The 225,761-nt window shown below is 55.8% G+C and carries 242 protein-coding genes, 3 pseudogenes, 1 riboswitch and 1 other annotated feature (2 of these 247 only partly in view); of the genes and pseudogenes, 204 read left to right on the top strand and 41 right to left on the bottom strand.

Features of this window, described 5'->3' with window-relative positions:
• From KHA84_RS02445 to KHA84_RS15475, 3 genes are all read left to right on the top strand, one after another.
• Positions 1 to 196, top strand: partial view of a GNAT family N-acetyltransferase gene (locus KHA84_RS02445; RefSeq protein WP_213421839.1) — the end only. Its footprint begins 491 nt before the window's first position; only the last 196 of its 687 coding nucleotides appear in the window; its start codon lies beyond the left edge, outside the window; its stop codon occupies positions 194 to 196.
• A gap of 113 nt (positions 197 to 309) precedes the next feature.
• Positions 310 to 546: a hypothetical protein gene (locus tag KHA84_RS02440; RefSeq protein WP_213421838.1), complete on the top strand. Its 237-nt coding sequence runs from the start codon at positions 310 to 312 to the stop codon at positions 544 to 546.
• Between the two features lie 69 nt (positions 547 to 615).
• Positions 616 to 747 carry a hypothetical protein gene (locus tag KHA84_RS15475; RefSeq protein WP_272875230.1) on the top strand — a complete coding sequence of 44 codons (132 nt, stop codon included), beginning with the start codon at positions 616 to 618 and terminating at the stop codon, positions 745 to 747.
• Between the two features lie 103 nt (positions 748 to 850).
• Here the strand turns inward: KHA84_RS15475 and mgtE are convergent, their stop codons facing one another.
• A complete protein-coding gene (mgtE, locus tag KHA84_RS02435; RefSeq protein WP_213421837.1) occupies positions 851 to 2,209 on the bottom strand; it encodes a magnesium transporter in 1,359 nt (452 codons plus the stop codon).
• Positions 2,210 to 2,378: 169 nt separating this feature from the next.
• Between mgtE and dacB the strand changes: the two genes are divergently transcribed.
• From dacB to KHA84_RS02390, 9 genes are all read left to right on the top strand, one after another.
• A complete protein-coding gene (dacB, locus tag KHA84_RS02430; protein ID WP_213421836.1) occupies positions 2,379 to 3,866 on the top strand; it encodes a D-alanyl-D-alanine carboxypeptidase/D-alanyl-D-alanine endopeptidase in 1,488 nt (495 codons plus the stop codon).
• 445 nt (positions 3,867 to 4,311) lie between these two features.
• Positions 4,312 to 5,682 carry an anthranilate synthase component I family protein gene (locus tag KHA84_RS02425; protein WP_213421834.1) on the top strand — a complete coding sequence of 457 codons (1,371 nt, stop codon included), beginning with the start codon at positions 4,312 to 4,314 and terminating at the stop codon, positions 5,680 to 5,682.
• A complete protein-coding gene (locus tag KHA84_RS02420) occupies positions 5,679 to 6,299 on the top strand; it encodes an anthranilate synthase component II (protein ID WP_213421832.1) in 621 nt (206 codons plus the stop codon). Before KHA84_RS02425 ends, KHA84_RS02420 begins: the two co-directional genes overlap by 4 nt.
• A gap of 32 nt (positions 6,300 to 6,331) precedes the next feature.
• On the top strand, positions 6,332 to 7,360 hold the full coding sequence (trpD, locus tag KHA84_RS02415; protein WP_213421831.1) for an anthranilate phosphoribosyltransferase: 1,029 nt from the start codon (positions 6,332 to 6,334) through the stop codon (positions 7,358 to 7,360).
• Entirely contained in the window at positions 7,357 to 8,145 is a 789-nt protein-coding gene (gene trpC / locus KHA84_RS02410) for an indole-3-glycerol phosphate synthase TrpC (protein WP_213421829.1), read from the top strand. Before trpD ends, trpC begins: the two co-directional genes overlap by 4 nt.
• Complete coding sequence (locus KHA84_RS02405) at positions 8,142 to 8,759, top strand: phosphoribosylanthranilate isomerase (protein ID WP_213421827.1); 618 nt, start codon at positions 8,142 to 8,144, stop codon at positions 8,757 to 8,759. Before trpC ends, KHA84_RS02405 begins: the two co-directional genes overlap by 4 nt.
• Positions 8,759 to 9,985 carry a tryptophan synthase subunit beta gene (gene trpB / locus KHA84_RS02400; protein WP_213421824.1) on the top strand — a complete coding sequence of 409 codons (1,227 nt, stop codon included), beginning with the start codon at positions 8,759 to 8,761 and terminating at the stop codon, positions 9,983 to 9,985. The genes KHA84_RS02405 and trpB overlap by 1 nt, the downstream gene beginning before the upstream one ends.
• A complete protein-coding gene (trpA, locus tag KHA84_RS02395; RefSeq protein WP_213421823.1) occupies positions 9,978 to 10,766 on the top strand; it encodes a tryptophan synthase subunit alpha in 789 nt (262 codons plus the stop codon). Before trpB ends, trpA begins: the two co-directional genes overlap by 8 nt.
• 163 nt (positions 10,767 to 10,929) lie before the next feature.
• Positions 10,930 to 11,919, top strand: coding sequence for a DUF4003 family protein (locus KHA84_RS02390; protein ID WP_008300850.1), 990 nt, complete (start codon positions 10,930 to 10,932; stop codon positions 11,917 to 11,919).
• A gap of 67 nt (positions 11,920 to 11,986) precedes the next feature.
• Here the strand turns inward: KHA84_RS02390 and KHA84_RS15470 are convergent, their stop codons facing one another.
• Both KHA84_RS15470 and KHA84_RS02380 read right to left on the bottom strand, forming a co-directional pair.
• Entirely contained in the window at positions 11,987 to 13,828 is a 1,842-nt protein-coding gene (locus tag KHA84_RS15470; protein ID WP_213421821.1) for an SEC-C metal-binding domain-containing protein, read from the bottom strand.
• A complete protein-coding gene (locus KHA84_RS02380) occupies positions 13,825 to 14,250 on the bottom strand; it encodes a hypothetical protein (protein WP_213421819.1) in 426 nt (141 codons plus the stop codon). Before KHA84_RS02380 ends, KHA84_RS15470 begins: the two co-directional genes overlap by 4 nt.
• Before the next feature lie 156 nt (positions 14,251 to 14,406).
• Between KHA84_RS02380 and modA the strand changes: the two genes are divergently transcribed.
• The 14 genes from modA (at position 14,407) to KHA84_RS02310 (ending at position 29,552) form a co-directional block, all read left to right on the top strand.
• Complete coding sequence (gene modA / locus KHA84_RS02375; protein ID WP_213421817.1) at positions 14,407 to 15,171, top strand: molybdate ABC transporter substrate-binding protein; 765 nt, start codon at positions 14,407 to 14,409, stop codon at positions 15,169 to 15,171.
• Entirely contained in the window at positions 15,168 to 15,851 is a 684-nt protein-coding gene (gene modB / locus KHA84_RS02370; RefSeq protein WP_213421815.1) for a molybdate ABC transporter permease subunit, read from the top strand. The genes modA and modB overlap by 4 nt, the downstream gene beginning before the upstream one ends.
• Positions 15,852 to 15,856: 5 nt before the next feature.
• Entirely contained in the window at positions 15,857 to 16,507 is a 651-nt protein-coding gene (locus KHA84_RS02365; protein WP_213421813.1) for an ATP-binding cassette domain-containing protein, read from the top strand.
• A 465-nt stretch (positions 16,508 to 16,972) separates the two neighbouring features.
• Complete coding sequence (locus tag KHA84_RS02360) at positions 16,973 to 20,653, top strand: nitrate reductase subunit alpha (RefSeq protein WP_213421812.1); 3,681 nt, start codon at positions 16,973 to 16,975, stop codon at positions 20,651 to 20,653.
• Positions 20,643 to 22,229, top strand: coding sequence for a nitrate reductase subunit beta (gene narH, locus KHA84_RS02355; protein ID WP_213421810.1), 1,587 nt, complete (start codon positions 20,643 to 20,645; stop codon positions 22,227 to 22,229). Before KHA84_RS02360 ends, narH begins: the two co-directional genes overlap by 11 nt.
• Positions 22,222 to 22,788: a nitrate reductase molybdenum cofactor assembly chaperone gene (gene narJ, locus KHA84_RS02350; RefSeq protein WP_213421808.1), complete on the top strand. Its 567-nt coding sequence runs from the start codon at positions 22,222 to 22,224 to the stop codon at positions 22,786 to 22,788. Before narH ends, narJ begins: the two co-directional genes overlap by 8 nt.
• Positions 22,781 to 23,461: a respiratory nitrate reductase subunit gamma gene (gene narI, locus KHA84_RS02345; RefSeq protein WP_008300861.1), complete on the top strand. Its 681-nt coding sequence runs from the start codon at positions 22,781 to 22,783 to the stop codon at positions 23,459 to 23,461. The genes narJ and narI overlap by 8 nt, the downstream gene beginning before the upstream one ends.
• Positions 23,462 to 23,512: 51 nt before the next feature.
• A complete protein-coding gene (locus KHA84_RS02340; protein WP_213421806.1) occupies positions 23,513 to 23,968 on the top strand; it encodes a GAF domain-containing protein in 456 nt (151 codons plus the stop codon).
• 29 nt (positions 23,969 to 23,997) lie between these two features.
• Positions 23,998 to 25,029 (top strand): sensor histidine kinase, encoded by a 1,032-nt coding sequence (locus KHA84_RS02335; protein WP_051059459.1) that lies wholly within the window; start codon positions 23,998 to 24,000, stop codon positions 25,027 to 25,029.
• An 8-nt stretch (positions 25,030 to 25,037) separates the two neighbouring features.
• Positions 25,038 to 25,685, top strand: coding sequence for a response regulator transcription factor (locus KHA84_RS02330; RefSeq protein WP_035002464.1), 648 nt, complete (start codon positions 25,038 to 25,040; stop codon positions 25,683 to 25,685).
• Positions 25,686 to 25,754: 69 nt separating this feature from the next.
• Positions 25,755 to 26,282, top strand: coding sequence for a hemerythrin domain-containing protein (locus tag KHA84_RS02325; RefSeq protein WP_008300870.1), 528 nt, complete (start codon positions 25,755 to 25,757; stop codon positions 26,280 to 26,282).
• Between the two features lie 186 nt (positions 26,283 to 26,468).
• Entirely contained in the window at positions 26,469 to 27,986 is a 1,518-nt protein-coding gene (locus KHA84_RS02320; protein ID WP_008300871.1) for a nitrate/nitrite transporter, read from the top strand.
• Between the two features lie 33 nt (positions 27,987 to 28,019).
• On the top strand, positions 28,020 to 29,039 hold the full coding sequence (locus KHA84_RS02315) for a ThiF family adenylyltransferase (protein ID WP_008300873.1): 1,020 nt from the start codon (positions 28,020 to 28,022) through the stop codon (positions 29,037 to 29,039).
• A gap of 18 nt (positions 29,040 to 29,057) precedes the next feature.
• On the top strand, positions 29,058 to 29,552 hold the full coding sequence (locus KHA84_RS02310) for a MogA/MoaB family molybdenum cofactor biosynthesis protein (RefSeq protein WP_008300875.1): 495 nt from the start codon (positions 29,058 to 29,060) through the stop codon (positions 29,550 to 29,552).
• A gap of 152 nt (positions 29,553 to 29,704) precedes the next feature.
• Here the strand turns inward: KHA84_RS02310 and moaC are convergent, their stop codons facing one another.
• Positions 29,705 to 30,193, bottom strand: coding sequence for a cyclic pyranopterin monophosphate synthase MoaC (moaC, locus tag KHA84_RS02305; RefSeq protein WP_213421804.1), 489 nt, complete (start codon positions 30,191 to 30,193; stop codon positions 29,705 to 29,707).
• 75 nt (positions 30,194 to 30,268) lie between these two features.
• Between moaC and KHA84_RS02300 the strand changes: the two genes are divergently transcribed.
• From KHA84_RS02300 to moaA, 6 genes are read left to right on the top strand one after another with little or no spacing between them, the layout of a single operon-like run.
• Positions 30,269 to 31,513, top strand: coding sequence for a molybdopterin molybdotransferase MoeA (locus KHA84_RS02300; RefSeq protein ID WP_213421802.1), 1,245 nt, complete (start codon positions 30,269 to 30,271; stop codon positions 31,511 to 31,513).
• Positions 31,501 to 32,025, top strand: a complete 525-nt coding sequence (mobB, locus tag KHA84_RS02295; RefSeq protein WP_213421800.1) for a molybdopterin-guanine dinucleotide biosynthesis protein B — start codon at positions 31,501 to 31,503, stop codon at positions 32,023 to 32,025. Before KHA84_RS02300 ends, mobB begins: the two co-directional genes overlap by 13 nt.
• Positions 32,012 to 32,452, top strand: coding sequence for a molybdenum cofactor biosynthesis protein MoaE (locus KHA84_RS02290; protein ID WP_008300883.1), 441 nt, complete (start codon positions 32,012 to 32,014; stop codon positions 32,450 to 32,452). Before mobB ends, KHA84_RS02290 begins: the two co-directional genes overlap by 14 nt.
• Positions 32,449 to 32,682 (top strand): molybdopterin converting factor subunit 1, encoded by a 234-nt coding sequence (gene moaD, locus KHA84_RS02285; RefSeq protein ID WP_008300884.1) that lies wholly within the window; start codon positions 32,449 to 32,451, stop codon positions 32,680 to 32,682. The genes KHA84_RS02290 and moaD overlap by 4 nt, the downstream gene beginning before the upstream one ends.
• The gene (gene mobA / locus KHA84_RS02280; RefSeq protein WP_213421798.1) at positions 32,682 to 33,242 is read left to right on the top strand and encodes a molybdenum cofactor guanylyltransferase; all 561 of its coding nucleotides are present in this window, start codon (positions 32,682 to 32,684) and stop codon (positions 33,240 to 33,242) included. The genes moaD and mobA overlap by 1 nt, the downstream gene beginning before the upstream one ends.
• A 16-nt stretch (positions 33,243 to 33,258) precedes the next feature.
• On the top strand, positions 33,259 to 34,275 hold the full coding sequence (gene moaA, locus KHA84_RS02275; RefSeq protein WP_213421796.1) for a GTP 3',8-cyclase MoaA: 1,017 nt from the start codon (positions 33,259 to 33,261) through the stop codon (positions 34,273 to 34,275).
• A 201-nt stretch (positions 34,276 to 34,476) separates the two neighbouring features.
• Here the strand turns inward: moaA and KHA84_RS02270 are convergent, their stop codons facing one another.
• Together KHA84_RS02270 and KHA84_RS02265 are read right to left on the bottom strand one after the other, a co-directional pair.
• Positions 34,477 to 34,743 carry a hypothetical protein gene (locus tag KHA84_RS02270; RefSeq protein WP_236823051.1) on the bottom strand — a complete coding sequence of 89 codons (267 nt, stop codon included), beginning with the start codon at positions 34,741 to 34,743 and terminating at the stop codon, positions 34,477 to 34,479.
• A gap of 50 nt (positions 34,744 to 34,793) precedes the next feature.
• Positions 34,794 to 35,639 carry an AAC(3) family N-acetyltransferase gene (locus KHA84_RS02265; RefSeq protein WP_213421794.1) on the bottom strand — a complete coding sequence of 282 codons (846 nt, stop codon included), beginning with the start codon at positions 35,637 to 35,639 and terminating at the stop codon, positions 34,794 to 34,796.
• Between the two features lie 90 nt (positions 35,640 to 35,729).
• On the opposite strand from KHA84_RS02265, the gene KHA84_RS02260 reads away from it, so the two are divergent.
• The 14 genes from KHA84_RS02260 (at position 35,730) to KHA84_RS02195 (ending at position 45,107) form a co-directional block, all read left to right on the top strand.
• Entirely contained in the window at positions 35,730 to 37,157 is a 1,428-nt protein-coding gene (locus KHA84_RS02260) for an aldehyde dehydrogenase family protein (protein WP_213421792.1), read from the top strand.
• Between the two features lie 28 nt (positions 37,158 to 37,185).
• Positions 37,186 to 37,359 carry a hypothetical protein gene (locus KHA84_RS02255; RefSeq protein WP_185790752.1) on the top strand — a complete coding sequence of 58 codons (174 nt, stop codon included), beginning with the start codon at positions 37,186 to 37,188 and terminating at the stop codon, positions 37,357 to 37,359.
• A 256-nt stretch (positions 37,360 to 37,615) separates the two neighbouring features.
• Positions 37,616 to 38,014: an immunity protein YezG family protein gene (locus tag KHA84_RS02250; RefSeq protein WP_213421791.1), complete on the top strand. Its 399-nt coding sequence runs from the start codon at positions 37,616 to 37,618 to the stop codon at positions 38,012 to 38,014.
• 38 nt (positions 38,015 to 38,052) lie between these two features.
• The gene (locus KHA84_RS02245) at positions 38,053 to 38,478 is read left to right on the top strand and encodes an immunity protein YezG family protein (protein WP_213421789.1); all 426 of its coding nucleotides are present in this window, start codon (positions 38,053 to 38,055) and stop codon (positions 38,476 to 38,478) included.
• Complete coding sequence (locus KHA84_RS02240) at positions 38,475 to 38,888, top strand: immunity protein YezG family protein (protein WP_213421786.1); 414 nt, start codon at positions 38,475 to 38,477, stop codon at positions 38,886 to 38,888. Before KHA84_RS02245 ends, KHA84_RS02240 begins: the two co-directional genes overlap by 4 nt.
• Positions 38,889 to 38,919: 31 nt before the next feature.
• Positions 38,920 to 39,327 (top strand): immunity protein YezG family protein, encoded by a 408-nt coding sequence (locus KHA84_RS02235; RefSeq protein WP_213421785.1) that lies wholly within the window; start codon positions 38,920 to 38,922, stop codon positions 39,325 to 39,327.
• Between the two features lie 18 nt (positions 39,328 to 39,345).
• On the top strand, positions 39,346 to 39,756 hold the full coding sequence (locus tag KHA84_RS02230) for an immunity protein YezG family protein (RefSeq protein WP_213421783.1): 411 nt from the start codon (positions 39,346 to 39,348) through the stop codon (positions 39,754 to 39,756).
• Positions 39,757 to 39,812: 56 nt separating this feature from the next.
• On the top strand, positions 39,813 to 40,223 hold the full coding sequence (locus KHA84_RS02225; RefSeq protein ID WP_336511071.1) for an immunity protein YezG family protein: 411 nt from the start codon (positions 39,813 to 39,815) through the stop codon (positions 40,221 to 40,223).
• Positions 40,224 to 40,266: 43 nt separating this feature from the next.
• Positions 40,267 to 40,521, top strand: a complete 255-nt coding sequence (locus KHA84_RS02220; RefSeq protein ID WP_213421781.1) for a hypothetical protein — start codon at positions 40,267 to 40,269, stop codon at positions 40,519 to 40,521.
• 183 nt (positions 40,522 to 40,704) lie between these two features.
• Positions 40,705 to 41,118 (top strand): immunity protein YezG family protein, encoded by a 414-nt coding sequence (locus KHA84_RS02215; RefSeq protein WP_213421779.1) that lies wholly within the window; start codon positions 40,705 to 40,707, stop codon positions 41,116 to 41,118.
• A 414-nt stretch (positions 41,119 to 41,532) separates the two neighbouring features.
• On the top strand, positions 41,533 to 42,357 hold the full coding sequence (locus tag KHA84_RS02210; RefSeq protein ID WP_213421778.1) for a M55 family metallopeptidase: 825 nt from the start codon (positions 41,533 to 41,535) through the stop codon (positions 42,355 to 42,357).
• Positions 42,354 to 43,277: a S66 peptidase family protein gene (locus KHA84_RS02205; RefSeq protein ID WP_213421777.1), complete on the top strand. Its 924-nt coding sequence runs from the start codon at positions 42,354 to 42,356 to the stop codon at positions 43,275 to 43,277. Before KHA84_RS02210 ends, KHA84_RS02205 begins: the two co-directional genes overlap by 4 nt.
• A 188-nt stretch (positions 43,278 to 43,465) precedes the next feature.
• On the top strand, positions 43,466 to 44,194 hold the full coding sequence (locus KHA84_RS02200; RefSeq protein ID WP_213421776.1) for a gamma-glutamyl-gamma-aminobutyrate hydrolase family protein: 729 nt from the start codon (positions 43,466 to 43,468) through the stop codon (positions 44,192 to 44,194).
• Positions 44,181 to 45,107 carry a dipeptidase gene (locus tag KHA84_RS02195; protein ID WP_213421775.1) on the top strand — a complete coding sequence of 309 codons (927 nt, stop codon included), beginning with the start codon at positions 44,181 to 44,183 and terminating at the stop codon, positions 45,105 to 45,107. Before KHA84_RS02200 ends, KHA84_RS02195 begins: the two co-directional genes overlap by 14 nt.
• Positions 45,108 to 45,206: 99 nt before the next feature.
• Here the strand turns inward: KHA84_RS02195 and KHA84_RS02190 are convergent, their stop codons facing one another.
• Positions 45,207 to 45,569, bottom strand: a complete 363-nt coding sequence (locus tag KHA84_RS02190) for a DUF3899 domain-containing protein (protein WP_213421774.1) — start codon at positions 45,567 to 45,569, stop codon at positions 45,207 to 45,209.
• Positions 45,570 to 45,699: 130 nt separating this feature from the next.
• Here KHA84_RS02190 and KHA84_RS02185 point away from each other — a divergent pair, with 130 nt between their 5' ends.
• The 6 genes from KHA84_RS02185 to KHA84_RS02160 all read left to right on the top strand — a co-directional run bounded on the left by KHA84_RS02185 (position 45,700) and on the right by KHA84_RS02160 (position 52,248).
• Complete coding sequence (locus KHA84_RS02185) at positions 45,700 to 47,352, top strand: peptide ABC transporter substrate-binding protein (protein ID WP_125903685.1); 1,653 nt, start codon at positions 45,700 to 45,702, stop codon at positions 47,350 to 47,352.
• Positions 47,353 to 47,446: 94 nt separating this feature from the next.
• Entirely contained in the window at positions 47,447 to 48,379 is a 933-nt protein-coding gene (gene opp3b / locus KHA84_RS02180; RefSeq protein ID WP_125903684.1) for an oligopeptide ABC transporter permease, read from the top strand.
• Positions 48,376 to 49,428 (top strand): oligopeptide ABC transporter permease, encoded by a 1,053-nt coding sequence (gene opp3C / locus KHA84_RS02175; protein ID WP_213421773.1) that lies wholly within the window; start codon positions 48,376 to 48,378, stop codon positions 49,426 to 49,428. The genes opp3b and opp3C overlap by 4 nt, the downstream gene beginning before the upstream one ends.
• 11 nt (positions 49,429 to 49,439) lie before the next feature.
• Complete coding sequence (locus KHA84_RS02170; RefSeq protein WP_213421771.1) at positions 49,440 to 50,519, top strand: ABC transporter ATP-binding protein; 1,080 nt, start codon at positions 49,440 to 49,442, stop codon at positions 50,517 to 50,519.
• Positions 50,516 to 51,559 carry an ABC transporter ATP-binding protein gene (locus tag KHA84_RS02165; RefSeq protein ID WP_213421769.1) on the top strand — a complete coding sequence of 348 codons (1,044 nt, stop codon included), beginning with the start codon at positions 50,516 to 50,518 and terminating at the stop codon, positions 51,557 to 51,559. Before KHA84_RS02170 ends, KHA84_RS02165 begins: the two co-directional genes overlap by 4 nt.
• A gap of 209 nt (positions 51,560 to 51,768) precedes the next feature.
• Complete coding sequence (locus KHA84_RS02160; protein WP_213421767.1) at positions 51,769 to 52,248, top strand: acyl-CoA thioesterase; 480 nt, start codon at positions 51,769 to 51,771, stop codon at positions 52,246 to 52,248.
• A gap of 103 nt (positions 52,249 to 52,351) precedes the next feature.
• Here the strand turns inward: KHA84_RS02160 and KHA84_RS02155 are convergent, their stop codons facing one another.
• On the bottom strand, positions 52,352 to 52,759 hold the full coding sequence (locus tag KHA84_RS02155) for a hypothetical protein (RefSeq protein WP_213421766.1): 408 nt from the start codon (positions 52,757 to 52,759) through the stop codon (positions 52,352 to 52,354).
• A gap of 122 nt (positions 52,760 to 52,881) precedes the next feature.
• Here KHA84_RS02155 and KHA84_RS02150 point away from each other — a divergent pair, with 122 nt between their 5' ends.
• Positions 52,882 to 53,835, top strand: coding sequence for a hypothetical protein (locus tag KHA84_RS02150; protein WP_213421765.1), 954 nt, complete (start codon positions 52,882 to 52,884; stop codon positions 53,833 to 53,835).
• Positions 53,836 to 53,887: 52 nt separating this feature from the next.
• On the opposite strand, the gene KHA84_RS02145 is transcribed toward KHA84_RS02150, so the two are convergent.
• Together KHA84_RS02145 and KHA84_RS02140 are read right to left on the bottom strand one after the other, a co-directional pair.
• Entirely contained in the window at positions 53,888 to 54,568 is a 681-nt protein-coding gene (locus tag KHA84_RS02145) for a hypothetical protein (protein ID WP_213421764.1), read from the bottom strand.
• The gene (locus tag KHA84_RS02140) at positions 54,555 to 55,097 is read right to left on the bottom strand and encodes an RNA polymerase sigma factor (RefSeq protein ID WP_236823086.1); all 543 of its coding nucleotides are present in this window, start codon (positions 55,095 to 55,097) and stop codon (positions 54,555 to 54,557) included. The genes KHA84_RS02145 and KHA84_RS02140 overlap by 14 nt, the downstream gene beginning before the upstream one ends.
• Before the next feature lie 168 nt (positions 55,098 to 55,265).
• Between KHA84_RS02140 and KHA84_RS02135 the strand changes: the two genes are divergently transcribed.
• Complete coding sequence (locus KHA84_RS02135) at positions 55,266 to 56,000, top strand: sulfite exporter TauE/SafE family protein (protein ID WP_125903676.1); 735 nt, start codon at positions 55,266 to 55,268, stop codon at positions 55,998 to 56,000.
• Between the two features lie 189 nt (positions 56,001 to 56,189).
• Here KHA84_RS02135 and KHA84_RS02130 read toward each other — a convergent pair.
• Positions 56,190 to 56,642 (bottom strand): annotated as a pseudogene (locus tag KHA84_RS02130) (transposase); the annotation flags it as partial.
• 445 nt (positions 56,643 to 57,087) lie between these two features.
• On the opposite strand from KHA84_RS02130, the gene KHA84_RS02125 reads away from it, so the two are divergent.
• The 8 genes from KHA84_RS02125 (at position 57,088) to glsA (ending at position 63,640) form a co-directional block, all read left to right on the top strand.
• Complete coding sequence (locus KHA84_RS02125) at positions 57,088 to 57,888, top strand: hypothetical protein (protein ID WP_213421758.1); 801 nt, start codon at positions 57,088 to 57,090, stop codon at positions 57,886 to 57,888.
• A complete protein-coding gene (locus KHA84_RS02120; RefSeq protein ID WP_213421756.1) occupies positions 57,889 to 58,251 on the top strand; it encodes a GntR family transcriptional regulator in 363 nt (120 codons plus the stop codon).
• Positions 58,248 to 58,970, top strand: a complete 723-nt coding sequence (locus tag KHA84_RS02115; RefSeq protein WP_213421754.1) for an ABC transporter ATP-binding protein — start codon at positions 58,248 to 58,250, stop codon at positions 58,968 to 58,970. Before KHA84_RS02120 ends, KHA84_RS02115 begins: the two co-directional genes overlap by 4 nt.
• Positions 58,954 to 59,883, top strand: coding sequence for an ABC transporter ATP-binding protein (locus KHA84_RS02110; protein WP_213421752.1), 930 nt, complete (start codon positions 58,954 to 58,956; stop codon positions 59,881 to 59,883). Before KHA84_RS02115 ends, KHA84_RS02110 begins: the two co-directional genes overlap by 17 nt.
• Entirely contained in the window at positions 59,861 to 60,838 is a 978-nt protein-coding gene (locus KHA84_RS02105) for an ABC transporter permease (RefSeq protein WP_213421750.1), read from the top strand. Before KHA84_RS02110 ends, KHA84_RS02105 begins: the two co-directional genes overlap by 23 nt.
• A gap of 139 nt (positions 60,839 to 60,977) precedes the next feature.
• Entirely contained in the window at positions 60,978 to 61,772 is a 795-nt protein-coding gene (gene murI / locus KHA84_RS02100; protein WP_213421748.1) for a glutamate racemase, read from the top strand.
• Positions 61,773 to 61,855: 83 nt separating this feature from the next.
• Entirely contained in the window at positions 61,856 to 62,410 is a 555-nt protein-coding gene (locus KHA84_RS02095; protein WP_213421746.1) for a M15 family metallopeptidase, read from the top strand.
• Positions 62,411 to 62,710: 300 nt separating this feature from the next.
• Positions 62,711 to 63,640 carry a glutaminase A gene (glsA, locus tag KHA84_RS02090; RefSeq protein ID WP_213421745.1) on the top strand — a complete coding sequence of 310 codons (930 nt, stop codon included), beginning with the start codon at positions 62,711 to 62,713 and terminating at the stop codon, positions 63,638 to 63,640.
• Positions 63,641 to 63,791: 151 nt separating this feature from the next.
• Here glsA and KHA84_RS02085 read toward each other — a convergent pair whose 3' ends face one another.
• A complete protein-coding gene (locus tag KHA84_RS02085; protein ID WP_213421744.1) occupies positions 63,792 to 64,673 on the bottom strand; it encodes a helix-turn-helix domain-containing protein in 882 nt (293 codons plus the stop codon).
• 473 nt (positions 64,674 to 65,146) lie between these two features.
• Between KHA84_RS02085 and KHA84_RS02080 the strand changes: the two genes are divergently transcribed.
• Complete coding sequence (locus KHA84_RS02080) at positions 65,147 to 67,120, top strand: lantibiotic dehydratase family protein (protein ID WP_213421743.1); 1,974 nt, start codon at positions 65,147 to 65,149, stop codon at positions 67,118 to 67,120.
• A 13-nt stretch (positions 67,121 to 67,133) separates the two neighbouring features.
• Positions 67,134 to 68,009: a lantibiotic dehydratase C-terminal domain-containing protein gene (locus tag KHA84_RS02075; RefSeq protein ID WP_213421742.1), complete on the top strand. Its 876-nt coding sequence runs from the start codon at positions 67,134 to 67,136 to the stop codon at positions 68,007 to 68,009.
• A 242-nt stretch (positions 68,010 to 68,251) separates the two neighbouring features.
• On the opposite strand, the gene mscL is transcribed toward KHA84_RS02075, so the two are convergent.
• Positions 68,252 to 68,641 (bottom strand): large conductance mechanosensitive channel protein MscL, encoded by a 390-nt coding sequence (mscL, locus tag KHA84_RS02070; RefSeq protein WP_213421741.1) that lies wholly within the window; start codon positions 68,639 to 68,641, stop codon positions 68,252 to 68,254.
• A gap of 204 nt (positions 68,642 to 68,845) precedes the next feature.
• Here mscL and KHA84_RS02065 point away from each other — a divergent pair, with 204 nt between their 5' ends.
• The 4 genes from KHA84_RS02065 (at position 68,846) to KHA84_RS02050 (ending at position 71,809) form a co-directional block, all read left to right on the top strand.
• The gene (locus KHA84_RS02065) at positions 68,846 to 69,067 is read left to right on the top strand and encodes a WYL domain-containing protein (RefSeq protein ID WP_213421740.1); all 222 of its coding nucleotides are present in this window, start codon (positions 68,846 to 68,848) and stop codon (positions 69,065 to 69,067) included.
• Between the two features lie 161 nt (positions 69,068 to 69,228).
• A complete protein-coding gene (locus KHA84_RS15465; RefSeq protein WP_213421738.1) occupies positions 69,229 to 70,575 on the top strand; it encodes a M20/M25/M40 family metallo-hydrolase in 1,347 nt (448 codons plus the stop codon).
• 150 nt (positions 70,576 to 70,725) lie between these two features.
• Complete coding sequence (locus tag KHA84_RS02055; RefSeq protein ID WP_213421736.1) at positions 70,726 to 71,073, top strand: PadR family transcriptional regulator; 348 nt, start codon at positions 70,726 to 70,728, stop codon at positions 71,071 to 71,073.
• Positions 71,051 to 71,809 carry a DUF1129 family protein gene (locus KHA84_RS02050; RefSeq protein ID WP_213421734.1) on the top strand — a complete coding sequence of 253 codons (759 nt, stop codon included), beginning with the start codon at positions 71,051 to 71,053 and terminating at the stop codon, positions 71,807 to 71,809. The genes KHA84_RS02055 and KHA84_RS02050 overlap by 23 nt, the downstream gene beginning before the upstream one ends.
• A gap of 284 nt (positions 71,810 to 72,093) precedes the next feature.
• Here the strand turns inward: KHA84_RS02050 and KHA84_RS02045 are convergent, their stop codons facing one another.
• From KHA84_RS02045 to KHA84_RS02030, 4 genes are all read right to left on the bottom strand, one after another.
• Positions 72,094 to 72,999, bottom strand: a complete 906-nt coding sequence (locus KHA84_RS02045) for an acetamidase/formamidase family protein (RefSeq protein WP_213421732.1) — start codon at positions 72,997 to 72,999, stop codon at positions 72,094 to 72,096.
• Positions 73,000 to 73,192: 193 nt separating this feature from the next.
• Positions 73,193 to 73,516: an MGMT family protein gene (locus tag KHA84_RS02040; RefSeq protein WP_213421730.1), complete on the bottom strand. Its 324-nt coding sequence runs from the start codon at positions 73,514 to 73,516 to the stop codon at positions 73,193 to 73,195.
• Positions 73,489 to 74,937, bottom strand: a complete 1,449-nt coding sequence (locus KHA84_RS02035) for a PH domain-containing protein (RefSeq protein ID WP_213421728.1) — start codon at positions 74,935 to 74,937, stop codon at positions 73,489 to 73,491. Before KHA84_RS02035 ends, KHA84_RS02040 begins: the two co-directional genes overlap by 28 nt.
• A complete protein-coding gene (locus KHA84_RS02030) occupies positions 74,937 to 75,434 on the bottom strand; it encodes a PH domain-containing protein (RefSeq protein ID WP_213421726.1) in 498 nt (165 codons plus the stop codon). Before KHA84_RS02030 ends, KHA84_RS02035 begins: the two co-directional genes overlap by 1 nt.
• 124 nt (positions 75,435 to 75,558) lie before the next feature.
• Between KHA84_RS02030 and KHA84_RS02025 the strand changes: the two genes are divergently transcribed.
• Together KHA84_RS02025 and KHA84_RS02020 are read left to right on the top strand one after the other, a co-directional pair.
• Complete coding sequence (locus KHA84_RS02025; RefSeq protein WP_213421724.1) at positions 75,559 to 77,232, top strand: DUF2207 domain-containing protein; 1,674 nt, start codon at positions 75,559 to 75,561, stop codon at positions 77,230 to 77,232.
• Positions 77,225 to 77,494, top strand: a complete 270-nt coding sequence (locus tag KHA84_RS02020; protein ID WP_213421722.1) for a hypothetical protein — start codon at positions 77,225 to 77,227, stop codon at positions 77,492 to 77,494. Before KHA84_RS02025 ends, KHA84_RS02020 begins: the two co-directional genes overlap by 8 nt.
• A gap of 135 nt (positions 77,495 to 77,629) precedes the next feature.
• On the opposite strand, the gene KHA84_RS02015 is transcribed toward KHA84_RS02020, so the two are convergent.
• Positions 77,630 to 78,265 (bottom strand): spore coat protein, encoded by a 636-nt coding sequence (locus tag KHA84_RS02015; RefSeq protein ID WP_092092875.1) that lies wholly within the window; start codon positions 78,263 to 78,265, stop codon positions 77,630 to 77,632.
• 338 nt (positions 78,266 to 78,603) lie between these two features.
• Between KHA84_RS02015 and KHA84_RS02010 the strand changes: the two genes are divergently transcribed.
• From KHA84_RS02010 to KHA84_RS01990, 5 genes are all read left to right on the top strand, one after another.
• Positions 78,604 to 79,923: an ABC transporter substrate-binding protein gene (locus KHA84_RS02010; protein WP_213421721.1), complete on the top strand. Its 1,320-nt coding sequence runs from the start codon at positions 78,604 to 78,606 to the stop codon at positions 79,921 to 79,923.
• A gap of 79 nt (positions 79,924 to 80,002) precedes the next feature.
• On the top strand, positions 80,003 to 80,914 hold the full coding sequence (locus tag KHA84_RS02005) for a carbohydrate ABC transporter permease (RefSeq protein WP_213421720.1): 912 nt from the start codon (positions 80,003 to 80,005) through the stop codon (positions 80,912 to 80,914).
• On the top strand, positions 80,914 to 81,810 hold the full coding sequence (locus KHA84_RS02000) for a carbohydrate ABC transporter permease (protein ID WP_213421718.1): 897 nt from the start codon (positions 80,914 to 80,916) through the stop codon (positions 81,808 to 81,810). Before KHA84_RS02005 ends, KHA84_RS02000 begins: the two co-directional genes overlap by 1 nt.
• 71 nt (positions 81,811 to 81,881) lie before the next feature.
• Positions 81,882 to 82,121, top strand: a complete 240-nt coding sequence (locus tag KHA84_RS01995; RefSeq protein WP_213421717.1) for a hypothetical protein — start codon at positions 81,882 to 81,884, stop codon at positions 82,119 to 82,121.
• Positions 82,081 to 83,208, top strand: coding sequence for an ABC transporter ATP-binding protein (locus KHA84_RS01990; protein WP_213421716.1), 1,128 nt, complete (start codon positions 82,081 to 82,083; stop codon positions 83,206 to 83,208). Before KHA84_RS01995 ends, KHA84_RS01990 begins: the two co-directional genes overlap by 41 nt.
• 91 nt (positions 83,209 to 83,299) lie before the next feature.
• Here the strand turns inward: KHA84_RS01990 and KHA84_RS01985 are convergent, their stop codons facing one another.
• Positions 83,300 to 83,455 (bottom strand): hypothetical protein, encoded by a 156-nt coding sequence (locus KHA84_RS01985; RefSeq protein ID WP_213421715.1) that lies wholly within the window; start codon positions 83,453 to 83,455, stop codon positions 83,300 to 83,302.
• 129 nt (positions 83,456 to 83,584) lie between these two features.
• Here KHA84_RS01985 and KHA84_RS01980 point away from each other — a divergent pair, with 129 nt between their 5' ends.
• The 3 genes from KHA84_RS01980 to KHA84_RS01970 all read left to right on the top strand — a co-directional run bounded on the left by KHA84_RS01980 (position 83,585) and on the right by KHA84_RS01970 (position 86,021).
• Positions 83,585 to 84,439: a dimethylarginine dimethylaminohydrolase family protein gene (locus tag KHA84_RS01980; protein ID WP_213421714.1), complete on the top strand. Its 855-nt coding sequence runs from the start codon at positions 83,585 to 83,587 to the stop codon at positions 84,437 to 84,439.
• An 83-nt stretch (positions 84,440 to 84,522) separates the two neighbouring features.
• Positions 84,523 to 84,909, top strand: coding sequence for a DUF302 domain-containing protein (locus tag KHA84_RS01975; RefSeq protein WP_213421713.1), 387 nt, complete (start codon positions 84,523 to 84,525; stop codon positions 84,907 to 84,909).
• A gap of 119 nt (positions 84,910 to 85,028) precedes the next feature.
• Positions 85,029 to 86,021, top strand: coding sequence for a M23 family metallopeptidase (locus tag KHA84_RS01970; RefSeq protein ID WP_213421712.1), 993 nt, complete (start codon positions 85,029 to 85,031; stop codon positions 86,019 to 86,021).
• 26 nt (positions 86,022 to 86,047) lie between these two features.
• On the opposite strand, the gene KHA84_RS01965 is transcribed toward KHA84_RS01970, so the two are convergent.
• The 3 genes from KHA84_RS01965 to KHA84_RS01955 all read right to left on the bottom strand — a co-directional run bounded on the left by KHA84_RS01965 (position 86,048) and on the right by KHA84_RS01955 (position 89,931).
• Entirely contained in the window at positions 86,048 to 87,457 is a 1,410-nt protein-coding gene (locus tag KHA84_RS01965; RefSeq protein WP_213421710.1) for a sensor histidine kinase, read from the bottom strand.
• Positions 87,454 to 88,164: a response regulator transcription factor gene (locus KHA84_RS01960; protein WP_236823048.1), complete on the bottom strand. Its 711-nt coding sequence runs from the start codon at positions 88,162 to 88,164 to the stop codon at positions 87,454 to 87,456. Before KHA84_RS01960 ends, KHA84_RS01965 begins: the two co-directional genes overlap by 4 nt.
• 309 nt (positions 88,165 to 88,473) lie before the next feature.
• Positions 88,474 to 89,931 (bottom strand): S1C family serine protease, encoded by a 1,458-nt coding sequence (locus KHA84_RS01955; RefSeq protein ID WP_236823047.1) that lies wholly within the window; start codon positions 89,929 to 89,931, stop codon positions 88,474 to 88,476.
• A gap of 149 nt (positions 89,932 to 90,080) precedes the next feature.
• Between KHA84_RS01955 and KHA84_RS01950 the strand changes: the two genes are divergently transcribed.
• Both KHA84_RS01950 and KHA84_RS01945 read left to right on the top strand, forming a co-directional pair.
• The gene (locus KHA84_RS01950; protein ID WP_213421708.1) at positions 90,081 to 90,365 is read left to right on the top strand and encodes a DUF6509 family protein; all 285 of its coding nucleotides are present in this window, start codon (positions 90,081 to 90,083) and stop codon (positions 90,363 to 90,365) included.
• 194 nt (positions 90,366 to 90,559) lie between these two features.
• Positions 90,560 to 90,736, top strand: coding sequence for a hypothetical protein (locus tag KHA84_RS01945; protein ID WP_213421706.1), 177 nt, complete (start codon positions 90,560 to 90,562; stop codon positions 90,734 to 90,736).
• A 61-nt stretch (positions 90,737 to 90,797) separates the two neighbouring features.
• On the opposite strand, the gene KHA84_RS01940 is transcribed toward KHA84_RS01945, so the two are convergent.
• Positions 90,798 to 91,181, bottom strand: a complete 384-nt coding sequence (locus tag KHA84_RS01940) for a VOC family protein (RefSeq protein WP_213421704.1) — start codon at positions 91,179 to 91,181, stop codon at positions 90,798 to 90,800.
• A gap of 268 nt (positions 91,182 to 91,449) precedes the next feature.
• On the opposite strand from KHA84_RS01940, the gene KHA84_RS01935 reads away from it, so the two are divergent.
• The 12 genes and pseudogenes from KHA84_RS01935 to KHA84_RS01870 all read left to right on the top strand — a co-directional run bounded on the left by KHA84_RS01935 (position 91,450) and on the right by KHA84_RS01870 (position 104,346).
• Positions 91,450 to 91,851 (top strand): (deoxy)nucleoside triphosphate pyrophosphohydrolase, encoded by a 402-nt coding sequence (locus KHA84_RS01935; protein WP_236823082.1) that lies wholly within the window; start codon positions 91,450 to 91,452, stop codon positions 91,849 to 91,851.
• A 15-nt stretch (positions 91,852 to 91,866) separates the two neighbouring features.
• Complete coding sequence (locus tag KHA84_RS01930; RefSeq protein WP_213421700.1) at positions 91,867 to 94,785, top strand: DEAD/DEAH box helicase; 2,919 nt, start codon at positions 91,867 to 91,869, stop codon at positions 94,783 to 94,785.
• Positions 94,786 to 94,812: 27 nt separating this feature from the next.
• Positions 94,813 to 95,265: a hypothetical protein gene (locus KHA84_RS01925; protein ID WP_213421698.1), complete on the top strand. Its 453-nt coding sequence runs from the start codon at positions 94,813 to 94,815 to the stop codon at positions 95,263 to 95,265.
• 1 nt (position 95,266) lies between these two features.
• Positions 95,267 to 96,049 (top strand): annotated as a pseudogene (locus KHA84_RS15345) (phosphotransferase family protein).
• Positions 96,050 to 96,061: 12 nt separating this feature from the next.
• Positions 96,062 to 96,307, top strand: coding sequence for a hypothetical protein (locus tag KHA84_RS01910; RefSeq protein WP_213421691.1), 246 nt, complete (start codon positions 96,062 to 96,064; stop codon positions 96,305 to 96,307).
• Positions 96,279 to 97,241 (top strand): aminoglycoside 6'-N-acetyltransferase, encoded by a 963-nt coding sequence (gene aac(6') / locus KHA84_RS15555; RefSeq protein WP_336511067.1) that lies wholly within the window; start codon positions 96,279 to 96,281, stop codon positions 97,239 to 97,241. Before KHA84_RS01910 ends, aac(6') begins: the two co-directional genes overlap by 29 nt.
• 98 nt (positions 97,242 to 97,339) lie before the next feature.
• Positions 97,340 to 98,530: a DHH family phosphoesterase gene (locus KHA84_RS01895; protein ID WP_213421689.1), complete on the top strand. Its 1,191-nt coding sequence runs from the start codon at positions 97,340 to 97,342 to the stop codon at positions 98,528 to 98,530.
• 306 nt (positions 98,531 to 98,836) lie between these two features.
• A complete protein-coding gene (locus KHA84_RS01890; RefSeq protein ID WP_213421687.1) occupies positions 98,837 to 100,447 on the top strand; it encodes an ATP-binding protein in 1,611 nt (536 codons plus the stop codon).
• 4 nt (positions 100,448 to 100,451) lie between these two features.
• Positions 100,452 to 101,141: a response regulator gene (locus KHA84_RS01885; protein WP_213421685.1), complete on the top strand. Its 690-nt coding sequence runs from the start codon at positions 100,452 to 100,454 to the stop codon at positions 101,139 to 101,141.
• Positions 101,142 to 101,281: 140 nt separating this feature from the next.
• Positions 101,282 to 102,295 (top strand): tripartite tricarboxylate transporter substrate binding protein, encoded by a 1,014-nt coding sequence (locus tag KHA84_RS01880; protein WP_157294666.1) that lies wholly within the window; start codon positions 101,282 to 101,284, stop codon positions 102,293 to 102,295.
• A gap of 59 nt (positions 102,296 to 102,354) precedes the next feature.
• On the top strand, positions 102,355 to 102,804 hold the full coding sequence (locus KHA84_RS01875) for a tripartite tricarboxylate transporter TctB family protein (RefSeq protein ID WP_213421683.1): 450 nt from the start codon (positions 102,355 to 102,357) through the stop codon (positions 102,802 to 102,804).
• Positions 102,805 to 102,819: 15 nt separating this feature from the next.
• On the top strand, positions 102,820 to 104,346 hold the full coding sequence (locus tag KHA84_RS01870) for a tripartite tricarboxylate transporter permease (protein WP_213421681.1): 1,527 nt from the start codon (positions 102,820 to 102,822) through the stop codon (positions 104,344 to 104,346).
• A 206-nt stretch (positions 104,347 to 104,552) separates the two neighbouring features.
• Here the strand turns inward: KHA84_RS01870 and KHA84_RS01865 are convergent, their stop codons facing one another.
• On the bottom strand, positions 104,553 to 105,104 hold the full coding sequence (locus tag KHA84_RS01865) for a GNAT family N-acetyltransferase (protein WP_213421679.1): 552 nt from the start codon (positions 105,102 to 105,104) through the stop codon (positions 104,553 to 104,555).
• Between the two features lie 130 nt (positions 105,105 to 105,234).
• Here KHA84_RS01865 and KHA84_RS01860 point away from each other — a divergent pair, with 130 nt between their 5' ends.
• Complete coding sequence (locus tag KHA84_RS01860; protein WP_213421677.1) at positions 105,235 to 105,429, top strand: PspC domain-containing protein; 195 nt, start codon at positions 105,235 to 105,237, stop codon at positions 105,427 to 105,429.
• Between the two features lie 39 nt (positions 105,430 to 105,468).
• Here KHA84_RS01860 and KHA84_RS01855 read toward each other — a convergent pair whose 3' ends face one another.
• From KHA84_RS01855 to ligD, 3 genes are all read right to left on the bottom strand, one after another.
• Positions 105,469 to 105,837, bottom strand: coding sequence for a hypothetical protein (locus KHA84_RS01855; protein ID WP_157294661.1), 369 nt, complete (start codon positions 105,835 to 105,837; stop codon positions 105,469 to 105,471).
• On the bottom strand, positions 105,818 to 106,987 hold the full coding sequence (locus KHA84_RS01850; RefSeq protein ID WP_157294660.1) for a ParM/StbA family protein: 1,170 nt from the start codon (positions 106,985 to 106,987) through the stop codon (positions 105,818 to 105,820). Before KHA84_RS01850 ends, KHA84_RS01855 begins: the two co-directional genes overlap by 20 nt.
• 623 nt (positions 106,988 to 107,610) lie before the next feature.
• A complete protein-coding gene (gene ligD, locus KHA84_RS01845; protein ID WP_213421675.1) occupies positions 107,611 to 109,461 on the bottom strand; it encodes a DNA ligase D in 1,851 nt (616 codons plus the stop codon).
• Between the two features lie 160 nt (positions 109,462 to 109,621).
• Between ligD and ku the strand changes: the two genes are divergently transcribed.
• From ku to KHA84_RS01790, 11 genes are all read left to right on the top strand, one after another.
• Positions 109,622 to 110,452 carry a non-homologous end joining protein Ku gene (gene ku / locus KHA84_RS01840; protein ID WP_213421673.1) on the top strand — a complete coding sequence of 277 codons (831 nt, stop codon included), beginning with the start codon at positions 109,622 to 109,624 and terminating at the stop codon, positions 110,450 to 110,452.
• 176 nt (positions 110,453 to 110,628) lie between these two features.
• Entirely contained in the window at positions 110,629 to 112,164 is a 1,536-nt protein-coding gene (locus KHA84_RS01835) for an AbgT family transporter (protein WP_213421671.1), read from the top strand.
• Positions 112,165 to 112,370: 206 nt separating this feature from the next.
• Positions 112,371 to 113,765, top strand: a complete 1,395-nt coding sequence (locus tag KHA84_RS01830; RefSeq protein ID WP_213421669.1) for an alkaline phosphatase — start codon at positions 112,371 to 112,373, stop codon at positions 113,763 to 113,765.
• A 275-nt stretch (positions 113,766 to 114,040) separates the two neighbouring features.
• The gene (locus KHA84_RS01825) at positions 114,041 to 114,895 is read left to right on the top strand and encodes a malate synthase (protein ID WP_213421667.1); all 855 of its coding nucleotides are present in this window, start codon (positions 114,041 to 114,043) and stop codon (positions 114,893 to 114,895) included.
• An 82-nt stretch (positions 114,896 to 114,977) separates the two neighbouring features.
• On the top strand, positions 114,978 to 117,251 hold the full coding sequence (locus KHA84_RS01820) for an ATP-binding cassette domain-containing protein (protein ID WP_213421665.1): 2,274 nt from the start codon (positions 114,978 to 114,980) through the stop codon (positions 117,249 to 117,251).
• Between the two features lie 296 nt (positions 117,252 to 117,547).
• A complete protein-coding gene (locus tag KHA84_RS01815) occupies positions 117,548 to 119,197 on the top strand; it encodes an FAD-binding dehydrogenase (protein ID WP_213422005.1) in 1,650 nt (549 codons plus the stop codon).
• Between the two features lie 269 nt (positions 119,198 to 119,466).
• Positions 119,467 to 119,907 carry a TlpA family protein disulfide reductase gene (locus KHA84_RS01810; protein WP_213421663.1) on the top strand — a complete coding sequence of 147 codons (441 nt, stop codon included), beginning with the start codon at positions 119,467 to 119,469 and terminating at the stop codon, positions 119,905 to 119,907.
• A gap of 319 nt (positions 119,908 to 120,226) precedes the next feature.
• Positions 120,227 to 121,921 carry a ribosomal protection-like ABC-F family protein gene (abc-f, locus tag KHA84_RS01805; protein WP_213421661.1) on the top strand — a complete coding sequence of 565 codons (1,695 nt, stop codon included), beginning with the start codon at positions 120,227 to 120,229 and terminating at the stop codon, positions 121,919 to 121,921.
• A 73-nt stretch (positions 121,922 to 121,994) separates the two neighbouring features.
• On the top strand, positions 121,995 to 122,513 hold the full coding sequence (locus KHA84_RS01800; RefSeq protein ID WP_213421659.1) for a peroxiredoxin: 519 nt from the start codon (positions 121,995 to 121,997) through the stop codon (positions 122,511 to 122,513).
• A 36-nt stretch (positions 122,514 to 122,549) separates the two neighbouring features.
• A complete protein-coding gene (locus KHA84_RS01795; protein ID WP_213421657.1) occupies positions 122,550 to 122,990 on the top strand; it encodes a TlpA disulfide reductase family protein in 441 nt (146 codons plus the stop codon).
• A gap of 228 nt (positions 122,991 to 123,218) precedes the next feature.
• On the top strand, positions 123,219 to 124,874 hold the full coding sequence (locus KHA84_RS01790; RefSeq protein ID WP_213421655.1) for an SWIM zinc finger family protein: 1,656 nt from the start codon (positions 123,219 to 123,221) through the stop codon (positions 124,872 to 124,874).
• 73 nt (positions 124,875 to 124,947) lie between these two features.
• Here KHA84_RS01790 and KHA84_RS01785 read toward each other — a convergent pair whose 3' ends face one another.
• Positions 124,948 to 125,631 (bottom strand): phospholipid phosphatase, encoded by a 684-nt coding sequence (locus KHA84_RS01785; RefSeq protein WP_213421653.1) that lies wholly within the window; start codon positions 125,629 to 125,631, stop codon positions 124,948 to 124,950.
• Between the two features lie 104 nt (positions 125,632 to 125,735).
• Positions 125,736 to 126,290: a hypothetical protein gene (locus tag KHA84_RS01780; protein ID WP_213421651.1), complete on the bottom strand. Its 555-nt coding sequence runs from the start codon at positions 126,288 to 126,290 to the stop codon at positions 125,736 to 125,738.
• Positions 126,291 to 126,392: 102 nt separating this feature from the next.
• Here KHA84_RS01780 and KHA84_RS01775 point away from each other — a divergent pair, with 102 nt between their 5' ends.
• The 7 genes and pseudogenes from KHA84_RS01775 to KHA84_RS01745 form a co-directional block, all read left to right on the top strand.
• Positions 126,393 to 126,977 (top strand): TetR/AcrR family transcriptional regulator, encoded by a 585-nt coding sequence (locus KHA84_RS01775; protein WP_213421649.1) that lies wholly within the window; start codon positions 126,393 to 126,395, stop codon positions 126,975 to 126,977.
• A 57-nt stretch (positions 126,978 to 127,034) separates the two neighbouring features.
• A riboswitch (TPP riboswitch) is annotated at positions 127,035 to 127,143 on the top strand.
• A 93-nt stretch (positions 127,144 to 127,236) separates the two neighbouring features.
• A complete protein-coding gene (tenA, locus tag KHA84_RS01770) occupies positions 127,237 to 127,920 on the top strand; it encodes a thiaminase II (protein WP_213421647.1) in 684 nt (227 codons plus the stop codon).
• Positions 127,917 to 128,708, top strand: coding sequence for a hydroxyethylthiazole kinase (gene thiM / locus KHA84_RS01765; RefSeq protein WP_213421645.1), 792 nt, complete (start codon positions 127,917 to 127,919; stop codon positions 128,706 to 128,708). Before tenA ends, thiM begins: the two co-directional genes overlap by 4 nt.
• Positions 128,705 to 129,544 carry a bifunctional hydroxymethylpyrimidine kinase/phosphomethylpyrimidine kinase gene (gene thiD / locus KHA84_RS01760; protein ID WP_213421643.1) on the top strand — a complete coding sequence of 280 codons (840 nt, stop codon included), beginning with the start codon at positions 128,705 to 128,707 and terminating at the stop codon, positions 129,542 to 129,544. Before thiM ends, thiD begins: the two co-directional genes overlap by 4 nt.
• A 22-nt stretch (positions 129,545 to 129,566) precedes the next feature.
• Positions 129,567 to 130,199 (top strand): thiamine phosphate synthase, encoded by a 633-nt coding sequence (gene thiE, locus KHA84_RS01755; RefSeq protein WP_213422004.1) that lies wholly within the window; start codon positions 129,567 to 129,569, stop codon positions 130,197 to 130,199.
• On the top strand, positions 130,196 to 130,699 hold the full coding sequence (thiW, locus tag KHA84_RS01750) for an energy coupling factor transporter S component ThiW (protein ID WP_213421641.1): 504 nt from the start codon (positions 130,196 to 130,198) through the stop codon (positions 130,697 to 130,699). The genes thiE and thiW overlap by 4 nt, the downstream gene beginning before the upstream one ends.
• A gap of 283 nt (positions 130,700 to 130,982) precedes the next feature.
• Positions 130,983 to 131,417, top strand: a pseudogene (locus tag KHA84_RS01745) (GrpB family protein); the annotation flags it as partial.
• A 26-nt stretch (positions 131,418 to 131,443) separates the two neighbouring features.
• On the opposite strand, the gene KHA84_RS01740 reads toward KHA84_RS01745, so the two are convergent.
• Both KHA84_RS01740 and KHA84_RS15340 read right to left on the bottom strand, forming a co-directional pair.
• Positions 131,444 to 131,635 carry a histidine kinase gene (locus KHA84_RS01740; RefSeq protein WP_213421637.1) on the bottom strand — a complete coding sequence of 64 codons (192 nt, stop codon included), beginning with the start codon at positions 131,633 to 131,635 and terminating at the stop codon, positions 131,444 to 131,446.
• 47 nt (positions 131,636 to 131,682) lie between these two features.
• Positions 131,683 to 131,997 carry a hypothetical protein gene (locus KHA84_RS15340; RefSeq protein ID WP_236823046.1) on the bottom strand — a complete coding sequence of 105 codons (315 nt, stop codon included), beginning with the start codon at positions 131,995 to 131,997 and terminating at the stop codon, positions 131,683 to 131,685.
• A gap of 145 nt (positions 131,998 to 132,142) precedes the next feature.
• Between KHA84_RS15340 and KHA84_RS01730 the strand changes: the two genes are divergently transcribed.
• Positions 132,143 to 132,550 carry a thiol-disulfide oxidoreductase DCC family protein gene (locus KHA84_RS01730; RefSeq protein ID WP_213421636.1) on the top strand — a complete coding sequence of 136 codons (408 nt, stop codon included), beginning with the start codon at positions 132,143 to 132,145 and terminating at the stop codon, positions 132,548 to 132,550.
• Between the two features lie 132 nt (positions 132,551 to 132,682).
• Here the strand turns inward: KHA84_RS01730 and KHA84_RS01725 are convergent, their stop codons facing one another.
• Positions 132,683 to 133,876: a DUF3238 domain-containing protein gene (locus KHA84_RS01725; protein ID WP_213421634.1), complete on the bottom strand. Its 1,194-nt coding sequence runs from the start codon at positions 133,874 to 133,876 to the stop codon at positions 132,683 to 132,685.
• A 138-nt stretch (positions 133,877 to 134,014) separates the two neighbouring features.
• Here KHA84_RS01725 and KHA84_RS01720 point away from each other — a divergent pair, with 138 nt between their 5' ends.
• Positions 134,015 to 134,956, top strand: a complete 942-nt coding sequence (locus KHA84_RS01720; protein ID WP_213421632.1) for a nuclease-related domain-containing protein — start codon at positions 134,015 to 134,017, stop codon at positions 134,954 to 134,956.
• A 263-nt stretch (positions 134,957 to 135,219) separates the two neighbouring features.
• Positions 135,220 to 136,920 carry a hypothetical protein gene (locus KHA84_RS01715; RefSeq protein ID WP_213421630.1) on the top strand — a complete coding sequence of 567 codons (1,701 nt, stop codon included), beginning with the start codon at positions 135,220 to 135,222 and terminating at the stop codon, positions 136,918 to 136,920.
• A 36-nt stretch (positions 136,921 to 136,956) separates the two neighbouring features.
• Here the strand turns inward: KHA84_RS01715 and KHA84_RS01710 are convergent, their stop codons facing one another.
• Positions 136,957 to 137,559, bottom strand: coding sequence for a GNAT family N-acetyltransferase (locus KHA84_RS01710; protein ID WP_213421628.1), 603 nt, complete (start codon positions 137,557 to 137,559; stop codon positions 136,957 to 136,959).
• Positions 137,560 to 138,133: 574 nt separating this feature from the next.
• Between KHA84_RS01710 and KHA84_RS01705 the strand changes: the two genes are divergently transcribed.
• From KHA84_RS01705 to KHA84_RS01275, 87 genes are all read left to right on the top strand, one after another.
• The gene (locus tag KHA84_RS01705; RefSeq protein WP_213421626.1) at positions 138,134 to 138,652 is read left to right on the top strand and encodes a CtsR family transcriptional regulator; all 519 of its coding nucleotides are present in this window, start codon (positions 138,134 to 138,136) and stop codon (positions 138,650 to 138,652) included.
• 45 nt (positions 138,653 to 138,697) lie between these two features.
• On the top strand, positions 138,698 to 139,246 hold the full coding sequence (locus KHA84_RS01700) for a UvrB/UvrC motif-containing protein (protein ID WP_213421624.1): 549 nt from the start codon (positions 138,698 to 138,700) through the stop codon (positions 139,244 to 139,246).
• Positions 139,233 to 140,303 carry a protein-arginine kinase McsB gene (locus KHA84_RS01695; RefSeq protein WP_213421622.1) on the top strand — a complete coding sequence of 357 codons (1,071 nt, stop codon included), beginning with the start codon at positions 139,233 to 139,235 and terminating at the stop codon, positions 140,301 to 140,303. The genes KHA84_RS01700 and KHA84_RS01695 overlap by 14 nt, the downstream gene beginning before the upstream one ends.
• A 226-nt stretch (positions 140,304 to 140,529) precedes the next feature.
• A complete protein-coding gene (clpC, locus tag KHA84_RS01690) occupies positions 140,530 to 142,992 on the top strand; it encodes an ATP-dependent protease ATP-binding subunit ClpC (RefSeq protein WP_213421620.1) in 2,463 nt (820 codons plus the stop codon).
• Between the two features lie 83 nt (positions 142,993 to 143,075).
• Positions 143,076 to 144,449: a DNA repair protein RadA gene (radA, locus tag KHA84_RS01685; RefSeq protein ID WP_008298938.1), complete on the top strand. Its 1,374-nt coding sequence runs from the start codon at positions 143,076 to 143,078 to the stop codon at positions 144,447 to 144,449.
• On the top strand, positions 144,450 to 144,758 hold the full coding sequence (locus KHA84_RS01680; protein ID WP_213421618.1) for a hypothetical protein: 309 nt from the start codon (positions 144,450 to 144,452) through the stop codon (positions 144,756 to 144,758).
• 13 nt (positions 144,759 to 144,771) lie between these two features.
• Positions 144,772 to 145,848 (top strand): PIN/TRAM domain-containing protein, encoded by a 1,077-nt coding sequence (locus KHA84_RS01675; RefSeq protein WP_213421616.1) that lies wholly within the window; start codon positions 144,772 to 144,774, stop codon positions 145,846 to 145,848.
• Positions 145,849 to 145,899: 51 nt separating this feature from the next.
• Positions 145,900 to 146,604, top strand: a complete 705-nt coding sequence (gene ispD / locus KHA84_RS01670; protein ID WP_213421614.1) for a 2-C-methyl-D-erythritol 4-phosphate cytidylyltransferase — start codon at positions 145,900 to 145,902, stop codon at positions 146,602 to 146,604.
• Positions 146,601 to 147,077, top strand: a complete 477-nt coding sequence (gene ispF, locus KHA84_RS01665) for a 2-C-methyl-D-erythritol 2,4-cyclodiphosphate synthase (RefSeq protein ID WP_213421612.1) — start codon at positions 146,601 to 146,603, stop codon at positions 147,075 to 147,077. The genes ispD and ispF overlap by 4 nt, the downstream gene beginning before the upstream one ends.
• A 250-nt stretch (positions 147,078 to 147,327) precedes the next feature.
• A complete protein-coding gene (gene gltX / locus KHA84_RS01660) occupies positions 147,328 to 148,785 on the top strand; it encodes a glutamate--tRNA ligase (RefSeq protein WP_213421610.1) in 1,458 nt (485 codons plus the stop codon).
• 379 nt (positions 148,786 to 149,164) lie between these two features.
• Positions 149,165 to 149,839 (top strand): serine O-acetyltransferase, encoded by a 675-nt coding sequence (gene cysE / locus KHA84_RS01655; protein WP_272875229.1) that lies wholly within the window; start codon positions 149,165 to 149,167, stop codon positions 149,837 to 149,839.
• Complete coding sequence (cysS, locus tag KHA84_RS01650) at positions 149,836 to 151,236, top strand: cysteine--tRNA ligase (protein WP_213421606.1); 1,401 nt, start codon at positions 149,836 to 149,838, stop codon at positions 151,234 to 151,236. Before cysE ends, cysS begins: the two co-directional genes overlap by 4 nt.
• A 4-nt stretch (positions 151,237 to 151,240) precedes the next feature.
• The gene (locus KHA84_RS01645) at positions 151,241 to 151,660 is read left to right on the top strand and encodes a Mini-ribonuclease 3 (protein WP_213421604.1); all 420 of its coding nucleotides are present in this window, start codon (positions 151,241 to 151,243) and stop codon (positions 151,658 to 151,660) included.
• Positions 151,657 to 152,412, top strand: coding sequence for a 23S rRNA (guanosine(2251)-2'-O)-methyltransferase RlmB (gene rlmB / locus KHA84_RS01640; protein ID WP_213421602.1), 756 nt, complete (start codon positions 151,657 to 151,659; stop codon positions 152,410 to 152,412). The genes KHA84_RS01645 and rlmB overlap by 4 nt, the downstream gene beginning before the upstream one ends.
• Positions 152,412 to 152,921 (top strand): NYN domain-containing protein, encoded by a 510-nt coding sequence (locus KHA84_RS01635; protein WP_213421600.1) that lies wholly within the window; start codon positions 152,412 to 152,414, stop codon positions 152,919 to 152,921. The genes rlmB and KHA84_RS01635 overlap by 1 nt, the downstream gene beginning before the upstream one ends.
• Before the next feature lie 73 nt (positions 152,922 to 152,994).
• Positions 152,995 to 153,642 (top strand): RNA polymerase sporulation sigma factor SigH, encoded by a 648-nt coding sequence (gene sigH, locus KHA84_RS01630; RefSeq protein ID WP_213422003.1) that lies wholly within the window; start codon positions 152,995 to 152,997, stop codon positions 153,640 to 153,642.
• A gap of 180 nt (positions 153,643 to 153,822) precedes the next feature.
• Complete coding sequence (gene secE / locus KHA84_RS01625; protein ID WP_008298915.1) at positions 153,823 to 154,008, top strand: preprotein translocase subunit SecE; 186 nt, start codon at positions 153,823 to 153,825, stop codon at positions 154,006 to 154,008.
• 201 nt (positions 154,009 to 154,209) lie between these two features.
• Positions 154,210 to 154,743, top strand: a complete 534-nt coding sequence (nusG, locus tag KHA84_RS01620; RefSeq protein WP_213421598.1) for a transcription termination/antitermination protein NusG — start codon at positions 154,210 to 154,212, stop codon at positions 154,741 to 154,743.
• Positions 154,744 to 154,908: 165 nt separating this feature from the next.
• Positions 154,909 to 155,334 carry a 50S ribosomal protein L11 gene (rplK, locus tag KHA84_RS01615; RefSeq protein ID WP_143020570.1) on the top strand — a complete coding sequence of 142 codons (426 nt, stop codon included), beginning with the start codon at positions 154,909 to 154,911 and terminating at the stop codon, positions 155,332 to 155,334.
• A 117-nt stretch (positions 155,335 to 155,451) separates the two neighbouring features.
• Positions 155,452 to 156,153, top strand: coding sequence for a 50S ribosomal protein L1 (gene rplA / locus KHA84_RS01610; RefSeq protein WP_213421596.1), 702 nt, complete (start codon positions 155,452 to 155,454; stop codon positions 156,151 to 156,153).
• A 40-nt stretch (positions 156,154 to 156,193) separates the two neighbouring features.
• Positions 156,194 to 156,338 (top strand) — a sequence feature (ribosomal protein L10 leader region).
• Positions 156,339 to 156,375: 37 nt separating this feature from the next.
• A complete protein-coding gene (gene rplJ, locus KHA84_RS01605; RefSeq protein WP_213421594.1) occupies positions 156,376 to 156,876 on the top strand; it encodes a 50S ribosomal protein L10 in 501 nt (166 codons plus the stop codon).
• Positions 156,877 to 156,948: 72 nt separating this feature from the next.
• On the top strand, positions 156,949 to 157,311 hold the full coding sequence (rplL, locus tag KHA84_RS01600) for a 50S ribosomal protein L7/L12 (RefSeq protein WP_213421592.1): 363 nt from the start codon (positions 156,949 to 156,951) through the stop codon (positions 157,309 to 157,311).
• A 129-nt stretch (positions 157,312 to 157,440) separates the two neighbouring features.
• Complete coding sequence (locus KHA84_RS01595) at positions 157,441 to 158,040, top strand: class I SAM-dependent methyltransferase (RefSeq protein WP_213421590.1); 600 nt, start codon at positions 157,441 to 157,443, stop codon at positions 158,038 to 158,040.
• 305 nt (positions 158,041 to 158,345) lie between these two features.
• On the top strand, positions 158,346 to 161,894 hold the full coding sequence (gene rpoB / locus KHA84_RS01590; protein WP_213421588.1) for a DNA-directed RNA polymerase subunit beta: 3,549 nt from the start codon (positions 158,346 to 158,348) through the stop codon (positions 161,892 to 161,894).
• 99 nt (positions 161,895 to 161,993) lie between these two features.
• Positions 161,994 to 165,596, top strand: coding sequence for a DNA-directed RNA polymerase subunit beta' (gene rpoC / locus KHA84_RS01585; RefSeq protein ID WP_213421586.1), 3,603 nt, complete (start codon positions 161,994 to 161,996; stop codon positions 165,594 to 165,596).
• 234 nt (positions 165,597 to 165,830) lie between these two features.
• On the top strand, positions 165,831 to 166,076 hold the full coding sequence (locus KHA84_RS01580; RefSeq protein ID WP_213421585.1) for a ribosomal L7Ae/L30e/S12e/Gadd45 family protein: 246 nt from the start codon (positions 165,831 to 165,833) through the stop codon (positions 166,074 to 166,076).
• Positions 166,077 to 166,173: 97 nt separating this feature from the next.
• Positions 166,174 to 166,593: a 30S ribosomal protein S12 gene (rpsL, locus tag KHA84_RS01575; protein ID WP_213421583.1), complete on the top strand. Its 420-nt coding sequence runs from the start codon at positions 166,174 to 166,176 to the stop codon at positions 166,591 to 166,593.
• 44 nt (positions 166,594 to 166,637) lie between these two features.
• Positions 166,638 to 167,108: a 30S ribosomal protein S7 gene (gene rpsG, locus KHA84_RS01570; protein WP_092093194.1), complete on the top strand. Its 471-nt coding sequence runs from the start codon at positions 166,638 to 166,640 to the stop codon at positions 167,106 to 167,108.
• Between the two features lie 51 nt (positions 167,109 to 167,159).
• Entirely contained in the window at positions 167,160 to 169,238 is a 2,079-nt protein-coding gene (gene fusA, locus KHA84_RS01565) for an elongation factor G (RefSeq protein ID WP_213421581.1), read from the top strand.
• Positions 169,239 to 169,353: 115 nt separating this feature from the next.
• Positions 169,354 to 170,541 (top strand): elongation factor Tu, encoded by a 1,188-nt coding sequence (tuf, locus tag KHA84_RS01560; RefSeq protein ID WP_213421579.1) that lies wholly within the window; start codon positions 169,354 to 169,356, stop codon positions 170,539 to 170,541.
• A gap of 616 nt (positions 170,542 to 171,157) precedes the next feature.
• Complete coding sequence (ilvD, locus tag KHA84_RS01555) at positions 171,158 to 172,825, top strand: dihydroxy-acid dehydratase (protein ID WP_213421578.1); 1,668 nt, start codon at positions 171,158 to 171,160, stop codon at positions 172,823 to 172,825.
• Positions 172,826 to 173,181: 356 nt separating this feature from the next.
• A complete protein-coding gene (gene ilvB / locus KHA84_RS01550) occupies positions 173,182 to 174,921 on the top strand; it encodes a biosynthetic-type acetolactate synthase large subunit (RefSeq protein WP_213421576.1) in 1,740 nt (579 codons plus the stop codon).
• Complete coding sequence (ilvN, locus tag KHA84_RS01545; protein WP_213421575.1) at positions 174,918 to 175,433, top strand: acetolactate synthase small subunit; 516 nt, start codon at positions 174,918 to 174,920, stop codon at positions 175,431 to 175,433. Before ilvB ends, ilvN begins: the two co-directional genes overlap by 4 nt.
• Positions 175,434 to 175,522: 89 nt before the next feature.
• Entirely contained in the window at positions 175,523 to 176,560 is a 1,038-nt protein-coding gene (ilvC, locus tag KHA84_RS01540; protein ID WP_213421568.1) for a ketol-acid reductoisomerase, read from the top strand.
• Positions 176,547 to 178,097, top strand: a complete 1,551-nt coding sequence (locus tag KHA84_RS01535) for a 2-isopropylmalate synthase (protein WP_213421566.1) — start codon at positions 176,547 to 176,549, stop codon at positions 178,095 to 178,097. The genes ilvC and KHA84_RS01535 overlap by 14 nt, the downstream gene beginning before the upstream one ends.
• 36 nt (positions 178,098 to 178,133) lie before the next feature.
• Complete coding sequence (gene leuB, locus KHA84_RS01530) at positions 178,134 to 179,231, top strand: 3-isopropylmalate dehydrogenase (RefSeq protein WP_213421564.1); 1,098 nt, start codon at positions 178,134 to 178,136, stop codon at positions 179,229 to 179,231.
• 18 nt (positions 179,232 to 179,249) lie between these two features.
• Positions 179,250 to 180,659, top strand: coding sequence for a 3-isopropylmalate dehydratase large subunit (gene leuC, locus KHA84_RS01525; protein WP_213421562.1), 1,410 nt, complete (start codon positions 179,250 to 179,252; stop codon positions 180,657 to 180,659).
• A gap of 28 nt (positions 180,660 to 180,687) precedes the next feature.
• Entirely contained in the window at positions 180,688 to 181,278 is a 591-nt protein-coding gene (gene leuD / locus KHA84_RS01520) for a 3-isopropylmalate dehydratase small subunit (protein WP_213421559.1), read from the top strand.
• Positions 181,279 to 181,602: 324 nt separating this feature from the next.
• Entirely contained in the window at positions 181,603 to 182,919 is a 1,317-nt protein-coding gene (locus KHA84_RS01515; RefSeq protein WP_213421557.1) for a Na+/H+ antiporter family protein, read from the top strand.
• A 738-nt stretch (positions 182,920 to 183,657) separates the two neighbouring features.
• On the top strand, positions 183,658 to 183,966 hold the full coding sequence (gene rpsJ / locus KHA84_RS01510; RefSeq protein ID WP_008298888.1) for a 30S ribosomal protein S10: 309 nt from the start codon (positions 183,658 to 183,660) through the stop codon (positions 183,964 to 183,966).
• A 43-nt stretch (positions 183,967 to 184,009) separates the two neighbouring features.
• On the top strand, positions 184,010 to 184,636 hold the full coding sequence (gene rplC / locus KHA84_RS01505) for a 50S ribosomal protein L3 (protein WP_213421555.1): 627 nt from the start codon (positions 184,010 to 184,012) through the stop codon (positions 184,634 to 184,636).
• Positions 184,637 to 184,654: 18 nt separating this feature from the next.
• Positions 184,655 to 185,278 (top strand): 50S ribosomal protein L4, encoded by a 624-nt coding sequence (gene rplD / locus KHA84_RS01500; protein ID WP_213421553.1) that lies wholly within the window; start codon positions 184,655 to 184,657, stop codon positions 185,276 to 185,278.
• A complete protein-coding gene (gene rplW, locus KHA84_RS01495) occupies positions 185,278 to 185,562 on the top strand; it encodes a 50S ribosomal protein L23 (RefSeq protein ID WP_063182516.1) in 285 nt (94 codons plus the stop codon). The genes rplD and rplW overlap by 1 nt, the downstream gene beginning before the upstream one ends.
• 42 nt (positions 185,563 to 185,604) lie before the next feature.
• Positions 185,605 to 186,435, top strand: coding sequence for a 50S ribosomal protein L2 (gene rplB, locus KHA84_RS01490; RefSeq protein ID WP_063182514.1), 831 nt, complete (start codon positions 185,605 to 185,607; stop codon positions 186,433 to 186,435).
• Positions 186,436 to 186,495: 60 nt separating this feature from the next.
• On the top strand, positions 186,496 to 186,774 hold the full coding sequence (gene rpsS, locus KHA84_RS01485) for a 30S ribosomal protein S19 (RefSeq protein WP_213421551.1): 279 nt from the start codon (positions 186,496 to 186,498) through the stop codon (positions 186,772 to 186,774).
• Between the two features lie 19 nt (positions 186,775 to 186,793).
• Positions 186,794 to 187,138: a 50S ribosomal protein L22 gene (gene rplV / locus KHA84_RS01480; protein ID WP_063182510.1), complete on the top strand. Its 345-nt coding sequence runs from the start codon at positions 186,794 to 186,796 to the stop codon at positions 187,136 to 187,138.
• 3 nt (positions 187,139 to 187,141) lie between these two features.
• Positions 187,142 to 187,798: a 30S ribosomal protein S3 gene (gene rpsC / locus KHA84_RS01475; RefSeq protein WP_213421548.1), complete on the top strand. Its 657-nt coding sequence runs from the start codon at positions 187,142 to 187,144 to the stop codon at positions 187,796 to 187,798.
• Between the two features lie 2 nt (positions 187,799 to 187,800).
• A complete protein-coding gene (rplP, locus tag KHA84_RS01470) occupies positions 187,801 to 188,235 on the top strand; it encodes a 50S ribosomal protein L16 (protein WP_213421546.1) in 435 nt (144 codons plus the stop codon).
• Positions 188,225 to 188,425 (top strand): 50S ribosomal protein L29, encoded by a 201-nt coding sequence (rpmC, locus tag KHA84_RS01465; protein WP_213421544.1) that lies wholly within the window; start codon positions 188,225 to 188,227, stop codon positions 188,423 to 188,425. The genes rplP and rpmC overlap by 11 nt, the downstream gene beginning before the upstream one ends.
• An 18-nt stretch (positions 188,426 to 188,443) precedes the next feature.
• Positions 188,444 to 188,707: a 30S ribosomal protein S17 gene (rpsQ, locus tag KHA84_RS01460; RefSeq protein WP_063182502.1), complete on the top strand. Its 264-nt coding sequence runs from the start codon at positions 188,444 to 188,446 to the stop codon at positions 188,705 to 188,707.
• A gap of 31 nt (positions 188,708 to 188,738) precedes the next feature.
• On the top strand, positions 188,739 to 189,107 hold the full coding sequence (gene rplN / locus KHA84_RS01455; protein ID WP_213421543.1) for a 50S ribosomal protein L14: 369 nt from the start codon (positions 188,739 to 188,741) through the stop codon (positions 189,105 to 189,107).
• 36 nt (positions 189,108 to 189,143) lie between these two features.
• On the top strand, positions 189,144 to 189,479 hold the full coding sequence (gene rplX / locus KHA84_RS01450) for a 50S ribosomal protein L24 (protein ID WP_008298874.1): 336 nt from the start codon (positions 189,144 to 189,146) through the stop codon (positions 189,477 to 189,479).
• Between the two features lie 27 nt (positions 189,480 to 189,506).
• The gene (gene rplE, locus KHA84_RS01445) at positions 189,507 to 190,046 is read left to right on the top strand and encodes a 50S ribosomal protein L5 (protein WP_213421542.1); all 540 of its coding nucleotides are present in this window, start codon (positions 189,507 to 189,509) and stop codon (positions 190,044 to 190,046) included.
• A gap of 19 nt (positions 190,047 to 190,065) precedes the next feature.
• Complete coding sequence (locus KHA84_RS01440; RefSeq protein WP_008298870.1) at positions 190,066 to 190,251, top strand: type Z 30S ribosomal protein S14; 186 nt, start codon at positions 190,066 to 190,068, stop codon at positions 190,249 to 190,251.
• A 30-nt stretch (positions 190,252 to 190,281) separates the two neighbouring features.
• A complete protein-coding gene (gene rpsH, locus KHA84_RS01435) occupies positions 190,282 to 190,680 on the top strand; it encodes a 30S ribosomal protein S8 (protein WP_213421541.1) in 399 nt (132 codons plus the stop codon).
• 30 nt (positions 190,681 to 190,710) lie between these two features.
• Positions 190,711 to 191,250, top strand: a complete 540-nt coding sequence (gene rplF, locus KHA84_RS01430; RefSeq protein WP_008298866.1) for a 50S ribosomal protein L6 — start codon at positions 190,711 to 190,713, stop codon at positions 191,248 to 191,250.
• A 31-nt stretch (positions 191,251 to 191,281) separates the two neighbouring features.
• A complete protein-coding gene (rplR, locus tag KHA84_RS01425; RefSeq protein WP_213421540.1) occupies positions 191,282 to 191,641 on the top strand; it encodes a 50S ribosomal protein L18 in 360 nt (119 codons plus the stop codon).
• A gap of 23 nt (positions 191,642 to 191,664) precedes the next feature.
• Entirely contained in the window at positions 191,665 to 192,162 is a 498-nt protein-coding gene (gene rpsE, locus KHA84_RS01420; RefSeq protein WP_157296923.1) for a 30S ribosomal protein S5, read from the top strand.
• A 13-nt stretch (positions 192,163 to 192,175) separates the two neighbouring features.
• Entirely contained in the window at positions 192,176 to 192,355 is a 180-nt protein-coding gene (gene rpmD, locus KHA84_RS01415) for a 50S ribosomal protein L30 (protein WP_092093265.1), read from the top strand.
• 33 nt (positions 192,356 to 192,388) lie between these two features.
• Positions 192,389 to 192,829, top strand: a complete 441-nt coding sequence (rplO, locus tag KHA84_RS01410) for a 50S ribosomal protein L15 (protein WP_092052999.1) — start codon at positions 192,389 to 192,391, stop codon at positions 192,827 to 192,829.
• Positions 192,829 to 194,124, top strand: a complete 1,296-nt coding sequence (gene secY, locus KHA84_RS01405) for a preprotein translocase subunit SecY (protein ID WP_213421538.1) — start codon at positions 192,829 to 192,831, stop codon at positions 194,122 to 194,124. The genes rplO and secY overlap by 1 nt, the downstream gene beginning before the upstream one ends.
• 52 nt (positions 194,125 to 194,176) lie before the next feature.
• On the top strand, positions 194,177 to 194,824 hold the full coding sequence (locus KHA84_RS01400) for an adenylate kinase (RefSeq protein WP_157296919.1): 648 nt from the start codon (positions 194,177 to 194,179) through the stop codon (positions 194,822 to 194,824).
• Between the two features lie 298 nt (positions 194,825 to 195,122).
• On the top strand, positions 195,123 to 195,341 hold the full coding sequence (infA, locus tag KHA84_RS01395) for a translation initiation factor IF-1 (protein ID WP_008298852.1): 219 nt from the start codon (positions 195,123 to 195,125) through the stop codon (positions 195,339 to 195,341).
• A gap of 35 nt (positions 195,342 to 195,376) precedes the next feature.
• Complete coding sequence (gene rpmJ, locus KHA84_RS01390; RefSeq protein ID WP_076758849.1) at positions 195,377 to 195,490, top strand: 50S ribosomal protein L36; 114 nt, start codon at positions 195,377 to 195,379, stop codon at positions 195,488 to 195,490.
• A gap of 24 nt (positions 195,491 to 195,514) precedes the next feature.
• Positions 195,515 to 195,880 (top strand): 30S ribosomal protein S13, encoded by a 366-nt coding sequence (gene rpsM / locus KHA84_RS01385; RefSeq protein ID WP_092093285.1) that lies wholly within the window; start codon positions 195,515 to 195,517, stop codon positions 195,878 to 195,880.
• 25 nt (positions 195,881 to 195,905) lie between these two features.
• The gene (gene rpsK / locus KHA84_RS01380) at positions 195,906 to 196,295 is read left to right on the top strand and encodes a 30S ribosomal protein S11 (RefSeq protein ID WP_008298848.1); all 390 of its coding nucleotides are present in this window, start codon (positions 195,906 to 195,908) and stop codon (positions 196,293 to 196,295) included.
• Positions 196,296 to 196,428: 133 nt separating this feature from the next.
• A complete protein-coding gene (locus KHA84_RS01375) occupies positions 196,429 to 197,370 on the top strand; it encodes a DNA-directed RNA polymerase subunit alpha (RefSeq protein ID WP_213421536.1) in 942 nt (313 codons plus the stop codon).
• A gap of 47 nt (positions 197,371 to 197,417) precedes the next feature.
• Positions 197,418 to 197,798, top strand: a complete 381-nt coding sequence (rplQ, locus tag KHA84_RS01370; protein ID WP_008298846.1) for a 50S ribosomal protein L17 — start codon at positions 197,418 to 197,420, stop codon at positions 197,796 to 197,798.
• 438 nt (positions 197,799 to 198,236) lie between these two features.
• Entirely contained in the window at positions 198,237 to 199,082 is an 846-nt protein-coding gene (locus KHA84_RS01365; RefSeq protein WP_213421535.1) for an energy-coupling factor ABC transporter ATP-binding protein, read from the top strand.
• Positions 199,058 to 199,930 (top strand): energy-coupling factor ABC transporter ATP-binding protein, encoded by an 873-nt coding sequence (locus KHA84_RS01360; RefSeq protein ID WP_213421533.1) that lies wholly within the window; start codon positions 199,058 to 199,060, stop codon positions 199,928 to 199,930. The genes KHA84_RS01365 and KHA84_RS01360 overlap by 25 nt, the downstream gene beginning before the upstream one ends.
• Positions 199,927 to 200,724, top strand: a complete 798-nt coding sequence (locus tag KHA84_RS01355; RefSeq protein WP_213421531.1) for an energy-coupling factor transporter transmembrane component T family protein — start codon at positions 199,927 to 199,929, stop codon at positions 200,722 to 200,724. The genes KHA84_RS01360 and KHA84_RS01355 overlap by 4 nt, the downstream gene beginning before the upstream one ends.
• A 79-nt stretch (positions 200,725 to 200,803) precedes the next feature.
• Positions 200,804 to 201,550, top strand: a complete 747-nt coding sequence (truA, locus tag KHA84_RS01350) for a tRNA pseudouridine(38-40) synthase TruA (protein WP_213421529.1) — start codon at positions 200,804 to 200,806, stop codon at positions 201,548 to 201,550.
• A 184-nt stretch (positions 201,551 to 201,734) separates the two neighbouring features.
• A complete protein-coding gene (gene rplM / locus KHA84_RS01345; RefSeq protein WP_092093314.1) occupies positions 201,735 to 202,172 on the top strand; it encodes a 50S ribosomal protein L13 in 438 nt (145 codons plus the stop codon).
• A gap of 18 nt (positions 202,173 to 202,190) precedes the next feature.
• A complete protein-coding gene (rpsI, locus tag KHA84_RS01340) occupies positions 202,191 to 202,583 on the top strand; it encodes a 30S ribosomal protein S9 (RefSeq protein ID WP_063182465.1) in 393 nt (130 codons plus the stop codon).
• Between the two features lie 258 nt (positions 202,584 to 202,841).
• Positions 202,842 to 203,777, top strand: a complete 936-nt coding sequence (locus tag KHA84_RS01335; RefSeq protein WP_213421527.1) for an NADP-dependent oxidoreductase — start codon at positions 202,842 to 202,844, stop codon at positions 203,775 to 203,777.
• A 492-nt stretch (positions 203,778 to 204,269) separates the two neighbouring features.
• Entirely contained in the window at positions 204,270 to 204,890 is a 621-nt protein-coding gene (locus tag KHA84_RS01330) for an NAD(P)-dependent oxidoreductase (RefSeq protein ID WP_213421525.1), read from the top strand.
• A 142-nt stretch (positions 204,891 to 205,032) separates the two neighbouring features.
• A complete protein-coding gene (locus KHA84_RS01325; RefSeq protein WP_213421521.1) occupies positions 205,033 to 205,467 on the top strand; it encodes a DMT family transporter in 435 nt (144 codons plus the stop codon).
• Between the two features lie 126 nt (positions 205,468 to 205,593).
• Positions 205,594 to 206,454 (top strand): Hsp33 family molecular chaperone HslO, encoded by an 861-nt coding sequence (locus KHA84_RS01320; protein ID WP_213421519.1) that lies wholly within the window; start codon positions 205,594 to 205,596, stop codon positions 206,452 to 206,454.
• 37 nt (positions 206,455 to 206,491) lie between these two features.
• Entirely contained in the window at positions 206,492 to 207,217 is a 726-nt protein-coding gene (locus KHA84_RS01315) for a MerR family transcriptional regulator (protein WP_213421517.1), read from the top strand.
• A 202-nt stretch (positions 207,218 to 207,419) separates the two neighbouring features.
• The gene (locus KHA84_RS01310) at positions 207,420 to 207,839 is read left to right on the top strand and encodes a hypothetical protein (protein WP_213421515.1); all 420 of its coding nucleotides are present in this window, start codon (positions 207,420 to 207,422) and stop codon (positions 207,837 to 207,839) included.
• A 10-nt stretch (positions 207,840 to 207,849) separates the two neighbouring features.
• Positions 207,850 to 208,311, top strand: coding sequence for a hypothetical protein (locus KHA84_RS01305; protein WP_213421513.1), 462 nt, complete (start codon positions 207,850 to 207,852; stop codon positions 208,309 to 208,311).
• A 10-nt stretch (positions 208,312 to 208,321) separates the two neighbouring features.
• A complete protein-coding gene (locus KHA84_RS01300; protein WP_213421512.1) occupies positions 208,322 to 208,906 on the top strand; it encodes an SCO family protein in 585 nt (194 codons plus the stop codon).
• Positions 208,907 to 209,089: 183 nt separating this feature from the next.
• A complete protein-coding gene (locus KHA84_RS01295) occupies positions 209,090 to 209,767 on the top strand; it encodes a hypothetical protein (protein WP_213421510.1) in 678 nt (225 codons plus the stop codon).
• A gap of 46 nt (positions 209,768 to 209,813) precedes the next feature.
• On the top strand, positions 209,814 to 210,143 hold the full coding sequence (locus tag KHA84_RS01290; RefSeq protein ID WP_236823044.1) for a hypothetical protein: 330 nt from the start codon (positions 209,814 to 209,816) through the stop codon (positions 210,141 to 210,143).
• A gap of 35 nt (positions 210,144 to 210,178) precedes the next feature.
• Complete coding sequence (locus tag KHA84_RS01285; RefSeq protein WP_213421508.1) at positions 210,179 to 210,466, top strand: hypothetical protein; 288 nt, start codon at positions 210,179 to 210,181, stop codon at positions 210,464 to 210,466.
• 15 nt (positions 210,467 to 210,481) lie between these two features.
• Complete coding sequence (locus tag KHA84_RS01280; RefSeq protein WP_213421506.1) at positions 210,482 to 214,120, top strand: multicopper oxidase domain-containing protein; 3,639 nt, start codon at positions 210,482 to 210,484, stop codon at positions 214,118 to 214,120.
• A gap of 77 nt (positions 214,121 to 214,197) precedes the next feature.
• Positions 214,198 to 214,917, top strand: coding sequence for a hypothetical protein (locus KHA84_RS01275; RefSeq protein WP_213421504.1), 720 nt, complete (start codon positions 214,198 to 214,200; stop codon positions 214,915 to 214,917).
• A 563-nt stretch (positions 214,918 to 215,480) separates the two neighbouring features.
• Here KHA84_RS01275 and KHA84_RS01270 read toward each other — a convergent pair.
• The 3 genes from KHA84_RS01270 to KHA84_RS01260 all read right to left on the bottom strand — a co-directional run bounded on the left by KHA84_RS01270 (position 215,481) and on the right by KHA84_RS01260 (position 216,579).
• Positions 215,481 to 215,972, bottom strand: a complete 492-nt coding sequence (locus tag KHA84_RS01270; protein WP_213421502.1) for a hypothetical protein — start codon at positions 215,970 to 215,972, stop codon at positions 215,481 to 215,483.
• A 74-nt stretch (positions 215,973 to 216,046) separates the two neighbouring features.
• Positions 216,047 to 216,367: a hypothetical protein gene (locus KHA84_RS01265; RefSeq protein WP_213421500.1), complete on the bottom strand. Its 321-nt coding sequence runs from the start codon at positions 216,365 to 216,367 to the stop codon at positions 216,047 to 216,049.
• On the bottom strand, positions 216,364 to 216,579 hold the full coding sequence (locus KHA84_RS01260; RefSeq protein WP_213421498.1) for a hypothetical protein: 216 nt from the start codon (positions 216,577 to 216,579) through the stop codon (positions 216,364 to 216,366). The genes KHA84_RS01265 and KHA84_RS01260 overlap by 4 nt, the downstream gene beginning before the upstream one ends.
• 382 nt (positions 216,580 to 216,961) lie before the next feature.
• On the opposite strand from KHA84_RS01260, the gene KHA84_RS01255 reads away from it, so the two are divergent.
• On the top strand, positions 216,962 to 217,942 hold the full coding sequence (locus KHA84_RS01255; protein ID WP_213421496.1) for an acrylyl-CoA reductase family protein: 981 nt from the start codon (positions 216,962 to 216,964) through the stop codon (positions 217,940 to 217,942).
• A gap of 33 nt (positions 217,943 to 217,975) precedes the next feature.
• On the opposite strand, the gene KHA84_RS01250 is transcribed toward KHA84_RS01255, so the two are convergent.
• The 4 genes from KHA84_RS01250 to KHA84_RS01235 form a co-directional block, all read right to left on the bottom strand.
• Entirely contained in the window at positions 217,976 to 219,076 is a 1,101-nt protein-coding gene (locus KHA84_RS01250) for a nitric oxide synthase oxygenase (protein ID WP_213421494.1), read from the bottom strand.
• A 133-nt stretch (positions 219,077 to 219,209) separates the two neighbouring features.
• A complete protein-coding gene (locus KHA84_RS01245) occupies positions 219,210 to 219,602 on the bottom strand; it encodes an SET domain-containing protein (protein WP_213421493.1) in 393 nt (130 codons plus the stop codon).
• A 154-nt stretch (positions 219,603 to 219,756) separates the two neighbouring features.
• Positions 219,757 to 220,806, bottom strand: a complete 1,050-nt coding sequence (locus KHA84_RS01240; protein WP_213421491.1) for an ATP synthase beta subunit C-terminal domain-containing protein — start codon at positions 220,804 to 220,806, stop codon at positions 219,757 to 219,759.
• Positions 220,807 to 220,966: 160 nt separating this feature from the next.
• Positions 220,967 to 222,187, bottom strand: a complete 1,221-nt coding sequence (locus tag KHA84_RS01235; RefSeq protein ID WP_213422001.1) for a Bcr/CflA family efflux MFS transporter — start codon at positions 222,185 to 222,187, stop codon at positions 220,967 to 220,969.
• 187 nt (positions 222,188 to 222,374) lie between these two features.
• Between KHA84_RS01235 and KHA84_RS01230 the strand changes: the two genes are divergently transcribed.
• Both KHA84_RS01230 and KHA84_RS01225 read left to right on the top strand, forming a co-directional pair.
• Complete coding sequence (locus tag KHA84_RS01230; protein ID WP_213421489.1) at positions 222,375 to 222,809, top strand: MarR family winged helix-turn-helix transcriptional regulator; 435 nt, start codon at positions 222,375 to 222,377, stop codon at positions 222,807 to 222,809.
• Entirely contained in the window at positions 222,799 to 223,995 is a 1,197-nt protein-coding gene (locus KHA84_RS01225) for an MFS transporter (protein WP_213421487.1), read from the top strand. Before KHA84_RS01230 ends, KHA84_RS01225 begins: the two co-directional genes overlap by 11 nt.
• Positions 223,996 to 224,231: 236 nt before the next feature.
• Here the strand turns inward: KHA84_RS01225 and ptsP are convergent, their stop codons facing one another.
• Positions 224,232 to 225,761: the 3' portion of a phosphoenolpyruvate--protein phosphotransferase gene (ptsP, locus tag KHA84_RS01220; protein WP_213421485.1), read on the bottom strand. Its footprint extends 183 nt past the window's final position; only the last 1,530 of its 1,713 coding nucleotides appear in the window; its start codon lies beyond the right edge, outside the window; its stop codon occupies positions 224,232 to 224,234.

Below are 225,761 nucleotides of genomic sequence, written 5' to 3'. Positions count from 1 at the left end.
GCTCAAGGAGAAATACGGCGGCAAGCTCCGGTATGTTTTCTTTAAAGACCTCAAGACGCAGGAGCATCAGCGGACGGAATCCCGGGAAATCCCGATGGATGACATTGCCGGACAGCAGGCGCTGCTTGGGACTGGCTGGGCCGGAACTGCTTTGGTCGGGGACGGCAATGGGTGGTTTGTCCGCTACGAGCGTTGAGGGAATGTCGCGAGTGTTATAAAGGTTGTGCTGATGGTTCATTTGCACGCCCGGTTCATATGATAGTGGAGAAGTGGACTCATAAAGGGAAGCGAACCGGGGGAGAGATGGATATGTGGCAGGAACCTCCCTTTCAGAATGGCGGAGGCCTTCAATACCCGCCAAGCCAACAAAACCAGGCTGGTAATGGCGGCAATAATTCGGGCGGCTCGGTCAGCCGTGGAGCCGCAATCGGACTATTTGGCGGAATCCTTGCAGCGATCGGTGATACGCTTGCAGCGATCGGCGCCGCCATTGCCATAGAGGAAGCCCGCATCGAGTCGGAGCAGGAGGACCAGCTGCATGCGTAATTCCAGCAACAGCTGGATGATCTGAAGAAACTGCTGTCCGACCAACAGGAACAGCAGAGGCAGCAGCAGATGGACCAGATGCAAAAGCAGATCGATGAGCTAACGAAGAAACTGGACCGGCAGCCGTCGCCCGACATTGAGCGGCTGAACGGACTGATTGAACAGCTAATTGCCAAGACAGGCCAGGATGAAAGCAGCTGACATTACCCGCCGGAGGGGATGTGAGCTGCTCGTTTGATTCTGATGATAAAAACACAAAAACCGCTGAGCCCCCGTAATGGGTGTCCGGCGGTTTTTGCTGTTCTTATGTCAGGTAGTTCAGGAACATCGTCGCAATCCCGAAGTAGATCAGGAGCGACAGGATATCGTTGACAGTTGTGATGAGGGGGCCGCTTGCCACTGCCGGGTCGAACTTGAAACGGCTCAGGACGAGCGGGATGACCGTGCCCGCGAGCGTCCCGATGATCAGCGTGATAATGAGTGATGAACCGACGACGATGCCGAGAACGAAGCTGCCCTGCCAAATATACGCAATGACCGAGATGAGTACACCGCAGACGATTCCGATGATGACCCCAACCAGGAGTTCCCGTAAAACGACTTTGATGGCCGTCTTCATATCCAGGTCCTCTGTCGCAAGGCCGCGGACGATGATCGACAGTGACTGCGTCCCGGTGTTACCGGTCATTCCGGCAATGAGCGGCATAAAGAACGCGAGGGCGACCACCTGGCTGAGCGTGTCCTCGAATCCGCTGATGATGCTTCCTGAAACGAGACCGATAAAGAGAAGCAGGATCAGCCACGGCAGGCGCCTCATGGCGGCTGTTACCGGTTTGGTCCGGAAATCGATCTGCTTACCGCTCGCCATCAGCATCTCGATGTCTTCATCCGCCTCCTGGACGATGACGTCGATCACGTCGTCAACGGTGATGATGCCGACAAGGACATTGTCATCATCCGTGACGGGAATCGAGACGAAATCATATCGTGCAAACTGTTTGGCGACGACTTCCTGGTCTGTCCGCGCGTTCGCCGAAATGACGCGGCGGTACATGATGTCGCGGACGGGCGTGTCCGCATCGGTAAGCAGCAGCTGGCGGTACGACAAAACGCCTACCAGCTGCTTGTCGCTGTTGATGACGTATGTATAGTTCAGGTATTCCGCGTAGTCGCTGTAGTTTTTCAGCTTTTCGACCGTCTGCCCGACCGTATAGTCCTCATGCACCCAGACATACCGGTTGGTCATGATGCGTCCGGCCGTCTCCGCCGGATAATCGAGGATCTTGCGGACGCTTTCCGCTTCCTCCTTGAGCATCTGGCCGGTCAGCCGGTCGATCTCCTCCGGCGAGAGGTCTGTCAGCATCGCTGCAAGGTCATCGTTTTGCATCAAGTCAAGTACCGGAATAGCCTTGTCGGGGTCCAGCGACCTAATGAATTCAATCTGCTCGTCCGGCTTCAGATACGGCAGCATCTCCGTAATGGTCGGGAGGTCAAGCCATTCCAGGATCAGCTGGTGATGCTTTTTTGGGATCTCCATATATTGCACCGCCTGGTCATAGGGGCGCAAATCCAGAAACAGCTTTAAAAAACCCGTCCGGTCGCCTTCCTTCAGCTGCCGGATCAGGGCGATTGTCATCTGTTCTGGACGAATATCAGCAACCATGTTCATCGCCTCCTTCTGCTACATTCACTATACCCAACAGGACGGGGCTTAGTCCGCGAACAGGACTTTTCTCCCCCGCATGCAAGAAGAAAATAAGCCAATCATAAGATGTAGAATTCAGAATATTTTTGATAAACTATTCGAAACTCATTCTAAAGGGGGATGACCCATGGCAGCCACAAAGAAAAAATGGCTCACCGCAATGACGCTATCCGCACTTCTTCTCGTTCCCGCAGGCGCCGCACCCGGCCTGCAGCCTGCAGTCGCGACAGATGAAGATGCCGCGCTCGGAAACACACTAAACGAAATCCTTAAAGACTCGAGGCTGGACGGCGCCACATTCGGGGTGAATGTGACCAAGGCATCGACGGGGGAGACCGTTTACGGTCACACCGATGACCTGCTGCTTCATCCTGCATCGAACATGAAGATCCTGACGGGCGTAGCAGCGCTGGAAGTGCTCGGTCCCGATCACCGATTTACGACGGATGTCCTCCACACCGGCAAGCTGAATCCGGGCGGTGTTTTGCACGGTGACCTGTACCTTCGCGGCAAGGGCGACCCGACGCTTCTCAAGGAGGATTTTGCACAGTTTGCAAAGGAACTGAAGGCGAAGGGCGTCAAAAAGGTTCACGGCAACCTGGTCGCGGATGACAGCTGGTATGACGACGTGCTGCTGTCGGAAGACCTGAACTGGTCCGATGAACACAACTACACCGGAGCCGGCGTGTCAGCCCTGACTGCTTCTCCGAATACCGACTATGATGCGGGCACGGTTATCGTGAACGTCAACCCGGCCAATGAAGCGGGTGCCGCGGCGGAAGTCACGCTTGATCCGTTCACGGAATCGGTGACGATCGACAACCGGGCCGAGACTGTCGGCAAAGACGGGAAGAAATCGATTTCCATCACCCGTGAGCACGGCACGAATAACATCGTGATCACGGGCACGATCCCGGTCGGCGCGACGGCTTCCCGTTCCTGGACGGCAGTCGAGGATCCGACGATGTATGCACTTGATCTGTTCAAACAGGCACTGAAGCAAGAAGGCATTGCGGTTTCCGGGAAGCTGGCCGAAGGTGAAACGCCTAAAGAGGCGTCTGCCCTCGCATCGAAGCAGTCGATGCCGCTCAGCGAACTGTATATCCCGTTCATGAAGCTCAGCAACAACGGCCATGCGGAAGTGCTCGTGAAGGAGATGGGCCGCGCGGCTGCAGGTGAAGGCTCGTGGGATGCGGGACTCGGCGTGATGGAGGACGTTCTCACGGGATATGGCCTCGACCCGGCCGGCATGCGTCTGCGGGATGGCTCCGGCATGTCGCACAAAAACCTTGTGACTGCGGAGCAGCTGTCCGTCCTTCTCTATAAGGTCCAGTCCAAACCGTGGTTCGATGTATTCCTTAACTCTCTTCCTGTCGCGGGCCATCCGGACCGGATGACGGGCGGCACGCTCCGCACCCGTATGAAGGACACCGAGGCGGCGGAGAATGTGAAGGCCAAGACCGGCTCGCTCACCGGCGTCTCGACGCTTTCGGGCTACGTGGAGGCGAAAAACGGTGAAAAGTACATCTTCTCGATCCTGTTCAACAACTATCTGGCCAGCTCCGTCACGCCGATCCAGGACGAGATCGCAGAGGCCATCGCGGAACTGGATTAACCGGTAATCTTAAGAAAATCTGAAAAGCAGACTTGACGGTATTTTCTAAACAATGTAAGATGGGTGATAACTTTTTAGTCCGGTAGGGGCAGAAGGTGCCGGGAGCGGCATCGCCCTTGGATCAAAGAGCTGAGTTGAGCAGAGCATAGCAGAGAAATTGCAGAGTAAGAAGAGTAGCATGCGACAGGCGGCCCAGAGAGCCGGCGGCAGGTGGAAGCCGGAGCGCCCCGCATGTGAATGGACTTACGAGAGCCGCCGCGGCCCCGGCCCGGCGGACGTTCTTCCCGCGTTAAGGGAACGTGCCGCATTCTGCGGCATGGCCGAGAGGGGGCGATCTGCCCCAACCGGAGGTGGCAACGCGGATTTTTTCCGTCCTCCGCAACAGGACTGCTGTGCCTGTTGCGGGGGACTTTTTATTTTCCCAGAGAAGAGGAGCTGAGCAGAGATGAGCACAGTCAGAGAACAAAAAGGAGCCGGACGGGTGGCCGTCAGAAAGATTGCGGCGGATGCACTGACGCCTGTCGCCGTATTCGAAAGGCTGAAGGGACAGAGGAAATTCATGCTGGAAAGCTCCGGCGCGCATGACGGTCCGGGGCGCTATTCCTATATTGGGCAGGATCCGGTGAAGACGTACCGCGCAGAAGGCCAGGTCCTTGAAGAGCGGGACTGCAGGACGGGGAGAGTATTCCGGCACGAGGGCGAGCCGCTCGACCTGCTCCAGCGGCTGTTGCCGAGGGTCGCTTCTCCTGAAGCCTTTCCGTTTGCGGGAGGTGCCGTCGGGGCGATCGGATACGGAGCGGGTGAACATAAGGTAACTAGCGCCATGGGACCGGATGTGCTTCTGAACGTCTACAGCACGGTCATTGTCTTCGATCATCTGGAGGGTACGGTGTCGATTGTCCGTACCGATCTCGGGGATGGACCGCCGGACGGAGAACTTGAACGGATCCAGTCCCAGATCCTGTCGGGCGTCGAGCCGGAAACAATATCCTTCACGCTCGGCGAGTTCACATCGGATACCGAAAAAGAAGCGTTCGAAGAAGCCGTAAGGCAGGGGATCGATGCCATCGAGGCAGGCGAGCTGTACCAGGTTGTCCTGTCTCGGGAACTGAGCGCACCGTTTTCCGGCAGCCCGTTCGGCCTCTACCGCCGGCTCCGCCGGCGCAACCCGTCGCCGTACATGTACATCATCGATCTGGAAGAGACGGTCATCGTCGGGACTTCTCCCGAAAGTGTTGTAAAGGCGAAAGACGGTATCCTCTCGATGAACCCGATTGCCGGGACTCGCCGTCGGGGGAAAAACCGGGAAGAAGACCGGGCGCTCGAAGCGGAACTGCTCGCAGACCCGAAAGAATTGGCCGAACATGACATGCTCGTGGACCTCGGGCGCAATGACATCGCGAAAGCCGCTGTGCCGGGGACTGTCAAGGTAACCGCCTACCAGGAAGTCGTTCGCTATGAGCACGTCATGCACCTCGTTTCCGAAGTGGAAGGACAGCTGGAAGAGGGAGCGGATGCGTTCGATGCCGTCCGGGCATGCCTGCCGGCCGGCACCGTGACCGGAGCGCCGAAGGGGAGGGCGATGGCGCTCATCGACCGGCTGGAGCCGTCGCCGCGAGGCCTGTATGGAGGATCCGTCGGCTACATCGGCTTTAACGGCAACATGGACATGGCGCTCGCCATCCGGACCTTCTTTATCCAGGACGGCATCGCTTCGGTACGGGCAGGTGCCGGGGTCGTCCACGATTCCCGGCCTGAGCTCGAATACAAGGAGACGGAAAACAAAGCCCGTTCGCTCACGGAGGTGGTCAAATGATTTTGCTGATCGATCATGAAGACTCGTTCACCCAGAACCTGTCCGGCGCCCTCGCCGTGCTCGGTGAGGACATCGGCATCCTGGACGCCAAGGCTGCGACACTGTCGAAGGTCGAGCGCTTCGGCCCGTCGGCGATCATTCTGTCATCAGGACCGGGGAGTCCGGAAAACTGGCCGGAATCGATCGAGATCGTCCGGGAGTTCGGGGCGGATGTCCCGATACTCGGCGTTTCCCTCGGCCAGCTGATCATCGCGGCCGCCTATGGAGAAGAGGAAAGCCGGCGTACCCAAATCCGGCACGGTAAGCCGGCCATGGTGCGCCACAAGCGCGGTGGACTGTTCGCCTATCTTCCCCAGCCGCTCCGCGTGATGTGCTGCCACTCGGCGGCACTTGATGAGGGTGAGCTTCCGGAAGTGCTGCACGCGGACGCCTATTCGATGGACGACAACACAGTCATGGCTGTGCGCCACGACCGTCATCCGGTCTACGGGCTCATGTTCCATCCGGAATCGGTCGGAACGGAAATGGGGGAGCGGCTGCTTGCCGCTTTCCTGGAAGAAGCCAAGGCCTTCAATAAACAGAATGCATCGGGACCCGAGCGGATTCCCGGACTTTAACACGATAGAGAGCAGAGGAGAGTGGAGCAGAGATGAGAGAGTTCACACAGAAAGTACGGAACGGCAACGATCTGAGCTACGAGGAAATGACTGAAGCCGCGCTGTTCATGTTTGACGAGCGCACAAAAGAAGAAGAGGTCGGTGAATTCCTCGCGGCACTTGCTGACAAGGGAGAGACAGCCTATGAAGTGGCGGCGCTTGCCGAGGTGACCCGCGGCATGGCGATTACACCGGAAGTCCCGGCAGCCCCTTACACCGACAACTGCGGGACGGGAGGCGACGGTTCGGACAGCTTCAACATCAGCACGACGTCGGCATTCGTCCTGGCCGCAGCAGGCGTTCCGGTCGCAAAGCACGGCAACCGGAAAATCTCCAGCCGTTCGGGCAGCTCCGATGTGCTGGAGGCACTCGGCCTCGGGCTTGAACAGGACATGGAAGAGGCGGCCAGGCAGCTGCGCGAAGAAGGCATCGCTTTTCTCTTTGCGCCTCGTCTCCATCCGAAAATGAAGCGCATCGGACAGATCCGGGCACGCCTCGGGCGGCGCACGATCTTCAACCTGACGGGTCCGCTGACGAACCCGGTCCCGCTGGCATCGCAGTTCACCGGCATCAGCCGGAAAGACTTCACGATGAACTATGCGTCGGTTCTCCGGATGCAAGGACGAAAGCGCGCGATCGTCGTCTGCGGAGCCGGCGGCATGGATGAGGCCTCTCTTGCGGGACCGAATGACTTCGTGCTGCTGGACAACGGCGACCTGATCCCGTTCACGCTCGAAGCTGAAGACGTGGGACTCGAGTCCGCACCATTGTCCGCCCTCAAGGGAGGGGACGGCCGGGAAAACGCGGAAATCCTCCGCTCGGTCCTCGGCGGCGCCCGCGGCCCGAAATTCGATGCCGTCGCATTCAATGCGGGTATCAGCCTGTTTGCCGCAGGACGCGCGGAAACAGCAAAAGAAGGCGTTGAACTTGCAAAAGACATCATTCTGTCCGGAAAAGCGATGGAAAAGCTGGAATCCGTCATCCGGTTCCACCAGCAGGCAAAGGAGGCGGTCACGCCATGACGATCTTGGACGATATTCTTGAAGAAAAACGGAAACGACTACCCTTCCTGAGGGAAGAAATCCCGGCCACGCCTGCGATCCGGTACAGTAGGCCGCGCTTGTCGGATTCATTTGACGCCAAGGACGGCCTGGGGGTCATCGCCGAAGTCAAGCGGGCCTCCCCGTCAAAAGGCATCATCAACGCGGACGCGGACCCGGCCGAGCAGGCACTGCGCTATGAACAGGCGGGTGCTTACTGCATCTCCGTCCTGACCGAAGAGGCCTTTTTCAAAGGTTCCTATCAAGATCTGGCCGCGGTGGCGGAAGCCGTCCGGATTCCGATCCTCTGCAAGGACTTTGTCATCGATGAGCTGCAGATCGACCGGGCGCTCCAGGCGGGTGCTTCCGTGGTCCTCCTGATCGTGGCGGCGCTGCCTCAGGAACGGCTCCGTGAACTGCACGCCTATGCCAAGTCGGCGGGGCTCGATGTCCTCGTCGAAGTGCATGACGAGGAAGAAATGGACCGCGCGCTTGAACTGGATCCAACATTTATCGGCATCAATAACCGTGACCTGAAGACATTCAACGTCGACCTCGGCAACACGGCGCGGCTTGCGGCACGCGCCGGCAAAAAGCCCGGGCGATATCTGATTTCGGAAAGCGGGATCATGTCGCCGGAGGACGCCGCACAAGTCCGGGAAAACGGCGCGGATGCCATCCTCGTCGGTGAATCGCTCATGCGGAGCGGCGACCCGGGTGCGGCGATCCGCTCCTACCGCGAGGCGGAAGGGGTGCTCCGGCCATGACGAAGGTGAAAATCTGCGGGCTCATGGAAGCCGAGCATGTCAGAGCCGCCGTCGACGCGGGGGCGGACGCCATCGGGTTCGTCTTCGCTCCGAGCCGGAGGCGGATCGATATGAAATGGGCAGCAGAACTCGCGGCACGTGTGCCGGAGAACGTCAAAAAAGTCGGCGTCTTCGTGAATCCGGATTCCGAGGAGCTCCGCACCGTCTTCCGGAATGTCCCGCTTGATTATGTGCAGTATCATGGTGACGAGACACCGGAACAGATCCGGGAAATCGGCCTGCCGTCGATCAAAGCATTTTCCGTCCGTACAGCGGAGGACGTCCGCCGTGCGGCCCGATATGACGTGGATTACTATCTGTTCGACGCGCCGGGCACCGACTTCCGGGGCGGCAGCGGAAATGTGTTTGACTGGTCGCTTCTTGCCGACGCCGGCATTCCGCGGGAACGGACAATCATCGCCGGCGGGCTCAACGCCGGCAATGCCGCGGAGGCGGTCAGGCAGACAATGCCGTTTGCGCTCGATGTATCGAGCGGCGTGGAACGGGAAAAACGGAAAGACCCGGAGCTGATCCGCGGGTTTATCCGTGCCGTGAAGGAAAGGGGAGAGGCCTGATGGTGAATACAAAAGAAAAGAACACATACCAAGCACCCGATAAAGCCGGGCGCTTTGGCAAATACGGGGGCCGCTTCGTCCCCGAAACGCTCATGCCGGCGCTTCTTGAACTCGAGACGGCATACCGGGATGCGAAGGAAGATCCGAAGTTTGTGGAAAAGCTGGATCACTACCTGAAGGACTACGTGGGGCGTGAAAATCCGCTGTACTTCGCAGAACGTCTGACGGAAGCTGCGGGCGGCGCAAAAGTCTACCTGAAGCGTGAAGACCTGAACCATACCGGCGCGCACAAGATCAACAATGCGATCGGCCAGGCGCTTCTTGCCAAGCGGATGGGCAAAACGAAGATCATCGCGGAGACCGGAGCGGGACAGCACGGCGTGGCCACCGCGACCGCCTGCGCGCTGCTCGACATGGAGTGCATCGTGTTCATGGGCAAGGAGGACATCCGGCGGCAGGAGCTGAACGTCTTCCGGATGGAACTGCTGGGCGCATCCGTCGTCTCCGTAGACCAGGGTTCCGGCACGCTGAAGGACGCGGTCAATGAGGCACTCCGCTACTGGGTGGCGAACGTTTCCGATACGCATTATGTCATCGGTTCGGCGCTCGGACCGCACCCGTTCCCCGAAATTGTCCGCGACTTCCAGCGGATAATCGGCGTCGAGACCCGGCGCCAGATCCTTGAAAAGGAAGGGCGCCTGCCGGATGCGGTCGTCGCCTGCGTAGGCGGAGGCAGCAACTCGATCGGCATGTTCCACCCGTTTGTGGATGACGCGGGTGTTGCCCTCCACGGCGTCGAGGCCGCGGGCAGCGGCATTGAAACCGGCAAGCATGCCGCGGCGCTCACCGGCGGCCGCCCGGGCGCGCTGCACGGCGCCTACATGTACCTTCTGCAGGATGAAGCGGGCCAGATCAATGAGGCCCATTCCATCTCCGCCGGGCTTGACTACCCGGGCGCCGGTCCGGAGCATTCGCACTTCCGCGACACGGGACGCGTGACCTACTCATCGGTCACGGACGAACAGGCCCTCGAAGCCCTCAAGATGCTCAGCCGGAAGGAAGGCATCCTGCCTGCGCTTGAAAGCTCGCACGCCGTGCACTATGCCGTCGAGCTGGCCTCCGGCATGTCCACGGACCAAATCGTCGTCATCTGCCTGTCCGGCCGCGGCGACAAGGATGTCATCACCGTGCGCGATGCGCTGAAGGGAGGAAACGGAAATGTCTGAGATCACAAAAGCGATTCTGGAGGTACGTGAATCCGGCGGCTGCGCATTTGTCCCGTACATCATGGCGGGAGACGGCGGGGTCGGACGCCTCAAGGAGGACCTCCTGTTCCTTCAGGAAGCGGGCGCGACGGCAGTCGAGCTCGGCATCCCGTTTTCCGACCCGGCTGCGGACGGTCCCGTCATCCAGGAAGCGGGTCTCCGCGCACTCGCGGCAGGCACGACACTGAAGGCGGTCATCGAAGAAGTGAAGGCGATCCGTGAAGACGTGCACATCCCGATCATCTTCATGACTTACCTGAACCCGGTACTCAGTTACGGCATGGCCGGATTCGCAAACGACTGCCAGGAGGCGGGCATTGCGGGCGTCATCGTGCCGGATGTGCCGTTTGAGGAAAGCGGGCCGCTCGAGGACTGCCTCCGGATGAACGGCATCGACCTGATCCGCCTCATCCCGCTGTCCGCTCCGGAAGACCGCATCCGGAAAATCGCGGAGGCGGCGGAAGGCTTCATCTACGCCGTCACCGTAGACGGCATCACCGGCGTTCGCGACAGCTTCGGCGGGACGACCGACGGCCGGCTGGAGCAGCTGAAGGAAATCGCGGACATCCCGGTCCTTGCCGGCTTCGGCATCTCGACACCCGACCATGTCCGGGACTTTGGCCGGGCTGCGGACGGCGTCATCGTCGGCAGTGCCATCGTCGACGCCCTGCACCGAGGGGACAGGGAACCGATAAAAGAACTGATCAGCTCCGCGAAAAACATCGCGGTGCCGGCGGAATAAGGTGTGAAGGGCATTCGGGGTGACCGGGGTGCCCTTTTTGCTCGGCGTGGGGCAGCGAGATGGTGTACTTTCAGGATCGATTCGTGTACTTTCGGGTCTCGGCCAATAAAAAACGAAACTCTCGCAGCACCGGTCCGTATATCAGTCATGAGGGGTGATCCGAATGGAAACAGCCATGATCAAAAACCGCTATGAGACGATTTATCCGAAGCTCGTGAACCTGTTCAGCTGGACGGTCGATAAGAGGGTGCTGCTGTCAATCGCAGGGATTTACGCGCTGGGAGAAAAGGAGTTTGATGCAAGGAGGCTCCGGGAAGTCGCCGATGCGCTGAAAAAGCGGTCGGGCCTATTTTCTCCGGTCCGTGGCCAGTTCCACCCACTGATTTCGGCATTGCTGGACGTATCGGGAGAGGGCGCGCAGGAGATGGCGGACGATCTGTTTGAGAAACAGGAGATTCTCCACGCACTTGGCTTCAGGAACACGATCCATTCCTATCTGGCGGCGACTCTGCTTTCGGATGAGGAAGGGGAGGCGCGCCGTGAGGCGATTGCGGGGAAGATGCTCTATGACGAGATGAAGCAGAGGCACCGCTTCCTGACATCTGACGATGACTACACATTTGCCGTGCTGCTCGGCAGCCAGGCAGCCAGTCCGTCAGAGCTGGCGGACGTGATGCACCGTTATTATCAGGACCTGAAGATGCGCGGTTTCCGGTTCGGTAACGAGCTGCAGTGGATGTCCCAGACAATCACCTACGGCAATGCCTCTTATGAAGAGAGCAGGTCGGCAAAGGCTTCCGAGATCCGCGACCGGCTGAAGGCGGAAGGGCTGAAGGTCAAGCCGCTTCACTACCCCGCAATCGGGCTTCTCACAGTGTTCCACGTGGAACAATCCCAGGTAGAGCGCATTGTGGAGACGGCAAAGGTCCTCTCGGAGATGAAGCTGTTCCGCTGGTACAAAGAAATGGCGCTGTCCGCGGCCATCCAGTCTGTACTTATGGAAATGACGACAGGAGAGCAGGCGGCCCACATCGGAATCGCCGCATCCGTGGAGCAGGTGCTCCGCGCCCAGCAGGCAATCATGGCATCGAGCGGTGCCGCGGCGGCCGCTGCTGCGGCTTCGGCCGGAGGCGGGGGAGACGGCGGCTCCTGATTACCTCAAGGACAAATAAGAAAACGACTCACACAGCGCATTGGCAGGCATTGCGTGAGTCGTTTTTTTAAAGAGTTTTTTCAAGCAGCGTCCAAATAAGGCGGGCCTCTTCCGGGGAACGGGGCGTGATCGCCGCGTTTTTCGGATACGGGTCGCCGTTTGGCCGGTTACGCACATACTTCACCGTGTAAGGATTCTGCTCTTCGGCGATCCGGAATGCGCCTTCCGCGGCCGGGGAAAGCAGGTTCTTTTTCCGTTCGATTGCCCAACGGAACCAGGCAAAGAAGGCATTGTCTGCGTCGGGATCCTCATAATGGGCGATCAGGCTTTCCGCTTCGTCCATCCGACCGAGGGAAATCAGAGCCGACAGCGCTACATAGCGCGCCCCCTGGTGGTCACCGGGATTCAGCTGAAGGAGAGCATAGAGTACATCAAATGCTTCCTCCGTCCGCCCGGTTTCCCACAAGAGGATGGCGATCCGGAATCGCACGCGCAGGTACTGCCGGTTCGGCACATATCCCCATGCGATATCAATGTCGGGCTCAAACTGCTGTTCAGCGGAAGCGGAAGCGCGGTGCAGAAGGGCAAGCTGCTCTTCCGGATCTTCCGTTTCCTCTGCCCGGAACATGAGAGCATCGGCATTTTCCGGGTCAAGCCGCAGGGCTTCCCGTGCCTTTTCCCGACGCAGCTCCGGATCTTTTGCGAGATAGGCCTCATAGGCCCGGATCTGCGCTTCCTCACTGGCGGAACGCGGCAAGTATGGCTGGTCTTCATAGGCTTCCATGAGTCGCCGAAGCGCTTTTTCATCTGCAACTTCCGCGTATTTCAGGTGCATGAACATCTGCCAGTTCCTGAACTCTGCCGGCATCGGGTCGGTACCGGCTCCAAGTGCGTATTCGGGGCTCTGACCGTCATCATGGGCCGCCGCCTCGTCCATGAAATGGCCAAATTCCTGCGCGAATTGCCGGGCGGTGTCCGGATCCGCCCCGAAATGGCCGGCTGTCTCGGCCAGCGACCAGTTGAGTACGAATGCACCGGAGCGGATCGCGTGCCATACCGCCCCTGCGATGGCGCCTTCCGGGACGTCTCCCTTGCTGCCGAGGAAATGGAAAAACCCTTCAATGATACGGTCATTTTTAAGGTCTTTCTCAATCATAAAGCGCTCAAGCGCCTCCGCGGCCCCCGAGATGCTTTCCGGGAGCGCGGATTCTTCAATGACATGGCCGAACAGTCTGTAGGCGGCAAGGGGGTGCGCCCGGAAAAATGTCTGTGCATTCTGCCCCGAAGCGGCCTGCCGCAGCTTTCCGACCGTCTCCTCTTCCGCACCTTCTGCGGTGACGAGACTGTTGAGCGGAAAAAGACGCCCCTCGGCTCTCGAGTCCCTTACGAAAAATCCGATCAGCACATCGCCTGCGCGGGCACGGACGGACGGACCGGCGGCGAGATGGAAGCTGTCACCGGACAGTACATCCTCAGTACGGACAGTGCGCATGTCCGATTCCGTTACGCGGAGGGTGAGGAGCAAGGGATCCAGGAAGTTTTCCAGGACCGACCGGACTTTCCGGCGGCTTTCTTTTTCGGCAGCCGCCCGGACATAGTCGTTCCAGATATCGGCCCGTTTCTGGAAAAAATACAGATCGCCGATGATCATGCCGGCCTCTTCTTCTCCGTGGAGGGAAGCGAGCACTTCGCCTTCCTCACGCCTCATGGAGGTCAGGTCTTGCAGTTCGGATGGGGTCGGATGGGAGGAGAAGAAGCCTTCGAGGACGCGTCCGATGGCTTGGTCGATTTCCCGCTCCAGCCGTTCGCGGTCCTTTTCGGCACCGCAGCACTTTTTGTATTTCTTTCCGCTGCCGCAGGGGCACGGGTCATTGCGCCCGATGACAGCCGTCCGCTCCTGTGCTTTCATCGGTTCGGCTCATCCAGCAGCATGCGTTCTTCATCACGGCTATGGATGTCATTGACCACGATCAGCGCCTCGAACTGCTGAATGACATCCCGGGTCAGACCCTGTTCCGAGAGCATCTTCCTGATGTCCTTTACGATGGTTCTCAGCAGGTCGTGATCGCGTGTCAGCTGGACGACGGCGCGCTCCAGTTCCGGATGCAAACCGACCATTTCCTGGTAGAAACCGTCTTCCTCGGCATCAGCATGGGCGATAATTCGGGTTTCCCAATAATCGAGAAGGTGGTCAGCCGCCATCTTCGCTACCTCATCCTCCCCGGCTTTCAGGAGACGCTTGACTTCATCGGTTTTCTGGATGGCGCCTGTTAGCGCACCCTGGTGGATTGCGTGGTGAGCGTGGAGTTGCTTTAATGCGGGTCCCGGCATGATAGTCCATCCTTTCAGATTTTTCTATCAGTATAGCACAGGGTGCAGGGAAATCCCGGAAGACGGGGAAGGTCCTGCAAGGATACAGGGAATTCCCTGAGTGGGTTTGACAAGCAGGGCGGGCTCGACTACTTTTTAAGAAAAGGGGGGACGGGCATGAAAATGATCATCGCGCTTGCCGCGGCCGCAATGCTCCTCGCCGGCTGCAGCGCATCGGGTGCGAAAGAGGAAGAGACGCTCCGCATTTCGGCTGCCGCCAGCCTGATGGATGCCATCGGGGAATTGGAGCCGGCGTTCAGGGAGTCGCATCCTGACACCGAGCTCGTCATCAACTACGGCTCCTCTACGAAACTTCGCGCGCAAATCGAACAGGGTGCACCGTTTGACCTGTTTTTGTCGGCCAGCCATGCGGACATGGAAAAGGCGGTTGAAGGGGGATACATAGATACTGATACCGTCGTCCCGTTCGCGGAGAACCGGCTCGTCCTCGTTTCGGCACACACTGTTGATGGTGAGGTCACGGACCTTCTGGGGAGTCCTGAAGGCAATATTGCCGTCGGCCAGCCGGACAGCGTGCCGCTTGGAATTTATACGAAGGAATCCCTTGCTGCAGCAGGACTGTGGGACGGCCTGGACGGGCATCTCGTCTACGGCAAGGATGCCCGGCAGGTGCTGACGTATGCGGAAAGCGGCAATGCGGATCTCGGTGTTATCTATCAGTCAGATGCTGCTATTTCGGAAGACGTCGAGGTTGTGGGTGAGCTTCCGGCCGGCGGCACCCCGATCATTTATCCGGCGGGGATTGCAGAACAGGCGGAAAACCCGGCTGCCGCGGAAGCTTTCCTTGAACTGCTTACAGGGGACAAAGGGCATCAGGTCATCCGGGACTACGGTTTTGCGTTGCCGGAGGACGGCAAGTGACGGTCCCTGACCTTTCGCCGCTCGCGCTTTCGCTCCGCGTCGCCCTGCTGTCAACAGTGCTCGCGGCGGTCACGGGAATTGCCCTCGCACGGTTCATGGGACGCAGGGAATTCCCGGGCAAGAGCGCAGCCGAAGCGCTGATTTTGCTGCCGCTCGTATTGCCTCCGACGGTCGTCGGATTCGGTCTGATCATGCTGTTCGGTGTAAACGGGCCCATCGGCCGACTGCTTGAGGACTGGTTCGGCATCCGGGTCGTCTTTACCTGGGCCGGTGCGGTGATCGCTTCGTTCGTCGTGTCGCTTCCCCTCATGTACCAGAGTGTGCAGGCGGCGTTCGAGAAGGTCGACCCGAGATGGGAAAATGTCGCCCGCACGATGGGCGTCAGCGAATGGCGGATTTTCCGGAAAGTCACCTTCCCGCTTGCCTGGCCGGGTATTTTGGCAGGCCTCGTCCTGGCACTTGCCCGCGGCCTGGGGGAATTCGGCGCGACGCTTATGATCGCCGGGTTCATCCCGGGCGAGACCGTCACCGTTCCGCTTGCCATCTACTTTTCCTATGAGGCGGGACGAACCGGCGAGGCGATGTTCTGGGTCGTCCTTATCACGCTGCTCGGACTTGCCGCCATCACCTGGCTGAACGGCTGGCGCAGAAAGACATCCAGAAGACGGGGAAGGGAGTGATCGCTGTGCTGAAAGCGGAATTCACCAAACGGCTGCCGCAGTTTGATCTGCAGGCCGAATTTAAGATGGACAGGGAAATTGTCGCCATCGTCGGCCCGTCCGGCTCGGGCAAAACGACTTTCCTGAACTGCCTGGCGGGAACGGTCTCGCCGGATATGGGCCGGATCGAGCTTGGCGGCCGTGTGTTTGCGGAAGAAGGGGGGAAACCGCTCCGCATCCAGGACCGCCGCGTCGGCTATCTGTTCCAGGACTATGCGCTGTTTCCCCATATGACCGTGTCTGAGAACATCCTGTTCGGACTGCCGGGGCGGCCTGAACCGCCCCATGTCCGAGAACTGACCGAGCTGCTCGGCATCCGTCCGCTCATGGACAAGTATCCGCATGAAATCTCCGGCGGCGAAAAGCAGCGAACGGCACTGGCGCGTGCGCTCGCGATGAAACCGGAACTGCTGCTGCTGGATGAGCCGTTCTCCGCTCTCGACGACGAAACCCGGCTGCGCTGCCGGAACGAACTGATGCGCATCCATCGGGACTGGCAGATTCCGGTTCTCATGGTCACCCACAGCATGGACGAAGCCCGCCGCACCGCTGACCGCATCGTCCGGATCGAGAAAGGCCGGATGGCCGAACTCCCGATACGTGAAGCTTCCCTTTGATAAGGGAGGCTTTTTTGTTTCTGGAACCCGTAAATTGAGGCGGCATCCGACTTTCCCGTTTGCCGCAAGGGGTTCGGATTTGCTGCATGGGCTTGTAACTTGCCACAAGGGTTGCGAACTTGCTACATGGGTTACAAAGTTGCCACATGGACTCCGAACTTGCTACATGGGTTACGAAGTTGCCGCATGGACTCCGAACTTGCCACATGGGTTGCGAAGTTGCCGCATGGACTGCCAACTTGCCACAAGGGCAGCCAACTTGCCACAAGACCGTCCGGTCCCCCGGTATCTTCCTGGCGAATCTGCCACAATCCCGTTTTTCACCGTCCGATAAAGGGAATTCCCGCCGCCCGATAGGTCTTTCCCTAATGGGAAGAGTTGGCATAAACCTCCATAATGGAACTATCAGAATAGTACCACTAGCATTCTGTCCAATTGCCCTGTCCACAAAGGAGTGTCGGATGAATGAAAAAGAGAAGATATGGCCTGAACTTCTTCAAGCCGGTAGAGAGCTACTCGGGGAACTGGTCGGTCCTTGAGGAGAAAAGCCGGGACTGGGAGAACATGTACCGTCAGCGCTGGTCCCATGACAAGGTTGTCAGGACTACGCATGGCGTCAACTGCACGGGCTCCTGCAGCTGGAAGGTGTTCGTCAAAAACGGCGTCATCACCTGGGAAAACCAGCAGATCGACTATCCGTCCTGCGGGCCGGACATGCCGGAGTTCGAGCCGCGCGGCTGTCCGCGCGGGGCCACATTTTCGTGGTATGAGTACAGCCCGCACCGGGTGAAGTACCCGTACATGCGCGGACGGCTGTGGAGGCTGTGGCGCGAAGCGCTCGCTGAAAACAACGGTCACCCGATTGATGCGTGGGCGAGCATCGTCGAGAATCCGGAAAAGGCGATGAGTTATAAGCGGGTCCGGGGCAAGGGCGGTCTCATCCGTGTCGCCTGGGATGATGCGCTTCAGCTGATTTCCGCGCAGCTCATCTACACGATCCGCAAATACGGACCGGACCGGATCGCCGGCTTTACCCCGATTCCGGCCATGTCGATGATCTCCTACGCTTCCGGCGCGCGGTTCATCTCGCTTCTCGGCGGAGAGATGCTGTCGTTCTACGACTGGTATGCGGACCTTCCGCCTTCCTCGCCGCAGATCTGGGGCGAGCAGACGGATGTGCCGGAGTCATCCGACTGGTACAACGCGGGCTACCTCATGATGTGGGGCTCGAACGTGCCGCTCACGCGTACACCGGATGCGCACTTCATGACGGAGGTGCGCTACAAGGGGACGAAGGTCGTCTCGGTCGCTCCTGACCTTGCCGCCAACGTGAAGTTCGCGGACAACTGGCTCGCGCCGCACCCGGGCACCGATGCCGCGCTCGCGCAGGCGATGACACATGTGATCCTGAGTGAGTTCTACCAGGAGCGGAAAGAAAAGATGTTCATCGACTATGCGAAGCAGTACACGGACATGCCGTTCATGATTTTGCTCGACCCGCACGAAGATGCCCTGAAAGCCGGGCGCTTCCTTCGCGCAAGCGATTTCGGGAGCGAAACGAAAAACGCGGAGTGGAAGCCGGTGATCTTCGACGAAGCGGCTGGGGAATTCGTCGTGCCGAACGGGACGATGGGCCAGCGCTGGGAAAAGGACGGAAAGTGGAATCTCATCCTCGACAAGGAGGACGGAACGCGCATCGAGCCGGCACTTACCGTAGAGGGTCACGGCGAAGAATGGAAGGAGATCGAGTTCCCGTTCTTTGATGACTCCGGTGACGGCACGTTCCGCCGTGTTATCCCGGCCCGGAAAGTCCGCCTTGCGGATGGTACGGAGCAGTACGCAGCAACCGTCTACGACCTCATGATGAGCCAATATGGCGTGAGCCGGACGGACAATCCGTATGACGCGAAAGGCTATGATGACGCGGAGTCGCACTATACGCCGGCCTGGCAGGAGCGCATCACCGGCGTCAAGGCCTCGGTCGTGACGCAGATCGCCCGCGAGTTCGCGCAAAACGCTCTGGATACGGGCGGCCGCTCGATGATCATCATGGGCGCCGGAATCAACCACTGGTTCAACTCCGACACAATTTACCGCTCGATCCTGAACCTCGTGATCCTCACTGCTTCCCAAGGCGTGAACGGCGGAGGCTGGGCGCACTACGTCGGACAGGAAAAATGCCGGCCGATCGAGGGGTGGTCGACGCTCGCCTTCGCAAAGGACTGGCAGGGACCGGCCCGCCTCCAGAACGGGACATCATTCTTCTACTTCGGGACCGAGCAGTGGCGCTACGAGGAAGGCGACACCGAGTCGCTGAAGTCACCGCTTGCCGATAAGCTGGACTACCGTCATCCGGCCGACTACAACGTCATGGCGGCGCGGCTCGGATGGCTGCCGAGCTATCCTCAGTTCAATAAGAACAGCCTGCTGTTCGCCGAAGAGGCGGCCCGCGAAGGCAAGACGACAAATGAGGAAATCATCGAACGGGCGGCGGATCAGATCAAGAGCCGCGAAGTCAAGTTCGCGATCGAGGATCCGGCGGCGCCGGAAAACTTCCCGCGCACGATGTTCGTCTGGCGCTCGAACCTGATCTCAAGCTCCGCCAAGGGCCAGGAATATTTCATGAAGCACCTGCTCGGCACGGCTGATGCGCTAATGGCGCGGCCGAACGAGGACGTGAAGCCGGAAGAAATCATCTGGCGCGACGAAGTGGAAGGCAAGCTCGACCTGCTTGTCTCGCTCGACTTCCGGATGACGACGACACCGCTTCACTCGGACATCGTGCTGCCGGCGGCGACCTGGTACGAAAAGACCGACCTGTCTTCGACCGACATGCATCCGTTCGTCCACCCGTTCAACCCGGCGGTTAATCCGCTCTGGGAATCCCGTACCGACTGGGACATTTTCCGCGGGCTGGCAAAGGTGTTCTCAGGGATGGCGGAGACCCATCTGCCGGGCGTCTACAAGGACCTTGTCAGCACGCCGCTGAACCATGACTCGGAAAGCGAGATTTCCCAGCCGCTTGGCCTTGTCCGCGACTGGGCAAAGGGAGAAGTGGAGGCGGTCGTCGGCAAGACGATGCCGAACCTGAGCATCATCGAGCGTGACTACACGAAGATTTACGACAAGTACATCACGCTGGGTCCGAACCTGCAGGTCGGCAAGACCGGCGCGCACGGCGTCAGCTTCTCTGCAGCCGAAGAATACGAAGAGCTGAAGCGCATCAGCGGTGTCTACCACGACGAGTCGATCAAGAGCGGCCTGCCGAAGCTCGAGACAGCGCGCCAGGCTGCCGACGCGGTGCTTCATCTGTCGTCCGCGACAAACGGGCGCCTGTCGCAGAAAGCCTACAAGGAAGCGGAAAAGCTTTCCGGCGTGGAGCTGGCCGACATCTCGGCGGAACGCGCGGCGGAGCGGATCACATTCCAGAGCATTACCGCACAGCCGCGGGAAGTCATCCCGACTCCGGTATTCAGCGGATCCAACAAGTCCGGGCGCAGATACTCGCCGTTCACGACGAATATCGAGCGGCTCGTGCCATTCCGGACGCTTACCGGCCGCCAGCACTTCTATATCGACCATGAGATCTTCCTCCAGTACGGTGAGGCGCTCCCGGTCTACAAGCCGACGCTTCCGCCGATGGTGTTCGGACCGAGGGACAAGGAAGTGCGGGGCGGCAAGGATGCTCTCGTCCTCAGGTATCTAACCCCACACGGCAAGTGGAACTTCCACTCCATGTACCAGGATAACCTGCACATGCTGACGCTGTTCCGCGGGGGGCCGGTCGCCTGGATGAACAACGAGGAAGCGGCGGAGCACGGCATCTCGGACAATGACTGGATAGAAGTGTATAACCGGAACGGCGCGCTCACTTGCCGGGCGGTCACGAGCCACCGGATCCCGCGCGGCACATTGCTCGCCTACCACGCACAGGACCGGCATATCCAGACGCCGGGGTCGGAAATTACGGACACGCGGGGCGGCAGCCATAATGCGCCGACGCGCATTCACATGAAGCCGACGCAGATGGTCGGCGGCTATGCCCAGCTCAGCTACGGATTCAACTACTACGGGCCGATCGGAAACCAGCGTGACGAATACGCCATGATCAGGAAGAAAAGGGAGGTCAACTGGCTTGAAGATTAAAGCTCAGATTGCAATGGTGATGAACCTGGACAAGTGCATCGGCTGCCACACGTGCAGCGTTACTTGCAAGACGACCTGGACGAACCGGAAAGGCGCGGAGTACATGTGGTTCAATAACGTGGAGACGAAGCCGGGCATCGGCTACCCGAAGCGCTGGGAGGACCAGGAAGTGTACAAGGGCGGCTGGCAGCTCCGAAACGGCAACCTGGAGCTGAAGTCGGGGAACCGCCTGTCCAAGGTGGCGCTCGGGAAGATTTTCTACAACCCGGACATGCCGGAGATGCGCGACTTCTACGAGCCATGGACGTACAACTATGACCACCTTGTCACCGCGGGGGAAGGCGAGCACCCGCCGGTCGCACGCGCCTACTCGGCCGTGACGGGCGAGAAGATGGACTTGGAATGGGGGTCCAACTGGGAGGACGACCTCGCAGGCGCCGACGTGACCGGCCCGCAGGACCCGAACATTCAGAAGATCGAGGAAGAGATCAAGTTCAACTTCGAGAAGTCATTCATGATCTACCTGCCGCGGCTCTGCGAACACTGCCTGAATCCGAGCTGCGTGGCGTCCTGCCCTGCGGGCGCGATCTACAAGCGCGACGAGGACGGCATCGTGCTCGTCGACCAGGAAGCCTGCCGAAGCTGGCGCTACTGCACGACCGGCTGCCCGTACAAGAAGGTCTACTTTAACTGGCAGACGAACAAGGCCGAAAAGTGTACGTTCTGTTTCCCGAGGATCGAAGAAGGTCTGCCGACGGTCTGCTCGGAGACATGCACCGGCCGGATCCGTTATCTGGGTGTCCTGCTGTACGATGCGGACCGGGTGCTGGAAGCCGCATCGACGCCGGACGAGAAGGACCTGTATCGCGCGCAGTGCGACCTGTTCATGGATCCGCACGACCCGGAAGTGATCGAGCAGGCGCGCCGCGACGGCATCACAGAGGACTGGATCGAAGCCGCGCAGAACTCGCCGGTCTACAAGCTCGCGATCGAGCACCAGCTCGCGTTCCCGCTCCATCCGGAATACCGCACGCTCCCGATGGTCTGGTACGTGCCGCCGCTTTCGCCGATCATGAACTACTTCGAGGGCAAGGACTCAATCAAGAACCCGGACATGATCTTCCCGGCGATCGAGGAAATGCGCACGCCGATCCAGTACCTCGCAAACATGCTGACGGCTGGAGACACGGAGACGGTCAAGGGATCGCTGCAGCGTATGGCGATGATGCGCCAGTACATGCGGGCGCTGTCGTCGGGCAAGGAATTCGACGAGACGCGTCTTGAGCGGGTCGGCCTCACCGCCCTGCAGACCGAGGAAATGTACCGCCTGCTCGCAATCGCGAAGTACGACGACCGGTTCGTCATCCCGACTTCCCACAAGGAAAACCGGATGAACACGTACGACATGCAGGGTTCTGCGGGCTTTGGCGGCGACACGATGGGCCTCGGCGCGATGGGCACCGGCGGCGACGGCTGCGACGGCTGCGGCCCGGCAAGCCCGGGCGCCGGCACGGCGACAAAGACCGGAAAGGAGATTTACGAAGAGAACTTCTACGGGGGAATCTGGCGTGATTGATAACCGGAAGCTGTATACGTTCAAAGATTCATTCGGATTCTTCGCCAATCAGCTGACGTGGCCGGACAGGGGGGATTACCATCCGGACCACGTTGCGGAGGCATTCGGCCCGGATCATCCGGCACGGGCCCACGTGCTCCGCTATTGGGAAGAGATCCGGCAGTTCAGCCTGGATGAGCTCAGGGAACTGTATACCTCGACATTCGACTTCGAGGAGGACTGCGCGCTGTACATGACCTGGTTCAAGTTCGAGGATGCCCGCGAGCGCGGACAGATGCTCGCGAAGCTGAAAGTGCTCTACGAGATGTATGGCCTCGAGATGCCGGACGAGGAGCTGTCCGACTACTTGCCGCTCATGTGCGAGTTCCTCTATGCAGCCGAATGGCTGGATGACCCGCGCACGCCAGACAGTTTCCGGATCCTGATGGGGGTCCTTGAAGACGGCACCTACCACCTGATGAAAGCACTTGAAAAGGAGGAAAGTCCGTACTACCACCTCATCAAGGGGCTGCGGGAAACATTCAAAGCTTGTTTAGAGGAGGCGCCGGCTCATGGTTGACCAATTTCTGTGGGTAATTTTCCCTTATATCTGCATCGCGGTCTTTGTGGTGGGACACATCCTTCGCTACAGGACGGACAAATTCCACTGGACCGCGAAATCCAGTGAATTCATCGAGAAAAAGCAGCTGATGGTCGGGAGCCTCCTATTTCACCTTGGGATCATCCCGGTCATCCTGGGCCATATCTCGGGGCTCGGTATCCCGAAGGAGTGGATGCGGGCTCTCGGCGTCAACGACCATATGTATCACCTCGGCGCCATCTGGATCGGCGGTTTCTTCGGATTCGTCACGCTTCTCGGGATGTTCATTCTGACGTTCCGCCGGTTTTCGATCAAGGCCGTCCGGAAGCTTAGCTCGGCAAGCGACATGGTCGTCAACACGCTCTTGCTGATCATCGTGTTCATGGGGATGTACGCGACGATTGTGACGAACGCCGTGAATCCCGCATTCGACTACCGGGATACAATTTCCGTCTGGTTCCGTGACCTGTTCCTTCTGCGGCCAGACCCGTCGTACATGATGGGTGTTCCGGTGTCGTTCCAGATTCATATCCTGGCCGCATTCCTCATTTTCGCGCTTTGGCCGTTCACGCGCCTCGTGCATGTCTGGAGCGTCCCGCTGTCGTATGTCGGCAGAAGTTACATCCTGTACAGGAGGCACAAGGTGAATTAAGCTGAAAGGAAGAATGAACGCCGATCCGGCGGGAAACGGGAGAGGTCCGCGATGAATGAACCGATAATCTACCAGAATGTGATCGACACGCTCCGGGAACAGCTCGGTTTCGATTTTATGGCACTGGCAATGGAAGACGCCCCGAGCGGCTTTTCGGTCCGCTGGCGGGTGGCTTCAGGGAACCTGAACAACCGATACCGCCGGATCGTCCTCCGGTCCGGCAGGGGCATTGCCGGCACCGTTTTCAAGACGGGAAAGCCGCTGCTCGTGCCGCATGTCGATCCCGGCAGGCATGTGCCCATCGTGCTTGACTATCCGATCGTGAATACCGAAGGGCTGACGAGCATCGCCGCGGTGCCGCTTTACGACAGCGGCCGCGTAAAAGGCGTCCTGCTGGGCGGCTACCGGGGCGGCCGCGCGGAAATGACGGAAACGCATTGCCTGGAGATGGCAGCGGCATCCGCCTCCGTCCCCGGATTTGATGGGAAGGAGCTGGTGAGCCGGTGAGCGTAAAGCAGGATCTGCTGAATGAGCTGATGCTGAAGATGTTCGACAAGAGCAGCGAAGCCATCCTGTTTTTTGACGGCGAAGGCAGGGCGCTTGCCGCCAACCCGGCGGCGGAAAAGATCCTCGACCGGGACGTGCTGGAGGCGCTTCTCGACGGCACCGAGGGCGCTCTCTGCCGGGCCTGCGCCGGGTATGTGGATGAAACCGGGCAGAAGACGTGCGACAACTGCTACTTCCATCATCCGGAGCGCAGCGACTTCTCGTCCTTCCAGCTGTACCTGAACACAAAGGGACAGGGACTTGTGCCCTATGCCTCCTCGTTCCATACCGTCGACCCTGAAAACGACATTAGGGTGTTCCTGCTGCGCGACATGACGCGCCAGCACCGGATGCAGGAAAAGGCCTATCAGAATAAGATGATGAAGCATATCATCGACGCACAGGAAAATGAGCGCCGGAGGATTTCCCGGGAGCTTCATGACGGTGTTGCGCAGGAGCTCATGAGTGCGGTCGTGGATCTCCGGGTCCTGAAGTACATGACGGGGGACGCGGAGGTGCTGGCCAAGGTGAAGGAGACCGAGGCCTCGCTGTCCCGGCTGCTTGAGGACATCCGGAACCTGTCGGTCGAACTGCGCCCGGCTGCCCTCGACGACCTCGGCCTTGACGCAGCCTTCCGCTCGCATTTCAAGCGGCTTGAGGAAACGTACGGTCTCACCGTCAACTACTCGTCCGACCTGCCGGTGAAGCGGTATGAAAACGAAATCGAAACGGTCATCTACCGGGTGTGCCAGGAGGCGATCCTCAACGCGCTCAAGTATGCGGATGTCGACGCGGTGTCGGTCACGCTCAAAGGCGAGCGGAGCCGGCTTCTTCTCACAGTCCGTGATGCCGGCTCGGGATTCCGTCCGGGCGACAAGCCGGAGGGGACGGGCCTCGGCCTGTACGGCATGAAGGAGCGTGCGGAGCTGGTCGGAGGCACGCTAGACGTGGACTCTGCGCCGGGTGCCGGCACGACGATCCGTCTGAGCGTCCCCGCGTTACGCGGAAAGGGGGATCGCTGATGAGCAAAATTTCGATTGTCATCGCGGATGACCATGCCGTCGTCCGCAGCGGCTTCTCGATGATCCTCAATTTCCAGGAGGACATGGAAGTCGTCGCGACGGCGGCCGATGGTCTGGAGGCTTACAAGATGATCGCAACGCACCAGCCGGATCTCCTGATCATGGATCTCAGCATGCCGCCAGGCGAAAACGGACTGATTGCGACAGGCAAGATCAAAGAAGATTTTCCGGATACGAAGATCCTGATCCTGACGATGCACGACGATGAGGAGTATCTGTTCAATGTCCTGAAAAGCGGCGCTTCCGGATACATGCTGAAAAACGCGCCCGATGAGGAGCTGCTGCACGCCATCCGTACGATCCGGCGGGGCGGCACATACATCCATCCGAAGATGGCGACTTCGCTGGTGCGTGAATTCGTCAAAGCTGATCATACGGTGGCCCCTGACGATCCGTATGAGCTTCTTTCCAAACGTGAGCTCGAGATTCTCCCGCTCGTCGCCAAAGGCTACGGCAACAAGGAAATTGCCGAGATGCTTTACATTTCCGTCAAAACCGTCGAAGCCCACAAAGCCAAGATCATGGAGAAGCTGGGCCTGAAGAGCCGCCCGGAACTCGTCGAATTCGCCCTCAAGAAAAAACTGCTGAACTTCTGACGGTCCGCAAGCGTGCGCCGGAACGGAAAGCCACCACAATTCGACTCAACAGACAGGAGGCATCGCAAGATGGCAAACGGACAGCTGCAGTTTACGGAGCCGGCGGTGAGGCTCCTGGAAAACGAGCACCGCTACCTCATGCATCTCGCGGAGGAATGGCACGCCATCGTCCTCCGGTTCGAGCGTGAAGAAGACATGGACCGGGACACGGCCCTCGCCCTTCTTAATGAACTGAAGACGAACCTCATCGGCTTCCTCGACCCGCTCAAGAACCATACCGACAAGGAAGAGGAGCATTTCTTCCCTGTTCTCGGCAGCTACATTGGCTTCGAGCAGGGGCCCATTGTCGGCATCCAGGAAGAACACGGGGAAATCGATGCCTATATCGGACACTTTTTCCACCACACCCGCGGCGATCTCTCAGGGCTTACCCTGGATGAGATCCGGAAAATCGTCGGCGATGCCGGTGAGGCGTTTGAGGTGATCACGGTCCATTTCGTGAAGGAAGAGACGGTCCTTTTCCCGATGGCGGAGCGGCTGCTCCGGGCGGACGACCTGGACACGCTTGCCGAAAAACTGAACACGCTCATCGTCTGATGGGCACAGGCCGCTGTCACACCTCCGTGGGCGGCTTTTTTCTCATACAGGGTTTCCCCCGACGGGGACAGGGAACCCCCTAATTAACCGCGTCGGAGCAGGCAATTACAATAGAATCATAGAGAAGGTTTCACGATTTCATTTGCAGCACCTGTAGTCAAAACTCTAACCGAGTAGGTGAAACAGATGGTCAAGAAGATTCAGTTGCCGCTCCAGACGGCAAACCTCGTGGTCGGTTTCATGGTATGGGTCATTTTGTCCTCGCTGATTTCGTTTATCACGCAGGACATCAATGTCCCGCCGGAGCGCCTGGCAATCGTCACTGCGGTGCCGGTCGTGCTCGGCTCAATCCTCCGCATGCCGTTCGGCTATTATGCCAATTTTGTCGGTGCGCGCACCCTGTTCATGTGGAGCTTTATCCTCCTCCTGTTCCCGGTCTGGTACATCAGCGAGGCGGACACGTTTGCGGATCTCATCATCGGCGGCCTGATCCTCGGTGTCGGCGGTGCGGTATTCTCGGTCGGGGTCACCTCGCTTCCGAAATACTATCCGAAAGAAAAGCATGGCCTCGTCAACGGGATTTACGGGGCTGGGAACATCGGGACGGCGATCACGACATTTGCCGCGCCGATCATCGCCGGCCAGATCGGCTGGCAGCCGACGGTCAAGCTGTTCCTCATCTTGCTTGCCGCCTTCGCTCTCCTGAACTTCTTTTTTGGTGACCGAAAGGAGCCGAAGCCGGACGTCAGGCTGTCGATGTTCGAGCAGGTCAAGGGGGTTTCGGACAATCCGAAACTCTGGCTGTTCTCGCTGTTTTACTTCATCACATTCGGCTCGTTTGTCGCCTTCACGGTGTACCTGCCGAACTTTCTCGTCGCGAACTTCGGCCTCGACAGCGTCGATGCCGGCATCCGGACGGCGATCTTCATCGCGGTCGCGACGTTCCTGCGGCCGGTTGGCGGCTGGCTTGCCGACAAGTTCCAGCCGATGTTCCTGCTGATTGCGACATTCGCGGTATACACAGTCGCGGCGATTATCCTGGCATTCTCGCCGTCGATCGGGCTATACACGGTCGGCAGCATCGCCATCGCAATCAGCGCCGGCATCGGCAACGGGGTCATCTTCAAGCTCGTGCCGTTCTATTTCGCCAAACAGGCGGGGATCGCCAACGGCTTCGTCTCAATGATGGGCGGCCTCGGCGGATTCTTCCCGCCGATCCTCCTCTCAATCATCTATTCGATGACAGGCGACTACTCAATCGGCTTCATGCTGCTGTCGCAGGTGGCGCTCGCGAGCCTCATTCTCGTCGTTTGGCTGTATTACTCTGACCGGCTTTCGCTGCAGGCGGACGTATTCCGCTCGACCGGCCAGGGCGTGCTTGTGACGGATGCAGCCGGAAAGATCAAAGCGGTCAACCCGATGTTCACCAAACTGACGGGCTATACGGAAGAAGAGGCAGTCGGCAACAACCCGAACATGCTGTCTTCCGGCCGCCAGCCGAAGGAATTCTATCGGAACATGTGGAAGCAGATTAAGGAAGAAGGCATGTGGCAGGGCGAAATCTGGAACCAGAAAAAGAATGGGGAAGAGTACCTGCAGTGGCTGAACATCGCAGCCGTCAGCGACGAGACGGGCGAGCATGTCCGCTATGTGGGAACCTTCAGCGACATCACGAAAGAACACGGACAGAACGCCCGGCGCTGACCGGGCCCTATCCGCAACCGGGGGGCAACTGACGTGGACGGACGGTATTCGAGACAGACATTATTCGGGCCTATAGGAGAAGGCGGGCAAGCCCGGCTCGCGGCGGCAAAGGTGGCGGTCATCGGCTGCGGCGCGCTCGGCACCGCCATCGCCGAGACGCTCGTGCGGGCCGGCATCGGGGAAATCATTGTGGTCGACCGCGACTATGTCGAGCTCTCGAACCTCCAGCGGCAGACGCTGTTCACCGAGGCGGACGCTGCGGACATGCTGCCAAAAGTGGTCGCCGCGGAAAAGCATCTGAGAGAGATTCGGAGTGACGCCGCCATCCGGACGCATCTCGGCAACGCCGACGGACCGCTCATGGAGTCGCTCGCGTCGGAAAGCGATCTAATCATGGATGCGACGGACAATTTTGAGACGCGCCTCCTGATCAACGACGCTGCAAACAAACATGGCATCCCGTGGATACACGGGGCATGTGTCCGGGGCTCGGGAACGGTCTATCCGTTTATCCCGGGCCGCGGCGCGTGCTACCGTTGCCTTTTGCCGATGCTGCCCGCCACGGGCGCGACATGCGACACCGCCGGCATCATCCCGCCGGCGGTGTCCGTGACCGCCGCGATCCAGTGCGCGGAAGCGATGAAGTGGCTGACCGGAAACGTGGCCGCCATGAGGACGAAAGTACATCATTTCGACCTGTGGGAAGGCACCCATCTGGACATCGGCGTATCGCGCATCCGCGACCCGGAGTGCGCCACTTGCGGCGATTCTCCGTCATACCCGGAGCTCAGGCCCCGGCGGGCGGGCGATGCGGCTGTTCTGTGCGGGCGCGATGCCGTCCAGATTCTGCCCGACCCGGCCCGTGCCGTGACGCTGGATGCCGGGGAGCAAATCGGCCGCCGGATTGACCCGAACGCCCGCCGGACACCGTATTTCATTGAATTCCGGGCGTTCGGCCACCGCTTTGTCCTGTTTGGAGACGGGCGGCTGCTCATCCACGGCGCCCGGACTGCAGAAGAGGGAAAAACCTTGTATCATCGCCTGTTCGGCTAATGGAAAGGGGGGAGTCTGTTGGCACACGGAAAAGAACCGAATGAAATCAGAATTGCAATCCTTACGGTGAGCGACACGAGAACAGAAGACAACGATACCGCAGGCGCCCTCATCGAACACTTTGCGGAGCTTGCCGGACTGGCCGTTGCCGGGCGCGGATGGGTAGCGGATGACACCGGAAAGATCCGGAACGTAGTCACCGCGCTGCTCGCCGATCCGGAAATCGATGCCGTCATCACGACAGGCGGCACCGGCATCGCCGCGCGGGACGTCACGATCGAGGCGATCCGCCCGCTTTTATCAAAGGAACTCGACGGCTTCGGCGAATTGTTCCGCTATCTGAGCTTTGCTGAAGACGTCGGCACGAAAGCGATGCTCAGCCGGGCAGCGGCCGGCACCGCCCAGGGCAAGGTTGTCTTTATTCTCCCGGGCTCGCGCGGCGCCGTCCGCCTCGCCATGGAAAGCCTCATCATCCCGGAAATCCGCCATATCGTGGCGGAGCTGAGGAAGTAGGGGCGGACTAAAGCGGCCCCATTCGGATTTAGAGCCGGCAGTTGGATTTGGGGCTCCGTAATCGGACTGTCGCTAACCTTTTCGAGCTCAGGAAACATAAATCATGCTCATCAAAAAAACCGCCCAATCAGGCGGTTTCCATCAAATTCGACTTAATCTCTTTTGTAATCCCCCGACTTGCCGCCGGTTTTCTCGAGCAGCATCGTCGGGCCGATGATCATTTCTTTGCCGGCGGCCTTGCACATGTCGTAGATGGTGAGGGCGGAGGCGGATACGGCGGTGAGGGCTTCCATTTCAACGCCGGTCTGGCCTTTCGTCTTGACGCTTGCCTCCAGCAGCACTTCGTAGTGGCCGGCTGCCTCATCGACGTTCCATTTAAACGAAATATCGATGCCCTTCAGCGGGAGCGGGTGGCACATCGGGATGATCTGTGGCGTGTTCTTGGCCGCCATGATGCCGGCGACCTGTGCGACGGCAAATACGTCCCCTTTCTTGTTCGTCCCTTCACTGATCTGGCGGTGGATGGTTTCATTTACCAGTACGGATGAGCGGGCTACGGCGGTGCGGACAGTCTCGTCCTTCTCGGAGACATCGACCATACGGGCGCGGCCCTGGTCGTTAAAGTGAGTCAGGTCGGACACAGGAATCATCCTTTCGGGGCTATGTTAAAATCAGGATAATCAGAGTATAGCAGATGCAAACAGGAGGCGGTCATGATGGTGGAAATTCGGAAACCGATACCGGTCGCAGAAGCGGTGGAGCGTGTGCTCGCACACGCCGCACCGACGGGGACGGAGACAGTCCCGCTCGAGGAAAGCGCGGGCAGGATCCTCGCCGAGCCGGTGACCGCCTCCCATCCGGTGCCGCCGTTTAACCGGTCGCCATATGACGGGTTCGCTGTTCGCTCCAAGGACACCGAGGGCGCTTCCGGCAGCAACCGGATCCCATTCTCCGTCATCGATGAAATTCAAGCTGGCAGTGTCTCGAATCAAACACTTGGCGAAAGGCAGGCCGCCCGCATCATGACCGGCGCGCCGCTTCCGGACGGGGCGGATGCCATCGTCATGTTCGAGCAGACGGTGGAGGACGGGGACACCTTCACGATTCGCAAGCCATTTGAACCGCTTGAGAACGTCTCGCTGAAGGGGGAGGACCTGGCGGAAGGCGAGGAAGTTGTCCCCGCCGGAAGCTACATCCATGCAGGGACGGTCGCGGTGCTCGCGACATTCGGCTACGCGCACGTCAAGATCGCCCGGCGCCCGGTTGTAGGGATTCTTGCCACCGGGACTGAACTGGTCGGTGTCGGCGAGCCGCTTGCGCCGGGCAAGATCCGCAACAGCAACGGCCCGATGATCGCGGCACAGCTCCGCCGGATGGGCATCGAATGCCGGACGTACGGTGCACAGGCGGACGATCTGGACGCCGTCATCGGGACGGTCGAACGGGCGCTTACCGAGACGGATGCCCTCATTACGACCGGCGGGGTATCGGTCGGCGACTTCGACTATCTGCCGGCTGTCTATGAACGGATCGGAGCGGAAGTCCTGTTCAACAAAGTCGCGATGCGGCCCGGCAGCGTGACAACGGTCGCTGCGGGCGGCGGCAAGCTGCTGTTTGGCCTGTCAGGCAACCCGTCATCCTGCTTTACCGGCTTCGAGCTGTTCACGCGCCCGGCCCTCCTCAAGATGATGGGTGCGGACAAGCTATTTTTGCCTCATACAAAAGCGGTGCTCGGCGAGGACTTCACGAAGCCGAACCCGTTCACCCGTTTCGTCCGGGCAGTTTATGATGGCAACACGGCATCGCCCGCCGGCTTTAATAAGTCCAACGCGGTATCCTCGATCGCCCGCGGCAATGCGATGATCGTCTTGCCGGGCGGGACGCGGGGATTCAAAAAGGGAGATGAGGTCGACGTCCTTCTGCTCGGCGTTGAGGAAGGCAGCACACAATGGAAACTGTGAGGGTGCTCCAGGTCGCCGGGTTCAAGAACAGCGGAAAGACGACACTGATCCGGACCCTGATCTCGGAAGCCTCGTCCCGAGGACTCCGGACGGCGACGGTCAAGCACCATGGCCACGGCGGCCCGCCGGCACTGCCCGATTCGGAAACAGACAGCATGAAGTTTTTCGGGGACGGGGCGGCAGCTTCCGCCGTGTCGGGAGGCGGGATCATCCAGCTTCATTTAAGACAAGCGGAGACCGGTCCTCTTCCATTGATTCGTCTGGCGGCCGCTGCCCGGCCGGATCTCATCCTCGTCGAGGGGTTCAAGCAGGCGCCGTTCGAAAAAATCGTCCTCGTGCGGAGCGCGGAGGACTGGGAACAGCTAAAAAGCCTTCCGGACATCCGGCTCGCCGTCACGGCGGATGCGGACGCTCTCGGTGCACCGGAAATCATTTCAAGGGAAGACACAGAAGCCATCCGCGGCTGGTTCGGCCGCTGGCTAAAAGGGGGTACAGGCCATGTCCATCTATGAAATCACCGACAAGCCGATCGACCCGCAGCGCTATGCGGACCACGTTCTCCGTCCTGAGGCAGGGGCCGTCGTCACGTTCACCGGCCATGTCCGCGAGTGGACAAAGGGCATCCGGACGCTTTATCTGAGCTATGAGGCGTACGTGCCGATGGCGGAAAAGAAGATGGCCCAGATCGGCGGGGAGATTGAGGAAAAGTGGGAAGGGACCCGCGTCGCAATCGCCCACCGGATCGGCGAACTGGACGTGGGCGAAGTCGCCGTTGTCATCGCCGTTTCCTCACCCCACCGGAAAGCCGCTTATGAAGCCAATGAATATGCGATCGAGCGGATCAAGCAGGACGTGCCGATCTGGAAAAAGGAAATCTGGGAAACGGGCGAGCAGTGGATCGGCGATCAGAACAAAAAACCGGAGGTGCGGAACACATGATCAACCTTCTATATTTCGCGGGCATCCGGGACCTGACGGGTGTCCCGGAAGAAAAGGCCCCGCTTGCCGGCAGGACTGTAGGGGAGCTGCTGGAATGGGCCGAAGAAAAATATCCGGGCATCCGCGGGGGCGGCGCGCGCGTTGCGGTCAATGAGGAGTATGCCCTGGACGGGGACGTCCTCGCTGAAGGCGACACCGCGGCATTTATCCCGCCGGTAAGCGGCGGCTGATGACGACGGGAATCGTTCTGGCAGGCGGCCAGTCCAGGCGGTTCGGCTCTCCGAAGGCCTTTGCCGATTACGAAGGCTGGCTGTTCTGGGAGCGGGCGCATGAAGCGCTCCTTGAAGGCGGCTGCAGTGAAGTCATCGTTTCCGCCCGGCCGGAGCACGCGGAGCGGTTTGGCGGGGCGGACGTTATTACGGACCTTCCGGAGTTTGCCAGTGCCGGTCCGCTTGCCGGTATCTTTTCTGCAATGAAATTGCGGCCAGCGGACGGGTTCGCCGTGATACCGTGCGACATGCCCGGCATCGGCCCGATGGAAGTGCGCAAGCTCATTACGCTGGCCGATCCGGATGCGGACGTGACCGCCGTCCGCACGAAAGACCATCCGATCCCGCTGTTCAGTGTCTGGAGCGGGGCGCTGGCCGGCCGTATTGGAGAAGCACTCGCACGTGGCGAACGCGGCGTCATGCCGTTTCTCGATTCTTTGGAGACAGAATGGATCGACGCGCGGGAACTGAATCCGGACCTGTCCGTATTCCGGAACGTGAATACGCCGAACGAGCAATGAGAAGGAGGAAGCGAACATGACCCGACAGCCTTTGACTGACCGGTTCGGGCGGCCGATCCGTGATCTTCGGATCTCCGTCACCGACCGGTGCAACTTCAGATGTTCCTACTGCATGCCGAAAGAGGTATTCGGGGATGATTACGCCTTCCTCCCGAAGTCGGAACTGCTCACATTCGAGGAAATCCACCGGCTCACCCGCCTGTTTGCGGACGCCGGCGTGAAGAAGATCCGCCTGACCGGCGGTGAGCCGCTGATGCGCCGGGGGCTTCCGGAACTGGTGGAGCGGATCCTCTCCGTCGGCGGTATCGAAGACATCGGCCTCACGACGAATGGGCTGCTCCTCGGCGCGCATGCCCAGCCGCTTTATGATGCGGGCCTGCGCCGGCTGAACATCAGCCTCGATGCCCTGGACCCAGTCATCTCCGGTGAACTGAACGGCCGGGGCGTCGACCCATCGCGTATCCTGAAGCAGATCGACTACGCCAAGGACGTCGGTTTCGAGATCAAGGTGAACATGGTCGTGAAAAAGGACGTCAACGACTCCGAGATCCTGCCGATGACCGCCTATTTCAAAGAGTGCGGCATCACGCTCCGGTTTATTGAATTCATGGATGTCGGCAACGACAACGGCTGGAGCTTCAAAGACGTTGTCACGAAAAAAGAAATCTTCGACAGGCTCAGCGATGTGTACGACCTCGAGCCGGTCGGGCAGGACTATTACGGGGAAGTCGCCAAGCGTTACCGACACAAGGACCACGGCGCGGAAATAGGCTTTATTACCTCGGTGTCGGAATCGTTCTGCTCGACATGCACCCGCGCACGCCTGTCATCCGACGGCAAGCTGATCACCTGCCTGTTCGCGGAAGGCGGATTCGACCTGCGCGGCTTGATCAGGGACGGAGCTACCGATAAAGAACTCATGGCGGCCATCGCGGGCGTCTGGGAAAATCGGGCTGACCGCTATTCCGACGAACGCACCGAACAGACCGCGCGCAACCGGAAGAAAATCGGCATGTCGTATATCGGCGGCTGAAACAGGAGAACAGGGCTGACACACGGAGCGGAATGATCCGCCTCTTGTGTCAGCCCTGTTTTGATGAGCGCTTATGTTAACGTCTCAGTCGAGTATGTCAACGTTTCAATTGACTATGTTAACGTCTCACTCCAGTATGTCAACGTTCCCTGACAGCAGCATCCGCCCAATACAAAAAAGCCGCAACGATGCGGCCATTCGTCAGCTGTTGATGGAGCCTGTCTGCTTGTCATCCTTTGCGGCCTCGTAGTTGCCAGATCCCACACGGCGCTTAATTTCTTCTTCGGACAGGGGCTCAAGCACGGTCTCATCAGTCGGAAGATCAATCGCCCCAGCTTCCATCTCCATATTTTCCAGCCGCGCAAAGCCCGCATTCGTCCGCCGCCCCAGCTCTTCGCGGAGCTTCCGGTCCTCGTACGTCTCTTCCATGAACGGTTCCTTTTTCGCCATATCCATCCCCCACTTCATTCGATTTCCCCTAAGTTTACCCTACTATTCGCTCCCCAAAACTAGAATGGTCACTCGGCCTTTTCCGCCTGCGCGACTTTTTTCTTTTCCCGCCACAGCGCAATCCACTCCACCCCGAAGTCGACCAGCAGGTCCATGTCAATCACGCGGGCATCCGCTTGGCCGATCTTGCAGCGGGTCACCGCTTCCGGACGCTCTCGCTCGAACGCCATTCCAAGCGGCGGGAAGTCATCGGATTCCAGATCCGCCATGTCGTATTCGATCCATTTCCGCTCGCCGCCTACCAGCATGGACGCGCCGTCCCGGTATGTCTCGAGTCCTGGCGCCCGGTATTCAGACAGATGCAGTGCCGTACAGGTGTCGTACCCGGTCCCGACGAGCAGGACCTTCACGCCGGAACCGTACATCTTGCCGAGCGGGGACCTCTCCCCGAAGGAATCTGTCAGCGGATGATCCCGCATCCATTCCGCTGCGTCACGGCCCCAGGCGATGAACGAATGCGCCGGATGCGGGCTTCGGACCGTCTCCGGATGGCGGTGGAGGCACTCGGGGACCTTGCCCATCCCACGCAGATGCGTCAGATGGGGATCATAGGCCGGCAGCGTGCGGCGGATCGGCTCGTGCCATTCTTCCGGGACCGGCGGCATCATCCAGTGCCTCGGGTCTGAGTTGTCAGAGGACTGGGCAGGCATGACGACTGTCCCGTCCGCCGTCACGGTTTCAAGCAGCGCTTCGACAAAGGCCTGCTCGCCGCCGGATACCCAGCCGACCTTTTTCAGCGACGTGTGAACGATGATCCGGTCGCCTTTCCCGATACCTGCATTGGCCAAATGCTCTTTGATCGTCTCTTTTGAAGTGAATTCCCCTGTCCTGAGCACAACATCCAATTCGTTCATCGTTCATTCCCCCGTATTCGTTTTATTCAGAGTACCTGATTTGGTCCCCGCGCGGAACGGGTATAGAATAGTTTTGGGAGGTGTTGGGAAATGGAAACATGGAATCTGTGGATCAACGGGGAATGGAAGGACGCGGCGCGCACGTATGAACTGAAGTCGCCGTACTCCCAGGAAGCGATTGCAACCGTTGCAAAAGCGGATGAAGAAGACGTGAAACAGGCAATTGAAGGTGCCCATGAGGCATTTCTCGAGTTCAGGAAATGGCCGGCCTACGAGCGGGCCGAACTGCTTTACAGGGCGGTCGACCTGATCGAGGCACAGAAGGAAGAACTCGCGCAGCTGCTCGTAAAGGAAGCCGGCAAGCCGATCAAGACGGCGCGCGGCGAGATCGACCGGACGATCGCGACGTACCAGTTCTCGGCGGAAGCGGCCAAGTCGATGTACGGCGAGACGGTGCCGATGGACGCGGCGCCGGGTGTCACGGACCGCATCGGCTGGACAAAGCGGGAGGCGCTCGGGGTCGTCTCGGCAATCACGCCGTTCAACTTCCCGTCGAACCTGGTCGCGCATAAACTCGGGCCGGCATTCGCCGTCGGCAACACGGTCGTCCTGAAGCCGGCCACGCAAACGCCGCTTTCTTCTCTGGTGCTCGCCGAGATCTTCAAGGAAGCGGGCCTGCCGGACGGTGCCCTCCAAATCGTGACGGGGAGCGGCAGCGAGCTGAGCGATCCGCTCATCACGAATGACCTTGTAAAGAAAGTAACGTTCACCGGGAGCGTACCGGTCGGGCTCGACATCAAGTCGAAGGTCGGCCTGAAAAAGCTGACGCTCGAGCTCGGCTCCAACTCCGCACTGATCGTCGAACCGGACGTGCCACTCGAGAAAATCATGCCGCGTGCCGTCACCGGTGCATTCGGCTTTGCCGGACAGGTGTGCATCTCGCTCCAGCGTGTTTACGTGCATGAGGATATCTACGATGAATTCGTGGATCAGTTCGTCGCGGAAACAGAGAAACTCCAGATCGGCGACCCGGCAGAAGAAGCGACCGATGTCGGCTCGATGATCCACCCGGGCGAGGCAGACCGCGCCATGGAATGGATTGAAGAAGCGAAAAAAGCCGGCGCGTCCGTCCGCACCGGCGGCGAGCGCGTCCAGAACGGCATCGCTCCGACCGTCATGACCGACGTCACGCCGGACATGAACGTCGTCTGCATGGAAGTGTTCGCCCCGATCGTCACCATCATGAAATACTCGGACCTCGACGAAGCAATCGACCTCGTCAACGACTCTCAGTACGGCCTGAACGCGGGTATTTACACGCGCGACATCGAATCCGCGATGAAAGCCGCCGACGAAATCGAGGCAGGCGCAGTCATCATCAATGACATCCCGACATTCCGGGTCGACAACATGCCGTACGGCGGCGTCAAGATGAGCGGCTACGGCCGCGAAGGCGTCAAATACGCCATCGACGGCATGACCGAGCTGAAGTTCATTACGGTGAAGACGACGTTCTGAGTGATTTCATAAAAGGCAGTGAGCAATTATGAAATTGGATAAGCTTGATTGGTTTCTATTGCTGTTGGTCGTCATTGTTTCAGCAACTGTTTATAGTGCCTATAGCGGAGAACTGTCAAACGGCTACCTGGTGTTGCTGATCTTGTTTGCCGGTCTGATGATGGGTGTTTTGAAAAGAGTGCTGTTCAGATCGAAACAATGAGCGTTTTATTCAACCGGTTATCGCTCGTGTAGCCACGGTAAAGACTCAGGCATCCAGGGTAATCATTCGAATCCAGGATGCAATAACCCATATAACAGAAGCCGGAGAGGACACCCCTTTTCCGGCTTTTTGGTGCTTTCCGTCCAATCCGCCCGGGGCTTTCTTCCTCTTTTCTTCCAACTTAGGAAACCCCGCCGCACCCTCCGCCGTATCCCGTAGAATAGAGGTATGGCGCAATCGAAATGGGGATTGAGTTATGGAGACTATCTATCAGAAAATTGCTGATCAAATTCAAAAGATGATTCCCGAGAAGTGGAGTTCAGCATATTTGTACGCGGAAAAATGGGCCGATTACGACACGGTATACTTTTATTATTATCCTGAAAACGATATTAAAGCCCTTTTGCATTATGAGATTACTGAGCGATTCCAAGTGGATTCCACCGAGTTTGAACATCTGGAAGATAAGCTGAGAGACGCAATTCTCCTGTTATATGAAAAACTGGTGAGTCAAGAAGAAGAACCGTGGACCTGCATGACATTCATACTTAAGAGTACTGGTGAATTTCAAATTGAATATGGCTATCAGGATCAATCACTGCTGGGACCAGTTGAAAAGAGGGGACTTTGGAAAGAAAGGCACTCAATCCATTAAGAACAAGGCTTTGTTGCATGACGGAGGGGATAAAAACGTTGGACACAGAAAAAAAGGAAAAACTATACGCTGAGATTACGCATACTGTTCTTGATATGATTCCTGAAGAGTGGGATTGGGTGAGGCTGTACGCCGAGTATTGGGATGGGTACTATAAGTGCTATTTCTATTACTCTCCTGCGGGCAGCGGCGAACACATATACAGTCTCGATATCCCCGATGAATATGAGGTTAGCCAGGAAACATTTGATCAGTTGGATGAGCAATTATATGACTACGTCAAAGCTCTATGGAAGGAATTCGAAAACCAGGATGAAGAACCTTGGACGAAGCTGACATTGTCGTTACAAAGCGATGGGAAAATGAAGATCGACTATGATTACAGTGACCTGTCAGACCTTAACCCTCTAGAAAAACGAAAACGCTGGGAGTCCGATTATCTTCATGGGGGAAGGGACAAGTGACCGCAGAACAAATTGATAAGCACTATGAAGAAATCGCGCACCAGATCAATTGCATGATCCCCGAGGAATGGACCACTGTGAAGCTCTATGCTGAAAGTTGGCCAGGCTACTCTACCGTTTACTTCTACTACGACCCGGTAAGTAACACTCAGCCGATTCTAAACTTAGATATTCCGGACCTTTTTTCTGTGGATCCGGATGATACTATTCTGCAGAAGCGTCAGCTGAGAAGGACGGTCCTGGCTCTTCAACAGCTGTTCAGCGAACAGGAAATGGAAACATGGACGAACTTCACGTTGATCTTAAATCATGACGGCGCGTTCCAGGCCGAATACGGATATGAGGACTTAACAGAGCTGGATCCGGGGGAGAAGCGAGAGGCTTGGAAAGTAAAATACGGGATTAAATAAAACGATGATGCTGCTTCTCTAAGGAGGAGAAATGAAAGAAATTTACCAAGAAATCGCAGAGTTAATTGATGAAACGATACCGGAAGAATGGAAGAACGTAAAACTCTATGTAGAAGGATGGGAAGGATACTCCACAGCCTATTTTTACTATTACCCTGAAAGCAGTGAAAAACCAATATTGAGTTATACCATTCCAGAACGTTTTGCTATCGATAAAATGGAATTTCATCAGCAGGAACGCAAGATTAGACGTACTGCCTTGTCCCTACAGAAAGCATTCGAGTCGGATGGACAAGAGCCTTGGACGAATCTTACTTTTATTCTCAACCGTGATGGAACATTCCATGTCGGCTACGGATATGAAGATTTGACGGAAGCAGACCCCGGGGAGCAGCGCGAAGCATGGAAAGCCAAGTACGGGATTGAAACGACAAACTGATATGAAGGAAGAGACCAAATGACGGATGAAAAGTTGAATGTCTTTTATCAACAGATTGCGGATGCCGTCATCGAGATGGTTCCCGAGAAATGGTCACTGGTAAAACTCTACGCAGAAATGTGGGATGATTTTTCAACCATCTATTTCTACTACTTCCCAGACAATGGGGCAGAGCCTGTAATCAGCCTCAGCATTCCCCGGCTGTTTGAGGTTGACCGCGATGAATATACACGACTTAAACGCAGGCTGCGAAAACAGATTGAACAATTGCAGGATGTGTTTATGGCCAACGGTCAGGAGTTGTGGACGAACATTACCTTCATCCTGCATTCAGACGGCGAGTTCACGATTGACTACAGTTACGAAGACCTATCCGATTTGGATCCGGTCGAGAAGCGCGAGCGTTGGGAAGCCAGGCATATTCAGTGACAAAGGTGGGGTTGCATAACTTCGGTTAAACCCATTCATGAAAGGGATGATTCGCGATAAATGACCGGATAGCAAACTTCTATCAGGAAATTGCTGAAACCTTGAATGATCTCATTCCTGAGAAGTGGGTGAACGTCCATCTTTACGCTGAAGGCTGGGAGGGTTATTCCACGGAGTATTTTTATTACAAACCCGCGACCGGGGAAACGCCTGTCCTGAGTTACGACATTCCGGAACGATTCACTTTGGATGAAGAAGATTTTGAGGACAAGGAAGACAAGCTGAGAAAACTCGCACTTTCCCTTCAACAAATGTTTATAGAGCAGGGGCAAGAGCCATGGTCGAATATGACATTCATTCTTGAACGCAACGGGAAATTTCATATCGAATATGGCTATGAGGGTATGTCTGAAGTCGATCCCGGAGAGCAACGCGAAGCGTGGAAGGCCAAGTATGGGATTGAGTAAAGTTGGATTCATCATAGATGTTCACCAGGAGAGACGGACTAAGATGAAAAAGCAGATGGAGATCGTTAATCGAAGAATCCAACATTCCGGACGGCTTCCTGAGCCGCCAGCATTCGGTTTGTTGATCGATAAGTTTATAAAATGGGCTAGTGAAAAGACCAGGAATCAAGCTTTTATAAACGATTATATTGATTTAATGAAGATCAATAATGGATTGCAGTACAACGGATCTACAACATCAATCAGGATGATCAGAACAACAGCGTTTACGCTGCCAACAGAATCTGGTGGAAACTAGAATGGAACCGCAGATACATCTTCTTGGCCGACTCCAGTATCTCTGGTATTGTTTTGACCTGACCGACAATAAGTTTTACGAACTGGATAAACCCAGTGGAGATCAGATTCAGGAATTCAGTTGTCTTGATGATCTCATCACCAACTCGATTAGTGATGTCTTATAAATGATGGAGTGAGATCGATGCCAGACCAAAAGGAAAAGGAAATCTTTCAAGAGATCGCACATGGTTTACATGACCTCATACCAGAAGAGTGGAGCAAAGTATTCCTATACGTCGAAGGCTGGGAAGACTTTTCTACCGCATACTTCTATTACTATCCGACTGATGGAAGAGCGCCGGTTCTGAGCCATCACATCCCCAATCACTTTGATGTGGACGAAGAAGAATTTGACGACCGCGAGAGTGAACTGGCAGAACAGGTTCTTTCCCTGCAAGGTGTTTTTAAAGATCAGGGACTGCAGCCTTGGACAAGCCTCACCTTCATTCTTGAATGCAACGGCCAATTTCATGTGGAGTACGGCTACGAAGATCTCAGAGATGTGGATATGGTGGAGCAGCGTGAGGCATGGAAGGCCAGTTATGGGATTGAGTAAGTGACGACATGAATGAGCCGTCTTATATTGGTCAATCATTTCTTTTTCCGAGGAAAAAAACCTATTAAAAGTAAAGTTGCATAAAGGAAGACTATAATCGAGCTGATGCGAGGGAAGTTGCCGACACTCAGTTGTTGATAGATTTCTATAATCGAGTAAGGCAATACAATTGCTAATAAGGCTACAATAAACAAGGACTTTACTCTTTCTTTATTGGATCTCATGGATGTGACCTCCTGGAGAACGGTGTAAATAAACACAAATATACCATATACATCAAAGTGAGCGGATGCCCTTCTGGCTTCCGTTTTTCAACTTTTGCAGGAAGTCGCATTGTCCAGATTGTTTCGTTCTGCTAAAGTGAAATCGTATTTAGAAAAAGTAAACAGTTCTGAAAAGAAGGAAGGCGAACCGATGAATATTTATCTTTCGGTCGACATGGAAGGGATCACGGGTATCCCGGATTACACGTTCGTCGATTCATCCCAGCATAACTATGAGATCGGGCGGAGCCTCATGACGGGCGATGCTAACGCCGTTATCGAGGGGGCGCTGGCCGGCGGGGCTGGGCATGTGCTCGTGAACGACAGCCACTCGAAGATGAACAATCTGCTGCCTGAGAAGCTGCATCCGGAAGCGGAATTGATCAACGGCGGCGTAAAGCTGTACTCGATGGTGGAAGGCCTCGACAGCACGTATGACGGCGCCATCTTCACGGGTTATCACTCCCGAGCTGGACAGCCGGGTGTCATGAGCCACTCGATGATTCATGCGGTCCGCAATATGTGGATCAATGAGCAGGAGATCGGGGAGATCGGCTTCAATACGTACATCGCGGGCTATCACGGCGTGCCGGTCATCATGGTGGCAGGCGACGACGGGGCCTGCCGCGAGGCGGAGGAACTGATTCCGGGCGTGGTGACGGCGGCAGTGAAGAAGTCGCTGACGCGTTCCGCTGTCAGGTCCCTCTCCCCACAGAAGGCGCATGAACTGCTGAAGGAAAAGGCGGCGGAAGCAATCGCGAACCGCAACAACGTCAAGCCGCTGACGCCTCCTGACAACCCGGTGCTCCGCATCGAGTTCACGAACTACGGCCAGGCCGAATGGGCGGCGTTCATGCCGGGCTGCGAAATCGAACCGGGATCGACGGTCGTCCGGTTCGAGGCGAAAGACATCCTGGAAGCGTACAGCGCGATGCTCGTCATGATCGAGCTTGCGCTGCAGACAACCTACCGATGACGGAACTGATCCGTCCGGAGCGGCTCAAGCGGGGCGACACCGTCGGCATCATCGCCCCGTCCAGCCCGCCCAAAACCGAACAGCTGACCCGTTCGCTCGCCTTCCTGGAGTCACTTGGCCTGAACTGGAAGATCGGAAAGGCTGTCGGAAAAAAGGAGCGTTATCTCGGGGGAACCGACCAGGAGCGCCTGGACGACCTGCACGCGATGTTCAGGGACCCGGAAGTCAAAGGCATCATCTGCGCAAGAGGGGGCTACGGCTCCGCGCGATATCTTGAGAAGATTGATTACCAGATGATCAAGGAAAACCCGAAGATATTCTGGGGATACAGCGACATCACCGCGCTCCACCAGGCCATCCATATGTATTCCGATCTGGTGACGTTCCATGGGCCGATGCTCGAGTCGGACGTCGCCAAGGATGACTTCGATCGGCTGTCGGCCAAACTGTTTGCCCAGCTGTTCCAGCCGCTCGAGCTGCACTACGACGAATCGGTCTCGCCGCTCACCTCGTATTCCGGCGGAAGCGCACGCGGACAACTGATCGGCGGCAACCTGTCACTAATCGCTTCCAGCATCGGCACGAAGTTCGTGCCGTCGTTTGACGGGAAACTGCTTCTCATCGAGGATACCGACGAGGAACCGTACCGGGTCGACAGCATGCTGACGCAGCTCAGGCAGTCGGGTGTGCTGGAGCGGGTGGCCGGCATCGTCATCGGCGACTTTAAATATCCTAAGAATCATAAGGACCACTTCTTTTATGAAGAGGTATTTGAGGACTTTTTCCGGGGGATCGGCAAGCCGGTCGTATCCGGCTTCCGGATCGGCCACTGCCAGCCGCATTTCGCGGTTCCGCTTGGCGCCGAGGCCTACCTGGACGCAGAAGCAAAGTCGCTCACCATCCTGCCGGGCGTGGAGTAAGGCAGCAAATGCTGCTCGGGCCTTAAAGCATCGGCAGGACCGTTTGAAAGCACTCAGCACCGGATCCGAAGCACTCGCTTGGTTGTTGGAAGCACTCGCGCAACCTTTCGAAGCACTCTTCCGACTGCTCAAGATGTATCAGGCTAATATTAGAATCAATCAAGCTTAATATAAGGGGGAAATTCATCGTGAAACCGCTTATCGGCATTACAACCCATGTGGAGCTCGACTATAAGCACGTCCTGAACCACGACTACATCACCGCTGTCCAGCGGGCAGGCGGCATTCCGCTGCTTATTCCGATCGACACGGAAAACGATGCGGGCCGGATTTTGGACGCGCTCGACGGGCTCGTCGTCTCCGGAGGCGGGGACATCGACCCGACGCTGTTCGGCGAGGAGCCACACCCGAAGCTTGGAGAGATTTCGCCTGGCCGGGACGCATCGGAGCTGGCGCTCATCAAGGGGGCCCTGGAGCGAGACATGCCGCTTCTCACCATCTGCCGCGGCCTGCAAATCATGGTTATCGCCGAGGGCGGAGATATGTATCAGGACATCTACTCTCAGATCGACCGGCAGCTGCTCCAGCACAGTCAGCGTGCCAACCGGGTTCATCTGTCCCACTTTGTTGAGACGGCGGAGGGAAGCATCCTGCGGGAGGCCGCGCAGGCAGAGAAGTTCCGCGTGAACTCCTACCACCACCAGGCGGTCCGCGATGTGAAGGCGCCGTTCGCCGTATCGGGCATCGCGTCCGATGGCGTGATTGAAGCGGTCGAGAGTACGGAGCACCGGTTTGCGGTCGGCGTCCAGTGGCATCCGGAAGCACTCGCCGCGGCAGGGGACGGCCCGTCTCTCCGCCTGTTCGAACGGTTTATCGAAACGGCAAAGGAAGGAGCGGGTACTCTTGCAAATCATTGACCTGCACTGTGATGCATTATTAAAACTGTATGAAGCAGACGGGAAGATCCGGTTTGCCGATGCGCCGGAACTGGACACGAACCGGGAACGCCTACGCAAGGGCGAGGTGAAGATCCAGGCTTTTGCCATCTTTATCTGGCCGGACATGAAGGCGGAGGAGAAATTCCAGGCGGCCCTTGACCAGGTGCACTGGTTCTACACGGATGTCCTCGGCAACAACCCGGACATGAAGCTGATTCGGAACTGGTCTGACATTGATTCATTAAATGAAGGCGAGACCGGCGCGCTCCTTACGCTCGAAGGGGTGGACGCAATCGGCAACGATCTGAAGAAGCTCTCGATCCTCCACCAACTCGGTGTCCGCTCGGTCGGACTTACATGGAACAATGCGAACCTGGCAGCAGACGGCGCCGGTGAACCGCGCGGGGCCGGCCTGACGACGTTCGGCCGGGAAATCGTCCGGTTCAACAACGAGCACCAGATCCTGACCGACGTGTCGCACCTGTGCGAGAAGGCGTTCTGGGACGTGATCGAGACGGCGGATTACCCGATCGCGAGCCATTCGAACGCCCGGGCGGTCCGCGACCATGTCCGGAACCTTTACGACGGCCAGGCCAAAGCACTGTTTGATAAGGGCGGCATGATCCATGTGGTCTACTGCCCGGCATTCATTAAGGAAGGCGGCAGTGTCACCATTGATGATCTGATCCGCCACATCGATCATTTCTGCGGCCTCGGCGGCGAGAAGTTCATCGGGCTCGGCTCTGACTTTGACGGCATTGCCGACAAAGTGGAAAACCTGTCCGACGCCTCGATGCAGCAGAACCTGATCAACGAACTGTTGAAACGTTATTCGGAAGACCAGGTCAAAGGCTTCGCTTACCGGAACTTCCTCGAAAACCGCCCAAAATGATAAAAAGACAAGGAACCGCTGTTGCGGAACCTTGTCTTTTTACAATTGTCGACGCCAACCGACATATTTCCCGGGAAATAGACGCGGAAACCAACATGCTTAATCTATTGCAAGGATAGAAGCGAGGATGCTCACGGTAAACAAATACAGTCCGAACAGAAGCACCGGACGGTAAGGGAGAGGGGCTTTCCTGAACTCAGGTTCTTTATTCCTGCCTTCTGTTTCCTTGATGTAGCTTTCTTTCCTGTTCAGCGAGCGGAAGAACTTTCTCCAGTTTCTTGTGAAAGTCTCTGTGACATCATGCCTGGCAATGTAAAGAATGCCGCCCGCCAGCATAATCAGAATGCTTGTCCAAAATAGCAGATCTGCGGCCCGGATGGGATCCGGGGTGCGTGTCATCCACGACCAACCGACAAACATCGGGGGGATGACGAAAATAACCGGCACATAACGTCGATTCATGTCTGCCCTTCTTTCATGCTTAAAATTAGGAACGATTTAAACTATCTAAATTGTGAAAAAAGATATTGCTATATATCCGTAGTATACGTAAAATAGAATTACATTTCGATAGAGACGAGGGGGAAATGGCATGAATAAAAAGTGGGTATCTCGCTTCATGGCTCCGGCCGCAGCGGCATTGATCCTTGCGGGCTGCAACTTCAGCGGCTCCGGTGATGAGGCATCCGGCGATGCGGAAGGCGGAAGCGCCGAAGGGGACGGCAGCTCCGCACAGGTGATCACCTTGAGCGAAGGATCGGACATCCCGACAATGGACTCCACGAAGGCGCACGACTCGATCGCCTTCAACGTCCTGAACAACATCAACGAGGGGCTCTACCGCCAGAATGAGTCAAACGATGTGGAACTGGCAATGGCCGAAAAGCACGATAAAAACGAAGATGAAACCGTTCACACGTTCACGTTGCGCGAACAGAACTGGAGCAACGGCGAGCCTGTGACGGCCCAGGATTTCGAATATGCCTGGAAGCGCGTCATGCGTGAAGCCGGCCCGTACAACTACATGCTCGTAACGGCAGGCATCAAAAACGCCGAAGCAATCATGAACGAAGAAAAGGATGCCGATGAACTCGGCGTCAAGGCAATTGACGAAAAGACTCTTGAAGTCACACTCGAAGCGCCGAACCCGCTGTTCGAGACACTGCTCGCATTCGCGACCTTCCTGCCTCAGAACCAGGCATTCGTCGAAGAGCAGGGCGATCAGTACGCGCTTGAAGCTGAAAACGTTCTCGCAAACGGCCCATTCGTATTCTCCGAATGGCAGCAGGAGCAGGGCTGGACACTTGAAAAGAACGAAGATTACTGGGATGCCGAAAACGTCAAGCTCGACAAAGCCGAGTTTGTCGTCGTCAAAGACCCACAGTCCGGTGCCAACCTATATGAAACCGAGAAAGTCGACCGCGTGAAGCTTACGTCTTCCCTCGTCGACCAGTACAAGGATAATGAAGGATTCACGAACGAGAAAGCGTCCGGCATCGTGTTCCTGCGCTTTAACCACAACCACGAAGTGCTGAGCAATGCGAACATCCGCCGCGCAGTCAACATGGCGATCGACCGTGACGGCCTGACCGATGTCATCCTCAAAGACGGCTCCACGCCGCTTTACGGCGTTGTGCCAGAAGGCTTCTACACATCTCCTGAAGGTGCGGACTACCGCGAACTGAACGGCGACATCAACAAAGGCACCGCTGAAGAAGCGAAGGAATTCTGGGAAAAAGGCCTTGAAGAAACAGGCGTCGACAGCCTGACCGTTTCCCTGAACATTGCTGACACCGATGAAATGAAGAAAGTAGGCGAATACCTGCAGGCACAGCTGGAGGACAACCTGCCAGGGTTCAAGCTTGAGCTGAAGGCGGTTCCGTTCGCCCAGCGCCTCGAAATCGAGAAGGCAATCGAGTATGATCTCTCACTTTCGACCTGGGGTCCTGACTACGCCGACCCGATGACTTACCTTGATATGTGGGTGGACGGCAGCTCGGCAAACCGGATGGACTACAGCAATCCGAAGCTGGATGAGCTTGTAGCCGAAGCACGCACGGACACGGACCTCAGCAACCGCTACAAGACCCTCCTCGAAATCGAGAAGGTCCTTCTTGAAGAAGATGCCGCGGTCGCACCGCTTTACCAGCGGGGCAATACGTACCTGACTCGCCCGAGCATCGAGAATCTCGTCATCCACCCGGCTGGCGCGGACCTCTCGCTCAAGTGGGCATCGGTCAAGTAATCCTTTTATAGCAGCAGACAAGCGGGGAGCCACTGGTGCGGCCCCGCTTTTCGTGTATTCAGCCGCACCCATCTAAAGCGAGGTGACCGACATCATGAAACGCTATCTAATACAACGCTTTGCCTATGCCGTAATCACGCTGTTCATCATCGTGACCGCGACGTTCCTGCTCATGCAGCTTCTTCCGGGCACGCCATACTCGAACGCGGAAAAGCTGACCGAGTCGCAGCGGGCCATACTCGATGCGAAATATGGGCTCGATAAGCCGGTGGCGATCCAGTACCTCACTTATATCGGCAACCTGATCCAGGGAGATCTCGGCTATTCATTCCAGTACCAGGGCCGTACCGTCATGAGCATGATCGGCGACCGGATTGGACCTTCCGCGATGATTGGCCTGCAGGGGCTCGTGTTCGGTACGATCATCGGCCTTGTGCTCGGCATTATTTCCGCACTCCGCCACAACACCGCGATTGACTATGTTTCGGTGACCATCGCCGTACTCGGCATGTCGATCCCGTCATTCGTCTTCGCGGCGCTTCTTCAGTACTACATCGGCGTCAAGCTCGGCTGGCTGCCGGTCGCGCTGTGGGAAAACTACCAAAGCACCATTTTGCCGTCGCTTGCGCTGTCCGTGACAGTCATCGCGACCGTCGCCCGGTTTATCCGGAGCGAGATGCTCGAGGTGCTCGGGCAGGATTATGTCACGACGGCCAGGGCCAAGGGGCTGAATGAGTCCGGCGTCATCTGGAAGCACGTCATCCGGAATGCCCTCATCCCGGTCGTCACGATGCTCGGCCCGCTCGCCGTCTCGATCATGACGGGCACCCTCGTCATCGAGAAGATCTTCGGTGTCCCGGGGCTCGGCGAGCAGTTCACGCTGTCGATCCTCGTGCTCGACTACAGCGTCATCATGGGCATCACGCTGCTTTACAGTGCGCTCTTCATCTTCGTCGTCTTCGTCGTCGATGTGCTGTATGGCCTGCTTGACCCTCGGATTGACCTGAAAGGGGGAAGCAAGGCATGACGACTATCCAGCCGAATGACGGAGACTACAAGAATCTCCGCACCCAAGACCGTCCGGCGGAACCGTCCGCGGACCTGTTCGTCCCGCAACCCCTTGACGCAACGGCACGGGAGGAGCTGGCGGCGCCCGCACCGACTTTCTGGAAAGAGGCGAGGGAGCGCCTGTTCAAAAACAAGGGCGCTGTCGTGTCCCTCGTTCTCCTGATCATCCTCGGTGCCATGTCGCTGATCGGCCCTTCGATGAATGAGTTCACATACCGGGAACAGCACATTCCGCACTCCAACCTCCCGCCGAAAGTTGCGGGGCTTGAATGGCTCGGCTTTGACGGGAAAGACGTGAATGGCGTCGACCAGTACGCCCAGCGCGGGGTCGAAACCAACTACTGGTTCGGCACCGACGAGTTCGGGCGTGACCTGTGGACCCGCGTCTGGAAGGGGACGCAGATTTCCCTCTTCATTGCGCTTGTCGCAGCGTTCCTTGATCTCGTCATCGGGGTCATCTATGGCGGCATCTCCGCCTATTACGGCGGCCGCATCGACAACGTTATGCAGCGGATCATCGAGGTCCTTACCGGAATCCCGAACCTGATTGTGATCATCCTGTTTATCCTGATCCTCGAACCGGGGATCCGGTCGATCATCCTGGCGATGATCATCACCGGCTGGGTCGGAATGGCACGGGTCGTCCGGGGCCAGATGCTCCAGCTGAAGGGGCAGGAGTTCGTCCTCGCCTCACGGACGCTCGGCGCCTCGGATTCCAGGCTGATGAGAAAGCATCTGCTCCCGAACGTCATGGGTCCGATCATCGTCACCGTCATGTTCACGATCCCGACGGCGATCTTCTTCGAAGCGTTCCTGAGCTTTATCGGCCTTGGGCTGCAGGCGCCGCTCGCCTCGCTCGGGGTGCTCATTGAGGACGGCTATGATGCCATCCGTTCGTTCCCGTACAAGCTGCTTATTCCTGCGGTCGTCATCAGCCTGGTCATGATCTGCTTTAACCTGCTGGCAGACGGACTGCGCGACGCGCTCGATCCGAAAATGAGAAAGTGAGGGGTCAAAAAATGGACAACCACATCCTTGAAGTCAACAACCTGCATGTTTCATTCAAGACCCGCAACGGCGAGGTCCCGGCAGTCAGGGGCGTCAACTTTTCTCTGAAAAAAGGGGAGACGCTCGCCATCGTCGGCGAGTCCGGTTCCGGAAAGTCGGTGACGGCGAAGTCGATCATGCAGCTATTGCCCAAGCAAAACACGGTCATCCCGGAGGGGGAAATCCTCTATGAAGGAAAAGACCTCCTGAAGTTTTCCAAGAAAGAGATTCAGAACGTCCGCGGGTCGGACATCTCGATGGTCTTCCAGGATCCGATGACGTCGCTGAACCCGACGATGAAAATCGGCAAGCAGATCATGGAGGGGCTTTCCCGCCATATGAATCTGACGAAAAAGCAGGCCCGCGAGCGGGCCAAGGAAATGCTTGAACTGGTCGGCATCCCAAACGCCGTAGACCGGCTTGATGCATATCCTCACCAGTTTTCCGGGGGGATGCGCCAGCGAGTCGTCATTGCAATCGCCTTGGCATGCAACCCGCGGGTCCTGATCGCGGACGAACCGACGACGGCGCTCGACGTGACGATCCAGGCACAGATCCTCCGGCTTATGCGCGGACTCCAGGAAAAAATGGACACTGCAATTATCCTGATCACGCACGACCTCGGTGTCGTGGCCAACATGGCCGACCGCGTCGCAGTCATGTATGCGGGGGAAGTGGTCGAGCAGGGCACTCTGGATGAGATTTTCTACCGTCCGCAGCATCCGTACACGCTCGGCCTGCTCCGGTCGATGCCGAACCTGGACGCGCCCCGCACCGAGCCGCTCATCCCGATCCCGGGTTCTCCGCCGGATCCCGCGACGCTCGGCACAGGCTGTCCGTTTGCCGCGCGCTGCCCGTATACGATGAAGGTGTGTCACGACTACCATCCGGACTATACGGCAGTGAGCGGCACACAGGCTGTTCGATGCTGGCTGCAGGATGAGCGCACGCCGGAAGACCATGTGCCGGAAGTGATCCGGCAGGGCCGCCAGACGTCGGAGATTGCCGCCGACCAGGCAGCAATCGACGCAGCGGGAGGAGTACCGGTATGACACACGAATTAAAAGAACAACACACCAGGAATGCCGGGCAGGACGACCTGCTTGTTGTGAACGACCTGAAAAAGCATTTTCGCCTTAACCGGAAAACCGTCTTGAAGGCGGTTGACGGCATCAGCTTTTCCATCAAAAAAGGCGAGACGCTCGGCCTTGTCGGCGAGTCCGGATGCGGCAAGTCGACAGTCGGCCGGACACTCACACGGATCTATGAGCCGACAGACGGCGAGGTCCACTTTGACGGCCTGAAGCTGAAAGGACGCCTGGCCGGAAAGACGAAAAAGCGCATCAACCGCGATGTGCAAATGATTTTCCAGGACCCGTATTCGTCGCTGAACCCGCGGATGACCGTTTCCGAAATCATTTCTGAAGGCCTTGTCATCCACAATCCGAATATGTCCCAGAAGGACCGTGAAAAGCGCGTCCATGAGCTGCTTGAGCTGGTCGGCCTGAACAAGAACCATGCCGGCCGCTACCCGCACGAATTCTCCGGCGGCCAGCGTCAGCGGATCGGCATCGCGCGTGCGCTTGCGGTCGAGCCGAAGTTCATCGTCGCCGACGAACCGATCGCGGCACTTGATGTCTCAATCCAGGCCCAGATTGTGAACCTGCTCAAGGAGCTGCAGGAAGAGCGCGGGCTCACCTACCTGTTCATCGCCCATGACCTGTCGATGGTCAAGTACATCAGCGACCGCATCGCCGTCATGTATCTCGGCAAGATCGTCGAGCTTGCCGAGAGCGAAGAGCTGTACGAAAAGCCGCTCCACCCGTACACCCAGGCCCTTTTGTCGGCAATTCCGCTGCCGGATCCTGAAAAGGAACGCACCCGCGAGCAGATCATATTGTCAGGCGACGTCCCGAGCCCGACCGACATCCCGTCCGGCTGCCGGTTCCGCACCCGCTGCCCGTTCGCGATGGACAGCTGCGCGGCAATCGACCCGGAATTCCGCGAAGTCGAACCCGGCCACTCCGTCGCCTGCCACCTGTACGACCCGGAAATCATGGCGAAGGAAGGCAAAGAAACGAAAACCGTTTGATGGCGAAACTCCCCGGCGCGCCGGGGAGTTTTCTTTTGGGGAATAGGAGGAGCGTAGTTGCAACAAGGCCCTGCGATTTGCAACAAGGGCCCTGCAACTTGAAATAAAGAATTCGGACACTTTCTTTGGGCGATGCATCCCGGCTCCTATTCGGGTATACTGGTGCGTACCAAACCGGATAGTGGTCCGGACAGAAGAGGTGTTGCCATATGTCAGAAGCGATTCCGATGAGCCGGTCGCGGACGAGAACGACGAAACTCGTCATGCCGCCGGACACGAACCATCACGGAACCATTTTCGGCGGCCAGGTGCTGGCTTATCTTGATGAGATGTCCGCCATCGCCGCGATGAAGCATGCCGGAGCGGCAGTTGTCACAGCGTCGATCGACTCGGTGGACTTTGTTTCGCCTGCGAGAGTCGGGGATGTGCTCGAGATTGAAGCCGTTGTGTGCTCGACCGGGCGGACGTCGATGGAAGTGTTTGTCCAGGTGCACTCGGTGGATATCGTCACCGGTGCACGCAAGCTGACGACCGAATCGTTCGTCACGATGGTCGCGATGGATGAAGAAAACAAGCCGACGCCGATCTCCCCGGTTTATCCGGAGACCAAAGCGGAAAAAGCGCTGTTCGACAAAGGCCCTGCGCGCCGGGCAAACCGGCATGAACGCCAGCAGATCAAGCATTCATGACAGACAAAGCCGTGCAGCGGGAATTGCCCGCCGCACGGCTTTTATTGGATCTCAAACTCGGCCGCCATGGATAGCTCCAAGCTATCAGTTCCAAATACGGTTTTCACGAGCCGATAGGCACCCGGCGAAAGCGCGATGCCGAGGTCTCGGTATCCAAGGTCATCCGCTCCACTCCGCCCGGCTGCAGCATCTTTCCCGAATCCCTGAACCCCGGATCCCGGTAAAACACGGCGTCGGAATAAATGACGCCATGCCAGCCGCCTGCCGACTTTTTCTCCAGCGCCGCATAACTGCCGTAACCCAGTGCTTCATCACTGAGGTTCAACAGTTCATAAACGATTTCATGCCGGCCTTCAGCCGGACGGACGTCCAGGACTTCCAAAGAAACTCCGGCAAGGGAAGAAGCCACTTGCTGATCAGGAACGGGGTGGGAAAGCAGGCGCGGTCCGGCTTCCCGGCCGCATCCCGCAATCAGCAGCACGAGCAGCATCACCAGAGTTTTCCGGGCCATCTCCATCACCTCTTTGCAAAAGCGTACCGCAATTCTGTCAAAAAGACGTTGATGTTCGTCAAGAAATGGGAAAATGAAACTTCAGAGTGATAAAATCGTAGGTAAATCAGGGGGTGCTTGGAATGATGAGGGAAGAAATCTACGACAGGCAGACCGAGCTCCGGATGCGCATGACGGAGCGGGACCGGATGAAAAAACGGTATGAATCAAAAGAGGCCGAGCGCGCCGAGGCCAGACGCAATTATGACCGGCTAAAGGCCCATCTCACTAAAGAGCAGCAGGACGTTCTCAAGCTTGGCCAGTTTTCGTTCGCCAACAAGTTCCGCCAGCTGACCGGCAAGATGGATGAAATCATGGAAAAGGAACTAAACGAGGCGGCGGAAGCCGAGCTGAAGTTCAATGAGGCAGAGAAAGTGCTCATGGACCTGGAAGAAGAAACGGCCGCGCTAAAGGCTGAGCTCGACCGGCCGGAGTATGAGTTCCTCGATGACGACTGGGAAGCGTTCGTTCAGGAAAAGGAACTGTGGATGCGCAACAACGACGAAACTGCAGTCAGGAAGCTCCAGCAGGTGGCCGACGAACGGGCGGGCCTCCAGTCACTGCGAAGGGAAATTGAGGAAGCGATCCACGCAGGCCAGGATGCCGGCCGGGTGCTGCAGTCCGCGATGAGCCAGCTCGGCAATGCGGAAGGGATGTCGATGTGGGACACGTTCCTCGGCGGGGGGATGATTGTCACGGCGATGAAGTATTCCAGCATCAACAGCTCCGATGACAAGATCCACCGCGCGCAGCGCGCGCTGCGCCGGTTCCAGTCGGAGCTCGCGGACGTTGAGGAATTTGACCAGCAGCGCCTGACGGTCAACAAGGGAGACTTCCTGAATTTCACGGACTTCTTCTTCGACAACATGTTCACCGACTGGATGGTCCACTCGCGGATCACGGAAGCAAAAGGCGAGCTGGACCGTGTCCTCGCAGATGTCGAACGTGTGCTCCGGGAACTCCGTGACCGGCTGACACGGACCGATGAAGAGATTGCACGTCTCGCCGCGCGGGAGCGGGAAATTATTCTTTCATAATCACCAAAGCACCCGGGATCACTCAGGCCACGGGTGCTTTTCATGCGTTGACTTATTCCGCAACACTTTCGGATCGGCCAATGGAGAAATAACGCTCCGGCTTCATTTCCCCGGCGTACCCTTCCAGGTCGAGGGTGAGGCTGTTCAAATTCACCTTGTCCTCGCGGAAAACAGCAGACGGCAGGCTCGTTGTGAAAGAGTGCGTTTCGCCCGGCGCCAGTTCCCGGTCGGAGAACAGGGAAGCACGGAATGGATTGCCCTGAATCTGATTGTTGTCGTTCCGGTCATAGCTCGCATACAGCCGGAGACCGACAAGACGGATGGAAGAGCGATTCACGATCGTGAATTCATAGCTGGTCGCCCGTTCGCTCCGGCTAATCTCACGGGAAGTCAGTTCAACGTTCTTAAGTTCTTCCCAGAGCCCGTCATCCGCCAGTACGGCTGTAGATTTCCCCGGACTGACATCTGTGTGCGTAATGGACGGATCCGGAGGGGTTGTTTCAGAGGATGCCGATGGCACTTCAGCCAGATCCGACATCAGGAATGAAGCCCCGAGAAGGAGGAAAAGGGCGATTGCTGCTGCTGCGACCACCCAATAGAGCGGGCGGGCCTTTTGCTTCTTCCCTTCATGAATGGCGGAGTACAGTCTTTCTTCCTCACGTGCCGTGAAGTGTATGTCGCTTTCCACCGACTGTTTCAACTCCGCTGAGACTTTTCGATCAAACGGATCCATTTTCCTCGCTCCTTTCCAGTGAGCGCTTCAGGGATTCCCGGCCGCGCTGAAGCCTGGTTTTGACGGTGCTGACGTTCATGTCCAGAACCTCGCCAATCTCTGCTACGCCCATGTCCTGATAATAATAGAGGATCAGCACTTCCTTGTACTTCGCGGGGAGCGCGGAAATCCGGCCGATCATTTCCATGGAGTGGTGACGGCCGATTAGCTTTTCTTCAGCGGAAGGGCCGGCTTTGAACAGGCTGATGACCGGTTTGTAGACCAGGTTACGGATACTCCATTTCCGGTGATGGTCTTTGCATTTGTTGATGGTGATCCGGATCAGCCACGTTTTGTATTCAGATTCATGCCTAAAGTTCCCCAGGTTCTTGTAGCAGCTGATAAACACTTCCTGGACAATGTCCTCGCACTCTGCACGGTCGTGGACATAGATATAAGCGAGCCGCTTCAGCTCGTCCGCATGGAGGCGGACGAGGCTGTCGAACAGCTCGCGGTGCCCCGCGCTTGTTTCAGCGGGACTGTGTGCCATGATGTCCAAGCGCTCACCTCCTTTTCAATGATTAGACGGATGCCGATCCTTTCCGGACTCACCTTCGTCGATAATAAACACTTATGTTAATACATAAAAACAATCTAATTTTCTTATCGGAAAACTCATCGTATACTAATATTACCAACTAAAGAGGGAGGTGCGGTGATGGAATACATCGGGCTGTTTTTTATCGGGCTCGTGGCGGTGACGATCGGGACGCTTGCCGGAGGCGGCGGGCTGATTACGTTGCCGGCGATGCTCCTGATCGGCATACCGGTCCACGCCGCGGTCGGGGCGAGCAAGATCTCCAATACAGTCAGTTCGCTTTCGACGTTTTTGACGGTCCTCCTGAAGAAGAAAATCTCCTTTAGGGAACTGTACTGGATCATGCCGGTGTCGCTTTCGGGCGGGCTTGCCGGCGGATTTATCGCAAACGGGCTGAGCGAGGGGACGATGCTGACGGTCGCATCGGTGCTGCTGATCGTGGCATTCATCTTTTCTTTCCTCTCAAAAGGGGACTTCAGCGGGGATGCGAAGCTGACGCCAAGCAAGACCGCCATTCCGAGCCTGTTCGGCGTCGGCATTTATGACGGGCTGTTCGGGCCCGGCCAGGCGACGATTCTCCTGCAGCTGTTTGGCCACCTGAACATTTCCTATATCCGGGCGATCGGATTTGTTCGTGTCGCCACGTTCTCAAGCGCATTCGGAGCGGCGATCGGCTACATCACATCGGGCCACATCATCTGGCCGGTTGCCATCGCACTTATGCTCGGCTCGCTGACCGGCGCACGGGTCGGCGTCCACATCGCCGAAAAAATCAATCCGCGGTTCATTAAGCCGATACTGCGGTTGGTCACACTTCTGCTGATCGTCGAGATTGCGGCGGAGAACTTTTTATAAGGTGTAAAAAAGATGCCAGACCCACCCCGGGTCTGGCCAGACTGTAGACAAAACGGACCCAGGAGAAGTCTTTCTGGGTCCGTTTTGTCATTTTTATGGATATAACGCGTGTCTGGTCCCCGGGAGTGGCCGTTGGAAGTCCGTCCTTCAGGCCGGTTCCGGTGACTCCCAGGTCCAGCAAGAAATTCGCCTGACGTGAGTAGAGTCGATAAACACGTGCTCCGCCCGGAGCAGCCCACGGTCCGCCACCTGTTTCAGGATCCGGTAGAAGATCTGTTCAAATAGATCCGTGTCCTTGAAACGCCGTTCGTAGTTCTCACCGAAAGTCTAAAAATGTGGCACGTTATCATAGAAGCCGAAGCCCAGGAACTAGCGGTAAGCCAGGTTCGTATTGACCTCTTCGATGGTCCGACGCATTGAACGGATGCCAAAGGTGTACTGGAGAAATGGCAGCTTGATGAGGACAACCGGATCTACGCCGGGGCGGCCACGGTCCGAGTACAGATCCTCGACAAGGTCATAAATGAACGAAAAGTCGATGGCTTTCTCGAGTTTCCTGACCAGATAGTCCTCCGGGACCATCTCATCAAGCGAGACCATTTCCAGTTGATCACGATTGGTTCCATTCGATTTTGACAACATGTTCATCACCCGTTTTGTAGTCTGTTAACTCGATTATATAAACAGGTACCGTTTGCCTCAATAAGCCATATGGCGGATTGAAGCGGAGGGCCCGAGACACCTGCGGGAAAAGCGTTAGCCGAAGACCCCGCAGGATGTTGCGCAACGCTTCGCGATGCGCACAGACGCCAGTCTTCGTACTGGCGCCGGCTAAGGCAACGCCCGCGGTAAGCGAGGGCCCGCAGCGGAAATCCGGAGGATTTTCAGGAAAAGAAAAAACTGCAGACAAAGGAGCATTACACTCACTTTGTCTACAGTCTGAGACCCACCCCGGGTCTGGCGCTTTTAATTTGAAAACCAACTTTTTCTAAAAATCTCCATGAAAGCCTTGCACATTTCCCGAATACCAGTGTACTATGTAACTAATACACAGGTATGCGAATGCAAACCAAAGGAGTGGAGTTTTATGAGCCGATGGAAAGGGCTCTTGTGGAAAGAATGGGTTCTGGCACGTCCAGGGATGGCGCTTCTTGTCATCGCCGCCGTGCTGAGCATCGGGGTGGCGCCGTTTTTGGTGCAGCGTTATGTGGTGCCTGACGTCCCGGTGATGAATATTGCCGCAATCATCATGGGCTTGTGGATGGTGGCACTCAGCTACATGCCGGCCGTGAGTCTGCTGATCAGCCTGACGACTGACATGAAACGCCCGGATATTTGGCTGCATACCCCGGCGCCATCCGGAGTACTGATCGGGGCAAAGGCGTTTTTCGCCGTGCTGATGACGGTCGTGTCCATGCTGCTTGTCTTTAGTGTGCTGGCATTGGCAAACCTCTTCATCCTCATCTTCAGCGGAAGCTCCGGGCTGCCGGAAGGTGTGCCGGCGGGCTGGTTCCTCGGATTCATGGGGGAGATCGGATCGGTATCGCTTTTCCTCGGCGTCATCCAGATGGCACTCGGATTCCTGTTCTGGACAATCTATCAGTGGCTGAAAAAAGCCAACAGGGTCATCGCCATCGTGATAACAGGCGCGCTGTTCATCGGAACTTTTTATATCTGGGACAAAATCACATCATGGGGACCGTACCAGAAACTTGCCGGGTACGGCGAGGTGCCGTTCAGGTATTCGGAAAAGCTGAACCAGATCAATGACTGGGCGCTGGACATCACAGGCGTAGTCTCGGCAAGCGGCATGCTGCTTGCCGTGATTGAGACCGCCTTCTGCGTGCTGCTCGCCATCTCTATCTTTAACCGGAAGGTGGCGCGATAAATGAGTTTTGACTTTCTGCCGGATAAGCCGATCTACCAGCAGCTGATCGACCGGATTACGGGCGACCTGATACGGGGTGTCCTGCAACCGGGAGAAAAGCTGCCTTCGGTAAGAGAATACGCGGTCGAGGCCGGCGTCAATGCCAATACGATGCAACGTGTGTACAAGGAGCTGGAGGGGATGGGCATTACCGAAACGAAGCGGGGCCAGGGAACGTTCGTCACGGAGAACGCGGAACGGCTCGGACGGCTGAGAGAGGAGAAGAAGGCGCAGCTGATCGATGACTTTATCCGGGACATCGAGGCGCTCGGCTTCACGGAAGAAGAAATTGCGGAGTCCATGACGAGGAGGAGAGAGCGATGATCGAGATCAAGCGGGTGACCCGGTCATTCGGCCGGCGCCGGGCGCTGGACGGTGTGACCGCGACTTTCGGGCAGGGAAAGATCATCGGTCTTGCGGGGGAAAACGGAAGCGGCAAATCGACACTCCTGAAGATCTTGGCGGGCGTCATGGGAGCGGACTCGGGGGAAGTCTTGCTGAACGGCCAGCCGATCACCCGGACGCTGGCGGGACGTCAGATCGCCTATATGACGGATGCCGATCTGTATTATTCGTACTTTACAGCAGATGAGCTGCTCCGCTTTCAGGAGTCCCAGTACCCGGACTTCTCGATGGAAAAAGCGCTTGAAGCAGCAGAATTTCTGAATGTCGACCGGAAAACCAAGCTGAAAAACCTGTCAAAAGGAAACCGGGGACGGGCCAAGATCGTAGCAACATTAGGGAGGGAAGCGGATGCCTATCTGCTTGACGAGCCGTTCTCGGGACTTGACCCGATGGTCCGGGAGTCGATTGTAAAAGGCCTGATCCGATTTACCGATCCGGAGCGGCAGACCGTCATCATGTCAACGCACGAGCTGCATGATGTCGCTCCGCTCCTCGATGAAATCGCGGTACTGAAAAATGGGCGGATCGCCGCCCATGACCAAGCGGAAGACATCCGGATGGCGCATCCGGGCGGCCTGGCCGCATATATGCGCACACTCTACGAAAAGGGAAGTGAACCGGTTGGCAAACCACGCTGAGCCGATAGTAGAACTCAAGCACCTTTCGAAGACGATACGCGGAAAGAAAATTATCGATGACCTGAACCTGCAGCTCTATCCGGGCCAGGTGACCGGGTTCCTCGGGCCGAACGGCGCGGGGAAGACGACGACGATCCGCATGATGGCGGGGCTTATGAAGCCGACTTCTGGCGAGGTGTTCGTCGCGGGCAAGTCCGTCCAGAACGATTTCGAGGCGGCCATGTCCAACATCGGCGTCATCGTTGAGAACCCGGAGATGTACAAATACATGAGCGGCTACAAGAACCTCGTCCACTTTGCCCGCATGCACAGGGGCGTGACAACGGACCGCATCATGGAAGTGGTCCGCCAAGTGGGTCTCGAGAAGCGCATTCATGAGAAAGTCGGCACGTATTCGCTCGGCATGCGCCAGCGCCTCGGCCTCGCGCAGGCACTGCTGCATGATCCGAAGTTCCTGATCCTCGATGAACCGACAAACGGCCTTGATCCGGCGGGCATCCGGGAATTCCGGGCGTATCTCCGGAGTCTCGCGGAAAAAGCGGGCGTCTCGATCTTCGTCTCAAGCCACCTGCTTTCGGAGATCGAGCTGATGTGCGACCGGATCGCCGTCATCCAGAACGGCAAGCTGATCGACATCCGGGAAATGAAGGAAGAGACACAGCCGCACCATTACATCGAAGCGCAGCCGGCGTCCCGCCTAAAGGCCGTTCTCGAATCAAAGGGCTACAAGCCGGTCGAATCCGGAGCCGGGTTCATCATCGAAGAAGGCGCGGAGCGGATGCCGGAACTCGCAAAAAGCGTAATTGCCGGCGGCCTCGATCTGTATGGGGTCCGTCCTCACCGGAAGACGCTCGAAGATGAATTCATCGAAATGACGGGAGGCGGACAGATTGCTGAAACTGTTGCAAAATGAATGGATGAAGCTTTGGAACAAAAAAGCGACATGGGTCATGGCCATTCTTCTCGTCGTTGGTATTGCCGGCATGATGGGCCTGACCAAGTGGATCTCCACAACGGAAGGGAACCGTGCAGAAAGCGGAGACGTCGCGGCTGAGGGCCAGGCGGACGCGCCGGACTGGCGCATGATGGCAGAAGCAGAGCGCGCGGACATTTCCGCGCAGCTCGCTGCCCCCGGCCTTTCCGACTCCCGCGAGGCAGAGCTGAAAGAAGAACTCCAGATCGTGGAGTACCGGCTTGCGGAAGGTGTGGAGCCACACGGCAGCTACAGCCGGCAGCAGATGATCAAAGACTCATCGGGCATCGCCACGCTTGCCATGCTGTTCGCCATTATTGTCGCTGCCGGCATCGTCGCAACAGAGTTTTCTGACGGGACGATCAAGATGCTTCTTGCCCGCCCGGTCAAGAGGTGGAAAGTGCTTACCTCGAAGTTTGCGGCGACGGCTTTGTTTGGTGCGCTGCTCACGCTGGTCGGCTTTGTGGTCTCGGTCGTGATGTCGTATCTCCTGTTTGCTGCGGACGGAGGAACGGAGCTGGCGGTGCAGGGCGGGGAAGTGACTGAAGTCTCGGTATGGGCGCTGACGCTTTATCACCTGTTCCTCGCTTTTGTGAACATCATCGTCTACACGACGTTCGCCTTCATGATCGGCAGCGTGTTCCGTTCAGGAGCGCTCGCCATCGGACTGTCGCTGTTCATCTTCTTTACCGGCAACACGGTTTCGGCGCTGCTGAGCCGCTATGAAATCGCCAAGTACCTGTTTTTCTCCCACGATCTCGTGGCACTCGCACAGGGCATGACGTTCATCGAAGACGTGACCCTGCCATTTGCCGCTGCGGTCCTCGGCGCGTACGCCGTCGTGTTCCTGTTCGTCAGCTATCTCGTCTTCTCAAAGCGGGACGTCACCGCGTGAAAGCAGGCCCCTCCATCACGGAAGGGGCCGTTTTTTGGCTTCAGGGAACCCAAACGGCGCCGGATGCGTTACAATGGAAGGATCATTCTATTTTGCTTTTTTGTGATGAAGCAAAAAGATAAGTAAGAGGGTTAAGATGATGAAAAGAATAGCAATTATCGACTCCGGAAGCGGGGGGCTGACTGTCGCCAATGAATTGTTCGGCCAACTGCCCGATGAACGGATCATATATGTGGGCGACCACGGAAACTGCCCGTACGGCAATAAGAGTGCGGATGAAATCAAAAAACTCGTTTTTGGTGTGATCCGTTTTCTGGAACAGTTCGAGCTCAAGATGCTCATCGTTGCCTGCAACACGGCATCGGCGCTGATGCTTGACGAGCTTAAAGAGAGGATGGACGTCCCTGTCATCGGGGTTATCGAGCCGGGTGCCGAGATGGCCGCCCATGCAACGCTGAACCGGCGGATCGGCGTTATCGCCACCCAGAGGACGGTGGAGTCCCACATGTACTGGAAGACTATTCTGGAAAATCGGGACGGCCTTGATGTCCATGAACAGGCTTGTCCGAAACTCGTCTCTTATCTGGAGAACGAAGAAACTCCGGAAGTAGCCATCACGGAAGCCCTGGAAGAGTACCTGGGGCCGCTCCGCGAAAAACGGGTGGACACGCTCGTGATGGGCTGCACCCACTATCCGCTTGCCGAGCAGCAGATCCGCCGTGTATGGCGGGGTGACGTAAACCTGGTCGACCCGGCCCGTGCGACAGTCGCACAAGCTGCCGGCGTGCTGAGGGAAAACGGTGAACTGGCAGTTGTGCCTGAAGGGGAGCACCTTTTCTGCACCACGGGGAGCGTCACGGATTTTGAGGATAAAGTAAAGAAATGGACACCTGTCAGACTGCCGGTTGTCCGGCATGCGGAAACTGGGTTCTGAGGCTATAGAGAAGGGAGGCTTCCGGAATCGGAAAGAAGAACAGGAAAAAGCACCCTGTCGTCCTGGCAGGCAATGTCGCAGGCATGGTGATCGCTGCGGTGGTGGCGGCCGGGATGTGGATGTTTGTTCAGCGCGAACTTGATTTTCGTGAAGAACTGGAGACGCGTCCGCTTCCGGAAGGCCTCCATCCGATTGTCGGGCAGAAGACGGAAGAGCTTGCAGGCCTGGCCGCGAAGCAGGGGATCCGAATCGAGGTCACCGACGGTTTCCGGTCCCACGACGAGCAGGATCAACTTTTCGCACAGGGCCGAACCACTTACGGACCCGTCGTCACCCATGCAAGGGGTGGCCAGTCGTATCATAACTACGGACTTGCAATTGACTACGCAATCCGGACGACGGACGGCCGCCTGGTCTGGGATACCGGCTACGACGGCAACGGCAACGGAAAAAGCGACTGGTTCGAAGTCGCGGACATCGCCAAGGAGCTCGGCTTTGAATGGGGCGGAGACTGGAGTGGCTTCAAGGACTATCCGCATCTGCAGATGACGTTCGGCCTGTCCACTTCCGAACTTGACGCCGGCTGGCGGCCGGAAGACACCGACAAGTATGAAGTGATGGCGGGAAAATCCGAATAGAAAAGGGACTGTTCCGCAAACCGGCGTACGCCGATGCGCGGAACAGTCCCTTTTTAAGTCCGGAATCAGTCGTTGCTGCCAGTGAAAGTCAGGACAAGGCCTGCAATCATACCGATGCTGATAAATCCGAATAAGATGGCCAGGATAATAACGAACCACATGTTAGTCTCCACTCCTTTGCAGGCAATTCAGCTTCATTATATCATCAGCCCGCAAGCCCGGCAACGAACGGCTGGCTTGATGGGGGCATGAACGGGTAAACTGTCGGCAGGATGTCATTATTTAAAGGAGTGAACTGCCATGGATTGCCGTTCCGACGAAGAGCTTTACCAGCTGGTAAAGGAGTCGAAAGTACATACGATAGAGGGGAAAGTCGCGGACTATATTCCCGCGCTGGCCAAGGCGGACCTGAGCTCACTTTCCGTCGCAATGGCGTTTCCGGATGGAAGCTGCTATTCCGCGGGGGACATTGAGACGAAGTCCACGCTCCAAAGTATATCGAAGGTGATCGCGCTTGCACTCGCCCTCCTCGACAACGGAGAGGAATACGTGTTCCAGCGAGTCGGCATGGAACCGACTGGAGATCCCTTCAACTCCATCATCAAGCTCGAGACGATCGCCCCCCACAAGCCGCTTAACCCGATGATTAACGCCGGCGCCATCGCCGTTTCGTCGATGATCAAGGGTGATGGCATCGAGGAACGGCTTGGGCGGCTGATCCAGCTGACCGAGCTCATCATCGGTGAAGAAGGCGTCGGCTACAACGAGGAAGTGGCTCAGTCCGAGCTCGAGACCGCCGATCTGAACCGATCGATGGCCTATTATCTGAAACAGCACAGCATCATTGAGGAAGATGTGGAGACGGTCATCGAGCTTTACACGAAGCAGTGCGCAATCGAGCTGAACTGCACCGGTCTCGCCAAAGTCGGGCTGCTTTTGGCGATGGACGGCAAGCACCCGGCCACCGGCGAGATGATCTTGCCGCCGCGGGTTGCCAGCATCTGCAAAACCTTCATGGTCACATGCGGCATGTACAACGCCTCCGGAGAATTCGCCATCCGCGTCGGCGTTCCGGCCAAGTCCGGTGTCTCAGGCGGCATCATGGCATCCGTCCCGCAGCGCTGCGGCATCGGCATCTTCGGTCCCGCCCTCGACGACCGCGGCAACAGCGTCGCCGGATGGGACCTGATGGAGAAAATGTCCAAAAAATACGACCTCAGCATGTTCTGACAAACCGAAAAACGGCTGCTCCCGCCCTGAAACAAAGGCGGAAAGCAGCCGTTTTTCCTCGTTTCCGAAAGAAAATCCAAAAAAAACGTCGATATGCGTAAGTGCATATTTCTGTTGCTAAAAAGTGTGTAGAGTAGTAGGTAGGAAAGATTCAGACCTGTACAGGAGTCAGATACTCGCCTTTCTTCGTTTCCAATATCTTTTTGTAGTAGTCGAGGCCTAGTAATTCGAAGAAGAAGCGGGCTTTCTGATAACTGGCCCGGATCTCCTCAATTGGCCGCTGCAATTCTTCTAAAATTTGAGCTTGTTGATAATGCAACTGGCCGAGGATGGACATGTCACGATATCTAATGGAGAGTCCTATAGCTTCTTCCGTAGTTGCTAAAGCCTCGTAGTATTCATTTAAGACATATTGAGTTTTGCCTACGTTGTAAAGGATAGTAATTCGCATTTTGTCATATTCCTCAGCTGCAACCTGTTCTTGAAGAATTTCTTTAAAGATTTTCATGCCTTCATCATGCTTATTATTCTCTGCAAGAATTATCGCGATTGCATTTTTGATACGAGTCTTCAATAGAACATCCATGCCGTTTACTTCTATGTCCGTCAATCTATATAGTTCGGTGACACAATAACGATAATCATGTTTTCTCAGGTAATAAAGGCTTACGTAATAATAGGACTCTAAGTAAGTTTTCAGTTCAGGGTGGAGGAATTTACCGTTATTCAGCAACTCTTCGGTGTATTGGTAAAGCCCTTCATAATCTTTTTTAGAAGAAAAGGCCTTTACATCATCCAGCATCTTCTCCTTGGCTTCAAAATCATCATGGATGAGCACCTCAAAAAAGTAAGAGAGAGGCAATCGAAGTTTAACTGAGATTGCTTGGAGTGTGTCAATACTCGGATATGAGTCACCTTTTTCCAGGCGGCTGATTTCCGATTGATTACAAATGCCGTCTGCCAGTTGTTTTTGGGTCATCTTACGGATTTTCCGCCATTTCCGGATTTCCATACCGAGGCGAATCTGATTCATTTGTCCATCACCCTTTTGGCAAATGGTACAGCCGGATGCCGGCTGTCCTATCTCTATAGTAACGGAAAATTTCTGCAGTTTGTCAACTTTGTACGAAAATATGTTTGCCATCCAAGCCACGAAGAAGGGATTGAGGAAGCATGAAACTGGAACTGAACCGAACTAAAACTTCCGTCCGTTTGTCAGAAGTTGTTATCGCACAGGTGCATGACCTGCCGGATTCAGTCATTGACTCCCTCGTCCTATCCGCTTCGATGAATCTGATTCAGCGGCTTTCCCGACACCGGACGGCTGTCTCAGAATCTTGGAAATCTGTCGAGGATGTCCTCAGCAGATCGGGGATGCAAACGGTTGAAGAACTGGAGCGGAAATTGCCAGAGCTGTGCGAAAGAGACTGGGAGATTGTACAGTTGTGGGTTAAGAGAAAAGCGGAACTGGATGATGCTCTCGAACGGTTCAAGCTGATCTACCGGATGGGCAATGAGCGGTCAGATGCAAAGCTGGCCGGCATGACAATAATTCCTGCTCTCCACAGAAAAATCGTTTTGCAGCATCCACAGTTGCTTAATGACGCAGTGGAATTGCAAGAAGGCACTATGGAAACCATCCTTGCGCATCTAATGTATTCAACTGTGGAAAGCGGCGAGTCCGGCACAACAAAGGTCCGTTTCCGCTTGGGGGAGAAATCAGCAGCCGATTCAAAGGAGGAAGTTCTTCCACAGGTCCGCATCAGGGAAATGCTTGTTGACCATTGGATCCGCACTTTGGCATGTGACGACAGCCTGAACGAAGGACTTACCTTTAGGGTGAACGATGGGCTCATCATTCAAAACGGGAAGGCAGAACTATTGGTCGCAGATGGCATTGAAGTCGACGGCAGTCCGGTTATTCATGAATACGTTTATCCAATTGACCATCAAGCCACTGGCCATTTGAAAAAAGGGACTGTACGAAAAAAGAAAGATTGGATTCGTTCACTACAAAAAGCCGGCGGAAAGATGATCTTTATAGATTTGTTGTCAAAAGAAATCCTGGTGCCCGTGTTGCCGGAAAAACTGGCAGAGATATGCCCACTTAAGGGGCTGGCGGTGCTGGTTGCGAAGATTAATTCACCTAAAGCGAGACGGCTCCGCAGAAGTTTTTACCTACTCGAAGCCCAGCTTAATCATATGGAAAACTGTAGTCCGACTGCTTTGAAGAAACTCCGGGAAAAGGCTGCTCGCTCTGTTGAAAGAATTAACGGGATGCTTCGGATTCATCTGACAGGCCGATTGGCGAAGGGTGACTGGTTCACAGAGCACCAGTCTTGCAGTGAAAAGCCGATCGGTCTGCCTGAATCGGTCCTAGAAGACTTGGAGTCATTTGCAAAAGAACCGGGGGTTGCCGTTGTCCGTTCAAGTGTCACAGATACTATGACCGGCTGGTTTACAGAACAGTACGGCCTAGGTGGCGAGTGCAGTGACATACTCACATTCCTCAACCAATGCGCTTCACGGCTCGATGCGGGGGAGGAAGCAAAAATCGCCGAGGCAGATGCCGGACGGGCTGCTGAAGAAGCAGAAATCGAGAAACGGCTCGGTCCGTCTGAGATAGTACCGCATGGCATGCTGTCGTTCCGTGTGGCAGCCCGTTCCGAGCAGGCGCTGAAGCGGGGGGACTACCAGATCCTTGCCGAATGCCTGCAGGACGGAATTAATACAGAAGATGAAGAGTGGGTACGGGGTTTGCTGCCGAATGCGGAGCCGCTCTGGTTCTCATACGGCTCTGGCTGGACGGGCGGGGAGAAGCGTTATAGCGGACAGCAGTTGCTGTGGCCGACAGACCGCCAGTATGCAGGCCGAGGCGGAAAGTTCCTGACACTGTGCGATCTCAAAATTGTACATGACCAAGAGTCTGATACTCTCACCATCCTCGGTCCTGACGGAACCACTGTTGTCCCTGTTTATAACGGAAAAATTCCAAATCATATGTTGCCGGACAGCGTTCGGCTTTTCCTGAAGCTGAGTAATCCATGGGTATACATTAAAAAAGGTCAGAGTAGCGGCAAGATGAGGCCGGGATATTCCCAACGGCAGACAGATGGCCGGGTAGTAAAGGCGCCTGCGGAATGGCGGATACCAACTGAGGAAGTTCCGTTAAGGAAAACAGGGGAGTCTGAATCGGACTATTACCTCCGCTTCCATGACTGGCGGGTGCGGAAAGGGATACCGAGAGAGGCGATGTTTTCAGTGGTCGATCCGAAATACCCGACGCCCGCCTGCAACGGCAGTAAGGAGCGTTATATTCACTTTGCCAGCCCGCGCTTATTCGGGCGTTTCGCAGAATCTCTCGCGGAAGATGACCTGCTGATTTTGACTGAGGTGTTTCCGGAGCGTGGTGCGCATGCCATCGGGCGCTCCGGTCAGCCATGCGTCACAGAGTTCAAGGTAGCTGTAAAGTGGGGTTGAATGGAGGATGAACATGCAACGAGAAAAAGAATGGCACATCTATCGGTTCTATCCGAAATACGAATACCAGCTGGACGAAGTCGTCCGTCAGGTTGTCATGCCGCTGGCGTCTGATCTGACCGGGGAGGTCCACTACTACTATTACCTTCGTCGTCAGGATCATTATGGCCATCATATTATGGCGGGATTCCAACTGTGCGATGAAGGGGCTGAGCGGTTGCGTTTCCGGATTCGCCATGACTGCAATCTGCTGCTGCATGCGATGGAGGAGGAAAAACCGAGACGACGAAGAAGGCAAAAGCCGTCCGAAAATAAAGTAGAGCAGCAGCCTGCCGTCCGTCCGTATAAGCGCGAGCCGGTCTTTGGAGAAAATCCGTCTGCAGGAATTGTATGGCCGGATCTGCTATTAAAGCGATCAACAGATCTTGCTTTTTTTATAATTGAAAACGAATTCCTGGGGGGCACGGACCGTTCGGCTGCGGTCACACTACTGATGCACCAGGCAATCCGATCAGGGCTTTGCAGCACTGATGCTGCCATCCGGTTCTTGGAGAAGTATTCGATGCATTGCATCCAGAATTGTGCAGATCCGGATCTAATGGAAAGTTTGAATCGGGCGGTGGCAATGAATGAGCAGGAGTTCCGAAGTCAATGGACACGTTCACTTAATAACGTTCACCTGCTCAGGACCATTCGGCCGTTCATTGAAGAACTAACATCAGTACGTCACCAAGTAGAAGAGCAACTAATTCCATCACCGCCTTTTGAGGAGTTTTTGTTCCACTATCTTCACGATACAAATAACAGGCTTGGCATATGCCATGAGGAAGAGGCATACATCTCAAAACTGCTACATAAGTCACTTGAAAAAAGTTCAAAATATGCATAATTGCATATTTACACTGAATCTTTCATGCTATACTGAGGGAAATCACACGGAAGGATGGATGTAAAAATGAAGAGAAAAATCTTCATGACTTTGGCTATGGGTGTGTGTGCGTTTGCTTTTGTAATTGGCGGCGTAAATCCAATGACCGACCTGCCATATGAGCTGGTAACAAAATAATCTTAAACACAATTTTACCCGCTCCCTCACGGAAATCCGTAAAGGGAGCGGGTTTCTTTTGTTTTTCAGCTGTTCTTTTGTTCTTTCAGCAAGTCGCGGATCTCGCGGAGCAATTCTTCTTGTACAGTCAGTTCTTCTTCCGGTTCTTCCACCACTTCTTCTTCCTTTTCGCGCTTCAGCTTCGTGAGGAGGCGCAGGACCATGAAGATGGCGAAGGCGATGATGATGAAGTCGAAGACGTTCTGCAGGAAGATGCCGTAGGTTACACTCGCTTTGCCGACTGTCAACGTCAATCCAGTGAAGTCGATGCCGCCGACGAGAATGCCGATGAGCGGGGTGATGATATTCTCAACAAGGGAAGAGACGATTTTCCCGAAGGCGGCGCCGATGACGACGGCGACAGCCAGGTCGATGATGTTTCCCTTAAACGCAAATTCCTTAAAATCTTTCCACATGTTTTTCATTCCTTACGGGTTAGAATATCGCTGCTTTGGCGACCCGCGATCAAGTGTAGCGTAAGGGGATAATAAAAGAAAGAGCCGAACGGCAAGTGCCTTTAATGCGGTAGAAAATACCTGTGCCCTCCTGAGTTAAATGGGTTGTTAAGTACGAACTGTTCGCATATAATGGGAACAAACGTTCTTATCGGAGGGAACAGAATGCACGGACAGTTGATGAAATGTATGAAGCGGCACCAGCTGGCTGATATGATCTATATCGGGTCTGACGGAGGCGTTACAAAACGGCGTGTACGCCTGTTGCGCCTCCGGCAGGACAGCGTGACGGCGTATTGCTTCCTCAGGCAGGAGCGGCGCACTTTTAAAATTGACCGGATTTTGTCAGTCCGCCCGGTGTATGGCCATGAGAAACAACCGGGATAATAAGTAACAGGTCCTTTGTCGCCGGCGTTTGTGAGTCTAAAGACCTCTGCCGGCAAGTTTAGAATATGAAGATGTAACCGTTTTCAATTAAGTTGCAGGAGGTCAGGTCCTCGGGAACGAATCCCTCCGGTGGAACAAGAACCGAAGAGGGGGAATAGATGATGAAGAAAAGCAGATTTGCGGCACTGACGCTGTCGGCGTCACTGTTGCTTTCCGGTGTGGTGATGATGCCGGCGGACTTTGGCGGGCAGGTCACAGCCGAGGCGGCGAAGCCGGGCAACCCGGCGGCATTTGATCAGAAGGTCATTTCGAGAATTGATGCGGAGCGTATCTACTCGGATGTCCGGTACTTGAGCGAGACGATCGGTCCTCGGGTTGCCGGAACAGCGGAGGAGCGGGAGGCGGCTTCCCTGATCCGTGAGCGGTTGGAGTCGTACGGATATCAGATAGAAGTCCAGGAATTCAGCATTCCTGACAAGATGGTGGGGCACTTAGCTACGTCAAACGGGGACGAAGTGGAGGCATCCTTCCCTTCCGGCTCCGCGGAGACACCCGAGGGAGGGCTGACAGCGCAGCTCTATGATGCCGGCTTCGGCTCACCGGCCGATTTTACCGTTGAGGCGGAAGGGAAAATCGCACTGATCAGCCGGGGCGGATTCGCGTTTCGTGAGAAGATTGACAACGCGGCTGCGGCTGGTGCAGTCGGTGTCATCATCTATGACAACAGCGAAGCGTCCGGGCCGCCGAACATGAGCATCGGCGAGGATGCGCCGCTTCCGGTTGCCGGCATCAAGAAGGTATCCGGCGAAGCGCTTCTTGAAGACATCGTGGCCACGGGCGGCACGGTCACTCTGAAGGTGGACGCACTGACCGGACAGACGTCCCAGAACATCATTGCGACACGTGCGCCGAAGCACGTGAACAATCCGGACATCGTCCATGTGTCGGCTCACTTCGACAGTGTGCCGCTTGCGCCGGGTGCGAGTGACAATGCGACCGGAACAGCAACCGCTCTTGAAATTGCACGGGTGCTGAAGAGCTATCCGCTCGACAAGGAAGTGCGCTTCGCCTTTGTGGGGGCTGAGGAGATCGGCCTGGTCGGCTCCGCGCATTACGTTTCGACTTTGACCGATGATGAAATTTCCCGCAGTATCGCGAACTTCAATATGGACATGGTCGGAACTGCATGGGAAAATGCGACCGCCATCTTCATGAACACGCTGGACGGCCAGCCGAACATCGTTACCGAGGCGGCGCTTTCCGCTCAGGAAAGGATCGGTACGCCGTCCGAGCTGATCCTTTACCAGCGGGGCGCTTCCGACCATGTCAACTTCCATGAGGCGGGCATCCCGGCGGTGAACTTTATCCGGCGCGAACCAGGGACGGCGGCACTGGAGCCGTATTACCACACACCGCAGGATACGATCGAGCATGTCAGCCAGGAACGCCTGAAGGAAGCGGGCGACCTTGTCGGGTCTGCACTTTACTCGGTCATCCGTAAAAACTGAACAGATGACTCAGCTGTCCGGCCAATTGCCGGGCGGATTTTTTGTTTCGGTATGTTGTTTTACAAGGTAGTTGACGCGGAGGTTCCCAGGAGCTATCATGGTAAACAAGATAGTGGTGGTTGGCTTAGCAAGATACTGGAGGAGATCGGGATGACAACAAGCCAGATGCTGAAGGGGGTGCTGGAAGGGTGCCTTCTGGCCATCATCGGCAGGGGAGAAACATACGGTTATGAGATGGTCGAAAAGCTGGGGGAATACGGGCTGACCATGGTGAGTGAGGGAAGCATTTATCCGGTGCTCCTGCGCATGCAGAAGGAAGGCTTGGTCATGACGGTCATGCGGCCGTCGCCAAACGGGCCGAAGCGCAAGTATTACCGGCTGACGGATGTTGGGGAACAAGAGCTTGAGGCATTCAAAAAACGATGGAATGTGATGGCGGGGGCCGTCGGAAACCTGCTGGAGGGGAGCGGAAACGATGAAGCTGTCGAAGAGAAGTGAGGAATTTATCGCAAACGTCCGGATGTACCTGATGACGTCCGGCAAGAACGAAAGGGAGATCGATGAAGTCGCGGAAGAGCTGGAGGACCATCTTGCAGAGCTTGAGATTCGCGGGGAAAGCGTGGACAGAATCACTGGCGGCTCACCGAAGGAATACCTCGCGTCGCTTGAACAGGAGATGGAAAACGACTATGCCGGCTGGCTCAAGTATGTGCCTGCGTTTCTGGTGTCATTTGCCGCTTTTGCCGCCATGGGCCCGGCCATCCGGGGAATGTTTTCACTCAATCTGCTGCAGCTGATCGGCTATCCGGTTGTTGCTGGAGTGGTCATTATGCTTTACCGGACCCTGTTCCGTAAGATGGCTGCCGGCCAGTGGAGCGATAAAAAACTATTCTTTGTGGGGGGCGGCCTGTCGATGCTGTCTGTTCTCCTATTTGTCGGTGTGCTTCTGGCGGGTTCCTTTATCATGGATCCGTTCTACACGGCCGGCCGGACCGGAAACTTGGTGATCATCCTGCTGTCTGCTGCGGCGTTTGCAGCCGCCGCGATAATGATGGGCTCGTGGCTCCTCATTACGATTCCGGTGGCGCTTTTCTTGCCGGAGTGGCTGATCCTACCCATGCCGCTGCAGGAGGAAGCCAAGATGATTGCATCTGCCATCATCCCATTTATCGCTGTTGCTCTAGTCATTTCAGCGCATTTGCTTTACGAAAAGCGCAAGGCCGATCATGCGTAAAAAGCCCCGGCAGTCGTCCGCTCTTGCGGTCAGGCTGCCGGGTTTTTGTTCGGTACCCGCGTGATGACTTGCACATGTGCAGCCAGGCCTTCCAGTATCGAGACATCTAGCACTGTTATCGGGACATCCAGTCGCAGTATCGCTTTCCGTGAGTCACCGCAGCGGCCCCCGTGAAAAATGCTGGATCGAACCAATATCCGGACGGAGAAGCCCTGCATTCATCCGATTCGTCCTTACTTAATGAGATAAAGCCGGCTCCCCATCGGAAACCGGCTTGTCCCATCTTATTCGAACAGCGTCACACCGTATGCATCCAGGACGTACTTCGGTACGAAGAACCGTGCCGTCATAAGCGGATCGACGATCTGGCTGATCTGTGACTGTCCGGCAGCGCTCATCATCATGGCCAGGTCGGCGACGTCGAGGCCGGTTCTTGTAAGCAAGAAGTCTGCCATCTCTTCCACAGCTGCTTTTGCCGCTTCATCGAGTGTCGGTTTCGAGACGAGGAACGTGATGCCGTCCTTGTTCTCGAGGAGCGGGTGGCGGAGGGCGCCCTCCTTTACGACCTCGAGCGTAACCGTCGCCTTGCCGGGCACCTCGATTCCGGAGACGCCGATTTCGCCGTCGCCCATCGCGGCGTGGAAATCGCCGAGCGCAAACAATGCGCCTTCCGCAAACACCGGGAAGTAAAGCGTCGCACCCTCGGTGATCAGGGTCGTGTCCATGTTGCCGCCGTGTGCGCCGGGCGTCCCGCACGGCACAGGCTCGCCTTCAGGAGCAACGCCGATCACACCGATCATCTTGTTGAGCGGGATCTTCAGGTTGTCGTCAAAGACGGCGTAATCTCCCTCCACCGGGATGATCTTGGACGCCATTTCTTCCTGCCGGTGACCGAGCACGCCGAGATCAGGGCCTGTCGCCATGACGCCCTGGTTTCCGATCTCAAGCTTCTCGATCCGCACTTTCAGCACATCACCGGGCTGCGCGCCTTCCACGTAGATCGGTCCCGTCGCGGGGTTGATCCGGTCCCAGTCGATGCCTCCGATTTTTGTGTCGGCCGACTGGACCTGGTTTTCAAAGCAGTCATAGGTTTCGATTTCGATTGTCGTTCCCGATGCCACACGCTTGACCGGTTCGTGTGTTTTGTCGAACGCATAGATCACGTCTTTGCACGCCAACGTTTCTGCCATCACCGATTGCCCCCTTGTATACTTGTGTTTCCAATAGTCTATCAATTGAACGGCGTTCTGACCAGCGATGCCCAGGCCATACAAAGATGCACTCATTCCATCTTTCGAAGCACTTGCTCATCATGATGGCGCGCCTGTCCGTGATTACGAAGCACTCGCCTGCTTTTTCGAAGCACCCGGCCACCGAAGAAAATCATTCCTCCCCGCCGAACCCCGGATCCCACCTGTATCGCTCCATGTCCACACGCTTTCCGCCGATTACAGGCACCCCTTCTTCACGGAGCCGCTCCTCCTGTTCAAAAGCGGCCTCCTCGTCACTGATGACGATTTCGCCCTTTGCGTTCACAATGCGGTGCCATGGGATGCCATGCTTCCGGCTCATCGAGTGAAGAATCCGGGCAACCTGGCGCGCCGCTCTCGGATTGCCGGCAAGTCGCGCAATCTGGCCGTAGGAGGCGACCGTTCCCGCCGGCACCTCTTTCAAATGATTCACGACCCGCTCTGTAAAGTCTTCCATGATTCCGCCTCCTTGTCTGCCCGGATCCGTTCCGGATTTCGTTCCGTGTACTGTTCTGCAGCCGATTGCGGCAAGTCCTTCAGCTCCTCGACGTGGACCGGCTTCGCCCGTCTGGTCAGGAACGTTTCACGCCACAGGCCGCCTTTCCTGAATTGGACAAGCGGGCCCCGGATGGCATAGCGGGTGTTGCGGTAGTCAAAGCACCTCAGGGCATAAGTGAAGACAAAAAGCGCCGCTGCCAGTACCGGCCAGTCCGGGACAAACGGGAAGTTTGGACGCCAGAAGTAAAGCGCGACGGTGCCGACCATGGCGGTCCACGGGAAACGGAGCATCCGAACAGCCAGCGCTGCCTTTGGAAGACGCTCCATCCCGTCCAGCATCCGGATGTCGGGAAGCAGCTCGCCCACCAGCTCAACCGCACGCTGCTTCCTGAGAAATGGATAAAGGGAGCTGATGTCCTCGAGTCCTTCCTCGAAGGTCCCGACAGTAACAAGCTTGGCTTCCGCAAGCCCAAGCAGCCGCTTCAACGGTGTTTCGGTGATCTGGATGGCCTGGACATTCTTTTTCCTGACGGAGAGCGAGTGCTCGGTCAGCACGCCCCTCCGGATGTAAATCCGCTCGTCATCCGATGAAATCTCGTACCGGCCATACTTGAGATAGGTCCGGATGATGCCGAACGCGATTGCCGCAACCGTAAATAGGGCGATTGTGACGCCAAGCAAGATTCCGGAGCCCGTCAGGAACGACAGGAAACCTTCTGCCCGGGTGTCGAGGTCAAAGAAGTCATCGATGTTCGAATAAAGAGTCGCGAGCACGGGGATGAGCGCGATAAAACTGAACGACAGGAACGATGCCTTCACAACGTCTTTAAGCTCCGGCGTGAAGTGGACGGTACGGATCTTTTGCGGGAGGGGCCCGGTACCGGCCATTTTCGGAGCTTCACCCCCTGGGTTTTCTGCCCCGGCCTCCATCCGCTCCATCCGGTAGCCGTCCAGCGCTTCTTCGATCCGGGCAGCTTCCGCTTTTGTTACAGCAGGGAATTTTACGCTCGCATCCTCGCCATCCGCGCCGGTCTCGAGGGTGAGCGAAGTGAGGCCGAACAATCGGAGAATGGCCGGCACTTGCCGGTTCACGTTCTGCACGCGGCGGAAGGGGACATTGCGGTGCTTCCGGGAAAAGATGCCGCTGTCGATCTGGACCGAATCGGTCTCGAGCCGGTAGGTCATGCGCCACCAGGACAGGATGATGTTCAGGATGGAAATCGCGATGACCGTGATGAAAATCCAGCGGCCCGCCACCACCCATCCCGCATCGGAGCCTCTCCTGAGGACGAACAGGAAGATGAACACGATGGCGCTGTTTTTAACGAGTTCATACAGCGACAGGAGGATCCGGCCGGGATGCATGCGCCGGTTTTCCATCATTCTTCCTCCTCCCGGATCTTCGCGAGCCGGGCGATCCGGTTGCGGAATTCCTTCGCTTCCTTCTCCGGCAGCGCCGGAATGGAGTGGTTTGATCCCATCGTGCCGACCGTGAGCGTGTAGAGACCGTATTTCCGCAATAGCGGGCCCTGTTCAAGCCCGACATACTGGACCTTCGTCATCGGAACTGTCTGGTGCTGAATGGTTAGGACACCGTGCCGCATCTGGACAAATTCCTCGTCAGCCCCGTAGCGCCAAGTGCGCTGAAGAATCATGGGTTCGATCAAGATTGAATATACCGCCGACAGGGCTGTCAGACTTCCGAATATCCACAGAACAGTCATGGCCCAGCCCCACCAGCCGAAACGGCTCCCGGCGATGATCAGGCCCGCGAGCACGAGCATCGTGACTCCGTGGCCGATAGTGTTCGAGAGCCGCCATACCGTCACCGCTTTTTTTGAGATTCTTCCTTCCGGTTCCCTGATGTCGAGTTCCATTGTCCTGCACCTCCGATAAATCTTATTTCTTTTACGGAACGATGTGTATGAAGGTTTCACGGAACCGGAGCAACCGATCTTTCGTATACGGTATCATGAAAACAAAAGGACGGGAGGTGCCGGGATGAAACAATGGGTGGTGGCGGGACTCTTGATGCTGATCATGCTGGCCGGAGCTGTTCCGGCAACCGCCGCGGATCTGAAGGTGAGCAAATCCCAGGTCCGTCTCTGGATCGGTCCTGATGGCGCGGTGAGGGTCAATGAAATCCACACCTATGAAATTCCTGATGGGACCGGGGAGGTGTTGCGGGACTTTACTTATGGCACTCATGAAAACGTGATCGGGTTCCGCGCAGGCGAAGTGGACGGCTCGGCACGCGTCGGTGAAGTCGCGGACGAAGAGGTCCGTCCCGTCGCGGTGAAGGAAGGCGGCACCGGCTGGGAACTGCTTCTGGACGGCCGGGGAGGAAGGCGGACCTTCCTCCTGTCTTATTTACTGGAAGATGCGCTGAAGGTGTACGACGGATACAGCGACCTTGAGGTCGGGCTGTTTTCCAGCACCAGCTACGAGTTCGAGGGGCTCCGGAATCTTGAAGTTTCCGTGGTCCTGCCCGGCAATGCCGGCGCAGCTTCGATCCGGCCGTATACGAGGAACATGAACGGTTCGGAGGTGGACGTGAAGGAGAACGGGGTCATTTTCCGGGATCCGGTCGTCGAGGAACCGCTGGATGCCTCCTACCGCGTGTTCTTCCCATCCGGTGTCATGACGGACGCTGTGAAAGGGACCGAACCACAGACGCTGGAGGAAGCCGCGAAGGCGGAAGAGAAGCGGTACACTCATATCGCTGCCATGCGGCCGCACCGGGAAACATTCGAGAAAGTCGGATTTCCCTTGGCCCTGGCTGTGATCTTGGCGGGCCTGTTGAGCTTTGCTGTGCCTCAGCGGCTGCCCATCATGAAAAAGGATGAGGACCTGATCCTTTCCATGGACCTGGTGTACCTTCATTTTGTAAGGTGGGGCGGCCGCTTCACGCCGCGATCAGCGGATGCGATGCTGTACGGGCTGCTTGAGAAACGGGCGGTATCCGTCACCGGTGGGCCGGGCGGGCAGGTCTGGGAGGTGAAGGGCAGCACGGAACGGCTTGAGCCGCATGAGCAGCAGTTCATCAGGAAACTGTTCCGCAATACGGGCGGCCGCCGCATCCTCGGACCGGCGGAAATCAAGTCTGACCGGGCCAAGCGTGCACTGAGGGAATGGCATGGATCCGTTCTCGGCATGCTGGAGGAAGCGGGCACGGTGAACCTGAAAATCCCGAAACGTGTGCTGCTGGTCTCCGCACTTGTCCCGACAGCAGCCGCCATCCTAGGAGCCGTGGTCTCCGCGATGCCGGCGGGATGGCTTGCGGCATTTTTGGCGGGCATCCTCGTCTTTTTGTACCTGCATGTGAAGAACTTGCACCGGCGCTGGCTCGGTATCGTCTACGGGCTTTACCTGACCCTCAGCATGGCAGCGTTTGACGTGCCCGGCACCGGAGCGGTCATCCTGCTGTTCGTCATCGGCTATCTTCTCGTGTGGTTCTTTTTCCCGAGGGCGCTCCTCGTCTCCAGGTTCGCTTACCGGCTCAAGTATGCGATCAACCGGCTGATCTACACCGGGGACCGCTTCCGCGTGCCGGACGGGACACCGGAAGAGAACCGGCTCCGCGAGCACCGGGTGCACGTGCTGGCCCCGAAATTCAAGGGACTCGCCCGGATGATCAGAGACCGGGAAGAAAAGGAAACGAAGACGGATGGGTGATCTGTTGGTGCTGCTGGCCGGCTTCCTGGAAACCCGCTGGCCCACAAAGAAAAACCGCCTCATCAGTCAGCGGCTGAAGCTATTGAAGAAAAGCGGAATCTGGGACAGTCTGAACGTCCGTTACGGCCCTGTCGTGCTCCACAGCGCAGAATTCCGTGAGTTTATCAGAGGTTGGGAATTGGAGTGGATTCTTCTGGATCCCGGTCGGACGGATGAATGGAGGAGGGAGTTGGACTCGTACGTGAAGGAGCGGGAATTATAGCTTTTACCCTGGATAGGACGGGGCGGGCTCGAATACAGGACTGCAGGGCATCCTTATGCTCCATTCACAATTCACAACAAAAAGCATGCGGACCGCCAATGGGGTCCGCATGCTTTTTCTCCGTACATGCAGCGGTTACTGCATGCCTCCCTGGCTGCCGGCCGGGGCATAGGCGTTCATGATGGCCTGCATGTCCTGCTCGGCAAGCTGTGGCACCTGATAGTAATGGTGCTTGTTCTGGTAGATCGACAGCTCGTAGGCCATCTCGATGCAGTTCGGCACCGAGTCGGCCAGAACGCGGCGGACGACCGGGTTTGTCGTCTCAAGCGCGGCTGCCGTGCAGGCCGTCGCGCCGGCCTTGTGTCCGGACAGAAGGAAGCCGGAAATGGCTGCGTCGTTCAGCTCCTGCGGGGACTGCATCGGCTTTTTCGGCTGAGACTGCTTCATCCCGTAAACCCAGTCGTTGCCGCCTGCCATCTTGTAGCTCTGCGTCGGCATCTGGGGATCGGTCCCAGACTTGAAGCAGTCAACAAGCGTGTTGTACGACTGCTGCATGAACCGGTACTGGCGGTCCATGATATCGATGAGCTCCGGATCCTGTGCATGCGGACGCATCAGGGTCGACATGTCCATCGCGCCGATCATCGTCGACAGCACTTCGTGGACGTCAAATGCCTCGTGTCCCCCGTGGTTCATCTGCTGGCCCACCTGTCCGGTATGCATGTTCGTGTGGGTGACGTTCTGCGGGTCTTGGCCGAAGTTTTGCGTCATCTGCATATTCCCTCCATTTTTTCATGATGGCCGAACACGGATAGTATCCGCTTTCCTTACGGCGTTATGCATTTGCCGAAAAGGGCGATAACGGGATGGAATCAAGGAGCTTCGTCGGAATTTTGCATGCTGGTGACTTTAGCACCATGTTTATGAAGAAAAAGGAAGGGTGTCATTAATCGACAAGTCCTGCCTTTTTTCGACAGGAATACTTTAGAACTATTTGAATTGTGCGTCAAATGTTGTAAAATAGTTAAGAAGGTTTACTTCGCGTGTCGAAGAGGAAAGAGAAGATAGGTTTGCCCATACATAACACAAGAAGATTAGGGGGAAGAGACATGAAACGATTCAAGTGGGTCCCGGTTCTGCTGGTCCTGATGCTTGTTTTGTCCGGATGCAACGGTTTCACCAAAGGTGGGTCCGGCAAAGAAGATGCCGCTGCAGAAGGCGATAAGATCATGCTTGATTTCTGGACGTTCTGGGGATCCGAAATCCGCCGTCCGATCATCGAAAAAATCATCGAGGACTTCAACAACTCCCAGGACGAGATTGAAGTCAAGCACACCTTCGTCCCTTGGGGCGATATCTGGACAAAGGAACTTGCGGCAATCGCGGCGGGAGATCCGCCTGACGTGGTCATCAACGACATCAACGCGACCGCGCTCCGCGGGAAAAACCAGCAGGCGGAGAACCTCTCGAAATACCTGGAGAAGGATGACATCTCCGGCGACTTCTACGAGGAGCTCTGGAATGCGACCCTCCATGAAGGCGATTCCTACGGCATTCCGTTCAACACGGATACCCGTGTCCTCTTCTACAACAAAGACGCTTTCGAAGAAGCGGGACTTGATCCCGAGCAGCCTCCGAAAACATGGGATGAGCTTCGGGATTACGCGGACAAGCTTGATGTGAAAAACGGCGACAAGTATGAGCGCATCGGCTTCTACCCGCTGTTCGGAGTCGGGACGGACGTCTGGATGATGAACGCGGACAAGGTCAATTTCATCGATGAAAACAGCGAGGCAAAGGTGAACACGCCGGCGAAGCTGGAAACGCTGGAATGGCTGAAATCATGGCATGACAAATACGGCGAGAACAACATCAACTCCTGGAAGTCACAGATGGAGAGCCAGCAGGCCAACCCGTTCTTCTCGGGCGATCTGGCCATGCTCGTCCAGCAGCCGACGTTCTACACTCAAATCCGAGACTACGCGCCTGACCTGAACTTCGGCGTCGCCCTTCTGCCTGAGAAGGAACCGGGCAACGGGCATACCAGCTGGGGAGGCGGATTCGTTGCCGAGATTCCGTACGGCGCTAAAAACCCGGATGCCTCATGGGAGTTCATCAAATACCTGACGGGCAAGGAAGCGCAGGAATACTGGGCGGTCAAGAACTTCGACAACATCGCGAACGTCGAGGCGTCCGAAAGCGCAGCCTCGAGCGATGAGTTTGATGACAACGGCAAGATGGTGTACGAGCTGGCTGTCGAGGCGATGCCTCAGACGATGCTGACACCGGTTCCGCTTGCGGCTCCCGACTTCACGACACTCGTCAATCCGGAATTCGACAATGTCTATCTCGGCAAGAAAACTCCGGAACAGGCGCTGAAAGACGCGCAGGCTGCAGTTGAAAAACTTATTGAGCAAAACTCGAACTAAACATTCATAAACAGGGAAGGGGGGCGGAGCCGCCCTCCTTCTTTTCATTACATAAAACGGGACAAGGAGGCGAGGCGGGATGGCCGGAAAGCGCAGATTCAACTACAAGACGAAAGAAGGACTTCAGGGGTATCTCTTTATTCTCCCATGGATCATCGGATTCATCGTATTCACAGCGGGCCCGCTGCTGTTCTCCTTCGCGGCAAGCTTCACGAACTACAACGTCACCTCTCAGATGGACTTTATCGGGCTCAGCAACTATGAGAAGCTGTTTTCCGGAGACCAGCTGTTCTGGACATCGCTCTACAACACCCTTTATTATGTCCTTTTTTCTGTGCCGCTCACGACAATCGGAGCCATTTTCCTGTCGGCTCTGCTGAACCGCGACATTCCGGGCATGCGGCTGTTCCGGACAATCTATTACCTCCCGGCCGTCCTCTCCGGGGTCGGCGTCTACCTTCTCTGGATGCAGCTGCTCGAGCCGGGGACCGGCATGGTGAACACGGTCCTCGCTTGGTTTGGCATCCAGGGGCCGAACTGGCTGTTCGATCCTGAATGGACCAAGCCCGCGCTCATCTTCATGAAGCTGTGGAGTGTCGGTGGCGGAATGCTGCTTTATCTGGCGAGCATGCAGGGCATCTCAAGGAGCCTGTACGAAGCAGCTGAGATCGACGGTGCCAACGCCTGGCAGCAATTCACGCGAATTACGATTCCGATGATCACGCCCGTCATCTTTTTCGATATCGTGACAAGCCTCATCGGCGGATTTCAGATTTTCCAGGAGGCCTACGTCATGTCGAACGGCGAGGGCGGGCCGGTCAATTCGATGCTTTTCTATAACCTCTACATGTGGCAAAAGGCGTTTGAAGCATTCGACATGGGCTATGCCATGGCGATGTCGTGGATTCTGTTCATCATTGTCTTTGTCCTGACAATTGTTAACCTGAAGCTTGCGCCAAAATGGGTGCATTATGAAGGGGGCGGGAAGTGATGGTCAAACAGACAACCGCCGGACGTCCAAAGTTCTCCAAGCCGAACGTCTCGCATTTTGAAACGATCCAAGGCCGGAGGCAGGCGCTCAACATCATCAACTGGGTCCTTCTTGCGGCAGGCAGCATCCTCATGCTGTCGCCGCTCTGGTGGATGCTCGTCACGTCCGTCAAGACGATGCAAGAGGTGATGACCTACCCGCCGACGTTCTGGCCGGAAAGCTGGAACTGGAGCAACTACATGAAAACATGGGAAGCGGCGCCGTTTGACCTATATACAGTCAACACGCTGACCATCACGGCCCTGGTCGTCATCGGGAATGTGTTCGTGAACTCCTTTATCGCCTACGGATTCGCCAAAATTCCGTTCAAAGGGAGGAACGTGCTGTTCATGATCGTCCTGTCGACGATGATGATTCCGGGATTTGTCACGCTCATCCCCCAGTATGTGCTGTTCGCAAAACTGCAATGGCTGAACACTTACTTTCCGCTCGTCGTGCCGGCGTTTTTCGGAAGTGCGTTCAACATCTTCCTGCTTCGGCAGTTTTACATGACCATTCCGGACGAGCTGATCGAGGCGGCCAAGATGGAAGGGGCCAGCCATTTCTGGATCTGGTGGAGAATCGGCCTCCCGCTTACGAAGCCGGCGCTTGCGACCGTCGCCATCTTCTCGTTTAACGGGGCGTGGAACGATTTCCTCGGGCCGCTCCTGTATGTGAACGACGAAAGCCTGTATACGCTCCAGCTCGGTCTCCAGGTGTTCAAGGGCCAGATGAGCACCCAGTGGAACTACCTGATGGCAGGATCGCTCCTCGTCCTCCTGCCGGTGATCATCCTGTTCTTCTTTTTCCAGAAGTACTTTATCCAGGGCATCAACCTGCAGTCCGGCGGAAAGTGAGGCCGTGCGGCTGATGAATTCGCCGGATGCCGCATAAAGTGATCGGTAGGCGGATGAAAGGGGAACTGAACATGCTGAAAATCGAAGCGAAACGCACGGCCAGGAATCTGGAGACAGATGAACCGGTAAGGGAATTCAGCTTCCAGGCGGGCACGCCTGTTCTGCTGCTCGTCTTTCTGCCGATCGCCATCCTGCTTCTTATTCCAAAACCGCTCATTCAAACCATCAATGTCAATTCCAGCTCAACAAGCGGTGTAAAGGAGAGTCCATATGGTCAAGATCGAACTCAAGAACATCTCGAAAACGTATGACAAAGACGTCACGGCGGTAAAGGACTTTAACCTCGAGATTGAGGACGGCGAATTTATCGTCCTCGTCGGGCCGTCCGGGTGCGGGAAGTCGACGATGCTGCGCATGATCGCCGGCCTTGAAGAAATTACCGAAGGTGAGTTCGTGATGGACGGCCGGCTCATGAACGACGTGTCGCCAAAAAGCCGGGACATCGCGATGGTGTTCCAGAACTATGCCCTTTATCCGCATATGACCGTGTATGACAACATGGCGTTCGCGCTGAAAATGCGGAAGTTCAAGAAAGACGAGATCAAAAAACGGGTCACAGAGGCAGCGAAAATTCTTGGTCTTGAGGACTATCTGCAGCGGAAGCCGCGCGCCCTTTCAGGCGGACAGCGCCAGCGTGTCGCCCTAGGCCGAGCAATCGTGCGTGACGCCAAGCTGTTTCTGATGGACGAGCCTCTCTCGAACCTGGACGCGAAGCTCCGCTTCCAGATGCGCGCGGAAATCTCCAAGCTCCACAACCGGCTGAAGACGACAACCGTCTACGTCACCCACGACCAGACCGAGGCGATGACGATGGCGACACGGATCGTCATCATGAAAGACGGTGTCATCCAGCAGGTCGGCGCTCCTAAGGATGTCTATGACTATCCGGAAAACACATTTGTCGGCGGATTTATCGGTTCACCCGCGATGAACTTCTTCAGCGGAGAAGTGAAGGACGGTGAATTCGTCACAGTCGACGGCATCCGTCTTCCGCTTCCGGAGATGAAAGCCCGGGCGATGAAGGCCACAGGCTACGGTGAAGGACCGGTCACAATGGGCATCCGTCCGGAACATGTCACATTGGAGCCGCCTGCCGCAGCAGGCCAGTCAATGGCCGTTATGGACTCGGAAGTCATCGTTTCTGAGCTGACCGGAGCGGAAACGCTTCTCTACTCGAAACTCGGCAGCCAGGAGCTGATCGCCCGTATCGACTCGGGGCTTGACCTCCGCGCGGGAGAAACCGTCCGGCTCGCCTACGACATGGAACTCGCCCACTTTTTCGATGCCGTAAGCGGAGACCGTTTGAAGCTCGGGGAAGAAGCGGCAATAGCACTATAAATTAAAAAACGCTGTTCCGGTTTTTACGGAGCAGCGTTTTCTTATGGTTCAGCCCATACTAAAACCGGCATGTCACGATGCCGGTTTTGGGTCACTCGCTTTTTTCCTCATTATGGGTCTCTGCCGCTTCACGGGCTTCTTTTTTGATGTTGTCCAGCTTTTCCTCTGCCTTTTTCGCGGCGTCATTGGCTTTATCTGCCCATTTGCCATTTTGCTGATTTTTGTCGTTGTCCGCGTAGCTCTTCATCAGAATCGCTCCCTTTCTGTTCTTGCCCTTATTATTCCCGCGTGCCACGGAACGAAACAGCCTGTTTTTATCTGTACGGAATGGGGAAAAGTAAAGCGATTACGGATTTTAAGTGGAGGAGAACAAAAGTTGACACTGCCGAAAGACGAAACATCCAAGATTGAAGTCAGCACAGAATACGGCACACTCCGGCGGGTCATTCTCTGCCCGCCCCGTTATATGGCAATTGAAGAAGCGATTAATGAAGTGCAAAAGCAATATGAGAACGAAAACATCGACCGGGAGCGGGCGATGGATCAGTACCGCACATTCCGCGACACGCTCCGTGCCCATGGTGCGGAAGTGATCGAGCTGGAGCCGTCCGAAGAATACCCGGAGCAAGTGTTCACCCGGGACATCGGGTTCACGGTCGGCGAAGAGCTATTCATTTCCCGGATGGCAAGCGATATCCGCCAGGGCGAGGAAGAAGCGCTGGAAAAGCTTCTATGCGAAAAAGGCATCCGTTACCGGAAGCTGGACGGCGGCAAGATAGAGGGCGGCGATGTCATCGTTGACCGGGACACCGTCTATGTCGGGGTCAGCGAACGCACATCCCGCGATGCCATCCTGATGCTGACGGAGGAGCTCCCGAAGCATGACATCGTTCCGATTGAGTTTGATGGGAAATACCTGCACCTCGACTGTGTCTTTAATATCCTTTCGCCGGGTACGGCGCTGATTTTCCCGGAAGCTTTGCACCCGGCGACTGTTGAGAAGCTTGGCGAGAAATATAACCTGATTGAAGTGAGCGCAGACGAGCAGTTCACGATGGGCACAAATGTCCTGTCGATCGGCGGCCGTAAGCTGTTCAGCCTGCCCGTCAACCCTGAAGTGAACCACGCGATGCGTGATCACGGTTACGAGGTCATCGAAATCGACTTTACGGAAATCATCAAATCCGGGGGATCGTTCCGGTGCTGCTCGATGCCGGTGGAAAGAGGCTGATTATTTCCTGTCAATTCGACTCATTTCCCGGGAAATAACGTTATTTCCCAAGAAATCGACAACCTGAAAGGAGAGGGTAAAGGGTGTTCGAATATACGAAGGAAACGGCAAAAACCCGTGAAGCCGCGATCGGTGCCCTCAAGGAAGAACTGGGCGGTGTGAAGTTTGGTGTCCTTTGGGAGCTGGACATGACCGATACGCTTCAGCAGAAAGGGCAGGATTTCGACAAGCCCATTACGATTCTGGAAGTATGCAACCCGGCTGCTGCAGCGGAAGTGCTGAAGAAAGACCTGAAGATCGGCTATCTCCTGCCATGCAAAATCGCTGTTTATGAGGAGGGCGGGACAACCCGGATCGGCATGCCGAAGCCGACCCGGCTGCTCGGCCTGACCGGCAGGGAAGATATGATTGCTTTGGCCGGGGAGATCGAGGAGACATTGAAAGGCGTCATTGATCGGGCGGCAAAGTAATGGCCGCAACAAGAATGAGCTTAATGTTAGGGTGAGGGAACCTTAATATAACCGCATATTGCCATTCATGAGAATGGGACGGCCGGCAAGCCTAAGAGGGTGAAGGGAGGTTATGACCCGTGCGCCACGCCATCTGGCTGCCGGCCTATTTGCTGCTGCTTTCCGTCCTTTTTGTCTCAATCGTCCGGGCGGAGGATTCGGGGGAGGAAACGGAGCAGTCCATTGCAGAGGAACGGATGAATTTGTATATGACGTATGAGACGCCTTCTGTGCCGTGGCATACGCTCGCCGCAATCGACCGGTATGAGCGGAACATCCAGCGGGTCCGGAACGATTTGGAAGAGATCGAGGGCCCGGTCGCTTTCCGCTTCGAGGAGGAATTCTGGGCCGGCGCCCCGAACCCCGAACATGGAGAAAGCGATCCCGCAGCCATTGAGTTCTTTGAAGGCGGCGGCATGGACGGCAACGGGGACGGCAAAGCCGACCCGGAAGACCCGGAAGACATTCTCTTTACACTTGCAAACACAATCGGCATAAATGGCGGAGACGCGCAGGACCGGCGTCTCGCGCTATATGAATTCTTCGGCAGCGAAGAGGCCGTGCGGCAAATCATGACGATCGACGAACTGTTCCGCAGCTTCGGCACCATCGAGCTCGACACCCATGTGTTTCCACTTCCCAAGACCCATCACTACACGTACAGGAGCACATGGGGCGCCAGGCGCGGCTGGGGAGGCCGCCGCATGCATGAAGGCACGGACCTGTTCGCCTCGTATGGCGTTCCGGTGCGGTCCGTCACCTACGGCGTAATCGAGATGAAGGGCTGGAACGAGTTCGGCGGCTGGCGGGTCGGAATCCGCGATGCTCACAACGTATATCATTATTACGCTCATCTCTCGGGCTTTGAAAAAGGAATCGAGGAAGGGCAAGTCGTCGAGCCGGGAACCGTCGTCGGCTATGTCGGCAGTTCAGGCTACGGCAAGGAAGGCACTTCCGGCAAGTTCCCGCCCCATCTCCATTACGGAATGTACAAGTTCGACGGCCGCTCCGAGTGGGCGTTTGATCCGTACCCGTCGCTGAACAGATGGGAACAGGAAGAAAAGAAAAAGTAAAGGGCCATCCCGTCCGGGGAGGCTCTTTACTCTTTTGGCGGAAATCGCAGAGTGAAAGTTGTGCCTGCGTCTTTTTTGCTCTCGACGCGAATGGTCCCGCCGTGCAGCTTCACGAGCTGCCGGACGATCGACAGTCCCAGCCCGAATTCGCCGAACGGGTTGGAAGTCCTGGAAACGCCCGCGCGGTAGAAGCGTTCCCAAATGCGCTCCACATCTTCCGGATCGATCCCTTCGCCGGTGTCTGCGACCTCGATGACTGCGGTCCCGCCGTCCATGTGTCCCCGAAGCGTGATCGTTCCGCCTTTTGTGAATTGAATGCTGTTTTTCGTGATGTTGATCAGGATCTGGATCAGCCGGTCGTAATCGGCGAAGACCGTCGCGCCGCTTTCCGTTTCCGCGCGGATGACATTGCCTTTTTCCTCTGCAATCGTCTCGAGCTGCTCGGCAATCAGCGGAAGCATGTCATCCAGCGGAATCTCCGTTTTCTCTAGCGTGATCTGGCCGGAACGGATTTTCTCATAATCCAGGTTTTCATTCACGAGCCGGATGAGCCGGCGCGTTTCCTTGCCGGCCAGAGCAAGCGCCCGCTCCCGCTCTTCTTCCCGGATCATGCCGTCACGGAGACCGTCGAGCGTCCCGCGGATTGTCGTGAGCGGTGTCCGCATCTCATGGGAAACGTCTGCGATAAACTGGCGCCGACGGTTTTCGAGCCGGTCGATTTCATTCATCGATTGCTCCAGCCGCTCCGCCATTCCATTAAAGTCCGCGGAAAGTTCACCGATTTCATCCACTTTGGAGGAGGGGACGCGGACCGAGTAGTCCCCGGAAGCGACGCGTGACGCAGCATCGCGGATCCTCCTGAGCCGCTTGACATGGAACGCAGACAGCCCCCATCCGAGCAACAGGGAGGCGGCAAGTGCCGCCAGCATCGCCCAGAACAGGTAACGGTTCAGCTCGGATATGACTTCGCGCGAACCGGAAATCGGGGAGGTAAGAAGCACGCCGCCGGTGAAATGACCGTCCCGGATGTAGGGCAGGAGGGTGAACGTGACGCCGACATCCGACCGCTCAAACTCCTGGTTGACGATGATGGCCTGCCCGCTCCGGATCCTGCCCCATTCCTCCCGGCGCAGCTTGATCAGCGATGCCGGGCGGCCGGAGGAATAAACGACCGCCGAGTCCGAATCGAACAAACTGAACTGGATGTCCCGGCCTTCCAGCACGCGCCCATATTCGCCGAGAATCCGGCGGGACTCCCCGGGATTCTCCGACAGGTTGCCCATCAGATTCCGCCCGTAGGACACAAGCTCGTCAGTCTTGTCCTCATAAATGAGCTCCTCGGCGAAGTGAGCGAACAGCAGCGTCAGGACGAGAAATGCGATGAAAAGGACACCGATATGGCTGGCGACCAGCTGGTAAAGGTACCGGAATTTCATCCGTCCGTCTCCTCAAACCGGTAACCGACGCCCCATACCGTGTGGAAAAACTGCCTGCTTTCAGATTCCGTCTTGGTGCGGAGGCGCTTTACATGCACATCGACGGTCCGGTCATCGCCGTAGAATCCGTATCCCCAAACGCTTTCGATCAACTGCTCGCGGGAAAAGACCTGTTTCGGATGCCGGGCAAAGTGGGCGAGCAAATCAAATTCCTTAGGCGTCAGGCCGGGCAGCGGCTCGCCGTCCAGACGCACTTCCCGGGTTTTCTCGTTGATCAGGAAATGCCGGGTCCGGATGATGCCGTCCTCCGCCTGCTGCGGCTGCTTCCCGTAACGGCGGGTCACGGCACGGATCCGGGCCATAAGCGCGGCCGGGCTGAACGGCTTCGTCACATAATCATCCGCTCCCGTCTCAAGCCCAGTCACCTGGTCTTCCTCGGCTGTTTTTGCCGTCAGCATAATGACAGGCACATCGAGCCCTGCCTCGCGCACTTTCCGGCAGATTGTCACACCATCCATGCCCGGAAGCATCCAGTCGATGATCAGGCAGTCGTACTCGCCGGTCATCGCCTCCCGGCAGCCTGCGTCACCGTCCATGATGAACGTCCCGTCGATGCCTTCCTTCGAGAAAAACATCCCGATCATCGACGCCACGCTCTCGCTGTCTTCAATAACGAGAATCCTCACCGCTGATGCCTCCTTTCTCATCGGTCTCACTCCTTTCAGTATAATCAAAGCTTCAGTTGACCTGCAAAATGGGGAGCCGCAGGAATTGGGGGGCATGTGCTGCCCGATGTGGAGCGAGTGTTACGGAACTGGCCGTGAGTGTTACGCAATCGTCTTTGAGTGTTACGGAACTGGCCGTGAATGTTACGCAACCAGCCCCGAGTGTCACGTTTCTCCGGCAATGTCTCGATACCGCCTCCGAATGTCCCGATACTCCCGCTGAATGTCCCAATACTCTCTCCCGCATCCCACAATAAAACCCGCCGGACGCAAACCGGCGGGCACACCCCATCAGGAAGGGGAAGAGGCTTTATTGGATCCGAGCGTGACCGGAATCTCCGTCTTTTTGCCCTCGCGGTAGACGGTGAACACGGCCTGGTCGCCGACTTCAAGCTCGGAGTAGAGGTAGCGGCGGAGTGCCTGGCCGTCCTCAATCTCCTCGCCGTCGATGGCGGTGATGACGTCGCCTTCCTTGATGCCGCCCTTTGCCGCAGCACCCTCGGGATCTACGCCGGCAATATAGACGCCCTTGGAAATGTCGTTCGGCAGGCCGTCGAGTTCACCACGCGGAATCTGGGCCACGTCATACATCGAGATGCCGGCGTAAGGACGCTCGACCTGGCCGGATTCCATCATTTCCTCGACGAGCGGCACGACGTCATTCGACGGGATGGCGAATCCGAGGCCTTCGACACCGGAGCCGCCGATCTTCAGGCTGTTGATGCCGATCACTTCGCCGTTCATGTTGACGAGCGCGCCGCCGGAATTCCCCTGGTTGATGGCGGCATCGGTCTGGATGACGTTCATCTCCCATTCACCGGCGGATGTGTCGACACTGATCGAGCGGTCGGGCGCACTTACGATCCCTTCTGTCACGGAGCGGGACAGCTCTAAGCCGAGCGGGTTCCCGATCGCGACGACCGAGTCACCGGCGCGCAGTGCATCCGAGTCGCCGAATGCAAGCGGTTCGGCATCCACAAGCTTCGCGTCGACCCGGACGACTGCAAGATCGCTCAAAGCGTCTGCACCGACGAGTTCGGCTTCCGCCCGCTCACCGTTTTCCAGAGACACTTCAAGCTTCGACGCCCCCTCGACAACGTGATTGTTCGTCACGATATAAGCGGATTCGCCGTCTTTCTTGAATACGACACCCGAGCCTGTGCCGGCAGGGATCGACTGGCCGCTGCCGGAGCCGCCGAACGGATTACGCTGCTGTTGCTGCTGGTAGTTCACGATGCCGACGATCGAGCCGGACACTTGCTCGACCATGTCGGCAAGCGATCCGTCCGTCGACACTTTCGTCACTTCGCCCGCAGACTGCTGCTGCGACTCCGACTGCACGCCGCTCTCAGCCGGCGCATTCGTCTCGCCGGGGTCCCCATTCAGAAGCGGGACGGCAATGGCGAGCGTCAGCACGGAACCCGCGACTCCGCCGCCGATCGCCTGAAGCCAGCCGGCGCCGCCGCGCTTTTTTTTCTCCCGGTCACCGCGCGCCGGAACAGGGGCGGGTTGTTCTGCCGCCCCAGGCATGTCGGAACGATAAGCCTCCTCACGCGTTTCCCCCGGGGATGCCTCCGTACGGAACGCTGCCGGTTCGGTCAGGTGTTCAGTGTCTACGTGATCGGGCACGCCGTCCTCTCCGTGCTGCCACTCCTGTTCACGAATGTCCGGCTCTGCCGGGCCCTGGTTGTGTTCGTTTATGGAATTATGCTGATCGCCGGGTTCCCGGCCATTTTGATGATACGTCATCTGCACTTCCTCCTTGCTTCTGTTGTCTTCATTTTAAGGGACAGATATGAACAAACTATTAACAATGCTCAAATTCGGTTTCCACCGCTTCCCGCGCGCCCCTCTCGGGTATAATAAAAACACGACCACGGAACGGAAGGATGTTGCACATGGAAATCACGGGATACACGGCCGAACTTCTGAACGACCCGACCGGAATCATTGAAGGGGAACGCTATGAGTTCTTCCTGGAACTCGATCTTGATGAAGAGGACGAGCTATACACGGAAGGCGGCGTGAAACTCCGCGTTCTCTTCGCCGTACACGACGGCCGCGAATGGATCGCAAACTACGACTTCATCGAAGCCGCCACCGGCAAGCCGATGGGTTTTGCACTTGAAGAAGACGAGGAACAAGAGGTCCTCGAGTATTGCCGTAATAATAAAGACGCATGACGCCGCGGACCGGATGCACCGGTCCGTTTTTTCATGGATTCAGCACTTATTCTTCCCTTCACTTAATAAAGCAAACAACCGCAAATTTTAGAGCAATCTCCTTTCTAAAAGGACAGAATTTTCGTATAATGATAGCAGGAAAGGTTGTCTGTCTCCAAGTCTCTCTGGCTCATTAAAAGTAAGGAGGGATTCACATGGTAAGGCATCCAAACGGCAAGCCGAACCTGACCGGCTCACAGCCCGGTGACTACGAAGAAGTCCTCAACATGATTGATGAGGGCGGACCAGTCCATACAATCCGCGAGGAACGGGACTTCCGGCTGGAGAACGGCTTCGGCGAAGAAGAACTCAGGAACATCACGTATCAGTAAACGAGCGAACAGCGCCCCCTGCATCATGCGGGAGGGCGCTGTTCATTGTTTAAAAATATGATTAGTTATTGCAGATCATCAGCACATTGCCGTCCGGATCCCGGAAATTAAAATAGCAAAAGTCGCCGATCCTCTCAATCTCTCTTGCGATCGGAATGTCATTTTCCCGAATGAACCGGTAAGCCTCGTCGACATCCTCGGCATAAAAGTTAAACAGCACGTGATCAGACGGCTGTAGGCTAAATCCCGAATCGAACGTGTGGTCATCCAGTGTCAGGCCAACTTTAGAGGTAACAGGGACATTGTAAACAGGCGACTCAACATCCCGTTCATCAAACGGAAGCCCGAGCAAGCGGCTGTACCAAGCTGCAGATTTCTTGAGGTCGCTGACGTGAACAAACACATTATTGACCTTGCCGGCAATCGGAGAAGCAGTTGAATTCATCAGCATCCACCTTTCAGTGAGGTCTAATCTTAGCCTTCTATAAAGCGGATGGAATTCCTTTATATTTACCAACAAAAAAACACCCCTTGGGCGGTGGTGTGGCTTAATCGTCGTTATCATCTTCAATCCCATCACTCCTGATGGAATTAGGTTGGGGGAATTTGAGAGATTTTATTCCCAAAGGACAGTCTAGGCTCTATATGAGAAGATATGGGCGTTGATAGATATGATAAAATGTAAATAACATGGAAACGGAGTGTGAATGTTGTTGAATAAGAAGAATATTCATGTCGTAGGAGCAGTCATTTGGCAGGATGGTAAAATTCTTTGTGCTCAACGAGGAGCTACCAAAACCCTTGCGTATAAGTGGGAATTTCCTGGCGGAAAAATTGAACAGGGGGAAACACCGGAAGCAGCCCTTAAACGCGAAATTCTCGAAGAAATGAACTGTGAGATTGTAGTTGGCGAGAGAGTCGAACACACAGTATATGAATATGAGTTTGGCATTGTGCATTTGACCACGTTCCATTGTGCGTTGGTGAGTGGTAATTTGACCTTAACAGAACACATAGATGTTAAATGGCTTGAACCGGAAAACTTACATACACTTGATTGGGCTCCTGCAGATATTCCAGCTATTGAGAAACTATCACAATCGGTTACACCATAATTTTGAGGTGGTTCTATGAGTTTTATTGGGAATTTAAAAGGGTCTCTAGCAAAGGGGTTTATCGATAAGGAAATACATGCTGTTGAGCGTTTTAAACCTCGTCTAGTAACTAACGACGTAGAGAAAAGAGAAACTGTATTAAGCACAATCATAGAAGAATTAGATCAATGTGGGTCATTCTTTTTTTCGGTCGCTTTCATAACTGAAAGTGGATTAGCAACGCTAAAGTCCCATTTATATGATTTACATTTAAAGGGGATAAAAGGCAGGATCCTTACCTCTACATTTTTGAACTTTAATCAACCTAAAGCATTTAGGGAACTACAAAAGCTCAACAATGTGGAAGTGCGTTTAGCGAACGTAGAAGGGTTCCATTCAAAAGGTTATATTTTCTCGCATAAGCATTACACTTCACTCATTGTTGGAAGCTCTAACTTAACGGCTCATGCGTTGAAAGTAAACCATGAATGGAACGTTAAACTGACTTCACATGATAACGGGGACATCATTCATCACTTTAAGCAACAATTTGAAGAAGTATGGAATAAAGCCCAGCCGCTCAATGAGGAATGGATTAATCAATATGAGTCCAATTATCAACCTGAGGTGTCCAATAGCACATTAAAGGTTTCTGAATTGCCTTCTCACTACGGGAAGAACAGTTTGCAAGAAGCTTTGGAAATTGAACCTAACTCAATGCAGAAAGCTGCACTTAAAGAAATTGAGGCGGTACGTGAAGAAGGGCATCAACGGGCATTAGTCATTTCTGCAACGGGAACCGGGAAAACCTACCTGTCTGCTTTTGACGTACGACGGTTTAGACCTAGAAGGATATTATTTATTGTTCACCGGGAACAGATTCTTAGAAAGGCTCAAGAAGACTACAAACGTATTCTTGGAGGGACAGATGATGACTTTGGAATTCTAGGAGGCTCCCATCGAGAACACGACAAGAAATATCTTTTTGCAACGATCCAGACCATCTCCAAACAAGAGAAACTTCAACAGTTTGACCCAGAAGAATTTGATTATATTCTTATCGATGAAGTCCATAAAGCAGGGGCACCCTCTTACTTAAGGGTAATCGATTACTTCCAACCAAAGTTTCTTTTGGGAATGACGGCAACCCCTGAACGCACTGACGATTTTAATATCTTCGAGCTGTTCAATTACAATATCGCTTATGAAATAAGACTTCAGGAAGCTTTGGAAGAAGATATGCTTTGTCCCTTCCATTATTTTGGCGTTAGTGATGTTTATATTGAAGACGAAGTATATGATTCTGGAGAGATTTTATCAAAGTTGACAGCAGCAGACCGTGTTGACCATCTAGTGGAAAAGATTGAGTACTATGGGCATTCAGGAGATGCGATAAGAGGCTTGATGTTTTGTAGTAGAAAAGATGAGGCGAGAGAGCTATCAACTTTGTTAAACAGCCGCGGTTATCGAACAGTCGCTTTGACGGGTGATGACGATCAAGAAGTTCGGCTTCAACAAGTTCAAAGATTGGAAAATGGAGAGATCGAGTACATCTTAACTGTTGATATTTTCAACGAAGGTATTGATATCCCAAGTGTGAATCAGGTCGTCATGCTTCGTCAAACCCAATCAAGTATTATTTTTGTCCAGCAACTAGGTCGTGGCTTGAGGAAGCATGACAGCAAAGAATTTGTTACCGTCATTGATTTTATTGGAAACTATAAAAATAACTATCTCATTCCTGTTGCATTATCTGGTGACAACAGCCAAAACAAAGATAACATTCGAAGACATATGACTGATACTAGCTATGTAACTGGTACGTCTACGGTAAACTTTGAAGCCGTTGCAAAGGAACGGATATACAAATCAATCAACAGTAGTAATCTCACGACTTTAAAAATCATGAGAGAAGCTTATATTCACCTCAAGAACAGGGTTGGGCGAATTCCGAGGTTATTTGATTTTGTAATCAATCACTCAATTGACCCGGTTACACTTGTAAAGAAATATTCTACCTACTATCAATTTCTTTTAAGGTTAAAGGAAGTTGAACCATTTTTGAGTAAGTATGAGGAACAAGTTCTAGCAATGCTATCTAATGAAATTTTAGATGGGAAAAGACAACATGAGCTGATTTTACTTGATCAGTTGATCAAGTGTGGTTCTATCTCAGAATCATCATACAAGGCAATTCTAGAACACAGTGAATTAGAAACAGATGAAGAAACGATGACCTCGCTTAAACGGATCTTTGACTTAACTTATTTCACAGTGACGGCTCGAAAAAAGTACGGGGAAATACCAGTTGTTGAATTGGATGAGAAAGATCAGTTTCGGTTTAATTCGCGAATCTCAGAAAGACTATCATCCAATAGCCGGTTCTTGGAACTAATCGAAGATGTTTTGCTAACAGGCCTCGAGCTATCTAAGCGTTACAATACGAAACAACCATTTACGCTTTATGAAAAGTATACACGCAAAGATACCTGCAGACTTTTAAACTGGCAGAATGATGAAAGTGCTGCAATCTTCGGTTACAAAGTCAAACATGGGGATTGCCCGATATTTATTACCTATCATAAACATGATGATGTTGAAGCAAGTATCAATTATGGCGACGAATTAGTAAGTGCAGATGTTTTGAAATGGTATACAAGAAGCAATCGAACAGTTCAATCGAATGAAGTTAAACAAATTATTGAAGCCCAGGAAAGGGATATTGATATTCACATCTTCGTTAAGAAGGACGATGATGAGGGAACCGATTTTTATTACTTAGGAAAAGCTCTTCCTGATCAAAGTTCTGTTGAGCAGACATCGATGCTTGATAAAAACGGAAGGACTCTACCAGTCGTAACGATGAATTTGCTTTTAGAAAATGAAGTAGAGCATCCACTCTTTATGTATTTAACTGGTGCAGAAGATAACTATGCTGCTGGTCAAGTTCAATAATATTGGTGGCATAGGGGGGAACATCCATTGACCAAACCAAAACTAACCTTGATGGAGGCCTATATGGTCGAATCGCTCCGCAGCAAAGGAGTGTCAAACGAAGAAATCATCACTCTTGTCGAGAAGGAGAATGCCGGACGGCTAAAAGAGCTTGAACCGCGGTTTAATTACAGCGAGCTAGTGAAGGCTGCGCGAAAGGATCTGGCGGTGTTCCGGTCGGCTCTCTTTGACGGCTATGAAGTGAAATTCGTGACGTTCAACGGGTTAAAGAACCTGCTCCGAATGCGGTTCGGCAAAGAAGAGGAACGGGATTATTCGCTGATGGAGACGGGGATTCAGGGACTCCGGCTCTCCCCGCAAGATCTGGAGCAGTTTAACGACATGCTGTCCTCAAATTGGCTGGTGACAAGCGATGGTTCCGGAGCGGTTACAGTGGAACTGAACATGCCGGCTGTGGCCAAGTCATCCACAGGTGAATAACATGCCAATCCATCGTGAAGATATCCCCAAGTGGATAGCTGAAAAGATACCCGGAACGATCCACAGTGTGGACAGTTTGCCCGAGGGCGGGACGTCGGAAGTGGCCCTGTTGACAACGGATACGGGGAAGTTTGTACTCAAGCGCTCGAAGGAGCCGCCATTTGATGAGTGGCTCAAGCGGGAGGCTGAGGTGTTGAAATCTCTGTCGGGAACCGGTTTGCCGGTGCCCCGGCTGATTGCCTTTCTGGAAGAACCGGTCTGCAGCTGGGCTTTGATGTCGTTTATTGAGGGAGAGACAGTGCGCAGTGCGTTAAGACGGACGACTGATCCCGGCGGACGCCTGCAGATTATCCAGGCATTTGCAGAGACACTCAGAATGATTCATCAGACGCCAGTGCCAGCTGATCTTAAGCAGGGCCGTCCCTGAATTGAGCGCATGCTGGAAGAGGCGGAGGACAACCTTCATCGTTATGAGACGGCCGGCTCGCCTGAGCTGATGGAGCGCTTAAAGAAAGGGCGTCCTGCGATCACGTGGGAGTGCCTGATTCATGGTGACTGCACGGTCGATAACGTTATGGTGAAAGACAACCGGCTGACCGGCATCATTGACTGGAGCGGAGGTACGTCGGGGGACCCGGATTACGATATTGCGCTGGCTGTCCGGCCGAAGTCGGGTATTTTCAGCTGGCCCGAGGACCATGAATTCTTTTTTGCATGTTATGGAAAAAGCATTTCTTCGGAAACGTACCAGTATTATGCAGAAGGGCTATACGAATTCTATTGACGGGGGATGAAAATGGGGATCACGTTTTGGCTGAAGCTGTTCGGAAGCGCGATGGTCATTGTCGGAATCATTGCCGGGATCGGGACGGCTGATGCAGGTGGGGGGCCTGAGAGTGGGCTGGTTAATCTAATGGTCGCCTTGAGCGTGCTCGTGATCATCGTCTCAATCGGTATTCTGATGCACGGCATGGCTGCGGTTCTGGAGCGTTTGGATGAAAAGGGGGAGGCACATGAACATTCGGCAGACCACACAGAGTGACGCCCGGGTTGCCGCGGAACTGGCACTGCTACTCTGGCCGGACCATACTGTGGAGGAGCTGGAAAGGGAGTTTTCGGAGCTGATCGGAGACCCGGAAGCGGCGGTTTTCCTCGCGTTTAACGGAACGGAGCCTGTCGGTTTCTCACAGGTCCAGCTCCGGCACGACTATGTCGAGGGCACGTCGACCTCCCCGGTCGGTTACCTGGAAGGACTGTATGTCAAAGAGGCCTACAGACAGGATGGACTTGCCCGTGAGCTCGTGGGGCGTGCAGAACAGTGGGCGAGGGAAAAAGGCTGCGGCGAGTTCGCGAGTGATTGTGAGCTGGATAATGAAATCAGCCTGCAGGTCCATCTCGCCCTCGGCTTTAACGAAGCCAATCGGAGACGACCACTGATGGTCAAGCAAGTCTATGTCATCCGGCATTGCGCCGCAGAAGGGCAGGAGCGGGACGCCCCGCTGACTCGGGCAGGGCATGCACAGGCCGAGCAGCTTGCAGAACACTTGATGGATCTTGGAATCGGATCGGTGATTTCAAGTCCGTTTCTGCGTGCCCGTCAGTCGATCCGGCCTTTTCTGGATCGGAGCGGGCTTTCTTTCTCTACGGATGACCGGCTTACGGAAAGAGTGCTGAGTGCCGCTCCGATGGATGACTGGATGGAGAAGCTGAAGCATTCTTTCGCGGATCCGGACGTTTCATTTGAGGGAGGAGAATCCGGAAAGGAAGCTGCGACGAGAGTGCGTTCCGTGCTCGACGAGCTTCCCGAAGGTTCATGCACCGCACTTGTCACGCACGGGAATCTTGTGGCACTGCTGATCAATGATTTCGACCGGCAGTTTGGATTTGAGCAGTGGAGACGGCTAACAAACCCGGATGTATACCGGATTTCGATTGGGAGCAAACTGGATATCCAGCGGACCTGGCAGGAGGAATGACGAATTTTCGGCTTCCTCCTTTTTACTTTCACAAGAAAACCGTCCGAAAAACGGGTATACTTGGTTAAGTGTTCAAAGCAATTATTTGAGGTGATTCGGTGTATAAATTATTGTCCCACAACGACCTGGACGGCATCGGCTGCGGCATCGTGGCGAAGCTGGCGTTCGGGGACGATGTGAACGTGCGATACAATTCCGTACAGATGCTGGACCGCGAAGTGGAGCGGTTCCTGGGAGAAGGAAATACCGGCACGGAACTGATCATCACCGATTTGTCGGTGGATGAGGAAAACGAAACCCGGATCGAGGAATTCATCAAAAAAGGCGGCAAAGTGACGCTGATCGATCATCATAAGACAGCGCTTCATCTGAACGAATACGAATGGGGCAACGTCACGGTCGAGCAGGAGGACGGCAAGCTGACATCGGCCACATCGCTCCTCTATGCTTACCTGATTGACAAGGGCTTCCTGGAGTCTACTCGTGCTGCGGACGAGTTCGTTGAGCTTGTGCGGCAGTACGATACATGGGAATGGGAGAAAAACGGCAACGACAAGGCACGCCGCCTGAATGCGCTGTTCTTCATGGTCTCGTTCGACGAGTTCGAGTCGAAGATGCTGGAGCGGATTCAGTCTGATGCCCCGTTCCAGTTTGACCCGTTTGAGAAGCAGCTGCTCGACATGGAAGATGACAAGATGGCGCGCTACATCCGCAAAAAGCGCCGTGAAATGGTACAGCTCGAGCACGACGGCCTTTACGCCGGCGTCGTGCATGCCGAGTCGTACCATTCTGAGCTCGGCAATGAGCTCGGAAAGGAAAATCCGCATCTTGACTACATTGTGATCCTGAACATGGGCGGCCGCAAAGTATCGTTCCGCACCGTTCATGACGATGTCGATGTATCGGAAGTGGCGGGCACGTTCGGCGGCGGCGGTCATGCCAAGGCGAGCGGCGCCTCAATGTCGAAAGAGGCATTTGCTTCCTACGTGGAAGCGGCGTTCCAGAAAGACCCGCTCCGCGAAGACGCCCGCCATACCCGCTACAACCTCAAAGAATCGCCGTTCGGCACAATCTACCGCGCACCGGAAGGCGACCTGTACTTTGTCCATCCGGTTGAAGATGGCCGCTGGGGGATCGAGCGCAACGGCCGGACACAGGACGAGACCTTTGAAACGTTCCGGGACGCTGAGACGTTCCTGAAGCGCGAGAGAAGCGTCTGGCTGCTGAATGACGACCAGTTCGTCAAGTTCCTGCTTGACCGTCTCAAAAAAGCTGAAGCGGATTCCTGATTCGGAAAAGATAAGACGAAAAGCTCCCTCCATGCAAACTGGCGATCATCAGGATCCCGGCTGTGGAGGGAGTTTTATTATGTAGCCCATAAGAGTTTTCAGAAGAGTAAAAAGTCATTCTCGTTTTTCGATATAATAGGTGAAAGGAGGGATGGGGATGCAGGAATTAGTCGGAAGGTGCCGGGAGTGCGGAAAGGAAATATATTGCCTGGACGGCTTCTTGAATGGGGTCTCTGAGAACGGGCGACTGCTCTGTTTTGACTGTTCGGAGCGGGATGACCGTTCTGCCGAACCGCAACCCGGGACATGAAGGGCTTAGAAGAAATCATCAGGCCGAAGTCACTCCAGACGCGGCTGTTCCTGTACGGCGCGCTTTTTGTCTCATTGCTTGCCATTCTCATCGGCGTCCTCTTTTACTTCACCATGACGCAAGGGATTGAGCAGCAGGTCGGGAGGCGGGCGCTGAATATCGCCGTGACGACGGCTGACAGGCCGGATGTCCGGCAAGGGTTCTTTGCAGAGGATCCGACAGAAGTGCTGCAGCCGATTGCCGAAACCGTCCGCAAACAGACGGGGGCAGAGTATGTCGTCATCGGAAACACCGAAGGCATCCGTTATGCCCACCCGGTTCCGGACCGGATCGGCAAGAAGATGGTGGGGGATGACAATGAACGGGCCCTCTTAAATGGGGAGTCCTACATATCCGAAGCTGTCGGTTCACTCGGTCCCGCCCTGCGGGGCAAGACACCGGTCACGGACGGAGAGGGCAACATTATTGGCGTCGTCTCGGTCGGCTTCCTGAAAACCGATCTGTCATCCATCTTTTTCGACTACATCGACAACATTGCCTATATTGTCCTGGCGTCCATTCTTCTTGGTGTTGCCGGCTCGGGCTTATTGTCGAGGAGCATCAAGAAAGAACTGTTCGGACTTGAACCCGCGGAGATTGCCCGCCACTTCACGGAGCGCAGTGTGCTGATTGAATCCGTACGGGAAGCGATCATCATGGTCAATTCGGAGGGAGATATCACGATGGCCAACTCGGCCGCCCGTGATGTCCTGGCCCTGCCGGAGGATGAGGATCTGGCAGGGTGCCCCATACAGGATGTGTTGCCCAATACACTCCTTCCCCGCGTCATGGAAACAGGAGAAAAGATGCTCGACCGTCCGATGGAAATCCACGGCAAGAAGGCGGTCGTGAACAGGATTCCGATCCGGGTGGACGGCCGGATTGTCGGGGCAGTCTCCAGCTTCCGCCTGCAGTCAGACATCGACCGGCTGACGGAGGAACTGTCACAGGTCAAACAGTATACGGAGGCATTGCGAGCCCAGACGCATGAGTACCACAACTTTCTTTATACGATCTCCGGTCTGATCCAGCTGAACTCGCTGGACGAGGCGCTGAGTCTTATCCACGAAGAGACCGAGGCGCATCAGTCGCTGATCAGTTTCGTTATGGAGCGGCTGCAGGACCCCTTCCTCGGGGGAATTGTCATCGGTCTCTTTAATAGGGCCAAGGAGCTGAAGGTGCAGTTGGTTCTCGACGAAGACAGTGCCATGGGGGAACTGCCGGAACATCTCGAGAAAAGCTTTTTCGTATCGATCCTCGGAAATCTGGTGACGAATGCTTTCGAGGCCGTGGAAAAGAATCCCGAGTCCGCCAGGGTGGTCCGGATTTTCATTTTGGACAACGGCAGCGAGATTCTCATAGAAGTGGAAGACTCGGGACCGGGAATTACGGAAGAAGTGGAAATTACGCTTTTCAGGGAGCGGATATCCACCAAATCAGGATCGGACCGGGGTTACGGACTGGTGACAGTCGCCAATTACGTCAGCGAACTCGGAGGCAATCTCTATTACGAGACAGGCGACCTTGGCGGCGCCATGTTCATCATTTCCATCCCGAAAGGAGGATAAATTCATGCATGAGACCATTGAAGTTCTGATTATTGAAGATGATCAGCGGATTGCCGACATCCATCGCCGGTTCATCGACAAGATTGGAGGCTTCACGGTCGTGGGGTCAGCAAATACCGGGGCAGAGGCGAAGGACTGGATTGAAGCTCTGCAGCCGGATCTCGTCCTTCTGGATGTTTATCTCCCGGACATGCTCGGCACAGAACTCATTTCTTATATTCATGAGCATAGCGGCGACTCGGATATTATCGTCATCACGGCGGCTGCGGAAGCAGAGATTGTCAAAAAGGCGTTCCGCGGAGGGGTGGCGGATTACATATTGAAACCCCTGACACTGGACCGTTTCAGGGAAAGCCTGCTTTCCTACAGAGTGAAGCGGGAGGCGTTCGCCGGGGAAGGCAAATTGCCGGAAGGATCTATCCGCTTGTTGTGGAATAAGGCCGATGCAGCCTCTGCAGAACCAGCGGCAACTCCAAAAGGCATCGATCCGATCACGATGGAAAAGATCACCGGATTTCTGGACACTGCCGAAGAGGGGATGACGGCAGAGAAGATTGGCCGGGAAATCGGCGTCAGCAGATCCACGGCAAGACGCTATCTGGAATATCTCGTGACGGAAAAAAAGGCGGGTGCCGAACTTATCTACGGGATGATCGGGCGTCCGGAAAGAAGATACTTCCTGAAAAAGCCGTGAACAAAACGAACAAAAAGACGAAAAGGTTTTTAAGTACATTTTAAGCTCATAAACATTGAATAGGTCAAAGGTTCTGATAAATTTTAGACAGCGCTTTCATGCGCTGTCTTTTTATATTGATCGAAGGGGATGAAAGCGATATGTGGAAAAAACTATCGGCTGTCTTATTGGCAGGATCGTTGGCTTTGAGCCTAGCAGCATGTTCTGAGGGGGATAACGCAGAGGCGGACAAGAGTTCCAATTATCCGGAGCGCAACATTACAATCGTAGCGCCGTCGGGTGCCGGCGGCGGATGGGATCTGACCGCCCGGGCAATCGCAAAAACGATGAATGACACAGATCTGGTCGAAAAGGCGATTACCGTGGAGAACAAGCCTGGAGGGGGCGGCGCAGTCTACATGGCAGATTTCGCAACGAAAGAAGCGAAAAACGACTACGCGCTGATGGTCAAATCTCCACCCATTCTCATCAACAACAACAAAGCGGAAGGCAACAGCCCTTACGGCTATAAAGACACACGTCCGCTTGCACAGCTGACACGTGATTACGGGGCGATCGTTGTCCGTGAGGATTCGGAGTTCAAGACGCTGAAAGACGTTCTGGAAGCGATCAAGGCTGATCCTAAGAAAGTGACTCTGGCCGGCGGATCGGCACCTGGCTCCATGGACCATCTGGTTGGTGTTCTTCCTGCATTCGAATATGGCATTGATCCGCAATCGGTCAAATACGTTTCCTATGACGGCGGAGGCGAAGCGGTAGCCGCCCTGCTCGGCAATAACGCAGACGTCATCGCGACCGATGCTTCCACCATCGCGGAATATGTGAAGGCTGGAGATGTGCGCGTGCTTGCAGTCAGCTCGACAGAGAGACTTGACGGGGAGCTGAAGGACGTCCCTACATTCAAGGAAGAGGGCATTGATGCTGAGTTCACGATCTGGCGCGGAATTTTCGCCCCGAAGGAAATGTCTGATGAGGCATTCGACTACTGGTCCATCAAGCTTGCAGAAATGGCTGAAACGGAAGAGTGGCAAGCTGAACTCGAACGGAACGGCTGGGAAAGCGAATACCATAACGCCGAAGAGTTCACAACCTACCTGGAAGAGCAAGAGCAGGTCATTGTTGAATTGCTGACGGCGCTCGGCATGGAAAAATAAAAGTAGGGGGCGGCTCGGCTCAACCGGCCGTCCTTTTATGTTAGAGAGGTGTAAAAAATATGAGCAAAACGTTCGACCGCTATGCGGGCATTATCTTTTTGGTGATCGGTCTGGTATTTGTGATGGAAGCGAGGAAAATTTCTCATAGCGCCTACGGATCCAGCGTGGGTCCGGATATTTTCCCGACAGGGCTCGGCATCCTGCTGATCCTGCTCAGTGCGCGGCTGATCTATGAAACATTCAAATACAAAGGGGAAGAAGGCAAAAAAGAGCCTGTCCAATACAAGCGGTTCCTGGTGATCTTCCTCAGTGCCGTGGCCTATGCCTTTCTACTTGAAAAGCTCGGCTACGTAGCCTCCACTTTCCTGTTCCTGATTGTCGCCTTCCAGGCGATGGAACGGGGAAGCTGGATAAAGACCCTGATCATCGCGGCTGTTTTTTCTTTCGGTGTTTACTATTTCTTCTCGGAACTGCTCGGCGGCGCGCTGCCGGGATTCCCGGGACTTTAAGGAGGAGGGAACGGAATGGATACATTGCAATTTCTGGCTGACGGCTTCAGCGTCGCGTTCCAATGGCATAATCTCCTCTTCGCGTTTATCGGTGTCCTCATTGGGACCGCAGTAGGGGTCCTGCCGGGAATCGGTCCGATGAGCGGCGTCGCCCTCCTCATACCGGTTACGGCGACCATGACTTCAGGCCTCCCGACGGATGCTGCCGCCGCAAGCTCCATCATTTTGCTGGCCGGGGTGTACTACGGGGCCATGTACGGCGGGTCGACCACGTCCATCCTGCTGAATACGCCGGGGGAATCTTCCTCCGTCGTGACGACGCTGGACGGGTATCAGATGGCCAAGCAGGGACGTGCGGGAGCCGCTCTGTCGATTGCGGCAATCGGATCATTTGTAGCGGGCATTATCTCCCTGCTCGGACTGGTCCTGCTGGCCGAGCCGCTGTCCAATGTGGCGCTGAAGTTCGGGCCCGCCGAGTACTTCTCTCTGATGCTGCTCGGACTTGCCGCGGTCAGTGGGCTGGCAGGCAAGTCGATGACAAAGGCCTTGATGATGACGGTCTTCGGCCTGATGCTCGGAACAGTCGGGATCGATGCTGTATCCGGCATTGCGCGTTTTACATACAACATGCCGATCCTTTATTCAGGCTTTGAGTTCTTGACGATCGCAGTTGGCCTTTTTGCGCTCGGTGAGGTGTTCAAGACAATTCTTGAACGGGACGGGGCAGACGGCGCCATCGCCAAAATCCATCGCATCTTGCCGACCAAGCAGGATATGAAGGACAGTTCGGTTCCGATTGTGCGCAGCTCGCTTCTGGGCTTTTTCATCGGCGTACTGCCCGGGGCGGGCGCAACGCTCGCGTCGTTCTTCTCCTACATCACGGAGAAGAAGTTCAGCAAGCATCCGGAGAAATTCGGAAAAGGCGCCATCGCAGGGGTGGCAGGACCGGAGTCAGCAAACAACGCCGCTTCAGGCGGTGCCATGATTCCCTTGCTGACACTCGGCATTCCGGGTTCCGGGACGACTGCCATCTTGATGGGTGCACTGATTATGTACAACATCCAGCCGGGGCCGCTGCTCTTTGATGAGCACCCGGAAGTGGCCTGGGGCCTCATTGCAAGTATGTTCATCGGCAACCTGATGCTTCTGGCGCTCAACATGCCACTCGTCCGCGTGTTCGCCAAGGTAATCCAGACGCCCAAGAAGTACTTGCTCCCGATTATCGTGGCCATCTCGTTCTTCGGTGTCTACGCGGTCCAGTACACTACATTTGATTTATATCTGCTGCTTGCTTTCGGTATCTTCGGCTATCTGCTGACGAAAAACGATTTCCCTGTTGCTCCGCTTGTTCTGGCCCTTGTGCTCGGGCCGATGATCGAGAACAACATGAGGAGGGCGCTCACTATTTCAAATGGCGATTTCTCGATCTTCGTCACGAAGCCGTTGTCCCTCGTCTTCCTGATTGCGGCGGCGGCATGGCTTCTCATCCCACTAATCCTCAAGATGAGAGGCAAGTCGGTCATTGTAAACGAAGAAGAGTGATCCAGATACTCATGAAACATAGAAAGCAGGAAGGGGGAGTTTTCCCTTCCTGCTTTCTCGTCATCTGTTACGGCGGGACCCCTCATCCACAGGTTGAGTCGAATTCTGAATAACTCTGTGGATAGGAACAAAATTGAAGAGTTATCAACAAGTGGATAAGGCGAATCAAACAGAAACCCGCCGGATGTGGCGGGTTTTGTGCATAACTATTGATGGTTTGGATTAAGAATCCCGAAAAGCAGGAGATCCTCATAACGGCCTTCTTTGAAGATATGGTCTTTCTGCGTGCCCTCATACGTCATCCCGCACTTTTCCATGACTTTGCCGGATGCCGGGTTGGACGCAAAGAACCTTGCATAGACCCTGTGAAAGTCTTTTCCAAGGAAAGCGAAGTCCAATACGGCTTTTGCAGCTTCGGTGGCATATCCTTGCCCCCAATATTCCTCTCCGATCCAGTAGCCGATTTCTCCGTGGCGGTGTGCCTGCTGGTGGGAAAGTCCGATGGCTCCGTAGAGCTTGCCGCTTTCCTTGTTCGTGATCGCGAACTCATACATCCGCCCAGAGGTAAAGCTTTCGTCATGCGTGGCGATCCACTCCAGCGCGCTCTCCAACGGATAGGGGTACGGCAGGTTCAGTGTGCTTTTATACAGGTTATAGTTGTCGCACAGCCGGCTGACTTCCGGTGCATCGGCTGCGGTGAAGCGGCGGAGCAGCAGGCGTTCTGTTTTTAATGTTGGACTGGTGGCAGGCTGGTTCATCGGATTCCTTCCTTCCCTTGGACAGTTGATTGAACTAATTGGACATCGACGGAGATTTTCCTTCTCGAATGGAGCTGGAAAAGGATATTGGGATTCACATCACTAATAAGGTTTAGGAGGAGGGAGCCGCTTGAAGAAACTTAGAAAGTCATCGGAGGACCGCGCGCTGGTCGGGGTGTGCGGGGGAATAGCGGAATTCACGGGTATCTCATCATTTGTCGTCAGACTGATTTTTCTCCTGACTGCCTCTGCTTCCATATGGGTTTATCTGCTCTTGAATTGGACAATGGAAGAGCCGTTCTTGCTGAGAAACAAAATTGGATAAACGAAAAAACCCGCCATTCCGGCGGGTTTTCTTCTGCCCTCAAGCGAACGGGTCGTCAAAGTCGTCCAGGGCGCCCCAGGCGGGAGCGGGTTCCTTCGGCGGATCCGGTTCGGGTTCTGGTTCCACTTTTGGTATTTCTGCGCGTACGGGCGCCGGCGGGGCGGCCTCCGGGATGAAGAGATCCCGGTCTTCCGCGCCGGCAAGTTCGAAGTTGATCTTTCTCGGCATGACTTCGGCGACATCGACGAAGCCCGTCTTCCGGTACAGCTGTTGGGCGGCGTACAGGAAGAAGTTCGACAGGTCGGACTGGGTATTGATCCAGTCGATGAACTCCGGCGTGAGATCGCGGCTCAAGTAAATATTGATCCGTTCCCCATGCTGATAAGTTTTACTTCGATTCCGCGCCACTTGCGACCACACCTAATTCCTTTTCTTTCTGCTGCTCATAGCGAGGCGAGCAGGTGTAGACGAGGAGGCCGCGCGCGTTGACGAACATCGGGTCTTGGAGGAACGTGACGTTGGTCGTGCGTTCCTTTGCATTCAGGATCTGCTGCAGGTAGTCTTTCAGGATGGCCGCTCCGCCGCCGTAGATGAAGACGTACGGGTCATCCTTCAGGTCGTCGATCTTGTTGATGATCGGACGGCTGATGCGCTGTGCCAGCTGCATGAGACCGGTCTGGGACTCCGCTTTCAGCTCATTGTGGCGCGGGTGTTCAGGATCGAAGTAGATTTCGTTGAACTCCGCCATGGAATCGATCGATTTGACCGGGTGGTTGCGGTTCCAGCGCTTCAGGATCTCGCTGATCGCCGATTTAACGCCGAAATTGAGGCCTTCCGACAGCTTAGGATTGAATCTGACGCCTTCCGTCACCACAATCTCCGTCGTGCCGGAGCCGATGTCGAAGTGGAGTAGTGTCTTGTCGCTGAAGTCGACCTTCATGATCTTGTCGCCGACTTCCACTTTGCGCTCGGACAGCTTGCCGCCTTCATCGAAGACGACTCCCCACGCGGCTGCAGCGCCTTCAGGCAGGCACTTGCAGTATTCGATCTTGATCGTCACAGTCACATTGCGTCCGGACGGATGGTGGAAGATGACTTCGTGCGTCCCCATATAGCGGGCTGCGTTGTTTTTTGCCGCTTCCTGTGTAATCATGCCGACCGGCAGTGCCACGGACAGGTCGTATGTGACCGTGATCTTGTTTTTCTTGTATTCGCGGCGCATGGCATCGATTGCCAGGCCGGCGAGCGTCACAAGAACCGGGATCTCATCCGAAGACTTGTCCGACCGCTTTTCAAGCTCGATACCCGGAAGCGTATCATTCAGCACCTTTTCTCCGATTACGTAGCGCTGGCCGTTAAAGGATAGCGCTTTGGAGTTAATCGTAACGTCAATATTCTCAAGCAGGGCATCCTTCGGAATATCTTCCATATCCATCAGTTCTGTCGTCTCTCCCATATACAGCGAGTAGACGGTAGGAATCAGAATTGGTTCATTATCTTTCACCCATAATTTTAGTGCGTTGTTACCGGCATCTGCGCCAGCTTTGAGTACTGCCATTCCCATTCACTCCCTCTAGGTTTCTATCATTGATTATACCGCGCCCTCCTCATGATAGAAATAGAGAATATGTAGGATATGCGCACAAAAATCTTACAGGAATCGCCGAAAAGTGCGTTTTAGGCGGATAATATATTTCTATTGTGCGCACATAGTATGTATGAAAATGTGAGTATATTGTATTTCTTTTGTGTGTATAATAGAAATACAATGTGTGAGAGTTAATAAAAGTAAATTATGGAATTACGGAAGGAGGAAAATTGATTGTTTTGCCTCCTTCACTCCTCTCTTCGACAAAAAATGCGTAAGAAAATATCTGCAGGAAAATGCCGTCGGACTTCTCATCCATCATTAAGTCGTTTGGTGCAAATTTCACCTTGGTTTCATTTTCTCCTTCACCTTCTCCTTTACACCCTGCTTCGGATCTCTCTCCTTCACGGTTCTAAACCGTTGCTTCTCACCCGAACTCCAAAAATCAGAGTAATCAACAAATCCACAGGTTAGATAGATATCCTGTGGATAATATACATACAATCGCAACATACATAAATACTATTTCAATTGTGTGGATAATATGTGTATAAACTAAAAGCAACTCTGATTGTCCACAGCGGATGATTTATCTATCCCAGCATTTCTTTAAGTTTCGCCAGCACGTCACCAAAGGGCTGCAAGGATCTTGAATCTTCCATCAGTCGAAAGGGGTCGCCTATTGTCCGCAGCCGTTCTGTCACTGTGTGGATGGTGAAGGTTTCCGGCCGAAGATTTTCTGTAAGCTCATGCCATTCAAGCGGAGTTGCCACCGGTGCATGTCCCGCTCCGCGGGTAGAATAAGGAGCGATAATCGTTTTTCCCCGGGCATGCTGGACATAATCCACATACAGCCGCCCACCCCGATTTTTCTTCATCCTCTCGGTCGTGAACCGTTCGGGTGCCTGCTCGCACAGATAATCCGCGGCAAACGAAGTGAAGAGCCTTGTCTCCTCGTAGGTATACGTACCAGGAAGAATCGGGATATACAGCTGCATCCCTTTACCGCCGGATGTCTTCACGAATGTTTTCAGTCCAAAACCGTCAAACACTTTTTTAAGGCGGAGAGCAGCGTCTACTGCAAGCTGAAACTTTGAGGCATCCGGCGGATCCAGATCAAAAACAATCTCATCCGGATAGGTCGATTCTTCTCCCTTCCGCAACCGTCCAAAAGGGACGTGCAGCTCCAGTGCAGCCTGGTTGCCCAGCCAGAGAAGGGTTTCCAAACTGTTGCATAACAGAAGCTCACCTTCCTCTCCGGGTACTGTTTGGACAAATGAAGGAACGGGATCCGGGGCATGCTTTTGATAAAACCGTTCCGTGTCCTCTGTGCCGTGCGGATACCGGATGACCGTGAGCGGGCGGTCCTTAAGCCAGGGCAGCAGATGGGGCGCAGCGTGCTGCAGGTAAAGAAGGTAGCCATCCTTGTCGATTCCGGCTTCGGGAAATAGCGGCTTATCCGGATTTGTCACAGTGACCCCTGGTGGAATCGGCTCAAGCGCACGCCGGTACCGCTCCAGGGTGACGGTCTCCGGGTCTTCATCCAAAAGAAAACGGGAAAAGCGGGGTTCCCGCAGTTTTCCGCCGGACTCACCGATCGTCAATACTTCTGCGACGACTGCCGGTGCCAGCGTAAAGACGCCTGGTGGTCCTTCTGTCCCGTTTGCTTTGAAGAGCGCTGTGAGTGTTTTAGATTCTTCTTCGGAAAAACCATGGCGCAAAGTGACGACCTCCCGCCATTCCCCTTCGTCCACAATGCGTCCTGAAAAGTTGCTGTTTTCCGTTTCGAATCCCGTCAGAACGACCGGAACGGCCCGCCAGTTTTTCACCTTTACCCAGTCGGTGGACCGGATGCCTTCCTGCCAGCGGCTGCCGCTCCGCTTTGCAACCAATCCTTCGCCATTTCCGGCGATCAGACGGCTTTTGAGCGGTTTGGGTCCGGTTTGGGCAGCCACTCCCTGCACCGATGACGGGGAGAGGTAGTCTGTGTCCAAGGGAAAGGAGAGCGCCTGCAGCAGCTCGCCAAGAGCTTGTTTCCGCTTTTCGACAGTCATTGCCCGAAGGTCTTCACCGCTCTTCTCCAGCAGGTCGAACGCGGCAAATCGGCATGGAAACATGCGGCTCTGTTCCTCGATCGCTGATTGTGTGCGGAGCCTGGAGCGGCGTGCTACTACGGAAAAATCACTTCTAACGTCGTTTAACAGAAAAACGAGCTCTCCGTCTAAAAGGAGGGGCAAGAAAGGGCGCGCCACATCGCTTGCTTCCGAGATTGCTGCGATGATTTCAGGAAACCGGTCCGCCAGGTCATTCCCGTTCCGGCTAAGCAGGCGGATCCCGTCCTTCCGCCAGTCCAGAAGGCAACGGAAACCGTCGTATTTAACTTCATACAGCCAGCCGGAGCCCTCCGGCAGCGTTTCTGCAGGTGTGAGCTTCATCGGTTTCATGGTTTGCCTCCTTTATAGCGGCAGGATTTTCCGAAAGAGTTAAGATTACATGTCCATTCCCAGACGCCCGCTCTACTCCATTCCAGTGTGCACTCCCCGGAAAACTTCATACATAGCGGGGCGGGAACAGGACATGCTAGGGGAAAAAGCAGGTGATGGGATGCATACGGTGTGGAAAGGCAGCATCAGCTTCGGACTCGTCAATATTCCGGTGAAGCTGCACGCGGCGACCGAGGACCGGGACGTCAAGCTCCGGCAGCTGCATAAAGAGTGCAACGCGCCGATCTCTTATAAGAAGGTGTGCACGGCTTGCAACGCGGAAGTGAAGCCGGAGGATATCGTGAAGGCGTACGAGTACACGAAGGGCAAGTTCGTCGTGCTTGATGAGGACGATCTGAAGGCGCTCAAAAAGGAAAATGAGGACAAAGCGGTCGAGATTGTCGACTTTGTGAAACTGGAAGAAATCGATCCGATCTACTTTGAACGGACGTACTTTCTTGCGCCCGATAAGGGCGGGGCGAAGGCATATGCGCTTTTGCGCGCGGCGCTCGGGGATTCGGACAAGATCGGAATTGCGAAAATCATCATCCGGCAAAAAGAGCAGCTCGCGGCGGTCCGTGTCTACAAAAATGCACTGATGCTGGAGACGATCCATTATCCGGACGAAGTAAGAAAAGTCGAGGATGTGCCGAACGTGCCCGACGCGGAGAACGTACAGAAAAAAGAGCTGGACGTCGCCCTTATGCTGATCGAGCAGCTGACGACGCCGTTCGAGCCTGAAAAATACAAGGATGAGTACCGCGAAGCGCTCATGGAGCTGATCGAGGCAAAAAAGGCGGGCAAGGAAACAGTCACCGCAACAGAGCGGGAAGCACCGGCTGCGACAAACGCGACCGATCTGATGGCCGCGCTCCAGGCATCCCTCGAAAAGTCCACAAAGAAAAAGCCCGCTCCGAAAAAACGGGCGGCCGCGAAGAAAAAGAAAGCTTAGCCAGACAGGAGATTCCGGGGCGACATCCCGGAATCTCTGTTTTTTTGGTGGAAGGAAGTAACTTCCACCCTTTCGGCCCGAAAGATTTCTCGGACAGTATTGAATTCCCTGCAGATTTTGTTAAGATAATAAACATCGCTGTAGCGCTTTACCGTGCTAAAGGGGGAAACCGAATTATGGCGAATGCCACCCAACCAAAAAAACGCGGGGCGTTTGACCGCTTTCTCGACACCGTCGAAAAAATAGGAAACAAGCTGCCGGATCCCGTTATGCTTTTCGTTTATCTTGCCGCGGCCATCCTCGTGGCTTCCGCAATCTTCGGAATGATGGGGACGTCTGCTGTCAACCCGGGGACCGGGGAGACCATCACCGTCGTCAACCTCCTGAACGGGGAGGGACTCATCCGGATCCTGACGGAAATGGTCACGAACTTCACCAGCTTCCCGCCGCTTGGGCTTGTACTGGTCGTCATGCTCGGCGTCGGGCTCGCCGAATCGACCGGGCTGATCACAGCGATGATGAAGGCGACCGTCCTGAAAGCACCGAAGAAGATCATCTTGCCGATCATCGTTCTTGTCGCAATTTCCGGGAACGCGGCGGCAGACGCGGCGTTTGTCGTCCTTCCGCCGATTGTCGCAATGATCTTCGCTGCGCTCGGACGCCATCCGCTCGCCGGGATCGCCGTGGCCTATGCGGCATGTGCAGGCGCCTTCGGGGCAAACCTGCTGCTGTCCCTGACCGATCCGCTCGTCTACGGGTTTACGGAACCGGCTGCCCACATGGTTGACCCGGATTACCAAGGCAACCCGATGATCAACTATTACTTCCTTTGCATCTCCGCGCTCATCCTGATCCCGGTCGCCACATTTGTGACGAATCGGATTGTCGAGCCTCGTCTCGGCAAGTTCGAAGGCATCGTTAAGGCGGAATCCACTGAAGAAATCACGGCGGAAGAAAAAAAGGGCCTGAAGTGGGCGGGCCTCTCCATTCTGATCACCGGGGCCATTCTCGCCTTTCTGACCCTTCCTGAAAACGCGATACTCCGGAACCCTGAAGACGGCGGGCTGATCATTTCACCGTTCATGGATTCGATTATCCCGATCATGATGATTCTCTTCATCGTCCCTGCCATCGCCTACGGGAAAGCATCGGGCGTACTTAAGAACTCGAGGGACTTTGGAAATCATCTCGGGAAAGCGATGGCCAGCATGGGGCCATATATTGTCATCGCGTTTGTCGCGGGACAGATGATCGCTTACTTTAACTGGAGCAACCTGGGACCGGTCATCGCCATAAATGGCGCAGCGGCACTTGATTCGATTGGCTTCACGGGACTGCCTCTTTTCCTCGGCTTCATCCTGATCGCTGCGCTCATCAACTTCCTGATCGCCAGCGCCTCCGCAAAGTGGGCCATCCTGGCACCGGTTTTTGTCCCGATGTTCCTGATGATGGGCTATGACCCGGCCGTCACACAGGTGGCCTACCGGATCGGCGACTCGCTTACAAATCCGATTACACCAATGTTCCCGTACTTTGCGATTGTCCTGACATTTGCCAGGAAGTATAATCCGAAAATGGGGATGGGCACGTTCATGACTACCCTCCTACCATATTCGATCGCCTTTACGATCATGTGGCTGATCCTGTTCAGTGTATGGTTCCTCTTGGATATTCCGCTCGGACCGGGCGGCGGGATCTACCTTGGTCAGTAAAAATACAACAATACCGTCCGTGTTGCATGAACTTTACTGCAAACGGACGGTGTTTATTTTCGGCAACATCAATTGTTGGGCCCATTGTAGTGATTCTTTATTACTGGTTATTTCTAACAATTCCTTTACACCAAATTAACTCTGCGTAAACATTTCTCCGATAGAGTGGCAAGTGTTGTATAAACTTGTTTGGAGGAGTGGGTAGCATGCTGAAGAAAGTCGGAATTGCTGCGCTGGGTGCGGGCCTTGTCTTGTCCGGAATGGGACTGACAGCCGCGGATGCAGCCAAGCCTGAATGGGCAGGGCAGGGAAAGCCGGAATGGGCCGGAAAACCTGAATGGGCAGGCAAGGGGAAAGGGAAAGACAAAGAAAAAGACAAGGTTGAAAACGTCATCTACATGATCCCGGACGGGTTCAGCTCGGATTATGCGTCGAACTACCGCGTTTACAAAGGTGAAGAAGCAGTATGGGATGCTCATCTGAAAGGGATGTTCACCACGTATTCTGCCAACTCGGCAATCACGGATTCAGCGGCGGCGGGTACGGCGATGGCGACAGGCGTCAAGACGAACAACGGCGTAGTCGGCCTGGACGCGGAGGGGAATGAGCTCGAATCCATTCTCGAAGCATCGGAAAAAGCCGGCAAATCCACCGGCCTGGTCGCCACTTCGACCATTACGCACGCAACTCCGGCCTCATTTGTCGCGAATGTCGACAGCCGGAACAATGAAACGGAAATCGCCCGCCAGATGGCGGACAGCGGTGTGGACGTCATCCTGGGCGGAGGCAAAAACAACTTCCTGCCGGCATCAGAAGGCGGCAACCAGGACGAACGCAACCTGATCCGCGAAGCACAGGACGAGGGCGCTACATACGTGGAAACCCGTGAACAGCTGCTGGATGTCGATGACCTTGACGTAGACGAAGGCGACCGCCTGCTCGGGCTTTTTGCAGAAGACGCACTGGCTCCTGAGCTCCACCGCGGGGAAACGGAACAGCCAAGCATCGCCGAAATGACGGAAGCCGCCATCGACGCACTTGAAGAGGACAAGGACGGATTCTTCCTCGTTGTTGAAGGCAGCCAGATTGACTGGGCGGGCCACGCCAATGACGCGGCATGGGCTATGTCTGACGCAGAAGCCTTTGAAAAAGCAGTAGAAGAAGCGATTGAATTTGCGGAAGAAGACGGCAACACACTCGTCGTTGTCGCGGGCGACCACGACACGGGCGGCATGACAACCGGTTCAAACGGATCCATGGAGCTGAACGCGGACGTTCTCCAAAACGTGACAGCGACAGGCGATCACATGGCGGCACAATTAAACGAAGACCGTTCAAATGTGGCGGAAGTGGTGAAAACCTTTACAGGCTTTGATCTGTCTGAAGAAGAAATCGGAACCATCCGTGAAGCGGACAACGCCAGCCTGGCGATCAACCATGTGATCAGCGACCGAGCGAACATCGGCTGGACGAGCACGAACCACACAGGCGCGGACATCCCGCTTTACGTGTTCGGGCCGAAAGCCGACAACTTTGCCGGCTTCCACGACAACACGGATCTTCCGAAATTGATTGCAGAAGTGATGAAACTCGATAAATAATATCTGAATAGACAAGAAGGGGATTGGACAGCCGATCCCCTTCTTTCTTTATGATAAACTTGAAATCATACAATACTTTGAATCGACTTGTCAACGGCAAATTTGTGTTATTTTCGAATAAATGTTACAATAATTATACAATTGTTTTTCCGCGACGTATTCCACGTTCCGCTGTGTATTCCGCGGATTAGAAAGAATGCGTTTTTTTATGTTCTTTTTTGTACCGAAGTAAAAACAGTTGTGCGACTTAAATTTTACGGAGGGGGAAAAGAATGATGAATCTGATTGACCAGAAAGTGAAGCATAGGCATTTTGGAACGGGCAACATCGTCAATATGAGTGACTCAAGAGTTGAAATCGCTTTTGGCGATGAAAATAAGCGGTTTATTTTCCCGGATGTATTCGGAGAGCACTTGGTCTTGAAAGACCAGGATGCCGCCCGTTCGCTTAGTAAGATCATTAAACAAAAAGAAAGTGAACGGCAAGCAAGAGAATCAAAACGGGAAAAGAAAAGAGAGGTTCAGCGGAAAAAGCATGAACTTCGCATGGAGCATGAAAATCTGATGAAGAATCGGAAACTGCATCCGCAATCGCAAATGGTTTTTTGGTGTGATCCGGAAGAGCAGCAACAGGCTTTCACAGAGTGGAAAGTTTTTTCGGGTGAAATCAAAAGCGGAAAAAATAAAGGGAAGCCGAATAAGCCCGCCCGTCTGCACCAAAACAGCGCGGTCCTTCTGACTGTGAGGGATTCAGGAATGCCTGAACAGTCCAGGCGGATCATCGGGATGTATATGGTCAATGAAAAATTCACCGGCAGGCTGTGTGAAGACGGAATGATTCCTGCACACTCAGTGCACAGAATTCAACTTGCCGAACAGGAATCGGCTGACATGCTTTTCTGGAACTATTATGTGAACGAAAGATCCCCGGGCAAGATGACGTGGAATACCGGAAAATATCGTTATTTCGATAATACAATGATGGCCCAAATATTGCGGGATATCGTTTCATCAAAAAGTGACGCGGAAGAACAAGAAAAGGCGCAGCAGTTCTTTGATCATTTCTGTGAAATGAATCAGATTGCCGCGGGCGAACTGCCAAAGCCGGACGGTGCATTGATGCGAAAATAACGAGCCGCTTTCGGGACGGTTTCGTCATTCATCATAGCGGTTTCATCATTCGGCCGCCGCACGCCGGCAGAAAGGACATGAAATGTCACGAGAAAAAGATGAGATCATCCTAAGAGGGCTCAAAGAAAACAACCTGAAGAACATTGACCTGAATCTGCCGAAAGAAAAAATCATCGTGTTCACCGGCCTTTCCGGCTCGGGCAAGAGCTCGGTCGTCTTTGATACGCTCGCAACCGAGAGCAGAAGGCAAATGACGTTGAACTATCCGGCTTACGTCAGGTATCAGATGCCGAGATACGAAAGGCCCCAGGCCGATCTGATGCAGAACTTAAGCCCGGTGATTGTCGTGGAGCAAAGGCCGGCAGGAGGCAATTCCCGTTCCACGGTCGGCACATATATGGACATCGATCCGCTGATCCGGCTGCTGTTCTCGAGAATCGGGCAACCGGCGATCGGATCCGCCAATGATTTCTCCAGCCAGAGTACATTCGGAAGGTGTCCGGAATGCGGCGGTTTCGGGCAAGTGATCACGCCGGACGTGGGCAAGCTGGTCGATTTCGATAAATCGCTCAGGGAGCATGCCGTCCGGTTCAAGCCATTGTCGCCTTCCGGCTGGCAGGGTCATTGGATGATGACGTGCGGATTGTTTGATCCCGACAAACCCATCAAGGACTACCCGGAAGAAGAACGGCGCCTTCTGTTGTACGGCCCCCGGGAAGGGGAACGCGCTTATGCGCCGTTCCACACAAAAAACGGGCCGCAAAATGCGGAGTGGGACGGGCTGCTCCCGAGATTCACGCGTGTCTATATTAATCGGGACATCTCAAAGCTCAAACAAGTCTCCCAGGACGATGTATTGGCGGTGTCGGCTCATACTCTGTGTCCGACCTGCCAAGGCTCCGGACTGAACCCGAAAGTGCTGGAATGCAAAATCAACGGACTGAACATCGCGGAATACGATCAGCTGGAGCTTCCGGAGCTGCTGGAAGAACTGTCGAACATCCAGGATCCTACGGGAGAATCCATCGCCAGGCAGGTGATTCCCGGTGTAAAGCAGTTGATCGGCATGGGGCTGGGCTACTTGAGTTTGTCCAGGAAAATGGGCACCCTCTCCGGAGGAGAAGCCCAAAGGGTGAAAATTGCCCGTCACTTGGGGAACAGCCTGAATAACCTGACCTACATTTTCGACGAACCGAGCGCCGGACTTCATCCCGAGGAAGTGCATCTGCTGATCGGAATGCTGAAAAAGATCAAAGACCAGCACAATACGGTGATCGTCATCGAACACGATCTGTCGGTGGTCAGGGCGGCGGATGAAATTGTGGAGTTGGGCCCGGGAGCAGGCGTGAATGGGGGCAACGTGGTCTTCCAGGGGTCGTTGGAAGGGTTAACCGACTCTCCGACCGCGAAAGCCCTGAAGCAAAAACTTGAAATCAACGAAATTCCGAGAGATCCAAAAGGTCATTTTACGATAACGGGAGCAGGGAACAATAACCTGAAACACGTAAATGCGGATATACCCAAAGGGGTGCTCGTTTCTGTTTGCGGCGTATCCGGTTCAGGCAAAAGCTCCCTGATCCTGGAGGCGTTCAAGGAACGATATCCGGAATCTATCACTGTGGGGCAGGGCGGGATAGGAGTCTCCAGCCGCTCGACGATGGCGACGTACATGGGGATCATGGATGACATCCGGGCCGCCTTTGCAAAAGCGACAGGACAGCCGGCTGGATTGTTCAGCTTCAACTCCTTGGGGGCATGCCCGGTCTGTAAAGGAAAGGGCGTCCTGACGCCGGAAGTCGCATTTGCGGATCCGGTGACGATTCCCTGTGAGGCTTGCGGCGGGACGAGGTACTCGGATGAGGCTCTGTCTTACCGGTACGAGGGCAAAAACATCATCGATATTCTGGAACTGACGATTGATGAGGCTGCGGAGGACTTTAAACGGCAAAAGATCCTGAACAGGGTGCAGACGCTAAAGGACGTCGGGCTGGGGTACCTGACCTTGGGGCAGACGACAAGTTCTTTAAGCGGAGGAGAAGTCCAGCGCCTGAAACTCGCAAGCCAACTGCAGAAGGAAGGCCAGATCTATCTTCTGGACGAACCGTCCCTCGGCTTGCATGCTGAGGACGGCGAAAAGCTTTTGGAAGTCTTTCAGAAACTTGTGGGGCGGGGAAACTCTGTCATCATCATCGAACACAATCTGGACTTTATCGCTGCTGGCGACTGGGTCATCGAAATGGGCCCTGGCGGGGGGAAGCGGGGCGGTGAGATCCTGTTCGAGGGGACCCCGAAAAAGATGCTGGATGCCAATACGGTGACTGCGAAATGGTTAAAGGCCGGGGCCGGCAGAGATTGATCATTCAAACGAAATAAATTCCTTTAGGGGCTGTCCGAAAAGTCGGATTCAGCACATGATATAGCAAACGGCACGGACGTCGGGAGACACCTGCGGGAAAAGCCGGGCTGTCGAGACCCGCTTTACGCGGGGCTCGGCGCCGGCCCGCGGTAAGCGACCAGAGTCCGTGCCGTTTGCTGTTTTTATCGTATTAATGACTTATTGGACAGCCCCATTTTGTTGATCAGGCATCTCTGTGAGAAAACAGAAAATTCCTATACAATGAGAGGAAACCGGAAATGGAAGGCGGGATGGGATTGGAATATGATGTGATCACGGTCGGACACGGGCTGGCGGGCCTGGTGGCGACGGCAGAACTTGCGGATGCGGGAAAGAAAGTGCTGCTCCTCGACCAGGAGCCGGCGTCGAACATCGGGGGCCAGGCGTGGTGGTCGTTCGGCGGGCTGTTTCTCGTTGATTCTCCGGAGCAGCGCCGGATGGGCATCAAGGATTCCCATGAACTGGCGTGGCAGGATTGGCTCGGAACGGCCGGATTTGACCGGATGAGTGACGAAGACGAGTGGGGTTACCAGTGGGCGAAGGCGTATGTCGACTTTGCTGCGGGTGAGAAGCGTGAATGGCTCCGGTCGCTCGGCGTCCGATTTTTCCCGGTTGTCGGCTGGGCGGAGCGCGGCGGGAGCCTCGCGGACGGACACGGAAACTCCGTCCCCCGCTTCCACATCGTCTGGGGGACGGGCCCCGGGATAGTCAAGCCTTTCGCGGAGCGCGTACATCAGGGAATCCGCGATGGGCTCATCCATTACCTGCCGCGCCACCGTGTGACCGAATTCGTTACGGAAAACGGCGCGGTGACGGGAGTTCGCGGGGAAAAGCTTGTGGCGGACGACCGGCTGCGCGGTGAAAAGACGTCCCGTGAAGTGGAACGGCTCTTCGAAGTGCGTGCAGGCGCGGTGCTCATGACAAGCGGCGGCATCGGCGGCAACCATGAGCTGGTCCGGAAAAACTGGCCGGAGCGTCTTGGGACGCCGCCTGAACGCATGCTGTCAGGCGTGCCCGCCTATGTCGACGGACAGCTGCTCGGAGAGGCGGAAAGGGCCGGAGGGCGGCTCGTCAACCGCGACCGCATGTGGCACTACACGGAGGGCATCCGGAACTATGACCCGGTATGGCCCAACCACGGCATCCGGATCTTGCCGGGACCTTCTCCGCTCTGGTTTGACGCGGAAGGCCAGCGATTCGGCGCGCCGAACTTTCCGGGCTTTGACACGCTCTCTACGCTTGAGGCAATCGGGAAAAGCGGCTACGACTATTCCTGGTTTGTCCTGACGAAAAAGATGATCGAAAAGGAGTTCGCTCTGTCCGGCTCTGAACAGAACCCGGACCTGACCGGTAAAAGCATCCGGATGATCCTGTCGCGTGTCCTTCCGGGCGCGCCGGAACCAGTCGAGAAGTTCATGAAGCGGGGAGAAGACTTTGTCGTCGCCAGGACGCTTCCGGAGCTGGCCGACGGCATGAACGACCTGGTCGGCGAAGAACGGATATTCTTGGAGGAAATGGAGCGGCAGATCCGGGCCCGCGACCGCGAGATCGACAACAAGTTCGCGAAGGACCTTCAGGTGATGGCAATCCGCAGCGCACGTGCGTCCCTGGGCGACAAGCTCGTCCGGGTCGCGCCTCCGCACCGCATCCTCGACCCTGCGGCGGGCCCGCTGATCGCGGTACGGCTGAACATCGTCAGTCGGAAGACACTCGGCGGCCTCCAGACGAACCTGGAGGGCCAGGTGCTGGGAGCAGACGGTGAACCGGTACCGGGCCTATACGCCGCAGGCGAGGCGGCCGGATTCGGGGGCGGCGGCGTCCACGGCTACCGGTCGCTTGAAGGCACTTTCCTCGGCGGCTGCCTGTTCTCGGGACGGCAGGCGGGCAGAGCGCTGGGGAATGACTAGAAACCTTATTGTGGCCGGGTGGAGCATCCTTGCCGACGAATCCAAGCTGATATCCACGACAGGAAAGCGGACCGAAGGCCTTAGGACGGCTTAAATTAGCGAGTGTTAAGCAAACCGGTCCGAATGTTTAGCAACCCCCACCGAATGTTAAGCAAACCCGCCGCGGCTGTTAAGCAAGCTGGTTTCCCGTAAGTAAAGTGAGTCTAATATTAAGCCGCCAGTTTCAACGGTTCATTTCCCGGGAAACTTATTTGCAGGAGGGATTCCCGATGAAACTGCATGAACCGATGCCGGAACTGTCCGGCGCATCCGCATGGCTGAACGGCGAAGTGACCAAATCGGAGCTTGTCGGCGAGAAGCCGACACTTATCCATTTCTGGGCCGTCAGCTGCAACATCTGCAAGGAAACGATGCCCGAAGTGAACGAGCTGCGGGACAAGTACAAAGATGATCTGAATGTCGTGGCGGTCCACATGCCGCTCACCGGAGCGGACAACGACATGGACAAAATCAGGGAGGCGGCGGAACAGTACGGCCTCACACAGCCGGTATTCGTCGACAGTGAGTACAAGCTTACCGACGCTTTTGAGAATGAGCTTGCTCCGGCGTTTTATGTTTTCGACAGGGAAGGCCAGCTCCGCCATTATCAGGCAGGCAGGACCGGCCTCGACATGGTGGAAGACAGGATCGAGCGGGTCATTGAACAATGAGAAGAGCCCGGCGCATCAGGTGCCGGGCTTTCTTGTGCATAGTTGCCGGCACTCGGGCCATATGATAATCTGGACTCAACTTAATTCGGAAAGGAATGACGAATGGGAAGATGGACAAGTGACGGAGCGTTTTAGACGAATCGGATGCTTTTTTCGAACGTCGGCGGGATCCGTCTGCCCATTTTCCATCGTCATCCCGAACTGCGGCCGCAACCGTGCGGCTTGTTTGACGACTCGTAAATGAGGTGTTTTTCGGATCCCTCCGGCCACTATGGCCGGGGGGCTTTTTCGTGCCCTCCGGGAACAGGGAGGAATCTGTATGTTGCTTGGAAGACTGGAGGAACTCTCCGTCGTTTATGGGGATGCCACGATTTTTGAGAAGGCATCGGCTGATATACCGGAAGGCGCAGTCATCGCGCTTGTCGGTCCGAACGGTGCGGGCAAATCGACACTGATGGAGCGGATTGCAGGCAGCCGGGAGCCGTCTTCGGGACGGGTGCGCTGGCAAGGGAAGCGCCCTTCCGTCACTTATTTCCGGCAGGAGGAGGCATCGCCGGACTTGTCGGCTGAAACAGGCGAAGTGCTGGCCGAACGCAAAAAATGGCGCTTATCCGAGGGGGTTGCATACAATACCGCGAGCGGGGGTGAGCGGATGAAGCTCCGCCTGTCCGCCGCCCTTGCGGAACCAAGCCGGCTCGTGCTGCTTGATGAGCCGACCAACCACCTCGATCGGGAGGCGCTGGAGCGGCTGGTCGGCCGGATCAGGAATAGCCGGTCGACCTTCATCGTCGTGTCACACGACCGGCATTTCATCGACCAAATCGCAGACCGCGTCTGGGAACTGGACCACGGCACCCTCACCGAATACGAGGGCAACTACACCGACTACCGGAACAAGAAAGAGGCGGCAAGATCCGTACAGCAAAAGCAGTACGAACAGCAGCAGAAAAAAGTCGCGCGCGTCGAAGAACAGCTCGCGCAGCTGTCGGACTGGTCGGACAAGGCGCACCGGGAATCGACCAAGAAGGGCGAGGGCCGGATGGGGGCCAAGGAATACTTTCGGATGAAAGCCAAGAAAAAAGACATCCAGATCCGCTCCAAACGAAAGCGCCTCGAGGCCGAGCTGGAGAAGGACGGCGTCGACAAGCCCGAGGAAGAGGCATCTGTGGCGTTCGACGTCAGGGGCGGGCGCCGCAAGGGCATGCGGGTGTTCGAGCTCCGGGATGTCTCGAAGTCTTATGGAAGCCGCACACTTTTCCGTAACGTGCGATTCGCTGTTTTGTCCGGTGAACGCCTCGCCCTCCTCGGACCGAACGGATCGGGCAAGACGACGCTGTTCCGGATGCTGCTCGGCGAAGAGCCGCATGAAGGGGACATCTGGCGCACGGAAGGAATGACGATCGGCGTCCTCAGCCAGTCGGTGCTCGACCTTCCGCTTGAAACAACCATGGAGGCCTACTTTTCCGCCACCACTTTCGAACAGCAGGGAAAGCTCCGGACCGACCTTGCGAACCTCGGACTCACCGCAGAGCACTGGACGCTCCCGCTCGCCTCCCTGAGTATGGGCGAGCGGTTCAAGGTGAAGCTGATGCAGTTCATCCTTGAAAACACCGATATCCTGCTCCTTGACGAGCCGACCAACCACCTTGACCTTCCGTCCCGGGAGGAGCTGGAGCGGACGCTCGGCACATTCCCGGGAACGCTCCTGTTTGCATCACACGACCGGTACTTCACCGGGAAGCTGGCGGATGGCATCCTCGTCTTCCGGGAAGGGACCATCCGGAAACGCCCCATGACGCCCGTTGAATGGGAAGAAAAGCGGAGCGGGGAAGGAAAAGACAGGGACGGCAGAGCGATGGAAGAAGAGCGCCTGCGGCTTGAGACAGAGCGCCAGGCGGTCCTCGGCAAGCTCAGCCTGCTCTCGCCGGGGGATCCGGATTATTCGGAACTTGACCGCCGTTTCCTGCAGCTGACCCGCGAGATCCGGCAGCTTGAAGGGCGATGGAACCATTGAAAACCGGCCATTGTTCTGCTATTCTTTCCTTAATTAAGTTTGAATTTTCTATAAATTGAGGGGGGTAGGCACAATGGTGGAAAGAATGATCGGCAATCCGGCACCCCGCTTTGAGATGAAGGCTGTCCTGCCGAGCAGGGAATTCGGCACGGTCAGCCTGGAGGAAAACATGAAAAAGGACAGATGGACGGTCCTGATTTTTTACCCGATGAACTTCTCGCAATCAAGTCCTGCCGAGCTCACGGCGTTTTCCGACCGTCATGTAGAGTTTGCGGAGCTGAATGCCGAAGTCATCGGGGTCTCGACGGACACGGTCCACGCTCACCTCGCCTGGGTCGGGATCGCCCGCAAGAACAACGGCCCCGGCGGTCTGAACTTCCCGCTTGCCTCGGACCGGAAGCTCGCTGTTTCCCGGGAGTACGGTATGCTCATTGAAGAAGAGGGCATCGCGCTCCGAGGCCTCTTCATCATCAGCCCTGAAGGCGAACTCCGCTATCAGACGGCCTTCCGTGAAGACATCGGCCGTGATATCGATGAGACGCTCCGGGTACTGCAGGGCTTGCAAATGGGAGGTCGGCGCGCCGCGAACTGACCCGTGCTGGGGATCTTTTAAACAGGAGGAGATCTGATGAAACTTCACACACCGATGCCCGGGCTCCACGGTGCAACCGAATGGTTGAACGGTGTGAAAACCAGGGCGGATCTGGTCGGTGAGCGTCCGACGATGATCCATTTCTGGTCCGTCAGCTGCCGCCTCTGCAAGGGCATGATGCCCCATGTCAGTGCAATCCGTGACAAGTACCGCGACAGGCTGAATGTCATCGCGGTCCATATGCCGCGCTCAAGGGAAGACACAGACCCTGGGAAGGTCAGGGAAGCGGCCGCGGCACACGGCATCACGGAGCCGGTTTTTGTCGACAGCCGAAGCAAGCTGACCGCTGCATTCGGCAACCGGTATGTCCCCTCCTATTACGTCTTTGACAAAAACGGACGTCTCCGCCACTTCCAGGCGGGCGAAGGCGGCATGTCCATGCTGGAAAAGCGCATCACCCGGCTTCTGGAAGATTGACCATGAATTTCACACCCGGCCGCTATCTGAAAAGGGAGCGCCCGGGTGTTTTGTGTGTGCAGCCCTTGTTTTGAACCATGGTAGGCCTTTCGATAAAATAAATTCGACTGGGGGAAGGGCATATGGAGAAACGCAAAAAGAGGAAACGCTCTGACTACCTGGGAAGAGGCTGAAGAGCAAGAGCTGATTGATAAAAATGCGAACTCGCAGAAGTAGGGGGTGCTGAAAGTGAACCTGACCCATTTTGAAAACAGGATCAGCGAAGTGATCCTTAAACGTGCTCATCGCTACTTCCTGGAGGGCCGTGTGACAGATATCCATGAAATCGCTGGCGGTGAATTTGAAGTAGTTGTGGAAGGCACAACCGACTATGAAGTGTCTCTTGTAGTAGAGGCTGACGGGGACATTCTTTATTCAGAATGCAGTTGTCCGTACGATATGGGACCGGTCTGCAAGCATGAAGCAGCCGCTTATTATGAGATTCGGAGGATTTTGCAGGAGCGCAGGCTGTCGAATTCAGTCCCGTCAGCAGAGCTGACCAAGATCCTGGAGGCCATGCCTCGGGAAGAGCTGATCTCGCTGCTGCTGGAGCAGGCACAGAAAGATTGCTTGCTTCGGGAGAAACTGATTGGGCATGGCAAGCCGGCTGATGACGGTTCCTACATAAGCGGAGTGGAAAGAGCGATCGAGAAAATTGAGGACAATTACTCGGACCGTTATGGATTTATCGCCTATGCCGAAACGATGGATTATGCGAATGACATGGAAGAGTTGCTGGATAAGAGAAGTGATGTGGAGGATCCTGTGCTCAAGGCTGAGGTTGCCTGGCGCATTCTTCGTAAGGCGGTCGGTGCTCTGAAATACGCTGATGATTCCGGGGGAAGTTTCGAATTGCTGATTGACAGTGCAATAGAAACGCTTCGTCAGGCGGCAGAGGAATCCGCGAAAGAAGAACGTGAAGCTGGTGAGGAATTGCTTGAGCGTATATTGGTCTGGAGCGCGGACAAGGTTTTTGATGAGTGGGAGTATATCAGCCACAATTTGCTTTTTGCCGCGCTGGAATTGGCTGACGTCCCTGATTTCAGGAAAAGGTTGATGGAGTGGATCATGGAATTGTTCCGCAAAGCGGATGAATACGATTGGCGTGACCTTCTGGATATACAGATGGATCTGATTGTCCAGGGCGGCAGCGAAGAGGAACTGAACCGGTTTCTTGATGAGTATGTGCAATATTCAAATGTACGGGAGGAAGCCATCCGCCGCGCGGCAAACGCAGGTGCATTTAAAGAGGCGATTGAACTGGCGAGGCAGGGGGAAGAGCAGGACAGCGAGGACGCTGGGCTTATGAAGAAATGGCGCCGAATGCGGTTCAATTTGCACAAAGAGACCGGACAGAAACGGGAAGCCGAGAAACTCGCCTGGATGCTGCTGGTCGACGGAGAATTGAACGATTACGGGGAACTTCGCGAGCTATCAGCAGACTCTGGCCAACTATATGAAACAGCCAAGCAAAAACTTAAGGAGGCCGGAACGTGGAGGGCCGAGCGAGTTTTTCTCTCCCTGATTGACCAGGAAAACGACCTTCCGGAAATGATGGCCCGTTCTTGGGCGAAACCGTCCTCGATCACTTCCTACGGTAAACGGCTGGCTGGTGAATATCCGGAAGAAGTCGTGGAAATTTATGAGACCTACATCATGGATACTGCCAAGCGGTCTTCCAACCGGGGCCAATACCGGGAGTTGTGCAATATTCTTAAAGCCAGCATCGGAACGATTGGAAAAGTTCAGGTGGAATCGCTGATCGTCCGACTTGAAGCCGATTATCGGAGGCGTCCGGCGATGTTGGACGAGCTGGAAAGATTGAAAAGAGAAATACACTCATAAATAAGCCGGCCGCATCCGGGAAATGGGTGCGGCCGGCTTTGGTTTGTCCCGGATGCAGCCTGCTTCCCGGCCATCATTCCCTCACAGGGTCAGCGGCCTCCGCGCTTCCGGTTGCTTTGTCCTCCAGCTTCACCTTCGTCACGGCAAGCGAAGCGATCAGGATCAGTTCGAACAGATTCGTCGCGGCATCGCTCGGGATGTCCGGATTGAACATGCTGCCGATGGTCATGGCGACCGTACCGATGAGCATCCACCATGAACCGGCCTTCCATGCAAGAAAGATCCCGGCGACCAGAAGCGCGGCAAGGACGATCAGGATCATCGCCGGCGGTCCGGACGCTTCTTCCGCCGATGAGTAGCTCAGCACACCGTAGCTTTCGCTTTTCTCCAACTTCAGACCTTTGAGCACAGTGATGAACTCGACAACGAAAGCTGCAATGGCGGCCGCCCAGAACAGCAGAGCCGCCCAGCTTTTTTGTGCCCACTCAATTCCCGCCCGCCGCATCGCACCAAGCGAGAACAGGATGAGTGTGGGCGTCACGAGGGCATGAAGCCAGAAACGGGCAAGGCTCAGTCCTTCCAGAAGTGCGCCTTCCCCGATTAGTCTTCCGATCGCCAGAATGCCATTGTCATAAACGAGCGCCAGCGCAACTGCCGCCAGGACACTCATCAGGGCCCAGAAGCGCTGCTTTTTCAGTATCCAGACCAGCAGTCCGAGGTAAGCCAGGGCAAACGCCCCGAAAATATACGGATCCATTCCATCACTCCCGTGTCCGGAAACGGACAGTTTCTTCGACTCTTCCCTTAACAAGGGTTCTTGAAAACTCCGGCCTTGTTATATAACAGAAAGCGGACAGCACCCTAATGGGCGCTGTCCGCTTTGGCTTTTCTCGGCCAGATAAAATAGGAGAGAGAGAGTGCGACATCGATGGCGACAACAATCGACCAGACTTTCAGGATCTGGAAAAGGGCTTCGGTCTGATGGGCATTTCCCGCCAGGTAAATCAGGAGATAGAGATACCCGCCGCCGAGCATCCAGGCCAAAACATGCAGGAGGCTGCCCGACAGTTCATGCCTGGCATGGTCGTAGCCGTACCGCTTCACCGGCTTCGGCCCTTTTTTCATGATGTGATAGCGGAAGCGCTCATCCGCCCACCGGATCATCCGTTTTCCGAACGTGAGCGACACGCCAAGATAAATGGCGGCAATGCCGTGGGCGGCCGTGGCGGTCGCATCATTAGCGAGGATGTCGTAAGTCGTCGCAATCAGCAAAGTCAGGTCGAGCACCGGCGTCAGGGCCAGCAGCAGCAGTCCGAGCCGCTTTCTTCCGAGCAGATAGCGCGTAACCAGGCCGGCGGCGATAAACACCCAGAATCCGATTTCCACGGCGATGATCAGGTAGGCGATGATGCTCATGGCTTCCGCTCCTTTTTAATACATGTGTATTATTAAGATATTACCATGCGCCCTTTATTTAATACAAGTGTTTTATTTAAAAGCCGATGATATACTAGAGGTATGCCAAAAATCGTGAATCATGAAGAGCGGCGCGAGCAGATTGCGGAAGCCATGTGGCGGGTCATCCTGGAAAAGGGCATGGAAGGAGCGACGGTTCGGAACATTGCCGGGGAAGCGGGGCTGTCAACGGGGGCCCTGCGGCATTATTTCAAGGACCAGGATGAACTGCTGGTGTACGCGATGCGCCTTGTCAATGAGCGCGTGGAAAAACGGGCGATGAGCATCCTGCAGGAGGAGCTTCCTCCCAAAGAAAAAGTGATCCGGGTGCTGCTGGAGATTGTGCCGGTCGACGAAGAACGGCGTGCTGAGATGGATGTATGGTTCACCTTCCAGGCGCATATCCGCCACCGGAAGGATTTGGAGGGCGCGCCCGGCCATGCGCTCCGCGGTGCCGTAACCAAGCTTTTCGGATTTCTGACCTATGAAGGGGTGCTCCGGGAGGACCTGGACACCGTACTCGAGGCGGAGCGGCTTTATTCAATCGTCGATGGGCTTGCGCTCCACGCGTTTCTTGAACCGGAGCACCTGCAGCCGGACCTTGCGGCAGCGCTCATCCGGGACTCGGTCGGCCGGATCTGCAGGTAAGAGCGCCTCTTGCAAAATATTCTGCCCATGATATAGTGGGTGTGAAAACTGAACATGAACTGCCACTGGGGGAGCCTTAAAGAAAGGCTGAGACGCGCATGGGCTGCGCGGACCCTTGGAACCTGATCCGGATCATACCGGCGTAGGGAAGTGGGGCCCGCAGCTTTTGCTGTATCCGAATGCAGATTCAGGCCGCCTTCCGCGTCGATCCGGAAGGCGGCTTTTTCATGTTCTCCAACTAGGAAAGGGGACGGAGAAGATGGGATTTTGTGAACGGGTACGGCGGGAATGTGACGGGATCTGGGAGGAGAGCTTCCGGCATCCTTTCGTGGAGGCACTCGCGGACGGAACGCTTGATGAGGACGTATTCCGGTTTTATGTGCTGCAGGATGCGTATTACCTGTCGCATTTCGCAAAAGTTCAGGCGCTCGGCGCGGTTAAGGCGAAGGACTTGCTAACGACACAAAGTTTCGCCAAGCATGCGGAAGCGACATGCTCCGCGGAACTTGCGCTGCATGAAGAATTCTTCACACTTCTTGGTGTGACGCCTGAAGAGCATGAGGCATTCCGGCCGGCGCCGACCGCGTATGCCTACACATCACATATGTACCGGGCGGCCCTGGAGGGGGATCTTGCCGATGTCCTCGCCGCGCTTCTCCCGTGCTACTGGCTGTATTGGGAGATCGGCGAGCGGCTGAAGGGCGCCGAGCCGGGTCATCACATCTACGATAAGTGGATCGCGACCTATGGTTCCGAGTGGTTCGGCGAACTGGTGAACGAGCAGATCGACAGGATGAACAAGCTTGCGGAGGGGCTGCCGGAAAAACGGATCCGTGAACTCGCGGAGCGCTTCCGCAAAAGCAGCATCTATGAGCTCAGCTTCTGGGAGATGGCATGGACGAAAGAACAGTGGGAGACCCCGGAAATGGAGGGTGCCCGATGAGCAAGCTGTTGTCGGAACTCCGTGAAAGGCGGCCGCTTGTCCACTGCATGACGAACATCGTCGTCGCAAACTTCCAGGCAAACGGGCTGCTCGCGCTCGGTGCTTCCCCCGTCATGGCGGATGCGCCGGAAGAGGTTGAAGAAATGGCAAGCGCCGCTTCCTGCACGGTGCTGAACATCGGAACGCTCCACCGGGAGGCGCTGGAAGCGATGGAGTTGGCGGGCAAGTCAGCGAACAGGGCGGGGAATCCTGTCGTACTCGATCCGGTCGGCGCCGGCGCGACGCGGTTCCGCAGGAATGCCGTCAGCCGGCTGCTCGGGGCGCTGGATGTCACGCTGATCCGCTGTAATGCAGGCGAGCTTGCGGCAATCGCGGGCGTGGACTGGCAGGCGTCGGGTGTGGATGCAGGACAAGGAGAAATGGACGTGGAAGCCGTTGCCGCGCAAGTCGCACGGCACTATGGATGCCTTGTCGCGGTGACCGGTGAAACGGACGTGCTGACGGACGGGGAGCGGACGGTGCGCATCAGCGGCGGGCATCCGGCCATGAGCCGGATCACCGGCGCCGGCTGTTTGTTGAGCTCGGTGTGCGGAGCGTTCCTCGCGGTTGGCAAAGACCCGTTCCGTTCGGTGGCTGCAGCACTCGCCTTGTACAAGGCAGCAGGGGAACGGGCAACTGAAGCGTCTTCGCTTCCGGGAAGTTTCCTTGCGGCGTTTATCGACCAGCTGGCACTTCTGAAGGACGATGATTTCATAGTTCCGGAGCCGGAGAAGGAGGTGCGGGCATGACGGGAGTAAGCGTGGCACTTACGATTGCCGGATCGGATTCGGGCGGTGGTGCGGGCATCCAGGCGGACCTAAAGACATTCCAGGAGCTCGGGGTGTTCGGCACATCCGCGCTCACTGCCGTCACCGCGCAAAACACGCTCGGTGTCCACGGTGTCTGGCCACTTGGCCCGGAGGCGGTCCGGGCCCAGATGGATGCGGTGTTTGCGGACTTTGAGGTGGCAGCCGTCAAGACCGGCATGCTGTTTTCCGGGGAGATTATCGGGGAAGTCGCGGCGGGCCTTGCCGCCGCAGGCAATCCGGTGCTTGTCGTGGATCCTGTCATGATCGCGAAAGGCGGCGCTCATCTGCTGCAGGAAGAGTCTGTGGAAGCGATGCGTGAAAAGATCCTGCCGATGGCCACTGTCCTCACACCGAACATTCCCGAGGCCGAAGTACTGTCCGGCATGACGATCCGGTCGCCGGAAGACATGGAAGAAGCCGGGCGCCGGCTGATCGAAATGGGCACCAAATCGGTCGTCGTCAAAGGCGGCCACCTGGAGGAAGAAGAGCGGGCCTGCGACTTGTTCATGGACGGACGAGGGGAGCGGATCTGGATATCGGCGGAGCGCATCCAAACAAAAGACACCCACGGCACAGGTTGCACATTTTCTGCGGCGCTCACCGCATTTCTTGCAGCCGGTGAACCGCTCGAAAAAGCCGCAGTCGGAGCCAAACGGTTTATCCACGCGGCAATCTCCGACGGTCTCGGTCTCGGCGCGGGCCACGGACCGACCAACCATTGGGCCTACCACAGGTCGGGCGGTTCCTTGAGGGGAGAGGTGCTCGTTGATTCGTGAACAGCTTGCCGTTTACCTGATCATGGGCAGCCGAAATGCCGGCTCCCGTGATCCGCTGGACGTGCTGGAAGCAGCACTGAAGGGCGGCATCACTTGTTTTCAGCTGAGGGAAAAGGGGCCCGGCACGCTTGCCGGCAGCGCGCTCCGAGCATTCGGCGAAGCTTGCCGGGACCTGTGCAGGGCGCACGGCGTGCCGTTTATCGTGAACGATGACGTCTCCCTGGCAATGGAGCTCGGGGCGGACGGGGTCCATATCGGCCAGGAAGACGGCGACGCCAGGGAAGTGCGCCGGAAAATCGGCAGCAAGATTATGGGCGTCTCGGCACACAACTTGGATGAAGTCCGGGAAGCCGCTTCGGCAGGGGCGGACTATATCGGCATCGGGCCGGTCTACGGGACGACCTCCAAGCCGGACGCCCGCCCGGTCTGCGGAACGGCGCCGATCAGGGCGGCGGCAGAGGCATTTCCTGAACTTCCGTCTGTCGGCATCGGCGGCATTGCAGCGGACAATGCCGGGCCGGTCATCTCGGCCGGCGCATCCGGTGTTTCCGTCATCACGGCGATTGCGCTTGCGGATGATCCGGAGCGTGCGGCAAGGGACATCCGGCAGACGGTAGAAGAAGCCCTTATACGGGAAGGGCGTGCGGTCGGATGAAATGGAATACGAAGACAATCGTCCTCATGACGATGTTCACGGCCATTGCCGTCGCGGGCTCAGTGTTTGTTTCATTCCCGGCAGGCGTGGCGCGGGCTTATCCGGTCCAGCATGCAGTGAACGTGATCGCGGCCGTTTCGCTCGGGCCCGGCCCTGCCGTCGGGATTGCATTCCTGACGGCATTGATCCGGATCCTCACCGGGACGGGTTCACTGCTTGCGTTCCCGGGCGGCATGATCGGCGCGCTTCTTGCCGGCTGGCTGTACCGGAACACAGGCAGGGCCTGGACGGCGTCAGCCGGTGAGATGGTCGGCACCGGCATCGTCGCCTCTTTGCTCGCGGCGCCTTATGCCAATCTGCTGATGGGCGCATCGGCAGGCGCTTTGTTCTTCTTGCCGGCTTTCCTCGTTTCAAGCATCAGCGGTGCGCTGATCGGCCTTGCCATCACCATGCGGCTCGAGTCGGCGGGCAGGCTTCCCGTAATGAGTGAGCGCTCATAGAATGGCGGGAGGGGCAGGCATGGGTACCATTAGGCCTCGCATAGCTTCTGTAAGCGCTAATAGTAGCACGAAAAAAAGCGGAGGCGACCTGCCTTCGCTTTTGTTATATCTATTCTACCAATAATCAAACTGAATGTTCAGTCTTTAAATGCGTGTTCAGAGCTGCTACCCTGGTTGGGAGGAGGCGATAGGAATGGATGGATTGCCGGCAGGAAAAGTGTTTCTCGTTGACCATGACGACAGATGGAAAGAGTCGTACCGGGAATAAGCGGCCCGGCTCCGTAAACTGCTCGGCCCGCACGTGGTTGCAGTGGAACATATAGGAAGCACGGCGGTGCCGGGACTGAGAGCGAAGCCGCTCATCGACCTGCTGGTCGGGCTGGACGATCTTGCAGGGTATGACCGGTTCGATTTCAAGGCGCTCGGTGCACAAGGCTATTACAGGCTGCGCAATGAGCCGATTGAGGGAAAGCGGGTCATCGCTAAATTCCGGAAGCTCGACCCGCCAGTCAAGACCCATGTCGTGCACATTGTGGAACACGGCGGGGACTGGTGGCAAAAGCATCTGCTGTTCCGCGACCGGCTTCGGGAAAATCGGGAAGCCGCCCGGGAATATGAGCGGCTGAAGCACGAACTGGCAGAGCGGCATCCCGCAGACGAGCGGGCTTATGCCGATGCAAAGCGGGAATTTGTCGAGCGGTTACTAGCCGGGAATTAAAAAACCCCGCACGAGGCGGGGCCGGGTCAATTTCCCGGATCCTTCGGTTCTGCCGGAAACAGGAACCAGGAGATGACGCCGCTCAGGAGGGCAGCGCCGATGGTGATGTACATGCGGTGTGTTCCGGGGACGTCCTGGAATTCCTTGTTCAGATACCACCAGGCCAGACCGGCGACGATGAGCGCAATGGGGATTGCAAATGTAAGAGCTCGTTTCAATCGGAGTCATCCTTTGTATGTTGTTGACCCGATTTTACCACAATGCATCAGTAACGGCGGCCCCGGAAGAATCCGGAATCACCGAAGCCCGGTCCGCCGAAGCCTGGTCCGCCGAAGCCCGGACCGTAGGAATCCGCGTAAATGTTGCGGCCCGGAACTGTTGTTTCGGTCTCGGTGAAGTAGTGTCGAGGGACGTTCACGACGTTTTGCCGGTTGACGTTCACAATCGGATGGACGAACGGAACTTCGCGCTGGGTGAAGGTGTCGTGGAAGCGGTACGTCGGCGGGCAGACGATTGGCCGAGTTCGGCACGAATGGCAGCTGCAGCCATATCCGCATCCGCGGTTTTTGTGTCGACGCATGGTGGGCACCTCCTTTCTTCCTCTATTACATGCGCCGTCCCGGCGGGCACAATGGACGCGCGTCCCGTCCTGGGTCCTGTTTTGCCGTACGGCTGAAGGGGAATACTTGGAGGACAACGAAACAGCCGGAAGGAGGCAATCCAAATTGAAAAAGGAACGGATCGTGCTGTTCGACGGGACCTGCAATTTTTGCGACAAAAGCGTCCAGTTCATCATCAAGCGGGATCCGGCCGGGCATTTTAAATACGCGTCGCTGCAAAGTGACATCGGCCAGGAATTGAGAGAGAAATATAATATCCCTAAAGATGTCGATTCCATGGTGCTGATCGAACGGGACAAGGCCTACACCAAGTCGACCGCCGCCCTCCATATCGCGAAAAAGCTTGACGGGCTGTGGCACCTGGCTTTCCTGTTCATCGTCGTGCCCAAGCCGCTCCGTGACCGGGCCTATGACTACATCGCGGAAAACCGATATAAATGGTTCGGCAAAAAAACCGAAGAAGAAGCCTGCAGGCTGCCGCCCCGGAACATACGGGAACGCTTCCTCGCATAAAAACCGCGGAGTCCGCGGTTTTTCTATTTCCGGGAAATTGTCGATTTCCGCAGATATTTCCCGGGAAATATGTTGGATTTTGCGATTATTTCCCGAAAGAAAGTGGGCCGCCAATTCCGGCGGCCTTTTGGTTTATTCGAAATTTGAAGTGATCCAGTGCTGATAGGCGATTACTTCCGACATGTGGGCAAGGCCTTTTGAAGCCGCGCGGTGAATCGGCATCCAGCCATCTCCTTTATCAAGGTAGACCTCGTGATGAGGCGCCTGGTCATGATAGCCAGTCACATGGAATGTGCCGTGGCGGCGCAGGACGGCGTGGACCTCGTAGTCGATCAGCGGAGCCGGGGTGAGCGGATTGCCGACAGAGTGCCTCATCTCGAAGCCAAACTCTCTGCCATCATGCTCGAGCGGTTCGATTGTGAAGTCATCAATCGAAGCGGTGCCTTCCTCGCGTTTCTTGCCAGACAGTCCGTAGGCGACCGTCTTTCCGGCTTCTTTCCTGAAAACTAGCGGATGGCCAGGGTCCCTGTAGGACAGCGTCACATCACCGCGCGTGCGGAACGTTTCTCCCTCGGGGTCAAAGTCCCGGCCGTCTCCCTTGAACGTCCGGTTCGGGGAGAGCACATTCGGGTTGTTGATGAACGGTTCTTCGAGAAAGGTCGTATACCGCAGCCGCCATCGCTCGACCGGCTCAGGCTCGCGCCACTCTTCCACCGGCAGGAGAAGCTTGGACGGCTGCCCGATCACTTTTGTGATCCAGAACTCCTCCGTGACGTCTTCCTGGGTGCTTGATTCCGGATTGAACTTCCCGGCGATGCGGCCAAGGATAGATTTGCCCGCGCTCATCGGTTCTTCCGCCTTCCGTGCCGGGCGGCTTGTCCGGATCATATAATCGGTCTGCTCATCCGGCACTTCCCGGTCGATAAAAAAGCAGTCCCCGGTTTCTTTCACCAGTTCACCGTTTTTAAAGACGGCGTAGGTCTCCGCCTCCGGGACCTTCTCCCAAGACAGGGCTACCTGCGACTTGGCGACAATCGTCGTGAATACTAGGTAGCGGAGCGGGTTAAGAGCGTCTTTTTTCCTTTTCATTGCGGAAGTCTGCATCATGATGACATCCTCGGCCCGGCCGTTTCGGATTCGTTCGATGGCATAATGATACATTTTTCCGTCCTTCACATTCTCATCGGTGTAATCGCACACCGGGCCTTCCTGGCGAAGCTCGCCTTCCTTATAAACCCGGTATTCATCGCCCGTGTCGTCCCATTCAAAGGTGATAACACCGGGACGGTGCGTCACCGAGCGGATCTCAAATTTTTCCGGTTCCAATCGGCTCACTCCTTTTCGTGCAATTGGTCTGATGTTCCGAGTATCGGAGGTCTTCCATTTGTGTATACCCGGAAAAGAGGCCGGATACTGCATGGAGATTTCCGCTTGATGGGGTAACATGGAGATGGAGGTGATTGAATGATCATGAAAGACCGGGCGAGGCCCGGAATTGAAAAGGTATGTGACGCGGTCCTGCTCAGGCTTTGGCCGGACAATCTGGTCGCCGGCAAGCTGGAGGAACGCCGGAAACAGGCCGAGGCAGGTTTCCGCGGAGAAGAACGGGTGGACAGTGTGCTTGCGGAGTATCGGCACCCCGGTCCGATCCGGATCATTCCGGACCTCAGGCTCGTCTGCGGGTCCCGGTTCCAGCTTGATGTGCTTGTACTCACGCAATCGTGGGCATGCCTTCTCGAAGTCAAAAACATTTCCGGCCGCTCCGTGATCAGGGACATCCCCCCTGAACTGGTCCGGATCACCAAGGACGGCCGTGAAGAAGCGCTTGGCAGCCCGTTTGCCCAGCTGGACAGCAATCTGTTGCTGTTCCGAGACTGGCTGCATGAGCGCAATACCCCCATTCCTGTATACGGCGCCGTCGTCTTCGCCTACCCGAGCCAAATAGTCGAAGCGGCTGTCGCTCCACACCCTATTCTCTTTCCGAATCGCATTTCGTTTTTCTTGCGCAATCTTTCCGGTCGGCCACTGCTTGATGAGCATGAGTTAAATGAGCTCACCCGGCAAGTGCTCGCATCGCATGAGCCATACGTCCAGCGGCCGCTCTGCACGATGTACCCCCAGGTGACCAAAAAAGACATCCGGACCGGCGTCATGTGCACGGTCTGCGGCGAGTTCGGCATGCGCTGGCATAACCGTGCGTGGCATTGCCGTTGCGAGAGCATCTCCCGTTCCGCCCACGTTAAAGCGATCGGGGACTGGTTCCACATTTTCAGCGGAGGCATGACCAATGAGGAATGCCGAAGGTTTCTTGAGGTTGAAGACCGGCATGCGGCAAGGAGGATGATGAAAAGTGCGGGGCTGATTGAAAATGGGAAGGGCCGCTGGAAAACCTATCATCAGCAGTGATTTTGGGGCACTCCGAGAGGGTGCTCTTTTTTGATGAGCGCGCATAGAAGTGCCGGAAGCGCGCATAGAAACCGGATAACCCGCGCATAGAATACTCGCAGGCGCGCATAGATTGCCGGTAACCGCGCATAGAGTCCTATGCGCGCTCCGCCGCCCCACAATTCGCGGACCCGCGCTCAATAAAAATCACCCGAATCATGAAACCCCGCGGCGCTTTTCTTCGTAGAAAGACCATACACTCCAAAATAGAGAGGGTTTTCCTCATGCTGAATTTATTGTTGTTTTCCGTGATTGCGGGTCTGGTTATGGCGCTGCTGGCGGTGCCGTTCCGGGCGGCACGTGACGTGAAGAAAGACGGCCACAAGGCAACGGAGCCGGTCAACACCGTCCCGCTCCTGATCGGGTCCGCCGTCACGCTCGCCATCATCACATTTGCTGTTTATTACTTCATGAACCTGGACCGCAACTGGACATCGCTCTGGCCGGCGGTCGTCATTGCGGCTGTGATTGGCGCCGCGTCCGCTGCCAGGGGCACCGAGCGCAAGGCACGGACGATCGTTTCGCTTGCGGCGCTCGTTTTCGCAGCCTATATCCTCGCCGCACCGCTCTTTAACGCCAATGACAAATACAAGGCGGTCGAAATGGAGGAGCAGGTCGAGATCAGCGCGTTCGACGAGACGAAGACGCCCGCAAGCGTGCCGCCGAAATTTGCCCGCAACAAGATGAAAAAGGCGTTCGGCCAGGTGCCGAATACGAGCTACTACGAACTCGGCGAACTGCAGATCCAGAAAGTCGGCGGCGAATATGTCTACATCGCGCCGGTCGAGTTTGCAGGATTTTTCAAGTGGATCAACGGTGACACGACGCCGGGTTACTTCACGATGAGCGCAACCGACTCGGCCGACAACCCGAAGTTCGTGAAGTCCGAAATGGCCTACACGCCGTCGTCCTACTTCCACAAGAACGTCGAGCGCCATATGCGCATGGCACATCCGGGCCTCATCTTCTACGGCGATGCCCAGCTGGAGATCGACGACGGAGGCAAGCCGCACTATATCCGCTCGTACGGGAAATTCATCTCCGCGCGGAACGGCTTTGACGTGAGGGGAATCGTCACCGTCGACCCGGCAACCGGGAAGACGCAGCGCTACACCATTGGAGACGTGCCGGAATTCATCGACGGAGCCGTATCGCCCGAGGCCGTCAGCCTGGCGAACAGCTACTTCGGAAAATACGTGCACGGCTTCTGGAACTCACTGTTCGGAAAGAAAGACGTGAAGCTGCCGTCCGACGAGGGCACAGAGGCAAACGTGAGCCCGGTGTTCGACGAGACCGGCCGCATGTATTACTTCACCGACTTCACAAGCCCGAAAGAAGAAGTGGACTCGATGCTCGGCTATGCGCTCACCGATGCGCGGACGGGCGAGGCCACTTATTACACGGGCAACCTCGAGGAGTCGTACATGGACTCGCAGGGAACGCTCCAGATTATCGAGAAGAAGTTCATCGAGAAGAAATGGTCCGGCGAAATGCCGGTGCTGTACAACTTCTATGGCGAGGCCAGCTGGCTGACGCCGGTGCTTGACCAGAATGGCTTCCTGCAGAACTACTTCATCGTCTCGGCGGCGAATCCCGAAATCTCGGCATTTGCCGGCACGCCGAACGAAGCACTCAAGCTGTACAAGACGGCGCTCCAGCGCGGCGGCTCGACCGTCGACGGATCGTCGGAGGCGGAAGAGGCCAAGGCGTCCGTCACCGTCCGGCGCGTCTACAAGGAGCGGGCGGGCGACTTTACCCTCGTATCGGTCCTGGCGGAAGACGGGCGGAGCTTCCTCGCTTCCACGGAAACGGTGCCGCTCGCGGTTTATATCCAGGAAGGCGACCAACTCGAAATCACCTACCTCGAAACCGGGGAGATGTTCCTGCCCGTAAAAGAAATCAAGAACAAGACAATTGAACAATAAGAAAAGCCCTCCGCGTGCTGCGGAGGGCTTGCTGCATTATGCGGAGACCGTGAACGGCTCCAGGATATCATCTTTCTGACGCTCTTCTTCATGGAAGTTGAATACTTCATCGGTGTGCTCGTAGGAGTCGCCATAGAAGTCTTCGTCTTTGTAAGTGTGGATCTCTTCGTATGTCTTTCGCATATGGTCGTAGATAGCCTGTTCGACCGTTTCTTCACCCTCATGGTTCGGGGCCCAGTAGAGAATTTCAAGGTCCGTCTTTTCGCCTGTCGCCAGCGACCGTCGGCTGTAGCCGATGCGGCGTGCGTGGGCAAATCCGTTGCGGGCATAGAACTTCAGGCGCTTCGCTGTGTCGGTGTCCTCATAATCAACAGGCTCTACTTCGAGGATGATCGGTTTGTTTTTGGCTTTCAGCTTTTCAATCAGTTTGCCGCCAAGCCCCTGGCCGCGGGACTTCGACGAAACAAACAAATAATCGACAAAGAGAAATTCGTCAAATTCAGCATACATCAGCACGTGGTAAGGCCCTTCATCCTTGCCGTACACGCCTTCCTTTTCTTTTAGGAGTGTCTCCATATGATCCTTGGACTTCATTTCTTCCACGGGAAAATATTCGTTGAGTTTGTCGTACCAGTTCAAGTTGAACCGCCTCCGGTATGTTTGGTTTCATCCGGGGTTTTTGTTTGGGGAAAGGTCAGATGAGGAAAAAAACAGATGAGAAAAAATCCTCTTCACATTCCGGCGGGAGCGAAAAACGCAATGCACATCCCTTTCCTTACCCGCTCCGGAACAGGTTAAACCTAGTTTTTAAAAAGAATTTTACTATCGCCTTAAAACGGTCTTTTGCCGAGGACACCGAAAAATTGGTAGCTGCTTGAAGTGAATGGACCGAGACACCTGCGGAAAAGCATTAGCCGAAGTGTTGCGCAATGCTTCGCAACGCTGGAGCTTTTGCTCGCAGAAGATCTTCCGCTTCGCGCTGCGCACAGACGCCAGGCTCATTACCGGCGCCGTTACGAAGAAAGAACGGCGTCTGTGCTTAAAAGCATTAACTTTGTGCGACAGGGGCTGGAACGGAAAGCGACATTTTCATTTTTTAGAGCTCCCCTCCTGCCTGCGCAAAATCTTTGCGGATGCATGTATAACGTCGTATAATTAAGTCAAAGATAGTCAAAGTCAACTGAGTCCATATGCCTTGGAAAGAGGTGAAACCATGCGGAACATCTCCGACATCATTGAAGGATATCTCAAGTCGATTCTCGAAAAGGAACAGGACGGGATGGCGGAGATCAAGCGGAGTGAAGTCGCGGAGAAATTCCAGTGCGTCCCTTCGCAGATCAACTATGTCATCAAGACCCGGTTCACGACGGAGCGCGGCTACATGGTCGAAAGCAAGCGGGGCGGCGGAGGGTACATCCGGATTGTCCGAGTCCGGCCGAACAGCCGGATCGACCTGATCGAGCAGATCGTCGAGGGGCTGGGCGGCGGCTCCACGCAGGCGATGGCAGAGGATATCATCCGCCGCCTTATCGATGAGGATGTCCTGACGGAGCGGGAGGCAAACATGATGCATGCCGCCGTGCACCGGCTGACGCTCATGTCGCAGCTCCCGGAAAGGGACCTGCTACGCTCCCGGATCATGCAGGCAATGCTCAGCACATTAAAATACGAGGCGGCACACGGCCCGGGGGAAAATCAGGGCCGCTCCGCCGAAAACGGAAAAAGCAAGTGACCTTGGCCGGCACCCGCATGCCGGCCGCTGAAAGAGGTGTGTTCGTTGATCTGTGACAACTGCAATGAACGGCCGGCTTCGGTCGTCGTAACCCAAAGCAAAAACGGTAAAACCGAGGAGCGGCATTTGTGCGACGTCTGCGCGGCAAATTTCCAGCCGTTCCAGGGTGACTTCGGGGGTGACCCGCTCGGCATCCAGCAATTTCTCCAAAACTGGTTTGCCGGTCCGGGCGCGTTCCAGAAGGCCGCGCAGCCCCAGGTCAGCAGCGGCCCCGAATGCCCGAATTGCGGGCTGACGTTCCGCCGGTTTATCGAGCGCGGGAAATTCGGCTGCGCGGAATGCTATGGTGCGTTCCGAAAAGAGCTGCCCGAAGTGTTCAACAAAGTCCAAGGCGGCCATACGAGGCATGAAGGCAAGGTGCCTGCGTCCTACAGCGGGCGGATTGCAGCCGAACGGAAAATCAAGGACTTGAGAAGACAAATGAAAGAAGCCATCAACCAGGAAGAATTTGAGCGGGCGGCACAGCTCCGGGACGAAGTCCGGGAACTGGAGCGCAGCCTGGAGGAAGGGGGCGGACAGGATGTCGTCGATTGAAAACTTCCTTGAAAATGCGGTCACCCCGTGGATGGGGCCGAGAGGCGAGCATTCGGATATCGTCATGTCGACACGCGTCCGCCTTGCGCGGAACCTGAAGGGCTTCCGCTTCCCGCTTGATTTCAGCCGGGAGGAAGCGGAAGAAGTCGACTCTCAAGTTGCCGCCGCACTCGAGGGCATGGAGGGCTTTTCCCATATCCCGATGGAAAGCGTACCGGCGATCCAGCGGCAGGCACTCGTCGAGAAGCATCTGATCAGCCCTCAGCTGGCGGACCCGGAACGGCCCGGTTCTGTGATCCTCTCGGGCGACGAGTCGGTTTCAATCATGGTGAACGAGGAAGACCATATACGCATCCAGGTGATTTACCCGGGCCTTCATCTCATGGAGGCGTTCGACCGGGCGAACGATATCGACAACCGGCTTGAAGAAACCCTGCCGTACGCGTTTGACGGGGATTTCGGCTACATCACGAGCTGCCCGACCAATACGGGCACGGGCCTCCGTGCCTCGGTCATGCTGCATTTGCCGGCACTTTCCATCACGAGCAACATGGCGCGCATTGCCCAGGCGGTCGCCCGGCTCGGAATGACGGTCCGCGGCAGCTACGGCGAAGGCTCCGATGCGCTCGGCAATGTCTATCAGGTGTCGAACCAAATGACGCTCGGGAAGTCGGAGCGGGATATCCTGATGGACCTGCGCGACCTGACGGAGCGGCTGATCGAGCAGGAAGAACGGGCGCGCCGCGCGCTCCGGGAGCATTCCCCGATGAAGCTCGAGGACCGCGTCTGGCGGTCGTACGGAATCCTGACAAATGCCCGCGTGCTCGCGACAGACGAAGCGGCAAACCGGCTGTCCGACGTCCGGCTCGGCATCGATATGGGCATCATCCCCGATGTCGACCTATCCGTCCTGAACGAGCTCATGATCTTCATGCAGCCGGCGTTTCTCCAGCAGTATGCGGGAGAGACGCTCCAGCCCGGCGAGCGTGACGTCTTCCGGGCGAAGCTGATCCGTGAGCGGATCGGCATGGGCCGGCAGTCCCGCCGAGAAGACTGAGCCGCCGGATGGAAAGCATCCCGCAAGCATATGTTTTGAACGGGGGAGACGTTCGGTTTACAATAGTCAAAGAAGGTCAAATCGGGCCTTTCCGAAAGAGTTGACCCGGTTCTCCCGTTTCCGGTTTGACGCCGGACGGTTTAGGGGAACCTTTTATCATATAACCAGAATCAAAGTTCATCAGGATCTGCATAAATGAATCATTAAGAGAAGAGAGGGATTGTATATGATGTTCAACCGCTTTACGCAACGCTCACAGAAAGTTCTCCAGCTTGCGCAGGAAGAAGCGATCCGGATGCGCCATGACGCCATCGGGACCGAACATATCCTCCTTGGCCTCATCCGCGAAGGCGGCGGCATCGCCGCGAAAGCGCTCGAGGCGATCGGAGTTAATTTCGAAACGATCGAAGAAGGCGTCGAGAAGCTCGTCGGCACCGGTGACCGCGAAGTCGGCCCCATCATCCACTACACTCCGCGGGCGAAAAAGGTCATCGAGCTGTCTCTGGATGAATCCCGCAAGCTCGGCCACTCCTATGTCGGCACCGAGCACCTCCTCCTCGCGCTGATCCGCGAAGGGGAAGGGGTCGCGGCACGCGTCCTCGCCAATGCAGGCGTTTCCCTGAACAAGGCGCGCCAGCAGGTGCTCCAGCTGCTCGGCTCGAACGAAAACGGCCAGGGTGCGCAGGCGGGCGGCGGCAACTCCTCCGCCAGCACGCCGACGCTCGACTCGCTGGCCCGCGACCTGACCGAGATTGCGCGCGAAGGCACGCTCGACCCGGTCATCGGCCGTTCCAAGGAAATCACCCGCGTGATCGAAGTGCTTTCACGCCGGACGAAAAACAACCCGGTCCTCATCGGGGAGCCGGGTGTCGGAAAGACGGCGATCGCGGAAGGCCTCGCCCAGCAGATCGTCAACAACGAAGTGCCGGAAACGCTCCGCGACAAGCGCGTCATGACACTCGACATGGGTACGGTCGTCGCCGGTACAAAATACCGTGGTGAGTTCGAGGACCGCCTGAAGAAAGTGATGGAGGAAATCCGCCAGGCGGGCAACATCATCCTCTTCATTGATGAGCTCCATACGCTGATCGGCGCGGGCGGCGCGGAAGGCGCGATCGACGCGTCGAACATTCTGAAGCCGGCACTTGCACGCGGCGAGCTCCAGTGCATCGGTGCGACAACGCTCGATGAGTACCGCAAGTACATCGAAAAGGATGCCGCGCTCGAGCGCCGCTTCCAGCCGATCCAGGTAGACGAGCCGACGGTCGAAGATACGATCAAGATCATCCACGGACTGCGCGACCGCTATGAGGCACACCACCGTGTGAAAATTACGGACGAAGCCGTCGAAGCGGCAGCCAAGCTGTCCGACCGCTATATTTCGGACCGTTTCCTCCCGGACAAGGCGATCGACCTGATCGATGAGGCGGGTTCCAAAGTCCGGCTGCGCTCATTCACCACGCCGCCTGACCTGAAGGAACTGGAGCAGCAGCTCGAGAGCGTCCGCTCCGAAAAGAACGCCGCGGTACAGAGCCAGGAGTTCGAAAAAGCCGCTTCGTTCCGCGACAAGGAACAGAAGCTGAAAGAAGAGCTTGAGCGCACGAAGGAAGAATGGAAAGAAAAGCAGGGCAAGAAAGAATCCGAAGTGACCGTCGAGGATGTCGCGCAGGTCGTCTCCATGTGGACCGGCGTTCCGGTTTCAAAGATCGCGGAAACCGAGACCGCGAAGCTCCTCAACATGGAAGAAGAGCTTCATAAGCGGGTCATCGGCCAGAACGAAGCGGTTGACGCGATTTCCCGGGCCATCCGCCGTGCACGCGCCGGCCTGAAAGATCCGAAGCGCCCGATCGGCTCGTTTATCTTCCTGGGCCCGACCGGTGTCGGTAAGACGGAACTCGCCCGTGCGCTGGCCGAAGTGATGTTCGGCGACGAAGACGCGATGATCCGCATCGACATGTCGGAGTACATGGAGAAACACTCCACGTCCCGCCTTGTCGGCTCGCCTCCGGGCTATGTCGGCTTTGACGAGGGCGGCCAGCTCACAGAGAAGGTCCGCCGCAAGCCGTACTCCGTCATCCTGCTGGATGAGATCGAGAAGGCCCACCCCGACGTCTTCAATATCCTTCTGCAAGTGCTCGAGGACGGCCGGCTCACCGACTCGAAAGGACGCACGGTCGACTTCCGCAACACGGTCGTCATCATGACGTCGAACGTCGGTGCGGAGACCCTCAAGCAGAACAAGTACGTCGGCTTCGACCTGCAGGATGGCAAGCGGGACCACAAGGACATGAAGGACACGATGCTCAGCGAGCTGAAGAAAGCTTTCCGTCCGGAATTCCTGAACCGTGTGGATGAAATGATCGTCTTCCACTCGCTCGACAAGGAAGAGCTTGGCCAGATCATCAACCTCATGGCCGACCAGCTCACGAAGCGCCTGGCCGAGCAGGACATCGAACTCGTCATCACGGAGGCTGCGAAGGAACGGATCGCCCAGGAAGGGTACGACCCTGAATACGGTGCCCGCCCGCTCCGCCGCGCGCTCCAGAAGAACGTCGAGGACCGCCTGTCCGAAGAGCTCCTGAGAGGCGAAGTGCTCGCCGGCCACAAAGTCGTGTTTGACGTCGATGAAGACGGCCAGTACACGGTCCGCGCCGAAGAGCCCGCAACTGCAGGAAGCGCGAAAGAATGATATAATCAACCTATCAAACCAATGGTTCAGACATCCCGCCCGCATCCTGCGGCGGGATGTCTTTTCCGTGCCTGGAGGTACTAATGGCGAAAAAGAAAACAAAGTTCATGTGCCGGGATTGCGGATACGAGTCTCCGAAGTGGATGGGCCGCTGCCCGGGCTGCGGGGAATGGAATACGATGGACGAAGAAGTGGCGATTGTCGGGAAAGCCGCGCGGGGCGGTGCTTTCCGCACCGAGGCCGGTCCCGCCGGCAAGGCATCCCCGATCACGTCGGTCGAGACACAGGAAGAGCCGCGTGTAGAGACGGCGTTCGGCGAGCTGAACCGCGTGCTCGGCGGCGGTGTGGTGCCGGGCTCGCTTGTCCTGATCGGCGGGGACCCGGGGATCGGGAAGTCGACGCTCCTGCTTCAGGTGTCGTCGCTGCTGGCGGAAAAGGGCCGCCGCGTCCTTTATATTTCCGGCGAGGAGTCGGTGCGGCAGACCAAACTCCGGGCGGAGCGGATCGGCGTCACCTCCCCGGAACTCTATATTTATTCCGAGACCGACATGGAGCATATCCGGCTGTCGATCGAGGAACTGAAGCCGCAGTTTGTCATCGTCGACTCCATCCAGACGGTGCACCATCCGGACGTTACGTCCGCTCCGGGCAGTGTTTCCCAGGTGCGCGAGTGCACCGCCGACCTGATGCGGATCGCGAAAACGACCGGGACCGCCATCTTCCTCGTCGGCCACGTCACGAAGGAAGGCCAGATCGCGGGCCCGCGCCTGCTCGAGCACATGGTCGACACGGTGCTTTACTTTGAAGGGGAACGCCATCATACGTACCGGATTCTCCGGAGCGTGAAAAACCGGTTCGGCTCGACAAACGAGATGGCGATCTTCGAGATGTTGCAGTCGGGGCTGAAGGAAGTGCTGAACCCGTCCGAGCTGTTTCTCGAAGAGCGCTCCCAGGGCGCGGCGGGGTCTGTCGTCGTCGCGTCGATGGAAGGCACCCGGCCAATCCTGGTCGAGATCCAGGCGCTCGTCACGCAGTCCAGCTTCAACTATCCGAAACGCATGGCGACCGGCCTTGACCAGAGCCGCGTGTCGCTTCTCATGGCCGTGCTTGAGAAGCGGATGAACATGCTGCTCCAGACACACGATGCCTACATCAAGGTGGCGGGCGGCGTGAAGCTGGATGAGCCGGCAATCGACCTCGCCGTCCTTACGAGCATCGTCTCGAGTTTCAAGGACACACCCGTCAGCCAGTACGACGTCTTTGTCGGCGAAGTCGGCCTGACCGGCGAGATCCGCCGCGTGTCCCGCATTGAGCAGCGCGTCCAGGAAGCGAAAAAGCTTGGATTCAAGCGCGCCATCGTGCCCGCCTCGAACCTCGGCGGCTGGGATTATCCCGAAGGCATCCAGGTTGTAGGGGTCAGCACCGTTGCCGAAGCGCTCGGAGAGGCGTTCAAGTAAGTGGATCTGACTGAGAGGCTGGCGATTTCTCTCAAAGGCGATGCCGTCACGCTCAAAACACTGCGGCATAGATTAAAACAAGGCGGTCCCGTTGCATATACATGCGGCGGGGCCGTTTTTTGGTTTCGGGAGCGGCGGAAAGGGGAAGGATTAGAGGATCCGGACTTTCAGGAGAAGCATTGCAGGGCGGCTGCGGTTCTGGAAGGAACTTCATTCCCTCCTTTTGCGTCTGATTATTTATGGAAATCATATGGTTTTCATCCCTCTCCGGAAGGAAGTCCGGAGGCCGAACGTGTATACTTTAAATAAGGAGGTGAAAACCATGCTGAACTTTTTTGTAAAGGTCGCGTATGCATTGATCGGGGCCACGCTTGGTGTTATTTTTCTTCCGTCATTATTCGAACTTTTATCCGTTAACCAGCCATGGCTCACCAACGCATATGCGTCTGCCCTGATCGGTGCCGTCCTGTTCTACCTGCTCAGCCTCATGCTGACCGAGCCGACCGTGCGATCGATCAAGTGGCTCGAGGAGCGGCTGATGAAAGCGCCGGTGCTTGACCTTCTGTTCGGGACGGTCGGCATGATCATCGGACTGATTGTCGCTTTTCTGCTGTCATTCGCGATTGGGGCGATCCAGTTCCCGCCGATCACGGACATCCTGCCGATCATCCTCTCGGTCCTTCTCGGCTACCTCGGTTTCCAGGTCGGCTTCCAGAAGCGGGAAGAGCTGATCCAGACGTTTACGAGAAGCGGGGAAAAGAAAAAGGACGGTGCCCAGCCGACTGCCGAGTTCCAAGCAAGCCAGAAAATCCTGGATACGAGCGTCATCATCGACGGCAGGATCGCGGACATTTCCGAAACCGGGTTCCTCGAGGGCGAACTGGTCATTCCGCAGTTTGTCCTCACCGAGCTGCAGCATATCGCGGACTCATCCGACTCGCTCAAGCGGACAAAGGGGCGGCGCGGGCTCGACATCCTGAAGCGGATCCAGGACGACCGCCAGACCGTGATCACCGATGAAGACTTTGACGACGTGAGCGAGGTCGACATGAAGCTTGTGCGGCTGGCAAAGAAAAACGGCGGGGTCGTCGTGACAAACGACTTTAACCTGAACAAAGTGTGCGAACTGCACAACGTCCGGGTGCTCAACATCAACGATCTGGCAAACGCCGTCAAGCCCGTCGTCATCCCGGGCGAGGAAATGCGCGTCACGGTCATCAAGGAAGGCAAGGAAGCCAATCAGGGCGTCGCCTACCTCGACGACGGGACGATGATCGTCATCGAAAACGGGAAAACCCAGATCGGCAAGACGCTGATTGTTGCGGTGACGAGTGTCCTGCAGACGTCTGCGGGACGGATGATCTTTGCCCGGCCGCGTGATGTGAAAGCGAAAAACTGACGGAAGGCAGGGCCCTGTGCCCTGTCCTTTCGCTTGATGGAGTGGAATCAGATGGACTACACAGTCATGCTGCCGGCTGCGGGAAGCGGCCGGCGGATGGGAGCCGGGGAGAACAAGCTGTTCCTTCCGCTTGCGGGAAAGCCGATTCTTGTCCGGACGCTTTCCGTGTTCCAGCAGGACCCGGACTGCGACGGAATCATCATCGCGGTTCGCCCTGACGAACGGGAGCGGATCCGGGAGATGCTGGCAGACTACGGCATCACGAAAATTACGGCGATGCCGGACGGCGGGGGAGAGCGCCAGGACAGTGTCCGCGCGTGCGTCCGGGCATTCATGGATGCGGGCGGCAAGGACGAAGCGGTCGTTATGGTCCATGACGCGGCGCGCCCGTTTCTTTCACGGCGGGTAATCCGGGAACTTGCGGAAACGGTCCGGGATCACGGCGCCGCGATTGCTGCGGTTCCGTCCAAGGACACGGTCAAGCAGGTTGCGGACGGCATCGTGGAATCCACACCCGACCGGAGCGCCGTCTGGCTTGTCCAGACCCCGCAGGCGTTCCGTGCGGGCCTGCTGGCCGAAGCGGAGGAAAAAGCACTGGCTGACGCGTTTCTCGGGACGGATGAATCGATGCTGGTCGAGCGGCTCGGACATCCTGTCCGAGTTGTCGAGAGCACGTATGATAATCTGAAGATGACGACCAAGGTGGACCTCGCGATCGGCGAGGCGCTGCTGAAACGGCAGGAGGAAATGGAATGATCAAGATCGGACAAGGGTTTGACGTGCATGAATTCGCGGAAGGGCGCCCGCTCATCATCGGCGGTGTGACCATTCCGCACGAGCGCGGCCTCATCGGCCACTCGGATGCGGATGTGCTGCTCCATACCGTGACCGACGCGGCACTCGGCGCAATCGGGGGAGGGGACATCGGCCATCACTTCCCGGACACCGACGAGGCGTTCAAGGACGCAGACTCTGCGGTGCTTCTGGAGAAGGTCTGGGCGGATGTCGAAGCGCAGGGCTGGAAGCTCGGCAATGTCGACTGCACAATCATGGCCCAGCGCCCGAAAATGGCGCCGCATATTGACAAAATCCGTGCCCGCATCGCGGAACTGCTTCATGCGGACGTATCGCAGGTGAACGTCAAGGCGACCACGACCGAAAAGCTGGGCTTTGTCGGCCGCGAAGAAGGCATCGCCGCACTCGCGGTAATCTTATTGGAGAAAGCGTAAAAACAGGGCCGCCCGGGAATGACGGGCGGTTTTTTGTGTGGAGAAGAGGATCAGCAGTCGTTCGCGTACGAATCGGGGATGTTTGTGTGGGAAATCCCAGCGGCCCCCGGGGTTTGCGCACAAATCTCTAAAGTTCACACGCGAAAAACCAGCCCCTCCCTGGCTTCACACACCCCGGCGCTTTAAAACCACACGTGCTGTGGTAAAATGGACAGAGCAAACATGTTCGAACGAACAGGAGGAACCATCTATGACACAGGAAGTCCGTGTACGCTATGCGCCGAGCCCGACGGGGCATCTGCATATCGGGAACGCCCGGACGGCGCTCTTCAACTACCTTTACGCACGCCACAACGGCGGCAAGTTCATCATCCGCATCGAAGACACCGACGCGAAGCGCAACATCGAGGGCGGCGAGGAATCGCAGCTCCGCTACCTGAAGTGGCTCGGCATCGACTGGGATGAAAGCATTGACGTCGGCGGCGAGTACGGCCCGTACCGCCAGTCGGAACGGAACGATCTTTACAAGGAACTGTACGACGGGCTCCTGGAAAAAGGGCTGGCCTATAAGTGCTACTGCACCGAAGAAGAGCTGGAGGCCGAGCGCGAGGCCCAGCAGGCGCGCGGGGAAATGCCGCGCTACAGCGGCAAGTGCCGCCACCTGACGGACGACGACCGCGCGAAGCTGGAGGCGGAAGGCCGCAAGCCGAGCATCCGCTTTGCAGTTCCGGAAGGCCGCACATACAAGTTCAACGACATGGTCAAGGATGACGTGTCGTTCGAGTCCGCCGATATCGGCGACTGGGTCATTGTGAAAAAGGACGGCGTGCCGACCTACAACTTTGCGGTGGCGGCCGATGACCACTACATGAAGATTTCGCATGTGCTCCGTGGGGATGACCACATCTCCAACACGCCGAAGCAGCTGATGATCTATGAGGCGTTCGGCTGGGAGCCGCCGACATTCGGCCACATGACGCTGATTGTGAACGAAAGCCGCAAGAAGTTGTCGAAACGTGACGAATCGATCATCCAGTTTATCGAACAGTACGAGGAGCTCGGTTATTTGCCGGAGGCGCTCTTCAACTTTATCGCGTTGCTTGGCTGGTCGCCGAAGGGCGAGGAGGAGATCTTCTCGAAGGACGAGTTCATCGAGATGTTCGAAGCGGACCGCCTCTCGAAGTCGCCTGCGCTCTTTGACAAGCAGAAGCTGACATGGATGAACAACCAGTACGTCAAGCAGCTTCCGGCCGAAGAAGTGGTGAAGCTGGCGCTGCCGCATCTCCAAAAGGCGGGCCGCCTGCCGGAAGAGCTGTCCGCGGAAGAACGCGAGTGGGCGGAGCGTCTGATCGTGCTGTATCAGGAGCAGATGAGCTTTGGCGCGGAAATTGTCGAATTGTCCGCCCAATTCTTTAACGACGGCATCGAATACGATGAAGAAGCAAAGGCTGTTCTTTCCGGCGAACAGGTTCCGGAAGTGATGACGTCATTCAAGGCGAAGCTTGAAGAACTCGAATCGTTTGACCCGGCATCGATCAAGGCCGCCATCAAGGCCGTGCAGAAGGAAACGGGCCACAAGGGCAAGAATCTCTTCATGCCAATCCGTGTCGTGACGACGGGCCAGACACATGGTCCGGAGCTGCAGGAAGCGATCTCGCTCCTCGGCCGCGACAAGGTGATCCGGCGCGTCTCCGCGTACGCAGGCTGAATGCACCGGACGTTCGCCGCATACGGTTTAATCAATTGACATTCCGTGTTCCCCAAGTACAATAGAGGTCAACAAGGATTCAACATACCGAAAGCGACGAAGAGGAGAAGTACGTTGCGCATGCCAGACAGAGAGGGCCGCCGCCGGCTGAAAGCGGCCCGGGCCGCTGCGCGCGGAAATGCACCTCGGAGCGCCGAGCCGAAAAACAGTAGGCCGGCCGCCTTGCCCGCGTTACGGGCACCGAGGGGGGAGGGGCATTTTTGCTCCTCCCAAACCAGAGTGGAACCGCGCATACGAGGCGTCTCTGTCAGCTGACAGGGGCGCTTTTTGTTTTGGCTGGTGATTCTTGGATGCTCCCGCCCGCCCAGTTTTCGGATTTTTGGAGGAATGTCCAACCATGTTCAAGAGGATGAAAGAAGATATCTCGACAATTTTCGACCAGGACCCCGCGGCAAGAAGCTCCTTGGAGATCGTGCTGACCTATTCGGGGCTCCATGCGCTTTGGGGCTACCGGATCGCCCATGCCCTGCACAAGAGGGGGATGCGGTTTCTGGCCCGCGCCATTTCACAATTTTTCCGCTTCCTGACCGGGATCGAAATCCACCCTGGCGCCATCATCGGCCGCCGGTTCTTTATCGACCACGGTTCGGGCGTCGTCATCGGGGAAACGTGCGTGATCGGCGATGACGTGACGCTTTACCAGGGCGTGACGCTCGGCGGGACCGGCAAGGAAAAGGGTAAGCGCCACCCGACGCTCGGCAACAACGTGCTCGTCGCATCCGGCGCGAAAGTGCTCGGCTCGATCACGCTCGGCGACAACGTCAAGGTGGGTGCGGGCTCCGTTGTACTCAAAGATGTGCCGCCCGACTCGACAGTCGTCGGAATTCCGGGGACGGTCGTCGTCCGGAATGGCGTCAAGGTGACCAGGAAGCTGGACCACCAGGATCTGCCGGATCCGGTCGCAGACAAGTGTGACATGCTTGAAGAGAAGATCAACCGGCTCAATAAAGAATTGGAACGGCTGCAGGAGCAGCTGAAGGAGGTACGGCGATGACCATCCAGATTTTTAATACATTGACCAGAAAGAAAGAACCGTTTGTCCCGATCGAAGAAGGGAAAGTGAAGATGTATGTATGCGGCCCGACCGTCTATAACTACATCCATATCGGCAATGCGCGCCCGGTCATCGTCTATGACACGGTTCGCAATTACCTGGAGTACAAGGGCTATGATGTCCACTATGTCTCGAATTTCACCGATGTCGACGACAAGATCATCAAGGCCGCAAATGAGCTTGGTGAAGAAGTCGGCGAACTGACGGAGCGGTTCATCGCCGCGTATTTCGCGGATATCGAAGCGCTCGGATGCCGCCACGCGGACGACCACCCGCGCGTCACGGAACATATCGGGGACATTATCGGTTTTATCGGCGTTCTGATCGACAAGGGCTACGCTTACGAGTCGGGCGGAGATGTGTATTACCGGACGCGGAAGTTCGATGGCTACGGCAAGCTGTCCCAGCAATCGATCGACGAGCTCAAGGTTGGAGCGCGCATCCAGCCCGGCGAGAAAAAAGAGGACGCGCTCGACTTTGCCCTCTGGAAGGGCGTGAAGCCCGGTGAAATCTCCTGGGAGAGCCCATGGGGCGCAGGCCGCCCGGGCTGGCATATCGAGTGCTCGGTCATGGCAAGAGAAGTACTCGGTGACACGATCGACATCCACGCCGGCGGCCAGGACCTGACTTTCCCGCATCATGAGAACGAAATCGCCCAGAGCGAGGCGCACAACGACAAGACATTTGCGAACTACTGGATGCACAACGGCTACGTCAATATCGACAACGAAAAAATGTCGAAATCACTCGGAAACTTCATCACGGTCCATGACATCCGGCAAAAAATTGATCCGCAGGTGCTGCGTTATTTTATGCTGACGGTCCACTACCGGAACCCGATCAACTTTTCTTCGGAAGTGATCGATGACGCGGAAAGTGCCCTCGAGCGACTCCGGACGGCTTACCGCAACCTCATGTTCCGCCTCGGGCAGACGGCGGACAATGGCGACCAGGCCGACGTCTGGCTCCATAAGATCACGGAGGCGCAGAACGCGTTCGAAGAAGCAATGGACGATGACTTCAACACGGCAAACGCCATTGCGGCACTTTTCGACCTGGCCCGCCTGTCCAACACTTACCTGAACGAGAAAAACACCCAGAAGGATGTGCTTCAGGCGTTCCTCGGCGCGTTCAGCAAGCTGGCCGGCGTGCTCGGCATCTCTCTTGAGATCGCCCAGGAACTTCCTGGCGAAGAAGTCGATGCATTGATTGCCGAACGGGAAGAGGCACGGAAAAACCGGGACTTCCGGCGCGCCGACGAAATTCGTGACCATCTGCTGAGCCGGGGCATCGTCCTTGAGGATACCCGTCAGGGCGTCCGCTGGAAGAGGGGCTGATCGGATGGCCGGAATAAGCGACGGCGACATCCGCCAGCTAAACGGGCTCGCGCTCGCCTATATGGGGGATGCGGTCTACGAGGTCTCCGTCCGCGAGCACCTGATCCGCTCCGGACGTGTGAAGCCGAACACGCTCCACCGGCTTGCGACCGGCTACGTGTCGGCAAAGTCCCAGGCAGCGATTATCCTCTCGATGGAAGAGGAAGGATTTCTTGATGAAGCGGAATCCGCGGTCGTCCGCCGGGGACGGAACGCAAAATCGGGACACGCCCCGAAAAACACCGATGTGCAGACGTACAATTACAGCACGGCATTCGAGGCGCTGATCGGCTATCTGCATCTGCTTGAAAAAAAGGAGCGGCTGGAAGAAGTGATCCGATACGCCATCGGCTTTGCTGAATCGAAGGGAGGAGAAGCGCGGTGACGAACCGGGAAGAAGAAATTATTGCAGGGCGCAATCCCGTGCTCGAGGCACTGCGGTCCGGGCGCCAGCTAAACAAAGTCTGGATCGCTGAAGGCATGCAGAAAGGCCCTGCTGCGGACATCCGCAGGCTTGCAAAAGAATCCGGCACGGTGGTCCAGCAGGTGCCGAATAAAAAGCTTGATCAGCTGACCGACCTCACCCACCAGGGTGTCGTAGCATCCATCGCTGCCTATGATTACGCGGAGATGGACGATCTGTTCCGCCGGGCGGAGGAGCGCGGGGAGGATCCGTTCTTCCTCATCCTGGACGAGCTTGAAGACCCGCATAACCTGGGATCGATCCTCAGGACGGCGGATGCGTCCGGCGTGCACGGCATCATTATCCCGAAGAGGCGCTCCGTCGGCCTGACCGGCGTGGTCGCCAAGGCATCAACCGGCGCAATCGAACATGTCCCGGTCGTGCGGGTCGGCAACATGGCGCGCGCCGTGGACGAACTGAAAGACCGGGGTGTCTGGATTGCCGGCACCGATGCAAAGGGCGACGCAGACTACAGGAACATGGATGCGGGCCTGCCTCTCGCCGTCATTATCGGCAGCGAGGGCCGCGGGATGAGCCGCCTTCTTCGGGACAAGTGCGACTTCCTATACAGCCTTCCGATGGTCGGTCATGTCAATTCCCTGAACGCCTCCGTCGCGGCTGCGCTCCTTATGTACGAGGTGTTCCGCAAGCGTGATCCGGAAGGCGGTCAGTGATGGACGTCCTGATCGTCGACGGCTACAACATCATCGGTGCCTGGCCCGAGCTGAAAACGCTCCGGGATGCCCGGCTCGAGGATGCCCGGGACCTGCTTGTCGAAATGATGGCGGAATACCGGGCATATACAGGCTGGCGGGTGATTGTCGTCTTTGACGCGCAGTACGTCCCGGGCATTCCGAAGCCGCAGCGGCGACGGGATGTCGAGGTGATTTTCACGAGGGAGAACGAGACGGCGGATGAGCGCATCGAGCGGCTCGCCTCCGAACTGGGAAGCCGGCGGACCCGGGTGCATGTCGCCACATCGGACTTTACCGAGCAGCGTGTCATTTTCGCGCAGGGTGCCCTCCGGAAATCCGCCCGCGAGCTCCGGCTCGAAATGGGTGAAGTCCGTGACGGTATTGCAAAACGGGTGCGGGAAATCCGCGAAAACCGGCCGTTCTCCAAGATCCCGCTCAGTGACGATGTGGCCGAAATTTTCGAAAAATGGCGCCGCGGACTTAAATGAGCGGTTGACGACAATATTTTCCTTCCTGTAAACTTGTCATTAAATTCGTGGGGGACCGGGGTGATCTGAAATGATGATTGACAGCCGGAAAGAGGTTTTGGGGGAAGCGTTTGAAAACCATAGCGATGAGTCGCTTGTCGGGCTGGTGCATGCCGGAAGGTCGGACGCGCTCGATTACCTGATCCGGAAGTATCATTATTTCGTCCGGATGAAAGCGCGCTCATACTTCCTGGTCGGAGCGGACCGGGAAGACATCATCCAAGAGGGAATGATCGGCCTGTATAAGGCAATCCGGGACTTCCGCGCGGACAAGCTCAGCTCGTTTCGTGCCTTCGCGGAGCTTTGTATCACGCGGCAGATCATCACGGCGATCAAAACCGCGACTCGGCAAAAGCATATTCCGCTTAATTCGTCGGTATCGCTCGACAAGCCGGTTTACGAGGATGAATCCGAGCGGACGCTGCTTGACATGCTGACGGGGCCGGAGCTTGACGACCCGGCGGATCTCATGGTCCACCGGGAGGATTTCAACCGTCTCGAGGAAGAGGTCAACAATGTCCTGAGCACGCTTGAACGGCAGGTTCTGGCCCTTTATCTGGAAGGGCGCAGCTACCAGGAGATTTCGGACAAGCTCGACCGCCAGGTGAAATCGATCGACAACGCCCTCCAGCGGATCAAGAGAAAACTGGAGCAGCACCTTGCCGAGGGCGCGCGCCGGTAGGCACCCGGCCGCGTTGACAGCCTTGTTTGCAGGTGGTAGGCTGTAATCGGACCGGTCCGCGGATCGGCGGCACGGCCGTCCTTACCCGGCGGCCGGCGGAAAATCGTGATGCGACGCCGGAACTTCCGGTGGCACAACCACACTTGACTTAGACATTTACAATCCGGAGGTTTACGATAAATGGGCAAGATTCGTGAGTTTTTCAGCGGCGTCGTCTCCGAGATGCGGAAGGTCAGCTGGCCGAAGCGCAAAGAACTGACCAAGTACACAGTCGTCGTTCTTTCGACAGTCATTTTCATGGCTTTATACTTCGTAGTGATCGACCTCGGTATTTCGGAACTGTTCCGCTGGTTCCTGAGCATCTGACTCAGACTGTCTGAATACATGGCCACAATAGCCCGTCTGGAAGACCGCACGGGCTTTTTCATTTTGCTGAAGTCCGGGGCGGGTTGCGTATTCCGGATGCGGGCACACTCATTGGAGGAGCCGCGTCCGGAAAACTGCCGCTCCGGCATTCAGCCGCTGATATGGAAGTGAAAGGGAGGGACGGACGGCCAGTCCGATCGAATGGAGAAAAATTGGTACGTGGTGCACACCTATTCCGGATATGAGAATAAGGTGAAGGCGAACCTTGAAAAGCGGGTTGAAACGATGGGGATGCTCGATAAGATCTTCCGCGTCATCGTTCCCGAAGAACAGGAAACAGAGCTGAAAGACGGCAAGAAAAAGACCGTCATGCGAAAAACTTTCCCGGGATACGTCCTCGTCGAGATGATCATGACGGATGACTCCTGGTACGTCGTCCGCAACACACCGGGCGTAACGGGCTTTATCGGCTCGTCCGGCGGCGGTGCTAAACCGACGCCGCTCATGCCGGATGAGGTAGATTTCATCCTCCGCCAGATGGGCATGAAAGAAGCCAAGGTCGAAATGGATATCGAAGCAGGCGAACTGGTCGAAGTGCTTGAAGGGCCGTTCGCGAACTTCCAGGGGACGGTCGAGGAAGTCGATCCGGCCAAGGGCAAAGTCAAAGTCGCCGTCGAGATGTTCGGGCGCGAAACAAAGATGGAGCTTGACTTTTCCCAGATTCGAAAGGTTTGACATTCCCGCTTGCAAGTGGGTGCTGTTAGTGGTATCATTCCATAGGTCAGGCCTAAAATGGGCCTGCTGCGGATCAACCGTATTCTACCGGCAATGCCGGCAGACACATATGAGTGGGAGGGGCAACCCTATTACCACATCACGGACTTTAAGGAGGTGCGTCTCGTGGCTAAAAAAGTAAGCAAAATCGTTAAACTGCAAATCCCTGCAGGTAAAGCAAACCCGGCACCACCGGTCGGACCGGCACTCGGTCAGGCAGGTGTAAACATCATGGGCTTCTGTAAGGAATTCAACGCACGGACATCTGACCAGGCAGGTCTCATCATCCCTGTTGAGATCACGGTTTTTGAAGACCGCTCGTTTACATTCATTACAAAAACTCCGCCGGCTGCCGTTCTTCTGAAGAAAGCAGCAGGCATCGATAAGGCGTCCGGCGAACCGAACAAAAACAAGGTTGCCGTCGTCAAGCGTGATAAAGTCCGCGAAATCGCGGAGACTAAAATGCCGGACCTCAACGCCGCTTCTGTTGAAGCAGCGATGCAGATGGTCGAAGGCACTGCCCGCAGCATGGGCATCACGATCGAAGACTGATTCTTTCACTTGATGTTGTTCTGTTACAGGAGGGTTGCGCCCGTTCTACGCGAACGCCGCAATCCTTTTTCGTGGGAGGGTTAATCCGCTATAACCACAATCAAGGAGGAAACAAACATGGCTAAAAAAGGCAAGAAGCTCGTAGAAGCGGCTAAAAAAGTAGACCGCGAACAACTCTACGGCGCAGAAGAAGCAATCGCGCTCGCTAAAGAAACGAGCACAACCAAATTCGACGCAACTGTCGAAGTCGCTTTCCGTCTCGGAATCGACACTCGTAAAAACGACCAGCAAATCCGCGGCGCAGTCGTCCTTCCAAACGGAACGGGCAAAACGCAGAAGGTCCTCGTTTTCGCAAAAGGCGAAAAAGCGAAGGAAGCGGAAGCAGCAGGCGCAGACTATGTAGGCGAAGCGGACTACGTCCAAAAGATCCAGCAAGGCTGGTTTGATTTCGACGTCGTCGTCGCAACACCTGACATGATGGGCGAAGTCGGTAAGCTTGGCCGCGTCCTCGGACCAAAAGGCCTCATGCCGAACCCTAAGACAGGCACCGTTACATTCGATGTAACAAAAGCTGTCCAGGACATCAAAGCAGGTAAGGTTGAATACCGCGCTGACAAAGCCGGCATCATCCACGCGCCGATCGGAAAAGTTTCGTTCGACAACGAGAAGCTCATCGAGAACTTCGAAACGATCTTCGAAACGATCCAGAAGGCAAAACCTGCAGCTGCAAAAGGCACTTACATGAAGTCTGTCAACGTGACGACTACAATGGGCCCTGCAGTGAAAATCGATGCGGCAAACGTCGTCATCAAAAAATAATCGTTGACAACAGAATGGCAGTCTGGTAAGATTGCCGATGTTGTGAATATCGTTTGTACCGTAGACAGCAGGGGCGGCATGCCGCTTAAACTTCCCGGCCGAGGACAAAGACGTGCTTGATTGAAAGAAGCCGACTTTAATGCCCTGTGTCTGCGTACGCGGATACAGGGTTTTTCCGTTGATATGCGGTATAAATGAGCCACTCTAACAGGAGGTGTTGACATGAGCAAGATTCTCGAACAGAAACAAGCGCTCGTCGATGAAATCAGCGGCAAGCTGAAAGAAGCGGCATCCGTTGTTGTCGTGGACTACCGCGGCCTCAACGTGGCGCAAGTGACTGAACTGCGTAAACAGCTTCGCGAAGAAGGCATCGAGTTCAAGGTTTACAAAAACTCGATGACACGCCGCGCGGCTGAAGCAGCAGGCCTCGAAGCACTCAACGAGTACATGACAGGCCCGAACGCGATTGCGTTCTCGACAGAAGACGTTGTTGCTCCTGCGCGGATCATCAATAACTTCGCAAAGGACAACGATGCGCTTGAGATCAAAGCAGGCGTCATCGAAGGCAACGTTGCAACACTGGAAGAAGTTAAGGCACTGGCGGAACTCCCATCCCGGGAAGGTCTCCTCTCCATGGTCCTCAGCGTACTCCAGGCGCCGATCCGCAACTTCGCACTGGCTTCGAAAGCAGTTGCAGAGCAGAAGGAAGAGCAAGGCGCATAATTCAGCAGCCTGAGCCAACGGAACGCGGCATTGCCGCATAAAATAAATCGATCCATTTAGGAGGAAACATCAATGAGCAAAGAGCAAATCATTGAAGCGATCAAAGAAATGACGGTCCTCGAACTGAACGACCTCGTCAAAGCTATCGAAGAAGAATTCGGCGTAACAGCAGCAGCTCCTGTTGCAGTTGCAGGCGGCGCAGCAGGCCCTGCAGCAGAAGAAAAGACAGACTTCGACGTTGTCCTTGCTTCCGCAGGCGACCAGAAGATCAAAGTCATCAAAGTTGTCCGCGAAATCACGGGCCTTGGCCTGAAAGAAGCGAAAGCGCTCGTAGACGAAGCGCCGAAAGCTGTCAAAGAAGGCGTAGCGAAAGAAGAAGCAGAAGAAATGAAAGCGAAGCTCGAAGAAGTCGGCGCAGGCGTCGAACTCAAGTAATTCCCGCTTTCCATACAAAAAAGTCCGTCTCAACTCGACGGGCTTTTTTATTCATGTCCAAGGGGTATGATAGGGGCAGCAGCTCCCGGCCCCGGCCGGGCACTATCTTCACGAACGGAGGCGACGGGCATGGCGGATCATTATTATTCGAAAAACCCGGGCACCGAGAGCGCGCCGCAGACCTGGACGGCGACGCTCCGCGGAATCCCGTTCCGTTTCAAGACGGATGCGGGCGTATTCAGCAAGGAAAGCGTTGATTTCGGGTCGAGGCTTCTGATTGATACATTTAGGGAGCCTGAAATTCCGGGGAATCTGCTGGACATCGGCTGCGGGTACGGGCCGGTCGGTCTGACAGCGGCCAGGCTGATGCCCGACAGAACTGTCCACATGGTTGATGTCAACAGCCGCGCGCTTGACCTTGCACGTGAAAATGCCGGCGCAAACGGCGCCGGCAACACGGAGATTTATGAAAGTGACGCAGGTTCGGATGTGCGCGGAAACGGATTTGCGGCGGTTCTGACCAATCCGCCGATCCGCGCAGGGAAGAATACGGTCTTCCGGATCTACGAAGATGCCTACCGCCTTCTCGCCGAAGGGGGCGAGCTCTGGGTCGTCATCCAGAAAAAACAGGGCGCCGCATCCACGGAAAAGAAGCTCCGGGAGCTTTTCGGCAATGTTGCAGCCGAAGAAAAGAAAAAAGGCTACTTCATCTATAGGTCGAAAAAATGACTTGACAAACATTGACTTGACAAATATTCAATGATAGTATAATAAAATGCACAAATAAAATTGAGGTCGTGTGCCCTTTTGACTGAAGTGCCTCCGGCTGCCCGCGCGGCATCCGGGGCCGGACATTCTTACCGTATAGTCCGGCTCTTCAATTGGGAATACTGGCCCGGAATGGAATAAGCCTGGTGAAACCGAAAATGAGCTTCTGCATCGGACTCGTTTTCTTTTTGTCTTTTCGGATATCATACATCAATTTGCCGGCATCCGCAAAGACCCATTATCGCTTTAATTGAGGGGTGAATCAGTTGACAGGTCAACTAGTTCAGTACGGTCAACATCGTCAGCGCAGGAGTTTTGCGCGGATCAGTGAGGTGCTTGAGCTCCCGAATCTGATCGAGATCCAGACGAAGTCCTATGAATGGTTCCTTGAGGAAGGCCTGCGGGACATGTTCCGCGACATTTCTCCGATCGAGGACTTCACGGGCAATCTTTCGCTTGAATTCGTCGACTACAGCCTCGGCGAACCGAAGTATCCGGTCGGCGAGTCGAAAGAGCGCGATGCGACGTACGCGGCACCACTCCGCGTCAAGGTCCGCCTCCATAATAAAGAAACCGAAGAAGTAAAAGAGCAGGATGTCTTCATGGGTGATTTCCCGCTCATGACGGACAACGGGACATTCATCATTAACGGCGCGGAACGCGTCATCGTCTCCCAGCTCGTGCGCTCCCCGAGCGTCTACTTCCACGACAAAACGGACAAAAACGGCAAGCGCGGATTTGGGGCGACAGTCATCCCGAACCGCGGCGCATGGCTTGAATACGAGACGGACGCGAAAGACGTCGTCCATGTCCGCATCGACCGCACGCGTAAACTGCCGGTCACGGTCCTTTTGCGCGCGCTCGGTTTCGGCTCGGATCAGGAAATCATCGAGCTGATCGGGGACAACGAATATCTCCAGAACACGCTGGAGAAGGACAGCACCGAAAGCACCGAAAAAGCACTCCTTGAAATCTACGAGCGTCTCCGCCCGGGCGAGCCGCCTACAGTCGAGAGCGCGAAGAACCTTCTTTACTCGCGCTTCTTCGACCCGAAACGCTACGACCTTGCCGACGTCGGCCGCTACAAGATGAACAAGAAGCTCAGCATCAAAAACCGCCTCCTCAACCAGACGCTCGCAGAAGCGATCGCTGATCCGGAGACGGGCGAGATCATTGCGGAAAAAGGAACGCTGCTGGACCGCCGTGAACTCGACCGCATCATCCCGTTCCTCGAGCAGGGCGCCGGCTATGAAACCCTTGAGCCGGTCGGCGGCGTACTCGACGAGGATATCACGATTTCTTCCGTGAAAATCTATGCGCCGAACAGCGAAGATGAGAAAGTCATCAACGTTATCGGCAATGCGGATATCGAAGAAGAAGTAAAGCACGTCACGCCGGCGGACATCGTCGCGTCGATCAGCTACTTCTTCAACCTGCTTTACCAGGTCGGCACGACCGACGACATCGATCATCTCGGAAACCGCCGCCTCCGTTCGGTCGGGGAATTGCTGCAGAACCAGTTCCGCATCGGCCTTTCCCGGATGGAGCGTGTGGTCCGCGAACGGATGTCGATCAACGATACACAGTCTATTGTGCCTCAGCAGCTGATCAATATCCGTCCGGTCATCGCATCGATCAAGGAATTCTTCGGCAGCTCCCAGCTGTCCCAGTTCATGGACCAGACGAACCCGCTTGCAGAACTGACGCACAAGCGCCGCCTCTCTGCACTCGGGCCGGGCGGGCTCACGCGTGAGCGCGCCGGCATGGAAGTCCGTGACGTCCACTATTCCCACTACGGACGCATGTGCCCGATCGAGACGCCGGAAGGCCCGAACATCGGACTCATCAACTCGCTTTCGACCTATGCCAAAGTGAACAAATTCGGCTTCATTGAAACACCATACCGCCGCGTGGACCCGGAGACGGGTGTCGTCACAGAACGGATCGACTACCTGACGGCGGATGAAGAAGACAACTATGTCGTCGCCCAGGCGAACGCGCCGCTTGATGAAGACGGCCGTTTCATCAACGAAGAGGTCGTGGGCCGCTTCCGCGGTGACAACTCGGTCTTCAAGCGCGAATCCATCGACTACATGGACGTCTCGCCGAAACAGGTTGTCTCGGCTGCGACTGCCTGCATCCCGTTCCTCGAGAACGATGACTCGAACCGTGCCCTCATGGGTGCGAACATGCAGCGTCAGGCCGTTCCGCTCCTTAATCCGGAAGCGCCGTTTGTCGGCACCGGGATGGAGTATGTCTCGGCGCGAGACTCGGGCGCGGCGATCGTCTCGAGGCACCACGGCATCGTGGAGCACGTCGAGGCGAAGGAAGTCCGTGTCCGCCGCACCGAAACGGTGGACGGCAAGGAAGTCAAGGGCGACCTGGACATCTACCGCTTTGAGAAATTCGTCCGTTCAAACCAAGGGACATGCTATAACCAGCGCCCGATCGTCAAGGTCGGCGACCGCGTCGAACCGCTTACCGTGCTCGGTGACGGCCCGTCGATGGAAGACGGCGAGCTTGCGCTCGGCCGCAACGTCCTCGTCGCGTTCATGACATGGGACGGCTTCAACTACGAGGATGCCGTCATCATGAGCGAACGCCTGGTGAAAGACGATGTCTATACATCGATCCACATCGAAGAATACGAATCCGACTCCCGTGACACGAAGCTCGGGCCTGAAGAGATCACCCGCGACATCCCGAACGTCGGTGAAGACGCGCTCCGCAACCTCGACGAGCGCGGCATCATCCGCGTCGGCGCGGAAGTCCGCGACGGCGATATCCTCGTCGGCAAGGTCACACCGAAGGGCGTCACCGAGCTGACTGCGGAAGAGCGCCTCCTCCACGCCATCTTCGGCGAGAAGGCACGGGAAGTGCGTGACACTTCCCTCCGTGTTCCACATGGCGCGGGCGGAATTGTCCTCGACGTCAAAGTGTTCAACCGCGAAGACGGCGACGAGCTTGCGCCGGGTGTCAACCAGCTTGTGCGCGTCTACATCGTCCAGAAGCGGAAAATCTCCGTGGGCGATAAGATGGCGGGCCGCCACGGGAACAAGGGTGTCATCTCCCGGATTCTTCCGGAAGAGGACATGCCGTTCATGCCGGACGGCACGCCTGTTGACATCATGCTCAACCCGCTAGGCGTTCCATCCCGGATGAACATCGGCCAGGTGCTCGAGCTTCACCTCGGCATGGCTGCACGCTATCTCGGCCTCCACATGGCGAGCCCGGTCTTCGACGGTGCCAACGAAGAAGATGTCTGGGAAACCATGGAAGAAGCCGGCATGGACCGCTCGGGTAAAACGACCCTCTACGACGGGCGTTCCGGCGAACCGTTCGACAGCAAAGTGTCGGTCGGCATCATGTACATGATCAAGCTCGCCCACATGGTCGACGACAAGCTCCACGCCCGTTCGACCGGGCCATACTCACTCGTCACGCAGCAGCCGCTCGGCGGTAAGGCGCAGTTCGGCGGACAGCGTTTCGGGGAGATGGAAGTTTGGGCGCTTGAAGCATACGGTGCCGCCTACACGCTCCAGGAAATTCTGACGGTCAAGTCCGATGACGTTGTCGGCCGTGTGAAGACCTATGAGGCGATCGTCAAAGGGGAAAACATCCCGCAGCCGGGCATCCCTGAATCGTTCAAGGTCCTGATCAAGGAACTCCAGTCCCTCGGCCTCGACGTCAAGATGCTGACGGAGGAATACGAGGAGATCGAACTCCGCGACCTCGATGAAGACGAAGACCTGCAGCCGACGGATGCGCTGAACATCCTGCCGGCCAATGAGCAGGAAACGATCGGAGCCGAATAACGCGGACAAAGTTGCAGCTGGGCGGCAGTGCCGCCCGTAAAGCTGTATTGCCATGAACGGTGAGCCTGTTCAGATTGAGACTAAAGGGAGGTTGGCTCCTTGATAGATGTAAATAATTTCGAGTATATGAAAATCGGCCTCGCATCCCCGGACAAAATCCGGTCGTGGTCCTACGGCGAAGTCAAAAAGCCGGAAACGATCAACTACCGGACGCTGAAGCCGGAGAAAGACGGCCTGTTCTGCGAACGGATCTTCGGACCGACAAAAGATTGGGAGTGCCACTGCGGGAAGTACAAGCGCGTCCGCTATAAGGGCGTCGTCTGCGACCGCTGCGGCGTCGAAGTGACGCGCGCGAAAGTCCGCCGCGAACGCATGGGCCATATCGAGCTTGCGGCTCCGGTATCCCACATCTGGTACTTCAAAGGCATCCCGAGCCGCATGGGCCTTCTTCTCGACATGTCCCCTCGCTCGCTCGAGGAAGTCATCTACTTCGCTTCTTACGTTGTGACCGAACCGGCGGATACCGGCCTTGAGCGCAAACAGCTCCTGTCCGAGCGCGAATACCGCGCGTACCGCGAAAAGTACGGCAACAAGTTCTCCGCGCTCATGGGTGCGGAAGCGATTGAAAGGCTCCTTAAGCAGATCGACCTTGATAAAGAGGCCGACGCGCTGAAAGAAGAGCTCAAGACGGCACAGGGGCAGCGGCGCACGCGTGCGATCAAGCGCCTGGAAGTTGTCGAGTCGTTCCGCCACTCGGGCAACCGCCCGGAATGGATGATCCTTGAAGTGCTTCCGGTCATCCCGCCGGAACTCCGCCCGATGGTCCAGCTGGACGGAGGCCGTTTCGCGACGTCCGACCTGAACGACCTTTACCGCCGGGTGATCAACCGGAACAACCGCCTCAAGCGCTTGCTTGATCTGGGCGCACCGGGAATCATCGTTCAGAACGAAAAACGGATGCTGCAGGAAGCCGTCGATGCCCTCATCGACAACGGCCGCCGCGGCCGTCCGGTTACCGGTCCGGGCAACCGCCCGCTAAAATCCCTCTCGCACATGCTGAAGGGTAAGCAGGGCCGATTCCGCCAGAACCTTCTCGGGAAGCGCGTCGACTACTCCGGCCGTTCGGTTATCGTCGTCGGGCCGAACCTGAAGATGTACCAGTGCGGCCTGCCGCGCGAAATGGCGATCGAGCTGTTCAAACCATTTGTCATGAAGGAACTCGTCGAACGCGGTCTCGCGCACAACATCAAGAGCGCGAAACGCAAGATCGAGCGCCTTCACTCAGACGTCTGGGATGTTCTTGAGGAAGTCATCAAGGAACACCCGGTCCTCCTGAACCGCGCACCGACGCTTCACCGCCTGGGAATCCAGGCATTCGAGCCGACACTTGTCGAAGGCCGGGCCATCCGCCTTCACCCGCTCGTCTGTACGGCATACAACGCCGACTTCGACGGTGACCAGATGGCGGTCCACGTACCGCTTTCCGCGGAAGCACAGGCAGAAGCCCGCCTTCTCATGCTTGCGGCACAGAACATCCTGAACCCGAAAGACGGGAAGCCGGTCGTCACGCCTTCCCAGGACATGGTCCTCGGAAACTACTATCTGACGCTCGAGCGCAAAGGCGCGATGGGCGAAGGAATGGTCTTCAGCAATTCAGACGAAGTGATGGTTGCCTACCAGAACGGCTACGTGCACTTGCACAGCCGGATCGCCATCCATGCGTCATCGCTGAACAACCCGACATTCACGGAAGAGCAGAACCGGCAGCTGCTCATGACGACAGTCGGCAAGGTCATCTTCAATGAGATCCTTCCGGAGTCGTTCCCGTACATCAACGAGCCGACAGACCACAACCTGCAGGTCGAAACGCCAGAAAAGTACTTTATCTCTCCGACAGATGACGTCAAGGCGAAGATCCAGGAAGCAGAGCTTGTCCAGCCGTTCAAAAAGAAAATCCTAGGGAACATCATCGCCGAGATCTTCAAACGGTTCCATATCACGGAAACGTCCAAGATGCTCGACCGCATGAAGGACCTCGGATTTAAATACTCGACGCGGGCCGGCATCACGATCGGCATTTCGGACATCGTCGTCCTTCCGAACAAGGGGGAAATCCTCCAGGAAGCACAAGGCAAGGTCGACAAGGTCACAAAGCAGTTCCGCCGCGGTCTCATCACCGAAGAAGAACGCTACGACCGTGTCATCTCGTATTGGTCCCAGGCCAAGGACACTATCCAGTCTCTGCTGATGGAGTCTCTCGAGAACACGAACCCGATCTTCATGATGTCCGACTCCGGTGCACGGGGTAACGCGTCGAACTTCACGCAGCTTGCCGGGATGCGGGGCCTCATGGCCAACCCGGCCGGCCGGATCATCGAGCTCCCGATCAAGTCGTCGTTCCGTGAAGGCCTCACCGTCCTCGAGTACTTTATTTCGACGCACGGTGCGCGTAAGGGTCTTGCCGATACGGCACTGAAGACGGCCGACTCGGGTTACCTGACACGCCGACTCGTCGATGTCGCACAGGACGTCATTGTCCGCGAAGATGACTGCGGAACCGATCGCGGCCTTGAAGTGAGCGCCCTCACGGAAGGAACCGAAATCATCGAAACACTCGATGAGCGGATCATCGGCCGACACGCGAAGAAATCGGTTGTCCATCCGGAAACGGGCCAAGTGTTCGTCGAACGCGACGGCCTCATCACCGAAGATATCGTGCGTGCGATCATGGATGCGGGCATCGAGACGGTCACGATCCGTTCCGCGTTCACGTGCAACACGAAACACGGCATCTGCAAGAAGTGCTACGGCATGAACCTGGCGACAGGCGAAGCGGTCGAAGTCGGCGAAGCAGTCGGCATCATCGCGGCCCAGTCGATCGGGGAGCCGGGCACACAGCTGACGATGCGTACGTTCCACACAGGCGGTGTCGCCGGAGACGACATCACCCAGGGTCTCCCGCGTATCCAGGAAATCTTCGAGGCGCGGAACCCGAAAGGCCAGGCAGTCATTTCCGAGATCAACGGTGTGATCACCGAGATCGAAGAGATCCGCGAAGGCCAGAAGGAGATCACCGTCACCGGCGAAGTCGAGACGCGCAAGTATACGCCGCCGTATAACGCACGCCTCCGATTCGGCCTGAACGACACCGTCAAGCGCGGTGATGCGCTGACCGAAGGGTCCATCGATCCGAAGCAGCTCATCGTCGTCAAGGACGTCAAGACGGTACAGGAATACCTGCTGAAGGAAGTCCAGAAAGTCTACCGGATGCAGGGTGTTGAGATCAGTGACAAGCACGTCGAGGTCATGGTCCGCCAGATGATGCGCAAAGTCCGCGTCATCGAAGCCGGCGAAACCGACCTCCTGCCGGGTACACTGCTCGACATCCACCAGTTCACGGAAGCAAACTCCGATGCCATCCGGGACGGCCGCCTGCCTGCGACAAGCCGCCCGGTCATCCTCGGGATCACAAAGGCATCCCTCGAGACGGAATCCTTCCTCTCGGCCGCCTCGTTCCAGGAAACGACACGCGTCCTCACCGACGCCGCCATCAAAGGCAAGATGGACGAACTCCTCGGACTCAAGGAGAACGTCATCATCGGGAAGCTCGTTCCTGCCGGCACCGGCATGCAGCGCTACCGCCAGATCGAGATGACTTACGAAGGCATGGAAGAAGAAAAAGAAACCGCAGCTACCGAATAATTTACGCTATACCTCCGGGAAGCCTACGCTTCCCGGTTTTTTTGTATAGGAAGAGGAATCGCGGTATCTTAAGCGGGAACTTGATCCCGTCGGTTGAATTGAATAAAACACGCCATGTTCGCCCGGTACTGTGGACTTCCAAAAAAACAATATGTTTTTTATTGACATACCGTTTCAGGGATGATAATATGTTCAAGGTTGAGAGTTGACTTTTGGTTCCTTGGAGGAAATGGCATGTCTCATGGACAAGCGAATCAGAAACAGACGATCATCGGTATAAAGCAGGCAGTAAAGGCGCTCCGGAAAGGCCGGGTGCGGGAAGTAATTCTCGCTTCGGATGCTGACGGGCGGCTGATCGGCGACGTTCTGTCCCTTGCGGAAGAGAACGGGATTCCGGTACGCTATGAAGGTACGAGGAAAGACCTCGGCCGGGCATACGGAATCGATGTCGGCGCATCGGTCATCGCCATTACTGAGTAGGTTTTTGCGTCATGCTGCGCAAAGACTTTGTTTTTACCCCTAAAATGAACCACCTGGATGTGTGGTATTAAAAAGAACTGAAGGGAGGACCCTATCGATGCCAACAATTAACCAACTGGTCCGCAAATCGCGTAAGTCGAAAGCGACCAAGTCGAAGTCTCCGGCACTCGGGAAAGGTTACAACAGCTTCAAGAAATCTCTTACAGATGTGAACTCGCCTCAAAAGCGCGGTGTCTGCACACGTGTCGGCACAATGACGCCTAAGAAGCCGAACTCCGCGCTTCGTAAATACGCTCGTGTCCGCCTGACGAACACGATCGAAGTCAACGCGTATATCCCTGGCGAAGGCCACAACCTGCAAGAGCACAGCGTTGTCCTGATCCGCGGCGGCCGTGTTAAAGACCTTCCGGGTGTCCGCTACCACATCGTGCGCGGCGCCCTCGATACAGCCGGCGTTCAAGGCCGTATGCAGAGCCGTTCCCAATACGGCGCGAAGAAGCCAAAAGAGAAAAAATAATCACCTTTCCAAAGGTGTCGTAAAGTTTGAAAGGAGGAACACACATGCCTCGTAAAGGTCCAGTAGCAAAACGTGACGTGTTGCCTGACCCGCTTTATAACTCGAAGCTCGTGACACGTCTTGTAAACAAAATCATGGTAGACGGCAAGAAGGGTACTGCCCAGAAAGCCCTCTACGGCGCATTCGAAATCGTCCGTGAGCGTTCCGGCAAGGATCCTCTGGAAGTGTTCGAAGCAGCCCTCGAAAACATCATGCCAGTCCTTGAAGTGCGTGCCCGCCGTGTCGGTGGCGCGAACTACCAGGTACCGGTTGAAGTCCGCCCGGACCGCCGTGTAACACTCGGCCTCCGTTACCTCGTCAACTACTCCCGCCTGCGCGGTGAGAAGACGATGGAAGAGCGCCTGGCAAACGAAATCCTTGACGCTTCCAACAACACGGGCGCATCCGTGAAGAAGCGTGAAGATCTTCACAAAATGGCGGAAGCGAACAAAGCATTCGCCCACTACCGCTGGTAAGTTCAAGCCGAAGTACACTCTATTCCGACATAACAGGAGGAGAAACACATTATGGCTAGAGAATTCTCCTTGGAGAACACTCGTAACATCGGGATCATGGCTCACATCGATGCCGGTAAGACGACAACGACAGAGCGTATCCTCTACTACACAGGTAAAATTCACAAGCTCGGCGAAACGCACGAAGGGGCTTCCCAGATGGACTGGATGGAGCAGGAACAGGAGCGCGGGATCACAATCACGTCCGCTGCGACGACTGCTGCATGGAAAGGCCACCGCGTCAACATCATCGACACTCCGGGACACGTCGACTTCACTGTTGAAGTTGAGCGTTCCCTCCGCGTACTTGATGGTGCGGTAACGGTCCTTGACGCCCAGTCCGGCGTTGAGCCACAGACAGAGACGGTATGGCGCCAGGCAACGACTTACGGCGTACCGCGTCTCGTATTCGTCAACAAGATGGACAAGACTGGCGCAGATTTCCTCTACGCAGTCAAGACGCTGCACGACCGTCTCAATGCCAATGCTCACCCGATCCAGCTGCCAATCGGCGCCGAAGATCAGTTCAGCGGCATCATCGACCTCGTTGAAATGAAGGCGACTCTCTACGGCAATGACCTCGGCACAGATATCGAAGTTACAGATATCCCTGCAGAGTATCAGGACCAGGCAGATGAATACCGTGAAAAGCTCATCGAAGCACTCGCGGAGTTTGACGAAGAGCTCATGGAGAAATACCTGGGCGGCGAAGAACTTTCTGTCGAAGAGGTCAAAACGGCCATCCGTAAGGCGACACTTGCGGTAGAATTCTACCCGGTTGTCTGCGGTACAGCTTTCAAGAACAAAGGTGTCCAGCTCGTCCTCGACGCAGTTGTCGACTACCTGCCGTCTCCGCTCGATATCCCGGCAATCGACGGCATCGATCCGGACACAGGAGAAGCATTGGAGCGCCACGCTGACGACAGCGAGCCGTTCTCGGCACTTGCGTTCAAGGTCATGACTGACCCGTTCGTCGGTAAGCTGACATTCTTCCGTGTTTACTCCGGTATCCTCCAGTCCGGTTCTTACGTTCAGAACTCGACAAAAGGCAAGCGTGAGCGCGTCGGCCGGATCCTGCAGATGCACGCGAACTCCCGTGAGGAGATCTCCGAAGTGCACGCAGGTGAAATCGCCGCTGCCGTCGGCCTGAAAGACACAGGCACAGGTGACACGCTCTGCGACGAGAAAGCACTCGTCATCCTTGAATCGATGGAATTCCCTGAGCCGGTCATCTCGGTTGCAATCGAGCCGAAGACGAAAGGCGACCAGGACAAGATGGGTATTGCCCTCGGCAAGCTCCAGGAAGAAGACCCTACATTCCGTGCGCATACTGACCAGGAAACTGGCGAAGTCATCATCGCGGGTATGGGTGAACTCCACCTCGACATCATCGTTGACCGCCTCAAGCGCGAGTTCAAGGTTGAAGCGAATGTCGGTGCGCCTCAGGTATCCTACCGTGAGACGTTCCGCCAGACAGCAAATGTCGAAGGTAAATTCGTGCGCCAGTCCGGCGGCCGCGGCCAGTTCGGTCACGTATGGATCGAGTTCTCGCCGAACGAAGAAGGCGCAGGCTTCGAATTCGAGAACGGCATCGTCGGTGGTGTCGTACCGCGTGAATACGTCCCTGCTGTTGAAGCGGGCGTCAGAGACGCACTCGAAAACGGTGTCGTTGCAGGCTTCCCTGTTATCGACGTCAAAGCCAAGCTGTTCGACGGTTCCTACCACGATGTCGACTCCAGCGAAATGGCGTTTAAGATTGCCGCTTCCATGGCAGTCAAAAACGCTGCAGCCAAAGTCAACGCTGTACTTCTTGAGCCGATGATGAAAGTAGAAGTCGTCATCCCTGAAGAGTACATGGGTGACATCATGGGCGACATCACTTCCCGCCGCGGACGTGTTGAAGGCATGGAAGCGCGCGGCAACGCTCAGGTTGTCCGTGCAATGGTTCCTCTTTCCGAAATGTTCGGCTATGCGACATCGCTCCGCTCGAACACGCAGGGCCGCGGTACCTTCTCGATGGTGTTCGATCACTACGAGGAAGTTCCTAAGTCCATCCGGGAAGAAATCGTCAAAAAAAATAAAGGCGAATAATTGAAATTCCCCTTTGTTTCAAGTATAACTAACGTATAAGTTATGGAAGGTGGGGAAGTATGACTTCCCTGCGGACCATACCAATCATCTCTTACATTTAAGGAGGATTTTCCTAATGGCTAAAGAAAAATTCGACCGCTCCAAAACGCATGCGAACATCGGTACAATCGGTCACGTTGACCATGGTAAAACAACTCTGACTGCTGCAATCGCGACAGTTCTTGCGAAAAAAGGCGGCGGTGAAGCGCGTTCGTACGCTGACGTTGACAACGCTCCTGAAGAAAAAGAGCGCGGGATCACAATCAACACTTCCCACATCGAATATGAAACAGAAAAGCGCCACTACGCTCACGTTGACTGCCCAGGTCACGCTGACTATGTCAAGAACATGATCACTGGTGCAGCTCAAATGGACGGCGGAATCCTCGTTGTATCCGCAGCTGACGGCCCAATGCCACAAACTCGTGAGCACATCCTCCTGTCCCGTCAGGTTGGTGTTCCTTACCTCGTCGTATTCCTTAACAAGTGCGACATGGTAGACGACGAAGAACTCCTCGAACTCGTTGAAATGGAAGTCCGTGACCTCCTTTCCGAGTACGACTTCCCTGGCGATGACGTTCCTGTCATCAAAGGTTCCGCTCTGAAAGCCCTCGAAGGCGAAGCTGAGTGGGAAGAGAAAATCGTTGAGCTCATGGACGCAGTTGACAGCTACATCCCAACTCCAGAGCGCGACACTGAAAAGCCATTCATGATGCCTGTAGAGGACGTCTTCTCGATCACAGGCCGTGGTACGGTTGCAACCGGCCGTGTAGAACGTGGCCAGGTTAAAGTCGGCGACACTGTTGATATCATCGGTCTTGCTGAAGAAGCAAAATCGACTACAGTTACAGGCGTTGAAATGTTCCGTAAGCTTCTCGACTATGCAGAAGCAGGCGACAACATCGGTGCGCTTCTCCGTGGTGTTGCACGTGAAGACATCCAGCGTGGCCAAGTTCTTGCAAAGCCAGGCTCGATCACTCCACACACTAACTTCAAATCTGAAGTTTACGTTCTGTCCAAAGAAGAAGGTGGCCGTCACACGCCATTCTTCTCCAACTACCGCCCGCAGTTCTACTTCCGTACAACTGACGTAACCGGCATCATCACGCTTCCAGAAGGCGTTGAAATGGTTATGCCTGGCGACAACGTTGAAATGACAGTAGAACTCATCTCGCCAATCGCGATCGAAGAAGGTACAAAGTTCTCGATCCGTGAAGGCGGCCGCACAGTTGGTGCCGGCGTCGTAGCTTCTATCCAGAAGTAATCTGAGATGATGTAAACCGAATACCGGAAACGGACCGGCCTGATCAGCCGTTCCGCTTCCTCTGTCCAGACGTGGACAGTGATCTCCGCCCAGACGTGGGCGGGGGTCTTTTTTTATGCCGGGAATTTGTATGGCATGCTCCAATGCTATGCGTAAACCAGTTCTTCCTGTCTTGTCCGATACGCGGAAGGTACCACTTGTCCTCTCCGGAAATCGCTGAAGCCACTTCTTTAACGTGCAGCCGAGTGGTGAGCTGTCCGCTAACTGAAGAGACCTGAACCGGAAGAGCAAATTCTCGGAATCGTTTCTTGCCTGCATGCCGATCCCCGAACTCCCCCCATTTTATAGAAAAGAACAGCGACGCCCCTCGACGGCTCCTGCAATTCAGCTGCCTCAAAAAAATTTCCTAAAAAACTTTTTGAATTCGCAGAATGCGATATATCAACATTTGCAAACGATTACAAGCCGGATTTAATTCTAAATTGCACAAAAACTTGAAAAAAGCGACTTGACTCAATATTTTAACCGCGTTATGATGTGTTCAATTCATTTTGAGAGACGGCACAAGAGCATGGCCAGAAGCCGCTCCGCCTCCATCCAGAGGAGAGATCATCTTATGCGAAGCGACATGATTAAAAAGGGGATCGACCGGGCACCGCACCGGAGCCTGTTGTACGCAACAGGTGTGAAAGCGAAGGATATGGGCAAGCCGTTTATCGGCGTATGCAACTCCTATGTCGACATTATTCCGGGGCATATGCACCTCAACAAATTTGCGGAAGTCGTCAAAGACGCAATCCGCGAAGCAGGCGGCGTCCCGTTCGAATTTAATACGATTGGCGTCGATGACGGTATTGCAATGGGGCACATCGGGATGCGCTACTCGCTCCCGAGCCGAGAGATCATCGCTGACTCCGCGGAGACAGTCATCAATGCGCACTGGTTTGACGGCGTGTTCTACATTCCGAACTGTGACAAAATCACACCGGGAATGCTCATGGCGGCTGTCCGGACCAACGTTCCATCAATCTTCGTATCGGGAGGGCCGATGGAAGCCGGAGTGGATTCGAGCGGCAAACAGCTTTCCCTTACTTCCGTGTTCGAAGGCGTGGGTGCCTACAAACAGGGCAACATGACGCAGACACAACTGCTTGAGATCGAACAGAGTGCCTGTCCGACATGCGGATCCTGTTCGGGAATGTTCACCGCCAACTCGATGAACACCCTCATGGAGATGATGGGCGTCACGCTTCCTGAGAACGGCACGATCGTCGCCACATCGGATCAGCGCAAAGAGCTGATTTACGAAGCAGCCAAGCAGCTGATCCGCATGGTCGAAGAAGATGTGAAGCCGCGCGATCTCGTTACGGAAGAAACCATCGATGACGCATTTGCCCTGGACATGGCGATGGGCGGATCGACAAACACCGTCCTTCACACCCTCGCCATCGCACACGAGGCAGGCATCGAGTACGACCTGAAAAAGGTCAATGAGATCGCCGAGCGCGTCCCGTATCTGTCCAAGCTCATGCCCGCATCGGACTACTCGATGCATGATGTTCACCTTGCCGGCGGCGTCAGTGCGATCATCCGTGAACTGTGTGACATTCCGGGTGCCATTCACCCGGATCGGATGACGGTCACCGGCAAGACACTTTATGAAACCGTGAAAGACAGCAAGATCTTGAATGAGCAGGTCATCCGGCCAAAAGAAAACCCGTATAGTCCGGTGGGCGGCCTATCCGTCTTGTACGGGAATGTGGCACCGGATGGCGGCGTCATCAAGGTTGGTGCGGTGGATCCTTCCATCAAAGTGTTTGAAGGCGACGCGATCGTCTTTGAATCTCAGGAAGACGCCCTCCAGGGTATCGATGACGGCACGGTCCGGGAAGGGCATGTGGTCGTCATCCGGTACGAGGGTCCGAAAGGCGGGCCGGGCATGCCGGAAATGCTCGCGCCGACATCAGCAATTGTCGGACGGGGACTCGGCACGAAAGTCGCGCTGATCACGGACGGACGGTTCTCGGGCGCATCCAGGGGCATCGCGGTCGGCCACATTTCGCCGGAAGCGGCAGAAGGCGGTCCGATCGGACTGGTGGAGAACGGCGACATCATCGAAATCGACCTCGTCAACCGCCGGATTGAACTCAAAGTTCCGGAAGACGTACTGGAAAAGCGGCGAAAGAACGTGAAGCCGTTTGAACCGAAAATCAAGACGGGCTATCTCGCCCGATACTCAAAACTCGTCACATCCGCCAATACCGGCGGCGTCATGAAAATCTGACAGTGATTTATAAATCGAACCAAAGCGCAGAAGAGGAAAAAGGAAAAGGACACCATGCACTCCCAGAGAGCCGGAACCGCTGGAACCCGGCAGTGCAGCCTATCCGACATCACCTCCGAGCGGAACACTGAACGGATCATTCCCAAGGTGTTCCCGGGGCTGGCATCGCGCCGCCCCGTTACCAACCGGCCGGGCTTATTGCCCGGCTGCCGAGGCGGCAATGCCGCGAACAAGGGTGGTACCATGAAAGGCTCTTTCATCCCTTGCAACGGAAGACGACTGTGTTCCGTGCAGGGAGTGGAGGGGTCTTTTGTTTTTTTATATACAAAACTCAAATGTGAAGGAGGAAGGCGCAGATGGAAGCGAGCGTCAAGGTAAGGGATACAAAACAAGCCGTCACACCGGCAACGGCCGGAAACGGAGCCGACCTGCTGGTCCGGTCTTTGAAAAACGAGGGCGTGGACATTATTTTCGGCTACCCGGGCGGGGCGGTGCTCCCGATCTACGATGCACTGTACAAGAATCCGATCCGGCACATCCTGGCCCGTCATGAGCAGGGTGCCATCCACGCAGCCGAAGGGTATGCGCGCACGACAGGAAGGACCGGCGTGGTCATCGCCACTTCCGGGCCGGGGGCGACCAACCTTGTGACCGGCATCGCGGATGCCATGCTGGACTCGCTCCCGCTCGTCGTCCTGACCGGGCAGGTTGCCCAGCAGGTGATCGGCACCGATGCCTTCCAGGAAGCGGATGTCATCGGCATCACTCAACCGATCACCAAGCACAATTACCAGGTGAAAGATGCAAAAGATATCCCGCGGATCATCAAGGAAGCCTTCCATATCGCTTCCACCGGCCGGAAGGGCCCTGTTGTCGTCGACATCCCAAAGGATGTGTCGGTGGCAGAACTGGCTGCGGATATCCCTCATCCCGAGGGCGTCCATCTGCCGGGTTACCAGCCGACGGTCAGGCCGAACTTCCTGCAGATCCAGAAAGCCGCTCAGGTTCTTTCGGAGGCGGAACGCCCGCTGATCCTGGCGGGGGCGGGAATCCTCGCCGCCGAAGGCACGGCTGAGCTCAGAAGCTTTATCGAGCGGTACCGGGTCCCGGTGACAACCACCCTGCTCGGCATCGGCACCGTTCCGGGCGGGCATGAACTCGGGCTCGGCATGGCGGGCATGCACGGATCGTATGCGGCGAACATGGCCATTCAGGAGTGTGATGTGCTCCTTAACATCGGCGCCCGCTTCGACGACCGGCTCACCGGCAACCTCGATGGCTTTGCACCGAATGCGAAAGTCATCCATATCGACATCGACCCGGCAGAGATCGGCAAGAACGTTCCGACAGAGATTCCGATTGTGGCGGACGCCAAGGCCGCGCTCGCCGAGCTGAATAAAAAGGACTTTGAAGCACCGGACACGGAAGCATGGCTCGCCCATCTGGACGAATACCGTGAAACCCGGCCGTTCGGCTACGAGCGTGCAGCCGACGGCCAGATCATGCCGCAGGATGCGGTGCGGCTCATCCACAAGTACACGGGAGGCGATGCGATCGTCACGACCGATGTCGGGCAGCACCAGATGTTCGCCGCCCAGTACTATGAGCCGAACAACCCGCATCACTGGGTGACATCCGGTGGCCTCGGAACGATGGGCTTCGGATTCCCGGCGGCAATCGGCGCCCAGCTCGCCTTCCCGCATGAGAAAGTCGTCGCGGTCGTCGGTGATGCCGGCTTCCAGATGACACTTCAGGAGCTGTCGATCCTTCAGGAGTTCAAGCTCCCGGTAAAGGTCATCATTATGAACAACGCCGCGCTCGGCATGGTGCGCCAGTGGCAGGAAACTTTCCACGGGGAACGCTACTCCTCATCGCTCGTGCCGGTGCAGCCGGACTTCGTGAAGCTTGCGGAAGCGTATGAAATCAAGGGGTATAAAGTCGAGACACTTGCCGAGGCGGAACGGGTGATCCGGGAAGCGATCGAGTCGGACGGCCCGGCACTCGTCGACTGTAGGGTGCTTGCGACGGAAAACGTCTACCCGATGGTCGCTCCGGGCAAGAGTCTCAGTGAAATGATCGGAGTGATGAAACGGTGAAACGGGTCATAACGACAACAGTCCTCAACCAGAGCGGCGTCCTGAACCGGGTGACGGGACTCCTCATGAAGCGGCAATTCAACATCGAGAGCATTACTGTCGGACATACCGAGACGCCGGGCATGTCGAAGATCACCTTCGTCGTCCATGTGGAGGATTCCTCAAAGGTCGAGCAGCTCGTCAAGCAGCTGTCCAAGCAAATCGATGTCATCAAGGTGAACGACATCTCGGACAAGGCGATGGTCATGCGGGAGCTGGCACTCGTCAAAGTCGTCACTCCGCCACAGCTCCGACAGGAAGTCCGAAGCATCGTCGAGCCGTTCCGTGCACAGGTCATCGATATGAGCAAAAACGTCACGACCTATCAGGTGACAGGCGACCCCGAAAAGATCGAGGCATTCATCGACCTGGTCCGCCCTTACGGCATTAAAGAAATCTCGCGCACCGGTGTCACCGCCTTTACCCGCGAGACGCAGCGAGCGGACACTGTACCCGACCTGATTCTTCAATAAGGCTCAAGCACAATCTGAAAGATTCCCGCGGCAGTCCGGCCCGCTTCCAAGTCCGGACCAACCAAAAAACAGAACCCACAGGGAGGAAAATGAAAATGGCAAAAATGTACTATAACCAGGATGTTAACGAGGCAGTTCTCCAAGGACGTAAAATCGCGGTAATCGGCTACGGTTCCCAGGGCCATGCGCATGCTCAGAACCTGAAAGAATCCGGTTTCGACGTCATCGTCGGCGTGCGCCCGGGCAAGTCGTTCACACAGGCACAGGAAGACGGCCTCCAGGTCGCAACCGTTGCTGAAGCTTCCGAGGCTGCGGATGTCATCATGGTTCTCCTCCCGGATGAACGCCAGACTCAGGTCTACAACGAAGAGATCAAGCCGTCCCTCACTGCAGGCAAGGCGCTCGTCTTCGCACATGGGTTCAACATCCACTTCGGACAGATCGTCCCTCCGGCTGATGTTGACGTATTCATGGTCGCACCGAAAGGCCCCGGCCACCTTGTCCGCCGTACCTATGAAAGCGGCGCAGGCGTTCCTGCGCTGATCGCAATCCACCAGGACGCAACCGGCCAGGCGAAAGATCTCGCTCTTGCTTACGCAAAAGGAATCGGCGCCGCGCGTGCAGGGGTTCTGGAAACGACATTCCAGGAGGAGACCGAAACAGATCTCTTCGGCGAACAGGCTGTGCTCTGCGGCGGTACAACGGCACTTGTGAAGGCCGGATTCGAAACACTGGTCGAAGCAGGCTACCAGCCGGAAGTCGCTTACTTCGAGGTTCTGCACGAACTGAAACTGATCGTCGACCTCATGTACGAGGGCGGCATCGAAAACATGCGTTACTCCATCTCCGACACGGCACAGTGGGGCGACTTCGTCTCCGGACCGCGTGTCATCACTGATGAAACAAAAGCCCGCATGAAGGAAGTGCTTGAAGATATCCAGAACGGCAAGTTCGCAAAAGGCTGGCTGCTTGAGAACCAGCTTGGCCGTCCTGAATACAACGCCATCAACCGCCGTGAGTCCGAGCACCAGATCGAGTCGGTCGGCCGTGAACTCCGCGCTATGATGCCATTTGTCAACGAAGGGAAGAAAATCAAGAAGGAAGTGGTCGCCAGTGCGCAAAATTGATATTTTCGACACGACCCTGAGGGACGGGGAGCAGTCGGCGGGAATCAACCTGAACACCGCCGAGAAGCTCGAGATCGCGCGCCAGCTGGAACGCCTCGGCGTGACGGTCATGGAGGCCGGTTTCCCGGCAGCCTCCCCCGGCGACCAGGAAGCTGTCCGCAAAATCGCGGGCACGGTCAAGAACTCGATCGTGACGGGCCTCGCCCGCTGCAACCAAAAGGATATCGATGCCGCGTGGGAAGCGCTCCGCGTTGCGGAGCAGCCCCATATCCATATCTTCCTGGCAACGTCTCCGATCCACATGGCCTACAAGCTGAAAAAGACGCCGGATGAAGTGATCGAGGCATCGGTCGAAGCGATCAAGTACGCGAAGAAATTCTTCCCGCTTGTCCAGTGGTCGGCGGAAGACGGTTCCCGCACGGAGCCTGACTTCCTCGCCCGCATCGTGACGGAAGTCGTCAAAGCCGGCGCCACGACCGTCAACATCCCTGACACCGTCGGCTATGCGACACCGCAGGACTACGGCTCCATCTTCAAGTTCCTGAAGGAGACCGTGCCGAACATCGACCGCGTCAAGCTGTCCGCGCACTGCCATGACGACCTTGGCATGGCGACGGCAAACACTCTCGCAGCCATCGAAAATGGCGCTGACCAGGTGGAAGGCACGATCAACGCGATCGGCGAACGCGCCGGCAACGTCGGGCTCGAGGAAGTGGCGGTCGCCCTCCATATCCGGAAGGACCACTACAACGTCGAGACCGGCATCAACCTGAAGGAGATCAAGCGCACGAGCCAGCTTGTCAGCCAGCTGACGGGCGTCGCGATACAGCCGAACAAGGCGGTGACAGGCAAGAATGCCTTTGCCCACGAGTCCGGCATCCATCAGGACGGAATGCTGAAAAACCCGAACACTTACGAAATCATCACACCGGAACTTATCGGCGATGCCCATACCGAACTGGTCCTCGGCAAGCACTCCGGCCGCCACGCGTTCAAGGCCCGCGCCGAAGAGATGGGCTTCACCCTCGAGCCGGAGCGGCTGAACGAAGCGTTCGCCGAGTTCAAGAAACTGGCGGACCGCAAAAAGGTGATCACCGAAGCGGATTTGCTCGTCATCCTGACCGATCAGCAGATCCAGGAAGCGGACGCGCCGATCTACGAACTGGCCGGCGTCCAGCTGTCCAGCGGCACGGCCAACATCCCGACGTCGACCATCACCGTCGTCCGGCCTGACGGCGAGACCGTCACCGAGGCGGCGACCGGAACAGGTTCCGTCGAGTCGATCTTCAACGCCCTCGAGCGCATCGTGAGCGAGAAAGTCCACATCCTCGACTACCGTGTGTCATCCGTCGGCAAAGGCCGTGACGCGCTCGGAGAGGCGGTCGTCAAAGTCCTGATCGGCGAAGATGAAATCACTGGGCGCGACGCCGCACAGGATGTGCTTGAAGCAACGGCCAATGCTTATCTGAATGCCATCAACCGGAAACTTGTCAAAAACGCACAGCAGGCGCCGGCAGAAACCGTGCCTGTCACATAATCCGAATCAAGCTGATCCCAAAAGGAGGAAACGAACATGGAAAAGACAATTGCCGTATTGCCCGGAGATGGAATCGGCCCTGAAGTGACCAGGGCAGCCGTCAAGGTCCTGAAGCTTATTGCACGCCGCTACCAGCATGAGTTCATTTTTTCTTACGGCCTGATCGGCGGAGCGGCAATTGACGCCCTCGACAATCCGTTCCCTAAAGAAACGGCCGACGCCTGCGGGACGGCCGATGCCGTTCTCCTGGGTGCCGTCGGGGGACCGAAATGGGATAACAATCCGTCCGAACTCCGACCGGAAAAAGGGCTGCTTGCCATCCGCAAACATTTCGGCCTGTTCGCAAACCTCCGCCCGGTCAAGGCGGTGCCGGCCCTTCTGTCGGCATCACCTCTGAAAGAAGAAAAAGCTGCGGGCGTCGACCTCATGATCGTCCGTGAGCTGACCGGAGGCCTTTACTTTGGAGATAAAGCCCGCACAGCAAACGATGCGTTTGACACGCTTGTCTACTCCAGGGAAGAAATCAGCCGAATCGTCGAGCAGGCATTCGAACTGGCCCGAGTTAGAAAGGGCAAAGTGACCTCGGTCGACAAAGCCAACGTCCTTGAGTCGAGCCGGCTCTGGCGGGAGGTCGTCGAGGAAAAGAAGGCGGACTACCCGGATGTCACGGTCGAGCACCAGCTTGTTGACTCGTGCGCGATGAAGCTGATCACGGATCCGTCCGCATTCGACGTCGTGGTGACGGAGAACATGTTCGGCGATATCCTGAGCGATGAAGCATCCGTCATTACCGGCTCCCTGGGCATGCTGCCATCCGCGAGCATCCGCGCCGACGGCTTCGGCCTGTATGAACCGGTGCATGGCTCCGGCCCGGACATCGCCGGCAAGGGAATCGCGAACCCGGCCGCAGCCATCCTGTCGGCCGCAATGATGCTCCGCTACTCGTTCGGCATGGAGACCGAGGCGGCAGCGATCGAAGAAGCGGTCCTGACGGTGCTTGAGGACGGGTGCTTCACTGCAGATCTTGCCGAAGCTGGAGGCCGCACCCTTACGACAGAAGAATGGACCGACAAAGTCATCGAGCAGCTCGACGCGGAAACCGTGTCGGAAGATATTATGTTTTCGTATATGTAAAACGGGAGGCGGAACGCAATGGCAAAGACAATCATCGATAAAATCTGGGACCGGCACATCGTCGTCGGGGAACCGGGCAAACCGGACCTCCTCTACATCGATCTCCATCTGCTGCACGAAGTCACGTCGCCACAGGCATTTGAAGGGCTCCGCCTGAACGGGCGCAAAGTCCGCCGCCCGGACCTCTGCTTCGCGACAATGGACCACAACGTGCCGACGGTCAACCGCAAGGTGATCAAAGACCCGATCGCGCGCAAGCAGATCCGGACACTTGCGGAAAACTGTGAGGAGTTCGGCGTGCCCCTTGCGGACGTCGACCATCCCGACCAGGGGATCGTCCATGTCATCGGGCCGGAGCTCGGGCTTACGCAGCCGGGCAAGACCATCGTCTGCGGCGACTCCCACACATCGACACACGGGGCGTTCGGCGCACTTGCATTCGGTATCGGAACGAGTGAAGTCGAGCACGTGCTGTCCACACAGACGCTCTGGCAGTCCCGCCCGAAGACCATGGAAATCCGCATCGATGGTGAAATTGCGCCGGGCGTGACCGCCAAGGATATCATCCTGGCCATCATCGCGAAGTTCGGCACCGACATGGGCACCGGACACATCGTGGAATATACGGGAGAGGCGATCCGCAAGCTTTCGATGGAAGAGCGGATGACGGTCTGCAACATGTCGATTGAGGCGGGTGCACGGGCGGGTCTCATCAGCCCGGATGAAAAGACTGTCGAGTATCTCCGCGGGCGTAAGTATGTACCGCAAGGCGGGGCATTCGACAAAGCTGCAGAGGACTGGCTTTCCCTCGCTTCCGATCAAGGGGCATCGTATGACAAGTCTGTCTCCATCCATGCGGATGAAATCGAACCGTTCATCACGTGGGGCACAAACCCGGGCATGGGAGCAGGTATCTCCGGCCACGTTCCGTTTGCGTCGGACTTTGAAAATGAGCTCGAGCGTGAGTCCTTCCTCCGGGCCATCGAGTATATGGGGCTTAAAGAAGGCCAGCCGTTCACCGATATTGAGATCCAGCACGTCTTCATCGGCTCCTGCACAAACGCCCGCCTGAGCGACCTCCGTGAAGCGGCCCGCATAATTGAAGGCAGAAAAGTCAGAGATGGCGTCCGCGCCCTCGTTGTGCCGGGCTCCCGGACAGTCAAGAAACAGGCGGAAGAGGAAGGCCTCGACAAGGTCTTTACCGAAGCGGGATTTGAATGGCGCGAATCGGGATGCAGCATGTGCCTCGCCATGAACGACGATGTCGTCCCGACAGGCGAACGATGTGCATCCACATCCAACCGGAACTTCGAAGGACGGCAGGGGACGGGTGCACGAACGCACCTCATGAGCCCGGCCATGGCCGCAGCCGCTGCCATAAACGGCCGGTTCACCGACGTCCGCGAAGAATTTGCCGTCCACGCCTGAAGCGGGACGATGAAAGGAGGCTGCATCCATGAAACCGATCAATGAAGTCACCAGCATCATGACGCCGCTCGACCGGAGCAACGTCGACACCGACCAGATCATCTCCAAGGAATTCCTGAAGCGCATCGAACGGACCGGCTTCGGCAAGTACCTGTTCCACCATTGGCGCTTTGATGCCGAGGGCAACAAGAGGGACGGATTTGTTTTGAACGATCCGCGGTTCGACGGTTCTGAGATTCTCGTCGCACGCGAAAACTTCGGCTGCGGCTCGTCCCGCGAACACGCACCGTGGGCCATCCTCGACTATGGATTCCGCGTGGTCATCGCGCCGAGCTACGCCGATATCTTCTACAATAACTGTATGAAAAACGGCATCCTTCCGATCAGGCTGCCGGAAGAGGAAGTAGAAGAGCTCCTAGCCAAGGGCAAGGCCGAACCGATACGGCTGGCGGTCAATCTTGCAGAACAGACCGTCACGCAACCGGACGGTGCCGTACACCGGTTCGACATCGACCCATACTGGAAGGAAATGCTCCTGAACGGCTGGGATGAAATCGCCCTGACCTTCAAATACGAAGACCAGATCGTGAAATACGAAGAAGCCATGCAGCGCGCATGATAGAAAACCGGCAGGCCCCCGTTTGGGAGCCTGCCGGTTCTTTCGTATGTGCGGGGAAATTTAATGACTGACAATGAGCGCGCATAGCATTCTATGCGCGCTTGCTGCGGTTCTATGCGCGGTTACGACGATTCTATGCGTGCTTGTAGCAGTTCTATGCGCGGCTGTGCCAACTCTATGCGCGCTCATAAAAATGGAGCGGGCGATTCTGTCCGCCTTCACTTTTTGAAGGGGTTGACAGTCTGCAACCGCCATGATAATCTAATAACATTCATTTTAACGCTTTATCACGGTAAAGTGATGAAGTGAAAAGGAGAACGTATGATGAACGCAGTTATCGTAGCGGTCGCAGTCATGCTGGTCTTGAGTCTTTTCCGGGTCAATGTGGTGCTGGCATTGGTGGTCGGAGGACTTGCCGGCGGACTGGCGGCTGGTCTTTCAATAGAAGATACAATCGGGGCATTCACAGAAGGCCTTGGAGGCGGTGCGACAATTGCACTCAGCTATGCTCTCCTCGGCGGGTTTGCGGTCGCCATCTCGCGTACCGGCATCCCGGAAGTGCTCGTTAAACTCATTCTGAAAGTCGTGGGAAATGAAGGCGAAGGGGAGCGCAAAGGTCTCGCCAAAGCGCTGATCGTCCTCATCCTGCTTTTAGTCGCCATTTCTTCTCAAAATGCGATTCCAATCCATATCGCTTTTGTTCCGCTGCTTGTGCCGCCCATTCTGCACATTCTCGACATGCTGAAGATCGACCGGAGGCTCATCGCCTGTGTGCTGGCATTCGGTCTCACCGCACCGTACATTCTGCTCCCGTTTGGCTTCGGCCTCCTCTTCCACGAGGTCATTGCGAACCAGATGGCGCTGGCAGGACTTGAAATCAACATGGCGGATATCCCGTCGGCAATGGCGCTCCCGGTTGCCGGCATGGCACTCGGCCTCATCATCGCGATTTTTATCTCGTACCGGAAGCCGCGTGATTACGGTGACAGCCGGGCAATCGCCTCCGGTCCGGAGCGGGAAGTTCGGAGGCGCAATATTGCCTTCACGGTCATCGCGCTCGCAGCGGCACTTGCCGGACAGATTACGTCCGAATCGATGATCATCGGCGCCATCTCCGGCATCGCAGTTCTTTATGCAACAGGCGCCGTCCGCTGGAAAGAGGCAGACGAACTCCTGAACGATGGCATGAAGATGATGGCTTTCGTCGGCTTTGTCATGATTGCCGCTAACGGATTTGCCGGCGTCATCCAGGCCACAGGCCATGTCGAAACACTCATCCAATCAGCCAGCGGCCTGCTCGGCGACAATAAAAGCATGGCAGCAATCATCATGCTCCTCGTCGGCCTGCTCGTCACGATGGGAATCGGCTCCTCATTCGCGACAGTACCGATTATCGCCGCCATCTTCGTTCCGCTCAGCGTTGAATTCGGATTCAGCACTCTCGCGATCATTTCCTTGATTGGCACGGCCGGAGCACTCGGTGACGCCGGCTCCCCGGCATCCGACTCCACGCTCGGACCGACCGCCGGACTCAACGCCGACGGCAAACACAACCACATCTGGGACACTTGCGTCCCAACCTTCATTCACTACAACATCCCCCTCATCATCTTCGGCTGGATCGCCGCCATGATATTGTGAGGGAATAGAAAAAGCTCCGGGAAGCCGGGGACCGGACTGCAGACAAACTGAGTGCGTATTGCTCATTTGTCTGCAGTTTTTCTTTTTCTGAGAGACTCCCTTACCGGGGAAGTTGTCATAGTCCGGAGACGGGACCGTGCGAAGATGGTTTCTGCGGGCAAAAGCGTCAGAGTTTATTTAGGGGTAGCGCGTGGTTCATCTGTAGCGGTTTTGTCATTCGCTAAGGTGCCGACCATGAATGACGAAACGGGAGGCTTATATGATGAAATTGACCTCACGAATGACGAAAACGCCACTTGGGACTTCAGCTTTTCAGTGGCCCCATATTTCCGGAGCTTTTTTGTACATCAAAGCTACCGGGAGCGATTAAGCTTGAAGCGCGGAGAGCTCCTTTCAAATAAATGCCGCCCTGAACGGAAATCAGGTAATTCATTTATGAAAGCTAGTTTGGACCGACTTCCTTCCATATAACAACCTCGCTCCCGGCAACCCAATATTCCGACTCTTCCCTTACCGATTGCATCCTGAGCCAAACCGTTATATAATTCTAAGGTCCAACAAAGAATCTCGCACGTAGTGCTTGCGAGGCTCTTCCGTTTTGTGTATAATACGGAATGTTGGTCATTTGACTGCGATGAAGCGGGAGGTTGCTGACACACCCGGCCGCTTTGCCATGGCGGTGTGCAGGAGATTTCCGTGGAGAATTGTCTTGGAAAAAGGCGAAAGGGAGGGAAAGTAATGGCAAAACAAAAAATCCGTATCCGTTTGAAAGCGTACGACCACCGTATCCTCGATCAATCAGCTGAGAAGATTGTAGAAACGGCAAAACGTTCTGGTGCAAGTGTTTCGGGTCCGATCCCGCTTCCGACAGAGCGTTCGGTTTACACGATTCTTCGTGCGGTCCACAAATACAAGGACTCGCGTGAACAGTTCGAGATGCGCACACACAAGCGTCTGATCGACATCGTCAACCCGACACCAAAAACGGTTGATGCGCTCATGAAGCTTGATCTGCCATCCGGCGTAGACATCGAAATCAAACTTTAATCAACACAAAATAAAAACACACAGATTACAGGAGGTGTGACGAATGACCAAAGGAATCTTGGGTAGAAAGATCGGCATGACACAAGTCTTCGCTGAAAACGGCGATCTGATCCCGGTAACTGTCATCGAAGCGGCACCAAACGTTGTCCTTCAAAAGAAGACAGCAGAAACGGACGGCTACGCAGCAGTCCAGATCGGCTTCGAAGACAAGCGCGAAAAGCTCGCGAACAAACCGGAAAAAGGCCATGCGGCAAAAGCAGAAACTGCGCCTAAGCGCTTCGTTCGCGAATTCCGCGGAGAGGACACGGCCGATTATGAAGTTGGTCAGGAAGTCAACGTAGAAATTTTCGCAGCTGGCGATTTCGTCGATATTACAGGTGTAACAAAAGGTAAAGGATTCCAAGGTGTCATCAAGCGCCACGGGCACTCCCGCGGACCGATGAGCCACGGTTCCCACTTCCACCGCGCACCTGGTTCGCTTGGTCCGGTTGACCCGGCACGCGTCTTCAAGGGAATGAAGTCCCCAGGCCGCATGGGTACCGACACCGTAACGATCCAAAACCTCGAAATTGTGAAAGTTGACGCAGAGCGTAACCTGCTCCTCGTCAAAGGGAATGTGCCGGGCGCACGCAAGTCGCTCGTAAAAGTACGCGCATCCCTCAAGAAATAAGGAAAGGAGGACAACACAATGCCAAAAGTATCCGTACTTAATCAAACTGGCGCTTCCGTCGGCGAAGTTGAACTGAGCGAATCCGTATTCGGAATCGAGCCGAACGAAGCCGTTCTTTTTGAAGCGATCATCTCCCAGCGCGCATCCCTGCGCCAGGGTAACCACAAAACAAAGCAGCGCGGAGAAGTAGCAGGCGGCGGCCGCAAGCCATGGCGCCAAAAAGGCACTGGCCGCGCACGCCAAGGCTCTACCCGCTCCCCGCAATGGCGCGGAGGCGGTACCGTATTCGGTCCGGTTCCACGCAGCTACAGCTACAAGCTTCCTAGGAAAGTCCGCCGTCTGGCACTCCGTTCGGCACTTTCTGCGAAAGTCCGCGAAGAAAGCCTCGTCGTACTCGACGCACTGACTTTCGACGCACCAAAGACGAAAGCATTCGTTCAGGTCCTGAAAGATCTTTCCGTCGACAAGAAAGCATTGTTCGTCACTGCAGAGCTCGATGAAAATGTGGCACTGTCCGCGCGCAACATCCCGGGCGTCACAGTCGTCTCCGCAAACGGCATCAACGTCCTCGACCTGGTAGGCCATGACAAGCTCGTCATGACAAAATCCGCGGTCGAAAAAGTAGAGGAGGTGCTTGGTTAATGGATGCACGTGATGTATTGAAGCGTCCGGTCATTACCGAGCGTTCCGCACAGGCGATGGAAGACAAGAAGTACACATTCGATGTAGACGTTCGCGCCAACAAGACACAGGTCAAACAGGCCGTCGAAGAAGTCTTCGGTGTCAAGGTCGAAAAAGTCAACATCATGAACGTCAAAGGCAAGTTCAAGCGTATGGGCCGTTTTGGCGGATACACGAACAAACGCCGCAAAGCCATCGTCAAACTGACGGCTGACTCTAAAGACATCGAACTTTTCGAAGCGTAAGTTTTACGCTCTGAACCGATAAAACAATGAGGAGGGAAAACAATGGCGATCAAGAAGTATAAACCAACTTCCAACGGCCGACGTAACATGACGGCTTCCGACTTTGCAGAGATCACAACTGACAAGCCGGAAAAATCGCTCCTCGCGCCTAAACACCGCAAGGGCGGCCGTAACAACCAAGGCCGTACGACAGTCCGCCATCAAGGTGGCGGCCACAAGCGCCAATACCGTGTCATCGACTTCCAACGTCGGAAAGATGGCATTCCGGGACGCGTTGCTACGATCGAATACGATCCGAACCGTTCTGCGAACATCGCACTGATCAACTACGTGGACGGGGAAAAGCGTTACATCCTCGCTCCTAAAGGCCTCAAGGTCGGCATGGAAATCATGTCCGGTCCTGAAGCAGACATCAAAGTGGGGAACGCACTCCCGCTCGAAAATATTCCGATGGGTGCAACGATCCACAACATCGAACTGAAGCCTGGCAAAGGCGGGCAGCTTGTCCGTTCCGCGGGTACATCCGCTCAGGTTCTCGGTAAAGAAGGCAAGTACGTCATCGTACGCCTCCAGTCCGGCGAAGTCCGCATGATCCTCGGCACATGCCGCGCGACAATCGGCCAGGTCGGCAACGAACAGCACGAACTGATCAACATCGGTAAAGCAGGACGCTCCCGCTGGCTCGGCAAGCGCCCGACAGTACGCGGATCCGTCATGAACCCGAACGATCACCCGCACGGTGGTGGCGAAGGCCGCGCGCCAATCGGACGTCCGTCTCCGGTCACGCCTTGGGGCAAGCCGGCACTTGGTCTCAAAACCCGCAAGAAGAAAAACAAATCGGACGACTATATCATTCGTCGCCGCAAAAAATAATGTGGTTTCTCAGCGGTTCACGGGGTGGGCCGCCGGGCAATCACGGAGGGAGGTACCAAAATGGGTCGCAGCTTGAAAAAAGGACCTTTTGTGGATGATCATCTCATGAAAAAGGTCGAAGTTCAGAACGAAAACGAAAAGAAGCAGGTCATTAAAACTTGGTCCCGCCGCTCTACAATCTTCCCGAACTTCGTCGGCAACACGATTGCTGTCTATGACGGACGCAAACATGTACCGGTTTACGTAACGGAAGACATGGTCGGCCACAAACTGGGTGAATTCGCACCTACACGCACTTACCGCGGTCATGGAGCCGACGATAAGAAAACGAAACGCTAATTGAGAGGAGGTACTCCTGATGCAACAAGCAAAAGCCGTAGCCCGCACAATCCGGATTGCTCCTCGCAAAGTCCGTTTGGTCGTCGACCTGATCCGGGGCAAGCAAGTGGGTGAAGCGGTCGCAATCCTGCGACTTACACCGAAAGCCGCATCGCCGGTTGTCGAAAAAGTATTGAAATCCGCAATTGCCAACGCAGAGCACAACTACGACCTGGACATCAACAACCTCGTCGTCAGCGAAGTCTTTGTAGACGAAGGTCCGACGCTCAAGCGTTTCCGTCCTCGTGCACAAGGCCGTGCAACTGCAATCAACAAACGTACTAGCCACATCACAGTAGTGGTATCCGAGAAGAAGGAGGGATAATTCGTGGGTCAAAAAGTACATCCAAATGGTATGCGACTCGGAGTCATCCGTGACTGGGAGTCGAAATGGTATGCAGAAAAAGACTATGCAACTCTTCTCCATGAAGACCTTAAGATTCGCGAGTATATCGATGAGCGCCTGAAAGACGCTTCCCTGTCTCAGGTAGAGATCGAGCGTGCTGCGAACCGTGTGAACATCACGATCCATACAGCGAAGCCCGGCATGGTGATCGGGAAGGGCGGTTCCGAAGTTGAAGCGCTCCGCAAACAACTCAACGCTCTTACAGGCAAGCGTGTGCACATCAACATTGTTGAAGTGAAGCGTGCAGATCTTGATGCGAAACTTGTCGCAGAAAACATCGCCCGCCAGCTTGAACAGCGTGCATCGTTCCGCCGTGCTCAAAAACAAGCGATCCAGCGCACAATGCGTGCAGGCGCTAAAGGGATCCGCACAATGGTATCGGGACGCCTCGGCGGCGCCGACATCGCCCGTGCCGAACACTACAGCGAAGGTACTGTACCGCTCCATACACTCCGTGCCGACATCGACTACGCTCACGCGGAAGCCGATACAACATACGGCAAGCTCGGCGTAAAAGTATGGATCTACCGCGGTGAAGTCCTTCCTGAGAAGAAGAAATCCGAGGAAGGAGGCAACTGATCATGTTGATGCCTAAACGTGTTAAGCACCGTCGTGTACACCGCGGCAAAATGCGCGGGGAAACAAAAGGCGGCGGCACAGTGAATTTCGGTGAATACGGCCTCCAGGCTACAGAAGCCGGCTGGATCACCAACCGTCAGATCGAGTCTGCCCGTATCGCCATGACCCGTTACATGAAGCGTGGCGGTAAGGTCTGGATCAAGATCTTCCCTCATAAGCCATATACGAAAAAGCCTCTTGAAGTCCGGATGGGTTCCGGTAAAGGTGCCGTTGAAGGATGGGTGGCTGTCGTGAAGCCAGGCCGTGTTATGTTTGAAATCGCAGGCGTCTCCGAAGAGGTTGCCCGCGAAGCTTTGCGTCTCGCATCGCACAAACTGCCGGTTAAGAGCAAGTTTGTAAAACGCGAAGAAATTGGTGGTGAATCGAATGAAGGCTAATGATATCCGGGATCTGACCACTGCTGAAATCGAACAAAAAGTGAAGTCGCTGAAAGAAGAGCTCTTCAACCTGCGTTTCCAGCTTGCTACCGGCCAACTCGAGAACACAGCTCGCATTCGTGAGGTGCGCAAGTCGATCGCGCGCATGAAGACAGTTATTCGCCAACGCGAACTCAGCGCCAACAACTGATAAAAGGAGGCTGCAAGCATGTCTGAGCGTAACCAACGCAAAGTTTACACAGGCCGCGTCGTTTCCGACAAAATGGATAAGACAGTCACGGTCGTTGTCGAGACTTACAAGAAACACCCTGTCATCGGCAAGCGTGTAAAATACTCGAAAAAATATAAAGCCCATGATGAAAACAATGTTGCAAAAACAGGCGACATCGTCCGCATTATGGAAACTCGTCCGCTTTCCGCTACGAAGCGTTTCCGCCTTGTAGAGGTCGTTGAAAAAGCGGTTATCATCTGATCGGAATTTAACTTGAGAGGAGGTACCCTCAATGATCCAACAAGAGAGTCGTATGAAAGTCGCTGACAACTCCGGCGCCCGTGAAGTCCTCACGATCAAAGTGCTCGGCGGTTCCGGCCGTAAGACAGCGAACATCGGCGACATCGTCGTCTGCACCGTCAAGAAAGCAACACCCGGCGGCGTTGTTAAGAAAGGTGACGTCGTGAAGGCGGTTGTCGTCCGTACAAAGAGCGGTGTCCGCCGCAAAGACGGATCTTACATCAAGTTCGACGAGAACGCATGCGTCATCATCCGTGATGACAAGGGCCCACGCGGCACGCGTATCTTCGGACCTGTCGCACGTGAGCTGCGCGACAACAACTTCATGAAAATCATTTCCCTCGCTCCGGAAGTTCTTTAATCCATAGGGTAGTGCCAACCAAGGAGGTGCAAGAGAATGCACGTTAAAAAAGGTGATAAAGTCCAGGTGATCACAGGAAAAGACAAAGGGAAAACCGGCGTCATCCTTGCTGCATTCCCTAAGAAAGACCGTGTCATCGTGGAAGGTGTCAACATCATCAAAAAGCACACGAAGCCGAACCAGGAAAGCCCACAGGGCGGCATCGTGAGCAAAGAAGCTCCAATCCACGTTTCCAACGTCATGCTGCTTGATCCGAAATCGGGCGAACCGACTCGCATCGGCTACAAAGAAGTAGAACAAGACGGCAAAATGGTCACAGTCCGCGTTTCCAAGAAATCGGGCGAAATCATTGCTGACCCATACAAGAAATAAGCGACTTAGAGGAAGGAGGTACTCCTGATGAACCGCCTGAAAGATAAATTCAAAACAGATATCACACCTGCTCTCATGAGCAAGTTTGAATACAGCTCGGTTATGCAAGTGCCGAAAATCGAAAAGATCGTCATCAACATGGGTGTCGGTGACGCTGTCCAGAACAGCAAGTCCCTCGACGCTGCTGTAGAAGACCTCGAAATCATCTCCGGCCAAAAACCGGTCATCACGAAAGCGAAGAATTCGATCGCCGGCTTCCGCCTCCGTGAAGGAATGCCGATCGGTACGAAAGTAACGCTCCGCGGTGAGCGCATGTATGATTTCCTCGATAAGCTGGTTTCCATCGCGCTTCCGCGTGTCCGCGACTTCCGCGGTGTATCGAAGAACGCGTTCGACGGCCGCGGCAACTACACGCTCGGCGTCAAAGAACAGCTGATCTTCCCGGAAATCGATTACGACAAAGTATCCAAAGTCCGTGGCATGGACATCGTCATCGTCACGACTGCTAACACGGACGAAGAAGCCCGTGAGCTCCTGACGCAGCTCGGCATGCCATTCCAAAAGTAAACGAAAGGGAGGCGAAATTGTGGCTAAGAAATCGATGATCGCGAAACAAAAACGCACACCGAAATACAAAGTGCAGGAATACACACGCTGCGAGCGTTGCGGACGTCCTCACTCTGTATATCGTAAATTCAAGCTTTGCCGTATTTGTTTCCGTGAACTTGCATACAAAGGGCAACTGCCTGGCGTCAAGAAGGCCAGCTGGTAATCCCTATACCTGGGAAGGAGGTACAACACAATGACTATGAGTGATCCGATCGCAGATATGCTTACGCGTATCCGTAACGCCAACATGGTACGCCATGAAAAACTGGAAGTTCCTGCTTCCAACATGAAAAAAGAGATCGCCGAAATCCTGAAACGCGAAGGTTTTGTCCGCGATGTTGAATATATCGAAGATGATAAGCAGGGGATCATCCGGATCTTCCTCAAATACGGCCAGGACAACGAACGTGTCATCACGGGCCTGAAGCGTATTTCGAAGCCGGGTCTGCGCGTCTACGCAAAGACTAGCGAAATCCCTAAAGTCCTGAACGGCCTGGGCATCGCCCTCGTCTCGACTTCTCACGGTGTCATCACCGACAAAGAAGCACGTGCGAAGAAAGTCGGCGGCGAAGTCGTCGCATACGTCTGGTAATCTGCTACAAACGAATGGAGGTGCACACACATGTCCCGTATTGGCAATAAGCTGATCGAAGTGCCTGAAAGCGTGACTGTCACCATTGCGGATGACAACACGGTCACGGTCAAAGGCCCGAAAGGCGAACTCACTCGCAAACTGAGCAGTGACATCACAATCAACCAGGACGGCAACGTGATCACATTCACACGCCCGTCCGACAACAAAGAACACCGCGCGATCCACGGAACGACCCGTTCGCTCCTGAACAACATGGTCGAAGGCGTCTCGAAAGGCTTCGAAAAGTCCCTCGAGCTCGTTGGTGTCGGTTACCGTGCGCAAAAACAGGGCAACAAGCTCGTCCTGAACGTCGGTTACTCCCACCCGGTCGAGTTCACACCTGAAGAAGGCGTGGAAATCGAAGTTCCTTCGAACACGAAAGTCATCGTCCGCGGTTACAACAAAGAGCACGTCGGCGCGCTCGCTTCCAACATCCGTGCCGTACGCCCGCCTGAGCCGTACAAAGGCAAAGGGATCCGCTACGAAGGCGAACAAGTCCGCCGCAAAGAAGGTAAGACAGGTAAATAATGCCGCATAGGCATCGAAAGGAGTGACCACGATGATTACGAAACAGGACAAGAACCAGGTCCGCAAAAAGCGCCATGCACGTGTGCGTTCCAAGATCAGTGGCACTGCCGAGCGTCCGCGCCTGAACATCTTCCGGTCCAACAAGCATATCTATGCTCAGCTGATCGATGATGCAAACGGTGTGACACTCGCAAGTGCGTCCACAATGGACAAAGGTTTCGAAGGTTCCACTTCGAACACTGAAGCAGCAGTGAAAGTCGGCGAATCCATCGCCAAGGCAGCTGTTGAAAAGAACATCAAATCTGTCGTCTTCGACCGTGGGGGTTACCTCTATCACGGCCGTGTGAAGGCTCTGGCAGATGCAGCCCGTGAAAACGGACTCGAATTCTAATTAAAAAGGAGGGACCCATACACATGCGTCGCAATGAAGTGAAAAGTGAGTTCGAAGAACGCGTAGTAACGATCAACCGCGTAGCGAAAGTCGTAAAGGGCGGACGTCGTTTCCGCTTCACGGCACTCGTCGTCGTCGGCGACAAGAATGGCCGTGTCGGTTTTGGTACAGGTAAGGCACAGGAAGTTCCGGATGCAATCCGCAAGGCAGTCGAGGATGCGAAAAAGAACCTCGTCAACGTTCCTATGGTCAACGGCACAACGCCACACGAAGTGACCGGACGTTTCGGTGCAGGCTCCGTCTTCATCAAACCTGCTGCTCCTGGTACCGGTGTTATCGCCGGCGGCCCAGTCCGCGCAGTACTTGAACTTGCAGGCATCACGGACATCCTTTCGAAGTCCCTCGGATCCAACACGCCGATCAACGTCATCCGTGCTACGATCGCAGGTCTCCAGGACCTCAAGCGTGCCGAGGAAGTTGCAAAACTCCGTGGCAAATCTGTAGAAGAACTGCTGGGTTGAGGGGGGAAAACTAATGGCTAAGCTCGAAATCACCCTTAAGAAGAGCGTGATCGGAGCAAAACCGGATCAACGCAAGACGGTTGAAGCTCTCGGTCTGCGCAAGACAAACCAAACGGTCGAACACGAAGACAATGCTGCAATCCGCGGCATGCTGAACAAAGTCGGCCATCTCGTCGAAGTTAAAGAAAACTAATCTTTCATCAAACCATAAGGAGGTGCCAGTCAAATGAAACTGCATGAACTGAAACCTGCAAAAGGATCCCGCAAAGAACGCAACCGTGTGGGCCGTGGACCTGGTTCGGGCAACGGCAAGACGTCCGGCCGCGGTGCAAACGGTCAAAACTCGCGTTCCGGCGGCGGTGTACGCCTCGGCTTCGAAGGTGGCCAGATGCCTCTTTTCCAGAGCCTGCCTAAGCGCGGATTCACGAACATCAACCGCAAGGAATATGCCATCGTGAACCTCGAAACGCTTAACCGCTTCGAAGAAGGCACGGAAGTCACTCCTGCTCTCCTGCTCGAAACAGGCATTGTGAGCAAGGAAAAGTCCGGCATTAAGATCCTCGGCAACGGTCAGCTTGAGAAAAAGCTTACTGTACAGGCTCACAAATTCTCTGCTTCCGCTAAAGAGGCCATCGAGAACGCAGGCGGCTCCGTCGAGGTGATCTGATGTTTGAGACCATCTCCAACTTTATGCGTGTTCCGGAAATCCGGAAGAAAATCCTATTTACGCTGGCGCTGCTCATCGTCTTCCGGCTCGGGACCTTTATCCCGGTACCGAACGTCGACGCGTCAGCACTTCAGGCAGCCGATCAATTCAGCCTGATCGGCTTTCTGAATACGTTCGGGGGCGGCGCGCTCGCGAACTTCTCCATTCTGGCGATGGGCATCATGCCGTACATTACGGCATCGATCATCGTCCAGCTTCTCCAGATGGATGTCGTCCCGAAATTCGCCGAGTGGGCGAAACAGGGCGAGGTCGGCCGGAGGAAGCTGGCCCAGTTCACCAGATACTTCACGATCGTCCTGGCGTTTATCCAGTCGATCGCCATGTCGTACGGCTTTAACCGCATGTACGGCGGCACGCTGATCCAGAACGACAGCATTGCGACTTACCTCGTCATCGCGGTTGTTCTGACAGCAGGCACGGCGTTCCTTCTCTGGCTCGGTGAGCAGATCACCGAGAACGGGGTGGGCAACGGGATCTCGATCATCATCTTTGCCGGGATCGTTGCGGCGATTCCGAATGCGGTGAACCAGATCTATGCGCAGCAGATCCAGGATGCTGGGGACCAGCTGTTCCTGAACATCCTCATTCTGGTCCTTCTGGCACTCGCGGTCGTCGCCATCACGGTCGGCGTCGTCTATGTCCAGGAGGCGCTCCGGAAAATTCCGGTTCAGTATGCCAAGCGTGTCACGGGCCGCGGCCGCCAGCAGGCCGGCCAGCAGACCCACCTGCCATTGAAAGTAAACGCGGCCGGCGTCATCCCGGTGATCTTCGCCGTCGCGTTCATCATAACCCCTCAGTCGATTGCATCGTTCTTCGGCCAGAACCGCTGGACGGCGGCGATCATCGAAATCTTCGACTATACGAAGCCTGTGGGGATGATCATCTATATAGCGCTCATTATCGCCTTCACCTTCTTCTATGCGTTCATCCAGGTCAACCCTGAGAACGTATCGGATAATCTGAAGAAACAGGGCGCCTACATTCCGGGCATCCGCCCGGGCCAGGACACCCAGAACTATCTGACCCGTGTCCTGAACCGCCTGACCTTCGTCGGGGCAATCTTCCTTGCGGTCATCTCGGTTCTGCCAATCTTCTTCATCAGCCTGGCAGGCCTCCCGCAATCCGTGCAGATCGGCGGCACCAGCCTCCTGATCGTTGCCGGGGTTGCGCTCCAGACGATGAAACAGCTGGAATCCCAGCTCGTCAAGCGGCACTACAAAGGCTTTATGAAGTAATCTGCTGCCGGTTACGGCCGGCGGCACAAAACACTGTAGGAGGGCACGACGTATGAACATCGTATTGATGGGCCTGCCGGGCGCCGGTAAAGGCACCCAGGCGGACAGGATTGTCGAGAAGTACGAAATCCCTCATATCTCTACAGGCGACATGTTCCGTTCCGCGATCCAAGAAGGAACGGAACTCGGTCTGAAGGCAAAGCAGTTCATGGATGAAGGGGCTCTCGTCCCTGATGAAGTGACCGTGGGCATCGTCCGTGAACGCCTGTCAAAGCAGGACTGCGAGCAAGGCGTCCTTCTGGACGGCTTCCCGCGGACGGTCGCACAGGCGGAAGCACTGGATGAAATCATGTCCGGGCTCGGCCGGAAGATCGACCATGTCATCAATATCCGGGTGGAGCATGACGAACTCGTCAAACGGCTGACCGGCCGCCGCATCTGCAAAGAATGCGGAACTTCCTACCACCTTGTCTTCAACCCTCCCAAACAGGAAGGGATTTGCGACAAGGACGGCGGGGAGCTCTACCAGCGTGCCGACGACAACCCGGAGACCGTCAATAACCGCCTGGAAGTGAATATGAAACAGAGTGAACCGCTCCTCGCCTACTACGGCGATAAAGGCGTTCTGACCCACATCGACGGGCAGCAGGACATCGAAGTCGTATTTGAGGACATCGACCGGCTGCTCCGGGGCAACTGAACCCGTGCCGGGGAGGCGAGACGATCCTGTTTTATGGCATGTGACGGCAGACCATGTCCGCCGACCGCTGCGAACGGCGGACATGGCGCGGAAATGCAGGCGTGGCGGGACTCCGTCCATGCAATGCAGTCCGGAACAAGGTATAATGGGGACCGTGGATTTGTCCGTTTTTCGGACAGGGAAGCGGAATCCATTGGTAGTCTTTCGGACATCTCTCATGCAGACCGTTCATATGTTTGAAGGTAGGGCGCAGCGGGACGAAGAGAGACCTGATTCTAACATGAAGGGATGATGATGGATGGCGAAAGATGATTTAATCGAAGTGGAAGGCAAGGTCGTCGAGACTCTGCCAGGAGCTAATTTTCAAGTGGAACTCGAAAACGGCCATACGATCCTTGCGCACGTTTCCGGGAAGATGCGGATGCACTATATCCGGATTTTGCCGGGTGACCGTGTGACAGTGGAACTTTCCCCCTACGATCTGACCCGTGGCCGTATCACATACCGTTACAAATGATCTAAGCACTCCGGACGATAAGGAGGTTCTATGCGATGAAAGTAAGGCCATCTGTTAAGCCGATCTGCGAAAAGTGCAAAGTCATCCGCCGTCGCGGTCGGGTCATGGTAATCTGTGAAAACCCGAAACATAAACAACGCCAAGGCTAAACCTTAAGGAGGTGCACGAATAATATGGCACGTATTGCTGGTGTAGACGTACCGCGCGAAAAGCGCGTAGTCATCGCTCTCACTTACATCTACGGAATCGGTAAAACGACTTCCCAGAAGATCCTCGCCGGTGCAGGCGTTTCTGAAGAGACTCGCGTCCGCGATCTCACTGACGCCGAACTCGACAAGATCCGTGAACAAATCGACAGCCTGAAAGTTGAAGGTGACCTTCGCCGTGAAACGAACCTCAACATCAAGCGTCTGATGGAAATCGGCAGCAACCGTGGAATCCGCCACCGCCGCGGCCTTCCTGTACGCGGTCAGCACACGAAGAACAACGCACGTACCCGTAAGGGCCCGCGCAAGACAGTCGCAAACAAGAAGAAATAATTAGTAAAGGAGGTAACTTCACACTATGGCACGTAGACAACAAACGCGTAAACGCCGCGTCAAAAAGAATATTGAATCCGGCATCGCACACATCCGTTCCACTTTCAACAACACAATCGTCACGATCACGGACACTCAAGGTAACGCAGTATCCTGGTCAAGCGCAGGTGCACTCGGATTCAAGGGCTCCCGTAAGTCCACGCCGTTCGCTGCCCAGATGGCTGCAGAAACTGCTGCTCGCACATCGATGGAGCACGGCATGAAGACTCTTGAAGTAACGGTTAAAGGACCTGGTGCAGGCCGTGAAGCGGCAATCCGCGCACTGCAGGCTGCAGGCCTTGAAGTCACTGCAATCCGCGACGTAACTCCGGTTCCTCACAACGGTTGCCGTCCTCCAAAACGCCGCCGTGTATAATGGCTGTCCGTCCATTGATTGAGAAACACGATTTACGGATAAACTGGTTTGTGAGAGTGCAATAGTTGTCTTGTATATCGATTTCCAATAGGGAACTGCCATTCATGGACGTTTTGAGGGAGGGTGAATTTGAATGATCGAAATAGAAAAACCGAGGATTGAAGCTGTACAGACTGTGGAGAACACCTATGGAAAGTTCATCGTGGAGCCGCTTGAGCGGGGCTACGGAACCACCCTGGGCAATTCCCTGCGCCGGATCCTTCTATCTTCACTGCCGGGTGCCGCTGTTACATCCATCCAGATTGACGGAGTCCTCCACGAGTTTTCGACGGTTGACGGCGTCGTGGAAGATGTGGCATCAATCATCCTGAACGTGAAGCAATTGGCCCTGAAAATCTACTCGGACGATGAAAAAGTCATCGAGATCGATGTAAAGGGCGAGAACGAGGTAACGGCCGCAGACATCACGCATGACAGCGACGTTGAAATCCTCAATCCGGATCTGCACATTGCAACTGTCGGCAAGAACGGCCATCTCCGCATGCGCATGTATGCACAACGCGGGCGCGGATATGTTCCGGCTGACCGCAACAAACGTGAAGATCTGCCAATCGGCGTGATCCCGATCGACTCCATTTACACCCCAGTCTCACGCGTCAATTTCCAGGTGGAAAACACACGTGTCGGACAACTGTCCGATTACGATAAATTGACCCTCGACGTCTGGACCGATGGCAGCATCGGGCCGCAAGAGGCAATCTCGCTCGGATCCAGGATCCTGACCGAGCACCTCAACATCTTCGTCGGCCTCACGGATGAAGCACAGTCCGTAGAGATCATGGTAGAGAAGGAAGAAGACCAGAAGGAAAAAGTCCTCGAGATGACGATCGAGGAGCTCGACCTGAGCGTCCGTTCCTATAACTGCCTGAAGCGTGCCGGCATCAACACGGTGCTTGAGCTCGCGAACAAGAGCGAAGATGAAATGATGAAAGTGCGCAACCTGGGCCGCAAGTCTCTCGAAGAGGTCAAGGCGAAGCTGACAGACCTCGGACTCGGCCTGCGTACGGAAGAATAAATCGTCCATAGCGGACCATCCAATTCACCCAAAAGGAGGGAAACTCGATGGGCTACAGAAAGTTAGGTCGTACAAGCTCCCAGCGTAAGGCGATGCTTCGTGACCTCGCAACCGATCTCATCATCAACGAACGCCTGCAGACGACTGAAACGCGTGCAAAAGAGCTCCGTTCCGTCGTTGAGAAAATGATCACTCTCGGAAAACGCGGTGATCTCCATGCACGCCGTCAGGCTGCCGAATTCATCCGTCGTGAACTCGTTACGACGACTGACGAAGAAGGCAACGAACAAACGGTCTATGCACTGCAGAAACTGTTCGACGATGTGGCACCTCGCTACGCTGAGCGTCAGGGCGGCTACACTCGCATCATGAAGGTCGGCCCTCGTCGCGGTGACGGCGCACCGGTCGTCATTATCGAACTCGTTTAATTGCGGTACGGAAAAGGGTGTGCGGTTACCTGAGTATGGACGGCACCCTTTTCTTTCTATAATGATTTATACGGCAAATGAAAAAGCTGAGCGTTATGATGGGCGGAGCACTCGCTTGCGTCCCGTCTAGCTCTCCGCACCCCATCATGGTCCCGGCGGTGTGAGCAGCCGCCGGTCATGCCATACGACAAAAGCGCAGTCACCAGTTGGGGTGCGCGCTTTTTTTTTACATACGGACGGAAGCGTGAGGCGCCGGAAAACGTTTGGCAGTGAAACGTTGCTTTATTGGAGTGAGACGTTGCCATATCCGCCTGAAACGTTGACATATGTCCCAGAGGCCGCCGAAGTGCGCGCCCAACCCGCCGGGGCCGGACGACATGGCCACCGGATTCCGTTACAATAGACAGCAGAGTTGAGTGAAGCAGAGGAGGAATGACTATGGAACGGATCCTGTCCCTTCAGGACGTCCGTTTTACCTATACACCGGACGACCCGGACGGCCGCTGCGCGGTCGACGGCGTATCGTTCGATATGCAGGCGGGCGAATGGATTGCCGTTGTTGGTCACAACGGCTCCGGCAAGTCGACGCTTGCACGGCTGATCATCGGCCTCCTGTTCCCTCAGGAGGGAACAGTCGGACTGTTCGGCGAGCCGCTCACGGAGGACAACCTCTGGGAAAAGCGCTCGCAGATGGGAATGGTGTTCCAGAACCCGGATAACCAGTTTGTCGGCGCAACCGTGCAGGACGATGTCGCCTTCGCCCTTGAAAACAACGGCATTCCGTTCGACGAAATGAGGCTTCGTGTGCAAGGGGCGCTAAATCAGGTCAAGATGGAAACTTTCCTCGACCATGAGCCGCACCACCTGTCAGGCGGCCAGAAACAGCGTGTGGCCATCGCAGGGGCACTGGCGCTCCGGCCGAGGCTGCTGATCCTGGACGAAGCGACCTCGATGCTCGATCCCCAGGGGCGCGAGGAAGTGATCCGGGTCATTCTTGACTTGAGAGAAAAGACGGGACTGTCCGTCATTTCAATCACCCATGACCTTGAGGAAGCGCTGCTTGCTGACCGGGTAGTGGTCATGAACGGCGGCCGGAAGTTCGCGGAAGGAACGCCGCAGGACGTCTTTCTGAAGGGAGAGGCGCTGACGGCACTCGGGCTCGATCTGCCATTCGCCATGCGGCTGTCCGCCCTTCTTAAAGAGCAGGGGATCCGGACAGAGCCCGGAACTATGACGGAACGGAAGTTGGTGGAACAGCTATGGACATTGCACTCGAACAGGTAGGCTACACATACGCGGCGGGCACACCGTTTCAGAAGAGGGCGCTCCATGACGTAAATGTCCGCATCCCTTCCGGCTCCTACACGGCTATCATCGGCCACACAGGCTCCGGCAAATCGACGCTCCTGCAGCATCTGAACGGCCTCCTGAAGCCTACGACGGGCATTGTCCGCATCGGCGATACAGAAGTCACCAAGGAGACGAAGGGAAAGCAGCTGAAGCCGATCCGCCGCAAAGTCGGCATCGTCTTCCAATTCCCCGAACATCAGCTGTTCGAGGAAAATGTGCTGAAGGATGTCATGTTCGGCCCGCTGAACTTCGGGGTTCAGGATGAAGAGGCAAAAGCCCGGGCACTCCGGTGGATCGACCGTCTCGGCCTGCCGGAAGGGACGGCGGAAAAGTCGCCGTTTGACCTGTCAGGCGGCCAGATGCGGCGTGTAGCAATCGCCGGAGTGCTTGCGATGGAACCGGATGTGCTTGTCCTGGACGAACCGACCGCGGGACTGGACCCTGCCGGCCGCAAGGAGATCATGGACCTGTTCTACGAACTCCATGAACAGCGGGACATGACGACGATCCTTGTCACCCACAGCATGGAGGACGCCGCGCGCTATGCGGACCATATGATCGTCATGCATGATGGCACGGACGTCCTCCAGGGGCCGCCTGAGGAAGTGTTCGCGGATGCGGAGCGCCTCGCAGGATGGCGACTTGGCGTCCCTCGCACCGTCAGCTTCCAGCGGCTGTATGAGGAAGGCGCAGGCCTGCCGCCCGGCCCTGCAGCGCTCACCGAAGAGCAGCTCGCGGCGTATCTCGCGGCGGATCTCGGGAAAGGGGGCGGCGCATCATGATGGAGAAAATGGTGTTTGGCCGCTACATCCCTGGCGATTCGTTCGTCCACCGGCTCGATCCGCGATCGAAGCTGATTTTCGTTTTCATCTTCATCGCGGCCGTATTCCTTGCGAACAGCACATTAAGCTATGCGCTCCTGCTCGCCTTCACGCTGCTGTCGATCCTTGCATCCAAAGTGCGCATCGGATTTCTGATCGGCGGACTGAAGCCGGTTATGTTCCTGATCGCATTCACTTTCCTCTTGCACATCTTCTTCACAAAAGAGGGAGACCTGCTGTTCGAGCTCGGTTTCCTGAAAATCTATGAGGAAGGCCTGCGGCAGGGCATTTATATCTCGGTCCGATTCCTCGTGCTCGTCCTGATGACGTCGCTCCTGACACTGACGACTTCGCCGATCTCGATCACGGACGGCCTCGAGGTGCTCTTGAACCCGCTGAAGAAAGTGAAATTTCCGGTCCACGAGCTTGCCCTTATGATGTCGATCTCCCTTCGTTTTATCCCGACCCTGATGGACGAAACGGACAAGATCCTGAAGGCACAGCTGGCCCGGGGATCGGACATTTCGTCGGGCACCATGAAAGAACGCGTCCAGGCGGTCGTGCCGTTGCTTGTTCCGCTCTTCGTCAGCGCCTTTAAGCGCGCTGAAGACCTGGCCATCGCAATGGAAGTCCGCGGCTACCGCGGGGGAGAAGGACGGACCCGCTACCGTCAATTAAAGTGGGACTGGCGGGACACGACCGCGCTGCTCATCTTGCTTGCGGTGATTGTCGCCCTCTGGTTCCTGAGGGGATAAGGTTGCAGATTTGGGACTTAGCGCTCCCGATTCGGACTGACACACCATGCATTCCCCCATACCTGAAAGGAGAGATTCCATGCCACGCATCAAACTGATCATCGCCTATGATGGGAGCGGCTTCGAAGGCTATCAGATCCAGCCGAAGGGGCGCACTGTCCAGGGCGAGCTGGAGCAGGCGCTCTCCGTGATCCATAAGGGGGAGGCAGTCCGTGTTCATGCCTCCGGCCGTACCGATGCCGGTGTGCATGCGAGCGGGCAGGTCGTCCACTTCGATACGCCGCTCGGCATCCCGGACTGCCGATGGGCCTTGGCGCTTAACACGCGGTTGCCCGGTGCGGTCCGCATCCTCTCCGCGGAGACGGTGCCTGACAGCTTCCACGCGCGCTTCTCGGCGAAGGGGAAAACCTACCGGTACATCTGGCACTTGTCGGATGTCATCAGTCCGTTCAGGCGGTATTTCACGACGCCGTCGCTAGGCGTGACGCCGGATGTTTCCCGCATGGAAGAGGGAGCCCGGCACCTGGTCGGCACGCATGACTTCACGAGCTTCTGCTCGGCGAAGACCGATGTGGAGGACAAAGTCCGCACCGTCGAATCAATCCGGTTCGAAAGGCACGGAGAAGAACTCCATATGGTGATCAGCGGGAACGGCTTCCTGTACAACATGGTCCGCATCATCGCCGGCACCCTCTGGATGTGCGGCAAGGGAGAACTGGATCCCGGAGACATCCCCGGCATCCTCTCTGCGAAAGACCGGTCCAAAGCCGGAAAAACCGCGCAGGCACAGGGTTTATACCTCGAAAACGTGCGCTACGGGGAATGAAACAACTTTTCCTGGCGTACACACAAAAATGGTTGACTTCAATGCCAATTCACGGTATGATGATAAACGGTATTTCGATAACCCCACTAAGAATGCCCCGGTAAGGTTTCTTTGTGTTTGGGATAGAGAATCGGAACTCGGAACTCGGAACTTTTGATTGAGTGAAATTTAGGAGGACTAACAAATGCGTACAACGTACATGGCGAAAGCCCAAGAAGTCGAGCGCAAGTGGCTCGTTGTCGACGCAGAGGGCAAGACGCTCGGCCGTCTATCGTCCGAAGTCGCAGCAATCCTGCGCGGCAAGCATAAACCAACGTACACTCCGAACGTGGACACAGGCGACCACGTCATCATCATTAATGCAGAAAAGATCGAGATGACTGGAAACAAGCTCCAGAACAAGATCTACTACCGTCACACCGGCCACCCGGGCGGCATCCGTCAGCGTACTGCAGGCGAAATGCGCGAGAAGTACCCTACAAAGCTTCTCGAAACGTCCATCAAGGGCATGCTTCCAAAAGGCCCGCTCGGCCGTCAGATGTACCGTAAACTTCATGTTTACGCGGGCGCTGAACACCCACACGCAGCACAACAACCGGAAGTCTACGAACTTCGCGGGTAATTAAGAGGAGGAACCACTTTGGCACAAGTTCAATACATCGGCACAGGCCGCCGCAAGACTTCCGTTGCCCGCGTACGCCTCGTACCCGGCGAAGGCAAAGTCGTGATCAACGGCCGTGACGCAGAAGATTACATTCCATTCGAAACACTCCGTGAAGTCATCAAGCAACCGCTTGTAGCGACTGAAACTCTCGGCAGCTACGACGTTCTCGTCAACGTCAACGGCGGCGGCTACACCGGACAAGCCGGCGCAATCCGCCACGGCGTTGCCCGTGCCCTGCTTCAGGTAGACCCTGACTTCCGTCCTGCACTCAAAACTGCAGGTCTCCTTACGCGTGACCCACGCATGAAGGAACGTAAGAAGTACGGTCTCAAAGGCGCGCGTCGTGCACCTCAGTTCTCGAAGCGCTAATCAACCTTATCTACCAAAGGTTTGCCCTCTTTGCTCTTATGGAGCAGAGAGGGTATTTTAATTGGAATCCTTCATGGCGAAGCCTATGAATCTTCTCACTAGCCGCTGATTCTGATTTAATGTTTAAGAAGGCCGGCAATTGTACATAGTAATAGAGTACCGACAAAAAAAGCAGGCGGCTCCAGATTGTAATTTAGCCAAGAAAGACATCTCAAAGCTATTTCTTTTATGGTCTTTAAAAATAGAGGAGTGGATTAAATGAAGGCAATTGTGATTGATCAATATGGCGGAAAAGAACAATTGAAAGAAACGGAATTTGAAAAGCCTGTTCCTGGAGAAAAACAAGTCATTGTGAAGCTCCATGCTACTTCGATTAATCCAATTGACTGGAAGCTTCGAGAAGGATACCTGAAAGAAATGATACCGTTTGATTTCCCGATTATTTTAGGATGGGATGCTGCAGGTATCGTTGATGAAGTTGGTGAAAAGGTTACAGACTTTAAAGCTGGGGACAGGGTGTTTGCTCGTCCTGAAACGACAAATCGGGGAACGTATGCGGAATATACGGCAGTAGATCAACATTTGCTCGCCAGAATCCCGGATAATATAAGCTTTGAAGAAGCCGCCTGTGTTCCGCTTGCTGGCCTGACAGCATGGCAGTGTCTATTCGATTTTGGTAATATCAAAAAAGGTGAAAAAGTCCTCATTCATGCAGGAGCGGGAGGCGTAGGAACATTTGCCGTCCAGCTTGCCAAAGAAGCCGGTGCTTATGTGGCGACTACAGCCGGAACCCATAATGTTGAATTTTTAAAGTCACTCGGAGCTGATGAAGTGATTGATTACAAAAAGCAAGATTTTGAAAAAGTTCTTAAAGATTATGATTTCGTACTTGATTCAATGGGAGGAGAAATTCAGAAAAAAAGCTTTACTGTGTTAAAAGAAGGCGGAAGGCTGGCATCTATTGTTTCTAACCCAGATCAAGAAATCGCTTCACAGAAAAACATAAAATCAGGCAATGTTTGGCTTGATCCCAATGGAGAACAACTAGCAAAGATGGCTGATCTTCTGGAACAAAACAAACTCAAAGTGGTTATTGGACATAGATTTCCTCTATCCGAGGAAGGGATCAAGGAAGCGCATGCCCTAAGCGAAAGCCATCATGCGAAAGGCAAGATTGTCATTGAAATAAGGTAAAAATGCAAAAAATTTAATTGAGAGCATTAATAGCGAAAACGGATCGCTTTGCATTGAGTTGCAAGCGATCTGTTTTTGTTCCTTTAGGGGCTCAGGTTCAAGCTAAAGCAGAGAAAACTGGCCAATCACAAGTAAGTGTACGTGCAGTAAGACGGCAAAATTACATGCTGCTCCGAATTCAGCTGTTCATGGTACGGTTGAACCGGTTGAAGAAGAAGTAGTTACAGAAGAAGCTCCAGTTCTGAAGTCAGAATAACTCTGGAAGAGGCAATAGAAGATTAACTTTTCCAGAAAAACCGTGTAGAATCCCCTGCGATTTTTTGCGATTCCTAGGAATTATGCCGGATAAGGTAGTGCTCCTTCTGTTCTAAATCAAGCTCCTGTAGAATTTGAAATAGAGTCAACGATTAAAATGCATCTATTTAAGAGCGTAAGACGTACGGTCTCAATGGCACGTATTGTCACCCAGACCGGCGTCAAGGAGGCTTATTCGTGAATATCTTAATTTTAGGGGGGACTGGACGAGTTGGAAGTCAAATCGTCACTTATGCCCTACAGGACGGATATCATGTCACCGTACTGGTGCGCACCCCGGAAAAGGTTCAATTGAATCATGTAAATCTCACTGTCATTCAAGGGAATGTTTTAAATAGAGCGGCGATTGCACGCGCCATGCATGAAATGGACGTGGTGATCAGCGCACTCAATACGGATGGAGGCACGACACTCTCGGAAAGCATGCCGCTGATCATCAAGGCCATGGAAACGGAAGGCATCAAGCGGATTATCACGATCGGGACTGCCGGAATCCTGCAGAGCCGGGTCCATCCGGAAATCCTGCGCTATCAGTCCAGTGAATCCAAGCGCAAAACAACCCGTGCCGCCGAAGAACATGAGAAAGTCTATAATTTGCTAAAGCAATCGGATCTCGATTGGACCATCGTCTGCCCGACATACTTGCCGGAGGGCGAGCGATTGGGCAACTACCGGACGGAAGCGGATTTCCTGCCGGAAGGCGGCAGCAGGATCTCAGTGCCGGACACGGCCGAATTCGCATATGGCCAGATCGGAAGCAGCGAATATATCAGGAAACGTGTAGGAATCGCCTACTAAGGCCGATGTGAGACAAACCATCCCTTTCCGGATACCGTCGGAAAGGGTATTTGAATGCCCTGGATTCGGGCAAGGGCGAACCGTTCTGATACAATATTCAAAAAGACTTTAAGACGACTTGTTCGCAAGGGGAGTATGTTGAATGAAGCTGCTATTTCCGTTACTCGCATTGATCGGCGGCATCGCCGTCGCCATACAGAGCCAGGTCAATGGGAACCTGGGCAGAAACGTCGGAGTAATCGAAGCGTCTTTCATTTCGTTTCTGATCGGCACGCTCGCGCTGTTCTTTGCCGTTATCTTTTTCGGGAACGGAAACTTGCTGGCCGTGGCATCGGTTCCGAAATGGCAGCTGCTTGGAGGGCTTATGGGTGCGGTTTATGTGCTCATTCTGGTCTTTTCCGTGCCGAAAATCGGTGTGGCGGCGGCTCTGGCCGGAATTATTGCGGGACAGATGATCATGGGCGCGGTGATCGACCATTTCGGGCTGTTCGGAGGGGAACGCTTCCCGGTCGATGCCAAAAAGCTGATCGCGATTGTGCTGCTGTTTGTGTCGCTATACTTGTTCAACCAGAAGTGAACCTTATCCGGAACCGCCCTCTCTGAACTTCAGAGAGGGTTTTTGGTGTTTTGGCATTTAACGCTTGAACCTTACGTAACGTCATGATTTAAAGTGTGAACAAACAGTTGAAACGGAGGTGTGGCTATGAAGAACTTGATCATCAAAATGTTGGTCGGCAACGATCAGATCAGGCTGTATATGGCTGATCAGACTGAACTGGTCCGGAAAGTGTATCAGATGAACGAAAGGGTTCCGGCTGTCCCCAAGCTCCTTCTTGCCCAGACCCTCTCCTTGATGGGCATTCTGACCGGAACACTAAAAGGGAATCAGAGGCTTAGCCTGGCGCTTTCAATGAGTGACCGTACGCAGAAAATTTCGGCAGACGCAGATGCCCGAGGAAATATAAGGGGCTATCTCAACGAAGCACTATTTGATATGCAGGAATGCCAATACGGCTCAACTCATGATCTGATCGGTCCAAGGGGCATGCTCAGGATGGTAAAAGGCAACGATCTGCACCAGTATACGAGCATCACCGATATGCCGGCACAAAACATTGCGGAAGATTTCGCGCGTCATTTTATGCAGAGTGATCAGACCCTGACTCACTTTGCCGCGCCCGTCAGGCTGGGTCCTGACGGTGAGCCGATCTCTGCCCATGCCATCTATGCACAACTGCTGCCCGGAGCTTCTCCGGAATTGTTAGACGAACTGAAACGAACCTTAGGGGCAGAACGGGAACTTCTGGATGAGATAAAAGCAGGGAATTTCACAGGGAGCGAAGAAGCTCTTCAAAAGGTGTTTAAGGATATGAAGCTGATTGGAACAAGCGAATGCCGCTTTTTCTGTGGCTGCACGAGAGAGTTGTTTATTGGACTCCTGCAGTCGCTGGGAAAAGAGGAAATCAGCAAAACGATAAAAGACAATCGAACCATTGAAACCTTCTGCCACGTTTGCGGCAAGAGATATTCATTTATGGCCGAGGAGGTCGTATCTTTAATGTAAAGGCGGCAGGCGAAATGAGGAAGCGGGGAATGGCAATATGAAAGAATCATGGAAGATTGGAGAGCTTGCCGAGCTTGCAGGCCTGACGGTAAGGACTCTGAGACATTATGACCAAATCGGACTGTTCTCTCCATCACGGCATACGGAGACCGGCCATAGACAATATACAAAAGAGGATATGGAAAGACTGCAGCCCATCCTGTCGTTAAAGCAACTGGGACTTTCACTAAAGGAAATCCAGGTCACACTCAGCCATGACAGAAAAGATTCCGCGGTATCCATCATCCAGGCACAGATTGATCAGGTGCGGCGTGAAATAAGCAGGAGTCAAAGGTTGTTGGAGGAGCTGGAGACAGCTTTGCTTGCCGCCCGACATCACCAGGCAAGAACGGTGGAAGACATTTTGAACTTATTGGAGGCATTCAAATTAAATCAGAACAAGTACTTTTCAGAACAGCAGATGGCGGGTATGCGGAAGACATTTGAAAAAACAGACGAACAACAGGTGGCCCGTTTGGAGGAAGAGTTCAAAAGTCTTATTGGACAGATCAGGAAGGAGAAGATGAAGGGAACGTCCCCCTCATCTCCTGAAGTACGAAAATTTGCACAGAGATGGAATGACATTGTGGATACCTTCTCCGGAAAAGATCCTGAGCTCCGGAAACAGGCTGAGCAGTTTCATTATGATCACCCTGGCAATGAGCTGCAATACGAAATTGACGAAGATCTTTATGCATACATTTATCAAGCACTGCAACCGTAATCGATGACCTGTTAACGTATTCGGTGGCCACTCTCCAAGTAAAACGCATAGGAACGGTGATGGAGGCTTCTTCTCTTTTTAGAGAAGGGCTTTTTTGTGTTGTGTCCGTCCGCCTAAGAAAGTGGTCCAAACTCCGCCTTGAACCGGACATAGGCCGGCCCGACAACCGCTAAGCCCGCATATCCTGTCGGGAGGTGGTTGGATGCGCGAGCTTTCGTTTGTCTTGATCCTGTACACCAATTTGGTGCTGTTTGCTTTGCTGTATGTCTACGTGCACCGCCGCCGGAGGCTGATCGGTTTTCATCTGGGCATGAATATTGCCATGGCTCTGGGCGGGCTTGTCGGCCTGTCGGCGGGGATTTTTCTGATCTTCCAATATCCCTTCCACTTTACAGCCATCACGATAGTGGCTGCTTTGGGCGGGATGGGAGGCGGCGCGTTGTTCGGGGCGCTCTTCGACTACCAGACGATGCTGACCGGACTGATCAACGGCATGATGATGGGCATGATGGCGCCCATGCTGGGGGCCATTCTAACGGACCCCCTATTTTTTACGGTGGTTCTGGAAGTGTTCATCTGCCTGATCATCGTTGTCCTGTTTGCCGCGGTCAAGAGATCATGAGGGTGAGGAAATGCTGGGCATTGCAGGGCTGATGATCTGGAACGTTTCGGCAACATTTTTCTGCTATTTTCGATTGCGCAAAAAAAAGCAGTTGTTTGACGACCGGTACGCCACCACGATGACCAACACGGCGACAATGGGCATTACACTCGTATTGGGCATGCATGTGACGGTGTTGATGTCTGCCGGTCTCTCCCTGGTTTTCCTGGTGAACCTTCTACTTGGAGTGGTTATCGGGACTCTTTTCGGAGCGCTCGCCAAATACCACTCCGTCTTAAGCGGTCTTTACAATGGGCTGATCGGTGCCTCGATGGGTGTGATGATCGGAGAAGTGCTGAAGAATCCGCAAATCTGCAGTATTCCCATCTCCAACCACACCCAGATCCTGCTGAATATGTATCAGCTTTGCGGATTCGCCACGCTGTTGCTCACCGTTGTTGTGGGGCTCGTTTTATATTCAATGAGAGTTTGAGGTGAACCGCTTGAAAAGACTCTTGGTTATTGCTTTGATCGCTCTTCTCGGATTTGCAGCGGTCTACTTTTTATGGCCCCGGACTGTGGAACTTCCCAAACTGGGCTCCATCGATGATCCTCAGCTGCCGTCGATTACGGGTGAAACGGATACTTTTTCCTCAGGCAAGCCGAAGCTCGTGGCTTTTTATTACACTCAGTGCCCGGATGTTTGTCCAATGACTGTGATCGACTTGCTGAGGCTTCAAGAAACGTTGGAGGGCAAGGACGTTCAAGAAAAAGACTACGACGTCATCCTCATCACCCTTGACCCGGTAGTGGATACAGTGGACAGGATTGAACAATACAAAGACCAGTTCGACATCACTGCCCGGAACTGGGTATTTCTCCGGGGTACGGCTGAGCAGACGAAGGAGGTCACGAACCAGTTCAAGCTGGCTTTCCTGAAAGACCAGGGCGGCCAGATTGTCCATGGCACGACCATGTATGTATTGGATGAAGAAAATCAGATCAGGTCCATCCACGACATGAACACGGGCCAGGCGGCAGTCAATGTGGAGCAGATTGCAGAGCATATTGAAACGCTGATTAAATAACCCGCAGGCAGACGGCCGCGACGGGCTTTAATCTATCACACATTACCGTGCTTCCTATTTGGCGGCTCGGTATTTTCATGTTCCATCGATATCACGGGTTAAAGGACTAAACCAAAATTTTCCCAGTCCATATATTAGCGATTAAACGGTAAAGGAGAGAACCACGGAAAGGCAGGGGCAGCAATGACGAAATCAAGTGAACATCCATCATTTTCATCACCGACAAGCGCGGTGTCAGCGGAGGAAACGCGCATTCTTGAGGAACAAATCACCCAAACGAATTTGTTCAAGATGATCGGTCATTATGAACCGCACCGAAAAACACTGGTCCTCAAGAAGTTTTTCAAAATGAAACGGCATCAGGAAGTCGTCATCACTCCCCTGTTCACAGAGAAAGAGGAGAACACGATCTCCGGAAAAGTGACGGCGGTCGGCAGGGATTTCGTCATGCTCACCAGCCTGAAGAAACGAATCTGGCTCCCGTATGCCGCCATCGGGTCTGCAGAGATCCCGGTTGGTACTCCTACCTATTCCAACCCCCATCAGAACTTCATCTATGACAATCAGCTGCGACAAAAAATCATCCTCAAGTTCGGTGAAACGGTCGCCAAAAGGGATGCACTCGTGCAGCAGTTTTTCGAAGAGTCCCTGAGAACAAACTTGCATACCTGGCAGGGGACCTGGGTCGAAGTCCGGACAGACGGCGGGAGGTTCACCGGAAGAATCATGAAGACGGACAAGAAACATCTCCATCTGAAACTCCTGCGCAACAATCATGTGATTCCTCTGGAAAGGATCCAATCCGTCACAACCATCCGGATCATGGCCGTATGGAAGGAATGGATCCGCGCCGTTTTTTAATGCTGGAACGTCCGGGTTGAAGTCGCTTTTGGGGAGGTGAGATGAAATGAACGAGAATCATCCTGAAAAATTAGGTTCAGGCCATTGGTGCGAAGAAGGTGAGGAGCTGCTGGAGAAATTTAAAAAGCTGAAGGGAAGACAGCTGCTGGTCATCACGAACGCCGTCCAGCTTAACCTGCTCGGGCAAGTGTTCCGCCCAATTTTCTGCGGCACGCTCGAGGAGATCGGCGGGGGACATATTACCTTGTCGCCGGTGAACGTCAAAATGGTGAACGCGCCTTTCTACAGATATCCGTTCCCCCTGAGCATACCGCTGGAGAGGATCACTGCTTTCTCAACCGAAGTCCCGTGCGATCTCGTGTTCCCACTGACCTAATCCGGTCCGCAGAGTACAGGCAAGGAGGTGTATTTATGGAATTTCAAAATATGCGTATGGTCAACGTTAGACGGGATGAGGCGATTGTTGAGCATTTCAAGAGGAACAAAGGAAGAAAAATATTTATATTGACCGAATCATTCCCGTTCATGTATATCGGCATCCTCAAAGATGTTGTTGATGATATGGCCGTAGTGGATGTGCTTACCTCCCATGTCCCTGCGCTTGAAGGGAAGGAATGGCACGTTCATATCCATTCGATTGATGTGTTTTATATCGAGACCGGACTCGGAGAGAAAATTCCTGACCTGAAAAACGATTAGAAAGGAGGATGAATCATGATACGCAGGTACCACGTGGTGGCCATTCCGATCCGGATTGTGGTCAATACGTTCGGAGACCACAATCCGAATGGCATGATGTATGTACTAAAAGAAAATGAACAGAAAGTAAAGGATCTGGTCAGGAAAAATCCGTTCACTCCGGTCGATCTCGTTGAACCGCTTGTGATCCGGGCCAATGAGGGCGATACGGTGGAAGTTTTATTCGAAAACAAGCTGCCGTTCAATACCGGAATCCATTTCCAGGAAGCAGATTATGATGTCTGTGATTCCGATGGTGCCATGGTGGGCTTCAACAAAGACAGCACGGCTGCGCCCGGTCAAAGTGTGCTTTACAGGATCCGAACGGTCCATGCAGGAAATTACTTTTTTTCAGACTTGGGAAATCCGTCAAGCTCTGAAAGTGGTTCGAGTCCGAACGGCCTTTTCGGAGCGCTGGTGGTGCAGCACCGGTATTCCTGGTGGACAGACCCGGTGACGGGGAAGCCTTGCAACAGCGGAGTCTATGCGGATATCCATCACCCGCTTCTGCCTTCTTTCCGGGAATATGTCTGGATGTTCCATGATGAGATGGAAGTGGACGACATCACGGGGAACCGCCCGATCAACCATCTCACTAACCAGGAAGAAGAGTCGTTTCATGGGGCCAATTACCGCTATGAACCTGAAAACCGGAGGTCTCAGCTGCTCGCAGAAGGAGTCGTCGCGCCGAATGCCGCGGGGGAGGAAGTCCACCATGATTCCTGGGTGTTCGGAGATCCGTCGGCACCCATCCTGAGGGGCTATGTCGGGGATCCGGCGAAAATCCGTCTGTTCCATGGGGGTTCGAAGGAAACCCATGTGTTCCACTATCATGTCCACCAATGGTTCAGCGACCCGGGAGATCTGGCATCCGAAATCATCGACGCCCAGGCCATCAGCCCTCAGTCTCACTATACGATCGAGCCGCTTTACGGTCTCGGCAGTTTGCAGGGTTCGTTCGGAGATGCGATCATCCACTGCCACCTGTATCCCCATTTTGCAGCCGGCATGTGGGGAATGAACCGGGTCTTCGATACCCTCCAGGACGGCAGCCAGTGTTATCCGAACGGGGTGCCGATCAAAGCACTCCAGCCGCTCCCGGACCGGGAACCGCCGCCGAAGCCGACCAAGCTGAGACCGGGATTTCCAAACTTCATACCGGGCAAGGTCGGGAACAAAGCGCCCCGTCCGCCGCTTGGTATTGTCGGAGGCAGGGGATTGACCGAACTCGAGCGGCATGCGGCCATTCCGAACCCTCGGCCGGGAGCGGTATTCACCGATCCGTGTCCGGAAGGGGTCAAGGTCAAGGAATTCAATATCTCCCTCATCGAACTCCCCATCACGTACAACAGGCACGGGTGGCATGATCCGAAGGGCCGGATGTATGTCTTGGACGAAGACTTGGATGACGTCTGTTCCGGCAAAAAAGAGCCGGAACCGCTCGTCATCCATGCCCCGGCCAATACGTGCATCAAGATCAATTACACCAATCGGCTGCCGCACATTTTGGATGGTGACGCATTCCAGCTGGTCACAAGGACGTATGAAAACGGATTCCATATCCATTTCGTCAAATTCGACGTTCTTGTCTGTGACGGAGGAAACGTAGGCTGGAATTACGATTCCTCCATCCTGCCGGGGGAAACCGCCCAATATTCCTACTTTGCGGATGTGGAGCTGAAAGCGTGGTTTTTCCATGATCATCTGTTCCCCTTATCTCACCAGCAGCACGGGGTATTCGGATCGGGCGTCGTCCATCCCCGCTTCTCAACATTCCTTGATCCGAAGACCGGCAAGGAAGTGGACCATGGAACGCAAGTGACCGTAGAGCACCCGCTCATTCCAAACTACAGGGACTTTGCACTCTTCGCACAGGACTTTTCGCTTCTGTTCGACAAAAATGGAAAACCGCTCAATCCACCAAAGTTCCCGGGTTCTCAGGATGATCCAGGCCTGTTCGGAGTGAATTATAAAAACGAACCGCTGCAATTCCGGCTCGGAAAGGATTGCGATCCGGCCTACAGCTTCAGCTCCCACGTCCATGGGGACCCGGTGACTCCAATTCTATACGCCTACGAGGGCGATCCGATACGGATCCGGCTGTTGCAAGGGGCACAGGAAGAATCCCATAGCTTTAATGTCCATGGGCTCAGGTGGCTCAAGGAACGCGGAGACCTGCTTTCCCGGCTGGACTGCCAGCAGCATATCGGAATATCGGAGTCGTTCACCATGGAGACCTACATTCCGAGGGCCGGGGACTATTTATGGGCCTTTGAAACAGAGGAGGATCTGTGGAACGGCCTGTGGGGGCTGATACGGGCATATGCCGAACGGGCTCCTGACCTGATCCCTCTGTCAGATCGCCCGAATCCGCCGAAACGCTCCAAGCCGCAGCCGGAATGCACAGGCCATGTGCCGCCGGCTGATGATCCGACCTGCCGACCGGTTAAAGGGCCGATCCGGAAATTTGATATCGTCGCTTTCCAGATCCCGCTGGAATATAACCGGTACGGAGACCATGACCCGCACGGAATCGTGTTCGCCCACCGAAAAGACATGGATGATCTGCTGAAAGGAAAGAAAAAGCCGGAGCCGCTGATCCTCCGGGCTAATGTGGGGGACACCGTCGATGTGACGCTGACCAGCATGCTGAAATTCGACCTGTTCCCGTTTAAGGACGGGATTTACCCATATCCCCAGGTCAAGGAGCAGGCGTTTTATCCGCCGTCCCTGAGGATTTCGCTGCATCCGCAACTGATTGACTATGACGTCAAAAACTCTTCCGGAGAAACGGTCGGATTCAATGGTGACCAGACGGTCGGTCCGGGCGAGACAAGGACCTACCGCTGGTTTGTGGATACCCAGGTCGGCGCCTGCGGCCTTTGGGATATGGCGGACTTCCGGAACCACAAAGGCCACGGTGCCTTCGGAGCATTTATAGCCGAGCCGAGGGGGACGAAATATCTGGATCCGTACACGCTGAAGCCCGCCAGTTCGGGAGCGAATGTGATTCTGAAAAACCCGCTTCTTCCGGATATCAGGGAATTCGTACTGGTGATGCATGATGGCGTCCGGCTTCTCGACAAAAACAATCAGGTGATCGTTGATCCGGTTGACGGCATCCTGTTGGCTCCCGACGAGGCCGATGAGGATCTGCTGGACACGTACGATCAGGGATCGCGCGGATTCAACTATCGCTCAGAGCGGCTCATCAACCGCTACCGGGAGCATCCGGTGCTCCATGAACTGTTTTCTTCCAAAGTCTTTGGAGACCCGGCCACTCCGGTATTTGAGAGCTATGTGGGGGACCCGGTCACCATCAGGTTGGTGACGCCTGCAGAAAGGCGGCGGACGCATACGTTCCACCTTCATGGGCACCGCTGGCATTTCGATTCTAAAGATATATACTCACGAATTGAATCGTTTGTCGGCTTTAACGTGGCCGGAGCGGTCCGAAACTTGCTGTTGGACGGCGGTGCAGGGTCGCTGGGAGGGAATCCGGGTGATTACATGTACCGCTCCGGGAATATCCGCTGGGATATCGAGCAGGGCATGTGGGGCATCATGAGGGTCCATAAAACCCTCCAAAAGCATCTGCCGCCTCTTAAAGAATAACTGCCGCTAAAAAAGGAGTGGGCCGTTTTCCGGCCTCTCCCTACATAAAAAGGGACTGATGAAAGGAGGTGAATCGGATGAAATTTGTGACCGGTGATCAGCTACCGCTTGTGGCCCAGGATACCATTGATGACTTTTGCATCGATGACAGCTGTTGCCCGGACAAAAAACCGTCTCCTGAATTCCCGTCACCCACGGGCTGCCTTCCGGAAGAGGAACTTGCGGAGCTGAACGAGAGAATCAATGCCGCGAATACCCTGCTCCTCGATCTGGCATTGGACGATGACAGGCCGCCCGAGGAAACATTCCTGAAAGTGTTTTCCGGCTTGATGGGATTACAGGTAAAAGTGGAAATGGACGGCGGCCGGACGACGGAAGGGAAAGTCCATACGGCCGGGCATGACTTCTTGGTCCTGCTGGATGAACACAAGGAAGTCATTTTGCCTTACCGGGTCATTGCAAAAGCGGAGCCATGCGGCAGATTTGCGGAACCCGGCCATGGAGCGGAACTGCGGGAGATCGACCCTTGTCTCCGCCGGGACCTGACGTTCAATTTTGGCGCAACGGTGGCTTCGTCGCCGGAATTGCTGCATCTGTTTTTCCGGATGAGATTCAATATCTATCTATTGTTCCTTGAAGCCAAAACAATTGAGCTCGCACTCGGTGATGAGTTGGTCGAGGGATTCGTGACCGACGTCAACAAGGAATCCGTCGTTGTAAAAGTCGGCAAAGCCATCCAAATCATCGCGATCGAAAAAATCACGATGATAACAGTAATTGGCTCTGTTAGTGGATGATGTTGATATTTAGTTGTTGATTGGAGTGAAGGGGGGCGACTCCAGCATTTAAAGCGAAGAGGGCCGGTCAGCTCCGACAGGCATAAGACAAGCCGCGCAGCGAAGCCTGCTTCGCGGAGTGGAATGGCTTATGACCCGAGGAGCAGGCCCTCTGCAGCTGGACAGCGGGAAAGGAAGCGCGGAGAGACCCTGCAAGTTGGTGCTGCGCAACGCTTTGCGTTGCACGCAGGCGCCAACCTTCGTTTTGGCGCCGGCTCTTAGCCTTCCCCGCGGATAGCGGGCGCCGTCACGCAGAACGGCGTCTGTGCCCAAAAGCGCAAGCGTTGGGCGACAAAGGTCTTTCTGCGACCAAAACGCAGTTTTGGTAAGCATCCCACCCGTAACGGAAAGCAACAACACTCTATAACAGAGCCAAGTAATTAAATAAATCATTGAATATGAAATGGAGCTACCGGCTGTCCGGCCGGCTCCATTTTGGTTGGCGGGAATCGCCGGGACGTTCCATCTTGGCCGGAGACAAAATGAAAACTGCAGCGATGAATTTCCTTCCCATCGCTGCAGCTCTATTCCCCGTTTGGCGGCCGGATCGTGACCTTCTTGATTTTCCCGAACGGGATGACAGTTGTCGGCCTGTCGGTTTTCGCGCGTTCGCATAAGACTTCGCAGTCACCTTCAGGACCTGCTTCCTGTACGTCGGGATTGTCGTTTGCGGGTTCGCCCAATGGGCCTCCCGGGTCGTGAAGCGGCATCTTCCTGAGCGTTTCGGGATCCACCCATTGAATTCCGCAAAACGAATGAAGGTCCACCCTGACGGAGGACTTGGGACAAGCCATATGGGTATGCGGATCAACCGGGATTAAGGTCACGCAACACCGGTGTGGAAGGGAATGTCCATAGCTGAACAGATGGGTTTGGAAACCGTCCCCGGAGCCGTCTTCTGCAAAAGCGGTAAAAACGGAACCATTGTTTAAATAGAGCATCAGAAAAGAATGTCTGCGCTTGATATCAGATCGATCGCTCCACTCCGCGAGGAACTTCCGGAAAGCCTCTTTCATGTCCTGATCTCCTCCTAAACAACAAGGAGGGGGGATCAGATCCCTCCCCCTCATAGGCTTGCAGCATCAGTCGGTTACTTGCATCCGCAAGGGCCGGGGCACCCGCAATGATGCTTTAAGTGATTAATCTTTTCCAATGAGAAAATCATCGTGTGGTTTTCCTTTGGGGCGTACGGAATTTTTTCTGTTGGTTCCGGAACTTCTGCCGGCTTCGGATCTTCATGCTTGTCTTTCGCAGCATCCTTGGGTGTGGCTTCTGTGTAAGGAACGGGCTGATGCACCACCATTTCAACAAAGTTGGATCCGACATGGCAGATCTTCCCATAGACCGTCGTGTTATCTTCCAGGGTGAACTCTGCATAGCAGCCGATCAGCTGCCTGAGCCGGAAGTTCAATCCGTTTTGCAGGCCGCCCAGACGGAGCCTGAAATCATCGTCGCAGATGTACCTTCTGCAGCCCCCTTGTTGGTAGGATTGGCAGTTGCAAGGCCGGTGATCATCATAGTTCCCCTTGCCGCCGCAATGGCATCCCTGGTCGTATTGTCCATGGTTTCCGCCGCAACGACATCCTCCTTGGTGGCTGTTCCCATTGCACTTGCACCGGTCATGGCTGTAATCCAGACATTTGCAGTTTTTACGCCTTTGATCCTGGCAATGGCAGTCCTTCATGTAACCGTCGCCCTGATGGGGCTTTTTAGACCAGTCGGACTTAGAGTACTTGTTCATATAAAGTCCTCCTTTCCAATGTATTGTCATGAGACCGAAATGGTAACCATTCCAGTCTCTACATCATATGAGCGGTTAATTGCTCCGCATGGTCCAAACAACTATCAAATGGAAATGTTATGCAGACAAAGGAGGATGGTTTTAAGAGGGGATGTGTGCGGATCTTTCCCGGGTCCGGTCCGGATGATTTGCAAGAAGCGGTGGCTTGTCGCTATGCTCAATCTAATACGGGCTGATAGCCTGAAAGAAAGGACGGATTGGAAGATGAGCACATTTCAAGCGATGGTATTGAAGGATGAACAGTCGCAGCCCGAGATCAACCGGCTGGGGATGGGCGACCTGCCGGAGGGGGAAGTCACCGTCCGGGTGGCCTACTCCAGTGTGAACTTCAAGGATGGACTGGTGGCCGTGCGGAAGCGGATGGTCGGCTCTTATCCGATGGTACCGGGGATCGATCTGGCCGGGACTGTGATGGAATCGGCGGACGGACGCTTTAAAGCCGGGGATGAGGTCATCGTGACCAGCTACGCGCTCGGTACCGGCCGTTTCGGCGGGTTCAGCGAGGTGGCGCGCGTGCCGGCTGATTGGGTCGTGCCGCTCCCGGAAGGACTGACGATGCGGGAATCCATGATTCTCGGGACAGCCGGCTTTACGTCGGCACTGTCCGTCCTCCGTCTGGAAGAAAACGGGCTGACGCCGGACCGGGGGCCGGTCCTTGTTGCGGGTGCCACGGGCGGCGTCGGCAGCATCGCCGTGAACATTCTTGCCAAGCGGGGCTTTGAAGTGACGGCGAGCACGGGCAAGTCAGATGAGGAGGCTTATCTGAAATCGATCGGGGCAAGCCAAGTCATCCCCCGAAATGATGTGGTCGATGAGGACGGAGCACCGGTCCGGGGAGAATTGTGGGCAGGAGCGGTCGACCCGGTCGGCGGGAAAACACTCCAGTACATACTGAGCACGCTGAAGTACGGCGGGTCTGTCGCGACTTCAGGCCTGACCGGCGGCATTGATGTCCGCACGACGGTACTGCCGTTTATCTCCAGGGGCGTCAACTGGCTCGGGATCGACTCCGTGCAGTGCCCGATGCACCGGCGGCTGAAGGTGTGGGAGCTGTTAAGCGGAGATTACAAGCCGACCGTGCTGGACGGCGACTTGGTCAATGAAGTCTCACTGGAAGAGCTGCCGGAAGTGCTTGCGGCCATTCTGGAAGGGAAGGTCCGGGGGCGGACGGTTGTAAAACTGTAACGGGAAAGGGACCCATCCGCGGATGGGTCCCTTTCAGAGTTCAGGCGGTGCCTGGTACATGTAATTCGGAGACAGCTTTTCATTGTTATACGGCTTATGAAAGATATGCGTCGCGGCCGGGGACAGCGGCGGGATGAGCCAGGACCAGTTTCCGGTGACAGAACGGCCCTGCTTTTGCTCATTTTCTTCGAACTTCCGGAACTGCTCGGCCGCCGTGTGGTGGTCGACGAGCGTGACGCCGGCCTGCCGGTAGGAATGCAGCACGGCGATGTTCAGCTCAACGAGGGCCCGGTCGACCCAGAGCGACCGGTTAGAGGCAGTATCCAGACCAAACACGTCCGCCACGGCCGGCAGGAGGTCATAGCGGTCCTCATCCGCGAAGTTCCTCGCACCGATTTCCGTGCCCATGTACCAGCCGTTGAACGGCGCCATCGGATACTCGATTCCGCCGATCTCGAGCAGCATATCCGAGATCATAGGGACGGCATACCATTTCAGGCCAAGCCCGCTGAGTCCGTCATTGTCAGGATGGGTGATCGGCACTTCCATCACGGCATCATCCGGAATCCGGAACAGCTCCGGCTCTTTTCCATCTTCCCGGATGACGAGAGGGAGGACGTCAAACGGCGTGCCTTCCCCCTGCCATCTGAGATTTTCGCACAGACGGGTAAACCGGAGAGACGCAGGGTCGCCGGTCACGCCGCCTTCATCCTCATACCCGGCGTAGCGGATCAGCTGGTGGTTCAGGACGCGGAGCGGATCGGTCCCGTGTTTCCGCGGCGGGAAGACGGTGATCGTGGAACGGATTTTCCCGCCGTTCGTGGCAAAGCGGATATGGTCCAGCAGCTGTCCATACGCATCTTCTGCAGTGCGGATATGGCGGGCATCGACAACATGCAGGGTATGCCAGAGCAGGCGCCCGATACACCGGTTGCTGTTGCGCCAAGCCATCCTGGCGCCGTGCGTCAGCTCAGCGGACGTGTGGACATAGGTGCCGGTGGCTTCCACTTCCGAACGGATTTCCCGGATCCGCTCTTCCTGCCGGTCCTCCGGGATTCCGAGCTCGCCGTAGCATTCCCTGATAAACTGTTCGGCTTTCATAATCAGTCGGTTGTCCGTGGTCACTTGGTTCATTCGTCTCAACCTCCAGTACCCAAAGTGTAGCACGGTCATCCGGTCAAACTCCGGTGAGGCCGTGGAGGTTTGGTGAATTTTTGACGCAAAAAAGCCCGTGCACCGGATTTCGTTGCACAGGCTTTAGGGATGTTCAGGTTTCGGGTTCTTCTTCCCGGTCAAACCACAGCAGTTCCTGGTCGTCCACGTCACCGTTGTAGTTGATGAGAATCTCTTCGCCCGTTTTGATGGCGGTGTGGGCGTAGAAGTTGAACGTCTGGTTTTCGAAGCTGATCTCATAGTCCGCATTCGGCTGGTAAGAGTGGTTGAACAGCATCCCGTAGCCGAGAAGGATGGCGGTGTGGTTGAGTCCGTACTCAAACGCATAGTCAGCCAGAAGTGTCCGTTCAATGTGTTCATGCTGATCGTTCGGGTAGGCGATCACCGGGGCCTGGTGGATCAGCGTGCCTTTGTCGATATCGCACGTCGCAAATACCCCTCTGTTGAATTCCCCGTCGCTTAGTGTAGATGTTTTGATTTCGATCAAATAATTCACCTGCTCGTTTCTGATTGGAATAGATCCGGCAAAAGAAATTTTCCCGCGCTGGATGGTCTATATAAACTTAAGAAGGGTCGACAGTATTCCATCAGTATACAACAGAATGGGCGGGGAGTGGAGCATAGGAGCTTCACAGGGCACTTTAGGACTGCAGGCTGCCGATCAGTTCCAGCTCGGCGACTTCTCTGGAATCGGCTGCGCCGTTCATGATCCCTTTCACATCATGCAGTGTTTCCTGGAGGCTGACGGATGCCCCCGGCTTCTTCGTGAAGGCCTCTGTAACGTAAAACGGCTGGGTCAGATACGCCTCCAGACGCTCGCCCCTCCGGAAGGTCTGCAGTTCGGATGCCGGTAACCGGTCGATTCCGCCGACTGCCACCAGAGAACGAAGCTCCCGGTAGCGGCGGAGGAGTTTCAGGGCTTTCTGCTGGACGGCAAAGTGTTCCTGATCCAGATGGGCCCCTTCAAGAACAGAGGACACGGATCCGAGGGGGCTGACAGCAGGGTAGCGGTGCCTGGCCACCAGGTCGGCGTCAAACTGCCACAGCGTCTCAAGCGGGCCGTAGGGCAGGTTCTCATCCACCACGTCGCCGGTCAGGTCAACGAGGAACGTAGTCACGGATTGGATGCCTTTATCCTCGAGGTTCTCCTGCAGCTCCTGGATCCCTCCCGTGACGACATGGGTCCGGTCAGCGACGAAGATCATCTCCTGATCACCGCCCAGCTCGGTGATTTTACGGCTGGTTTCCCCGATCGAATGGGTGATGATATCCACGTTTTCTGAAAGATCGTCCACTCCGCGGTGCTCGCCCTCAGGCATGAGCAGGATGGTCTGATAACCATCCTGCTTCAGCCGGTAAAGCAGTTCGGCCAATACGACGAGCTGGCCCATCCCCGGACGCGCAACAAGACCGACGGTACCGCCTTTGGCAAGCGGCGCAAACAAATCCAGCGTCTTGATCTTCGTCTCAATCATTTCGATTTTCTCCCCCCTGATAATCAGATCATCCAATGTGCAATTGGCCAATGATGCGAGTGCTGCCAGTGTCCGTACCTCGGCCCGGCCGACGGGAATCTTGCCCGTGCACAGGTTCGATACGGTCGCCGGACGAAGCCCGACCAGCCGGGCCGCGCTTGTCAGGTTCGGGACCTTCCTTCGCAGCAGACCGACATTCAATCGCAAGTCATCCATTTCAAACACCCCTTTCTTACTTTGAATTGTAAATTAACTTACGTCTTAGCGCAATAATTAATTACTCTAAGAAGAAAAATAATTACGCTCAAACGTATCAATCTCTGCTTCATAAGAAAACACTCCCTCTCCAATATCATTCGGAGAGGGAGTGTTGCACTCAATACTCTTCTTCGCTGCCCTTCCTGACCATGGTGAAAAAGGCGATCAGGCCGATGAGGGAGGTACCGAAAAGGGTAGCCCCCATCGGGACGGCTGTTGCGCCCGCGATGCCGGACAGCGGGGTGAACGCTGCTCCGAGCAGGCTCGGAAGCATGCCGAGAACGGCACTGGCACTGCCGGCACGGCCTCCCTGTTTGGCCATTCCCAGGGTGAAGGTACTGGTGATGATCATGCCCATCGTGGTCATGTAAATGAAGATCAGGATCACCAGTGATGCAAGAGGGCCTTTGATGATCGTCATGATCAGCAGGACAAATGTTGAAGCTGCAGCGATGGTGACGGCTGCCTGCAACAGTTTTTTCTCGGATATGATTCCGCCGAACCGCCCGATGATGAAGCTTCCGGTGATGATGGCCACACCGTTGATCCCGAACAGGATGCTGAACACCTGAGGGGATACACCGTAGATCTGCTGGTAAACAAACGGGGTGCCTGATACGTAGGCAAAACTCCCGCCATGCACAAACCCCACGACCAGGGCGTAGCCGATAAAGGAGCGGTCCTTCAGCAAACTGCCCATCGTCTTCACCGAGGAACCGATGGAGCTGGGGATCCGGTTTTCCGGAGGCAGGGTTTCCTTCAGTTTTGCGGCCACGATCGCGACGATCAGGATGCCGATCAGGGCCAATGCATAGAAAATCGTCTCCCAGCTTGCCGAAGGAATGGCAAGGATCGCTCCGCCGAGCATGGGAGCGACGACCGGCGCGACGGCATTAATGACCATCAGCAGCGAGAAGAACTTCGTCATCTCACGCCCGCTGAAGACATCCCGCACCACGGCACGGGACAGGACAACCCCCGCCGCAGCGGTGAATCCCTGCAGGAACCGTGCGATGATGAGCACCGTAATATTGGGGGCGAGCGCGCAGAAGACGGATGCGAGGGCGAACAGGGAAGTGCCGATGATCAGCGGCTTTCTCCGGCCCTGGGCATCACTGATCGGGCCGACAACGATCTGCCCGAGTGCAAGCCCGATCAGGCAAGCGGTCAGACTGAGCTGCACCTGTGAGGCACCTGTTCCCAAGTCCCTGGAGATCTCCGGGAAGCTCGGCAGATACATATCGATATTGAGCGGGCCAAGTATGGCGAGGAGCCCGAGGACGAGCGCCAGTCCGATCCGGGTTTTTCCGGTCGGATTATGTAGTCTGTCTTGTTGCAGTTTTATAGGTCATCACTCCTCATCTGGCCATTATAAAAGAATCATTCCCTTTTGTGTGAAGTTAAGTCATAAGGGAATATTGGCTGCAATCCTGATGCTGCATTTGTCCCTTTTATTGACAAACACCTACATCCCTAATATAGTTACCTAAGTTAATTAATTAAAAGGGAATAGGGGAGGCGGAAATATGGAAGGGATCTTTCGTCAATATTTGGCGGTTTACCGTCCGCTGATCACCAGACTTAATCAATTGCTGGAGCCGCACGGTCTGTCGTATTCGCTGTGGCAGGTCATTTTCTATATTGAGCGTGAAGGACCGTCCACGCTTGTGGAGATATCGAATTATTATGGGGTCGAAAAGCCGTCAATCACGAGAAGGGTTCACCGACTGGAAGAGCAGGATCTGGTTGAACAGATCCCCGGGCAGGACCGGCGGGTCAAGGTCATCCGGCTGACGGAGGCGGGAGATTCAGTTTACCGGGAATGCCGGGAGAAGATCTCCGGGCTGGAGCGTGAAGTGATGGAAGGTATCGGGAAAGGGGAGCAGGAGCTTCTGCACCGTCTGCTGCCTGAAGTTAGAAAGAATCTCATGAGGAAAGGGGGAGCCGGGGATGAAGCCTGACGGCAAGCTTTGGACAAAGGATTTTATCATCGTATCCGGCGTCAACTTTCTCGTGACGCTGGTCTTTTACTTGCTGATCGTCATCATCGGCGTCTATGCAGTCGGTGAATACGGGGCCACGGCAAGCGAGGCGGGGCTGATCACAGGCTTGTTCATCGTGGGGGCGCTGGCCGGACGGCTGTTCACCGGCCGCAGTATCGAATCGCTCGGACGGAAAAGAACGCTGTTTACCGGCCTGATCCTCTTTGCTTTGACGACCGCTCTGTATTTCATCCAGCTGGGGATTCCATTTCTGATGCTGACGCGCTTTCTCCACGGAGCGGCGATGGGCATGGCGAGCACCGCGACAGGAACGATTGTTGCACAGACCATACCGGCAACGCGAAAAGGAGAGGGCGTCGGCTACTTCAGCATGAGCGCGACACTCGCCACGGCGGTCGGACCGTTTATCGGCCTCTATATGAGCAGCAAGACCGGGATGACGGCCATCTTCGGTCTTTGCCTCGCCGTCAGTTTCATCGCTCTGACGGTCGCGCTGTTTCTGCGGGTGCCTGAAGCGGAGGCAGTGCCGGAAGTTCACGAGAAAAAAGGCTTCAGTCTTTCCGGTATCGTGGAGCTGAGGGCCATTCCGATTGCGCTCGTGACGATGGTGGTCGCGTTCTGCTATTCCGGTGTTCTGTCATTCATCGGCAGCTATGCCATTGAAATTGACCTGGTGAGCGCGGCAAGCTTCTTCTTCCTCGTCTATTCTTTCTCGGTCCTGCTGTCGCGTCCGTTCACCGGCCGCCTCATGGATGTGAAAGGGGCGAATGCCGTGATGTATCCTGCATTTGTCCTGTTTGCGGCCGGCCTCGTGCTGCTCGGGACGGCCCAGAACGGGCTGATGCTGCTCGCCTCAGGCATCCTGATCGGTCTCGGATTCGGCAACATGCAGTCCTGTACGCAGGCGGTCGCAGTCAAGCTCACGCCGCCGCACCGGATGGGCCTTGCCACATCGACATTTTTCATCGCACTGGATGCGGGGCTCGGATTCGGCCCGTTCCTGATCGGATTCCTGATTCCGTACATGAGCTTCAGCACGCTTTATCTGATATTGGCCCTGGTCGTGATTGTTTCGGCGCTTCTGTACTTTTCGATGCACGGCAAAAAGGAAAAGGCGGGCCTGCAGGTACAGGCCGGGCATTGACGGTCCGTTCTCGCGGCTGAGTCCGTCCGCCAGTTTCTGTATTTAGCGGTCAGGTTTCCCCATTCGACAGTTTGATTTCGTCATTCACCTCCGGAATTTCGTCATTCATTGACTCCGGGAGGGTAAATGACGAAACTGTGGAACTGAATGACGAGATTACGCCCCCGAATGACGAAACCGACTTCTCGAATTAGAAAAAGCGCATCACCCTCACCGGGGCGATGCGCTTTTTCTTCTTATAGCGACTGTTCAATATACGAACGGACTTCCTCACCGGAGGAGAGGGACAGGATATGGTCGATCTTCGCTTCCATCTCCGCCTTGGAAAGGCCGGCGATCTTCGCGCGGGCTTTCAGGATGGAGGAAGCGCTCATCGAGAATTCATCGAGGCCCATGCCGAGCAGGACCGGGATGGCGGCTTCGTCTCCCGCCATCTCGCCGCACATGCCGGCGTGCTTGCCTTCCCGGTGGGCGGCGTCGATGACCATCTTGATCAGTCGGAGAACTGCCGGGCTGAATGGCTGGTACAGGTACGACAGCTGTTCGTTCATCCGGTCGGCGGCCATCGTGTACTGGATCAGGTCGTTCGTGCCGATCGAGAAGAAGTCGACCTCCTTGGCGAACTGGTCGGCCATGAGCGCGGCGGACGGGATCTCGACCATCATGCCGAGTTCAATCTTGTCGCTGACAGGCACGCCGCTTTGTTCCAACTTATCCTTCTCATCGAGGAAGACTGCCTTGGCGCGCCGGAATTCATCCAGTGTGGCAATCATCGGGAACATGATCTTCAGATGCCCGTGCACGCTTGCACGGAGCAGCGCGCGAAGCTGAACGCGGAACATGTCCTCTTCCTCGAGGCACAGCCGGATGGCGCGGATGCCGAGGAACGGGTTCGCCTCTACAGGGAGGTTCAGGTAAGGCAGTTCCTTGTCGCCGCCGATGTCGAGTGTACGAACGACCGTCGGGCGGTCTTCCATCTGTTCCAGTACGCTTTTATACGCTTCGTACTGCTCGTCTTCCGTAGGGAACTGGTCGCGTCCCATATAGAGAAACTCCGTGCGGAACAAACCGATGCCTTCTCCGCCGTTCTCAAGGACTTTGGCGACATCGGCAGGGGAGCCGATGTTGCCGGCCAGCTCCACTTGGTGGCCGTCTTTGGAGCGGGTCGGCTCATGGACAAGCTGCGTGAGCTGTTCCCGCTCTTCCGCATACAGACGGCGCTTTTCTTCGTAGGCTTCAAGCGTGGCATCGGACGGGCTGACGATTACTTCGCCGGCTGTTCCGTCGACGATGACCGTTGTGCCGTTTTCCACCTGTGCCATCGCGGAGCGGCTGCCGACGACCGCCGGGATCTCAAGCGTTCTTGCGAGAATTGCGGAGTGGGACGTGCGGCCGCCGATATCGGTAACAAATCCCTGGATGTATTCCGGGTTCAGCTGCACGGTGTCGGACGGGGTCAGGTCTTCTGCGATGATGACTGTCTGTTCACGGATCATCGCGGGGCTCCGGAGCGTCACGCCAAGCAGATGGGCAAGAATCCGCTTGGTGACATCCCGCACGTCAGCTGCGCGCTCTTTCATGTATTCATTGTCCATCGACTCAAACAGGGCGACAAAGCCGTCCGCGGTCTCTTTTAGCGCATGCTCCGCGTTCACCTGTTCCGATCGGATCTTGTCCTTGACCGGCCCGATGAGTTCCGGGTCGTCAAGGACAAGCAGGTGAGCGCTGAAGATATCCGCTTCACTCTCGCTCAGCTGTTCGGACGC

Source organism: Bhargavaea massiliensis, assembly GCF_018390575.1.
GTDB lineage: Bacteria > Bacillota > Bacilli > Bacillales_A > Planococcaceae > Bhargavaea > Bhargavaea massiliensis.
Note: the sequence above shows the minus strand (reverse complement) of the source record. Positions and strands in the feature narration are given on the sequence as shown.

Excerpts from the sequence above, each read along its gene's own strand:
- KHA84_RS02440 (WP_213421838.1), top strand. The coding sequence starts at position 310 with ATGTGGCAGGAACCTCCCTTTCAGAATGGCGGAGGCCTTCAATACCCG.
- KHA84_RS15475 (WP_272875230.1), top strand. The coding sequence starts at position 616 with ATGGACCAGATGCAAAAGCAGATCGATGAGCTAACGAAGAAACTGGAC.
- mgtE (WP_213421837.1), bottom strand. The coding sequence starts at position 2,209 with ATGGTTGCTGATATTCGTCCAGAACAGATGACAATCGCCCTGATCCGG.
- dacB (WP_213421836.1), top strand. The coding sequence starts at position 2,379 with ATGGCAGCCACAAAGAAAAAATGGCTCACCGCAATGACGCTATCCGCA.
- KHA84_RS02425 (WP_213421834.1), top strand. The coding sequence starts at position 4,312 with ATGAGCACAGTCAGAGAACAAAAAGGAGCCGGACGGGTGGCCGTCAGA.
- KHA84_RS02420 (WP_213421832.1), top strand. The coding sequence starts at position 5,679 with ATGATTTTGCTGATCGATCATGAAGACTCGTTCACCCAGAACCTGTCC.
- trpD (WP_213421831.1), top strand. The coding sequence starts at position 6,332 with ATGAGAGAGTTCACACAGAAAGTACGGAACGGCAACGATCTGAGCTAC.
- trpC (WP_213421829.1), top strand. The coding sequence starts at position 7,357 with ATGACGATCTTGGACGATATTCTTGAAGAAAAACGGAAACGACTACCC.
- KHA84_RS02405 (WP_213421827.1), top strand. The coding sequence starts at position 8,142 with ATGACGAAGGTGAAAATCTGCGGGCTCATGGAAGCCGAGCATGTCAGA.
- trpB (WP_213421824.1), top strand. The coding sequence starts at position 8,759 with ATGGTGAATACAAAAGAAAAGAACACATACCAAGCACCCGATAAAGCC.
- trpA (WP_213421823.1), top strand. The coding sequence starts at position 9,978 with ATGTCTGAGATCACAAAAGCGATTCTGGAGGTACGTGAATCCGGCGGC.
- KHA84_RS02390 (WP_008300850.1), top strand. The coding sequence starts at position 10,930 with ATGGAAACAGCCATGATCAAAAACCGCTATGAGACGATTTATCCGAAG.
- KHA84_RS15470 (WP_213421821.1), bottom strand. The coding sequence starts at position 13,828 with ATGAAAGCACAGGAGCGGACGGCTGTCATCGGGCGCAATGACCCGTGC.
- KHA84_RS02380 (WP_213421819.1), bottom strand. The coding sequence starts at position 14,250 with ATGCCGGGACCCGCATTAAAGCAACTCCACGCTCACCACGCAATCCAC.
- modA (WP_213421817.1), top strand. The coding sequence starts at position 14,407 with ATGAAAATGATCATCGCGCTTGCCGCGGCCGCAATGCTCCTCGCCGGC.
- KHA84_RS02360 (WP_213421812.1), top strand. The coding sequence starts at position 16,973 with ATGAAAAAGAGAAGATATGGCCTGAACTTCTTCAAGCCGGTAGAGAGC.
- narI (WP_008300861.1), top strand. The coding sequence starts at position 22,781 with ATGGTTGACCAATTTCTGTGGGTAATTTTCCCTTATATCTGCATCGCG.
- KHA84_RS02340 (WP_213421806.1), top strand. The coding sequence starts at position 23,513 with ATGAATGAACCGATAATCTACCAGAATGTGATCGACACGCTCCGGGAA.
- KHA84_RS02335 (WP_051059459.1), top strand. The coding sequence starts at position 23,998 with ATGCTGAAGATGTTCGACAAGAGCAGCGAAGCCATCCTGTTTTTTGAC.
- KHA84_RS02325 (WP_008300870.1), top strand. The coding sequence starts at position 25,755 with ATGGCAAACGGACAGCTGCAGTTTACGGAGCCGGCGGTGAGGCTCCTG.
- KHA84_RS02320 (WP_008300871.1), top strand. The coding sequence starts at position 26,469 with ATGGTCAAGAAGATTCAGTTGCCGCTCCAGACGGCAAACCTCGTGGTC.
- KHA84_RS02300 (WP_213421802.1), top strand. The coding sequence starts at position 30,269 with ATGGTGGAAATTCGGAAACCGATACCGGTCGCAGAAGCGGTGGAGCGT.
- mobB (WP_213421800.1), top strand. The coding sequence starts at position 31,501 with ATGGAAACTGTGAGGGTGCTCCAGGTCGCCGGGTTCAAGAACAGCGGA.
- KHA84_RS02290 (WP_008300883.1), top strand. The coding sequence starts at position 32,012 with ATGTCCATCTATGAAATCACCGACAAGCCGATCGACCCGCAGCGCTAT.
- moaD (WP_008300884.1), top strand. The coding sequence starts at position 32,449 with ATGATCAACCTTCTATATTTCGCGGGCATCCGGGACCTGACGGGTGTC.
- mobA (WP_213421798.1), top strand. The coding sequence starts at position 32,682 with ATGACGACGGGAATCGTTCTGGCAGGCGGCCAGTCCAGGCGGTTCGGC.
- moaA (WP_213421796.1), top strand. The coding sequence starts at position 33,259 with ATGACCCGACAGCCTTTGACTGACCGGTTCGGGCGGCCGATCCGTGAT.
- KHA84_RS02270 (WP_236823051.1), bottom strand. The coding sequence starts at position 34,743 with ATGAAGTGGGGGATGGATATGGCGAAAAAGGAACCGTTCATGGAAGAG.
- KHA84_RS02265 (WP_213421794.1), bottom strand. The coding sequence starts at position 35,639 with ATGAACGAATTGGATGTTGTGCTCAGGACAGGGGAATTCACTTCAAAA.
- KHA84_RS02260 (WP_213421792.1), top strand. The coding sequence starts at position 35,730 with ATGGAAACATGGAATCTGTGGATCAACGGGGAATGGAAGGACGCGGCG.
- KHA84_RS02255 (WP_185790752.1), top strand. The coding sequence starts at position 37,186 with ATGAAATTGGATAAGCTTGATTGGTTTCTATTGCTGTTGGTCGTCATT.
- KHA84_RS02250 (WP_213421791.1), top strand. The coding sequence starts at position 37,616 with ATGGAGACTATCTATCAGAAAATTGCTGATCAAATTCAAAAGATGATT.
- KHA84_RS02235 (WP_213421785.1), top strand. The coding sequence starts at position 38,920 with ATGAAAGAAATTTACCAAGAAATCGCAGAGTTAATTGATGAAACGATA.
- KHA84_RS02230 (WP_213421783.1), top strand. The coding sequence starts at position 39,346 with ATGACGGATGAAAAGTTGAATGTCTTTTATCAACAGATTGCGGATGCC.
- KHA84_RS02220 (WP_213421781.1), top strand. The coding sequence starts at position 40,267 with ATGAAAAAGCAGATGGAGATCGTTAATCGAAGAATCCAACATTCCGGA.
- KHA84_RS02215 (WP_213421779.1), top strand. The coding sequence starts at position 40,705 with ATGCCAGACCAAAAGGAAAAGGAAATCTTTCAAGAGATCGCACATGGT.
- KHA84_RS02210 (WP_213421778.1), top strand. The coding sequence starts at position 41,533 with ATGAATATTTATCTTTCGGTCGACATGGAAGGGATCACGGGTATCCCG.
- KHA84_RS02205 (WP_213421777.1), top strand. The coding sequence starts at position 42,354 with ATGACGGAACTGATCCGTCCGGAGCGGCTCAAGCGGGGCGACACCGTC.
- KHA84_RS02190 (WP_213421774.1), bottom strand. The coding sequence starts at position 45,569 with ATGAATCGACGTTATGTGCCGGTTATTTTCGTCATCCCCCCGATGTTT.
- KHA84_RS02185 (WP_125903685.1), top strand. The coding sequence starts at position 45,700 with ATGAATAAAAAGTGGGTATCTCGCTTCATGGCTCCGGCCGCAGCGGCA.
- opp3b (WP_125903684.1), top strand. The coding sequence starts at position 47,447 with ATGAAACGCTATCTAATACAACGCTTTGCCTATGCCGTAATCACGCTG.
- opp3C (WP_213421773.1), top strand. The coding sequence starts at position 48,376 with ATGACGACTATCCAGCCGAATGACGGAGACTACAAGAATCTCCGCACC.
- KHA84_RS02170 (WP_213421771.1), top strand. The coding sequence starts at position 49,440 with ATGGACAACCACATCCTTGAAGTCAACAACCTGCATGTTTCATTCAAG.
- KHA84_RS02165 (WP_213421769.1), top strand. The coding sequence starts at position 50,516 with ATGACACACGAATTAAAAGAACAACACACCAGGAATGCCGGGCAGGAC.
- KHA84_RS02160 (WP_213421767.1), top strand. The coding sequence starts at position 51,769 with ATGTCAGAAGCGATTCCGATGAGCCGGTCGCGGACGAGAACGACGAAA.
- KHA84_RS02155 (WP_213421766.1), bottom strand. The coding sequence starts at position 52,759 with ATGGCCCGGAAAACTCTGGTGATGCTGCTCGTGCTGCTGATTGCGGGA.
- KHA84_RS02150 (WP_213421765.1), top strand. The coding sequence starts at position 52,882 with ATGATGAGGGAAGAAATCTACGACAGGCAGACCGAGCTCCGGATGCGC.
- KHA84_RS02145 (WP_213421764.1), bottom strand. The coding sequence starts at position 54,568 with ATGGATCCGTTTGATCGAAAAGTCTCAGCGGAGTTGAAACAGTCGGTG.
- KHA84_RS02140 (WP_236823086.1), bottom strand. The coding sequence starts at position 55,097 with ATGGCACACAGTCCCGCTGAAACAAGCGCGGGGCACCGCGAGCTGTTC.
- KHA84_RS02135 (WP_125903676.1), top strand. The coding sequence starts at position 55,266 with ATGGAATACATCGGGCTGTTTTTTATCGGGCTCGTGGCGGTGACGATC.
- KHA84_RS02125 (WP_213421758.1), top strand. The coding sequence starts at position 57,088 with ATGAGCCGATGGAAAGGGCTCTTGTGGAAAGAATGGGTTCTGGCACGT.
- KHA84_RS02120 (WP_213421756.1), top strand. The coding sequence starts at position 57,889 with ATGAGTTTTGACTTTCTGCCGGATAAGCCGATCTACCAGCAGCTGATC.
- KHA84_RS02115 (WP_213421754.1), top strand. The coding sequence starts at position 58,248 with ATGATCGAGATCAAGCGGGTGACCCGGTCATTCGGCCGGCGCCGGGCG.
- murI (WP_213421748.1), top strand. The coding sequence starts at position 60,978 with ATGAAAAGAATAGCAATTATCGACTCCGGAAGCGGGGGGCTGACTGTC.
- KHA84_RS02095 (WP_213421746.1), top strand. The coding sequence starts at position 61,856 with ATGGTGATCGCTGCGGTGGTGGCGGCCGGGATGTGGATGTTTGTTCAG.
- glsA (WP_213421745.1), top strand. The coding sequence starts at position 62,711 with ATGGATTGCCGTTCCGACGAAGAGCTTTACCAGCTGGTAAAGGAGTCG.
- KHA84_RS02085 (WP_213421744.1), bottom strand. The coding sequence starts at position 64,673 with ATGAATCAGATTCGCCTCGGTATGGAAATCCGGAAATGGCGGAAAATC.
- KHA84_RS02080 (WP_213421743.1), top strand. The coding sequence starts at position 65,147 with ATGGGCAATGAGCGGTCAGATGCAAAGCTGGCCGGCATGACAATAATT.
- KHA84_RS02075 (WP_213421742.1), top strand. The coding sequence starts at position 67,134 with ATGCAACGAGAAAAAGAATGGCACATCTATCGGTTCTATCCGAAATAC.
- mscL (WP_213421741.1), bottom strand. The coding sequence starts at position 68,641 with ATGTGGAAAGATTTTAAGGAATTTGCGTTTAAGGGAAACATCATCGAC.
- KHA84_RS02065 (WP_213421740.1), top strand. The coding sequence starts at position 68,846 with ATGCACGGACAGTTGATGAAATGTATGAAGCGGCACCAGCTGGCTGAT.
- KHA84_RS15465 (WP_213421738.1), top strand. The coding sequence starts at position 69,229 with ATGAAGAAAAGCAGATTTGCGGCACTGACGCTGTCGGCGTCACTGTTG.
- KHA84_RS02055 (WP_213421736.1), top strand. The coding sequence starts at position 70,726 with ATGACAACAAGCCAGATGCTGAAGGGGGTGCTGGAAGGGTGCCTTCTG.
- KHA84_RS02050 (WP_213421734.1), top strand. The coding sequence starts at position 71,051 with ATGAAGCTGTCGAAGAGAAGTGAGGAATTTATCGCAAACGTCCGGATG.
- KHA84_RS02045 (WP_213421732.1), bottom strand. The coding sequence starts at position 72,999 with ATGGCAGAAACGTTGGCGTGCAAAGACGTGATCTATGCGTTCGACAAA.
- KHA84_RS02040 (WP_213421730.1), bottom strand. The coding sequence starts at position 73,516 with ATGGAAGACTTTACAGAGCGGGTCGTGAATCATTTGAAAGAGGTGCCG.
- KHA84_RS02035 (WP_213421728.1), bottom strand. The coding sequence starts at position 74,937 with ATGGAAAACCGGCGCATGCATCCCGGCCGGATCCTCCTGTCGCTGTAT.
- KHA84_RS02030 (WP_213421726.1), bottom strand. The coding sequence starts at position 75,434 with ATGGAACTCGACATCAGGGAACCGGAAGGAAGAATCTCAAAAAAAGCG.
- KHA84_RS02025 (WP_213421724.1), top strand. The coding sequence starts at position 75,559 with ATGAAACAATGGGTGGTGGCGGGACTCTTGATGCTGATCATGCTGGCC.
- KHA84_RS02020 (WP_213421722.1), top strand. The coding sequence starts at position 77,225 with ATGGGTGATCTGTTGGTGCTGCTGGCCGGCTTCCTGGAAACCCGCTGG.
- KHA84_RS02015 (WP_092092875.1), bottom strand. The coding sequence starts at position 78,265 with ATGACGCAAAACTTCGGCCAAGACCCGCAGAACGTCACCCACACGAAC.
- KHA84_RS02010 (WP_213421721.1), top strand. The coding sequence starts at position 78,604 with ATGAAACGATTCAAGTGGGTCCCGGTTCTGCTGGTCCTGATGCTTGTT.
- KHA84_RS02005 (WP_213421720.1), top strand. The coding sequence starts at position 80,003 with ATGGCCGGAAAGCGCAGATTCAACTACAAGACGAAAGAAGGACTTCAG.
- KHA84_RS02000 (WP_213421718.1), top strand. The coding sequence starts at position 80,914 with ATGGTCAAACAGACAACCGCCGGACGTCCAAAGTTCTCCAAGCCGAAC.
- KHA84_RS01995 (WP_213421717.1), top strand. The coding sequence starts at position 81,882 with ATGCTGAAAATCGAAGCGAAACGCACGGCCAGGAATCTGGAGACAGAT.
- KHA84_RS01990 (WP_213421716.1), top strand. The coding sequence starts at position 82,081 with ATGGTCAAGATCGAACTCAAGAACATCTCGAAAACGTATGACAAAGAC.
- KHA84_RS01985 (WP_213421715.1), bottom strand. The coding sequence starts at position 83,455 with ATGAAGAGCTACGCGGACAACGACAAAAATCAGCAAAATGGCAAATGG.
- KHA84_RS01965 (WP_213421710.1), bottom strand. The coding sequence starts at position 87,457 with ATGAAATTCCGGTACCTTTACCAGCTGGTCGCCAGCCATATCGGTGTC.
- KHA84_RS01960 (WP_236823048.1), bottom strand. The coding sequence starts at position 88,164 with ATGAGAAAGGAGGCATCAGCGGTGAGGATTCTCGTTATTGAAGACAGC.
- KHA84_RS01955 (WP_236823047.1), bottom strand. The coding sequence starts at position 89,931 with ATGACGTATCATCAAAATGGCCGGGAACCCGGCGATCAGCATAATTCC.
- KHA84_RS01950 (WP_213421708.1), top strand. The coding sequence starts at position 90,081 with ATGGAAATCACGGGATACACGGCCGAACTTCTGAACGACCCGACCGGA.
- KHA84_RS01945 (WP_213421706.1), top strand. The coding sequence starts at position 90,560 with ATGGTAAGGCATCCAAACGGCAAGCCGAACCTGACCGGCTCACAGCCC.
- KHA84_RS01940 (WP_213421704.1), bottom strand. The coding sequence starts at position 91,181 with ATGAATTCAACTGCTTCTCCGATTGCCGGCAAGGTCAATAATGTGTTT.
- KHA84_RS01930 (WP_213421700.1), top strand. The coding sequence starts at position 91,867 with ATGAGTTTTATTGGGAATTTAAAAGGGTCTCTAGCAAAGGGGTTTATC.
- KHA84_RS01910 (WP_213421691.1), top strand. The coding sequence starts at position 96,062 with ATGGGGATCACGTTTTGGCTGAAGCTGTTCGGAAGCGCGATGGTCATT.
- KHA84_RS01890 (WP_213421687.1), top strand. The coding sequence starts at position 98,837 with ATGAAGGGCTTAGAAGAAATCATCAGGCCGAAGTCACTCCAGACGCGG.
- KHA84_RS01885 (WP_213421685.1), top strand. The coding sequence starts at position 100,452 with ATGCATGAGACCATTGAAGTTCTGATTATTGAAGATGATCAGCGGATT.
- KHA84_RS01880 (WP_157294666.1), top strand. The coding sequence starts at position 101,282 with ATGTGGAAAAAACTATCGGCTGTCTTATTGGCAGGATCGTTGGCTTTG.
- KHA84_RS01875 (WP_213421683.1), top strand. The coding sequence starts at position 102,355 with ATGAGCAAAACGTTCGACCGCTATGCGGGCATTATCTTTTTGGTGATC.
- KHA84_RS01870 (WP_213421681.1), top strand. The coding sequence starts at position 102,820 with ATGGATACATTGCAATTTCTGGCTGACGGCTTCAGCGTCGCGTTCCAA.
- KHA84_RS01865 (WP_213421679.1), bottom strand. The coding sequence starts at position 105,104 with ATGAACCAGCCTGCCACCAGTCCAACATTAAAAACAGAACGCCTGCTG.
- KHA84_RS01850 (WP_157294660.1), bottom strand. The coding sequence starts at position 106,987 with ATGGCAGTACTCAAAGCTGGCGCAGATGCCGGTAACAACGCACTAAAA.
- ligD (WP_213421675.1), bottom strand. The coding sequence starts at position 109,461 with ATGAAACCGATGAAGCTCACACCTGCAGAAACGCTGCCGGAGGGCTCC.
- ku (WP_213421673.1), top strand. The coding sequence starts at position 109,622 with ATGCATACGGTGTGGAAAGGCAGCATCAGCTTCGGACTCGTCAATATT.
- KHA84_RS01835 (WP_213421671.1), top strand. The coding sequence starts at position 110,629 with ATGGCGAATGCCACCCAACCAAAAAAACGCGGGGCGTTTGACCGCTTT.
- KHA84_RS01830 (WP_213421669.1), top strand. The coding sequence starts at position 112,371 with ATGCTGAAGAAAGTCGGAATTGCTGCGCTGGGTGCGGGCCTTGTCTTG.
- KHA84_RS01825 (WP_213421667.1), top strand. The coding sequence starts at position 114,041 with ATGAATCTGATTGACCAGAAAGTGAAGCATAGGCATTTTGGAACGGGC.
- KHA84_RS01820 (WP_213421665.1), top strand. The coding sequence starts at position 114,978 with ATGTCACGAGAAAAAGATGAGATCATCCTAAGAGGGCTCAAAGAAAAC.
- KHA84_RS01810 (WP_213421663.1), top strand. The coding sequence starts at position 119,467 with ATGAAACTGCATGAACCGATGCCGGAACTGTCCGGCGCATCCGCATGG.
- abc-f (WP_213421661.1), top strand. The coding sequence starts at position 120,227 with ATGTTGCTTGGAAGACTGGAGGAACTCTCCGTCGTTTATGGGGATGCC.
- KHA84_RS01800 (WP_213421659.1), top strand. The coding sequence starts at position 121,995 with ATGGTGGAAAGAATGATCGGCAATCCGGCACCCCGCTTTGAGATGAAG.
- KHA84_RS01795 (WP_213421657.1), top strand. The coding sequence starts at position 122,550 with ATGAAACTTCACACACCGATGCCCGGGCTCCACGGTGCAACCGAATGG.
- KHA84_RS01785 (WP_213421653.1), bottom strand. The coding sequence starts at position 125,631 with ATGGATCCGTATATTTTCGGGGCGTTTGCCCTGGCTTACCTCGGACTG.
- KHA84_RS01780 (WP_213421651.1), bottom strand. The coding sequence starts at position 126,290 with ATGAGCATCATCGCCTACCTGATCATCGCCGTGGAAATCGGATTCTGG.
- KHA84_RS01775 (WP_213421649.1), top strand. The coding sequence starts at position 126,393 with ATGCCAAAAATCGTGAATCATGAAGAGCGGCGCGAGCAGATTGCGGAA.
- tenA (WP_213421647.1), top strand. The coding sequence starts at position 127,237 with ATGGGATTTTGTGAACGGGTACGGCGGGAATGTGACGGGATCTGGGAG.
- thiM (WP_213421645.1), top strand. The coding sequence starts at position 127,917 with ATGAGCAAGCTGTTGTCGGAACTCCGTGAAAGGCGGCCGCTTGTCCAC.
- thiD (WP_213421643.1), top strand. The coding sequence starts at position 128,705 with ATGACGGGAGTAAGCGTGGCACTTACGATTGCCGGATCGGATTCGGGC.
- thiE (WP_213422004.1), top strand. The coding sequence starts at position 129,567 with ATGGGCAGCCGAAATGCCGGCTCCCGTGATCCGCTGGACGTGCTGGAA.
- thiW (WP_213421641.1), top strand. The coding sequence starts at position 130,196 with ATGAAATGGAATACGAAGACAATCGTCCTCATGACGATGTTCACGGCC.
- KHA84_RS15340 (WP_236823046.1), bottom strand. The coding sequence starts at position 131,997 with ATGCGTCGACACAAAAACCGCGGATGCGGATATGGCTGCAGCTGCCAT.
- KHA84_RS01720 (WP_213421632.1), top strand. The coding sequence starts at position 134,015 with ATGATCATGAAAGACCGGGCGAGGCCCGGAATTGAAAAGGTATGTGAC.
- KHA84_RS01715 (WP_213421630.1), top strand. The coding sequence starts at position 135,220 with ATGCTGAATTTATTGTTGTTTTCCGTGATTGCGGGTCTGGTTATGGCG.
- KHA84_RS01705 (WP_213421626.1), top strand. The coding sequence starts at position 138,134 with ATGCGGAACATCTCCGACATCATTGAAGGATATCTCAAGTCGATTCTC.
- KHA84_RS01695 (WP_213421622.1), top strand. The coding sequence starts at position 139,233 with ATGTCGTCGATTGAAAACTTCCTTGAAAATGCGGTCACCCCGTGGATG.
- clpC (WP_213421620.1), top strand. The coding sequence starts at position 140,530 with ATGATGTTCAACCGCTTTACGCAACGCTCACAGAAAGTTCTCCAGCTT.
- radA (WP_008298938.1), top strand. The coding sequence starts at position 143,076 with ATGGCGAAAAAGAAAACAAAGTTCATGTGCCGGGATTGCGGATACGAG.
- KHA84_RS01675 (WP_213421616.1), top strand. The coding sequence starts at position 144,772 with ATGCTGAACTTTTTTGTAAAGGTCGCGTATGCATTGATCGGGGCCACG.
- ispD (WP_213421614.1), top strand. The coding sequence starts at position 145,900 with ATGGACTACACAGTCATGCTGCCGGCTGCGGGAAGCGGCCGGCGGATG.
- ispF (WP_213421612.1), top strand. The coding sequence starts at position 146,601 with ATGATCAAGATCGGACAAGGGTTTGACGTGCATGAATTCGCGGAAGGG.
- gltX (WP_213421610.1), top strand. The coding sequence starts at position 147,328 with ATGACACAGGAAGTCCGTGTACGCTATGCGCCGAGCCCGACGGGGCAT.
- cysS (WP_213421606.1), top strand. The coding sequence starts at position 149,836 with ATGACCATCCAGATTTTTAATACATTGACCAGAAAGAAAGAACCGTTT.
- KHA84_RS01645 (WP_213421604.1), top strand. The coding sequence starts at position 151,241 with ATGGCCGGAATAAGCGACGGCGACATCCGCCAGCTAAACGGGCTCGCG.
- KHA84_RS01635 (WP_213421600.1), top strand. The coding sequence starts at position 152,412 with ATGGACGTCCTGATCGTCGACGGCTACAACATCATCGGTGCCTGGCCC.
- sigH (WP_213422003.1), top strand. The coding sequence starts at position 152,995 with ATGATTGACAGCCGGAAAGAGGTTTTGGGGGAAGCGTTTGAAAACCAT.
- secE (WP_008298915.1), top strand. The coding sequence starts at position 153,823 with ATGGGCAAGATTCGTGAGTTTTTCAGCGGCGTCGTCTCCGAGATGCGG.
- nusG (WP_213421598.1), top strand. The coding sequence starts at position 154,210 with ATGGAGAAAAATTGGTACGTGGTGCACACCTATTCCGGATATGAGAAT.
- rplA (WP_213421596.1), top strand. The coding sequence starts at position 155,452 with ATGGCTAAAAAAGGCAAGAAGCTCGTAGAAGCGGCTAAAAAAGTAGAC.
- rplJ (WP_213421594.1), top strand. The coding sequence starts at position 156,376 with ATGAGCAAGATTCTCGAACAGAAACAAGCGCTCGTCGATGAAATCAGC.
- rplL (WP_213421592.1), top strand. The coding sequence starts at position 156,949 with ATGAGCAAAGAGCAAATCATTGAAGCGATCAAAGAAATGACGGTCCTC.
- KHA84_RS01595 (WP_213421590.1), top strand. The coding sequence starts at position 157,441 with ATGGCGGATCATTATTATTCGAAAAACCCGGGCACCGAGAGCGCGCCG.
- KHA84_RS01580 (WP_213421585.1), top strand. The coding sequence starts at position 165,831 with ATGTCTCATGGACAAGCGAATCAGAAACAGACGATCATCGGTATAAAG.
- rpsL (WP_213421583.1), top strand. The coding sequence starts at position 166,174 with ATGCCAACAATTAACCAACTGGTCCGCAAATCGCGTAAGTCGAAAGCG.
- rpsG (WP_092093194.1), top strand. The coding sequence starts at position 166,638 with ATGCCTCGTAAAGGTCCAGTAGCAAAACGTGACGTGTTGCCTGACCCG.
- fusA (WP_213421581.1), top strand. The coding sequence starts at position 167,160 with ATGGCTAGAGAATTCTCCTTGGAGAACACTCGTAACATCGGGATCATG.
- tuf (WP_213421579.1), top strand. The coding sequence starts at position 169,354 with ATGGCTAAAGAAAAATTCGACCGCTCCAAAACGCATGCGAACATCGGT.
- ilvD (WP_213421578.1), top strand. The coding sequence starts at position 171,158 with ATGCGAAGCGACATGATTAAAAAGGGGATCGACCGGGCACCGCACCGG.
- ilvB (WP_213421576.1), top strand. The coding sequence starts at position 173,182 with ATGGAAGCGAGCGTCAAGGTAAGGGATACAAAACAAGCCGTCACACCG.
- ilvC (WP_213421568.1), top strand. The coding sequence starts at position 175,523 with ATGAAAATGGCAAAAATGTACTATAACCAGGATGTTAACGAGGCAGTT.
- leuB (WP_213421564.1), top strand. The coding sequence starts at position 178,134 with ATGGAAAAGACAATTGCCGTATTGCCCGGAGATGGAATCGGCCCTGAA.
- leuC (WP_213421562.1), top strand. The coding sequence starts at position 179,250 with ATGGCAAAGACAATCATCGATAAAATCTGGGACCGGCACATCGTCGTC.
- leuD (WP_213421559.1), top strand. The coding sequence starts at position 180,688 with ATGAAACCGATCAATGAAGTCACCAGCATCATGACGCCGCTCGACCGG.
- KHA84_RS01515 (WP_213421557.1), top strand. The coding sequence starts at position 181,603 with ATGAACGCAGTTATCGTAGCGGTCGCAGTCATGCTGGTCTTGAGTCTT.
- rpsJ (WP_008298888.1), top strand. The coding sequence starts at position 183,658 with ATGGCAAAACAAAAAATCCGTATCCGTTTGAAAGCGTACGACCACCGT.
- rplC (WP_213421555.1), top strand. The coding sequence starts at position 184,010 with ATGACCAAAGGAATCTTGGGTAGAAAGATCGGCATGACACAAGTCTTC.
- rplD (WP_213421553.1), top strand. The coding sequence starts at position 184,655 with ATGCCAAAAGTATCCGTACTTAATCAAACTGGCGCTTCCGTCGGCGAA.
- rplW (WP_063182516.1), top strand. The coding sequence starts at position 185,278 with ATGGATGCACGTGATGTATTGAAGCGTCCGGTCATTACCGAGCGTTCC.
- rplB (WP_063182514.1), top strand. The coding sequence starts at position 185,605 with ATGGCGATCAAGAAGTATAAACCAACTTCCAACGGCCGACGTAACATG.
- rpsS (WP_213421551.1), top strand. The coding sequence starts at position 186,496 with ATGGGTCGCAGCTTGAAAAAAGGACCTTTTGTGGATGATCATCTCATG.
- rplV (WP_063182510.1), top strand. The coding sequence starts at position 186,794 with ATGCAACAAGCAAAAGCCGTAGCCCGCACAATCCGGATTGCTCCTCGC.
- rplP (WP_213421546.1), top strand. The coding sequence starts at position 187,801 with ATGTTGATGCCTAAACGTGTTAAGCACCGTCGTGTACACCGCGGCAAA.
- rpmC (WP_213421544.1), top strand. The coding sequence starts at position 188,225 with ATGAAGGCTAATGATATCCGGGATCTGACCACTGCTGAAATCGAACAA.
- rpsQ (WP_063182502.1), top strand. The coding sequence starts at position 188,444 with ATGTCTGAGCGTAACCAACGCAAAGTTTACACAGGCCGCGTCGTTTCC.
- rplN (WP_213421543.1), top strand. The coding sequence starts at position 188,739 with ATGATCCAACAAGAGAGTCGTATGAAAGTCGCTGACAACTCCGGCGCC.
- rplX (WP_008298874.1), top strand. The coding sequence starts at position 189,144 with ATGCACGTTAAAAAAGGTGATAAAGTCCAGGTGATCACAGGAAAAGAC.
- rplE (WP_213421542.1), top strand. The coding sequence starts at position 189,507 with ATGAACCGCCTGAAAGATAAATTCAAAACAGATATCACACCTGCTCTC.
- rpsH (WP_213421541.1), top strand. The coding sequence starts at position 190,282 with ATGACTATGAGTGATCCGATCGCAGATATGCTTACGCGTATCCGTAAC.
- rplF (WP_008298866.1), top strand. The coding sequence starts at position 190,711 with ATGTCCCGTATTGGCAATAAGCTGATCGAAGTGCCTGAAAGCGTGACT.
- rplR (WP_213421540.1), top strand. The coding sequence starts at position 191,282 with ATGATTACGAAACAGGACAAGAACCAGGTCCGCAAAAAGCGCCATGCA.
- rpsE (WP_157296923.1), top strand. The coding sequence starts at position 191,665 with ATGCGTCGCAATGAAGTGAAAAGTGAGTTCGAAGAACGCGTAGTAACG.
- rpmD (WP_092093265.1), top strand. The coding sequence starts at position 192,176 with ATGGCTAAGCTCGAAATCACCCTTAAGAAGAGCGTGATCGGAGCAAAA.
- rplO (WP_092052999.1), top strand. The coding sequence starts at position 192,389 with ATGAAACTGCATGAACTGAAACCTGCAAAAGGATCCCGCAAAGAACGC.
- secY (WP_213421538.1), top strand. The coding sequence starts at position 192,829 with ATGTTTGAGACCATCTCCAACTTTATGCGTGTTCCGGAAATCCGGAAG.
- KHA84_RS01400 (WP_157296919.1), top strand. The coding sequence starts at position 194,177 with ATGAACATCGTATTGATGGGCCTGCCGGGCGCCGGTAAAGGCACCCAG.
- infA (WP_008298852.1), top strand. The coding sequence starts at position 195,123 with ATGGCGAAAGATGATTTAATCGAAGTGGAAGGCAAGGTCGTCGAGACT.
- rpmJ (WP_076758849.1), top strand. The coding sequence starts at position 195,377 with ATGAAAGTAAGGCCATCTGTTAAGCCGATCTGCGAAAAGTGCAAAGTC.
- rpsM (WP_092093285.1), top strand. The coding sequence starts at position 195,515 with ATGGCACGTATTGCTGGTGTAGACGTACCGCGCGAAAAGCGCGTAGTC.
- rpsK (WP_008298848.1), top strand. The coding sequence starts at position 195,906 with ATGGCACGTAGACAACAAACGCGTAAACGCCGCGTCAAAAAGAATATT.
- KHA84_RS01375 (WP_213421536.1), top strand. The coding sequence starts at position 196,429 with ATGATCGAAATAGAAAAACCGAGGATTGAAGCTGTACAGACTGTGGAG.
- rplQ (WP_008298846.1), top strand. The coding sequence starts at position 197,418 with ATGGGCTACAGAAAGTTAGGTCGTACAAGCTCCCAGCGTAAGGCGATG.
- KHA84_RS01365 (WP_213421535.1), top strand. The coding sequence starts at position 198,237 with ATGGAACGGATCCTGTCCCTTCAGGACGTCCGTTTTACCTATACACCG.
- KHA84_RS01360 (WP_213421533.1), top strand. The coding sequence starts at position 199,058 with ATGGACATTGCACTCGAACAGGTAGGCTACACATACGCGGCGGGCACA.
- KHA84_RS01355 (WP_213421531.1), top strand. The coding sequence starts at position 199,927 with ATGATGGAGAAAATGGTGTTTGGCCGCTACATCCCTGGCGATTCGTTC.
- truA (WP_213421529.1), top strand. The coding sequence starts at position 200,804 with ATGCCACGCATCAAACTGATCATCGCCTATGATGGGAGCGGCTTCGAA.
- rplM (WP_092093314.1), top strand. The coding sequence starts at position 201,735 with ATGCGTACAACGTACATGGCGAAAGCCCAAGAAGTCGAGCGCAAGTGG.
- KHA84_RS01335 (WP_213421527.1), top strand. The coding sequence starts at position 202,842 with ATGAAGGCAATTGTGATTGATCAATATGGCGGAAAAGAACAATTGAAA.
- KHA84_RS01325 (WP_213421521.1), top strand. The coding sequence starts at position 205,033 with ATGAAGCTGCTATTTCCGTTACTCGCATTGATCGGCGGCATCGCCGTC.
- KHA84_RS01320 (WP_213421519.1), top strand. The coding sequence starts at position 205,594 with ATGAAGAACTTGATCATCAAAATGTTGGTCGGCAACGATCAGATCAGG.
- KHA84_RS01315 (WP_213421517.1), top strand. The coding sequence starts at position 206,492 with ATGAAAGAATCATGGAAGATTGGAGAGCTTGCCGAGCTTGCAGGCCTG.
- KHA84_RS01310 (WP_213421515.1), top strand. The coding sequence starts at position 207,420 with ATGCGCGAGCTTTCGTTTGTCTTGATCCTGTACACCAATTTGGTGCTG.
- KHA84_RS01305 (WP_213421513.1), top strand. The coding sequence starts at position 207,850 with ATGCTGGGCATTGCAGGGCTGATGATCTGGAACGTTTCGGCAACATTT.
- KHA84_RS01295 (WP_213421510.1), top strand. The coding sequence starts at position 209,090 with ATGACGAAATCAAGTGAACATCCATCATTTTCATCACCGACAAGCGCG.
- KHA84_RS01290 (WP_236823044.1), top strand. The coding sequence starts at position 209,814 with ATGAACGAGAATCATCCTGAAAAATTAGGTTCAGGCCATTGGTGCGAA.
- KHA84_RS01285 (WP_213421508.1), top strand. The coding sequence starts at position 210,179 with ATGGAATTTCAAAATATGCGTATGGTCAACGTTAGACGGGATGAGGCG.
- KHA84_RS01280 (WP_213421506.1), top strand. The coding sequence starts at position 210,482 with ATGATACGCAGGTACCACGTGGTGGCCATTCCGATCCGGATTGTGGTC.
- KHA84_RS01275 (WP_213421504.1), top strand. The coding sequence starts at position 214,198 with ATGAAATTTGTGACCGGTGATCAGCTACCGCTTGTGGCCCAGGATACC.
- KHA84_RS01270 (WP_213421502.1), bottom strand. The coding sequence starts at position 215,972 with ATGAAAGAGGCTTTCCGGAAGTTCCTCGCGGAGTGGAGCGATCGATCT.
- KHA84_RS01260 (WP_213421498.1), bottom strand. The coding sequence starts at position 216,579 with ATGACCGGTGCAAGTGCAATGGGAACAGCCACCAAGGAGGATGTCGTT.
- KHA84_RS01255 (WP_213421496.1), top strand. The coding sequence starts at position 216,962 with ATGAGCACATTTCAAGCGATGGTATTGAAGGATGAACAGTCGCAGCCC.
- KHA84_RS01250 (WP_213421494.1), bottom strand. The coding sequence starts at position 219,076 with ATGAACCAAGTGACCACGGACAACCGACTGATTATGAAAGCCGAACAG.
- KHA84_RS01240 (WP_213421491.1), bottom strand. The coding sequence starts at position 220,806 with ATGGATGACTTGCGATTGAATGTCGGTCTGCTGCGAAGGAAGGTCCCG.
- KHA84_RS01230 (WP_213421489.1), top strand. The coding sequence starts at position 222,375 with ATGGAAGGGATCTTTCGTCAATATTTGGCGGTTTACCGTCCGCTGATC.
- KHA84_RS01225 (WP_213421487.1), top strand. The coding sequence starts at position 222,799 with ATGAAGCCTGACGGCAAGCTTTGGACAAAGGATTTTATCATCGTATCC.